This is a genomic window from Photobacterium satsumensis (genome assembly GCF_050336935.1).
GTDB lineage: Bacteria > Pseudomonadota > Gammaproteobacteria > Enterobacterales > Vibrionaceae > Photobacterium > Photobacterium satsumensis.
This window is the reverse complement of sequence record NZ_JAKJSK010000006.1, coordinates 230,686-461,371: the sequence shown is the minus strand read 5'-3', so window position 1 is coordinate 461,371 and position 230,686 is coordinate 230,686. Positions and strand designations below refer to the sequence as shown.

Genomic DNA, 230,686 nt, shown 5'->3' with positions numbered 1-230,686 from the left:
GCTGGTGTACCACACCCCATTCAGTACGCAGTAAATGACGGCGCTGGCTTTCTGCCATCGCATAAAGATCTTCAATCTGAGCGAGCTGCTGGTCAGCTTTACCTCGTAAATACAGCACCTCACCGTTATCCGGCTGCAAACGTCCTGAAATTGCTTTTAGCAGGGTGCTTTTGCCTGATCCTGACTCGCCAACAATACCTAACACTTCACCGGGGAAAAGCTCAAACGATACATCCGTAAACCCTTTGCCCGGCGCATAGAGCTTGGTCAGGTTCTGTACCGACAGTAGCGGTTGTTCTTTAAGGTTTGTCATATCTATCATCATATTCATCGCACTGCCTATTGCGCATCCATTACATCTGCGGCTGGTGATTGTTCAGGGGTCGTTCCGATTGATTGAACGCTATTCGTTAAAACAGGGCTTTTTTCAACCTGCTGACGACAGTAATCGGTGTCTGAGCAGACAAAGATACGACTGCCCTCGTCATCAATAACGACTTCATCCAAGAAGGTATCGGTTGAACCACAAATGCTGCATGGCTCATCCCATTTCTGTACTTCAAATGGATGGTCATCGAAATCCAGGCTATGGACTTTGGTATACGGTGGAATGGCATAGATACGCTTTTCACGACCGGCACCAAATAGCTGCAACGCGGCCATATTGTCCATTTTCGGGTTATCAAACTTAGGGATTGGTGAGGGATCCATGATGTAACGGTCATTAACCCGTACTGGGTACGCGTAGGCGGTAGCGATGTGACCAAAGCGCGCAATATCTTCGTACAATTTGACATGCATGATGCCGTACTCTTGCAATGCATGCATTTTGCGCGTTTCTGTTTCTCGCGGTTCGATAAATCGTAATGGCTCCGGAATCGGCACCTGATAAATCAAAATCTGATCATTTTTCAAAGCCACTTCAGGAATACGGTGGCGTGTTTGGATAATAGACGCTTCCGTTGTTGCCTCCGTGGTATTCGCCTGCGCGACAGTCTTGAAGAACTCGCGAATAGACACAGCATTGGTGGTATCGTCAGCCCCCTGGTCAATCACTTTAAGGGTGTCGTCCTGACCAATGATTGTCGCGGTCAACTGCACACCACCGGTTCCCCAGCCGTAGGGCATTGGCATCTCACGGCCACCGAATGGTACCTGATAACCCGGGATAGCAACGGCTTTCAACAGCGCACGGCGGATCATGCGTTTTGTCTGCTCGTCTAGATAACCATAGTTATAACCGTGGTTATGATCTTCAAGGGTTTGGCTTTCAAGGTTTAGGCTATCAAGGTTAGCGCTTTCATGATTATTGATTGCTTGTGACATTTACTTGCCCTCACCGTCTACGTACTGTGTTGCCATCATTTCATCGTGTTCATGGTGCATCTTGCGCAGAAGCTCTAATTCGGATTGGAAATCAACGTAGTGCGGAAGTTTAAGATGAGAGACAAATCCAGCAGCCTCAACGTTATCTGCATGGGCCAAGACGAACTCTTCATCCTGCGCCGGACCATCGACGGGTTCGCCGTATTTCGCACCTTGAAGCGCACGGTCAACTAACGCCATCGACATCGCTTTACGCTCGGTAAAACCAAACGTTAGTCCGTAGCCACGAGTCAGTTTCGGTTTTTGCTGTTTATTGCCAATAAAGCCATTAATCATCTGGCATTCGGTTAGCTCCAGCTCACCAATATCGATATCAAAACTGTCGGCTCCTGTAGACAACTCCTCCACGTTAAGTGACAGGGTCACCCTTCCTGAGCGGATTTCACCAGCAAATGGGTGGTTACGGCCATAGCCACGTTGGGTCGAGTAACCAAGTGCCAACAAGAAACCCTCATCCCCACGCGCAAGTTGCTGAAGACGCGCGGAGCGATCGCAAGGGAAATTAACGGGCTCCATGGTGACATCGTCGGGTTGTTCCCCCTTATCTTCCTCGGGCACCATCAAATCTAATTTTTCAAGAATCCCAAGCACCTGTGGACACGTTTCATTGGCAGTCGTATTCGCGGTATGTGCAGTACCCTCCTGTGACTGGCTCTCAGGAGCCTCACCTTCAGCCAAAAGGCTAAAATCCAGTAAACGATGCGTATAGTCGTAAGTGGGTCCTAGTAACTGACCACCTGGTAAATCTTTGTAGGTCGCGGAAATACGGCGTTCAATGCGCATATCCGAAGTATTCACTGGCTCCAGTACTGCCAAGCGTGGCAAGGTTGTACGGTATGCACGTAATAAAAAGATCGCTTCGACCAAGTCGCCACTCGCTTGTTTAATCGCTAGTGCGGCGAGTTCCTTATCGTAAATCCCGCCCTCGGTCATCACACGGTCTACAGAGCCCGCAAGCTGTTCACTGATTTGTGCAACCTCTAGTTCAGGAAAATCTGTATTACCGCGACGCTTTTGTGCCTGAAGCTGGTGTGCGGCGTTTATGGCTTTTTCGCCGCCTTTAACTGCAACGTACATTACATCGCCTCCACTGACGTTGAGCGTGGAACTGCCACCACCTGCTCACCTGAAACAAAGATATAATCCAAACCCAACGGGAATATTTCACCCTGCGCCAATAGCTTATTTTTCAGCACTGCGGGTAGGTTACCGAGTCGAATATGCTGCTCACCTTGAATACCCGGGCCACTCAGCTTGAAACGTTGGCCTGAAGATAAGCTATCTGTTTCGATCACCACCGTCGTGCTGCGATCCGGGTATTCTTCATTACCGGCATTGAATACAAGGTCTTCGACGTTAAGCGCTGGCAAGTCGGACTTGGCAATCGCTGCAAAAGACGCTTTTTCAGGTGCTGCATTGATGGATGCACCAGTATGAAAGTGGATGTTTTGAGTGGCAGCACTATCTTGTGAAAACGCCTGCGACATCCACAGCGATGTACTGTTATCCGCTAATGCCAACAACACTTGGCTAGTTGCCGGCATCATTGACCCAAAACCATTACAACGGTCAAGTTCTACCAGGGTGCCCGGTTCAGACATGGCTTTAAGTAGGCGTCTGAAACAAAACTGACTGTCGTGTACTGCATCAGTAAAAGCCGAGGTAATATGGCTCATCGTATTTCTCCTTTATCAATGACCTTGGCTTAATCTTCACCACGAACCATGGTGAAAAAGTCCACTTTGCTGCTGGCAACCTGTTGCTGGCGCGCCTCTCTTTCCGCATCTTTATCAGCCGCTAAAGGGGAGATAATGTGTGTGAAAATAGCCTCGTGGTAATAGTCTGTCTGGAGCAATCCATCCAAGACTGCCGCTAACTCAGCATGCTGTTTGTTTCGCCCCTGAAGGTAGCTGTGCCCCATTTCACCGCTAGCAAGTTGGACCGCTGCACGGGTAATGGTGACATCACCAATATTGAATTGACGACCGGTGCTCCCCATTCTGGCTCGCACTTGGGCAAGGCCAATTTCTGCCGGACGGATAATCTGATAATCCGGTGCTAGACCATATTGAGTTTGGCTTTGCTGCCAAAGGGCTGAGAGTTTTTCAAAACTGGCCTGGGCCAGTACAGACATCCAATATTTTCTGTTTTCCGTGGTGTCCATTTAGTGCTCCATGACTAATTCAATGACATCGGAACGGGTATTTGAACTCGAATATTCAGCTACAATTTCCGTGCCTTTGATGACATTAGTGGTACGTATTTTTAATAACGGGATGCTGCTATTTATTTGCAATAGCCGACAATATTCCGTGTTAGGTATTTGGGCGCGAAGCCGAGTGCTTTTACGCTCTAATTCGACACCCAATTCTTTGTTAATAAAATTATGCAGAGAGCCAGATTTAAAGTGTTTAATCACTGGCCACCAGCTACAGTCAGGCAAATAATGATCAATCACGGTACGTGGAACACCATCCAACTTCCGGTAAGTTCGTAAATGGATAATTTTACTTTCCGGCTCACAATCTAGTCTCTCAGCCAACCGTTCACTGGCGACTATAGTGCGTGACTGCAGAACTTCACACCGAGGCAGAGAGCCCTGTTCAAGAAGGTTTCCTGTAAAATGGGCACCTGCATGAAGGTAGTAATCTGCCGGCTGACTTAACACCATGTTGCCTTTTCCTTGATGGCGTAAAATCAACCCGGCTGTTACCAACTCATCAATCGCTCTTCTCACCGTATGGCGATTTACTTGAAAGTACTGAGCCAATTGTGATTCGGACGGTAAATAGTCGCCTGCCTGATATTTATGACGTAAGTCATCTTCCAATTCCTTGGCAATTTTCTGATAGACAGGCATATCCATTTCCTTAAATTTTGGGTTATCTAGTTTTCAGTTATCTAGACATGTAAACCGAAAATTTTTATTCCGTGATTAAATCAATATTTCAATTAAATGAATTTCTTGCGAATTACCTGAGATACAAAATCAATAATGCTTACAGTGAGAATAACAATCAGCATAATGGCTGCGGTTTGTTGCATCTGAAACCCAGAGATTGATTGCCACAACAGTACCCCGATACCACCAGCACCCACCATGCCGACGACGGTCGCAGAGCGGATATTCGACTCAAGGCGGTAAAGCGAATATGAAATCCATAACGGCATTACCTGCGGTATTACGCCATACAGAATCACTTCCAGTGGGTTCGCCCCCGTCGCTTTAACCCCTTCAATCGGCCCCGGTTCAATCGCTTCCACCGCTTCGGCAAACAGCTTTGCCAACACACCTGTAGTATGAATGAACAGCGCCATCACACCGGCAAAGGGGCCCAAGCCAACCACCACCACAAACAGCATGGCAAAAACCATCTCGTTGATAGCACGAAGTCCGTCCATCAAGCGTCTTATCGGGAACGTCACCCAAGATGGCATCAGGTTTTCAGCACTCAAAATACCGAAAGGGATTGCCAGGACAATTGAGAGCAGTGTTCCCCAAATTCCAATCTGGATGGTGACCAGCATTTCACTGAAATACAGTTCGACATCAGTAAAATCAGGTGGGAAGAAATCCTTCAGCAACTGCACCATATTTTCCGGGTGCTCAAGGAACATCATCGGCGCCATTTCAGCACCTCGCCAGGCCCACATTAAGATGCTAAGAAAGATAACCGCAATGACTGCATTTTTAATCGACAGCTTCGATGGCGGCATCAAATGTTGAGTATCGGTGTGCATTGTTTAATCCTTTTACAGCAGGGGCGTTCCCCTGCCCTCATCCGTTATTAGCCCTGAGCTTGCTCAGAATCCATGTCACTCGTTTGACTGACATTCAGCGCTTCGATTTCAGAAGCCAAAGAGTCCAGTTCCGCTTGGTATTGGGCAATACGCTCTTTCTTCACTTTATCGCTCAAGCGAGGGTTATCTTGGGTTTCGACCAACCCCTTATAAGCTTCCATCTGGCGAATTGGCAGCAACTGATTATTATCTGCTGGTGCAAACCCCGACCATGCCAATAACTTGAGGTTGTCCAGTTGCTGTGGGTTATCTTCCCCATAAGCGAGGAAAAAGTTACGGGCCTTAGATTTAATATCTGCTGGAATGTCTTTACGCCAAGTAATGACGTCAGACGGGATCAGATCTGACTGCCAGACCACTTTTAACTTGCTAAAAAGGGCGGGATTGCTTTTCTCAAGGCGCGTCAGGTTCATGGTGTGGTTTGTTGCCACATCTACCTGCTTATTCGCAACAGCCATTGCATTCGCGCCGTGGCTGGCAACAATGGTGCGCTTGAAGTCATTGGCTGAAATATGGTTTTGGGCGAAGGCGTAGTAATTCGGTACCAAGAACCCCGAGGTGGAATTTGGCTCACCGTTGCCCAACATCAGCTCTTTACGGTTATCAATCACATCTTGCAGAGTGTTGATGTCATCATTGTCACTGTTGACCAGCAGTACGCTGTAATAGCCTTGGGTACCGTCTTCATCGATGTAGCGGGCAAATATCTCTGCATTGGCACGGTCCACTGCTTCCATCGCGGATTTATTGCCAAAGTAAGCAAAGTCGACTTTCTTAAAGCGCATCCCCTGAATAATGCCTGCGTAATCTGGTGCAAAGTAAGCATTAACCTTAATGCCTAACTCTTCACTCAAGTCTTCCAGCATCGGCTCCCAGCGCTGTTTAAGGTTTTGCTGTGCATCCGTCGCGATAATGCCAAAGTTAATTTCTTTCATGGTTTCAGCAACGCTAGTGAGCGGTGAAAGCAAACCAGCCGCTAATGCGATTGAGCAACCAAATTTCTTGATAGAAGTAAACATGATCTTTCCCTGTGCAGTTAGAATGAAGGCGCTAGTTCAGCACCAACAGGCTGGAGTTCTGTCTGTGGCTTTTCAGCGGTATAGAGCGCTTTGAGTTTCTGCTCGCTCAGCCCGGTCGCCGCTCCCTGATAGAAAACTGCCCCTTCGCGCAGTGCTATGATCTGCTCACAGTATTTCAAGGCATGATCAACCTGATGTAGGGTTACAATGACCGGAATGCCTTCTTTTTGATTAATATCCTCAAGAAGCTCCATCACGATACGTGATGATTCCGGGTCCAGTGAGGCAATAGGCTCATCGGCAAAGATAATTTTGGCCTGTTGCATCAGGGCACGGGCAATTGCCACACGTTGCTGCTGACCACCAGATAGCGTGGAGACACGTTGATGGGCAAACTGCTCCATACCGACACGCTGAAGTGCCTGTAACGCTCGAAGTTTTTGCTCTGCGGTGAATGTGCCAGTTAGAGTCCGCCACTTTGACGTTTCACTCAGCGCGCCAATAAGTACATTGGTCAGTACACTCAAGCGGTTTACTAAATTGAACTGTTGAAAAATATAACCAGCCTGTGCGCGGCGCTGGCGGATCTGCTTACTGGCTTTACCCTGTGCTTGAACGGTTTGTCCAAGCACTTTTATTTCCGAATCTGCGTCTTTGTCTGATACAACCAAACCACTAAGGTGGCGCATTAACGTTGACTTACCTGAGCCTGATGGGCCCAACAGTGCCGTCATCGAGCGCTCTTTAATGGCTAGGTTAATCCCTTTCAGTGCCTGCTTGTTACCGAAAGTCTTATTGATATTGCTGATGCTTATGATGGTATCCATGTCCGTCATCTCATGTCCGATTCGAGGTACAGAGTGCGGGTAAAATATGAATGTTTTATTGATTGGAAATGTCAGCAATATGACGGGTGAGAGCAACAACTAGCTTGTTGTTGTGTGGAAAGTTCATAATAATCAATAAACAACATTAGAAATTAGCCATCAACCGGACAACTTGTCTAGATAACACCGTCAAGAAAGGTTCATCAAAGGCAGATACTTGCTTCCACCTTTCAAACCCTCTAGTCTAGCAGGGTTAATATTATTCATTGTTGTAAGCCCATGACTGCCAAGCTCTGTTTTCTTATTCACCACGAACCTCAGATCCTTTTCACCCCAAGCCATAACCAGATCACTATTGAGAATGAAGAGATACATCTCGAGCCACTGCAGTCAAAACTTCTGAGCTATTTCATAGAGCAGAACGGCACAGTCGTTAATGCTCGCCAGATCGCCGACAGCGTATGGCAACGCAGTCATGTCTCTGACAATTTAGTTCGCCAAGTGATCAGCTTGCTACGTAGCCAACTGAAAGATAAATCCCGGCCATATTCGATAATCAAAACCATCCCTAAACAGGGCTACCTGTTTGATCTGCCAGTCTCCGAGGTAAATCAGACTAAGGTAGATGCTGTAGAAACAAGTCATGCAGAGGTAACTACTGCAGGCATTAATACAGGACAAGCCAAAACCGAAGAGACCCAGACCGTGGATGCCCAGATCGAAAAGGTGAAGACTGCAAAAGCTGGCATTTACGTAAGCAGTAAAAAGAAACGGCTTGCGCTTATCCTCTCTGGAATATTGGTTTTAAGTGGTGTTGGGCTGGGCGGTAGCTATGTCTGGCAGCAAACTCGACCTTTTGTAGAGGCTTCAGACATTACACAAGAAAAACAGATCACACCGGTCTTCCTGCATTCAGTACAGCTAGATACAGAGCAGGATTATGAAATGTCACAGAGTGTTTATAACTATCTTTTCTATGGATTAAATTCCGCGAAAACCATTTCAGGCTATCACTTTTCACAATTAACGCCTGAAGCGAAAACTGCCCTTAACAAAAAAGGGGTTGAACTAAAGAGCTGGATTAAGCATAACGGTAACAGCTATATATTAACTGTCATTGTGCAACACCCGCAGCAACCCGAGCTAAACCATAAGATTGAAAAGCAGTTTAATGAAACTAACTTCTTTAATGAAATTGGTGACGTTGTTCTAGAATTAAAAACCCTAATATCACCCAATGATCCTGGCTACGAGATAGCTAATCACCGTATTACCTCAATTTCAGATTACAATGATTGGAAAATTATCTCTGCGGGTATATCCCTTTTCTATCAAGGAAAAGGTAATATCGCTCTCGACTCTGTCGCCAAACAGCTTGAAATAATAAAAGAGCAAGGCCGTGAGAATTACTTAGTCAATTCACTGCTGTCCTATAAAGCATCATTACGATTTTTACAGAACGGAAGCCAAGCTGACAAAGAAATTGCACTCCAACTCGCTAACGAAGCTTTTGAAATGAATCCCCGATGCGATATTGCTAATTTAACTTTAGGTTTGGCATTACTACTAAATGGACGTAATGACCAAGCTTTCCCTTATCTTTTCTACGCAGCAGAAAGTACGCCAAGCCCAATCAGTTTTTACTTACTGAGCGTTGTAGATGCGCAATCACAAAATCCTCGTGGCGCGGCTTACCATTATCAATGCTACAGTGACATGAAAAAAGAAGTAAACGGTCAACTCTTTGATCTTATGGAACCTTTGCAAAAAACAAACCTTTTCCAAACCCAAGATCCTGCCCAAATACCTAACTAGTCTGACCGAAGCGACACCTAAGTCCAGTTCATCACTGAAGCCCTTGCGACATAAGGGCTTGGCTTGTTTTCACATACCCCACCTCCCCTCAAGAAACACTGCGATAACTTTGATTTTTGTTTGTTCATCGGTGAATTTGCCTTGCATCAACACTTGAACAATGCATTCTTCCCATAATCTGTCCATCCAAAGCACTTTGCATTCTTGAGGTAACATCATGTTAAAAAAAATGGCCTATCAAATAATCCCACTACAAATTTTCTTGTTTGTATTTTGGTTCAAAAATGGCTTTATCGATAAAGTAATGGGTGTACTATTAGGTGCAATTACACCAGAAACAGCCTATTCAGGCGATACATGGGCAGGTTGGAAAGGCTATATTGTGGGTACATGGGATAAAAGCCAAGTAGGTCATGTATTTTTAAGTCCAACGTTTGATTTTATGTTCCCCGTTTTGATCCTGTTACAATGCGTACCATTTATCTTAATTATTCGCTCAGTATTAAATGGCGAGTTCATGGCAAACAAAGAGCGCCCATGGCTATTCTACTCTGCAGTCTCATCACTGTTTGTTGCAGGTTGTATGGCGTTCACCCAAACACTTTCTGGCGCAAGTGACGGCCAATATTTGTGGCAATTCATGGGCTTTAGCATGATTGCAATCATGTATATTCGCCATGAGCAGGCAAAATAATTAATTTTTAGTAAATTATTCTTAGTAATTTATACAGCCTTCAACTAATTTATTAAGCAATATCTAATAGTTATCAATACCAGTAGGCCACTTGGAACTACATATTCAATGTCATATTCAAGCGGCCTACTTTTTCCATTAAAGAGAAAATTACTCTTCTCTCGGAAACCATAGGTATACAGCGAAGAGACTACAAAGACAAAGGGCCCCCATTATCCAATAAGCAGCAGACAAACCCAGCATCACCGCGCTCCACCCTGCAAGTAAGTATGTAAACAGCCACCACAAGTGAGTCAATGAAAAATGAGCGGCAAAAAAGGCAGTCGCATCTTCTTCTTGGCAAGAACGAGTGATCAATACACCTGCGGGGGTTTGGATAAACGACATACCAGCGCCAAACAGCAAACACACCCAAATGAACCCATACCAGCCCGGTAATTGCGCTGCAATCAAAAACGCACAAACGATCATGGCGCTACCGAGCAACATAAACCCTCGTAGTTTTCTCCCTTCTAACCATTTCGGTAATTTCAACGCGACAAGCATTGAGCCTCCCCCGACTACCGCGATTGCTAATGCAGTATCTTGATCGCCACCCGCTAAAATTTGGTTTACGTAAACCACGGTATTTACAATCACCATCGCACTGGCAGCCGACGCTCCAAGATAGCCTAGCCACAGCGCCCTTAACCTTGGCGTTGATAAATAGGCTTGCAAACCGTACTTCAGTTGATCAAGAGGACCACGTTCCCGAGGAACAACTTTGATTATTGGGAACACACAAACCATGAGTAAAATGGCCGACAGCAAAAATGTAAATGCATTCAGAATGAACAGCTGCCTAAAACCTAATACTACCAGCAACGCAGCGGTCAGTAGTGGGCTGACAATTTGTTCTAGATCGTACGCTAAGCGGCTAAACGATAACGCTCTTACATACTGATTTTCATCCGGCAATACAGCTGGTAACGTTGCTTGGTACAATGGTGTAAAACCCGCCGAGCATGCATTGATACAAAAAACTAGTACATAGATTTGCCAAGTTTCGGTCACAAACGGCAGGAACAAAATAAAAACAGCGCGTACCAAGTCCAGCGTTATCATTGCCTTTTTTCTTGGCAGTTTATGTGCGATAGCCCCAAATGCTGGAGCCAGCCCAACATACGCAACCATTTTAAGGGCAAACGCAATACCGAGCACGGCACTGGCATCATCCCCTGCGATATCCCAAGCGAGCAGTGCTAAAGTTAACGTACTGATCCCTGTACCGATAAGGGAAACAACCTGAGCCGACAACAACTTAAGATAAGTTGAGTTTTTGCGCATAGGCAATGTTTCCGTTTGAGGTATAGCCGTCATATTTACTCTCGCCCTGTTTGCAGGTTGGCTTTTATTTCACCATTAAATCAGCAGGCTCTTCGGTTTCTAGCTGGCTCGATACTATTAGTAACCCCATATTTTCAGCGGCTACATTTAACGCCTCCAAGTCCCCTAAATAAGGTTCAGCTTCATTTTTGTTGAGGCTGATATACTGATATTTCTCATGCCCTTTACCACAAAGTAACAATACATCACCGGATTGCAGCTCTTCTATTGCCACTTTTATCGCTGTCAGCCTATCTTCAACACAAGTGACCGCGGCACTAGACTCTGAAGGTAAGTGACTGATTAAGGCACTAAACAATGCATCTTGACTCACTCCCAACGGATTATCGGTTGTCAGCACTAATCGGTCTGATTGGTTGAAGCAAAGCTGTCCAATCTCTGGCGCATCTGCCAGTCGCTCACCAGTTACACCGATAACTGTCACGACTCTGCCAGTGTTATGTTCACTGACATTACGGTACAAATTAGTCAGGCTATCGTAATTATGGGCATAGTCGAGGATAACGGTTGCACCATTGCTAAGAGGATAAACTTCGCTTCTTCCCGGTGCAGGTTGCATGGCATTAAACAACGCCAACACGTCGTTAATATCCATCCCTAGCGCCAACAATGAGGCAATCACTGCTAGGCTATTTTCGATGTTAAATCGGAACGGCAGGTTTGATAACAATCGATGCTTTTCACCTTGGTATAGCAAGGTAAATTCGCTGCCACTGCAGGTTGAATGTATCTGCGAGGCATAAAGGTCGGCTTGATCGTCTGCACAGCTGAAAGAAATGACGTCACAACGGCTTCGGCAGCGTTCCATCACCGAAAGTGCCTGTTCGTCATCTAGGTTCACAATCGCGACACCGCCGGGCTTGAGTCGGTCTATCAAGCGCAGTTTTGCCTGAATATAGTCTTCACGGTGCTTATGATAATCAAGGTGATCCGTGCCAATATTGGTAATTATCACTGTATCAAAATCAATATGGGTCACCCTGTCTTGTGACAGTGCATGGCTGCTAACTTCCATGACATGATGAGAAACTCCCGATTTTTCCATGGCATGAAATAGATTCAGCAGTGTAATCGCATCGGGCGTCGTGTTATCCAGCGGGTAATAGACCTTATCGAATGAACTACCGAGCGTACCGGTATAGGCTGACTGGCCTATCAGGTTCAACAATTGATTAAGGCAATATGCGACCGTCGTTTTGCCATTAGTGCCCGTCACCCCAATGTGCTTAATTTTATCTTGTGGGTATGAATGATACTGGTTGATGAGACTTACTGAGGTGCTGTGGCTTGGCGTCACCATGCAAGGTACCGACAACTCCAATGGTCGATTAGCAATGACGCCGCAAGCACCACGCTCAATCGCATCCTCTGCTGATAAGTGGCTGTCCCAAGTCAACCCTTGGCGACAAACAAACACATCACCGGGGTTAACCTTTTGGCTATGGGTTTTGAATTCCGTTACAGGCAGTGACGCTAATGTCGCTAATAATTTTCGGTGGCTACTGTTCATGGCTCATCTCACCCTTAGGGGCATATTGCATAATTGTTGTTAAATCTCAACGATTCGTCGAAACCTGTAATCAATACTGATATCTTATCGCCATTAAGGATATCAACGAAATCGAATGGGCTGATTTAAGTTATGAGTGGTATTAATTGGAAAGGTGTCGATCTCAACCTGCTACTAACCTTTGAAGCAATCATGGTTTGCCGAAGTGTGTCAGGAGCTTCTGAACGCCTCCATCTAGGGCAACCAGCTACCAGTTACAACTTAAAACGTCTGCGCAGCTTATTAGGCGATCCGCTTTTCGAACGTCAAGGCAACGCAATGGTGCCAACACAAAGGGCCATCGAGCTATCACCCAAAATCTCAAGCGTATTGTCGATTATCCGCGAAGACATCCTTCTCCCTACTATTTTTGAGCCCGAAGAATACCACGACAAATTTATTATTGGCCTTTCTGACTACGCAGAACAGGTATTTGGCCCTGCCCTTTTTGACCAACTGCTTATCGATTGTCCAAACTGCCAGATTTTATTCAAAGCCATCGATCCCTCTAACTGTGAATCGGCGCTTGAATCCGGTGACATTGACTTGGCCATTGGAGTATTCAAAATCCTTCCGGACACACTATTACGTACATTCCTCTATCGTGAGCGGCATGTCTGTCTGTTTGATAACGCAGTGTTACAAGTTAAAGTCCCAATCACTCTTAATGACTACCTGTCGACACCCCAAATGGTGATCACAGCTGACCGAGAGTTAACCACGCCGGTAGATATCACACTCGCAGACATGAATAAGAAGAGAAAAGTCGTACTGGGGTCAACCCGCTTTCTCACCTTGAGGCATATGCTAATGGGCCGACGCCTTCTCTGTGTCATGGCAGAGTTGGTTGGTCGTTCGGCCCCAGAAAGTGACAAGGTTACGATTTGTGAGGCTCCTATCCCTATTCCTGACTTTGATATTGAAATGATCAGCCGTCGCCGTGACAGTGATCACCCAAAACAAAAATGGCTTACAGAGCAGGTCGTTTCGATCATTCAGCAAAAAGTAGAAAAATTAATGAAAGGATAAGCTGTAGATTTAAAACAAGTTTTACACCTAGGCATAACCATTAAAAGAATATTGTTTTATTTATCCAAGACTCCAATAAAACAATATTCTTTTATACTCTAATCAGCAGTGCTAATCATAGATATCAACGAGAGTAATTATCCCGAACCCAATAAAACATTGTATAAATACACCATAGTTCGTATCCAAGTAACTTCAATAGCTTGGGTATATATAAAAACCAATGCCTGCTTAAGTGGTAGGTCATCATTATGGTGAAATGAAATGAAAAAACTCTCTGCAATCCTCGCCGTCGCATTGCTAGCTGGTTGTAACTCATCAAGTAACTCTACTGATGACAAAACAATGCCACCAGCAAATCACCTGCCTGAAATTGAAGTCCCAGAAAAGCCGCAACCTCAACTGCCACCTGCTCACCTACCTGATGGTGATATGTCGCCTGATCGCCCAATGCCGGATAACTGGTATCAAGAAGTGTCTGATCGCTTCGGCATGACGGTTGCTGCTCTTCACAAAGCGTGTAGCTTTGAAGGTGATCACCTGCAATACGAAGTATTTTCTGGCTGTAATTGGCAAAATGACACACTGACAATCACCTACTATGCCGCGAAAAACACCGGTGACAATGATCCAGGTGATAGCAGCACCAATTTTGAACACAATTTCACGTGGGTAGTCAATGATGCCAACATCGCTGCTGGTAAAATTTGGCCGCAAGCCAATCATCTTTCAACAGGGCTAGAAGGTAAACAGCTGCACATTGAGCATGGCGAGGCATTGTATGCACTCAACTTCTGTAAAGAAAGCGAGTGTGCTGACGGGGGGGATTCTGACAGGATTATACATCCGCTAGCCATCATTTCGGATAATCACCATGTTTACTCTGACGGTTCACCACTTGACGATGGTAACTCAGACTTTGTAATGGACTCTTACCGTACGGTTGAAAGGCTGTTTTTCATCGTTAACTTTACCGATAACGACACCGGATTTGTCCACCAGAGGCCATTGATGATGGATGAAGCCTACCCAGCTATCATCTACGATGTACTTAGCCCAGTATTCGGTTACTAACCCAATATACCCAAGTTACCTCAAGGTGCAGGATTCAAAAGGGGGAGCGTGCTCCCCCTGACCCCTTGAGTTGACTACGCCACATTTCCCCCTTCTCCAATCAAACATCTTCCTCCTTCACTTCCTGTTTCTCAGTCTACTGATATACTTAAGGAAAATTTGATATGGACTATTCGATGACACACCGTGATGCCAACAGCTTAGATTTAAATATGCTTAAGCTATTTGTGGTGCTATACCAAGAAAAAAATATGCGTAAAGCTGCAACTCGACTTCATGTTAGTCAGCCAGCTGTCAGTCATTCGTTAAAGAAACTTCGTGAACACTTTGATGATCAACTTTTTGTTAAGGTCCCAAAGGGCTTAGAACCCACTCCCTTAGCTCATCAAATTGCGGAGGTCGCCATTTCATACATAGAAGGATTAACCAGAGAATTAAACAGCCTGACTGAGTTTGACCCCAAGCACATCAATCAAACGGTTCGTATCGCTATTGCTGCACCGATATTGACCTGTGTAACGGGAAGCTTGCATCGGAAGATTAAAGAACAAGCCCCAAACATACAACTTGAAATAGTGACCTGGACCCACCAAACACCGCATGACTTAGAACAAAACAAAGTCATGCTTGCTATCAACTACAGCGAAATACCGCACTCGAAGCAGATATACAGCAAAAAGCTGGTTGATTTCAGCCCTACTGTCATTTTCAGAAAAGATCACCCTCTAGCGTCCAAGGAACTTGAACTCTCAGATTTTGGTAAGTTCGAGCTGGCCTCGTTAATTATCCCTGGCTGGAATGACGAGTTTGTTTACGCTGTTGAAAGGCTAAAGCAATATGGTGTCAATGCAAAAGTCGGTATTCGCTCAGAAGTACTGCTCGCATTAATCGATATTATCAGTAAAACCGATATGTATATCTCTCACAATACCTTGTTTCCAATACAGCACTTTCCACACCTTAAAATGAAGTCTGTCGCGTCACTGGTAGCTGCTGAAGACTATCAATTTAGCATAAATAGCTACTATCATATAAAAGATCGTCATAGTAACCTGGTAAATTGGCTTTGCGGGCTTATAAAAGAAGGCTTACAGGAACAAATGGATACTTCAGCTTGCTATTGCGATCAATAAGATGAAAGCAATGAGCGAAACATGATAAAGCTCACCCTTTAATCAATCTAATCTCTATAGATTGTTTCTAAGCTACTGCTTTTACACTATGTTTATAAAGTGATAGAAACGGATGGAGTAAATTAGAATGCCGCTGTTAGCCTGCCCACTTTGCGAAAAGTCAATTTCAAAACGTGCCCACACTTGCCCAAACTGTGGCGAACCAGATCCATTTCGCTACTACAGCCGGAAAAGTTGGATTGAGCGGATTATATGGACAATCGTCATCGCTATTATTGTTATCTATAGCTGGGTAGAATTACTGCCAATGGTCATTGAAGCACTTCGCTAACTTTAGGGCCCTAGAATGAAGAGCCCCGAGTAACGTTGTGGCGTTGCATATTTTATCCATAAAAAAACCAGACTTCCTTTTCGGTAAGCCTGGATTTTCATCTTTAAATCAAACCCTTTTTACATCGTCGGCATGACAAAGCTGCTGCTATGCTGCTCTAGTCGAACGCTGGCAGGCCAACGACTCGTGACTGTCTTCATACGGGTATAGAAGCGAACACCATCGTTACCGTGGACGTTCAGCGGGCCGAAGACTGAACGTTTCCAGCCACCGAAGCTATGGAATGCCATAGGAACTGGAATTGGCACGTTTACCCCTACCATTCCTGCCAGTACATCTTCACTGAACTGACGAGCTGTTTCACCATCACGGGTAAAGATAGCGGTGCCATTACCATATTCATGACGGTTAATTAGTTCCAGGCCGGTCTGGTAATCAGGTACGCGTACTATCGCCAACACAGGGCCGAAGATCTCTTCTTGATAGATCGTCATTTCTGGTGACACATTGTCAAACAATGTTGGACCGACGAAGAAACCATTTTCATGGCCTTCAATGCGAATATCACGGCCATCAACAGCTAGTGAAGCCCCTTGCTCTACACCTGAAGTGATGTAGTCACAGATCTTCTGTTTGTGCTGAGCTGAAATAACCGGTCCCATGTCATTTTCAGGGCCTTCAACCACACCAGGGCCAACCTTCATCACATCAATTTGTGACTTCAGTTTATCGATAAGTTGCTCAGCCGTTTCATCGCCCACAGCAACCACGACCGACAAAGCCATACAACGTTCACCTGCTGCACCATAGGCTGCCCCCATGATAGCGCTTGTCGCCATATCTAAATCCGCATCTGGCATCAGGATACAATGGTTCTTCGCACCTCCAAGTGCTTGGCAGCGCTTACCGTGTGCAGACGCCGTTGAGTATATATATTCAGCAATAGGAGTCGAGCCAACAAAGCTCACTGCTTGAACGCGTGGGTCAGTCAGCAATACATCAACCGACTCTTTGTCACCATTAACAACGTTGAACACGCCATCTGGCAAGCCTGCTTCTTTTAGCAGCTCAGCAATAACCAACCCGAGTGAAGGATCTTTTTCTGATGGTTTCAGTACGAATGTATTACCCGTAGCCAATGCAATCGGGAACATCCACATCGGTACCATTGCCGGGAAATTAAATGGGGTAATACCTGCACACACGCCTAATGGCTGCATTAACGAATGGCTATCGACACCCGTTCCCACGTTTGCTGAGTGCTCACCTTTTTGCAAATGCGGAATACCACAGGCAAACTCAACCACTTCAAGGCCACGGGTTACCTCACCTACAGCGTCTGAATAGACTTTACCGTGCTCGTTAGAAATTATACGGGCAAGCTTGTCCATGTTCTGCTCTAGTAGCGCTTTGAAATTGAACATGACACGGGCACGTTTTAGCGGTGAGGTTTTCGCCCAAGCTGGGAATGCTTTGTCAGCAGCAGCGATGGCTTCAGCGGTTTCAGCCGCCGAGCTGAGTACTACCTGGCGGGTTTGTTCACCTGTTGCCGGATTAAATACCGGAGCAAAGCGCTGGCTGTGACTTTCGCTAATTTGGCCCTGAATAAAGTTCTGAACTGTTTCCATTTTTTTGCTCCTGTAATTACTCTTGGCCTTCGCCATTCAATAGCCCGGCCTTGCGAGCAAATTTTTGTAAATTATTAAAACCTAATGTCGCGTACGTCATTGGATGAGCAATGGCTGGGTCCTGCTCCGCTTCAACTACACACCAACCTTGATAATTCGCTTTCTTCAGTTGCTCGAACACTGCTGGGTAATTCACACAGCCATCACCCGGCACTGTGAAAACACCATCTAAAACCGCATCTAGGAAACTGGTATTTCGATTCTTCACGTCGGCCAGTACATCAGCACGGACATCTTTGGTGTGAACATGGTTAATGCGGTGAGCCCAGCGCGTTGCTACCAATACAGGATCGGCGCCTGCGAAAGTCAGATGGCCAGTATCGAGCAGTAAGCCCACCTCATCTGTGGTGTACTCCATCAAGTTATCGATATCTTCAGCAGTTTCGATAACCGTCCCCATGTGGTGGTGGTAAGCAACTTCGACACCCTGACTCTTGGTGTACTTGGCAAACTCGCTAAGTTTCTTGCCATACTCTTGCCATTTGTCAGCGGGAAATTTAGGGCGTAAGCGTACCGGCGTGTCTTGCTGGCCATGAATACAATCAGTTACTTCTGCAAATACCATTACCTTGGCACCCAACTCGCGCAGTAGCGTTAAGTGAGGCTGAACCGCTTCAATCTCTTCCTCTACTGAACGGGTAAGCAATTCGCCGGAGTACCAGCCAGAGACCAGCTTGAGGTCATGGTTGACAAGGATCGGCCCCAGCACACTGGCTTCGCGCGGAAACTTATTTCCGAGCTCAAAGCCTGCAAAACCGGCCTGCCGCCCTTCCGTCAAACACGTCTCAAGCGGTGTTTCTGCCCCCAGTGATGGCAAGTCATCGTTGGTCCAAGTCAGTGGGTTGATACCTAGTTGAACAGTCATTTTGATTCTCCTTAAATAACTTGCTGTTGTTTGGCGATTTCATACCGTGTTCTGGCTGCACGAACTTGTTCACGTTCAGACACTTCCGGCACCGCAACTTCCCACCATGATCCACCCGATTCAGTCGTACTGAGTGGGTCGGTATCTAAGGTGATGACATAGGTAGATGCTGCTTGCTTAGCTCGCACCAAGGCTTGTTCAAGCTCTGCAATATTGGCGACTTTTTCTGCCTGAGCCCCAAGCGAACGAGCATGGCCAGCAAAGTCAGTTTTTGGTGCGCCTTCTTCAACAGTGTTACAGTCTTTGAGCAAGTTATTGAAACCAGCGCCTCCACAGGCATGCTGAAGACGGTTGATACAGCCATAACCACGGTTGTCCAAGACCACCAGCACTAACTTGTGCCCTAGCATGACCGAGGTGGATATTTCAGAATTCAGCATCAGGTATGAACCATCACCGATCATGACAAAGACTTCGGAATCGGGCTTCGCCATTTTCACCCCAAGACCACCTGCGATCTCATAGCCCATACAAGAGAAGCCATATTCCAAGTGGTAACCTTTGTCATAACGTGTTCGCCATAACTTATGCAGCTCGCCAGGCAGGCCGCCAGCCGCACAGACAACAATGTCTTTTTCGCCAGCAGCCCGGTTAACCGCACCGATCACTTCTGCATCGGTCGGTAAATCCGTTTCGCGATCAGTCATGGCAATAGAGACGGTTTCATTCCACTCCTGACGAAGTGTCTCTGCCTTATCTTTCCAACCAGCAGTCACCTGCCAGTCAGCTAATGCTTGCGTTAATACAGGCAGTGTCACCTTAGCGTCAGCCACCAACGGCATTCCGTAATGCTTAGTCGCATCAAAGCCGTTGACGTTCAGCGACACTATCTTGGCATCTGCCTTGAATAAGGCCCTTGAGCTTGAGGTAAAATCTTGCAATCGACTTCCTACCGCAATGATCACGTCAGCTTCCGCAGCCATCTTATTTACTGCTGCCGAGCCGGTTACACCGATGGAACCAAGGTTGGATTCGTGATCCCACGGTAAGGCGCCCTTACCTGCTTGGGTTTCACCCACAGGCAATTGGTAGGTTTCAACAAACTCACGGAATTGTTCCACAGCCCCAGAGTAATGGATCCCGCCACCGGCAATAACCAATGGCTGTTTAGCTTGCTTAATCAACGCAATGACTTCAGCCAACTCCTGCTCGTCCGCACCTGGACGGCGCACACGGTGGATTTTCTCGTTGAAGAAATGCAGCGGGTAATCAAAGGCCATGGTTTGGACATCTTGCGGAATAGCGATGGTTGCTGGGCCGCACTCAACAGGGTCTGTCAGTACACGCATTGCTTGTGGCAAGCTATTCAATAACTGTTCTGGACGAGTAATTCGGTCAAAGAAACGGCTTACTGGCTTGAAACAATCGTTCGGCGTAATTGTGGCATCGCTCCAGTCTTCAACTTGCTGTAGCACTGGATCCGGTTCGCGAGTAGCAAATGTATCACCCGGCAAGAGCAGAACAGGCAAGCGGTTAACATGGGCCAGCGCTGCCGCCGTCACCATATTCAATGCCCCCGGCCCTACCGATGTGGTAGCAGCCATCATACGTTGACGGTTGTTGGCCTTGGCAAACGCAATCGCACTGTGTGCCATTGCCTGCTCGTTATGGGCACGGTAGGTCGGCAGTGTCTCATTGACGTGGTAAAGCGCTTCACCTAGCCCGGCAACATTGCCGTGGCCAAAGATGGCAAACACACCGGCAAACATGGATTGGATTTCACCATCAACGTCCACTTTTTGTGCCTGCAAGTATTTCACCAATGCCTGAGCCATTGTCAGGCGTACTGTATTAACACTCATGGTTCACTCCTTTAGCCACGCTGACGCCACAATGTAATTAAGTTGTGATAGTTCTGCTTGATTTGGGCAATCAAACCTGCATCATCAATCTCGTTAGCAAGCCATTGGCGGGATGGCTGTCCGAAAATTGTTCTACCAACCGCAAAACCTTTCACTACATCGGTACTTGCCGCTGCATTAAATCCGGCTTTTAATTCATCTTCTGGTGCATCTAAACCAAGTAAGACAACACCACGGCAGTGCGCATCACGGGTTTGAATCAGGTCATTGACTTCACACCAAGATTCAGCAGCCATCGGCGGTAGTTTCCACCAGTCAGGTTTAACGCCTAGGTTATAGAAACGCTGCATGGCGCGTAGGTATAGCGCATCCGTACGTTCCAAATCGGCAGGTAAAATGATTTCCAACAGTAACTCATGGCCTGTTTTACAACATGCTTCATAGACCTCACGCACTTGCTTTTCTTGATCAAGGCGGAGCGCATGATGATCATCAGGGTGGAAAAACACCAAACATTTCACAACATGCTCTAACGGCCAATCGATTAGCTGGGAGCCGATATTGCCGTGCTCTAGTTCAAGCGGGCGGGAAGCTGGCAACTCTACCGGACGACCAATCCACCAGCCTTCACCGGTAATGTCATTCAAGACATCTTGGCCGAATGTGCTATCACACAGTAATCCGGCTTTGCCTGATAACCCGGCTTCTTCTGCGACTTCACGACTTGCTCGTAGAATAAGCTTTTTCAGTGGCTTAACTCGGCTAATATCAGCATTAGCTTCGCGTGCCATATCAACAAACTGGATACGGTGATCAAACGCCAACACACACAACTCTTCCCACTCTTTATCACGAGTGGTTACGCGGTGAAGGTGATTCAAACGCTCGTCAAGATCCGGCCGAGGCACATCATTAGCACGAGTCAGGTAATCATCAAGCTCTTCTTTAGAAGGCATTGCTGGCGCACAACCATGGCGTGACACCACCAAGGCACCACAAGCATTGGCATAAGCACACGCTTTTTCCCAACCTTCCTCGTTGAGGTATCCGCGCAATAGGCCAGACATAAAGGCATCACCTGCGCCGAGAACGTTGAGCACATCAACGCGCACCCCTTCAACGGTGATCCCTTCATCCAAATCATTAGGAATGGCATTAGTGAATACAGAGCAGCCTAAAGGACCACGCTTGCAAACCAATTCGGCTTGGCTAACTTCGCGAACTGCCTTCAATGCGTCAACCGTATTGGTAGAGCCACCTGCAATATGGAATTCTTCTTCAGTACCAACAATCAGATCAAACAAGCCCAGTACTTCCTGGAGTTGCTCTGTCACCTTACCGGATTCAACAAATCGCGTTTCACCATCACCTAAGGTTGTTAGACCCCATAGCACCGGTCGATAATCGATATCAATCGCTGTCTTGACACCGTGTTTTCTTGCATAACGCAATGCTGTTAATACAGCTTCGCGGGTATTAGGGTGCGATAGATGGGTGCCAGTAATCGCCAAGCAGCGAGCTGAGGCAATGTACTCTTCATCAATGTCATCGGCAGTGATTGCCATATCAGCGCAGTTATCACGGTAGAAGATCAGAGGAAAAGTATCTTCATCTTTTATACCAAGAATAACCAAGGCGGTTAGACGTTCTTCGTCGGTAATTAAGTGACTGGTATCCACACCCACTCGCTGGAGCTCTTCCCTTAGGAATCGTCCCATGTGTTCATCACCCACCCTAGCAAGCATGGATGATTTCAATCCCTGCCTTGCTGTGCCATAGGCGACATTGCCTGATGATCCACCGAGATATTTAGAGAAAGTGCCCATATCTTCAAGGCGAGCACCGATCTGCTGACCATACAAATCCACGGCAACTCGCCCCAAACAAATAAGATCCAATTTCTTATTGCTGGTATTCATCCTTTTCGCTCCTTCCTCTAACTACTGCTGTAGTTAAAAACCGTTCTGATAATGGTTGAACTGATTTTACCATCTAAGTTGAGAACACCGATCTCAACGCTCATTGTTTCGATGCTCCTATCATACGAAATATTCATTTCATTTAAAATGAAAAATGAAATGAAAAATATATTTTGTGATCAAGGTATAATTTCCATCCCCACAAAAAGCGCTGCACAGCAACGCCCTTAATGAAAAATATTTTTCAAACAATGGCAACATAACGGCAACACCCTTACACCAGCATAACATTCCATGCCTTATCAACAACTTAACGCAAAAACAGAATATACAAACAATAATTAGCCTTAAAAATCATAAAATTAGCGCATGAGATAGCGATTAGGTATTGATTCCAGTGAGACTTGGTTAACAATTTTGTCATTTGCACCCAATCAGGGGTGGTTATTAATTGAGCCCGAGCATATAGTTGTTTACATAAAAATAATAAATTTATTTCAATCAACGTGAATACACTTTCTGGAGTGATATTTCGTTCTAGAAAGTGAATAGCACCTTTTTACCGTATTTTTGAAATGTACATTTCACCCAAGAAAACGGTTAGGTGCACAAAAAAAAGGAGGCAACAATGCCGTCACTGATACATGGAATTACTTCTCTACTTACACACTCTATCTCGACGACAAAGGCCCTTTCTAAGGGAATCCTGCGTAAAGTGGCCATTATTGGCGCTGTCATCACACTGGCTGCTTGCGGCGGTGAAGAAGGCGAGGCAAAAACAAAAATTGGCGTCGCTATCCCAAACTTTGACGACACCTTTTTGGTCAATATGAAAGACTCTATGGAGAGTTACGCTAAAGAGATGGGTGATGTCGAACTTATCTTCGTTGACGCAAAAGAAGATACAGTGAAACAGTTGGGTCAAATCCAAAACTTTATTGTTCAGCAAGTAGACGGCATCATTCTTGTTCCGGTTAACACTGATGCAACCCAACCAATGACTGACAGCATTCAAAAAGCTGGCATCGAATTGGTATTCCTAAACCGCCGTCCTTCTTACCTCCCAGAAGGCGTCTCTTATGTGGGTTCCGACGAACTTCGCTTCGGTGAAGAGCAGGCTAAATACGCTGCCTCTAAACTTGATGGCGGGAATATCGGTATCATCATGGGCATGATGACAGTTGAAGCGGCAATTCTACGTACCCAAGGTGTTGAAGAATTCTTCAAGGATAAGCCTGAATTCACCATCACCCGCAAACAAACCGGCCTATGGCAGCGTTCACAAGGTATGATCGTGATGGAAAACTGGATCAATTCTGGTGAACAAATCGACATTATCCTTTCGAACAATGATGACATGGCACTGGGTGCAATTCAGGCATTACGTGCAGCCGGCAAATTGGACGACACCATTGTTGTCGGTGTTGATGCAACCCCTGATGGCATCATGGCGATTAAAGATGGTGCATTGGATGCCACCGTTTTCCAAGACGGTGTCGGTCAAGCACAAGGTGCACTTGATGCAGCACTGAATGCCATCAATAAAAAGCCGCAAGAGAAAATTACTTGGATCCCTGCAGAACTCGTTACTCAAGACAACCTAGCTGAATTCCAAGCAAAAGGTTAATCCACATCCCTCTCTATAAATAACTTATCCGGCCCTACATTACGCTAACTACGTAGGGCCTATTTTGGAGCAAATCAGTATGAGCCAAGTAATACTTGAGATGCGTGGTATTACCAAAACCTTTCCCGGTGTAAAGGCACTCGATAACGTGCAACTTACCTTGAAGAAAGGCCGCGTAATGGCGCTCATGGGCGAAAATGGTGCAGGGAAGTCGACCTTGATGAAGGTGCTGTTTGGCACATACCACCGGGATGAAGGCACTATTCGCTACCAAGGGGAACTCGTAGATTTCTCGGGTGCTAAAGAATCACTGGAAAGTGGTATCTCAATGATTCATCAAGAACTCTCCCCTGTTCTCCACCGTAATATTGCAGAAAATATCTGGTTAGGCCGTGAACCGCTCAAAGGGCCGCTAAGGCTGATCGACCATAAAAAAATGTATGCAGACACCAATGCGCTGCTTAAACGTCTAGATTTGGAACTTGACCCTCGTACCCTGATGAGTGATCTCACCGTTGCAACAATGCAAATGGTTGAAATTGCCAAAGCGATTTCATTTGATTCCAAAATCATCATTATGGATGAGCCAACCTCTGCACTGACCGACAAAGAAGTCGCGCACTTGTTCGATATCATCGAGAAGCTCAAATCCCAGGGTGTTTCCATGGTGTATATCAGCCATAAAATGGATGAAATCTTCAAAATTTGCGATGACATCACCGTATTTCGAGACGGTTGCTATATTGGTGAACGTGAAGCAAGAGATACAAACCATGATGAACTCGTCCAGATGATGGTGGGTCGTGATCTTGGGGATGTATTCCCGCCGCCGACGGCCAAGCCTGGCAAAACTCGGCTTGAAGTGAAAAACCTGTCTGTCGATGGCTGCTTCAAGGAGATGAACTTCAAGCTCCACGAAGGTGAAATTTTAGGGATTGCCGGCCTCGTCGGCGCAGGTCGAACCGAGCTTATCGAAACACTGTTTGGCGTACGCGAGAAAGACACCGGTGAAATTTGGATCAACGGCGAACATGTTGAGATCAGAGCGCCACAGGATGCGATTAGCCACAAAATGGCTTTCTTAACAGAAGACCGCCGCCATTCTGGCCTCTATCTGATGTTAGACATCTTTGCCAATACCTCTATCGCCCACCTTGATGCTTACAAGAGCAAGGTTGCGAATGTCCTTGATGTTCGCCAAATGCGCTCGGACAGCGAGGAACACTGTAAAAAGCTCAAAGTGAAGACCCCTCACATGAACGAGGCTATAGATAACCTCAGTGGTGGTAACCAACAAAAAGTATTGTTGGCCCGCTGGATGTTAACCAAGCCCGATATTCTATTCCTCGATGAACCGACCCGAGGTATTGATGTAGGTGCAAAATCTGAAATCTACAAACTCATGCGTCTTTTAACCGGTATGGGGAAAAGCTTGGTAATGATCTCGTCAGAATTGCCTGAAGTGATCGGCATGAGTGACCGTGTCCTGGTCATGCATGAAGGCAAGCTAAAAGGCGAACTCGACGGCCATGAAGCGACCCAAGAAAAAATCATGTCGATGGCATTGGCATAACTGCCCAAGCCATACCGTATAATCACTGCTGTCGTGACAGGGTGACGCAATAATTTATCAAGGAAAGTCATTATGATTGCGAAGTTAATAGAAGCAACGTCTGGTGCGAAATCGCCACAGAATTATAAACGCTTGATTTCAAAGTATGCCATCTACGTTGTTTTCATCGCCATGTGTGTGGTGATGACTATTTTATCTCCAGTATTTCTTACAGTAGCCAACTTACTTAACGTTGTTACCCAAATGGCCAGTATCGGCTTATTGGCCCTTGGGGTAACCATCATCATTATTACCCGAGGAATCGACTTATCATCGGGGTCGGTATTGGCGGTCGCCGCGGTCGCCTCGGCCAGTATGGCGCAAACCCTCGACTGGGGCATGCGGATGTATCCGGCCATGCCTGAGTTACCGGTTATCGTGCCGATCCTTGTCGCTTTAGCTGTCGGCGCGCTTTGTGGCTTCATCAACGGTGCACTGATCGCTTATACCGGTATCCCTCCGTTCATCGCCACCCTAGGTATGATGATCATCGCTCGTGGTGCTGCCCTGCTCTACTCTGATGGCCGCCCAGTCAGTAGCCTTATCGATTCATACCAATGGATTGGTCAGGGTACCATTGCAGGTGTTCCCGTTCCGGTAGTGATATTTATCGTGATGGCTATCGTTTCTTACATCCTGCTCAACTACACCCGCTTCGGTAAATATGCCTACGCAATTGGTGGTAACGAAACTGCCGCCTATGTTTCAGGTATTAACGTTAAGAAGTACAAAATACTGGTATACACCTACGCTGGCCTACTAGCCGGTATCGCAGCGCTTATCCTTTCTGCCCGTATTAACTCTGGCCAGCCTGGTCTTGGGGTCATGTACGAACTGGATGCCATTGCATCAGCAACCGTTGGTGGTGTATCCCACGCCGGTGGTATCGGTACGATTCAAGGTACCATTATCGGTACCATGATTATGGGTGTGCTACAGAATGGCCTCGACTTATTGAATGTCTCGGCTTACTGGCAGCAGGTCGTCAAAGGCCTGGTGATAATAGTGGCTGTTGTCTTCGATATGAAACGACAGAAGAAGAGTAAATAGCCATAACCCTTAATAAATGCATATAGATAAAAACAACTCGAGCCTATAAAGAATTAGCTTTACTGTAGGACTTCACGTTGAAGTGCCACGTTTCTCCCCTAGGGTTACGTGGCTTTTTTTATGGTTAAACTTCAGATTTCTTCGCCTAACTGCTTCAAGTACGCTTTCATAAAGACCGTTCGTTTTTCAGCTTCAGTCTTCGCTGATACCGTGTTCATCGTATCATTCAGCTTAAATAGCTTGGTGTAGAAGTGATCGAGGGTATATTGCCGATCATTTAACTCTCTGTTCTCACTAAAAGGGTCTTCTGTATCATATAAGCTGACACCCAGGCTTGAACTGACCTGGATACACCGTGCAATACCAATAGCACCAAGTGCATCTAGCCTATCAGCGTCTTGAACGATTTGTGCTTCCAAGGTTTCAGGTTTGATATTCGCGCTGAAACTGTGCGCCACAATGGCATGGTGAATGGCTTCAAAATACTCAGCGGGGTAATCAATTCTTGCCAGAAACTCTATCGCTTTCTCAGCGGCAATGAACGAACTTTTAACTCTTTCCGAATGATTCTTCGGAAAGGAAAAACAATCATGTAGATAAGCGGCAGGAAGAACGACTTCGATCCTCGCGCCTTCACTGTCACATAGCGCCCTGGCTGTTTTGACAACTCTAAACACATGATTCATATCATGGGCGAGGTCCTGCTGCATTTCAGATTGAATAAACTCAACAAACTTGTTTTCAAACTTTTCTACCACTGATACTCCTTACAGGCAAATGCTCTATCGCTCAATCAAGAAAAGAACAATACACGGAACAGCCTTAACCCTCTACCAGATAAAATGACTTTTCTTCAAGAATCAGATCTGGGCTTTTCATTCTGCAATGTTAGTAACCATCATTGAAAAGGTATTGTTGTTATCTTGATTAGATCACAACAACGACAAGTAGTGCATATGATTCATATCTCACAGGTAGTGCCATTAATCGACAAACAGCTTAAAGAGATGGCGGTCAAAGAAGCGGTTCAATTCAAGACTTTTAAGAAAGACCGAGGGTTCATGGTCTACCGAATTGATGCCGAGCAATTCCAGCTCATTGAAAATGGTTTTAACAACACATCAGTCGTGGGTGATGCAGACAAGATACGGAAGCAAACCAAGAAGTCCTTGAAGCGTGAATTCCCAAGGAGTAACAAAGTTTGGGTTGAGCATTTCCATGATGTCGACTGTCCTTTTGACATAAAAGCGCATCACTCAAGGCAGATGTCATTGTTCTGAGACCGCATTTTATTGGTGCAATTCACTTCGCTAGCAGAGTGAAAACTATTACAATGCGCACGATTTTAGACGGCAAGCGGACACTATCCTTGAAACTCAGCACAAGATTAAAGCAAATAGAACAAATGGTACCATCTGGCTATGACCACATTTGGGATTGTTGTTGTGACCATGGCTATTTAGGAGCAGCACTTTTATCAAGACAACCAGCTACCAATGTACATTTTGTTGATATTGTCCCGGATCTAATGGCAACAGTAGAAAAGAACCTGCAGCGTTTTTATCCTGATGCTAAATGGAAGGTCTACTGTCAAGATGTGGCAAAGCTCCCTCTAAATCAGTACGACGGTAAACACTTGGTGATCATCGCCGGTGTGGGTGGTGACTTAATGAGCGAACTTGTAGAAGCTATTCACCAATGCCATCGTGATGATAATGTTGATTTCTTGCTGTGCCCTGTAAACAACCAATACACTCTGCGCCAAAAACTGATAGAACATAACTTCGGTCTTATGCACGAAGTGCTGATTGAAGACAACCGCCGTTTCTATGAAATTATGCTTGTCTCATCGACGCTTGGGGAAAATGACTCAGTTAATGCTGTCGGCAGTAAAATTTGGCAGCCAGACTCAGCCAAACAAGCCGAAATTGCAACAAAGTACAAAAACAAAACGTTGAATCATTACCTTCGAATTCAACAAGGAAACGCAGCCAATACCAACATACAGGCCATTATTGATGGTTATGGCGCTGTCGCCGTTTAGGGTCATATTTAGATCAAAGAAGCGACTTAATGAAAGGCATGGACGCCCTTTATCACTAACCTTGTTTCTGTAACTCATCACATGCTGAACCGGCCAAAAAACCACCGACAATGTCTTTGGTTGTCTGTTTCACGGCTAATGAACCGTAATCCGATAAATCCATATGCTTGGCGTCTTTAATCTCAACGACACAGCCACCAAACGCCTCTTGCTCTGAAGTAGTTAACAATACGCCTTCTTTAGTTGGGTACTCGGTTGCTCTGATGGAAAGTACCCTGACCTTTTCACTTTTGGGAAGTGCTACCCGCTTATGATCTAATGTGATCAACTGACGTACATAGTCATTATCATCACGAGTTAGCCAAGTGGATATATCTCCACCGTTTGAATGACCAACCAAAGTAAGATCATTAAATTCATATGCCGAAAACTGATGCGGTAACTCATGCTGGAGAAAATTTAACGTAGCTGCTCCTCTCTGCCAGTTTTCGATTCTGGTCTGGTAAAGGTCGCCTTGCTTAGATAATGGAGGATCATTGGGCAGTTCATGATTAACAGCCACCGTCATATAACCATTTTCATTAAGCAATTGGCTGATAAATTGATACTTGGTGTAGGGTACTTTGTTCCCTGCGCTTATAAACGCAACCCTACATTTACTGTCGGGTTTACATGAACCAGCATTCGATGGAAAATCGATAGACACTGGAATCTCTCGCCCTCGATAAGGGTCATTTACGGTCAAAGTCTGTGAAAAGCCCGAGAACGAAACCAATGTTCCAAGAAAAAATGCTTTGTACTTCATATTGCCCATTTATTCATTCCTTAGGCTGTTGCAATTAGTTAACCTAATGATCCGTCCCCGAATACACCCACATTGGTTCAGTATTTCCTGCTCTTTCAAAGCCTAATGATTTGTAGAAATTAACAGCTACCCTGCTCTACTACCATTCGGTACGGGGGTTTCTGGCATCGCTAAGCAAGGAGTCAACTTATCTGCATACCCGATATCAAACAGCATTCCTTGAGAAACTTCCCCTGCCATTTTTTGTTCTGGTAGATTCACAACGAATAGCGCTTGCTTACCTTCGATTTCGTATGGGTTTTCTCGCTCTTGTTTTATGCCAGCAAGAATTGTTCGGACATGGTCACCAAAGTCCACCGTTAGCTTCATCAGTTTCTTCGATTTCTCAACTTCCGAAACCGCTGTAATTGTTCCGACTCTTATATCCAGTTTTTCAAAGTCATCAAATGTGATTAACTCTTTAATGGGTGCAGGTTTCATTTCACATCCTTCATTATTTAAACGGCCAAAGCGAATGACATGGGCTCCTTTCTGTCAGCATTACCACATTTTGTAATGTCTAACTTCTATTCTGGACCACTCTGCCATAACCAAACTATGGTTAAGCTAAGGCACTAATTTAACCAAATATGCCATTAGTCGCAACGACGACAAGCATGAACACACCTAACCCTAATTTCAGTGACTAAACCACTGAAATATAACATCGTTATCACGTCTAGGCTAAGGACATACTTTACGCTTTGTTATATAGTTACCTCAACAAGATTTCAACTACGATATCTTATTGGACAGTGCTATATCGAAGGGGGATATATGGGTGAAGCGCTTGGACACTTACTTGCAATTTTGGGCAACCCGCTTGCATACACTATCGGTAAATATGTCATCTCTATTCTAAGCTTTGGCAAACTTTCGATAGAACCTTTACCTAAGAACTATCCTGCCCATTTTGTACAAGCCTTTGATGATAACAAGGTGGTTCGAACCGAAGACCATGCAAATTATTCTATGTCACATGAGAAAGCACTTGTTGTCGGCTACATAGTCATCTTGTCCGCTTTTAGCACCTTACTCTACGTTTTCAGAGACTTTTTCTTAGCATCAAAAATACCAGAATAACCATGACGTATAGCTGAACAAAAAACACTAGTGCCATATTAAGCAACCAACTCCATTCGATAAACTCCATTACTTGTTATTTACTGTAAGCCCTAACAAATGGCATGGACTCCCCCTCATCAGACTCTGCCACACTTTGAAAGACTTACAACTCTCCTTGTAGGCACCATGTCGAAATCATATGGTACTGACTCCGCCAAATATCATTCACCGTGAAGATCATTAAGGCAAGATACTGAATCGAAAAACAATAATTCACTCGAAAACCCGATCCACGTTTGCCAGTATTTCACCCGCGATTGTCGTGATAGAGACCTGTTTTGCACCGTATTATTGGGCGCCTTTCAGGATGGCGTCATGTGGGACAACAATATATCCAAACTAACTGTGGTATGTATTTACTTGGCTCCCACTCTCTTGAAATACTCAAAAACGCTAAAGCCATCATCGGGAATCGGGTTGAACACCCTAGTTTTAATGTATCCCTGCTTTTCATAGAAATGGTGATTGCGCAAAGACTCTGATGGCGTTAACAATTTGAAAGCTACGGCTTCACCAAATTGCTTTTCGATTAACCCCATAACTTGCGAACCAATCTTTTTATCCTGAAATTGTTGTCCTAGAAATACATATTTAATATCCAAAATTTTATCGGCATCGAGCTCCACACAGAATCCACCCGCAAAAACTCCACCGTATAACACTTTATAAAAATTTCCTTTGGCAATTTGGGCACATATCCAGTCCATTGATTCTATGTTTGGAGGGTAAGAACCATACTTGTTAAAATCCTCCTGAAATGCGTCGAAAGCACAATTTTGAACTAGTGCGGCCTCATTCAAATTAACCGCCTTAATTTTTACAGTTAGCATAACAGCCCTCGAACGATGGTACTCAGTCACAAAACAATAACCCGCTCGTAAATCTTTCCTGTTTTTACAAGTATCTAAGTCAATGGAATACTGCCTAGGACTCCGCTATTACAAAGTGTTCCAGTTTAAAAATTTGATTTTCAGGAATGGTTCTACCTACAGGGGTAAAATACACAGTATTAAGGTCATCCAACGTTTTATTTTCTTTTAATGAGAAACCATTTTGGGATAATAAGGTTTCGATTTCTTCAGCGGTGTAGAATGATACCCATGGTTCACCCACTTTTGCTGATAAGCGTTTTATTGACTCAGCTCGCTCCGCAGCTTTTGGGTAATCCTTACCAAAGCAGGCTTCAGGATCTTTCTCAAGTAATTCATCGACGTAAGATATAAACAAAGTAGAACCTGTTCTTTGAGTAAGTGCAGCCAGTTCTTTAATTGTTGAAGTCGTCGCCTCTTTGCTAATGTACTGAGAAACACCTTCTAGCGTAAAAACTGTACGCTTACTTTGATCAAAGCCCGCAGCCAAAAGTTGTTCAGTTAGTGACTGATGATTGAAATCAACGGCCACATAGCTAACATTGCTAGAGTTTGGTAAATCTTCAGGTAGTTTGGAACGTTTCTTCGCCTGAACTTCTGGTTGATCAACTTCAAAGATTTTCAACGACGATGGTAGTTCTAGACGGTGAGCTCTCAAATCATAGCCAGCACCTAGAATGACGTATTGCTCTGCACCACTAGCAGCACTTTTTTTGATTAGCTCATCAATGAAACGAGTACGCGAAATTAAATGTTCGTGGAAACCAGGCGCGAACTTTTGAGTTAACCAGACGCTAAACTTATGCCCCAATAGCTTGATCAAGCTAGCACCTACAACAAATCGTTCGGCATAGGGATCATTTATGACACGTCTATCAGGTTTAGCCAGTGTTTCAATCAAACGCTGTTTTGCCACCCCTTGGGCAGTACCGTCTTTTCTAAAAATGGAATTACTCATAAACAGCCTTGTATTTAACTAACGCCCTGTAAATTGGTTAACGACCACATTAAGTCAGAGATAAACCGCCATCAACAACGAGTGTATGCCCCACGACATAGCTTGACTTCTCTGAACACAGCCACTCAATAGCGTTCACAACTTCTGATGGGACTGCAAACCGCTTAATTGGAACAACGCTTTCTACTTCACTGCGAATACTTGGATTCTGTGTTGCTTGTCTCTCCTCCCAACGAGATGTCCAAGTAACACCAGGCGCAACAGAATTTATCCGGATACCATCCTTGATTGCTTCAAGCGCGACTGAACGTGTTAAGCCCTCTAAACCATGTTTTGATGCGCTATACATCGACGCATTTGGCGTTGGACGAATGCCGTTCACTGAACTGATATTGACGATAGTTGCCCCTTTAGACATAAGTTGAAGTTCATGTTTTAGGCATAAGGCATGTGACCAAAAATCACTGACTAAGGTATTAAATAGCGCATCGACTGCTACTTCTGAAAATGTACCACCGGAACCAAGCGTCGGCGAGGCATTATTAACCGCGATGTCCAATGCGCCATACGCTGATTTAATATGTGAAAACAGGTTATCAACTTGCTGATTGTCGGACAGGTCAACAGTTTGAAAATCAACATCAGAAAGCTCGGGATTAGAAAGAATAACTTCGCGCCAAGTCTCTATAGAGCGAGCGCAAGTAATCACTGTATGGCCTTGAGAAACAAAGGTTTTAACCGTTTCCAACCCAATACCTTTGCTACCACCGGTAACCAAGACTTTTTTCATCATTGAATCCTTTCTTGGATGGTCAATTTTTTGCATTTAACGCCAGACTAACGAGCGTTCCTGCTAGGCAATTTGTTAGGTGAACTTACTCACGTTCTAAGTGATTGAGTGGAGCCCAAGCTAAGTTGCCTTCATTGCCAATCTTCTCACACCAAATCCAACCATTGAGCTCGAATTTTGAAACAAGGATCTCACCCTCAGAGAGGTGGTGCTCAATAGCATAGTAGTCACGCAAAACTTCCACACTTTCACCTCTTATATTCAGAACCTGCTTGGGAACCCAGCCTTGTTTATCTTTACCCCGACAAAATACCCAATTTGCCCAATCACCTTCTGGATTCGACTCTTCGACAAATTCAAGTAACTCTCCGGATTCAACTCGTATGGGTTCCTCTGGGTTGTCCGTATATTTCTTAACTACCTTGTAATGCATACTGCTCCTTATTACGCCGTTCAACTAACGAATGGCATTGATTTAGCCAAATATTCGTTCAGTATCCACGGTGAAAATCATCAAGGTAAGGTGCTGATCCATAGAACAATACCCCGATCGAAAGTCCTTTCTACTTTTGCCTATATCCCACCGGCTATCGTCGTGATGGAAGCCTGCGGTACTTCCCATTACTGGGCTCGTGAAATAGCTAAACTCGGCCATATAACAAAAATGATCTCAACAATGCCGTGGCTATCTGCGTCGCTGTCACCCGAGCAGCAAGCGATCCTGCAGCTACATCGCGATATATATATTAGCCGTTGAAATACTGCTTGAACTCCCCGCTTGGCTCTCGTTCTGAGTAAATATAAACAGAGTTTCCTATTGGATCTATGACAGAAAAACCTCGGTCACCCCATGGATGGTCTTCAAGCGGCATGGCAATTTGCAGCCCTGCTTTACTAAGGCGAGAATATTCAGCATCTACATCTTCAACTTTGAAATTTAGCATCACTCCTTTGCCGTCAAAAACAGCCATGTTTTCTTGTGGTTGAATAAAACATATTTCAGGGCCGTCTTGATTAATTTTCAGCATGACGTACCAACCACAATCAAAAACCGCTTTTGCGGCAAAATACTTTATATAGTATTCACGGCACGAATCCACTTCAGTTGTACAAAAACACGTAGATAATTCTATCGTTTTCATATGATTTCCTTATTCAATGAACACCAGATTAAGCGGCTAACGAATGACATGGACTCCCCCTCATCACACTTTGCCACACTTGGTAAGTCTGACTACTTCCCTTGGGGCCACCATGTCACCATCAATTTATTGCATTGATTTAGCCAAACATACGTTCAGTATCCACGGTGAAGATCATCAGGGCAACGTGATGATCCATAAAACAATAACCCGATCGAAAGTTCTTTCTACTTTTGCCAATATCCCACCGGCTATCTTCCGGGTGGAAGCCCAAAATCCTCTTAGTATCTGGTCGTTACTGAGTAACGACACCGAATAGCAACCAATATAAAACCAAGCTGTTTTCTAACGGATTAGCCGACTTCACCGGGTCATTGCAATAACCAATGATGAAAGGCTCAGACCATTTGCGGGAAACCCTGATATTGCGGTGGGCACTGTAGATGCCTTCTAACGAATGAGGAACCGCAACCGCGTAGTGTCATCAGGGTATGGCAACTAAGCCAATATACAGACCGAATGTAGAGCGGCAGTCCAGACCTAGCGTTGTTGTTGACAACCGGGGGAGTCCATGTGGCCATATTAAGTGGTAAACAACGCGACCACCCAAGCCTAAACCTTGCCACATTTAACACTAAAGCCGACCTGAACTGAAATTGCCAAGCGTTGAGAATCCGTCTTAAATGCTTTGATATATTTCTGTTTTCGCCACGCTAATTTCGCACATACTAGCATAAAAACAAAAACTTAACTTTGAAGGCATGGACTTTTGATATGTATTCTGTAGTAACCAACAACACTGCTTACAATAAACAACACATCGATGAATACCGCTACTGGTGTGCCGACTATAACATCATGCACACCCCACACTCCTGTCCCAATAACCATCAGCCAACGCATAAGCTTGTCATTGCTACTAAACGAAGCTTTTGTATGCAATAGCGATGCAGTGCAACTCAGAACACTCGTTAAACCACTGAAAGTCACAACAGTACCTAACAATGTCACGAAATAGAACAACCACTTTATTTTAGGCGTTGATATGAAGATACCAGCCAAGTATCGACATGCTCCTATTACCAGCAAACATGCGGCCGTCCACTCGTTAAGTAGGGCGAAATGCGCTGCAATCAATAATGCCGATATACATAAAGCAGACAAAAGCTGTGTACGATTTTTAAACTGAAACGATGCGATATCGAATAGCGCAGCGAAACCAACCAATATTTGGGAGGCAACAAAAAGGGACATAACCCCTCCAATAATAACCAGGTAATATAGAAAACGTCTTAGCGGCTCAGAGCTATAAAGCGCTGAACAATATGATTCAGGTTAAAAATTGCAGGGGAGGTATATCGCGACGGCTTGAGTCTGACGAAGTTGAGAATGACAGGCAGAGGGAACTTGAACGTTAAATAGGTTCATATTGTACTCCTCCCGTCAGTGTAGCTAATAATAAACGCGATTCTACAGGAAAATGTCGAAGAAAAAAGGTGATGTCACCTTTTGTTACCATTCAACATAACCCATTGATCTTATGGATTATGACAATAGCCAAAAAGAAATATAACGTATCGCTAAGCAGCCAAAACAATAGCTGCAACTTCAGCACACCACCATAAACACCCAAGCCGCTGCACATCTAGACTGCCCCGTATTTTGATCTTTTTGAGCGACTTGTTATGAGTTTTGCTAAGTCTTGCTATTTGGCTGGTATTTTTGAAAATTTTCTATGTAGTCATCTAGATTTTCTATGAGCATTTTCTCATATTGATCTACAAAGTATCTTAAGGCCTCTTCTTTATCATTTTTCATTTCTTCGACATTGTCAGCAGAAGAAGCAACATTAAATGCATTGTATCTTGCTGCTGCATAAAGAGTTGAAGAGCTTACTTTACCGACATCGCAATCTTTAGCTTGTTCGTTTGCTAAAGCGATAATTTCATCAGCTCTTTCCCAAAACTCTGGTGATACTTCATTAGTCATAACTTTCCTTTTAACTCATAACGCTTCAATAAGTGCCCGACACAAAACCAAAACGGACCACCGTAAACACAAAAGCCAAACCATACCAAAAATGCGCCGTGTTAAGTCCAGAATCCACTTGAAGCGCTTGTTATGCCGATTACTAAGTAAGCACTATTTGTTATTGTTATTGTTATTGTTATTTTTCTTACTCAACAAATGCTCTTCATACTTTTTAGAAATCCATTGATGAATATGGAGTCCTGTTTTACGAAAAAGATACCAATCTATAGCAGCTAAAATAACAAAACCTATTATAGTTCCCATTATAAATTCTCCATACGCGCCGAAATGTAATTTTATCAAATAGTTAAGAAAAAACCGTGAACCTAAATAGGTTATTTAGCTAGATTCGGATTATGTCTCCAAAAACGGAGGCATAACGAATGACATGGACTCCCCCTCATCAGGCTCTGCCACACTTGGTAAGTCTGACTACAGTCCTTGGAGGCCACCATGTCACAATCAATTTATGGCATTGATTTAGCCAAACATTCGTTCAGTATCCACGGCGAAGATGAGCAAGGCAAGGTACTGATCCACAAAACAATAACCCGATCAAAAGTCCTCGTGACTTTTGCCAATATTCCACCTTCTATCATCGGAATGGAAGCCTGCGGTGCTTCACACTACTGGGCACGTGAACTGGCTAAGCTAGGCCACACAACGAAAATCATGGCGTCTAAATATGTTGCACCTTTCAGGACGGGTGCCAAAAATGCTCTCAATGATGCCGTAGCAATTTGCGTTGCTGTCACCCGCCCTTCAACGCGCTTCGTTAAGATCAAATCACCTGAGCTACAAGCAATCTTGCTCCTTCATAGCGCTCGCGATAACTGGGTTCATGAGCGAACAGCACTGTTAAACCAGATGCGAGCAATGCTGGCCGAATTTGGTATCATCACACCAAAAGGCCGACATGCCTTACAAACAGCAATTCCAGAAGCACTTGAAGATGGTGAAAACCAGCTGCCCGATTTAGCCAGAGCTATTATCTCCGACAGTTACAAGCACTTGCTGAATATAAACCAAAGTATTGCTGACCAAGAATACTGCTTCAATATGCTGGTTTCACGCAGCCATAATGCTCAGAAGATCATGAAAGTTGCTGGTATCGGCCCGATAACCGCAACCGCTGTAATCGCCAGTATCGGCAAAGGTGAGCAGTTTGATAAAGGCCGCGACTTTGCTGCCTGGCTCGGTCTAGTTCCGTCGCAATACTCAACCGGCGGTAAACCCAGACTTGGACGGATTACAAAAAAAAGGCGATAAGTACCTCCGGACATTATTGGTTCACGGTGCCAGGGCTGTTATCTCAGCCGTAGGTAACAAGACCGATCGCTTGAGCTTATGGTGTAAAGGCTTAGTAAAACGGCGAGGCTTCAAGCGGGCTATTGTTGCATTAGCAGCCAAGAATGCACGGATAATCTGGTCGTTACTCAGGAACGGCACCGAATACCAACCAGTATAAAACCATACTGTTTTCTAACGGAATAGGTAACTTCACCGGGTCATTGCAATAGCCAATGATGATGTAAGGTTCAAACCTTTTGCGGGAAAACCTGATATTGCGGCGGGCACAGTAAATGCCTTCTAACGAATGAGGAACCGCAACCGCGTAGTGTCATCAGGGTCATGGCGTTGAAAGCCAGTAAACAGACCGGATGTAGAGCGGCAGTCCCAAACCTTCCATCACCTGACGCTATTGTTGACAACCGGGGGAGTCCATGTAGCCGCATTAAGTGGTGAACAACGCGGACGCCAACCTTAATCCTTGCCACATTTAGCACTGAAGCCGACCCAATCTGAAATTGCCTAGTGTTGAGAACCCGTCTTAAATGTTTTGTATGGATAATAAGCATAAAATTCGGGTAATGTGAGACCCAGGCTTTAGCTGCAACTAAAGCTTTCTATGTGGTAGTTCGTTTAAACGCTGGCTCCTCTGTCGAGAGACCGATAACAAACATGAACACCACATAGGACTCCAAGCACTAACCTCGAATAGTCGACTGGGTCTCGAACCCGCATTTCGCAAACAAGAGTTAGCTTATTATGAATACAAATACACTTCAAAACATAAATATTGGCGTTGATACTGGCAAGTCACAACTAGATATTTATATCCGTCCTCTTGATATCTTTTTCACTGTTCCAAACAACGAAAAAGGCATTAAAGAAGCAGTTAAAACCATTGCTAAGTATTCACCACAACGTATTGTCGTCGAAGCTACCGGACGATTGGAAATGCCCTTTATCCTCGCCTGCTCTGAAGCAAATCTACCATTTGTTATTGCTAATCCAATACACATAAAGCGCTTTGCTGGTGCCATCGGAAGACGAGCTAAAACAGATAAGTTGGATGCCACTCTAATCGCTCACTATGGTGAAGCAATTAGACCTAACCTCACTCAACTAAAGCCTGAAAACATGCGTTTAATGAGTGATTTAGTAGCTAGGCGTCACCAACTTCTTACCATGCAGACTATGGAAAAAAACCGACTACAGTCACTACCTAAACATATTTCTGGAACAATCAAACCTGTTCTAACTGCCTTCAAGAATCAGATAGTAAAAACAGAGAAAAGAATACTTTCTCTCATCGAATCATGCCCTGAATACCAAAACAAAAACCTTCTATTACAAAGTGTCCCCGGTATAGGTAAAGTTGCTGCGGCCTCTATCATCAGCAATGTTCCTGAGCTTGGTCTCATTACTAACAAACAGGCCGCAGCCCTCATCGGCGTAGCACCTATTAATAGAGAAAGTGGACGCTACAAAGGCAAGCGCGTTATTCAAGGTGGCCGGTCACAAGTTCGCACTGTGCTCTATATGGCTATGATGTCTGCAATGCAGTGTAACCCTGTTTTTAAGGCCACTTACCAACGCTTTTTAGATGCAGGAAAACCTAAGAAGGTAGCAATTATCGCCTGCGTTAGAAAGATGGTTGTGATCTTAAATTCAATGCTTCGAGATGGCGTCATTTGGGATGAGAATATAGCTAAAAGTTAGCTATTGACGCCATAGTCGTTTGTTATGTTTATTTAGCCCACTTCACTACGCCATTAGCCTGACATGACGTAACACCACTAAGGCCATTCCGACCCATTGAAATCCTAATACGTTGCTCATTTAGAGGCTCAATCTCACGCCCAACATTGTCGGCATGATCCCATGCAATAGCGGTTAATTGGCTCTTACAAGCAGCAGCTAATGCATCGCTTTCAGGAATAAACTGATATCTAGAATAATAAACCGTAATACCAAAGCCATCTTTGCGCTCTTCGATACCATATTCTGTATCTTTATCATAAGTCGATAATGGTATATTCGTATGACTTACTGGGGTCGCACAACCAGTGAAAATTGCCGCTGAAAGTAGACCTAGAATCAAATTTCTCATTGCTTGCTCTTAACTTTTATTGTTCAAAAGCGCATTATACCGCATGACATTCTAAAATTTAAACATAACGCCAGCCATAAGGTTGCCCCACTGAACCAACAAAGTGCACTGAACTTCATACCAAGAATGCCGGGTGTAACACATCACCTTGATGGCCTTGTTAGGCATTTTTTAGTTTTTCAAACTTTACTCTTAAATACTCTCTATTAGGGTAAAGAGTTTCATTATCGGGTAGCTTTATTTTGTCTCTCTTAATGCCTAGTTTTTCGTCCGAACAAAAAATGATTTCAAACTCATCATTCACACCGATTAACCCTCTGTCATATGCAATCTCATGATTTACACAGAGACATAAGCCATTAGTTATGGTGTCATTTCCTCCATCAGCTACGTCCACAATATGAGCTGCTCTAAGCAAAGATTTTTCATTTATGTCACACATGGCACATTGATGCCCGTATGCCTTCAACACACCAGCTCGAAATGTTGACTGCTTTCTAACCGGTTGCTTAACAACAGACTCTTTCCACTCTCGTCCATTTGGGTAAGGTCTTTTACTATCAGTTATAGCCCTATCTTCAAACTCCACTCTTCCGTCTTCATAGCGATAAACATTTGGTAAGGTTTCATACCTTAAAGTGGATACATCAATCAGCCCAATATCACCTTTAGAGTTCAAAATTACAATTAATCGAATTTCGTTCGCTGTGTGATAGATAGTTTGCATCACAGGTAACTTTACTTCATCAGGCAAACCATTAACGAACTCATCTGTAAGAGCTTGGTTTCTTTTCTCCCTAACCGCAGCATCATTAATTTCTTTTAGATCTTTTTTTGTCAAAAATTTTCTTACTTCATACTTCATATTTATACCAATATGCCTAACAGCTTTATAGATTGAAACTTTCTCTCTTATCATTCTTCATATCATCCAATACGAACTCCAATCATACTGCTTTTATTCTTTATTTTCATGATGATACATCACACCCAGCTACATTGTAAAAGTGATATGTTGAATTTTTCAACATATCACTTTCTCCATTATCAAATGGCGATTTTCCTCACGGCATCTCAATTCACTCGGGTCATTCATGCGCATCCCTACAGACTGAATGTTTATGAGCTTCTTACCGTACTTTTCTGCCAATACGTCTTGGAATGTATATTCTAATTACGCATATGTTTAGCATTTTATGAAAAAAACGTTTCATGGCGCAGCTGTAGCCGTTACAATACAAGGAGGAGCAATTGAAGGGAGTATGAGATGTCTGTTGCCAATAACCTTACTGAACTGCAAGATCAAATCCGAACGCGATATAGCGATCTTAGCAAGCGTTTACAGCAGGTCGCCCGCTATGTATTGGATAATTCCAACAGTGTCGCCTTTGATACCGTTGCGGTAATTGCCAGCCAAGCTGAAGTCCCTCCTTCTACATTGATCCGCTTTGCCAATGCTTTTGGCTTCAACGGCTTTAATGACATGAAACAACTGTTTCGCCGTAACCTCGTAGAAGAAACAGCGAGCTACACTGAACGCGCTAAGCTTTTCAAAGAGCTTGATGCTGAGCAAAGTGCGCCTGAAAGTCCGGCTATGATTTTGCAAGAGTTCGCCCGTGCGAACGCGCAGGCGATGAACCACCTTGCTTCGCAAACGCCGGCAGACAAGCTTGAAGAAGCGGTCGAGATATTAATGAATGCTGATAACATCTATCTTATCGGCTTGAGACGCTCTTTCAGCGTCGCTTCTTATCTTACCTATGCATTACGTCATCTTGAGCGCCGTGCGTTCCTGATTGATGGATTGGGCGGTATGTTCAAAGAACAACTCTCGATGATTGGCCCCAATGATGCGGTATTATCGATCAGCTTTAGCCCTTATGCGCAAGAGACGGTCACTCTCAGTGAAATAGCTTCACAAGCCGGTGCAAAACAAATCGTGATAACCGATAGCCAAGTCAGCCCACTGGCAGCCTTCAGTGATGTTTGTTTTGTGGTAAAAGAAGCCCAGGTTGAGGCTTTCCGCTCGCAATCCGCTTCTTTGTGTCTTGCTCAAACACTGGCCGTTTCTCTGGCTTATCGGCAAGGTGCCAGCAATAACCTTGAAACAAACGTTCTAGGTTAGCTTTTTACTTCTTTTTACTTACTGCTTTCTAAATGAATGCCGTCCTTACACTATGTGTAAAGCGACGGCATTTTTATATGAAGAAAGACGAAAAACAGAAAAAGCCCCGCAGGTGCGAGGCTTTAAGAGTGATTAACCTTTAGGGGTGATGTCATTGGGGGGTAACAGTCACTCCATACCCGTCATCACTCAGGAGGCTTTGGTCTGGGTTGAGATATTACAGCTTGATGGTTTTACCTTGCTTCATCGACTCAAGGGCCGCATCTGCCATTACAAGGGCAAATTCGCCATCCGCACCGCCACATTCAGGCTCTTTGCCTTCAAGGACGTCAACGAAGTCCTGCCACTCTGCGACATAGGCAGCGTCATAGCGCTCAAGGAAGAAGTGCTGAGGTTTAGCAGCAACACAACCTTCTTCGCCCCAATGTTGCACCAAGTTCTCTTTGACGTTGTGTGCCTGTAGCAAACCTTTCGAACCATGCAGTTCAAGACGCTGATCATACCCGTAGCCAGAACGACGGCTGTTATTGATGGTTGCAATTGCCCCTGATGGGAAGCTGAGTACCAACACAGCGGTGTCGATGTCTCCTGCTTCACCGATGGCAGGATCCACCATGCAGCTGCCGTGCGCAGTGATCGAAACCGGATCTTCTCCCATGATGAAACGGGCCATATCCAAATCATGGATGGTCATGTCACGGAACATGCCACCAGATACTTTAGTGTATTCAGCTGGCGGTGGCGACGGATCGCGAGAGGTGATCACTAGCGATTCAGGCTGGCCGATAACACCCGCATTGAGCTGATTTTTCACTGTTCTGAACTGTGGATCATAACGGCGGTTAAAACCGACCATCATGTGTGTGCCGTGCTGGCGGACTGTCGCCAAACAATCGCGTACTCGGCTGAGATCTAAGTCAATGGGCTTTTCACAGAAAATCACTTTCCCATGCGCAGCGGCCATTTCAATTAAATCAGCATGTGTATGGGTTGCAGAGCAAATACATACCGCATGTACATTCGGATCAGACATTGCCTGTTCGATTTCTTGTACTTGCGCGCCATACTTTTCGGCTAACTTGTTAGCACCCTCAACATAGGGGTCGATAATTGAATACAATGTTGTCTTGGGATGCTTTGCAATATTTACAGCATGCACCTGGCCAATCCTGCCAGCGCCGAATAACGCAATATTAAACATGTCTCACTCCTTTGCCGGAAACTAATTATTGATGTTTTCTTGCATATTGCTCTTCGTTAATCCATTGATGGTCATCTTCCCAGGTAAACAACCATTTACGTGTTGGCCCAGCCATTACATTCAGGTAGTAGCTGTCGTAGCCTGCAATAGTTGCCACAGGGTGATACCCCTTAGGGACTTGAACGACGTCTTTGTCATAAACCGCCATGCACTCGTCCAATGAACGATCATCGGTGTATACACGTTGCATGCAGAACCCCTGTGCTGGGTTCAAACGGTGGTAATAGGTTTCTTCGAGATAGGTTTCGTTAGGTTCTGCATCCTGATCGTGCTTATGGCTCGGATAGGAGCTCGTGCAGCCTTCATCCGTATACACTTCTACCACCAGCAAGCTGTCGGCTTCTTTGTAATCAGGCAAGATATTGTGGACAAAGCGCTTATTATTCCCTGCCCCACGCTGCTCCGCATCAATATTATCTGGAGCGATCAGGCGGGTTGGATAACTACCTTGGCCTGGTGCGGTACACACTGCTAACTCTAGCTGGGTATTTGCCACAACACTGATTGCCTCACCTTTGGCGACGTAAACAGCGTAAGGTTTCTTGCGCTCAAACGGCCCCATTCGGTCACCGATGTTCTCGAATGTTTCAGTAGGCGTGGTAATTGTGGCAAAGCCCCCCACCAGTACCAAACACACTTCATTTTCGCTGGCTGGTAGCTCTATACGTTGGCCGCTTTCAAGTTCAAACGCTTTAAATCCAACATAACCCCATTGCGCACTTTCTGGGGTAATTGTTTGGGTATTACCATGCTGATCAGGGGCATGGTATTTGGAGAGCAATTTTGACATGGCGACCTTCTCAATGTAGTTATTCGTAATATTGCTTCGAAAATATTTTTCAAAATAGTATGAAAATAAAAAAACCTTTTCAAACCAATTATGAAACAAATGGTTCATTTTGTGGGCGAGGTAACACGTCGAAAATTTCTTCATTCAGCATGAAATAATTGGCATAAAAAAATGACCTTTATGGCCCACACACATACTTCAAGTGGCTTGGGTATAAAACGGAGGCAGCATAAAGTGATTGGCAATCGAAGGGCTGAAACTTTGGTTTCCAGCAAAGGAATAAAAAAGCGAGTCAGGCGATTAAGCTGACTCGCTAGAGGTACATATCTCGCTAGAGCTACATATAGAGAATGCGTGGTAAGACTTAACGACGCCTGCTTGGCAGCATATCGGTCATTGATCCTTCGACCAACTCTGCAGCAAAGGCGAAGGTTTCTGCCAATGTTGGGTGGGCATGTACCGTATGCGCGATGTCTTTTGCCGTACCGCCCAGTTCAAGAACAGCGGCCGCTTCGTGAATAAGCTCACCCGCGTTTTCACCGCAAATGCCGGCACCTAACAATGCACCAGATTCTTTATCAAATAGCGCTTTGGTCACGCCATTGGTTGCACCAACACTTTGTGCACGACCACTAACAAGCCATGGTACTTTGCCCGTGCTGTAGTCAATACCCTGCTGTTTGGCTTCTTTCTCCGTTAAGCCAACCCATGCGACTTCTGGGCTAGTGTAAGCGACAGATGGGATTGCAGCAGGATGGAACGTTGCATCCAATCCGGCAATCACTTCTGAGGCAACTTTGCCTTCATGGGTCGCCTTGTGCGCGAGCATTGGCCCCTTAACGATATCGCCGATAGCGAAGATATGAGGCACTGATGTTTGCATCCGGTCATTGACTTCAACAAGCCCTTGCTCACTGATTGCGACACCGATGCTCTCCAGCCCAATACCTGCCGTATTAGGACGACGACCGACAGCGACCAACACCGCATCAAAAATGGCACTTTCAGGCGCTTTTTTCCCTTCAAAGGAAACCGCAATACCTGCATCCTGCGCTTCCATGCCGATCACTTTGGTTTTCGTCAGTAGCTGGTAGGTCTTTTTCGTTGCTTTAACAAGCGGTTGAACAATGTCTTTATCCGCAGCTGGGATAATTTGCTCCTGCGCTTCCACAATGGTGATCTCTGAACCTAGCGCCGAATAAACCTGCGCCATTTCCAATCCGATGATCCCGCCACCGATAATCAGTAACTTCTCAGGGATAGTGTGCAAAGACAGTGCATCAGTCGAATCCCACACCCTTGAATCGTCAGGTGCAATCGGTAATTTAACCGAGTGGGAGCCCGTCGCAATAATGGCGTGCTTGAAGTTTACATGCTGCTCCGTATCGGTCGTTACCGACAGCGTGCGCTCCCCAATAAATTGGCCTTCACCTTGCAGACGAACGACTTTTCTCGCTTTACTTAAATTCGCGATACCTTGGGTAAGCTCGGAAATTGTCCCTTCTTTATGGGCGCGCAATGCGTCAATATCAATATTAGGCTCTGTAAACGAAATACCCATACTTGCCCCATGCTTAGCATGCTCGATGAGCGATGCAGCATGAAGCAGGGTCTTTGAGGGAATGCAGCCCACATTGACACAAACGCCACCTAGCGTGTCACGTTTTTCAACAAGACACACTGACAATCCAAGATCTGCCGCTCTAAAAGCCGCTGTATACCCACCGGGTCCACCACCGAGTACAACAACATCTACGTTGATAGATTCCGTCATTAAAATTCCTTCTCTGCCAAGTTAAATACTTAATTTCCAGATATAGGCAACATAACGTGCCACTAGTAGATTTATCGTAGAAAGAAGCAAAATAAAACCGCAAAGTTGGAATATCCGATGCCGGTTCACTTTCTTTCGAAAAATCACCGTCAATATGTCTACCAGCTCAATGTTTATCTTCGGGGAATGGGTTTATAGAGGCGAAAAAAAAGGCCCCGATTACTCTTATATAGAGTAGCTAAAGGGCCAAACACTAGAGAAGGTGAAGTGCAACTTGATGGAACAACAATGGATAAACTGAATGAATTACCTTTCGTAGTAACCGACCCCAACTAGCTTATTATCAAGGATCCGGTAGTACGTATGTTTACTCTCGACTTTGCCTGAGGTTGGATTGAGCCATGGATAGGTTATCTCGCCCCGCCCTGTCTCCTCGGCTATTTTGAGCATTTCCCCAATCATGGGTTTACCTTGAATATTAAATACCTTGCCGACCAGATGTGGTGTGGCACCATGTGCCAGAAATTCTCCTGTGCGCTTATCCAGCACAAACACATACAAGTCATTTTTCACAAACTGGCTATCATGGCGGTTAAAAGCACCCAATGCATCCTGCTCGTTATTGATCAGTGCTTTCGTTGCTTGATCCAAGAAACCTTTGGCTTGATAAGCCGCCGCTCTTGCTGGGTGGTAACCGACAGCAACGATGATATCCCCTTCACGCTTAAACAAAGTACGTTTCGGCTCACCGGCACTATCTACCGGGTTGGTCCAGTGATATTCGACAACGCCTTCGCCCGATGTTGTTGCTTGCTCTATCATGTCGCGAAAAAAAAGTTTGCCATTCATGTCAGCTGTTGTTTTCACATCATCGCCGACCAAGACGACGGATGAACCGCCGCTGGCAAGAAATACCCCATCAACATTGAGCGCATAAACATACAATTCGTTATCGGTAAATTGTTGCTGATGGGAGAAGTCGTCGACGGACTCTGCACCCTGCTGGCGGATATGCCTTACCGCTTTATCTAATAGCACCCTTGCGCGCTTCTCTGCTTCAGTAACAATGGGCGGCGAGCTCACTGTATAAGTCGATATATTCTCAACAGATGCGTTCTCCAAGCTTGAGCTTGATGAAGCGACAGATCCGCAACTCAACGACATAGCAGCAGCCAACACGGCAACCCTTGCCCCGCTATTCACGAGACTCATTCCTTTATTCATATTCACCTCGCAATGTATTAATAACCAACTAAAGACGGCAACCAGAGTGTTAACTGTGGGAAGAACGCGATAAGAAATACGCCTACCACTGAAGCCATAACAAATGGGTGGATCCTTGCCGTTATTTGCTCAACCGTTGAGCCGCCTATCCCTGAAGCGACAAAGATATTCTCACCCAGTGGCGGTGTAGCGAAGCCAATAGAAAGAGTACATACCACCACAATACCGACATGGGTTGGGTCGGCTCCCAGCATATACATGATCGGCAGCAGCACCGGCACAATAATCATGATGGCGGCCAGTGTTTCCATAAACATACCGATAAACAGTAGCAAGGTAATAGTCAGCGCCCAAACCATGTACATGTTATCGGTCAGGCTTAATAATGAGTCTGCCACCACCACCGGGATCTTTTGCTCGATAAGGAGTCTGCCGAAGACAGTAGCCGCAAACAAAATCAACAAAACACGGCCGGTGATCCACGTCGTTGTTGTCAGCGAGCTAATGATATTTTTAAAAGCCAGCTCTCGGTGAACAAACAGCCCAACAAACAGTGAATAGAAAATAGCAACAATGGCTGATTCAGTCGGGGTAAATAACCCTGAATAGATGCCACCAAGAATCAAGAATGGCGCTAAGAGTGACCAAACACCGCGTCTTAGCGTTGTCCGTATATCTCCTACGGACCAATTTTCAGTTAACCCTTTATAGCCACGCTTTTTAGCAATAAGGTAATTGGTCACCATCAAGGTTGACGCCATGATCAAACCAGGGATAACACCGGCGACAAATAACTTGGGAATAGACAAGGATGCAAATTGACCGTGCTGGGAAATGGCTTCAGGAGGCGGCATTAACCCCATTGCAGAAATACCAAATATCACCAATGGAATGGAAGGCGGTATGATGATCCCAAGCCCTCCTGATGCTGCCGTTACCGCAGAGGCATAACTGCGCTCATAGTCTCTTTTGACCATGGCTGGTACCATTAACATACCTACCGCAGCCGTTGTTGCAGGCCCTGAGCCTGAAATTGCCCCGAAGAACAGGCAAGCAACCACCGTTGCTGCCCCCAGTCCGCCGGTAACCGGTCCAGCAAGACTTTCTGCAATATCGACCAAACGCTTGGAGATCCCGGCCGCTTCCATTAATGCTCCCGCCAAAACGAACGCAGGCAATGCCATGAGCGGGAAGTTACCGACGGAGGTGAAGGCGATTTGTACCAAAGCGATTGGGTTCTTATCCAATACAAGATAAGCGGCCATTGAGGCCCCAGCCAGTGACACGGTAATTGGCGCGCCCAAGATGAGCATGACCAAGAAGCCACCAAATAAAATGAGTGTGAGATATCCTTCCATGAACGACCCCTTTCCGTTTAACCCGCAGTTTTATGGACTTTCAGCGACTGGCTCTGGACTTGATGCTGTTGATTCTGAACTTGTAGCTTCTGAATTTTCTTAATCTCTTTTACGTCCGGATCAACCGCTTCAACGCCTTTGAATAATCGCTCGTAGTTATTCCACAAAATGCGAATTGTCATCAGAGTAAAAGCAATAGGCAGGATCATATAGAAATACTTCATTGGAATGCCTGTGGTTTGCGACTTCCAAAAAAGGTTCATCTTGTTAAAGACAAAGTCATAGCTTAGATAAACAAAGTAGCCATTAAATGCTACCCACAATAGATCAGCAATCGTTTCACACACTGTTTTTACGATGGGGGGGAAGAACTTAAAATGAAAGCTAACTCTATTATGCGCTGACATTTTGGCAGCGACTACCGCCCCTAAATAAGCGAACCAAACGAACATGTAGGTTGCAACTTCATCCCCCCAAGGAATGGAGTACTGAAAAAACTGGCGCAACAAAATTTGTGCAAAAAGTAACAAAACAAATAAAGCCAATAATAAACAGCAAGTATATTCTTCAATATTATTAAGATGCTTTTTAATTGTTTGGATGACAGACATAAAGCCTCCGACGTTTCCCTGATTCTTATTCTTGGTATTCATCAGGGGAAAATGGACTCATGCTTTACATTATTAAATCAGGTAAAGCATGAGTACTTGGGTTTAGTTAGCGTCCTAATAACTTCAGAGTTTCATCTAACTTTTCTTTACCGCCGATACTGGTATAGAACTTAGGCCAAACGGTTTTAGTGACTTTTTCAATCCACTCTTTCTCACCGTTTGCAGGGTCAGTAAACACCATCCCCTTCGCGGCAAGTTCTTTACGGATCTGTCCTTCGGTATCTTGTAGGTAGGCAAAGCTATGTTCAGTGGCTTCTTTACCCGCTTCTAGGATACTGGCTTGCATTTCAGGCGACTGTTGTTGGAATACCGATTCGCTGACAATAAGTGGCTCTAGAGAGAAGATATAGCGAATGTTCGTAACGTATTTCTGTACCTCATCAAACTTCATTGCATAAACAGTGATGTATGGATTATCTTGCCCATCAACCACACCCTGCTGAAGCCCGGTAAAGGTTTCTGACCATGCCATTGGGGTTGGGTTGACCCCCCATGCTTGATAGGAAGCAATCATGATTTCATTTCGAGGAACCCGAATAACCAAGCCTTTTAGATCTTCAGGCGTTGCAACAGGGCGTTTTGAATTGGTCAGAACACGAAATCCTGAATAGGCCCAACCAATGATCCGCACACCGGCATCACGAATAGTATTGTCCACCAGTTCTTGGCCAACGTCTCCCTGCGTCAACAGTTTCGCTTCATCTGCACTTTGAATTACGTAAGGCATTGTTAGCAAACCAACCGTTGGTGAAAAAGGTGTCACGTTATTAATGGCAAGAATAGAAAAGTCTAGTAAACCAATGGCAGCATTATTGACGGTGTCTTGTTCGTTACCCAATTGACCATTTGGAAATAAATCGACTTTTACTTGACCGTTTGTTTTCTTATCCAGCAATTCACTGAAAGTCGTCCCTAGTTCCCACTGTGTTCCACCTGCGGCATCACCTATCGCCATTTTAAAATTCTTTGCAAGTACGGTTGATGAAGTAAATGCCATAGTGACAGCAGCAATAAGACTAACAATCTTCTTTTTCTGGAATTTCATAGTCGTAACCTTTTATATTGTTTCGCTATATTCGCGTTATAGATAAAGGTGACCACGGAACAACGTACATAGACATCCTGGTCATGTTGTGTGTCTTTTTTGTCTAGTGCTCTTTTTAGCCTGATAGGAATTAAAGTACTTCGTCTTTTAGGTAATACCATTTATATAAGAACCGCTGGCCAAGCCGTCTAAAGGGGGCAAAAGCTTCGGACTCGACCACTTCTTGAATATTGGGAAACGGCAGTTTTGATTGAAATATAGGTAAATTTAAATCTTTACCTTCACCCGCAATCCATTGAGCTAATCGCTTTCCGGCTTGCGCCGAGTACATTACGCCATTGCCCCCGTAGCCCAGTGCGTAATAAATCGTTTGATTGGCGTTAGGTTGATAAATACGTGGCATCATATCGTGACTGACATCCACCCAGCCCCACCAAGAATAATCAACTTGGATATTATCCAACGCTGGGAACTTACGTGCTAAGTCCGCTTTGAGCATATCTTCGTACTTTTTCTCTGGCGCAGCCTGTCCGGTGATGGCACTCCGGGTACCAATTTGAACCCGGTTATCCGGTAGCAAGCGGTAATAATGCCGAAGTACGCGTGTATCGGTGATAACCTGATTAGTACGGAAATTACATGCTACCAACTCAGATTCTGTTAAGGGCCGCGTCACCATAGAGTTTGACAGAATAGGCAGCAGGCGGTTCTTCAGTTGGCCGTGTAGACCTTGCGAGGTATAGCCACCGGTTGCCACCCCAACCGCTCTTGCACGTACAGTGCCCCCGGGGGTTTTTAAGTAATGCACACCGTTTCGTGTCTCCCAACCAATCACTGGACTTGCTGGGTGGACCGTCGCCCCTAGCGCTCTGGCTTTTTTCAGGTAACCAAAGGCCAACTTACCGGCGTGGATGCCAATCCCTTCTGGTTCGTGCATGGCCCCCGCAGCTTCCTGATCACCAACCAACTGCTTCTTTACCGTATCAGCATCTAGAATCTGAGCATCATAGTTAAACGCCTGGCGCAGTAACTTGGCTTCTTTCTCCAGAGTCGGCATAACCTTGGCACGATGGGCAACATATAGGTGTCCCCCATGCTGTGGCTCACAATCGATATCTTTAATAAGCCCTTTAAACGTTTCCATGCCATCGAGACATTCTTCATGCATACGAATGGCCGTTTCCAAGCCCCAGCGCTGAATCCACTGAGAGCGTTTCAAACGCCCGGATGCACACTGGGCTTGTCCACCATTGCGGGTACTACAGCCCCAACTGACTCTGTTTGCCTCTAATACCGTTGCCCTGATGCCATATTCTTCGGCAAGGTGAATCGCGGTTGTTAGCCCGGTAAACCCTGAACCAATAATGACGACATCAACATCAACGTCACTGACAATGGGGCCATCATCTGCTGGCGGCTCCCCAGCAGTGCCGACCCAGTACGTTGGCGCATATTCTGTACCGTGCCCAGGTGTTTTAGCGACCAGTGGATCATAAGCCGGATCATAGATGTTTTTTGCCGCGGTTGCTGACTGGGTGTTATTAGTGTTTGATTTTTCGAGTATTACCCTTTCTTTCTCTGCTATTGAATCCATTTAAAGCTCCTCATTCAAGCCCTTTAGCCATGACATATCCAGATAAGGTTTATCTCAGGCGCTTAATTTGGATTAAAGAAAGAAGGACGGTCTTTACGGAAAGCATTTTTGACTTGGATCTTGCCTTCAACAAGCGTGAAGACATCCACCATCCTGGCTTCGATACGGCTACCGTCCGGCTTGGTGGCACAAAATGTCGACTCTGATACGGCGCGGTCGCCACTGACAAAGTGCACACCGTCTAGCCATGCTGCATCTGGGAAATTCTTCCAAACCTGCTGAAAACTTGTCTTTACTGCTTCCCTACCGGAAAAAGTATTACCTTGAAGCTCAGGGCCTGCAGCTGTGTGAAAGGTACAATCGTCCGTAACAAATGTCATCAGGGCATCAATATCATGGTTATTCCATGCTTCACTAAACGCTTGTAAAAATTCGATGCTGACTTCATCACGGTGACTTTCTACAGACTGAGTATTCATTCTTATATCCTTATCGTTTTAAACATGAAACAGACAATTCCACCAGCTTGAATGTTAAATTTTGGTTAAACATATACCTCTGTTAACATACCGTCAAATCATATTCTTAATTTCGAGACATAACGTTAGCTGGTTAATCCTTAACAGATATTTCCAATTTTTCGCCTGATATTTTCTGCCTATCAACAGGAAACCAACCTTAACAAAACGTTAACCTAAAGCTAGTTGTCATCCTTGTTGCAGTCAATGTAATATTCGAAAAATTGAGATGATTTATTTCAAAAATTAATATTTGTGAGTTACATCAACAAAGCGTTTGCTGATCAGTCAAAATCAAAGTCACTGGTATAGGTATGGCGATATTGCTGCAGTCCCCCTTTTGTCTCTCGTCGGGTTAGTTCCTGAAGCGAATCACTTGATACAGGGCTTGCCAGTGGCGAGGTTTGGTAATCGACAAGATTCGTTGCTAACAATGATTGATAGGCCCCAGATTCACAGGCTCCAGCTCCACCTCTATCCAACTCACGACTTTCAGCTGGTGCCTGCTCGAACAATTTATTAATGTGCAAACAAAGCCCAGTTAAGTCTGGATATATCAGCTGCTCATTAATGCCACACTTATCGAGCTCCAACAGCAGGTTGTCTTTCACCTCAGAGAAAATAGGAATTTCATACAGTTCATCACTCTTCCCCGCTTCTATTTCAAACGGCGTAAACCGTTTACCGGATTCTTGCGAGTTAACCGACGGGTGTATGCTATACCAATTACTCTGTGCCTTTATCCTTGCGTGTGTGATAGGAGGTTGGAAAACCTTTGTTTCATTGACTTCGAAAGGATCACCAACCATATCAATCTCTTGCCTCTCTGAGGCCTTCAACACATAGACATGTGGTTGATTACCGGGTGATTGACATGCGAACCATAACGCAACCAATGGATTGCTGGTCCAATCCAACAGCCGAGTTTTCAAGCCATGATGATGGGCTTCAGACATGAGGTGCCAGTAATCTGAACGGTTAATATTGAGCTTATTTCTTCCCAGGCGAGAGAAAGAATCCAACATATCTTTCTCTTGACCGACTGTTGTTATATTTTCACAACCTCTCGCAATAGACGGTATTAATGATTTTCGCTTATTTGGTTGTCCTCTGAATAAAAGTAATTCTTCTCCATTTCTTAATTCATCAATAATGGCTAAATACTTAGTAATTGAACCCGTATACGGTAGAGAGTTCATGCGCTTCTCCTTATTAAAAAATCATTCGTCCCAAATACACGACAACCAACATGTATGCTGCGATAAACAATGCATTCCCCAGTAAAAGCGCGATGGGCTTCCAACCGAGTGCCGACAATTTTTCAAACGAGGTTTTCACCCCTAGTGCTGCGATTGATATAACTAAACACCACTTTGAAATATCAGAGCTGATGTCAACAGCGACAGGCGGGATCCAGCCAAGACTGTTAACAATAACGAGGCCAACAAATACCAATAGAAAGAATGGGACAAGAGGTTGCTTACCTGTTTGCTCGCTCCCTTTTTCCTGCCTTGCAGTACGGAAGCAAAAGGCAAACACCACTACGACCGGCATCAACATCGCGACTCGGAACATTTTCGCCAACGTTGCAGAATCCCCCACTTCGGGTGAAATCATAAAACCCGCCCCCACAACTTGGGCAACATCATGGATGGATCCGCCGAGAAACAACCCTGCTTCTGCTCGACTGAGTTCAAGCATGGAGACCACCAGTGGATAGAGCACCATGGCAATAGTGGAAAAGGCAGCAACCCCAATGGCCGTCAACAAAGTGTAATGTTCGTTTTCTTTGTTTTGAGGCAACGTGGCGGAAATCGCCATTGCTGCCGATATCCCACAAATACCCGTTGCCCCGCCAGATAGAATCCCAAGCATCTTAGGCAAGCGTAGTATTCTCGACAATAACAGGCTGAAGCCAATGGTCAGCATGACAGCACCAGCGAGTGCAGCGACCCCAAGCGTGCCGATAGCGTGAACATCACTGATAGCAATTCGAACCCCCAGCAAAGCCACACCAACCCGTACCAGCTTCTTTGCCGACATTTCTATGCCGGGAAGACACTTGTGATTATCCGATAGGAAATGGAACGAGATCCCAATCAGTAGTGCGTAAAGGAATGTTGGCCCTCCATATTGCGCCGAAACAAAGGATGCAGCGGCAGCAATCACAACACATAGCAGCAAGCCTGGAACAAACTCGTTCAAACCGGAAAGCAAAGGTTTTGGCAGCTTTAACGCGCGTTCGGTCATGTGGCATCTCCTTGTTAAGTATAAAAAAGCCCAACTCTATACCGCTGGTCAGGCTCCATGTTGACTCGTGATTACACGTAATCTTTATACTTATCGAGGAAACGGACAGGCTTCGACAGTGCATCTCGGCGGAACGGGTCGCCCAGCTCCTGAGTACACATGATTTCTATAATGGTGGTTTTGCCTTCATTCATTTGCATGTCGATGGCTTTTTGCAAGGCAGGCCCTACATCTTCCAAGCGATCGACCGTGATACCTTCTGCGCCCATCGCACGGCCGATTTCAGCAAAGCTCTGGTTATCCAACTCGCCAGCAACAAAACGGCGGTTATAGAAATCGACTTGGTTTTTCTTCTCAGCCCCCCACTGACGGTTATGGAAGACTACCGCTGTCACCGGGATGTTATGGCGAACACAGGTCATGGTTTCCATCAAGCTCATGCCCCAAGCACCGTCACCCGCATAAGAGATGGCTGGACGGTGAGGCGCAGCAGCCTTGGCACCAATAATTGTCGGGAACGCATAACCACAGTTACCGAAACTCATTGCGGCAAAGAAACTGCGTGGCTTTTCAAAACGCAGGTAGCTGTTGGCAATGGAGTTGATATTGCCGATATCGGTAGAGACCATGACATCTTCAGGCATGGCTTTTTCTAGTTCACGTAACACCTGGCGAGGATGCAGGTATTCACCACCAGAAAATGGTTTTTCCTGCGCATTTTGCTCAATCATGTCCAAACTGAACGAGTCACGCTCATGGGTCCACTCATCAAGCTCTTTTTCCCAAATTTCTTTCTCAGCCTGAACCTTATTGAAACGCTCATCTTTTGTCGCATCACAAGCAAGTGCTCTGCCTTCTAGGCGTTCACCTAGCGCTACAGCCGAGGCTTTCGCATCGCCACAAATACCGACAGAAATCTTTTTCACCAAGCCCAGCATTTTATGGTCGGCATCAATTTGGATAATCTTGGCATCTTTCGGCCAGTACTCCATACCGTGTTGTGGCAAGGTACCGAATGGCCCTAAGCGTGACCCTAGCGCGATGACCACATCTGCTTGGGAGATCAGCTTCATTGCCGCTTTTGAACCTTGGTAACCCAGCGGTCCACACCACAATGGGTGACTTGCAGGGAAAGAATCGTTATGTAGGTAACTGTTCACCACCGGGGCGCCCAAACGTTCAGCCAGTGCTTTACACTCTTGCACGGCATCCGCCATCACAACCCCACCACCGGAAATAATCACCGGGAATTTAGCCTCAGCGAGCAGGTCTACAGCATCATTTAGGCTCTGATCACCACCCGGGCCACGATCCAATCGCGCAGGTTTTGGAATTTCACACGTCACTTCGCCATAAAAGTAGTCGCGTGGAATATTAAGTTGGGTAGGCCCCATTTCACTCATCGCGCGGTCAAAGCATCGGCCAGTGTATTCAGCCATACGGGACGGGTGCGTAACATGCCCTTGGTATTTGGTGAACTCTTGGAACATAGGCAGCTGGTTACATTCCTGAAAACCGCCTAAGCCCATGGTTGTCGTTCCTGTTTCCGGCGTCACAATGACCACTGGGCTATGCGCCCAATACGCCGCCGCGATTGCGGTAACACAGTTACTGATCCCAGGGCCATTCTGACCAATTACCACACCATGGTTGCCTGAAACCCGGGAGTAGCCGTCTGCCATATGCGCAGCACCCTGCTCATGTACAACGGGAACTAAGCGGATTCCAGCTGGCGCGAAGATATCCATCGCATCCATAAAGGCTGAACCCATAATGCCGAACATGTCTGTCACCCCATTGGCAACCATGGTTTCAACAAAGGCCTCGGATGGCGTCATTTTGGTTGGGCCGGTTACAACTGTACGTGCATCTTGTTCGCTCATTCTCTGTATCTCCTTGATGATGGGCATTCCAACTTAATGAAACTTTTTGTCTCGATATTTCGAATTCATGTAAACACTAGACGCTCATTTTTTACCCGTCAACAAAAAATTAACAATCGATACAATTTATTCCATTTTTTGATACGAGAGCGTCAATTTCACCATTGCGCTGTTCCGAAATCACCAAACGTAGGAAACAATGCACTTATAAGCCCTATCAAATATCAGTTGTTCAATTCGAGAAAGGATGTGACATGGTGGACATTACAATGAGTAAGCCCGATATGATGGTGTCTGTAAGAGAAGTGTTTGGTATCGATACCGATCTTCACGTTCCGGCATTCAGTACTCGTGACGATCACGTACCTGAAATTGATCACGCCTATCGCTTCAACCCCGAAGTCACACTGGCTATTTTGGCGGGATTTGCCCAAGACAGGAGGACGATGATCCAAGGTATGCACGGTACTGGAAAGTCGACCCACATAGAACAAGTTGCAGCCCGCTTAAACTGGCCCTGCGTCCGTGTGAACTTAGATGGGCATTTAAGCCGGCTAGATTTGGTCGGTAAAGATGCCATCGTGATCAGGGATGGTAAGCAAATCACCGAGTTTCAGGAAGGGATTGTGCCTTGGTCCCTACAACGCCCCGTTGCCCTGATCTTTGATGAATACGACGCTGGACGTCCTGATGTCATGTTTGTTATCCAACGGATTTTAGAAAGAGATGGCAAATTCACCCTGCTTGATCAGAACAAGGTCATCCACCCACACAGTGCCTTCAGGCTGTTTGCAACATCAAATACCGTCGGTCTGGGAAACCTTTCTGGCCTTTACCATGGCACTCAGGTTTTAAACCATGCACAAATAGACCGGTGGAATATCGTCGCCACCTTGAACTACCTTCCCCCAGAGGAAGAGGCTGCCATCGTGTTAGCGAGAGTGCCCAGTAAAGATACCGAGAAAGGAAGAGCATTAATCAATCGTATGGTTGCCATGGCAGGGCTTACCCGAAAGGGGTTTTCAGCGGGTGATCTCTCAACCTTGATGTCGCCGCGTACAGTGATCACATGGGCAGAAAATTGTGAGATTTTTAATAGCCCGGCACTCGCCTTCCGCCTTTCGTTTCTCAACAAGTGTGATGATTTTGAACGTCCAGTCATCGCTGAATATTACCAACGTTGCTTCAATGAAGAGTTAGCTGAGTCGTGGCTATTACATTCAGGAGTCTCACAATGAAACCTGCACCTACGACCAATAAGAGAGAGCGACAGAAAAGCCAGCAACTGCATGAAGCTTCTGCCAGAGCATTGAGCGAAGAGTTAAAACTTCATTATCGCGGAGAATCACTCTATGTCGATAATCAGCATATTCCAGTTTACGCCGCCCACCTGCGAAATGCCCCTGAATCCCGCCATGGCAATGCTAGTGAAAAACGCGGCAAGATCGATGCGATTTCACTACGATTACGCTATTCAGATTCTCATCTCCATAAACAATTAACCCCTGAAGATCCCATCACAAGACTGCTTTTCGAAGTCTTAGAGCAGTTAAGGTGCGAAAGTTACCTATGCGACGACCAAATAAAAGAAAACCTACCCGGTGTATGCGCCAATATTGATCACAACTTCACGGAATGGTCCCGGCAATTTTATCAATCCGGTATGGCTGATACCCACATTGGCCTATTACTGTTTACCGCAGTCCAAGTTGTCCGCTCCCGCCTTCATGCCCAAGCTATCGATGAGTCTTTTGAAGATTTCATCGAAGCTACACGGGCAGGCATAGTACCGATAATCGGGCAAGATTTAGCTGGATTAAGACGACATCGCCGCAACCAGCAGGCTTACGCTCACCATGCCATTTCGTTAGGTTCAATCATCAGCGAGATGATTGAGTCAGAACAAGATCAAACCAACTCACCTGATGAAACAAATGTAGATCAGGCCAAGTCAGCGCTATCTTTTTTGCTTAATTTTGATCAGGGTGAAGAAACACCAATGGCGACCGCATATAGTGGCCAAAGTAAGGTGTTTAATGAAAATCACAGCTCTTACCGGATCTTCACTACCAAATACGATCGAGAAGTACATGCATCAGAACGGGTCCGTAAAGCACTACTCGCTGCATTGCGTGAAGAGCTTGATGAGCGCATCCAGCAACAAGGAATAAATATCAAGCAGCTATCGCATCAGCTGTCAGCCTTGTTGTCATCCCCACAACGAGATGGTTGGCTATATGGGGAAGAAGACGGATATATAGACGGTCGGCGGCTCAGCCAGTTAGTCAGCTCACCAAATGAAAACCGCATATTCTGTCACGAGTATTACCGTGCAAAGCCTAATAGCATTGTCAGCTTTCTCATCGACTGCTCGGGGTCAATGCGTGAGCACATCAACCACATCACTATGTTGATAGATACCATGGTTAAAGCGCTCGGCCTTGCCGGCATCAATAGTGAAGTCTTGGGGTTTACCACCAATAGTTGGAACGGCGGCAAAGCCTATACTGACTGGCTGAAGCAACGAAAACCAGCCTATCCCGGCAGATTAAATGAAAGCTGCCACCTTATATTCAAATCAGCAGAAAGCCATTGGCGACACACCCGAAGGGATATTGCAGCACTATTAAAAGCAGACTTGTTCAAAGAAGGGATAGATGGCGAAGCCGTAATGTGGGCCTGCCAACGTCTTAGCCAAAGAGAGGAGCCCCGAAAGATCCTATTTGTAATCTCCGATGGCTGCCCTATGGATACCGCCACCAACCTCGCCAATGACAAGTTTTATTTAGACAACCACCTCAAACAAGTGATTGCCCAATATCAAGCAAACCAGCAGTTTGAAATTGTAGGATTAGGTGTCGGGTTAGATCTCAGCCCCTATTATCGCCATTGCCTGGCATTGGATTTCACTGAGTCTTCGATTCAGCACAACATATCTGAAATCATTTCCCTGCTATCAAAAGGCAGAATGTAAACCCAAATGCTTCATATCAATCTGTAACCAAATAAAGGAATAGCTTTGTCTGATTTTTAATTGTTTGGTTTGGAAATTGAACACTCGATCGCATAGGCACAAAAAAATGCATCCACCAGCTTCACTTTATGCCCTCAGGTCGTAGAATCTGTGTTGTTTAACCGCCCCATGTGAGGCGGTTTTTTTATGCCTATAGAAAACATTTGTAGAAAATATAAACAATATCGCTTAAATAGACGGCCATTATGAAAAAGAACAACGGATTTACTCTCATCGAACTGGTAGTAGTCATCGTCATCCTAGGGATCATCTCTGTGACTGCTGCACCTAAATTCCTGAACATACAAACTGATGCTCGTATAGCAGCATTAGAAGGGACCAAAGGGGCATTGATAGGCGCTTACTCAATCGTACTAGGCAAAGCGATAAACGATGGCATAGAAACTAGCTATGGTGTGATTGAAGGTGACATTAAAACCGTGAAAGGCCTACCTGTAATGACCAAAGCCAATGTTGTTAAGTTCATGGAAACTGACATGAACATTATTGACTCTGACGGCAACAACGACGAAGAAGGCTACCAGAACGAGCGTACTTCAACGGTGTTCTTCTCAAACTATGAGAAAGGTGATACGTCATTCCCAGAAAAAGCCTGCTTCCTACGGGCAACCAATATTCAATTCCTCGGTGAAATGGAATTAGAGCTTGTGACAGACGAGTGTTAATTAGAAAGGGTCCAGTCGGGCCCTTTTTTTTGAATAGTTAAGAGTCAAACCAAGGTTGAAGAGAAGATCAAGTAGATCCCAATTGCCATCAGCAAGCCAAATACTATTCGCCGCATAGTTTCAGCACTAAAAGGCGGTGGAAATCGCCGTCCTAGATAGGTCGTTAATGTGACAATTGGCAATGAAACTGCGGTTAAAATCAAGATTTCGGTATTAAGTTGCCCTTGGATACCAACAAAGATGCTGCGTGAAGCCGACGTGCAAGCAAAGACGACAAGCAACATATTACGGATAGTGGTGATATCAAAAGGCTGTCGATAAAACTGATAAACCAGCGGGGGCCCCGCCATTCCGAACAAACCTCCGGTTAAACCAGAGCTAAACCCGCTAACAAAGAAGCTAGTATCCCCCGAGCGTTCAGCTCTCACCGACGGGCGCAGCATAAAATTGAGCCCACTATATACAATCATCACTCCAACAAGGCATTGCAGAATACTTGCAGCCGATTGGCTCAAATACTCCAATAATACGACACCAGCAACAACTCCTGGCAGCACACCAATGACCACCAGCCGCACTGATTTCCATTCAACTAATTTCGTCGACCCTGGCAAAGCAAAGGCGCAATTAGCCAGCGTCACCAAGCTAACCACAGCAGCCATAACAGCTACAGTCGTCAGCTCAAAAGCCGTGGTAGCACCAATCACGATAATCCCGAGACCAAAACCCGTGACGGTCTGGAAATATGTGCCGACCATGATGATAGCCAACAATAGCAATAGGTTTTCTAACATCATCCTATCTTGGCCCTTGCTGTGCTTGTACGGCGGTAACCGCGATAACATGATAGATATCATTCACGCTACAACCGCGGGAAAGATCATTGGCTGGCTTCGCCAACCCTTGCAGTAAAGGCCCAATCGCTATCGCGCCACCAACACGTTCAGCTAATTTGTATCCAATATTGCCCGCCTCCAAGTTTGGGAATATCAATACATTAGACTGACCCTTCACTTTCGAATCCGGCAGTTTTCGCTGGGCGATTTCCGCCACAATCGCAGCATCTAGCTGAACATCATTATCTATCGCCAGTTCAGGCTCCTGTTGCTTCACTTTCTCGGATGCCGCGACGACCTTATCAACCGCACTGTGCTTAGCGCTTCCATTGGTAGAGAAAGACAACATTGCCACCTTTGGCTCCTCCATCAAGAGACTTCTTGCGCTTGATGCCGCAGACAATGCAATGTCTGCCAATTGATCCTCATTCGGATCAACCACCAAACCACAGTCAGAAAAGATCATACCGCCTTTTAAGTGATGGAAAGGCTGGCAAAGCATCATGAGAAAGAAGCTAGAAACCAATGTTGAATGGGGCGACATACCAATTAACTGAATTGCACTGCGAACGACATCACCTGTGGTATTGATAGCCCCAGCAACAGAGCCATCAGCCAAGTCATGCTTAACCATCAAGTTGGCAAAGCACAACGGGTTCAGTACGGCTTTCTTTGCCAGCTCTTGGGTCATGCCTTTTGCTGCCCGCATTTCATACAAGCTAAGGGCAAATTCATGCGTTAAGCCTGAGGTTTCAGGATCGATGACTTCCATACCTTCAAGAGAGATACCCTGCTCAGTGGCAACAACCTGAATACTTTTAACTTTACCAACCAAAATGATGCTGGCGATCCCTTTATCCAGTGCCAGCTTTGCAGCGGCCAACACTCGTTGATCTTCTGCTTCACACAACACAATACGCTTAGGCTGCTTTTGGGCCTGTTCAATTATTCGGTGGATTGCTTTCATGAGTCTGCCTTCACTGGCCTCAATAACAACAAATAATGAGACAAATTATTCCAAAAGTTGATATTTGAATAAATATTAACCATCATCTCTTATATCGTCAACGGAAATTCAATTAATTGGAAAAATTAATAGTATTATGTAGAAAGGTAATAAATGGATATAACAATGACTGCTATCGTGAAAGAGCCAATGGAACAAACACGTATAGAGGGCGACACGCCAACCCTACGCCTTTTTGCTTTGTTGGAAGTGATTGCCGGAAAGGATGAATTTTTCTCGCTACAAAGCTTGGTTGAAGAAACCGGCTTACCGAAGCCGACCCTTCACCGTATGCTGCAACAATTAGAAAATGCCGGCATTATCCAGCGTGATGGTGACGACCGCCATTATAGCTCTGGGGTAAGACTGCGAAACCTTGCCGAGAAACTATTACTGAACAGCACGACTCACAGTGCCCGACACGCCGTACTCACCCAATTGAAACAAGAAGTCGGTGAAAGTTGCAACCTTACTGCGCTGTCCGGTGGCGAAATTATCTATGTTGACCGGGTCGAAACTGAAGCACCGCTTCGTTTTTACCTGCATCCCGGGTCACGGGTTCCGGTACACTGCTCAGCAACAGGAAAACTGTTCCTCGCCAACATGAGTCCATCTCAGCGCCGCCGCTTGCTTAATAATGTTCCGCTGACCCAATATACGGAAAAAACCATTATTGATTTCGATAAGCTGGATGCTGAATTAGATATGGTAAAAAGCAACGGCTATGCCATCGATAATGAAGAGTTTTTACCCGGACTATTTTGTGTTGCCGTGCTAGTACCATCCGAAAAAGGCCGTTCAAATCTCGGTATCGCTATTCAGGCTCCAATCATGCGCCTGAAGCCAGAACAGGCCCTGCACTTCCTGCCTGCACTGCAAAGAGCAGCTAATGCATTAGCAAAAATTGAAGCAGAAAGCTGGGCGCAAGAGAGCTAACCTATAACCTAGCCATCTTAAGACAAAACAGGCTTGCATATGCAAGCCTGTTTTATATACGTGTAATGTCAGGATATTCGTTTGGAAAGGAATCCAAGGACATGACCTAGCCCACGGTAGGTGAACAAAGCCAATAGAATCATCAAACACCCTGCGAGTTTATTAAACGGCATTTCTTCAGCGTACCAAACTACGCTAAGGATGACTGTCCACACCGGCTCAAGGATCATAATAATCGCGGCATTAGCAGCAGTACTGTGTTTCTGTCCCATCGTCTGCATCACATAACGCAAACTTGTCGCAACCAGCATACTCATCGTGAACCAACCCCATGTCGTCAAACTGACAGACTCAGGCCATGTTTCAAACAACAAAGAAGCAATAATACCCATACAACCGATGCTAAATAGCTGCAAACAAGTCAGCAGCAGCGTTGGGACCTGCCGGGCGTATTGGCTATTGAAATTGAAGTGGACCGCCAGCATCACCGCCGCAGCCATAAACCATAACTGACTTGAAGACATCTGCCAGCCATTGCCACCACCTAACGACAGCATTAATAAACCAGCAAAAGCAATGGGGAGTGCCAGCCAAAATGTTCTTGGCGGTTTAGCCTTGAATAGCGGCCAAGCAATCAGCGGTACAAACAACATGGATAGGCTCATAATAAATGCGCCTTCGCCCAGCGTATCACTAACGGAAATTGCATGTATCCACAGCAATATTGCGCCACCAAGAATACACCCTACCCCAAGTGCTTTTGGTATTACGGACTTGTCGACTTTCTTAATATCAGAAAAGCAGAACAGTAATAGGCACAGAGAGGCTAGGATAAAACGCAAGCCAATAAAGCCAAAAGGCGGTAGCCCCTGAATTGCTTCTTTAGAGAAAATCCAGCCAGCTGCCGCCAATATTGTGGTTGCGACTAATATTAAATCTGCACGGCGCTCAAGGTTCTTCAAATTATTATTCCAAATATAAGCCGCAGATCCTTGCAAGGCTTAACGTACTAATGCCTTCATCCCATTCAGCATTTTTTCTGCCACTTCATAATGGTCGTGTTCCCACATCTGATCATTGAGGAACTCGCCTGAGAAGAAACCGTCGTAACCTGTCTGTCGCAGCGCATCCACCCACTCTTGCATTGGGATGTCACCTTCACCGATATAGACTCCGCGCAACTCTCTTTCATCTACCCATGGCTGCCCGACTGCAGGGCGTTTACCATCGGAAAGATGAACGTTATAAATCAGAGATTTATCAACTTGAGAGATTTGCTCTAAGGTTGCCCCTCGACATGCCCATAGGTGCCATGTGTCTAAGACGAAACCAAAATTATCACGCCCAACGGCATCGAGCAATCGATAGTAATCATCTAGCGTCGCAATCGGTGTCCATGCCGCTCCTTCATACTGAAAACGGATCCCATGCTCACGCCCAATATCAGCAATAGTTCTGATATTTTTAGCCGTTAGCTGGATGTTATCTTCAGTACTAAAGCCATTGAGGCTTTCGAAGGCATTAAGTTGAATCGTTGGCGCGCCGATTTCTTTGGCAAAGCGGCATAGTATTTCTGTTTCTTTAAATACACGCTGTTGTTCTTCTTTTGTTGCTGCTTCTACTCCACCGATAATATCAATCGCAGTAGGGGTGATTTTTGCTGCATCAAGACGAGCTTTAAATTCTTCGCTGGTAAAGCCGGCATTAATGTAGCGCCATAATTTTTCAGTATGAATTTCTAGCCCTTGATAACCGGTTTCTTTTGCCAAGCGGATATCAGAAAGAATATTACTATGAAGCGAACACATTCCATGAAGAGCAAAACGCATTTTAAATCCTTATCGACACTAAATGCCGTGCATTAACGTTCACAGGCGCCATGATCCTGGCACCGACCCAAATATCGTCTAAATTAGATAAGCAAAAATAGCTCAGGAATAAGTAACCAAGTTATTTGCTATAACTTGGTTACTTTAATAAACATTGCTAAAAAGAGTGTTTGAAGTAAGTTACTTCACTTCTTGGCACATTAGGCTAACTGCCAGTGTTTGTGCCAGATATAGAGAACTACTCAGAGAGCGGAAGCCCATGATTTCACCTTCCAGCACTTCAAAGCAGACTTCCATTTTGCTGCCTTGAGATGTCATCTGGTTATCCGTAATCGCCACAATAGGCACGCCTTTTTCAAACGCAGAATCAATCAAACTACTTGTTTCTGGTGCATAAGGGCTAAAAGTAACCGTAATTAATACATCTTTATCATTCATACGGCGCGTCATTGGCGCGAGCATACCACCGTGATCATCCAGCAATACAACGTTATTGTCTGACTTCATCAGGGCATACCAAAGATAGAATGCCACCGGATACGCCCGACGCATGCCCTGAATGTAAATGGTCTCAGCCCCGTCAAGTAAGCTCACTGCCCGTTCGAGCTTTTGCGGTGAAACAGACATTTGTAACTGCTCCATCGCTTCAATATTGGCTTGTCCAAAGTCTTGGAAAATCGCCATTGGCGAGTCTTGGCTTACTTCTTCAGCCGCGCGAGCTTTTTTGACACGCTCGATATAATCCCGAGGACGATTCAAATACTGGTCACGGAATAACGCCTGCATTGAGCTGAATCCAGAATAGCCCATCGCATTTGAAAACCGACTCAGTGTAGATAAAGGAACATTGGCCTGTTCTGCTATGGTTGCCATTGTCTCAACCGCTACCAACATTGGCTGGGCCATGACAAAATCAGCAACCTGTTGTAACCGCCCACTCAGGCTGTCGTATCGCTTAACAATAAGCTCACGCAGCGTATCTAAGTCAGCTGGAACTTGTTCTTCAGCATCCATAATTGGCCGCTCTCCCGCCCGAAAGCACTACTACTAAATAAGAATACCCCAAGCGCTAAGCACTTGAGGCTATAGTTTATGATAATAATTCAAAGTTGCGAATCGCTTCTTGCTTCACAAAGGGCATTGCCTTTTTCATAAAGTAGATACGATCAAACTTTTGTGGTTCCGCGTTCATAAAATCACGCAGGTTATGACCCAATGCTTGACGCAAACAGGTGCCGATATTGAATTTAGACACACGTGTACGCTTTAGCACTTCCATATCTTCGTCGCGGATACCACTGGTTCCATGTATTACCAACGGAATATCTACCATATTCGCAATACGATCTAAACGACCAAAATCAATAGTGCATGTCGGCTCGGTTAAACGGTGTACGTTTCCGACCGAAATGGCGACACAATCAGCACCACTTTCTTTCGCAAATCGCAAGGCATCTTCTGGCTCGGTGTAGATAGATTTAATATGATCACGGCCTTCATCATAAGGCACAGAGCCAATTTCACCTTCCACCGATGCACCTAACGCATGGGCGACATCCGCCACAGCACGGGTACGAGCAATATTTTCATCAAGCGGAAGCTGAGAGCCATCAAACATCACAGAGCTGAAGCCTGCCTTCAAGGCACGGTATACGACTTCTTCTTCATAGGTGTGATCGAGATGCAGACAAACGGGTACCGAGCTGTTGTAAGCCAAAGGTAAAAGCATCGCGGCGGCTGTTTCTACCCCATAAAAGTCGGCCACGTCTTTATTACAAGCAAGGATCACCGGTTTATTTACCGTTTCTGCCGCTTCTACTACAGCACGGGCATCTTCATAGCCGAATACGTTAAAACAAGGTACGGCATAGTCTGATGCCGCAGCCTGAGGCAATAGTTCTTTCAAATTTACGAGCATACCGCCCCTCCTTATTTGAACTTGGCGATCATATCCTTGATGCCTGGGATCGTTTCTACTTGATACTCGTGGTGTGGGTCAAAGTGCTGAATGAGCGACTTTTCTGTTTTACCTACGATGATGGTGAAGTAGTACATTTCATAACCCGGTGCCGCAACGCTTGGGTGGTAACCTTTATCTATGGCAATCACAGATCCGGTACGTACATGGTAAACCGGACCGAAGTCATCTTCGTGCTCATAAAGGAACTGGGCACCGAAGCCAAAATCAGGGTTAAATCGGAATTGATACACTTCTTCGTATAGTGTCTCTTTGCTGCCATCTGGCTTCACACGATCTTCATCGTGCTTGTGAGGAGGGAAACCCGACCAACCACCGGCACCGACGGTAAACAGCTCACTTACAAGAAGACGGCCGCGGTTATCTGCATTTGACTGACCCAATACGTGCTTGATCTTACGGTGGGTTTTGGTGTCATCAGAGCCGTACTGAACAATATCCACATTCTCTTCGCGGACACAGAATGGTTCTAACGACTGTTCGAACTTACCGCCGGCAATCATGACATCTGCCGTATCGCTGACACAGTCAACAATTGCGCTGTAGCCAAGCGGGACATATACCGCTTCTGGATTGCCATCCCACACTGACTTCCGCTTACCGATGTTGTCGTAAACTTCGGTCTTTTCACCATTAGTGACGGTAATTGAACAGGTACCGCCTGCAAGAACGATGACAGATTCATAACCTTCAACAATGTGCTGGTGCTGCTCGCCTTGCGAGAGGCGAACTTGGTTGAAATAACACAATGGCGTCACTTCATCATTGATATCGATGATTGGTTGGTTCTTATTATCAAATGGTGGGATATGCTTGCCCATGGTACTTTCTCCTCACTGCCCTGCTTTTTTTTACTGCCGTTTACCAGCACAGTGTTTATCAGTCTAAATTGTTGTAATAAAAAAGCCGGGCCTCGATGGTTTGTACCCTTTCTAGACGTGTCCAGTTTAAATACCGGCCCGGCAGGACCTAATTGCCTTTATTCACTTCGTCCGGAGGTGACTATTAAAGGCTTTGTTCTTTGGTCTCAATAAAATCGAATAATTGCTCTTTGGTTGGCATTGCTTCGGTACAGCTATTGCCACTGACGTTAATTGCAGCCGCCGCGGTACCATGTTTGACGCCATCTTCCAGTTCACCGCCATTAACTAGCGTCCAGATCAGGCCGCCTGCAAATGAGTCACCGGAGCCGAATGGCTTCTGCACATCGACGCGGAAGATACCCTGCTGGAATTTATAACCGTCGCGGCAGTACACTTTCGAGCCAAGCTCACCGGCTTTAACCACTACAACTTGGGTGTTTGAGCGAAGGAAGCGATCTGCCGTTGCATCATCGTCTGTATTGCCCGGTGCCAGTACCGTTTCCATCATGTCGAACTCTTCACGGTTACCGATAACGATATCGGACAATCCCGCGGCAATACCGTAGTAGATAGAAGCATCAACATCGGTGCGCCATGAATAAGGACGGTAGTCAACATCCAATACCACTAGCGTGTTACTGCGGCGGGCATGTTCCATCGCGATTAGCGTTGCTTCGCGGCTTGGGCTTTCTGAAAGCGCCGTACCGGTTACTACCAACACCTTGGCATTGGCGATATATTCTGGATCGACTTGCTCTGGTTTGATGGTCAGGTCAGACGCATTGTTGCGGTAAATCAGTACGGTACAGTCACTTGGTTTCATCTCGGTAAACGCTACTGAAGTGCGCGAGCCCGAGCTGTCCGTCATCATGCCATCAAGGTTAATACCTTGACCTGTCATGTACTGCTTAACGTAGCCACCGAATGCATCATCAGCGACGCAACCAATAAACCCTACTTTTCCGCCAAGTTTGTTGATAGCAACAGCAATATTCGCTGCCGACCCACCGACGAACTTGTTAAACCCTGAAATATCAGCCATGTCCGTGTTTGATTCACGGGCGTATAAATCTACGCCCGCACGTCCCAACACGATGGCATCCAGCTTACGGTCTTGCTGAAGTGCAATCTTTGTCATCGTTATTCCTATTACTTGTATTCAACCCACGCTGCGTTTTGCTCTGCTGACTCAACGCATTTTTCGCACAGGCGTACACCTTCTATACCCGCATCGATACCTGGGAACCAGATACCTGCTAGCGTTTCTTGGTCATCACGGTCTGCAGCATCAAACGCCAGCGCAAAACGGTGGTACAGGTTTGCCCAAGACTCAAAGTAGCCTTCTGCGTGACCGCCACCTACACGGTTAGCTGCAACACCGTCAGCATCTTGATATAGGTAACCCATGCCGCGGTCTAGAATCCGAGGTGGTTCACCTTGGATTTCAAAACGAAGCTGGTTAGGCTGCTCATCCCACCATTCAATAGAGGCTTTTGAGCCTACGATGCGGATTTTCTGCTGGTGCATAGAGCCAGCGTTGACTGCTGACGCCCAAAGTGTACCGACTGCACCACCTTTGAACTCCATCATCACGTGCGCATTATCTTCTAGCGGCGTACGAGACTTGATGAAGCTCTGGCGCATACAAGATAAGCGGTCCACTTCAAGGCCAGTCATCACTTCGCATAGGTAGAAAGCGTGGGTACCGATATCGCCAAGAACGTATGTTGGACCTGATACTTCAGGGCTTACACGCCACTTCAGGCCAGGATCATTTAGTTCGTACTCTTCATTGTGGAAACCATGGGCGAACTGCATGTTGATAACGCGAATTTCACCCAGGTCACCGCGCTGAACCATTTCTCGCGCCTGCTGAACCATAGGGAAACCGCTGTAGCCGTACATCACACCAATAACACGGTTATTCTTCGCCGCAATTTCTTTTAGCTCTTCCGCTTCTTCGGTAGTGAAAGTGATTGGCTTTTCACATACCACGTGCAGGTTCGCTTCAAGCGCTGCTTTACAGATTTCGTAGTGCGTCGAGTTCGGTGTGGCGATAGACACAGCTTGGATACCGTCTTCACGCTGGGCCTCTTGCTCGAACATCTCTTTGTAGTTGGCGTAGCAACGGTCGCCATCAAGGCCAATATTGGTCCCGAAGTCACGGCAGCGCTCAGGATCGAGGTCGAAAGCACCCGCTACCAACTTGAACAAACCATCACGCTGTGCGGCGTTACGGTGAGAGTAACCAATCTGGCTACCACGGCCGCCGCCTACCATTGCCCAACGGATAGGTTGATCAAAATGACGTTCTTCATTAAACATGGCTTCACTCCTTGTCAGGTATCCCCCACCACTTTTTGAGAGAGACCCGCGTTTCAGATATTGGAAATAGTTTGTTCTTGTTTACCGAGTTCTTGTATACAAAGTTTTTATTCTCAGAGGCTCTCAACAATAAGAGCCTCTTGGTTAATAAATTCTCTATACACCTCGTCCCTATACACCACGCCTTTGTGTCGCTCGGCCTTCTTCCCACTCGGCGACTTTCTGGGCTGTGTGCTCGTTGCGAGTCACTTCAGGTAACCCGACTTCCCACCAGCAATCACACTTAGACCATGCCGCAGGCGATACTGGGTCGATATCCACCACAATCACGTAGGTGCGGTCAGCTTCTTTAGCGCGGGCGAATGCTGCATCGAACTCGTCGATAGAGGCCAACTTCTCGGAAATCGCACCCTGCGCTTCTGCGTGCTTGGCAAAGTCGACGCGGGCCAGTTCGCCATCTGGGCGGCGGCAGTCTTCAAGCAAGTTGTTGAACGACTCATTGCCAGTGTTGTTCTGCAGTTTGTTGATAACCGCAAAGCCGCCGTTGTCACACACCACCACAATCATCTTGTGGCCGGTCAGCACTGAAGAGTAAATATCAGAGTTCTGGATCAGGTATGAACCGTCACCCACCAGTACCACGACATCGTTATCTGGGTTGGCGATTTTCGCACCCCAGCCACCGGCAATTTCGTAGCCCATGCACGAATAACCGAAGTCGATATCAAACTTACCGATCTGGTAGTTCTGCCAGTTCATCGACAGCTCAGCCGGCAGGCCACCAGCAGCTGTCAGCACGGTGTCACCTTTTTCCATCGCCGTATTAAGCTTGCCGATGACTTCCGCGTAGGAAGACATACCCGGTAGCAGGTCGCCTTCTTGTGGATGAGTGCGACGGTGGACCAGAGCTTTCCACTCATCAGCTTCTACCTTGGCTTTTGCTGACCATTCATCACCTGAACGCCAGTCACCAAGCAACGCAGATAACTTAGTCATTGAGCTTTTCGCATCGCCCAATACTGGGTAAGACATGTGCTTGATTGCGTCGAATTTCGCCACGTTGATGCTGATTAGCTTCATATCGGAGTTCTTGAATACCGTCCAAGAGCCCGTAGTAAAGTCTTGCAGGCGGGTACCGATAGCCAGTACCACGTCAGCTTCATTGGCCATATGGTTGGCAGAATCTGAGCCTGTTACGCCGATTGGGCCTGCGTTCAGTGGGTTGTCTTGCAGCATGGTGGCGCGACCGGCAATGGTCTCGACCACAGGGATGTTATGTTTGCCAGCAAAATCAGCCAGTTCGTCAGTGGCTAGCGAGTAGTGAACGCCACCGCCTGAGATGATCAGCGGCTTTTTAGCGTTTAGCAGGATTTCCTTGGCCTCTTCCAGAACGATCATTTCAGGCTCTGGGCGGCGGATACGATGTACTTTTTCAGCAAAGAATACTTCTGGAAAGTCGTAAGCGACCCCTTGGATATCTTGCGGCAAACCAAGGAATACCGGGCCGCATGTTGCCGGATCTAGCATGGTATCTAGTGCTTGCGGCAGCGTGTGCATTAGCTGGGATGGCGACAGTACGCGGTCCCAGTAGCGTGTTAGTGGCTTGAAGGCATCGTTAGAGGTAACAGACGGATCTTCAAAGTTCTCCGGCTGCTGTAAAACAGGATCTGGCAGGCGACTAACATAGGCATCACCCGCAATAAGTAGCAGAGGCAGACGGTTAGTGTGAGCAATGCCTGCTGCGGTAACCATATTAGTCGCACCCGGACCAATAGAACTGGTTGCAATACCAATGCGGCGACGTTGATTCGCCTTCGCGTATGCAATGGCCGCTGTTGCCATCGACTGTTCGTTCTGACCACGCCACGTTGGAATTTTGTCTTCAATATTCTTTAGCTGCTGACCAAAGCACGTCACATTACCGTGACCGAAAATCGCAAAGGCGGCACCAAAAAGTTGTTCTTTCTTTCCATCAATTTCAATCATTTGTGCTGCAAGGTATTTAGCAAGCGCTTCAGCAACGGTCAGGCGTACAGTATTCATTGTCTTCCTCGTTTTTCGATAGTCGAAAAATATATCCCTTTAAAAGGGGGCCTAGCCTGCCCCCTTCGTTTTTGCTTTTTTACAGGCCGTACTTATTCGCGTAACCAGTAATGTTCTCGTAAGCTGTTTTCGCGAAAGTTAATGGATGCGCTTTTGCAGGGTCCTGCTCGGCTTCAACCAACAGCCAGCCTTTGTATTCACGCTCTTTCAGTGCAGCGAATACGTCGTCATAATCAACGTCGCCAGTCCCTGGAACGGTAAATACACCATCAAGCACGGCGTTTAGGAATGATTTGTCTGCATCGCGAGCGGCGTTCATCACTTCAAGGCGTAGATCTTTGAAGTGCATATGGCCAATGCGGTGGCCCCAGCGTTTGATCATAGTGACAGGGTTACCGCCGCCGTATGTGATATGACCGGTATCCAGCGTTAGGTGTACAGCATCGCCAGTCAGCTCCATCATTAGGTTGATGTCATCTTCCGTTTCACAGATGGTGCCCACATGGTGGTGGAAAGACAGCTTGATGTCGTGCTCGTTGAGTAGGTACTCAGCAACTGTGGTTAGCTTCTCACAGTAAGTTTTCCACTCGTCCATTGTCAGGATGACGCGCTGAGACAATGGTGTATTGATGTCACCATGAACAGTGTTGCTCACCTCACCAAATACCATCGCTTTACAGCCAGCCGCTTTCAGCAATTTGATGTGATCCTGCATTGCTGCGATTTCTTCGTCAGCCGTTAGCGTCATCAGGTTGCCGCTGTACCAACCAGAAGCGAGAACCAGACCGTGCTTTTCTAGAAGAGGAATAAGTACTTCTGGCTCACGAGGGTATTTAGTCCCTAGCTCAGTACCGGTAAAGCCAGCTTCTGCCATCTCACTCAAACATGTTTCCAATGGAATTTCGCCGCCAAGTTCTGGCATATCATCGTTAGTCCAGGTCAGTGGGCTGATACCATATTGAACATTGCTCATGTTTGTACTCCAATTTTATGATTATTTAATTCCGGGTCGGTGACGATTATGACCAGTCCAGTGGAATATGTTCTTTTGGAATCTCTGAACCGTTTTTCAATCTGCACCATTTGCTTCACTGGAATTCACTATAACTGAAAAAACCAAAACGAAAAATATTTTTCAATTAGTACAATCGATTTCAGCATTTCCATAAAAAATGAAAAAAACCCAGTAAAAATGCGGCTTACAAGAAAATCTTGAGCAAGATCACAATTAAAAAACCCATTAAATTTCAACAAGATAACCAAGCCTGCTATTGCGGAAAATATTTTTCGCAATTTGACATAAGTATCATTTTTCAACAAAACCACTTATTGGCTATAGCCGTAAAAAACTTGAGAGCATATGATTTGGCCTATCACCAAGTGGAAAAATATTATCAAAGCAATAAATTACTACTAAAAATAATATTGGTGAATGGAATAATGCCGATGCAAATACCCTACAGTAAATAACGCATTGGAAAGCTACCCAACTCAAACTTATTCGATGGTTGAGTAAGAGACGGGGATCTCATCAAGGAGTAGAACATGTCACCCACAACTTCGGCCGACACCCGAAAACACAATTTTGCTTATATCATCAGAATTTGTTGTATCGCAGCCCTAGGGGGAATTTTATTAGGTTACGATACTGCGGTTATTTCAGGCGCCATAGGACCAATCAGGGAGCACTTTGGGTTAACCCCCGCACAAACTGGCTGGGCCGTATCAAGTGTTGTTTTAGGTAGTATTCTTGGTGCCGTCAGTGCCGGCTGGTCAGCCCTCAAATATGGACGTCGTAAAACCCTCTTCATTGCAGCCATCCTCTTCATGATTTCCGCCATCGGCTCTGCGCTGGCGACTACCTTTACTTTCTATGTCATGCTTCGCATCGTTGGTGGTATAGCTGTTGGCTTAGCCTGTGTCGTTTCACCCATGTATATGTCTGAAGTTGCGCCGAAAGATTTCCGCGGCCGTGCCGTCAGTATGTTCCAGCAATCAGCTGTTATTGGTCAGACAGGGGTATTCTACGTTAACTACCTGATTGCCAAAGGCATGAGTGAAGCGTGGTTGGTGGATATGGGCTGGCGCTGGATGCTGGGCTCAGAAGTGCTTCCAGCCGCACTGTTTGCTGGCCTATTGTTCCTTATTCCTGAATCACCACGCTGGTTGGTACTGAAAGGAAAAGTTGATCAGGCTAAAGACACCCTGTCACGAATTTCTAATCCTAAGCATGCTGATCAGTTAATCAACGAAATACAGGCATCATTGGTAGATTCAAACTCTCCGGGCAAAAAACAAGTCAGCCTACGCTCTCCTCTGCTATTCGCTATCTTAGTGATCGGTACTTTTGTGGCTGCCGCCCAGCAGTTAACCGGTATCAACGTTATCATGTACTACACGCCGGAAATCCTACGGCCTATAACAGGTAGTACCGAAAACGCCCTGTTCCAGACCACTTTCGTCGGTGTCGTCTTTATTTTGGGTAACGCGCTGGGTATGTACCTGATTGACAAGGTAGGCCGCCTACCGCTGATGAAATACGGTACGTTTGGTTGTGCGGTCGGTATGACGGTGGTCGGTTATGTGCTTTACACCGGCACTGAAGGCTACGCGGCATTATTCGCATTGTGCCTGTACGTTGTTTCCTACGCGACATCGTGGGGTTGTGCATGCTGGACTATGATTTCGGAAATCTTCCCGAACAGCATCCGCTCCCGTGCAATGTCTATCGCGGTGGGTGCACAGTGGTTTACCGGCTTCATCGTCACCCAGTCATTCCCAATGCTGAATGACAATGCCTTCCTGAGAGATCATTTCAACGGTGCATTCAGCTTCTGGTTGTTCGCCATACTGTCACTGATTTGTATGTTTGTTGTGGTTAAGTTCGTCCCTGAAACCAAAGGTGTCAGCCTTGAGAAAATGGAAGAAGTGATGGCCAAGAAACTTGGCAAGAAAGTAACCGTTCCTGCTGCTACAGCGCAAGCAAACGCTTAATCACGCTTTGAAATACCCAACAGGCTTATTCATTGATAAGCCTGTTTTTTCGATTAATAAGGCAACACTATGCTCGATAAAATGGCTTTTTTTGTTTACGTGATCCGAACCGGTTCAATTTCTGCCGCAGCCCGTAAATTCAACATTTCAGTCTCTGCGGGAAGCCGCTGGTTGCAAGATCTTGAACAGAGCTTTGGTATTACCCTATGCCGTCGCACCAACCGTTTATTAACCGCCACACCTGCCGGTCAAAAGCTGGTTGATGAATTTTCACCGTTAGTGGATAACGCTGAACAGTTATGCCGCAGCCTGCAAGATTTCCAAGAGCAAGACAAAGGCCATATCAATATCGTTTGCACCCCGGTCTATGCCAATAACTTCTTGATGGATAAAATAAGCACCTATCTCATTTCACACCCGAACGTGACATTTAACCTCAATGTCACCCCTTGGGCGCTAGATCATGCCGCGGAAGCCGACTTGGTTATCAGTGCCAACGCCTGCTATCAGGGCTACCAAGAAAAAGACCTCCACCTTGTTCGCCGAGAACTCATGCAGAGCCCTTTTGTTGCCGTTGCCTCTCCTGAATATCTTGAACGGAATCCGGCACCAGAGTTTCCGACCGAGCTATCCAAACACCAATGCTTATTTGCGACCACGCTTACAGGCAGTAATGATTGGATTTTCGAGCGTAATGGCGAAACACAGATGGTAAAAGTCCCTAAATCGCTGGAAGTTAACGACAGTGATTTGCTGCTGCAAAGTGCAATTAAAGGGGCTGGCGTTGCCTACTTACCGGCTTTTATCCTTGAAAAACCACTATCCGATGGAGTGCTCACCCCTATTCTGGATGATTACGAAACCAGTATCTGGAGCCTCAACCTCTATTACCACCCGCCAACAAAAGCATCAGCGGTGGCTAGTCACTTCAAGAGCTTTTTATTGGAAAGTGTATAAGTGCTATCAATAAATTGGTTTTCGATAGAAATCCATATTTTCTAACCCGCACCACAGAAATCTTACAACCGTCAGTAGTAATCTGTTGGTTTCAAAAGAATATCGCCACATAACTACTTCGGGAACACTCTATGTACTTCAACCCACTACAACAACCTATCGGTGCCCCTATGCCTGACTGGCAAGGAGCCAGCATTCCTGAGCCTGTAACACTAGCTGGTCAATTTTGTCGTCTTGAACCCTTACACCCGAGCCGCCATGGTAACGACCTATTTGAGGCTTTCTCGGCGGATCTTGAACAACGCTTGTGGACTTACATGTTCATGGGCCCTTTTGAAGACAAAGATTGTTTTTTCCAATGGTTAGCTCCACTCGAGCAAAGTCGCGATCCGCTATTCTTTGCCATTATCGACCCAGCGACAGATCAAGCAGTGGGTATCGCTTCCTATATGAGAATTGTTCCTCAAATGGGTGTCATTGAAATTGGCAACTTCCTTTTCTCGGCCAAACTGCAAAAAACACCGGCGGCAACCGAAGCTATCCACTTAATGCTTAAACACGCTTTCGAAACGTTGGGCTACCGCCGTTGTGAATGGAAGTGTGATTCTCTCAATCACCCTTCACGTCGTGCAGCTGAGCGATTGGGGTTCAGTTATGAAGGATTGTTCAGGCAAGCCATCGTCTACAACGGACGAAATAGAGATACCACTTGGTATGCCATCATTGACAGCGACTGGCCGCAAATCTCCAGCGCCCATCAAGCTTGGCTTTCGCCCGAAAACTTCGATAACAGTGGCCAGCAAAAGAAACGCTTGGCAGAGCTACTTGAAGTGAACATTGCCTAGTTGATTCAATTCAATTAATCTCACCTCTTCAATTTATCTGGCGTATGCAGTAACTCTATCGCCTTCATGAATTGGCAGTATCTAAGACAATAGAAAGGACAAACGTGAAGATTTACCAGATCACTGATACTCACTTGGCGGAAATGCCGAATGAGTCGGATACCAATCTACAAAAGCTATTAGACATTGTTAATCAAGATACGGATGACAACGTCTTGCTGCTTACCGGTGATCTGGCAAATGCCGCTGTTCCTGCAGCCTATGATCGAATCAAATCGTACCTTGAAGCCAGAGATAACATTACCCAGTGCTATGCGCTAGCGGGCAATCACGATGATCTAAGCTGTATGAAGGCAAGCTTCAGGCACAGTAAAATCCGTATTGTCCAATCAGCTACCGTACATGGTATTCCCCTCCATTTTCTCGATACAAGCCATAAACCTTTGGGGACATCATTAGAGCTTGGTGCCGGACGAGTCAGTCGAAAAGGGCTTGCCGCGTTGAAGAAAATCGCTAGAAAGTCACCAACGCTGATTATTTCTCACCACCCACTCCTCGATGTCAGCCAGCGATGGTTCAAACATATTGGTATCGAGAATCAAGATTTGCTTATTCGTTTATTTAAATCCAAGCAAACCGTCATTAGCGGGCATGCCCATTACTATTTTGATATCGAAGAAGGCTATATTCGCCAGCTTGTCGGTATATCGTCCTCTTATGGTTTTGAACATCAGTCAGATATACCGCATCGTACTGGTATTGTTGGGATGACCGTTTATCAAGCAGAGCGGTTAAACGGTGAAATCGATGTTCGCCTGGTTGAAAACTATCCCCTTTCCAGCCAGTAGCCCTTCCTCAACTATCAAATAAGCTTACCAACTCACGTGATTAGCACCGGCCTTCCTTTGTCTCAGGTTGGCTTATTCGTCTTACCCATGCGACCTTTGTAATAGATTGTAAATAGCTGTAAGGCATGTTGTAAGTTGCCATCGCATTACTCATTTCAGGTCTACATTGTAATCAGGAAGAAATATAAGCAGCACAATATATAGCCAAGTTATTTATAAAGCTTGGGTAAAAATGGAGGCGTTATGAAAAAGTACTGTCCTTACTGCAGCACCGAATTGCTTGATCACTGCAATATATTGGTTTGTCCAAGGAATAATATTGGCGAGTGTACTTATGATGGCTATGAGGAGTATCGCCTTCACGAAGAGCCGCATAACCTCAAGGAAAGGTAATTTACACTTCATTTGCGTGAATCACCTTAACTCGGTATCAGCCAACATCTTAGACGCAAGAACGTCTTCAACACGAGAACATCTTAAACACAAGAAACAGGTTTATGGATTAACCTTATTAGCACTATGAAAATCTAAAAAGGGATGAACATAATTAGTGGCAGATAACCAAGAAAAATCAAAACCGCTACTAGACAGTGGTAAACATCAATACACTCTCCTTGGGTTTGTGGTGTTTCCCGCTTTCCTTTTTTTTGCGTCAATCTTCTACTACCAACCCTCTCCCACAGGTTTGCGGTGGTCGACATCATGGGTTCCCAGCCTAGATATCAATTTTAGCTTACAACTTGATGCCCTCTCTTTTGTCTTTGTCGGCTTAATCAGTTGTATTGGATTTTTTGTCCAACTCTACGCATTGGCATACATGAAAGGTAAAGCCGAGCGCTTTTCTTTCCACCTCTATCTAACGCTGTTCATGCTATCCATGCTTGGGCTCGTCCTGAGTGACAACATCATATTACTGTTTGTCTTCTGGGAACTCACGACTATCACCTCCTACTTGCTTATCGGCTTCAATCATGAAAATGAAAAGTCCCGCAAGAATGCGCTGCAATCCCTAGTCGTCACTGGCGCAGGAGGCCTAGCGCTATTAGCTGGGCTGATATTACTGGGGCAGATTGCAGGAAGTTATGAATTAAGTAATATTATCGACATGGCCGTATCGGATAAAGAAAGCCTCTCCCAACATCCTTTCTTTACGCCGTCATTGGTACTGATTTTAATCGGGGCTTTCACCAAGTCAGCGCAATTCCCTTTTCACTTTTGGCTACCGGGCGCCATGGCCGCCCCAACACCGGTCAGTGCCTTTTTGCATTCAGCAACGATGGTCAAAGCGGGAATTTATTTACTGGCAAGGCTTTCACCCATATATGCCAGCAGCGATCTCTGGTTTTACTGCCTCATCACGGTCGGGGGCTTTACGGCATTGTGGTCTGCTGTAATCGCACTGATGCAAAAAGATCTCAAGCTCATGCTGGCGTTCAGTACCAATACCATACTCGGGATCCTTACTTTACTGCTTGGTATTGGCACTGAAACCGCACTCGCAGCCGCTATCTTGTTCATTCTTGCTCACGCCTTTTATAAAGCCTCTTTGTTCATGGTGGTCGGGAATATCGACAAAGCCACAGGGACGCGTGATATCAGGGTGCTCTATGGTTTAAAAGCCGTCCTAATATTCAGCTTCGCCTCTGGTCTTATCGCTGCGCTGTCTAAAGCCGGTATACCACCATTACTTGGTTTCCTGAGCAAAGAATATGCATACAAAGCAGGGCTGGAAGTTCATAGTATCGTCATGTTTGCTTTAGTGATGATCAATGCGGTGATGGTTGCCCTCGCTATTGCGGTGATCTCACAGCCTTTTTTACGTGAAAAAATCGAGGATAACCCGACCGTTAAGTCTATCGAAGCAGAAATAGGTTTCTGGATCCCGCCTATGGTGCTGGCTTGCTGCAGTGTTATCGTCCCGACCCTCGGATTGGGCTGGTTGAATGAATACGTACTCTCCACAGCAATTTTTGAAATCAATCAGGTTGACCAATCCAGTCCAGTTAAATTATGGCAGGGGTTCAACATCCCTCTACTGATGAGTGCTGTCACTTTGGCCTTAGGGATACTCATTTATAAATACATGTCTACATTAACTCAGTCATTGAATAAGTTAATGGGTCCACTCCCTGTCGCCAGCAATGTGTTCGAAAAATGCATGGCAGCAATGGTGACGCTTGCAACCTGGCAAACAAACCAATTGCAACAACGCCGACTCAGTATTTACGCCTTGATGTTTTTCTCAGTGCTTGCTGCCATATTGATGCTGAACCCGCTAGGCGTCCCCAGTGACTTTTTTGAACGCATCAGGGCTATCGAGCTCTATGAAATCGCTATTGCACTGCTGTTGATTACCGCTGCCGTCTTGTGTGTGATTTCAACATCTCGCCTTTTATCTATTGCTGCTCTCGGGGCTGTTGGCTTCTTAATGACATTGGTCTTTATGATTTATAGCGCACCAGATGTCGCCAAAACGCTGCTGCTTGTCGAAACCTTGATGGTGGTGTTCGTGGCTCTACTCATTCGGCACCTACCGCACTTAAGCTCGGTCAGTAGTCACTCTGTACCTAGACGCACCTTCCATGTACTGATCGCTTCGATCATTGGTATCTCTGTCACTGCGTTACTTATCGCTATTACCGAGACACCGTTAGATTCACCCCTTGCTGACTTTTTTGGCCAAAACAGCGTTCCCGGAGGTCATGGACGAAACATTGTTAACGTCATTCTGGTCGATTTCAGGGCCTTCGATACCATGGGCGAAGCGATAGTCGTCGTCATTGCAGCGCTCGCTTCAATCAGTTTGTTCAAAACCAGCTCACGCCAGCAAAACCGTATTCATTCGTTGATTTTCGGTACTACTGCCCACATCGTTGCCGTGCTAATGATGGTTTTCTCCTTGTACCTTCTACTTCGTGGACACAACTCACCAGGAGGCGGCTTCATCGGTGCCCTCATCGCTGTCATTGGTTTAACCCTGCTTATCTTCGCCGAGTCACCGCAATATGTCAGAGAGCGGCTGAGTTACAGGCCGATGCACATAGCAATGTTCGGTGTTTTCTTAAGCTTGCTGGCAGGCGGGATCGGCTTTGTAATGGGCTCACCATTTTTAACTGGAATTTGGTGGAAGCAGATACTGCCACTTGGCACCCCACTCATATTCGACGTTGGCATCTATCTCGCTGTTATCGGAGGCGTGTTAGAGGTGTTGCTGAGAGTCAATGAGGAGCTCGATTAATGGAAATTGTATGGAGTATTGTCGTCGGCGTATTCGTTACAGCAGGGGTTTATCTCATGCTGGAACGCCACGTTATCCGTATTCTACTCGGCCTAATTTTGATCAGTAACGCCATCAACTTAGCCATTTTTACCGCTGGCCGTTTAACCCCCGGAAATCCGCCTCTCATTGATGCTAACTCTGTGCTTCCCCCTGAAGGCGCGGCAGATCCTCTTCCACAAGCACTTATCCTTACCGCCATCGTCATTGGTTTTGGCTTATTGGTTTTCGCATTGATGCTGCTTTATCGCGCTTACATAGAAACAGGATCCGCTGATGTCGATGCTATGCAGCGATCAGAGGAGGATCAATGACTTCAGTTTGGCTCACACTGCCGGTCGTACTATCATTACTGACCGCTACAGGCGCTTTTTTTGTTCGCCACAACCCTAGGGCTATCAACTGGGTCAGTGGCTCCAGTGTTGCCATCTCTGTATTTTGTAGTGTGCAGCTTCTGTTAGACATCGTCGCAAACGGCCCCTATGCTATCGCATTCGGTAATTGGGCAGCGCCGTTTGGCATTGTGTTTGTCGCCGATTTCTTGAGTGTCGCATTAACCGTTATCACTGCTCTTATTGGCGCTGTGACGGTTGTTTACGCGATGGCAGATCTAAAACATAAACCCTCATACGGTTTATATCACGTGTTATTTCATGTTTTATTGGCTGGTGTTTACGGCGCTTTTTTGACTGGAGATTTATTCAATCTTTATGTTTGGTTCGAGGTCATGCTCATTGCCTCGTTTGGCTTGATGATCCTTGACGCAGAACGCACTCAAATAGACGGGGCCGTCAAATATGTCTTGCTCAACTTAATCTCTACCTTGGTGTTTTTATTGGCTATCGGCTTAACTTATGGAGCAACAGGTACGCTTAACTTAGCTGATCTTCACTCGAAATACCCTGATATTGCTCCAGATACGGCCACTCTGCTAGCGGCCTTATTTCTATTTACGTTTGCAATCAAATCAGCCCTATTTCCCCTGTTTGCCTGGTTACCCGCCTCCTACCATACGTTACCCAGCGCGGTCGTTGCACTCTTTGCAGCCCTGCTAACAAAGGTCGGCGTTTACGCCCTGATAAGAATCTTTACCTTAGTTTTCCCTCTTACCGAGACAAGTTGGCAGCCCCTGTTGATTTGGATAAGTGGCCTAACAATGTTGACCGGTGTACTCGGTGCCGCCAGTCAATTTGATATCAAGAAAATACTCTCGTTCCACATTATTAGCCAAATTGGCTACATGATGATGGGGTTAGCGCTGTATACACCTGTTGCCATTGCCGGTGCCATTTTCTATATCATTCACCATATTATCGTAAAGGCTAACTTATTCTTGATTGGCGGCTTTATAGAGAGCAAATACGGCTCAAGCCAATTACGTGAGTTAGGTGGTATTTACAAGGCCATGCCATGGCTTGCCTTCCTGTTCCTTATCCCTGCATTTTCTCTGGCAGGGTTCCCGCCACTGTCAGGTTTTTGGGGCAAATTTCTGGTTATTAAAGCCAGCATTATCAATGGCCACAACTTATTGGCAGCAACAGCACTCATTGTTGGGTTGTTAACCATTTTCTCGATGACCAAAATTTGGAGCGAAGCCTTCTGGAAAGCGCCAATATCTAAGCAAGCCGGACAGGCATTCCCCTTGTCAGTCAACCTACTATATTGCTTACCGATTGCCGTTTTAACGCTGATGACGATCACAATTGGGCTTGTCGCACAACCTGTCTATGAATTTGCCAATCAAGCTGCCGAACAATTACTGAATCCAATCGCGTATGTGCGCGCCGTGTTGGGTGAGCCATAATGGGAGAGAAGGCATGAGTTACTTTACCCTAAACCTGTTTCTTGCCATGGCCTGGATGCTCCTCAACGGGCAATACGGTAGCCTCGATTTTATTATTGGGTTTGTCGTTGGCTATTTCACCTTAAGCCTATGCCAGCCTTTTGGTTTAAAAACGGGTTACTTCAAGAAGCTCAAAGCCATCTTGGCGTTAGCGGTTTATTTTTGTTACGAGATGATAGTGTCTGTCGCCAGGGTTGTCTGGGATGTCATCACGCCAACACATTTAAGTCAGCCAGACATCGTCTATGTCCCGCTTGATGCCAAAACAGACCTTGAGATAACCCTGTTAGCCAACATGGTGTCATTGACCCCAGGCAGCTTGAGTTTAGATGTCACTCCGGATAAGAAATACCTTGTATTACATGTCATGTTCGCACCAGAACATGACAGTGTAACGCAAGATATTAAGCAGGGGTTGGAGTCACGGATATTGGAGATAACGCGTGGATGACCTACTTCGAATGAGTATTCAACTATCCTACATAGGCTTGATAATCAGCTTAGCACTTGCGTTCATTCGCCTAATACTGGGTCCCACATTGGCTGATCGTGTTGTCGCTTTAGATTTGATTTCATTTGTCACTATCGGTTTTATTGCCGTGTATACACTGGACAGCGGTCAAAAACCACTGCTCGATGTTGCTATCACACTCGCTTTAGTTGCATTTCTTGGCACTATTGCCTTTGCACGGCTTATCACCAAGCAAAAACAGGATAAGGGCTAACAATGGAGATTTTAATAAGCATACTTTTACTTTTTGGAACCTTCTTTACCCTTGTTGCCAGTCTCGGTATCGTTCGAATGCCGGATCTTTATACTCGGATGCATGCTGCCACAAAAGCAGGTACCGTAGGCATTTGCTTCCTATTATTAGCGGTATCCTTTTCAATACCTGAGGTCACCGTTATCTCGCGCGTTATCGGCACAATACTATTCCTTTTTATCACAGCACCTGTAGCTGCCCACTTGCTCGGTAAAGCGATGCACCAAATAAACTATAAGATTTGGCGCAATAAGGACCAATAGCCCTTAACGTTAACCATTTTTAGCCCAAGCAATCACTAAAGCACTCATTCTTATCATCTTTAAAATGATCAACGTCTCAGATCCCACGATCAATTAACAATAATTTTTCCACTCCGTCCATTAGATATACACTTTATATACAATCGGTTTGCTATGGGCGTACCTATGTTTCGAAATCTTCGTATTCAAGCCATGTTCAAAGAAATAAAGAGATGGCTAACTAAACGTCTTATTTGGCGTATTTTATTTATCGCGCTATTCAGCGTACTGATTAATGCCGCACAGTTTTATTTCTTCTATGCACAGACTCTGGAAGTATTAGCGCAGCAATTATCGTTTCAGTTACTCCCTGAAGAACTCAATGCGGTGGCACAGTCTCTACCTTCAATGTACGAGGCAATGAGCAACTGGTTAGTTTTATTACTCCTATTACAATTGGCGCTGGCCACTTGGGCTGGGTGTTGGCTTAGCTACCGCCTTTATGGGCCCGTCGAACGCATTCGCAATGCATTAGTTGATATTTCCTTGGGTAAATTATCGGCTGAAATACAAATCCGTAAAGGTGATGAACTCACCGATATCGCTGAAGACATCAACAATAGCTCAGCACGTATTCAAGTCATGGTCATGAGCATGAAGGAGAACCTTGCAATGCTCGATACTTATGATTTACCCAAAGAGCATAACATCCACCTGGAAACCATTCGAAGCAATCTAGAATACTTTGAAACACTGGAACTAGATTATAAAGCGGAGGGTAAATGCGAAGTGGAGCGTGATAATGAGCCTGCGCTCTAATATCTACTCCTACATCAATAATAAAGGTGTACTCTTCTCCCTTTTCTTGACCGCAATTTTTATGTCCGGATTTCCTGTTTCTTCCCATGCACAAACAACTCATGACATGATTGGCGAAGGCATACAGCTGATACAGAGTGGTAAGTTAACGGCTGCCAAAGCGCAATTATCCCGCGCGGACCTCCCACATAAAGGCGAAGCGATTTTTTTAGCAGCGCGTATAGCCGAATACGAGCGAAAATGGACACAAGCAATGGCACTCTATCGGCAATATTTGAGTGAGGATCCTTTCAGCGTTCACCGCCTCGAAGCACGTGCGGCCTTTGCCCTACTACGTGCCTATAGAAGTGATCCTCTTCTTGCAGATTTCTTATACCTCATCCAGTTACGAGATCAGAATGCTGTAGAGACTATGCAGCAGGCGAGTTCACGTCTGTATGCGAGCCACCCCACCCAGCCATTAGCCATCCGTGGACAAATATTAATGGCCCATACACTTCTCGAACATGCACAACAGCCATACAAAGCGTTGGATTTATATCTAAAAGTTGCAGATGCAACCGCCTCCATGGAAGCCGATTGGTATATACAGGCAACATTTGGTGCTGTTTTTTCAGCATTGAGGACAAGCCAAAATACAATGGCACGGGATCTATTTAACCAGCTACAAGTGAAGCTCGACTCCAGCTGGGCCAACCGCAATAGCCTTCTTGCCCGCAGCTGGCAGCAGCGGTTAAATGCCATGGCATTCATGCTTAATCTTCAACCAGAGGATACAGGCTTTTCAGGTACCCCCTTTTTATGGGGAATCGGAGCACGTTTGTTACTCGATAATCCCGTAGGGAGTGGGCAAAACTTCACGCCAATCTGGGAGACCTTATCAAAGCAGGGACTACCCGTAAGAAGCGTCACTCTGTGGATCACCCAAAACAGTGATTGGCATTGGTTACGGAAGGATCTTCTACGTGGTGCCCATGCCAATGGCTATATACCGATGATCAATTATTGGTTCTTTGGCGATAAAATTAGCCCTGATTACGTGCAGGCAAACCGTAAACGCTACCTTGATGAAGTCAAAAACAAGCTTATCCCTTTGCTTCAAGATCTCCCACAGGCTTACCTGATCCTCGAACCCGAATTTAATAAGCAAGGTATAGAAAGTTGGGATGGCTGGGATCCGCTGATGCTTGAGGTAATAGCCCTTATCCGTCAAGGCGCACCGCAGGTAAAAATTGGCCTTGGCCTTGGCGACTGGGATCAGCCAGGCAGTACACCAAGCTATGCCAGCGCGCAAAAGAGTATTGAGACCAGTGACTTTGTTGCCAGCATGCTGATGCTATCAAGCTACACAGAACGGGTCCATTCTGCACCTGATTGGTCTGCGTGGGTAAGAGCGCTACGACTGGGAGAACGCTTACAACAACGATTCAACAAGCCTTGGATGCTCGCTTATCTGTCAATTGCCTCTCAACCTAACTGGGAAGCGCAGCAGGCCAACGAACTGCAAAAGCTCAATGACTATCTACCGATGCTTCAAAAACTTGGCCTATTTGCGCTCAACTGGTTTTCCCTTACCGATGAGCCACAACAACAAGGTTGGTTTGCCGATGCAGAACAAAGCTTCGGACTGCTCTCTGCTAATTACCAACCTAAAGCGTCGCTTGAGATCTATAAACAGCTAGTCGATAAACACAGCCACAATGATTTAACCCCCGAATTATTGAAATATAACGTCACTAAAGCCCCAACGCCTGTCATTACGCCACTGAAAATAAACGCTGAATTTTCTCATTGGGCTATGTGGGAATTAACCATCGCTCAAGGAGATAACCTCTGGGAAGCAACAGGGATTGGAGATTCGATGGATCTTAATTGGCATGGGCAAATGCTGCCGAACTGGGCTAATTCAGGTCCAATTTCGGTGACTTTGAAGCTTAACGGGCAAATCGTTCAACAGTCCGTTGCTCCATGGGATGGGACACTCAGTAACCCCTCCATTATCAATGAAAGCCTGACCCTCAGCACGTGGCAAACATGGCAAAAAGAACCCAGACAAAACCTCAAGCCATCATTACTCGGACATCAAGGAAGTGGTTCTATTGAAATCGTAATATCAGGGGCGAGCCCTAAGCAATTATCAGCGTTACACGTTGGCTTGATTGATAGTGAAGGATTTTCACAAACACTTTCATCCTCGGGGTATATCTATTCCCAGAGAGATAAAGCGTCAAATAACGATATTGTGGCGATTAATATTCCATTAAACGACTTCCAATATTCTTGGGTAAAGTATGAGGATGGCATACCTGAATGGAGAGAGCATCCAATAGGTAAATTAGCTATCGTGCTGCAGAACAGCGGTCCTTCCCCTATTCCATTTGAAGTAAGAACACTTCATTGCCTTTTGCCTTGATATGGATTAATTGAATGCGACCAGAGGGAATATCTCTGGCCGCATTATCGCAATCTCATTAATAGCTATGATTCACGAGTGAGGTTAGCTGCTTACTGGAATGACACATTTGATATTACTGACAGGTGGTCAGAAGCATAGATCCCATCTTTGATCACACTGCGGTATTCAAATGAATTTACCGCTAGTTTATCATTCACAAAAATATAATCGATATCTTCTGACTTCTCCTTACCATATCCATGGTAGGTAAATACCTGCTCTTTATTGCCATTTACACCGCTAAAAGGCACTGTTGTGATCTCACGAGCGTCATGATACAAGTCCGTCAGGGCCTGGTAAGACGCAGTATCGCTGCGCTCAAAGTTCAAGTCGCCCAGAACAATGACGGCATCGCCTGCTCCGCTAGTGATCTCATCAGCTTTTTGGCTCAGTAACTTCGCACTCTCTTGACGGGCTGTTTTGCCGATATGGTCAAAATGGGCATTGAACACAAGCACCCGCTTACCCGTTGCTACCTCTTCCAGCCGAACCCAAGTGGTGATTCGGGTCAAATCCGCATCCCAACCGACACTGGCGACAACTTGCGGTGTCTCAGACAACCAGAATGTACCGCCACCAAGTTTTATATATTTATCATTGCGGTAAAAGATCGGAACAGCTTCCCCTTGTGCATTACCATCATCGCGTCCCGCACCTACCCAGCTATAATCGGGTAATTGGCGAGCTAGAAACTCAATTTGATCGCTGAATGCTTCTTGTAGTCCGGCGATGTCGTTTTGAGCAACAATACTCGCCACCACTGCCTTGCGATTGTCCCACGTGTTGTTGCCATCGTATTCGCTACCCACAACACTGTCTTTGCTGTTACGGATATTGAACGACATAACATCGAAGTCTGCTGCAACTGCGGGGAGTCCAAGAACTAAAAGTAAAGCCATTGCTATTTTGTTCATCATTAATTTCTCCATTAATGATTTTCTGACAAGGCAGGAAAGTAAGCGCTTTCCTGCTCCAATTTCATTTTGGTGAGTTATGAATTACCGCTTCAGATCGGTGATCGTTCCTTTATCCATATCCAGTTTGAAGTGATAACTTGGCTGGCCATTGGCAAACTTCGTCAAGATGCCAAATAAGCCACCGAAACGTTGCTTGAACACATCACCAAACTGCGTCGAGTCAGAAACAGCGCCCGCTTGATCTGCTAAGGTACTCGCCAGCAACTTATACTGTGGCATCCGGTTACGATCGATATCTTTGAAAGCCAACTCATCTGCATTTCTCAGGCGATAAAAATCAACCGCGAAGTCAAACCCATTCCACTTGGCAAAGTCATCCAGTTTCAAGCCATTGTCTGCGGCTAACTGCTTCGCGTTGGATTCAGCCTGCTTCCAAGCTTTAGTAAAATCAGGATCCTTAATGCTCGACGGTTCGAAGGCAACAGATGTTTCTTGGCAGATCTCAACCGCTTGCTGGCCTTCGGTAAGCGTCGTTACCTGCTGTTGAGTTAACGGGCTATCCAATTGGCTCAGAATCAACATCTGACGGCCATCCAGCGCAAAGACCATCTGCTTCAAATCACACGGCCACTCTTCTGGCAAGAATCGCATTCGGGTCAGTTCCGTAATGTGCCAATTAGTGAACTCGTAGTAATCCTTCGATGTCAGCACATCCTTATTCCAGATCTCCTCGCTACCCTTGGCTTTGAGATGCTGCCACTCTTCTTCATAATGCTCGAACAACTCGTCGAAGCGTGGCACCTTATCCAAAATAACGGTTTCAACCTCGACTTGGTTTTCCGTTTTGAAACTCAACAGCTTATACGCAGGTACATAGGCTGCCATCGACGGGGCCTGGATATTGAACAAGAACGAGCCATCGTCGTAATGCTTGACGCCAGTATCGTTGAAGTGCATATGGCCACCAACATGCAGCCTGATCCCTGTTTTTGCTAATGCCTCGCTCACATCTTCTTTCGGAGAGCGAGCAAGCTGGAAGTTACCCGGACCAAAAATATCTTCTATGGTCTCTGCAGCACCGTTATAAAACTCCGTCATCGGGAAGTGACTGAAAGCCACTAGCGTCTTACCCTCAGCATTTGCCCGCTCGACCACGGTTTTCATCCATTCGATGACATGCTGCTTATGAGTAAGCATTTTGTTATATCCCGCATTTCCTGAGCCCGCGAAGTTAGACGCAAGTTCTGGCTGCTGAGTGTCGGCGTCAGCGCTGGGGATATACACATTAGCGTCTATCGCAAGTAGCCATAACCCTTCTACAGGTTCAACCAGATAGCTGGTATCAGGTACCATGAAACAGGCGGAATAGTTAGGCTGCTTATATTCGCCACCAGTCCCTTGGTGACAAATTTCATACTGTCGTTGGTCATACTTCGATTGGGCGAGTGCTTTGTCAAAGTTGTAATTAGACTGGGAGTAGGAAGAGTATGGGGTCTCCCAGTACAGGTTTGATGGCTGCGGGAAGAAACCAAAATCACCTAACTCCGCCATTAAGCCTTCGTACCCCAACTCGCGGATTTCCTCGGTGCAAATTGTCGGCAGTTCGTAACCAGCTTTGATCACTGCTGTTTCGCCATCGTATCCGACACACTCATTGGCACCTTTACTGAAGATCCGCTGAGTTTTACCATCGACGCCTAGGAAATCCCCTTCCCCGCTAGGCCGGTCGAAAGGACGGACGGGATCATGATTACCAGGAGCGGCAAAGAACTCGATATCGTAAGTTTTCGCGTAGTGGTCGAGAATAGTTTTCAGGCCACGAATATGGAGCGGTTGGCCATCATCACTAAAATCTCCCGGTAACGCGATATACTTCACGCCCCGCTTGGCAGCATCATCGAGAGCGGCAAGCAAGGCAAAGTAGTTTTCATTAAACAGACGTGTGGATGTAAGTTGAGCATGCATGCTACGGATCGTTGCATTCTCACCACTGTGGCTATTTTTCAGGCCGTCGAAACTACCATCGGTAAAATCACCGTATACGTCATGAAAATGAATATCGGGCATAAAGGCGACTTGCACTTGTTCTGCGGCAAAGGCAGACCCCATAGTCATCGATAGTAAGAGCGCAACACTGCTTTTTCTGAACCTTTTCATTAAGGTATCTCCGTGAAGGTAATATTATTGGGCTCGGGTAATTTTGAATTTCGGTTTTGATTCTTCTTGTTTTTTAGGTAGCTCTTCACCTTTGAAGACTAATAAAGAGCCAGCAGCAATAATCCCAGAGCCAACGGCTATCGCTACTACGTACACCAGCCAATTTTCAACGGCCAGCCAACCATAAAATCCTGAGATGGGTGCGCGGTTTACTGCACCTAATCCAACAGCCAACGATGCGCCGACAGCCGAACCGATGACGTTAACAATGATGATCTTTGGATTTGCCAGAGCAAATGGGATCGCCCCTTCTGAAACCCCAATTAACCCCATCAAGGTTGATGCCTTACCTGCATCTTGTAGGGAGTGAGGAAAACGGTGTTTCCAAATAAGCGTGGCAACACCGATACCAATAGGTGGAATAATGATCGCAACTTGTGCGGCGGTATTTGGGTCATAGATGCCTGAAGCCAGCATCGCCATGGCAGTTGTCACAGCGGCCTTATTAATTGGGCCACCTAAGTCAAATCCCACCATGCCACCAACAACGGCTGCCAAGACAATTTTATTGCCATCAGACATGCTAAGTAGCCAGCTTTCCAAACCACGATTCATTGCAGCAAGCGGGTCACCGATGATGTACATCATGACTAGGCAAGCCAGCAAAGTACCACCTACCGGAATAATGAAAATTGGCCCCGCCGATGCGACAGATTTAGGCAGTTTGACTTTAGTAACCAGCATTTTGACGATATAGCCGGCGATAAAGCCCGCTGCCAATGCGCCAAGGAAACCCGTTCCCATCTCTTTTGCTAACAGGCCGGCGACCATACCCGGCGCGATACCGGGTTTATCTGCGATAGAGAAAGCAATGTAACCGGCAACGACAGGTAGCATTAGGCTTAATGCCAAACCACCAAAGCCATCAAATGCATGAAACATCCGAACTATGGCATTCGCCGCTTCGGCATGACTACCATCCCAAATATTATCGATGCCATAAAAAGAGGCGCCAATACGCGCGATCCCCATGATCACTGCCCCAGCAATGATCAAAGGCAGCATATAGGAAACCCCGGTCATAATGGCCGTTTTTATTTCATTCCCTACAGACTTTTCTTTTTTATTCATTGAAAACTTAGCCATTATTTATTTCCTCGCATAATGCTTCAAATACGGCATTTCCATGTTTAATTGGGTCAGCAACAGCGCACTCTAAAATTGGCAAACTTGAGAATCTGTCTTTTTTTGTAATAGCAATTTCAGCAGCAATAATACAGCCATCAGCACGCGCTATGTCTTCTTCGGTAATTTCATTTTCAATGCCTAAACTGCCTTGAGTTTCAACTTTGACTTCATGTCCTAATTCTTTACCTACCATAGCTAGTGACTCTGCTGCCATGTAAGTATGCGCGACACCCGTTGGACAAGCTGCTACACAAACAAAGTACATAATTAACCTCTTTAATTTTCACTCGGATAAAATAGAAAAAGCACAGTAAAGACATGATGCCTTTCTGTGCTTTTATTCGGTTTATTTCTTGGGTTTTATCTAGATTTATTTTCTGATGAGAAATGACGTGGCCAAGCAAATGAGTCGTTGAGACACTCTGCAATGTCTGCAGAGTGTATGCTGCTGACGGATCGCCCATGTTACGCTGGCAAGACAGCATCTGCGCGATTGAAGAGTTATCAACACCTCGTGATAAAACATTAAAATCAACAACTTGAATACCAATTCGAGATTGATGTTCAGCGATAGCAAGCAACTCACGAACAGGCTGCTTACCTGCTCTTCGAAATGATAACTGCTTAGTTACACTGTCCCACATCCCACTCCAGTGCTTAGCCAACGTATCTAGTTCATCAGTTTTGTTATATTCAGATTGGCTTAACTTTTCTAGTTCTGGTGTCAACGCAAGGCTAATATTTTCAATCATAGCAAGCATGGAAAAGAACCAGTCTTTTCCTTTCACTGACGCTATGAAAAAAAACAATACCACACGATGCATTGATATCACCTAAGCAAATATAAAGTTAACAAATTAATCCTATCAGTAATGCTCTTATTCAGTCTAAGACAAAGATCACATTACAGGGAGTATGTCTAAATCAAACGAACTACAAAGTAATATATAGAGATGTTCACTATAATAATTAACACCTTCCTATATTCATAAATATTTGTTTTATAAAATGGTTGGCCCTTCATTTGTTTTTGATTTCAATTTAAGAAGTAAAACAATACTAGAAAGAACCAGTGTAATACCATTGCCAAGCATTAGAGGAAGATCATGTGATAACAGCCCATAAATGAGCCAGCACAAGATGCCGAACACAAACAAGACATACATTGTCAATGAGATGCCTGCCGTATCTTTCGTCTTAATGGTGTGTAGCACCTGAGGAAGAAATGACAGAGTTGTACACGCTGCGGCAACGCTCCCCAACATGGTTGGGTGATCAATCATCACAGGTAGGCTGATAGCCAAAATTGTCATCACGACAACAACATTCAACGATATTACTTTCATCTTTTTCTAATCCAATTCTGATTCAATCGAATCACTTGTTGCTATAACTTATGCTACTTGCTCGTAAAGTACGCCTTTTAGAAGCGATACCGTATGTGCAGCAGTACTTTGGGCTTTGTTGAACTTGGTATCACTTTGCATGAGTGATTCTCTAAAATCACGATGCATCAGTTTTCGGGCCAACTTTGAAAAAATGTTCATATGTGTCCCTTCTTTGTCATGGCTGGAGATGGTTAACATGATTACTGTTGAAACCGTCTCGCCGTCTGCTTCATTCCATACGATAGGCTGAGCGAGGTGTGCAATTGAAATGCTGTTGTGGCTAACGGCTTCTGATTTACAGTGTGGAACAGCCACACCAAAGCCTAGTGAGGTGGCAAAAATCGCTTCCCTATCCCATATAGCCTGCTCGACTGAACCAGCATTGTCTGTTCTCCCCTGCACTTCCAAGTTATCCGTAAGCTGCTTAATCACGCCGGCTTTATCAAGCGCATCACACTGAATAACAAGCGGCTCAGCTAAAATTTCAAGTTGACTCTGCTGTTGCCAAAACCGATCAACTTCTGCTTTCACTTGTTCAACCGTTGATAGCGTACACACTGCTTCAAGTAGTTTACGGCAAGAAACATATTCAAGTGCAGCCAAGTCGGCACGGCGCTGAACAATGCTCGGTGAAGAAAGGCTGATTTCGTCAAATCCCATCGCTAGCAATAGCGGTAATGCCCTTTTATCACTTGCCATTTCGCCGCAAATACCCAGCTCAACACCGGCTTTTTTAGCCCTTTTTGCAATATCATGCAGAAATGCAATAAAGCCAGGATGCAGACTGTCATATAGCGCAGAGACTTTCCGGTTACCGCGATCACAGGCCATAAAATATTGAGTCAGGTCATTGCTTCCCACAGAGATGAAATCAATCATATCGGCAACTTTGTCGATCATATAACAAGCCGATGGCACTTCGACCATGATCCCTAGCCGCCACTGCCCGGTGATAACACCTTCGGAATGAAGCTTCTCTTCACATTGTTTGCAGATTTGATTAATCCATTGCACCTCTTCCACACAAGCAATCATCGGGATCATGATATTGACTACACCGTGACGTGAAGCCCTTAGCAAAGCACGGATTTGGCTTTCAACCATCGACTGATATTGTGGATACATACGCACTGCACGATAACCAAGGAAAGGGTTTTCCTCTGCAGGCAATTCCAAGTACGGCAACGGTTTGTCACCGCCGATATCAAGGGTTCGAATAATCACAGGCTTACCTGAAGCCGCTTCGATCACTTCCCGGTAAACGTCATACTGCTCATCTTCACTGGGTGCTTGCTCTTGGTCCATAAAGAGCATTTCGGTACGGAACAGTCCGATCCCTTCAGCCCCGCGATCAAATGCACTATCCGCTTCAAGCCCAACCGCAATGTTGGCGTACAAGGCCAAAGGGTGGCCATCTTTAGTCTGCCCTTTACTCATAGCAAAAGGCGTTAACAGGGCCTCTTTCGCTACCTGCTTGCGTTGTTCTAACAAATAGAACTGCGCAACCTTGTCATTAGGATCGCGGATCAGACAGCCAAAACGAGCATCTAATATCAGGCTCTGTGCATCATGGGCAAAAGCCTCTGCAGCCTCAACGGCTGTAAGCACAGGAATACCAAATGAGCGAGCCAAAATCACTGTATGCGACGTTTGTCCTGCTTCAGTTAACACGATTCCTTTTAGCAAGCACTTATCCAATGCCAAAAATTCACTCGGCGTCAGGTTGTCCGCTAGTAAGATACTGTCTTCCGACAAGGTTACAGGTTGCTGCAGCGCCTTTCCAACCACCAAGCTTGCTAGTCTTGTGCACAAGTCGTCGATGTCTAGGGCACGCTCACGCATATAGTTGCTCTGGCTTTTCAACATCGGGGCTTTCAGCTCATCTGATGCCTGTGCGATGGCAAGGATTGGGTTTGCCTGCTGGCTATATTTCGCCAGGGTTTCACTAAATAGGCTATCCCCGGCCATTTGTGAATGTGCTTTAAGGATCGTCAGCTCTTCATGGCTACCTGTTGCTTCAGCCTGGGTTATCGCCTCTTCAAGTTGCTGACAGAGTGTAAATAGTGCTTTAGTCAATGCCGTATCGGTGCTGCCATTGCAAGAAAACTCGGTATTCAGCGCAAGTTGATGCAAGTCAACCTGACGACAAACCACTGGGCGACCTTCACCAAAGCCGGTAGACACGATGCTGCCACGCACATACATTGGATCTGCTTTGCTCAGCGAAACCGGTAGTGGCTGATTTACATCTACAGCCAAACTCTCTAGCGGCGCATCGCAATGAGCAAATTCAGTATCAACAAAAGATTTAAGCGAATCACACGCAGCCTGTTCATCTTCACCATCAAACACAAACTGGCATTCATCCCCCAATACAACATCGGCGCCAACAAGTGACAGCACACTTTTTGCGTCTGCTTTCGTCCCTTTACTTTTATTCAATAGGGTGATCTGGCAACTAAAACGTTTTGCTCGATTCTCTATTTCTGCCGCTGGTCTGGCATGAATGCCATTTTCCAGTGGGTTGGTAAATTCAAATAATGTAGTCATGGTTGCCCCTTCGGGATTATTAGATAGTTTTTTGTTAGATAGTTTTATTCGATTTTTGTTATTCAATACAAATTTTGGGTGTAGAAGACCACTCACCCGAGCGATAGGACTTGGGTGAGGGGTAAGAACGAGTATTTCGATTATTTCTTCAAGCGCAGGCCAAGCATGCCTTGAGTCGGTATAACAGAGTCTGCCGTTACATCACCAACAATGCGCTCCATGCCATCAACTTGTTGGACTTCCCAGCCAGCAGGGAGCTCACCGAGAGCAACCTCACCCACACCTGTATTCATTAATCTGACAATCACACTTTGACTGTCGTCTTCACAAACCTTAACCGCACTCACTGTCACAGCAGGTTGATTCAGAGCGAATAAGCTGAATGTTTCAGGTGCCGTAAACATTGGAGGTGCAATCATAAATCGCTGCACAACGCCGTTATGCAAGGTCAACGGTGTGCTCAGCCATTCCTTGACGCGATGGCATAATCCAGCTTCATAAGCACTGCCGCTGAATGGGTAAAGCGCCAAACGGAAAGACAATGGCTGGCGAAGCTGGGAATCAGGGCTTGCATCAGGCAGCCCTGACAAGCGTCCAGGTCGGTATTTAAGATCAGGTTTACCTACAACGCCCATGGCTCGGAACAAAGTAATGGCAATCGAGTCTTCGTATTGCTGATATTCGCGAATACCATCCGTCATCACCGCGATCCCACCCTGCGTGGTTTCACCCGCAACAACACTTTGCATCGGGTAAATCGGCACTGGGCAAGATGTCCATTGCTGCTCTTGCCAGATCGATAACGCTGACTCGTCGTTACCTCGCTGAATTAACCCGATAGGCTGATCGGCAATACTCTGAGCGCGAGCAAAATCGCCATTCACATGCAGCTGAAGCCTATGATCGTTGACTTGGTTATCAAGCTCGATCGCAATATCGAGTTGCTCACAGCCCTTTTCCAGCCCCAGCACAACATCAAGGCTTTGTTTGACAGAACAACGCTGCTCAGCGCGCTCAGTTAGATCAACGGGCAACATTGCACAATAGGTAATACGGATTTCGGAACGCAGTGGACCATGGCAAACACGGACACTCTTGGCTTCTGCGGTAAAGCCGATTTGATAGTCATCATGCGGCTCAGAAAAGTCGTAGTTATCGCCATCATCCCCACCATCGACCAAAGTCAGGAGGTCATCCCAATACTGGCCGCTAGCCAAGCAAGTTAAGCTAACTTTGCCATGCATATCGACACTGACTGACAGGGCTTCGTTCGCAATGTTGGCCGATTTATCACTTTCTGGTTGAGTGCGATGGGTATCGTCTGCAGTCTCTTCAACATCAGCTAAGCGCTCGATTTTCAAGTTACGGTAACCACAAGCAGGTACGCCTTCCAAAGAGACCAAGACATTGTGGCGGTACCATGACCGAAAACGTTCATCACCCAAGGTGGTTGGATCTTGGACAATGGCATTGATATCCACCAAATCGCATGCGACAGATTGCGTTTCTACCTTTTGCTCACCGTCATAGATGGCAAACTGACGTGTCGGCAGCACCAATTCCAACTCAATTTGCACATTGCGACTGTATGGCAGTGGGTTGAAAACCAATACATACTCGCCGTCTTTGCCTGTCGTTGATGAATCAGCCAACTGCTTGAGGGTGATTTCCTTCAACCGTTCAGCATTCTCGCGAACAGCCTGAATACGTGCCTGCACCTGGCGATTCACCGAGTCGGTATTGCAACCACCGATTGAGTCATGGGCATGGCTCTGCATCAACTGTTTCCAGTTTTTCTCCATCAAACCATAGGGGTACTTCAGACCAAGTTGATTGGCGACAGTCAACAAAGGCTCAAGCTGGTTGATCAGCAGGTTCTCGACATCACTGTTGAGCTTTTTGATATCGTAGCGAGTGGAATATATGCCACGGTGAATACGGCTGTATTTACCATACAACATTTCGCTTTCAACCACAGGTAATGACCCGGTTGTCGTCCTGGCAAAGTAGTCATCAAAACTACACAGTTGATATTGGTAAGGACGCGCTTCATTTGCTTGCTTAATAGCTTGCACCGTTTCTCTTTGCCACGGCTTTTGATCGTGCCCTCCCATAAACAAGAAGTGCTCCCGATCCCCTGGCCAGAAACGCTCAGTCATTTTCTGATCAATACCGTCCAGGTGCGTATCCATCGGTTTCATACCTTGGAAGGCACTATAACCAAACTCGAGTACTGCCGTGGTCACTTCATTACCATCAGGTGCACGCCAAACAAACTCGGTATTCGCGCAAATCCCTTCCCAAATCCCGCGCCAGAACACGCACTTATCGATGTTGAAGTGTTGTAGGAGTTGAGGAAGTTGTTCACTTTGTCCAAAGGAGTCAGGCACATACCCTACTTTCATTATCGCGCCAAAGCGCTCAGCATCACGACAACCCCACAATAGATTCCTGATTTGAGATTCACCATGAACAACGCATTGGTCGGTTTGGGTATACCATGGGCCGACCAACAACTTACCTGACTTAACCAAAGCTTTAACCCTGTCAGTATCTTCAGGCACAACACTCAAGTAATCTTCGAGCATCACCGACTGACCATCGAGCACGAAACAAGGTAACCCTTCATCATTTTCCAATTGCTCTAGCATTTGCTGCATGGTAAACACCAGCAGCACCTGTGATTCCTCCGTACTGAAGTACCACTCCCGATCCCAGTGGGTATGAGGAACTATGTATGCTTTCTTATTCATTGACATTACGATTACCTTAAGCTGATTTTGCTGTCTGCGGTTGAACTTCAGCTTCTGCTGATTGCTTATTGAATTGTCGCTTCATCAATAGCGTGGTCGAGACCGCCACAAAGGCGACACCAGTCGCGATAGAAATGAGGTATAAGAAGAAGTTGGACGACAGAATAAGAGCAAGAATACCGGCAGCTGGCGCCTGAACAATTGAATCAAACATAATCACCATCGATGCGGCAATCGCACTACCGATAGTATTAATAATGATCAAAGCAGGGTTGGCTAAGATAAATGGTATGGCCCCCTCACTAATACCAACACATGACATCATCAGGGCTGCACGACCATTCTCTTGTAGCTCTTTGCTGTAATACTGCTTCGCAATAATCGTAGATAAACCAATACCAAACGGTGCAATCATGATGGCGATATGTGACGCAGTCACTGGCTCGAAGATGCCTTGGGCAAACAATCCTAGGCTGACGGTAATTGCCGCTTTGTTAATTGGCCCACCCAAATCAAACCCGACCATGGCACCTAATACCGCAGCCATAAGTACCTTGTTACCGCCGGACATACCCACCAACCAGTTTTCCAAACCGGTATTAAGGGCGATAAGCGGATAGCCGACAATATACTTCATCACAAAGAGGACGATGGCAGTACCAATCAGCGGAATAATAACCATAGGTAACAAACTGCGAAACTCTTTTGGCAGCTTGATATTAGCCAGCATCCAGCGGACCAAGTAACCAACCATCAAACCGCCGAGCAGTGCCCCTAAGAAACCCATCTGCATATCACGCGCCAGCATACCGGCAATTAACCCCGGTGCTATAGCGGGTTTTCCGGCTAAACCAAAACCAACAAAAGCAGCAATTACTGGGAATAATAATGTCAGGCCATATAAACCAAAGGTTTTTAAGTCATTTATTAATTGGGCAACTAAGGAATTGCTTTCTTTTAAATCGACACCGGTTATCGTTTCAAATAACGAGCCAAATGCTAACATCATGCCACCAGCTACAATAACTGGAATCATGTATGAAACACCGGTCATTAATGCTTCACGTAATTTATCTAATTCTGTTTTTTCTTTTTTTAGTAGTAGGGCCATGGTAATTATCCTTAATTATTATTAATTAAATGCATCATGGTTTCATATACTGCATCAGGCTGTTTGATCGGGTCTGCTACCGCACATTCCAAAATAGTAAGTGGCTCAAACCTATCCATCCCTTCCACTGCAACTTCGGCGGCAATGATCGCGCCATCAGCACGAGCGACATCATCTTCGGTGATCGCATTATCGATACCGGTACTGCCTTGGGTTTCTACTTTTACTTCCCAACCACGCTCTTTCCCCAGCACTTCAAGGGCTTCGGCTGCCATATAGGTATGGGCAATTCCAGTTGGGCACGCTGCTACACAAACGATATACATATTGACCTCGCTAGCAACTTGATAAGTTGCTGTTGTTATAAACAAAAAAAGCAGCAACCATCTTGCGATGATTGCTGCTCAATTGATGGATGCTAACGTTAACTACATTGCTTTTATTAGCATTTTCACGACCAAGTGATACAGTTCCATTTGCCATAGACATAACTGCATTCGCTGGTGCATAGCGATAGAAACACACCAAAGAACTGGCCGAAACTTGTTTAGCAAAATATAGGTATGTCAGCGACAGTAAGGAAAACAAGGTGCGGATTTGTGCCGCACAGCATTGATGATTGCGTTTCCAGCGAGTGCAAGAAACATCACACCAGTACCTGACGTGCTTACCAAGCATGTCACCAACACGAATATACAGCTGGTTATAATCCGACGCTATCTCATCCAGCTCCTTATCAGAGCTGGAGACTAGACTTTCACTGGCATTGATACAGGCACACGAATAAATAGCATTAACCAGAGTGCGTAAAACACCCTGGATAAATACTAATAGCGTGGCTGAATCAAATTTCATCGAAGTATCCCCTGTAAAGATACGCAAATCTTATACAGTTAAACTCAATTAAGATGTGATGAGATTCACAAATGATTACAAGCGCACTATTTAAATTATCATTAATTACAATATCGCTATTTTCCCATTAGAGATATCGTACATTGCACCGACGAGTTTAATCGCACCCTTTGTTTCTAAATCTCGTATTGTCTCGCTATTATTTCTTATTTCATCCAAGGTTAATTGAACATTTGTTTTTGCGACGGCATCAACAAAATCATAATTCTCAGGCGTTCGTTCCCCATCAAATTTAGTTTCACTAACTGCTGGCTTAATCTTATCAAGTAATGAGGTCAGATTGCCCAGTTCAACATTGGCTATTGCACCTTGGACAGCACCGCATTTAGTGTGCCCCATCACCATTATGACTTTTGCACCCGCAACAGCTGTGGCAAATTCCATACTCCCTAAGATGTCACTGTTGGACACGTTACCGGCTACACGGCTATTGAATACTTCGCCAATTCCAGCATCCAAAACGATTTCTGCTGGGGCCCTAGAGTCAATACAACTTAAAATAACCGCTGATGGGTATTGGCCTTGTTGGCTTGTTCTTTTCTGCGCGAGGTAATCATGCCCAACCGCCTTCCCGGTTACGAACCGCTGATTCCCATCGACCAAGGATTTAACCACCTGGTCTGGAGTCATTGCATCACGCTCTTCTTTTGTTAACGAGGCAGCATAAGACACAGATGGCAATCCACCAACAGCCGCAAAAGCCACTGCACCGGCTGATAACTTCAGTAAGTTTCGCTTTGATAAGTCAAATGAACAGCTTTTATTACACATCCAATACATCCTGAATACTAGGTAAGTGAAGTACTTGAATATGCACAAGAATTGTATAAAAAAGAGACACGAAATATTAGCAAATATATCAGCGTTACACACCAGTATTGTTGAACAGCCCCAACCTCACCTTACTCGTTACCAAACTGGGTGGCTAATCATGAAATAAGATTAAGATTGATTTACATTTACTTGAGATAGAGGAGCTCAGAAAAACGCAGGGTTTACCCTGCGCGATTAATATAGAACATCCGTAACCAGCTTCATCCCTGATATGAACAAGAATAAGTAACATAACCGGTAAACCACATCTTGGCTAACACGATGAAGTAACCACACCCCCATATAAACCCCAACCGGAGCGAGAGGCATGAGTACCAATGCTGTCATCAAGTTCGTGGTATCAAACTCCCCGAGCAAGCTATAGGGAATAAGCTTGGCTAAATTGATAATGGCAAATAACACAGCCATAGTGGCAATCAAGCTGACTTTCTCAAGCCGCAGCGGTAGCAAGTAAATACTGGCAGGTCCACCGCCGGCATGGATGGCAGTACTGGAAAAACCAGACAAGCTGCTCCACCACCATGCACTTGCTTTACCTGGCTTGCTATCTTGCTGACTGCCACCCAACACATACTGCAAGCAAAATAGCAGCGACAGCACGCCGATCAATAGTTTAAGTCCGGACTCAGGGGTAACACTGAGGAATAAGCCCGCCAGTAATACCCCTAATAAGGAACCCGGCAGCATTTGGCGCAAGATCGAATAGTCTACACTACGGTAGTGTTGCTTAACAGCAAACGCATCCATGACACAAAGTATAGGAAGTAAGATAGCGGCGGCTTGTGTTGGCGAAACCACTAGAGCCATCAAAGGAACCGCAATGATCCCAAGTGCTCCGCCCAAACCGCCTTTACCAATCCCATAAATCAATACAGCAGGTACGGCAGTAATATAAAACCAAGGATCGGTAACAATCATCTCAGCCCTTATATACAGTGTTCAGCCAGATAACCTCGGCTCTTTGCCATGTCCACTTTCACTTGATCTAGCTGATACACTGCACGCTCTTGCTCAACAACAATCCAGCCTTGGTAATCAATATCCTGCAGAACTTGGAAGACTTTAGAGAAGTTAATACTACCCTCGCCGAGAGGACGGGTTAACCCCTGACTGAAAGCATTTGCCATCCCACAGCGGCTGCGAAGTGCATTATGTAACTGCTGGCCATCTACATCCTTTAAGTGCAGGTGCTCTAACCGGTTCGCGTACCGCCAGATCAACTCTTCAGGCTTCATACCGTCAATAAACAGATGACCGATGTCCAAACACAAGCCGAGTCGCTCAGCCGGAATGGCATTCATGACTGCCGCAATCTCATCAGAAAAAGCAACAAAGCCACCGGAGCTTGGATGCAATAATGTCCGTACTCCTTTGTCTGCCGCTATTCCAGCAACCGCTGAAATAGTCGCAACCATCGCCTGCAGCTGCTCCTTTTTGAGCCTAGGTGCAATCACACCATGGCCAACATAGGCATCCCTGGCTGCATTGGCACGATCCATAATAATTAACTTGTCGACACCAATCGCAGCGAGCAGATCAACAACACGTTGTGCATTTGCAAGAATGTCGTTTTTTGACTCGGGGCAACTAAAGTCACCATGTAAATTTCCTGCGCACACTTTCATGCCCCTGACCCGCAGTGAACTGGCAAGAATAGAAGGATCTTCAGGAAAATACCCGACAGGCCCAAGTTCAATCCCCTCATACCCTGCTTCATGTGCCTCAACGAGCACTTTACCCCAACTTGGATTCTCGCCTTGCACTGAGCTCTCCACTCCCCAGCAACAAGGTGCACACGCTATTTTCATTGCCATAATTACATCCTCTACATGACAAACTTCTTAAAATTTTTCTTAAATAGACTGTCTACGTTGCTCGTTGAACCCTTGTTAAATGAATCCTTTGTCAACTAAGAACTGACGGCTCTTTTTAATATCGGGTAGTGTGGTGTCTGAATAACGTGGATCGCGTTCTTGTTCAATAGTGATCCAACCGCGGTAACCTATAGATTCGAGCGCTTGGAAAACTTTATCATAATCTACCGCACCTTCACCTAACGGACACATCACGCCATCAGCACATGCTTGCCAAAAGCCTACTTGCTCCTTAATAGCCTGCTGTAGACGATGTTGGTTTACATCTTTGAAATGCACATACTCTAGCCTTTCTGCATATTGAATTAGGCTCTTTGCTGGGTCCATAGTGGCGTAATACAGGTGTCCGGTATCGAGGCAAAGCCCAACATCCTCAGAGGGTAAATCCACTAACATACGGTCGATTTCATCTTGGTATTCGATATAACCACCAGCATGAGGGTGAACCACCGCTCTAATGTCATGACGCTTGGCAATCTCTGCAATATCTCTGATGGTTATCATCATCTGCGCCCAACGCTCAGCATCTAATCGTGGTGCCTGCTCAGGCATACCCGCGTAACGGCTTCTGATGTCATTGACACAATCAATCACTACCAGCTTTTCACAGCCGATTTTCTTCAGCAAACCACACAGGCGCTTAGTTTTATTGATAATGTCTTCATAGCTACTTGCCTCAGACAGCGGCTCGAAAATGGTGCCGGCACAGATTTCCAACTCTTTGATATACAGTGCCGTGTTTACCGTATCTGCCTCGAGCGGCAAAAAACCGTAAGGCCCAAGCTCTGTACCGGTAAAGCTCGCTAGCCTCGCTTCCGACAGCACTGTCATCCAATTCGGATTATGTGGATTGTCAGAAGATTCAACACCCCAACAACAAGGTGCGCATGCAATTGAATAACTCATAGTTCCACCCTCAAGTGATCCATTAACTGAATAAAGCAAATTACAGCCAGACTAATCACTCTCAGGTAAAAATGGCGTGACCAAGTACGCATCATATTTTTGCATTTTCGCAAATCAGATTTGAATCTATGGCTATAACACCCTTACACCTCTCCCCCATAGACTGTTATTAACGAATCAAACAGAAACAGGAAGTTGTATGGAACCCGTTTACATTGTTGCCGCAAAACGTACCCCTATTGGCAGTTTCAACGGCGCGCTTGCCCCCGTATCAGCACCTCAACTAGGAGCAACCGCCATTAAAGGTGCACTCGAGCAATGTCACCTTGATCCAAGCCTGATTGATGAAGTGATTGCAGGAAATGTATTAAGTGCAGGTATTGGTATGGGCCCAGGCCGACAAGCGGCTATTCTCGCTGGCATTCCTGACACTGTCCCAGCCTACACGCTGAATATGATCTGCGGTTCCGGTATGAAAACCGTGATGGATGGTGTGAGTCATATTCGAGCAGGAGAAGCTGAGATTGTTGTTGCTTGCGGCATGGAGAGCATGTCCCAAGCGCCTTTCATTTCTGCCAACCCATTACGTGATGGCGTTAAAATGGGCCAACTGACTCTCGACGACTCCATTATCAAAGATGGCCTGACTGATGTTTTCAACCAGTACCACATGGGACTTACAGCAGAGAACATCGCTGAATTACACCAACTAAGCCGTGAAGAACAAGACCGATACGCGCTTTCCAGCCAGCAAAAGGCCAATTCAGCACTAAAAGAGCATGGCTTTAGTGATGAAATCGAGCCGGTTAATGTTAACCACCGCCGCAAGCAGTATACCGTCAACCTCGATGAATACCCGAAAGCCGACGCCAGCTTTGAAAAACTGCAAGCGCTTCGCCCTGCTTTCAAGAAAGAAGGCACTGTCACTGCCGGTAATGCATCAGGGATCAACGATGGTGGGTCGGCAATTATTCTTGCATCAAAAGCGGCGGTTCAGCGTTACAACCTTACACCTCTCGCCGAAGTTATCGCCTGTGGACAAGCAGGTCTTTCACCGAAAGTGATGGGATTAGGCCCTGTACCCGCCATCGCCAATGCCCTCGATAAAGCCAAATTAACACTGGCTGATATTGAATGCTTTGAGCTCAATGAGGCCTTTGCTGCGCAGGCCCTTGGGGTAATGAAAGAGCTTTGTGAAAAGCATAGCGTCGATAGGTCTTGGCTCGAATCGCGTAGCAATCTCAATGGTGGTGCTATCGCCCTCGGTCACCCGCTCGGCGCATCAGGCAACCGAATCCTGACTTCGTTAATATACCAACTAGAGCGTTCACAGCAAACCTATGGCTTGGCTTCCCTCTGTATCGGTGGCGGTATGGGAACAGCTGTGATCATCCGTCGATACCAGGCGAACAAATAGGAACATATGATGAAAAAATCTATCTCAGCAAGCGAGATCGCCAGTCTTCTACGCGATGATATGACCATTATGATCGGCGGGTTCATGGCCAACGGTGCACCAGAAGGATTAATTGATATTATTCTTGAGTCCGACATCAAGAACATCACCCTAATCACTACCGATACCGGTACGCCAAAATCAGGCTCAGGTCGCCTGATCAAAGCAAAACGTATCAGCAAACTTTATGCCTCGCACATCGGTACCAACCCTGAAACGGGAGCACAGATGAACAGTGGTGAATTGGATGTAGAGTTGGTTCCGCAAGGCACGCTCGCTGAGCGGATCCGTGCAGCAGGGGCAGGCTTAGGTGGTGTATTAACCCCTACCGGTCTTGGCACCTTAGTGGCTGAATCCAAACAAGTCATTCAGGTGGATGGCAAAGACTTCTTGCTTGAAAAACCATTGCGGGCTGATCTTGCCCTGATCCGCGGCTCTGTTGTCGATACCAAAGGTAACACCGTCTACAAAGGTACCACTCAAAATTTCAACCCGTTAATGGCAACGGCCGCTGACACCGTAATCATCGAAGCGGCGAGCTTGGTTGATATTGGCGAAATAGCCCCAGAAGCAGTACATACACCGGGTTTGTTTATCGACCACATCTACCAAGGAGCTTAATCATGGCAATTAAAAGAGAAAAACATCAGATTCGTCGAATGATTGCATGGCGTGTAGCCCAAGAGCTTCATGATGGCGATGTGGTCAACCTCGGTATTGGACTACCAAGCCTAGTTGCCAACGAAACCTCCTCAGATATTGAAATTCTCCTGCAAGCTGAAAATGGACTCATTGGTATCGGGGAAATGCCGGATGAAGCCAATATTGACCCGGATTTGGTCAATGCCGGTGGACAGCCAATAACCGCAACGGCAGGTGCCTGTACTTTCCATAGCGCCGACTCTTTCACCATCATTCGTGGCGGTCATGTGGATGCGACAGTATTAGGTGCATTGCAGGTCGACCAGTTTGGTAACCTTGCAAACTGGATCATCCCTGGAAAAATGGTACCGGGAATGGGCGGTGCGATGGATCTCGTCGTAGGTGCAAAAAAAGTTATTGTCGCCATGGAGCACACCGTCAAAGGCAAACCGAAACTACTTCAGCATTGCTCGCTACCCCTTACTGCCGCAAATCAAGTTGACTTGATTGTCACTGAGCTTGGCGTTATCAAAATCACCGAGCAAGGGATGATGTTAACCGAGCTAGCCCCAGGAACAACGGTTGACGAAATTCAGGCAGCGACAGAAGCAGAGTTAATCATCTCACCGGACCTGAAGGCAATGCCGATCCCAAGCGATCTTTAATATCCATAGCTAAACCTGCTACACCGAGAAAGCTATACCAAAATAAACAACACCGAAATAAACAACACCGAGAACACATTAGGTAATGAGTCTTGGTGTTGTTATTTTTTCAAAGACATTTAATGAAGAAGCACGTTAAGCCGTTGCACATGCCTCATTGCTACATGAGTGATCACGTTTGAACCATAGATCCTGCCCCAAACGCGTTATCAGTGAAATAACGGCCGCAGCAAAACACACCCACAACGCCATGTAGTAAGTAAAATACTCACCTAAAATGCCGATTGCCAAACTGGCGAGTAGCAGGCTGACTTGAATCGCATTGGAAAACAAAGTTGTCGCTGTCCCCACTTGGTCCCTCATCATGTCTTGCAACACAACCATCCCCAGTGTCGCTGTGGCACCGATAAATAAGCCATTGAACAACTGCAAAGCTAGCATAGCCGGCTCACTGCTAACGACGGCCATGCCAGCAAAAAATAAGCATCCGAACAATACACCCAGATTAAGCAGGCGATGCGCCCCCCACTTTACTGTCAACAGACCGATACCCAGCATGATTGGGATTTCAAACAATGCCGCTAACCCCATCATATTTCCAACAAGACTACTGCCGTAATCGAGTTCATGGGTTAAATACAGAGGGATAGTTGTTAGGTAAAGGTTATTTGCAAGAAACATCAACACAATAGACACCAAAAACACCAATACGGGCACTTGGCGATACCACGGTTGGAACGGCTTTACTGAGTAATCTTGTTCACCTTCAACCTGAGCTTGAATTTTTTGGCTATTGGGCAAAGTCAAAACAATCAGCAGGGTCACCATACCGCTCAGCGCCGCCAGCAGAAAGGTTAACGTGAAACCATAACTTGATTGCGCCATAAAGGCCATTGGTGGGCCACATACCCAAGCCAGAGCAATACTTGCACGCATAGTATTGAGAAATAGCGTTCCCTTCTCGGCTAAATGCTGATCAGCGTATTCTCGGCCCAAGGCAAATACTTGGGGAAAGGCGGCACTACTAATGCTAGTAATGGTTACGACTACAGCTAAAGCGAGCCAATATTGGCTATTCCAGGCAAAAAAGATAGCGGTAACGATATAGCAAGCGAACGCCATTACAATGAGCCGCTTGCGGCTTGTGCCGTTATCGGAAAAATAGGCCATTCGTTGGGAAACTACAATCGCACTTATGACGCTGCAAACCAAATACAAACTGATTTTAAATGGCGTCGCTTGCAGTACTTCGACAAGGTACAGGGTTGTGAGCGGAAATAGAAAAGCACCTCCTAAACCAGAGAAAAAAGTTATCGCAATGAAGCAAATAGTGGGTCGATTAATCGGCATTCTAAATCCTTAGGCAAGACTGTGATTCATTTCACAACAAGTCTATAGCGACTATCTGCTTGATGTTGTATCGTTCCTCCATCAACCAATACTATTCGCTCAGTTTTAATGAGATATATTGATGACTATTTATCAGTCATCGTATTTAGCCAAGGATAAGGCGCCAGAATTAATGAAACCCTACATAGAAAAAGTCAGTCCAGACAGTGATAGGACATGGCGATTGGAGCACTATCTATCTTTAGAAGAATCTTATGAGCTCTGCTGTGGTTGGCATTACCATCACGAATATGAACTCGTTCTATGTCATGACCCCGGAGGGGCACTGCAATGTACCGCAGTCAGTGGCGATCATTGCTATGAACAAGCTCACAATACACTGGTCCTATATGGTCCAGGGTTGCCCCATATGATGTCAGGCCATGTACATGCCCAGCAGAATATACCTGTTAGTAACCATATTCTTTGGTTTGACCCGAGGTGGATAAAAAGCCTCTTCCAGGCAGAGCCTGCCCTGCAAGTACTGGAAAATACTCTCGAGCGCTCGAAGAACGGTATCAAGTTTAGTCAGCAATGTTCCGAGCAAGTCTCTGCGTTGCTCAGAGAAACTCAACAACTCACCCCTGCCCGGCAATTCAATCATATTGTTAATATCCTGCTTTGCCTTGCTGAAGATGATGACGCACAGTCACTTGCATCAACGAGCTACACCTATCACTTACCCGATGATTCCGGCAGTCAGCTACAACGATTGAAGAAGCTTCAGAACTATATTGAAAAAAACTATCAAATGCCGATAAAGATTGCAGAGATTTGCGATGAACTACATATGAGTGAAAGCTCTGTTTACCGCTTATTTGAACGCCATTTTATGGAAAGTTTTGCCGAACACCTTAAGCGCTACCGGATAGGAAAAGCCTGCGAGAAAATCATCAACACCCAACAGCCTATAGCACTGATTGCTGAGCAAACTGGTTTTGCCAACTTGTCCAACTTCAACCGTCAGTTCAAGCAACAAAAGCAGATGACACCCAGCCAATTTCGTAGCATGTTTCGGCAGAACCTCAGAAAGAAAAAAGCCAACGCTTAATAAGCGTTGGCTTCACTCGTATAAGAGATACTGAATTAAGCTTCTTCCGGTTGTCCTTGCAACACGTTAGACACTTCAATCGGCAGCTTCTGCATCACGTAGTTACCTGGTGCTGGGCCTTTAGCTGGGTACGTAGTACTACCCGCACTTCGAGCATCAATGGCTTCAGCCTCTTCGAAGCCTCCCATCCACTTGTTCCAGTGGGTCCACCAAGAGCCATCTTGGCGTTTAGCCCCTTCTAGCCAAGCCTCAGGATCAGCCGAAGCTTTAGCATTCGTCCAGAAGCCATACTTATTCTTTGCAGGATGGTTAACGATACCTGCAATATGACCAGACTCACCCAATACGAATGTAGACTTTCCACCTAGCTTGCTAGCACCACGATAAGTACCCTGCCAAAGCGCAATGTGATCTTCCTGAGTTGAGATAAAGTAGGTTGGGATCTTGATCTTAGCCAGATCAATATACACACCACCCACCTTGAACCCTTTTGGATCGACAAGACGGTTTTCCAGGTAGAACTGGCGCAACAATGTACTGTGGCATGCTACTGCAACATTGGTACTATCACCGTTCCAGTACAGCAAATCGAAGTCGATTGGGCTGTTACCTTTCAGATAATTGTTGATGTAGTAGTTCCAGTACAAGCTGTTTTCGCGTAGCAGGCTGAATGTCACACTTAGCGAGCGGCCATCCATGTAGCCTTTGGCTTCGTTCTGCGCCTCGATAGCTGAAATGATCGGGTCATTAACGTACGCACCAATTTCACCTGGCTGAGAGAAATCTAACAATGTCGTGAAGAACGTTGCTGATTTAATGCGGTTGCGCATTCGTTTGGCGGAATAGTAAGCCAACGTTGTCGCTAGCAGCGTACCGCCAATACAGTAGCCTGCCGCATTGATTTGTTTTTCACCGGTAATTTCTTCAACAACGTCAACGGCTTTAACAACACCATCAACGACGTAGTCGTCAAAATCAACATCAAACATGCTGGCATCAGGGTTACGCCAAGACATCATGAACACAGTGTGTCCCTGCTCAACCAGCCATCGTACCATTGAATTCTTCTCACGAAGATCCAAGATATAGTACTTATTGATAAACGGTGGCACGATCAACAACGGAGTGGCATTCACTTTCTCAGTCAGTGGCTTATATTGAATAAGCTCGAACAGGTGGTTCTTGTAAACCACATCACCTGCCGTATTCGCTACATTTTCACCCAACTGGAAAGCTGCATCATTGGTCATGCGGATCTTCAGCACATCAGCACTCGACTGCATGTCTTGCTGAAGAAGCTCCATTCCCTTCACTAAGTTTTCACCATTAGTTTCAACGGTCAGCTTAGCTAATTCCGGGTTTGTCGTGACAAAGTTCGTTGGAGACATAGCGTTGATTGCCTGACGAGAGAAAAAGCTTAAACGCTCTTTCGCTTTATCGTCTAGCCCTTCCATCGAGTCTATTGTCTCTTTCATCGTATTACTGAACAGTAAGTACGATTGCTTAATATAATTGTAAAACGTTTCATTTTCCCATGCAGGATCAGTAAAACGTTTATCATCTTTTTCAGGCTTAACAAGATCGTCTTCGCCACCCGATTTCATGGTGACGTTTTGCCAGATCTTCATCTGGTTCTCCCACCAGTCCATTTGCACTTTAGCGATAACGGCTGGTTGCGCTGATGCTTGTTCGATCAACTTAGTAGTATCTTCTAAGCTAACTTCATTTAGCGCTTTATTTAAGGGAGTATTCATGGCTGCTTTGCCGGAATCCAGCTCCTTCCACCACATCTGGTTCATATCTTGGAGCTTGGCAAAGTAGTCCGTAAAGAAGTTATGATTCATTGCAATGACCTCTATATCAGGACTAAAAATGCCGCCCTCGAATGGGGCGGCAGAATTGGTCATGCAACTTAAGCAGGTGTTGCTTGCTTTACATTTTCAGCTACTAGCTCTTCAACTTCTGTTTTGAAGCTTTGAGCTACAGCATTGAATTTGTTGCTATCATCAATTAGCTGCTGAGAAAGCTTAGTTAGCGTTTCTAGCTGTTGGCTATTGAACTCAGCGAAAGACTGAACATCTTTTACTTCGCTTACTGCTTTAAGTTGATTAAGACCTAGATCGCTGTATGCGCGAACAGCAGCAAGTTGAAGCTCAGTTAGCTCTTCAACGTTCTTAGTGAACATTTTGTTGAACTTAACGTATGGTGCTAGTGATTTTTCAGTCTGCTCAGAGAAAGACTTAAACATTTCCGTATACATAGATATTTCCTTCATTTAAAGATTGATTAAGTACCTGTGCCATGGTGAATACAGATACTGGTTAGCTATACAATTGAATTAAACGCTCTTCAGAACAATTGCTGTACCCATACCACCACCAACACACAAGGTAGCTAGGCCATGCTCCGTTCCGCGACGACGCATTTCGTGAAGAAGGCTGACAATAATACGGTTACCTGAAGCACCTAGTGGGTGACCCAGTGCAATCGCACCACCATTTACATTGGAACGCTCGGCCAGATCTTCTACTTGAGACCCTAGTTCATCGGCCAATTCGTGAAGTACACCTAGAGCCTGGCCAGCAAATGCTTCGTTGAATTCAAACAGACCAACTTCGCTGATATTAAGCTGTGCTTTATCAAGTGCTTTAACCACAGCAGGAACTGGACCTAGACCCATAATTTCTGGAGCGATACCCGCTTGAGCGTAGCTTTCAATTTCAGCAAGTGGTGTTAGGCCGTATTTCTCTACTGCTGCTTCTGACGCAACAATAATGGCACTGGCACCGTCATTGATACCTGACGCGTTACCCGCCGTTACTGAACCGCCTTCCTTCTTGAATGCAGCTCGTAGTTTTGCCAGGCCTTCAATGCTCGCATCAGCTTTCGGGTATTCATCCGTATCAACAACGCTGGTTTTCCGGCGAACCGTCACTTCAACAGGTGCAATCTCACCAGCGAACTTGCCCTGCTCAATAGCGGCAACCGCTTTTTGCTGGCTTGCTAGCGCAAAGTTATCTTGCTGCTCGCGGGTCAGCCCCACTTTAGCGACAACGTTTTCAGCGGTAACACCCATGTGATATTGATTAAACACATCGGTAAGACCATCAGAAATCAGCAAATCGTCCAGGCTTAGAGAGCCCATTTTCTGACCGTCTCGGATAGTCGCTGGCGCACAGAATGGGATCTGTGACATGTTTTCTGCACCCGCGGCAACAACCAACTCAGCATCACCGGCTTTGATATGAGCAGCTGCATCCATTACCGCTTTCATTCCCGAGCCACACACCATGTTTAGGCTATAAGCTGGCACTTCCTGAGGAACACCGGCATAAATGGCAGCCTGACGGCCTGGCCCCATACCTTGTCCAGCACCAATAACATTACCGAGAATGACTTCATCAAGATTCGCTGGGTCTACGTTTGCTTCTTCCAACGCCGCTTTAATGGCTACAGCAGCAAGTTGAGAAGCAGGAACTGATTTCAGCGCACCGCTGAAACTACCGATAGGCGTACGTTTAGCCGCAACGATATATACTTTTGACATGATTTTTTGCGTCCTTTCAAACTTCAGAAATTAACCCATTAGTGCATGTACAAGCCGCCGTTCACAGACAAGGTTTCACCTGTGATATAAGCCGCAGCATCGCTTGCCAAGAAAGTTACCGCAGCCGCGACCTCAGCTGGTGCAGCAAGGCGCTTCATTGGGATCTCAGCTTTAATGCTATCTAGGACTTCTGGCTTAATTGCTTCTACCATCGGCGTGCCGGTATAGCCTGGGGCAATCGCATTAACGGTAACACCTGAACGCGCACCTTCAGCTGCCAACGCTTTGGTAAAACCAATCATTCCAGCTTTAGCTGCTGAATAATTCGCCTGACCAAACTGACCTTTAAGGCCATTGACTGAAGAGATATTGATAACTCGAGAATTACCGTGCTCGCACATTGAAGCGAATAGTGGCTGGGTAACGTTAAACAAACTGTTCAGGTTTGTTGTGATAACATCACCCCACTGCTCTTTCGACATACGCTTGAACGTAGTATCTCGTGTAATACCAGCGTTATTGACAAGAACATCAATGTTACCTTCTTCTTGCAGCAATGTTGCTAGCGCCTCTGCACAATAATCAGCATCTGTAACATCCAGCGGGAACAAACGAACCTGCTCATCTGAATAATTATTCTCTTTAAACCATTCTTTCGCTTTGGCTTCACCGCTTGGGAAATACGTGGCAATTACACGAAAACCCGCATCAACCAATCCTTTAGTGATCGCTGAACCAATACCACCTTTTGCACCAGTTACTAATGCTTTTTTACTCATTACAGAAGACTCCATTCCATCTTTATGATGACTTACCACCCTTAAATTCAAACACTTATAAGCGCTCTATCAATAAGGACCACTAACCAACGTAGACTGTTTATCAGTCTTATTTTTTATCTTGTTGCATCCTAGCGAGTGAAAAAGACACTAAGGTGACTTTTACATTGCACGAATATTATAAGAACACATGCACATACCAATATCAACACGGAGTATCAATGGTCGTACCAATATTCCTGCATAGAATCACGCTTACCAACAAAACCAAAATCAATCATTGTATGTGTCAATAATGTTAATTTTAATATGCACGATAGGTGCCAAGTTTTATATGAGTGAAATCAATGCTATAGGATTAGTCAGTGGCTACGTATTGGATATTACTTGTGCAAACTTGAACTGAGAAAGTGCATCAATAATCATCAACCACAGGAGGTCAGACCTGCATAAATTACGTTTCTAAAGATTAATAAACCGCCACCTGAACCACGCAGATGAACTTAAGCGGTCAATTTGAGTCTTAATTTTCATATTTAACTGTTTCGTTTAAGGAAAATAGCCCCCTATGTTGACAACGACTTTCCAACGCCTTCAATCGCACCTGAATACTCAGGTCATAGGTCAACCAAATCTTGTTAAACAGTTAATGATCGCCCTCCTTGCCGATGGCCATATCTTGGTTGAAGGCCCTCCGGGGCTGGCAAAAACTCGCGCAGTAAAAGTGCTGTCCGATAGTATCGAGGGGAACTTCCACCGCATTCAATTTACCCCAGACCTGTTGCCAGCTGATTTAACAGGTACCGATATTTTTCGTCCTGAAACCGGCGACTTTACCTTTCAGCCAGGTCCAATCTTCAATGCCTTGTTACTAGCAGATGAAATCAACCGAGCGCCAGCCAAAGTGCAGGCTGCAATGCTCGAGGCAATGGCGGAAAAGCAGATCACTGCAGGACGTAAAACCTATCACCTTCCTGAATTATTTCTGGTTATGGCAACCCAAAACCCTATTGAACAAGAAGGCACCTACCCCCTACCGGAAGCACAGCTTGACCGTTTTCTACTGCAACTTAATGTTGAATACCCAAATGAAAGCAGTGAGTTGGAAATCCTAAGACTTAACAGAGGCGAGGCTTTGGGAGTTATCGCAGAAGAAACGGTACAGGTTACCCAAGAAGAGATTTTTGCGGCTCGTAAGGAAGTGCTCAATATCCACATGGCTGAGGAAGTGGAGCAATACATCATTCGTTTGATTATGGCCACCCGTCATCCCCACCGCTACAGTGAGCAACTTGCCAGTTGGCTGCAAATGGGCGTCAGCCCACGTGCGACTCTTGCGCTTGATCGATGTGCCCGTTCTCATGCATGGCTAAACGGCAGGGACTTTGTTACACCTGAAGATGTACAGCTTATGGCTTATCCTGTGCTCCGGCATCGTTTGCTACTTAGCTATGAGGCGCAAGCTGAAGCCATATCACCCGATACCATCGTCGAACAGTTAATTACACAGGTTGCCTGCGCATGAATTCCAAGGAATTAACACCAGCACTTCCTGCCCATAGTGATGGCGTTAACCTTTGTCTGGCTGAGCTTCTGCAATACAAAAACCAGTCAGTACGATGGTTACCGCCCGCCCAGAGTGTCTGGTCACAACTCAATGGCCAGCACCAGAGTCGTCATAAAGGCCGCGGCATGAACTTTGCCGAAGTTCGCCCTTATCAGGCAGGAGATGATATACGTGCCATTGACTGGCGCGTAACGGCACGTACCGGTAAAACCCACACCAAGTTGTTCACCGAAGAACGCGAACAGCCTGTGATGCTGCTGATTGACATCAGCCCCAGTATGAAATTTGGTACACAGTTATTGCTAAAATCGGTACAGGCGGCGCATTTTTCGAGCTTGTTGAGCTGGCTAGCAGTCAGTGAGCAAGACAGGATCGGCGCAATCGTGTTCAACGGCAACCGCTTGTACGAGTGTAAACCGACAGCACGCCAACAAGGACCACTGACGGTGATCAATGCCATGATTGATGCGCATCAAAATGATAGGAATGATAATTTTGATGAAAAGCGACTGAGCTTCTCTGATGCACTCAAGCACCTCCATCACCTTTGCCCAAAAGGTAGCGAAATTGTCGTTCTGAGTGATTTTTATCAACTACAGGAAAAAGATAAAAGGCGGTTAAGCCAGCTCAGGCAGCATAACCGATTACAATTCGTTCAGATTTTTGATCCCCTTGAATTTGGCCATACCACATTCAATGGCATCGAGTTCGTTACCGATGATCAGCAGGCAACTTGGCTAGACTTTTCCGCCCAAAGTACCCGCGATAGCCTCAGCCAACAGTATCAAGAGCATCAAGATTTCATACAGGACATGTGTAAAAGTTTAGCCATTCCATTACATCACCTCTCTGCCGCCCAGACATTGTTGGATCAACTTGGTCATTCAGGGAGTAAAGGAGGGATACATGGCTGAAACAACAATGCCGGCGCTACCACTTGCAGATATCCACCTACCAGAAACGCCGGGTGTATGGCCTCTGGCTTGGGGATGGTGGCTCACTATTGTGCTAACGGTCATTGCTGTCGCTTATCTGGCAATGGTCATTGTCAAGCGTCGTCGTCAAAACGTAGCCAGACGAGAGGCATTAAACCGATTAGCGGTACTAAAATCACCCGACGATTTCAATCAGCTGAACCTGTTATTACGTCAGGTCGCGATGTCATACCACTCCCGGGCTGAGGTCGCAGGCTTAACAGGACAGCCATGGCTTTCATTTCTCGACCAGCACTTAGAGGAAAGGGATCGAGGCTTCATCAGTTTGTCTGAGGTTTGGCAGCAAGGACTGTTTTCCCCAGCTCCACTAGAAAAAGAACAGTTTGCTATGTGTTACCAACAAGCCAAGAAATGGATTCGTAAAGCCAACTTCCACTGTATGCCAAACGTTTCCAAGGAGTCAGGCAATGTTTGAATTTACTTGGCTTTGGGCTTTTACGCTGCTTCCACTGCCTGCTGCGGTTTATTTCTTGAGTAAGCCTCATGCACAGCCTTCAGCTATCAGACTGCCTAAACTACCAGATGGCCTTGGGAAAAAGGCACAAGTCAGCCGTTGGTTGGTTGTATTAATGGCCACGGCATGGATTGGGTTGATCACCGCGCTCTCCCGACCCGTTTGGTACGGGGATCCGATAGAGATCAACCCCGATCATCGCGATATGATGCTTGCTGTCGATTTGTCCGGATCTATGTCGATCAAAGACATGATCACCGAAGATAATGAGGCCATTGACCGATTAACCGCCGTAAAAGATGTGCTCCACCAGTTTATCGGAAAACGCAGCGGTGATCGTCTTGGGTTAGTCTTGTTTGCCAACCATGCCTATTTGCAAACACCCCTCACGTTTGACCGTGATACAGTCCAACAGCAGCTTGATAGAACCGTATTGGGACTCATTGGTCAAAGTACGGCAATCGGTGAAGGGCTAGGTATTGCAACCAAAACCTTCATTGATAGTGAGGCACCTCAGCGGGTCATCGTCCTACTCAGTGATGGGGCCAATACCGCTGGGGTGATAGAGCCTTTGGAAGCAGCAGAGCTCGCGGCAAGAAGTGACGTCACCATCTACACCGTTGGCGTGGGTGCAGAAGAAATGGAGCAACGTACCTTCTTTTCAACCCGTACCGTTAACCCTTCCCAAGATCTCGATGAGAGGATGCTAACCCGCATTGCGGACATGACCGGAGGACAGTACTTCCGTGCTCGAAACCCGCAGGAGTTAGAACAAATTTACCAGATGATTGACCAGTTGGAGCCAATTAATACCGCACAACAAACGTGGCGACCTCGTCAGGAATTATTCCGTTTTCCTTTGGCTCTTTCGCTACTACTTTCAGTCATCATCGTTGTTATGAGAAAGCGCAATGGTTAGTTTTACTTTCCTATATCCCTATTGGTTGATCGCATTGATCCCGCTGGGGCTACTACTACCCTGGTTAGCCAAAAAAAGTCGTAAACAAGGACTTATCGCCCCCCACTTGGCCGAAAGGCTCGGTTTATCAAATAAAGCGCAAACCCGAATAGCCTTACCCGCTATCGGCACATTGTGGGTTCTGACGATTCTGGCAATGGCAGGTCCCAGCTGGCAAAAATCTCCACTACCCGCATTTAGCTTATCCGGCGCACGCGTTTTAGTCATGGATATGTCACGCTCTATGTATGCTGATGACATCGTACCTAATCGCCTAAGCCAAGCGAGGTTTAAAGCCCTTGACCTGTTACCCGGCTGGAAAGAGGGTAGCACCGGTTTAGTTGCATATGCTGCTGATGGCTACATCGTTAGTCCACTAACAAAAGACAGTTCAACACTCGCAAGTTTGATCCCCCACCTGTCGCCTGAAATTATGCCCATTCAAGGCAGCAATGCGGCAACGGGTATCCAAGAAGCAATTAACTTGTTGAAGCAAGCAGGTCATCAGAATGGTGATATTATTTTGATCACCGACGGCCTGAGCAATAAAGAAACTAAAGAGACTCGAAAACTCCTCGATGATAATCAGTATCGACTTTCAATCTTAGCCGTTGGAACGGCTCAAGGTGCCCCGATCAGGCTGCCTGATGGCACACTACTGACGAATAGCAATGGGAAAACAGTGATTGATAAAGTTGAAATAGCCCCTCTGCGTGAGTTAGCACGCAGAACTGGTGGCCTATTTCAAGCCTCTCAACCTACGGACCACGATATTGACAATCTCATCAAAGCAACTGAAAAACCCATCAGTAACAACAATACCGATGCGAGTAAAGAACTAGAAGAGCGGATCAACGGCGGTTTTTGGTTATTGCTACCCATCGCTCTTCTGGCATTACTCGGCTTTCGTCGTGGCATTATCATCGCCGCAGTTTTAATCATTACACCCGTAGATCACGCCTTTGCTGCCAGTTGGTCTGCACCTTTTACCAATAGCGATAACTTAGGGTATGAGCTGTTCGAGCAAGAGAACTATACAGAAGCCGCGGAACAATTTTCTTCACCGTCATGGAGAGGCGCTGCTCAATACCGTGCCGGTGATTATGAAAGTGCAATAGACACTCTCTCGCCTCTTTCTGATCAACAATCGCAATACAATCTTGCTAATGCCTATGCACAGACCGGTCAGTTAGATAAGGCGGAGGCACTTTATCAATCAATATTGGAACAAAGCCCCGACCATAAAGATGCCCAGAAGAATTTATCCTTGGTCCAAGCACTAAAGCAGCAGCAAGAGAAGCAGCAACAAGGCAATAAATCACAGCAAGATGATCAACAATCACAGCCAGATCAAAGCCAGTCGCAACAGCAACAGCAACAGCAAAGCCAACAGAAGCCGTCGCAAAACCAGCAGCAAAACCAGCAGCAAAACCAGCAGCAAAACCAGCAGCAAAACCAGCAAGGTTCTGACTCTGAATCTGACCAAAGGCAAGAGCCAAGCCCATCCAACAGCTCCCAGCAGGACAGTCAGCAGCCGAAAGGTGATCAACAAGATGACCAAAAGCAGGCTCAGGAACAAAGCCAGCCGCAACAAGGGCAGGACCAATCAGAACAGGGCAAGCAAAATGAACTAAAGCAACAACAGGCTCAACCCTCGAGTTCACAAGAGCAGTCCGAAGAGCCACCAGCACAAGCTGAGCGTACTACCGAAGACGATCAAAAAAAGAATGATGATAACCCTAGCTCTATCTCTGCTTCGTCATCAGATGAGGGAACACTAGAGAGTGTCACTGCCAGCGATCCCGTATTGAAAAAATTAGAACAGGTGCCCAACGATACAAGTGCACTGATCCGTGCTCAGCTCATCTTGCAAGCTAGAGAAAAACAAGCGCCTGACGCAACAGAAAACTCATGGTAAATATATGATCATTAATAATATGTTTAACAATTATCGATATACCCCTCGTTACCAACAGTATTGGCTAAAAGGGCTGTTTCTAAGTTGGCTTCTGGCCTTTTCATCGTCTTCATTTGCTGCGCAAGCTGTTGCGACGGTTTCCAAAAATATTGTCGGTGTAAACGAAGTGTTTCAGCTCACTATCAATATCGATGACAACGTCAATACCAACGCGCTCGATCTCAGTGAGCTTGAGAAACATTTCAATTACGGCACACCATCAGTGAGCAGCGGGACGAGTTTTGTTAATGGTGTCGTCACTAGGCAGACCGAATGGAAGATAGCGGTTGCAGCGAAAGAAATCGGTGAATTGACGATTCCCGGCTTTCGTATTGGTGCCAGCCAAACTGATCCGATTAAGATGACAGTGCTGAAGTCTGCGAACAAGTCAGCCAGTACTCCGTCAAAGCCCGAGATAAAGATTGATGCTGAAAGTAACAAAGACCAACTCTATGTCGGAGAAAGCTTTCGCTACACGGTAAGAATTCGTATTGGTGAACAAATGAGCCAAGCGTCGCTGCAAGCTCCTTCCGGTGAAGGCCTCAGTGTCAAACAACGAGGAGAAGACCGACAGGTCGAGACTGTACTTAACGGCCGCCGCTACCTCATTATTACCCGTGATTATCAAATTACCGCTAATAAAGCCGGTGATATCCTACTACGAGGTGCAAAATTTACCGGTAACCTTATCAAGGGTAACCGAGGGTTTGGCTCCACCCTTCAAATTCCCTTTGAACAGCAAGCAGATGATTTCAGCTTGTCCGTTTTAGCGAAGCCTGACAACTACAAAGGACTATGGCTACCGACAGAGGCACTTGAACTGGAGCAGCAATGGCAACCAGATGTCAAAGAAATGAAAGTCGGCGAGCCAATCAGTCGAATCATTACCTTACGAATCAAAAATGCCGAGCAAAGCACCCTACCCAATCTCAACTTGCAGTACCCAGACTCTGTTCGTGTATACAATGAGAGCCCAGTATATGGCAGTGATAATGAATTCACTTCAATGACAATCAAGCAAGTAATCATTCCCCGTCAGTCGGGTGAAATCACGCTGCCAGCGTTATCAATCAACTGGTGGAATACAGCGACTTCAAAACAAGAAACGAGCAAAATTGATGGCTTAGCACTAAACGTTCTACCAGGAGATCCAAGCGCGCAAGCTTTCTTGCCGCCACAAGCGTTACAACCTGATACTTCAGAGCCAACACAAAACACGGTTCAAACAGAAATCGTTCGAGATAGTGGTTGGTGGCCGTGGCTGAGCCTATGCCTCGCATTACTCTGGGTGACGACACTTATCTTACTGCTCATTGAAAAAAACAAGAGTAAACAACAACCTCGCAAGACAGAGTCCGGCCTAGCTAAACAACCACTTTCACCGGTGGATGGAATGATTCAAGCGCTAGAGCAAGATCAGTCGATTCAATTGCAAAGCTACTACCAACAATGGTTAAAGCACTCCCCTAATCACCCGTTACAAGAAGAATTACACATGGCAATACAAAATGTCATGCAGCAAGAGTACAGCAAAGATAAAAGCCAGAAAAAAGAAAGCATCAAGACTAATGCCCTACTTATTATGCAGAAACTGAATAAAACAACCATTAGCGATGTAAATACTAAGTCAAGTGCTCTTGCGCCAATAACCCCACAGTAACAGCACTTTATTACCCACAAAGCCCACCACACGGTGGGCTTTTTAACATCTTGCTCAAGCTTGCGGCTTCCTCTCTTAACAACCAATCGACTGTAACTCAATAGAATTAAACACCTCGCAAATAGCAGAAATTAGTTGTTAAATGTTGGTGAACCAAAAGTTTCTTTAATAGACTGTGGAAATGTGCCAAAATTCCTGTTACAAAATGTATCGCTAACGAGATTTAATGCTTAGCGTCAAAACTATAAATATGCAGGATGTATTATGAATCAAACACAACCCTTTCTAGCCCGAGTCGCAAATGGAAGCCTGGTCGTACAAATACTCATTGGTATTGTCGCTGGTGTTCTTCTCGCCCTTCTCGCACCCGCTTCAGCCATTAAAGTCGGGTTTCTTGGCGGTTTATTCGTCAGCGCCCTAAAAGCTGTTGCTCCAATCTTGGTCTTCATTCTGGTTGCCTCTTCTATTGCTAATCAGAAAAAAGGCGCGCATACCAACATGAAGCCTATTATTGTGCTGTACCTCTTCGGTACTTTAATGGCCTCACTGACTGCCGTAACCATGAGTTTCCTTTTCCCTACCACTTTGACTCTGGTAACCGGCGCAACGGGTGCAACACCACCTGAAGGTATTGCCGAAGTATTGAATACGTTGCTGTTCAAGATCGTTGATAACCCAGTCAACGCCCTGATGTCTGGTAACTTTATTGGTATCTTGGCATGGGCCATTGCCCTTGGTTTTGCCCTTCACCAAGCCAGCGATGCAACCAAACAGGTTTTCCACGATGTGTCTAACGGCATTACCCTGATTGTTCGCTTTGTGATCCGTCTGGCGCCTATCGGTATTTTCGGCCTGGTTGCCAACACCTTTGCCGAAACAGGATTTGACGCGCTATTCGGCTACGGGCACCTACTTGCCGTTCTATTGGGTTCGATGGCTGTGATTGCCTTTGTTGTTAACCCAGTCATTGTGTTTGTTAAAACCAAACAAAACCCATACCCGCTGGTTCTTCGTTGTATCCGCGAAAGTGGTATTACAGCTTTCTTCACCCGTAGCTCAGCGGCAAACATCCCAGTAAACATGCAGCTTTGTAAAGATCTGGATTTACACGAAGATACTTACTCAGTCTCTATCCCTCTGGGTGCAACCATCAACATGGCAGGTGCTGCAATCACGATTACCGTACTAACGCTAGCAGCTGTGCACACTATGGGTATCGAGGTTGATGTTGCGACAGCGGTTCTATTAAGTGTTGTTGCAGCGGTATCAGCATGCGGTGCATCTGGTGTTGCAGGTGGTTCTCTACTTCTCATTCCATTGGCTTGTAGCTTGTTCGGTATTCCAAACGATGTTGCGATGCAGGTTGTTGCTGTTGGCTTCATCATCGGTGTTATCCAGGACTCGGCTGAAACAGCCCTGAACAGTTCAACCGATGTTCTCTTTACTGCGGCGGCCTGTAAGGCAGCTGAAGCTAAAGTAGAAAGTGCTGACATGAAGGCGGTTTAAGCCTACAGCAATAAGTAAAAGCAGTTAAAGAAAAAATCCAGCATCGCAAGATGCTGGATTTTTTATTGAAGCGATGAAATTACAATTCTAAATTTGAAATCCTGTTCGAGATTATTGGTTCATTTCGAACCCAGGTACAAAGACTTCTACACGACGGTTTTGTGCGCGTCCCTCTTCATTATCGTTGGTAGCAACAGGCTCTAACTCACCACGTCCTTGAGCAACAATTCGGCTCTTATCAATACCGAAGTGATTACCAACATAACCCGCTACAACCGCAGCACGCTCTTCCGACAGTTTCTGGTTGTAATCCAATGCTCCTCGGCTGTCTGTATGACCGACAACATATAGTTGGGTATCAGGGTATTTAACCAATTGCTGCGCGACAGGTTGAAGCAGTTCGATATCTCTTTGCGTCAACTTGTTACTGTCAAAGGCAAACGGCAGAACTGCACCAACCGCTTCAACTTTAACAACTTCTGGGACGGGTTCAGGCATAGGCTCTGGCTCTGGCTCAGGCTCGACGACAGGTAAAGGTGCTGGCGCCCCCCAGTGATAAACTAAACTCAAACCGTAGAAGTGAATATCACTCTCGCCCGGTGATTGGGTATCACCCACTTGTGCGTAGTACTGGTACTCTGCACGAGCAGATAGGTCGTTATTGAAGAAATATTCTAGACCCACACCGGCAGTACCGGTCAAACCACTCTTATCATCATTGACAGCACTTGTGCTATTGTCAGCATCAAAAACAAAGCCGCCTAGTTTACCGTAGATATCAAACGAGTCGGACATTTCATAAGTAAATTTACCCAGCAGGTCAATACCCTGAACTTCAAAACCATCAGAGCCAATGTCAGCTTGGCCTAAATAGGTATAACCACCTTCTAGAGCAAACCAAGAATTGAAGTTATAACCAACAAATACACCACCGCCCCAATCATCTTTATCGGCATTTTGGCCTTTGATTACACCGTCTAGATTATCGTACGTTGTACCACCGACCCGTGCGCCCACATACCATGGATTGTCTGTGGCAGCCTGAACAGCGCCGGATATCAATAATGCAAGCGGAAGTACCTTGAAGACTTTATTCATAACTAACTGTCCTTATTTATTATTTGCCACTACCACATTAGGTGTAGAACAAAGAACAGCTTTTGTACAAATTTAGATAACAAAAATCTTCAATAAAAAGAGCAAATAACGTGATATTTTTCACATTGATACATCTCTCAGCCCAATGCTGGAATCAATCAATTTAGGTAGTTAATAGGGCCTCCGTTTAAAACAGGGTTATAAGGGGTGATCTAAGCGTAAAAAATGATACAAAAAAGTACTATTTCCCTTGTGCTTTTTTAATGCAATCCGATTAAAACCCAACCCATAACTCGCAACGAAAAGCGCTAATGGGCATTTTTTAGCACTCCTTTACCAATAATCCTAATGACCCTATTCTTTTTCGGTTTTCAATGTGATCTATGCACAGTAAAATCGAGTTACTTTGACACTAGATTTTTACGACGCGCATTTTATGAAAGAACAAGTTAACCCGCACAATCATCGCTCCTCTTTTTCGGTAGGCATTATTGGCGGTGGCATAGCTGGCTCAACCATTGCGCTGCGTTTGGCTGAGTTAGGCATCAACGTCGAGATTTTTGAAGCAGGTACTAGCCTTGTTAATGGGCCACCAATCTGCCACCTTCATGCTGGTGGTAACCTATACCGTGAAATATCAGACGAACAATGTACCGCCCTACTTCAGCAGTCTATTGATTCGCTAAAAGTGTTTCCCCATACGGTTAATATCCGACCGACAGTGATTGCGGTGCCTAAACATGACAATGGCGATCCAAACGCTCTATTGCCTCGCTTGGAAAAATTACAGCAAGTGTATAGCCAGCTAGTCGAAAAAGATCCCGCGAATCGCGTTATTGGTAACCCGGACCACTATTTCAAACTCTACGACAAAGAAGAGTTGCAAGCTTTATCACTGCAACCAATACCCGACCATCCTACCCACTTTGATGACTGGATGATCCCTGTAGCGAAAAACCTAGAGCTAGATCAGTTCAAGTACCCATTGGTTTTAGTGCAGGAATATGGTTGGAGTGTCTTTCGCCTAGCAGCCACCGCCAATCTTGCTTTGGAAACATTGAGCACTAGCCAGATCCACACCCAAAGCAAAGTGACTCACGTGGCGCAGCAAACAGATCTACGTTGGGAAATTGAATTCCAGCAATACGATAGCTATCGCCAAGATCACATCACTCGCAGGGCCCAAGTCGACTACCTGATTAATGCGTGTGGTTTTCAAACCGGCGAAATTGATGATATGGCGAAACAAAAGCGAAACCGCATGGTGGAATTCAAAGCCGCATATGTAACTCAATGGCCGGACAGTCAAGGTTATTGGCCTGAAGTGATCTTCCACGGTGAGCGTGGTACACCAGACGGTATGGCGCAGCTTACACCGTACCCAGACGGATATTTTCAGCTACACGGCATGACCGAAGAGATCACCCTCTTCAAGCAGGGCCTAGCCAAAAGTACCCCTAACAGCGCCCAGCCAAAACTTGCTAATGGCTTCATCAGCAAAATAAAATCGGGCTGGGACAATCGTGAAATCGAAATCCGCTCAACCCGAGCAATCAAACATATGTCTCGTTTTGTACCTAATTACAAAACAGCCAACGTAGGCGGAAAACCTCTTTTTGGTGCTCAGCAAATACCTGGTGACGACATTACCCTACGTGCCGCTGATGTTTCCTTTGCTGGTCAACGTTATGCCCGTACCGAGATCGTCAAAGCCTCTTCTGCGCTTTCAGCTGCGAACAGTATTGTTGAACGGCTACAATCTGAGGGCTTATACCTTACACAGGCGAACAATAAGGCAATTGAACAAGCCTTCCCTGTGACACGGTCACTTTCTGCAGAAGATGTCGAACGATATGCTATACAGCTCGCCCATGAGCGTGACTACCCAGAAGCATTAGCAAAGACATTGTCATTTGAGTTGGACTATTAAACCGCTATTACTGCTGATAATTAACTGGGGCATTTCGGTGCCCTACTCTTAACTTATACCGCAACAACCTTCTACCATTACAGTTCTCTGTCTTACGGCGATACAAAACCAATATTAAAAACCAAGATGACAATGCCGTTTTGTACTATCAATTACCTGGGTAAAACACCGCTAGCCAAATCGTATCCTGATCCGGATCGGTCCATGACACGCGGTGACGTTGATGGGCAGGGATATTAAGGTGATCACCGGCCTCCATGCAGACCTCACGCCCCCCCTCTTCAAACAATATTTTAGCGCGCCCTTTCATCACCATGACCCATTCACCTTCATCTTGATCGTACCAATCCCCTTCTGGTGTCACATGGCCACGAGAGACGATACGCTCAACCCTCACAGCATCTGTTGTGAGAATATCTTCAAACAGCTCCTCAGGTAACGATGACGGAATCGCAGCAAAAAGATTATCCATACACACTCCAAAAAAAGAGGCGAGCCTTAGCTCGCCTCTTTTCAATAAATTAATTCGGTCTTGGGATTTCGATTTCAATACGTTGATTCAGCAAGTCCAGTTCTTGCTCAAGTGCGGCAAGCTGGGCTTGCTCACCTTCAACGACTTTTAGTCTAGCATCGTATTTATCACAATCAGCTTGCGATACCCAGTTCCAACTGGTTCCAGATTTGAACTCATCACAGGCCTGTTTAAACTCAGCTGCTACCTGTTGTGCTTTCTTGACGTCGGCCTTGGCCGATGTGACCTGTTTCTGCAGCTCTAGCTGCTGCTGATACAAAGCCTTGGAGTTATCCAACACCGCTTTTTGCTGTTCCGCTGTACTGGTGAGTTTAACCACCTGAGTGTCTAGCTTTTTCTTCTTCACCACTAGCGTTTTCTGTTCAGTTGTCAGCGCCGCGATTTGTTTATCAAATTGTGTTTTCTGATCTTCAATCGCTTGTTGAGATGCTTTCAACTCGGTGCGAACCTGCTCTATCTCAAGAGCACTTTGTGTTTGGAACTCTTCGAACTGCAATTCAACGGCTGTTTTTTCAGTCGTCAATTGCTGGTTTTTTAATTGAAGTTCCGCGAACTCTTCTGGGCTCGGGCTAGGTGAGCGGTGCAAAACAGCAGTGGTCAACAAACCTCCAACCACCAAACCTGCGACTAATGATAATTTCCAAGATGCCATATCACAATATCCATAAAGTTCGGTAAATATTCCCTTTACTGAGCAGCAATACAGCCTTGTACGCCATCAACCCGTAGACGAAGGGAGTCTGATCCCTTTGTACCAATAGATAAACTACCAGTATAGAGAAAACCAATGTCAGACTTAAATCAAATTTTCATAAATTCAGACATATACCCAAGTTACTTGGGCATATCCAAATGAACTCGGCATAACGGTTCTATTGCAAATTCAACTTCAGATCACCGGGTTTGATCCAGCCCGCCTTCCTAAACAACTCAGAAAATGCCAGTGTCAGCATCGCTGGCAGTACAAGGTGCATGAGTAGTATGACGCTGTACATCGTCATGCTGTCCCACCCAGCCCCTTCAAGGGCAATGAAACTCTGTATTTGGCCAACAAAGCCAGATGTTCCCATGCCAGCGCCTAGAGGCGTATTTTCTAACTCGAAGATAGTCGTTGCGATTGGCCCGAGAATAGCTGAGGTCAAAATCGTTGGAATCCAAATTCTATAATTCTTAATTATATTAGGCATTTGCAGCATCGACGTTCCTAACCCCTGCGCCATCACTCCAGCCCAACGGTTTTCACGGAAACTCATGACCGCAAAGCCAACCATTTGAGCACAACACCCTACCGTCGCCGCTCCAGCAGCAAGGCCGTTTAAACTTAACATAATGGCGATAGCAGCACTGCTGATCGGGAGAGTTAATGCCATCCCCATCAGAACAGCAACAACGGCTCCCATCAAAAATGGCTGTAGAAGCGTTGCTGACATAATGAGATCACCAAGCGACGTCATGAACTGTCCGATATAGGGCCCAATCAAGGTTCCAACTATGACGCCACTCACCATCGTAACAGCTGGCGTAACCAGTATATCGACCTTCGTTTCATTAGCGACCAGCTTACCAAGTTCAGTGGCGATCAGCGCCGAGACAAATGCCCCTACCGGGCCACCGAGCATCGCACCAGCCGCGCCAACAGTTGTTACAGAAAACATCACCAGCGGTGGCGCTTTTAGGGCAAAGGCCACAGCAACTGCGATTGCAGGCCCAGTCATTTGCTTTGCCAATGGCCAAAGGGTATCGGTAAACAATGGGATGGTAAATTTGATCCCCACTGTATTCAGTATCGAGCCGATGAGAAGTGAGGAGAACAAACCCAATGCCATAAAGCTCATCGCATGGATGAAATAGGTTCGTGATGAAAGTGTCACTCCTTTTCGTTGAAAAAAAGCATGGCACTGAGAAGAGAAAGTCGCAGGCTGGATATTTGGCATGGTTAAATCGTAATTTGGTTTCAAAAGCACAAACGTGCAATTCTATCCCTACCTTGTCAGGATGCAACAAAATATGACAATAAGACCGAAATAGTGTCCAACTTACTCAAGCTGGGTTGTACTTCACAAAAAATCTGGCGTCTTTAATTAAATAATGCAAAGAAGTGCTTCGCGTGTCGTATATCAAACCGGCTATCAACAATGATATTTTGGTCAGTGTTGCATCCATCCTTATTGTTTCAGTTATTGTTTTGCACTAATTGAGGCCATAGGCGATGAATCCCCCTCTATTTCCGCCATATACACAACTGAGTTCTTTATCATCAATCATCCTATTTGCAATGAGCCCGTTTAACCCAGCGGTTGCTTCAAGCTCAATAAGCCAAGACCTTATGCACGCTAGGAGCATTAATATAGACACCATAGCGGTTAATGATGAGTTCAAAGATCAACTGCATCACTACTTTGCCAGTGAGAAGCTTGATGGAATCAGAGCCGTTTGGACAGGCAAATCACTTGTCACCCGCCAAGGTAACCCGATCATGGCCCCACAATGGTTTATTGATACCTTGCCCAATGACACTTGGTTGGAAGGTGAGCTCTGGACTGGCCGCCAGCAATTTCAGTTAGTGAGCAGTATTGTTCGCGACCAGCAGCCTAACGAGAAAGAGTGGCGAAAAGTTATTTTTATGGTTTTTGATTCTCCTTCTATGAAAGCCCCTTTTGAAGCTAGACTGAAAGCCCTTGAAATACAGATCCAATCCATTAACCAGCCATACATACAATTGCTTCCGCAACACCAGATCAACCATGTTTCAGAGCTAGAACACCTTCAAGATACGATTGAAAACCAAAATGGCGAAGGCGTTATGCTGCACCGTAAAGACAACCTGTACCAGCCGGGACGTAATAACCACCTCATAAAAATAAAACCCTACCAAGATAGCGAAGCTGTCGTCGTCGGATATGAACCTGGCAAAGGTAAATATCATGGGCAAATGGGAGCGGTTTGGGTCGTTACGCCTGAAAATAAGAAATTTAAGATTGGAACCGGCTTTAGCGATCACGACAGGCATTCGCCACCTCCTCTGGGTTCAATCATTCATTACCGGTTTAATGGATTCACTGATAGTGGAGTTCCTCGCTTTGCACGCTATCTTCGAGTGCGCAATAGCCCAGACTCATGAAGGCACAGAAGACCACAAAAAAAGTACTACTCCCCCGCTACTGAGAGTAGTACGTAAAAAGATGTTATGTACCATCTGCGGCAATCATCCTCATTGTCAAAGTTTCAGATTGCATAGTAGATAATGCACAATCCTTGCCAACGTTTGAATAACGTAAATTCAATAGCTTATGTATAGTGGGATGTTATCACTGCCCCAGCACAGTGAGCATTTGCACCAAACTAAACCATGAAGATAATTAAAATATTATTTTTTACACATCAGAAAACTTAATGAAGGCACCTCCCCCGATTAGTTAGCACTCTAATGGTTTACTTGCTTAATTTACTCAAGAAAAGTTAGAAGACTAAACATAAATAACATTTAAATTCAGCACCTTGAAAATAAATAATTAATTATATTGCAGTTCACTTAACATTAACCATCAAAACAAAAAATCACCCACATTATCCAGATGAATTCTACTGTCTTTTCGCATTAGAATTAGTCATTTTACTCAGCAGGCTTTTCTCGCCATATTCCCGCTCAGAGACAATTCTTGCGGCTTTTCCTATGCCGACATCATTGCCCAAGTAGTTATATACCCAAGTGACCCCAAACGACTCACTGTCGCTTGGGTCTTTCATCTTTCTGCCGTTTACCTCTTTTTGAAACGGTATGATTAACCTTGCTTTTGGAGATCACTGTAGTGATTGAGCACGCTACAACGCCTGTTAAGAATCCAGTTTGGGTTCCAATATTAGGTCTGACTATTTTTGCCGTTGCCTCAGGGTATTTCATGAGTGTGCTGCCTCTAACTTTAGCTAGCCACCAAATACCGAATGTCGCAGCAGGTTGGTTAGCAAGCGTATATTATTTCGGCTTGCTTGCTGGTGCCATGCTCATTGAACCCGTGATTAAAAAAGTAGGACACCGAATAGCATTTATGGGATTCGTTGGGATCCTTGCTTCTTCTGTGACTTTCATGGGGCTGACCTCAACGCTCACCCTATGGATGGCAAGTCGGTTCGTAGCTGGTTTTGCGGTTGCCGGGATCTTTGTCGTGATCGAATCATGGCTGCTGATTGGCGATAGCAAAGAAGAGCGAGCAAAGAACCTCGGTCTTTATATGACATCATTATATGGCGGTACCACAGTAGGTCAGTTTGGTATTGGCTTCATTGGCGCAACGGGTGCCTTGCCTTTTATTGCGACAGTCACTCTACTGATAGTCGCAATGATTCCGGCAATGACTGCCAAGCAAGCAAATCCGGCTCAAGAAGAGCATGTGAGTTTAGGCATGCAGCAAATCCTGGCACTCAGCAAACCAGCATTAATTGGCTGTCTTGTATCAGGCATTGTCATGGGCTCTATCTATGGTTTATTGCCACTTGCACTAAAATCTGCAACCAGTAACCTGGAACAAGTAGGTAGTTTGATGGCAGCTACGGTATTAGGTGGTATGAGTATTCAACCTGTGCTTAGTAAGTTGTCCTGCCGTATACCCAAGACACTGTTATTGGCTTTGATGAGCATATTAGGTGTGTTCGCTATGGGCTTACTTCACCTCGATAACAGCTACGGGGTTCAAGTGGTGGCTTTGGCTTTGCTGGGTATGTCGGCATTTGCGCTCTACCCAATTGCTATTACGCTCGCTTGTGATGGATTGGAGTCGGCTTCGATTGTATCAGCCACGCAGATTATGCTGTTTAGTTACAGTGTAGGGTCGGCTTTTGGCCCTGTTGCGGCCAATTACTTGATGCATACCGAAACGGGACTGACTGGCTTTTTCTTTGCGGTGTTACTCGCAACAGCCATTTACATGTTGATGGTGAGTTTGCGTACCAAGCCAACAGCATTGGCTCAATAGCATTTTAGATAAGATAGAAAAAGAGCGGGCGCGACTTTCGTCGCGCCCTATGGTCTTACATGCAGCAATCCGGCTACTATGGTGCTCCCTGCATCATTCCATGATAAAGCTGTATCCTTCAGCGTTTCCCTTTTGTATCCGTCCTGGACATGTCCTCTTGGTCTCGCCTTGACCTGCCGATTCTTCCTGTCTCGACTCTCTTCTCCATCCTGGAGGTGTCCCTAACTTCATCCTGAAGTGGTCCGTTTATGTCGTCCTGACGAGTAAGTATCCTACTTACTGTATCGCTTCCGTTCGATGTTCCCTTCACAGTCCCTGTTCGATAAATCATCCTGATCCACCGCCCTCATCCTGAGGGTGCCAACGTCCTTGGCCGCTTTCCTGTTCCGTTCCGTCAGTTCCTTCCGACGCAGTTAAGATTACGTGAACTGAAATTCTAAACAACCGTTAACGATCACACTTTTTATATCCGCTTCAGCGCTATACAACAAAACACCTATAAACGGTTGATTTAAAAGTATTCAATAGTTAGCAGCAAAAATAACTGACGCGCATAAATATAAAAATCCCACCAGTTTGTAAGAGATCTCTTACAAGCCAATGGGATAATTACGCCATTCTCATCTACACCGTATGATCTTAGGCTCCCTCAGTCTGCTTAAAACTGGCCAGTTTCTCTAACAAACTGTCTTTTTTAAAAGGTTTGGCGACATAATCATTCATACCAACTTCATAACACTTCGAAATATCGTCGTCGAGAACACTGGCTGTGAGGGCGATAATGTGCAGGCTTGGCTGCCCTGTTGTTTTTTCCAGCTCACGGATAGCTTGTGTCGCAGTAAAGCCGTCCATTACAGGCATCATGCAATCCATCAAAACGGCATAATAGGTATTGCCAGCCTTCACCTTATCCACGGCTTCTTGACCGTTGTTGGCAATCTCAAACTGATAGCCCGCTTTTTTCAAAAACAAACTCGCGACTTTTTGGTTAACAGCGTTATCCTCGACAATAAGGACCATTGGCTGATCAGAGGCGAATTGCTCATCTTGCGATGCCTGAACAGGCTTAGTAGCGCAGCGAGAAGATGCGGCACTTGCTGCTATTCTATTTATAACCGTTTGGTCAGATATGACTTCTACTTGCTCAACTGAAGTAGCGACTTTTTTCGCTTTCAGGGCTTTGTTTAGCGTATTGACCAATCGTTTACCAAAGAAAGGCAGGGTCAAAATACCTGAGATCAGATGACCGAAATCATGTTGCTCATCACGATGGTCTATACAAAGAATTATATTCAAGCTTGGCATTAATGAGTTAATCAGGCCAAGATCATACGAGGTTTGTTTAATACTCTGCTGACAATAAAAAATGACGTCAAAATCGTTTTTGTGCTTGGTTGATAGCTCAGCAACGTCTGCGGATTGGACTTGCATCCCCAGCGCATTACACTCCCCCTCAACTCGGTATTTCGCAATCTGATTAGCCCCAAGCACTAACACCCTCCGCTCTTTCAAGGCATCGAGTGAACTATCATGTTTTTTGCATATCTCCACATCCAAACTGAAGTAGAAACGGCTACCAACCCCTTTTTCGGATTCAAGGGCTAATTGTCCCCCCATGAGTTCAACTAGCTGGCGACAGATAGCTAAGCCTAACCCTGTACCTCCGAATTGACGGGTAATTGAGCTATCTTCCTGTATAAAGGGTGCAAACACCTGCGCTTGTTTATCTTTCTCAATACCGATACCTGTATCTATCATTGAGAAATTAAGTTTGGCACGGCCATCTTGATGCTGAACACAATCTATCTCAAGGGTCACGCCGCCTTCTTGGGTAAACTTCACGGCATTCGACGCCAAGTTCATCAGCACTTGTCGCAAACGGTGCTCGTCCAAAATAACCATCGATGGCAAATCTGGGTCGATTTTCACATCGAGATGAAGCTTGCTGGTTGCCGCTTTAGCAAGTACGACTGTCATGGTATCGTATGCAACCTCATCCACCCGACTTTCACTCGCAGCCAAAACCAAGTTACCCGACTCTATTTTAGATAAATCCAAAATGTCATTGATAAGCAATAACAAGGTCTGAGATGACGTTTCAATGGTCTGTACGTACTCCACTTGGGATGGCGACAAATCGGTATCTGATAAAATACCGGACATACCAATAATGCCGTTAAGTGGTGTACGGATTTCATGCGACATATTCGCTAAGAAAGAACTCTTAGCCAAATTGGCTTTTTCAGCTTCATCTTTGGCACTAATCAGCTTGTTATGATTTTCAATCCGCTCCTCAATCATGCCATTTAGCTGATGACTGAAGACCGTAAATTCATCATTACCGTCAATCTTAACTTTGGCAGCAGAATGATCATTCGTGCTGGTTTCCAATAATGACATTGCTTTAAGGATTCGGTTTAGGTATGAACCTATACGTCGTATTAAGTTTGCCCCAAGCCAAATAATCATGATTACAGAAAGTGAAATCACACAGGTATAGAGCCAGATCAATGTCTTCGAGTGACCGATACTGCCCTGTATATCTTGAGCTAACTCTCGGCTGATCTCAGTGACCACAAACTGAGTTAAGGTATACCGTTCATCCAATGCCGAAAACGAATCGCTTTGGGTAAACCCAGTAAAAGAATTTGAAAAGATACTTGTGCGTAATTGGTAGCTTGTGGCAAAGACGGGGTTTGCAAACGTTTTTCGTAACAGTTCAATCTGTGATGGCGTTGCATTGACGGATAAATACCGTTCGATGATCAGTTGCTGTCTTTCGATTATCGTATCAAGTTGCTCCTTGTATTCACCGGCTTGCTCCGGCTGGCTGGCAATGACACGGAAATACCAATTTTCCTGCTGCGCCCACAATTGTAACCACTGGAGCTGGTACAAAACTGAAAGTTTTTGTTCAATATTGGTGTCAGCCACATTCAGTGGAGCCCTTTCTAAGGACACCAAGTTCTGTATCAGGATATCAAAGCCCCAATCAGACCAATCATTAACATCTATCGGCTCAACAAATTCATACTCGGCGATCAAATCCTTCATTTCTACACTGAAAGATAATTGCTCAGTAGAATCGATATTTGGAAATGCCCGTGGAATTAACGCTGAATATTGTGATATTCGTTCAACAGCGCGAGTCACTGTTTCATTATTTTCATTACCAGAGAGCTTACTTAGTTTTAATTCATGGATTGAATTTGAAAACTGTGAATTCACTTTCAACAATTCCATTCGTGCCGTTAATATATTTAACGAAGCAACCTTGTCGAATAAGCTTGAAATCTCTATCGCTGCAAATATACCAGAAAATGTAAGTGGCAGAACAACAAGAGAAATCAACCTAAATTTTATCGAAAACCGATTAAGCAGCCCCATAACCTCACCTTGATCAAAAAATCGAGTTTTGTCTATTTGTACTAACGTCAATGTCTACTAACATTTATAGCAGGAATGGACACTAATGATGGAACTAAATCAATGATCAAAGGATTGACTTTAAAAAGTTTATTGTCTTTCACATTATTATTGACATTTATGCCAATAATAACATTGCCGGCGTATGGCGAAGACAATATTAAAGATATCGAGTTTGCCGTTTTTTCATTAAATAATGACATCCCTGCGTTGACTAAGAGTAAGGCCAGGATGTTGTATAAGGGGAAAACCAAAAAACTCAACGGTAGTATCAAGATTGTATTAGTGGATTTACCGGAAAAGTCTATACACCGGGAAGAATTTTACAATATGCTACTGGGTAAATCGATTACGCAAATGAATGGCTACTGGGCCAGCTTGTCATTTTCTGGCAAAGGTACACCGCCAGAAGAGCTCAATAGCGATGATATAAAAGGGATCATCGAGTGGCTCAATGCTAACCCAAATGGCATTGCCTACGCTCCTGTCAGCGCGGTACCCGAAAATGCCAATATTCTCATCACCATCTTACAAGGAGAGTAAGATATGACTCATAAATCATTGCTCGCATGCGCTCTGCTTGTATCCCCCTTAACCAGTGTGGCTGCAATACAAATAACGGATAATTTCTCAGTCAGTGGCTTTGGCTCAACGTCCATCACTAAATCAGATAACAGCACGCCTCTTTTTGTCCACCGTGAAATCACCGATGATACTTGCTATGACTGTGACACGACTTTCGGACTCCAAGCTGATCTTTCTATTATCGATGATTTAAATGCCTCCGTTCAGGTCGTCAAACGGCCTCAAGACCATTGGTCTGATGTCGAACTTGAGTGGGCCTATCTTAACTATGAAATAAACCAATTCTCCTTCCGTGGAGGAAAACTGCGTATACCTCTATTCCTGATTTCAGAATACTACTATATCGGTCAAGCCTACCCTTGGGCCCGTCCTCCGCAGGAAGTATATGACAGTATTCTTGGCTTCACCTCATATGAAGGGATCAGTGCCTCTTGGCTCTGGGAAGTCAATGATGAAGCAGTTGTCACATTAACTCCCTACTATGGTTTCGGCAACGACAATAAGATCAAATTCAATGGTCGCCAATTCAATTTCGAAACAGATCATATGGCGGGTTTATCTGCCGAAGTGAGTGGTTTTAACTACCGGTTTCATTTTGGTTATATGAACTCAAAATACTCGGTTAGCCCTAGCCTTTCATCTGGCAAAGACACATTGAATATTTATACCCTTGGTGGTGAATATTCAATGGATGATTGGTTATTTATGTCTGAGATTCAGACTGATGATTTGCAGACCAATTGGTATGTTAGTGCTGCTTACAACATCAATAAATTCACACCTTACTTGGTGTACGGAGAAAGCCACCATCGCCGTAAGTCAAACAGCGTGACTGCAGGGGTGCGTTATGACCTAACCCATAAAATTTCACTTAATGCCGAGTGGCAGGGTATCTATATGGACCGCGAAGATTATGAAGCTCGTAATGATGGACAGTTTGTCACTGCTCCATACTACTATCAGGAAGACAAGGATGTCCGGCTTTACACCCTGATGATCAACTTCATCTTCTAAATCCCATCGCGCCGTAATTCATGGCTCCAAAATGACGGAAGCGTCTCCGGTTCTTAGCCTGAGACGCTTCTTCTCTCTATAATCCGGGTATAAACCCGCATAGGCACATTTATCGAGTGACTCATCTGTCCATATAGTTCTAGATTAGTTTCATATGCAATATCGGAAAAGGCTTGCCCATGCCATCAAGTGGCGAACGAGACTCAACCTGAAACCCCATATGCTGGTAAAATCCCACTGCTTGCGGATTCTGCTCATTAACATCGACAAATACAGCATTAAGCTCATCTATCGCATGTTGCAGCAAGATCTTACCTATCCCTTGCCCTCTGGCATCATCATGGATGAAAAGCATCTCGACTTTTCCATCATGCACACCAACAAACCCTAAGATCATACCTTGTGCATCTTTCACACATTTAAGCATGACAGCCGGAAAGGCCTGCTCAATGATAATAGGCTTAAAGAACTCAATATCAGCTTCAGAAATGAAGTCATGAGTCGCTCGGACTGAACTCTCCCAAACACTCAATAGCTCTGAGTAATCTTTGGGAAACACACTTTCTACAATCATCTTATTCTCTTCAGAGGTTGCTATTTTCATACAAAGTGCAGCCGCGACCGGTGAATATACCACTCTCATTGACGTAATTCTATTTAACGAGCATCGCAGCGCCGAATACCCCAGCGCTATCGCCCAATGCTGGCTTGGCCAAAACTGTATTCAATTCAGGGTTAAACAGATGTGGCAAAATCGCTTTTCTTCCTTCGCTATAGAGAGACTCAATATTACCGACGCCTCCGCCTACCACTATCACATCAGGATCCAGCACATTGATAATCGAAGCGACCGCAACGCCAAATTGCTTATGTAACCTGTTTATTGTGGCTAGAGCAACGTCATCGCCCTGCTCAGCCAATGCCACAATTTCAGGTAAGCTCAATGAACACGCATCGCTGCTATCACTTTGTTCTCGATAATAGCGCTCCAAGCCTTTTCCTGACAACACGGTTTCGACACATCCCTGCTTGCCGCAATAGCAAGAGGCACCATTGGCTTCAAGCACATTATGCCCCCACTCGCCAGCAATACCATGGCAGCCATTGAGCACCTTACCGTTGACGACAATACCGCTTCCGACCCCTGTGCCCATGATGATACCGAATACGACTTCAGCATCGGGTTTGATGTCCTGAACAGCACCAAGCCTTGCTTCGGCGAGAGCAAAGCAGTTGGCATCATTGGCTAAGCGAACCGGTATACCAAGTAAAGATTCCAGATCTTTATCTAATGCTTGATCGTTAAGATGGGTCGAGTTGCAATTTTTCATCGTGCCGGTTGCTGGGTCTAACGTACCCGGCGTACCGAAACCAACCATTGCCGGGCACTCATCAACGTCTTGTATGCAAAGATCAATCAGTTTTTTTATCTGCCCCAAAACATGCTGGTACCCTTTACCACCTTCAGTAGGAAGGCGTTTGCGTAGTACACAATGGTCATCGTCATATTGCATCACAGCGCACTCAATTTTCGTGCCGCCAAGGTCAACACCCCAATAATACTTACTCATAGCTCTCCTACTCTGTCTGCTTTTCAAACATGCTCTGCAAAGCGCGTAAAATCAGCCATACTTATACCAAAACATAATGGCTACTGATGGTTATTTATCGTCATTAATTCAATATATTTTGGAGATTTGTGATGTTTCTAAAAGAGTCACGCACTGGTGATTTAGTTGACGTCATCGACATGTCTTCTTTGGTCAACCCATTCTCCTCGCATGTCAAAGTGCAGTATCAGTCTGGTGAAGACTTGGCCGACCCTGTCGCTATCGATAAACAGAGCTTGGCCTTCCCTTCCGGTGAAGAATTACCCGAATGCTGGATCAACGGCTACTATCGGCATGGTCAGCGTTAAACCTTACTTAGGACGGCACTATCACAACAAAAGAGCCCTCATGATGAGGGCTCTTTTTTACATACCGCTAATTAAAAAATCTAACGTAAATGAGACAACCTTATAAAGTTAACCCGTTAATACTTTGACTGATCTGGTTGGTTAAGCGAGCTACCCCTTCAGCAAGCGCTTTCACTTGTGCATCATAACCATCTTGCTCCAAAGGTACCTGGATAGAAAATGGCTGTCTCGCCAAGGCTTCACCTTGTTTATCAATTAACAACCATTGTCCGCTCAGCCTTGCCAATCCAGAGTAATGGCCATTGAACTGGGTAAACTTCACCTGAAGCTTGGGCAAACTATTACTGCTAATCGCTGGCGTTAACTCATCAAACCAATATCTCGATTGCTTCTGCCGTAAATCTTCGGTGACGATACGGGTTAGCTGGCGAGAAAGGCTCTCTGCCCATAAGTTCTGCTGCGCCTGCACCACTTCCGTTTCACTGGTTTGATAAACAAGCCCTGTTCCTGCTAAGTGCTCTGCGACCTCAACAGGTCGAACAATCACCACCGGCTGGTGCTTATTGGCAAACACCATGGTTAGCTCGCTGTTCTGATCAGGGAGCAGATACGTTTTCGTCACCGGCTCCGTTGAACTACACCCAGCCCCCGCCAGCACGACTAACGCCATAAAAATTCCCTTGTACATTATTGACGTCCTCCTACTGGGATTGGATCGGCGGCTTTTTCACCACTAAATATAAGTGAATTTGGCTTCTCATTTATCTGCCGTAATACTGGCTGCAACTCGCTCATTACTTGCTCAAATTGTATCAATGCCTGATCCAAGTTCTGATAAGTCGCACCATCTGTGCCATAACCATCGAGGGTATCTTGGATCTGCTGTAAGCTTTCTCGAATTTCTCCAGGAATTGCTTTGGTCTCTTTCTGTGCAAGCAGGCTATTGAGCTCTGTCGCGACCTTTTCAGCTGCCAACAACGTCTTCTGCGACGTTTCCAGTGTCTTGTTAAGAGTCAACAAGGTATCTTCGACTGGCAAATTATTGATCTTCTTCAGCATCGAAGAAATTTCTTTTTGAATTTGAGCGAAACCACCAGCCTTGGTAGGGAAAACATCATACTCACCATAACTCTGATATTTATAGGTTTTCTCTTCCGCAAACACGCCGACGTCGACCAATAGCGCCCCAGTTAACAAGTTTGCGGTTTTCAATGACCCTCGCAGCCCATATTTGAATTCGTCTTCTAGACTCGCTCTGAGCATATCCAAATTATCGTATTTCACATGGGCGATCACCCTGTCGAGTTCGATACGAACCAATACCGGTATTTCACGGTTTGAGAAGTTCTTCTCACTCGCCATGATATCAAGTGGGACTTTGCGAACGGTACCAATTTGAATACCGCGATATTCAACCGGCGCTCCTGGCTTTAGGCCTCGGACAGATTCATCAAACAACATCACGTATTCGAGGTAATCTTCGAAAAAACGCTCGCGCACTTGCTTAATGTTGTTATACAAACGGAACTTGGATTTATCTTTCGTGATAAGCTCACCGGGCTCACGCCCTTTGGGTACGCGGAAACTCACACCGCCGGTGATTAACGACTCGATTGAGCCAATTTTCAAGTTGAACCCTTCCGCTGACATCTGAAGATCAACGCCCGAGGTCAACCAAAACCGGGTACTTTTCCGGATCAGGCTATCATACGGTTCAAAGATGAATAACTGGTAATGGGCTTTCTTCGTTTCCGTATCAAAGGTGACATTTTCAACCCGTCCAACAGTAAAGCCTTCATAAAGTACCGGATCACCAACGCCCAGTTTTCCCGCTTCGTTATGGGTCAGTACCAGACGGAGCCCTTTCGCATCTGGTGGAGCCACTGGCGGAATATCCAACACATCAAAAGTACGTTGCTCTTTTCCACTTTTACCTGGTTGCAGCTGGATATAAGCGCCCGAGAGTAAGGTATCTAACCCCGACACCCCTGACTTACCGATACGCGGTTTTACGACCCAGAATAAGGTATCATCCTTGAGCATACGGGCCGCGTCCTTGTCCATTTGGGCGGTCACCTCAATGGCACTGTAGTCCTCATTCAATGTCACGCCTGTTACTACACCGACTTTGACATTCAACGCTTTGATTTCAGTTTTACCGACTTCTATCCCTTCGGCGGTGTCGATTTTCAGCACAATCTCAGGACCTTGGCTGGTAATAAATTGGAACAACATCCAAATACCAATCCCAACAGCGATTACAGGTACCAACCATATAGACGATATCTGCTTTATGGCTTCTTTCTTAGCCTGTGGAGGTAAGGATTCACTCATAACTATTATTCTCTTTATTCTTGTTCACATAGCCTGCGGGTGAGACAAACGCCGAATCCTTGGGCCAAAATACACGTGGGTCAAAAGTCATTGCCGATATCATGGTTAACAGAACAACACAGGCAAAAGATAATGCCGCTGGGCCAGGGTAGATGGCCATTAAATTCTGAAGCTGAACCAAGGCCACCAAAATCGCCACCACAAAAATATCAATCATCGACCAACGGCCAATCAATTCTGTAATTCGATACACCTTCAACTTTTGTACGGCTTTCTTTTCATCTGAGCTCCCCCCCTTTCCAGCCATAATATACAGCCAAGTCAATGCAATAATTTTCGCCAGCGGGATCACGACACTCGCAATAAAAATCACCGCTGCAATGGGGTATGATTTCAATTGCCACAATAGCACGACCCCTCCAAGTATGGTCGAACCTTCCGCCTTGCCCAAACTGACCGTATACATCATGGGGTAAAGATTGGCTGGAATAAAAAAGATTGCCGACGCAATAAGTAATGCCCATGAGCGTTGTAGCATCCGCTGTGGATCGTACGGATGAAGGCTGCCGTGACAGCGAATACAGCGTGCGTGTTTCTCTTCTGTCAACGGATTTAACTGCGAGCAGACATGACAACTGATATGGTTAAAGCTGTTGTGACAGTCTCCAGCCTTCACGCCACCCTGTGGTTTCAGTGGCAAAAATTGCAACCATAGCCAAGTACGGTCAGCCATCGACACACATTTCACGACCAGCATGGTGTACAAACAAAACGCCCAGAAGGACATTCCCAGACCAATATCGGCCAACGAAGCAATTTTAATCAGGCTAACCAACACCCCAATTAAAAATACATCGACCATCAACCATGGCTCAATGCGTATCATTAATCGACATAATCGCTTTTCCCACATTGCTATTGGCTTTTTATCCGATCGCTTTAATCGTTGACCCGCTCGGAAATATAAATAAAGCAGCGAGAGTAAATACAAAGCCGGTAAAACCAATACCGTGAGTAACAGCAATAACGCTAGCAGGCTATTTTGGAAAACACTGAGCATTTCGGCAGAGTGCATCAACGTGATTTCCTGACTGATCCCTTGCACACTGAAAGACATAAACGGGAAGCTTATGCTGGCTATCAACATGACGAGGCTAGCCAAACCATAAGACAGGGGTCTCTGAAATGGCTGGGCAACACGTTTAACCAATGTGTGGTGACACCTTGGACAAACCGACTTCTCATCGTCTTTGAGCTCTGGCAACGCCACCACTAATCCACACTCTTCACAGCCGACTAGTGCTTGTCGTTGTTGTGGTTCACCCATTTGTACCTCAATCTGCCCTTCTCATTTGGCAAGGCTGTTCTTTAAGTGAGCGGTATATTACTCTATTTAAGTTCTTTGAACATATTTAAGTTATTAGCACATAACAGAAAAAGCACCCGGTTTATTCGGGTGCTTCTCTTAAATAAGAGGGTTTACTCGCCCTTGACTAATCGGCGCTCAAAAGCTGATCTGTCTTTGCTGCGCAGATAAAATCATTTTTATGAAGCCCTTTGGCTGAGTGACTCCACCAGCGAACTTTCACCTTGCCCCACTCCAAGGTAATTTCCGGGTGATGGAATTCCTCCTCGGCCAATTCGGCTACCTTGTCGGTAAACGCCCAAGCTAATTTAAAATTCTTGAAGGTAAATTGGCGCTCCAACTGCTCGACGCCAGCCTCTTCGATCGCCTGCCATTCAGGCAACGTTGCCAGTAGGGCGATTTTTTCATTCTCGGTGACTTTTGGTGCGCCGGCAGAACACGCTTCGCACTTTTGTTGATGTAATTCTGTCATCAGTTCCCCTTACCCCACTTCCTTGATTTTTGTATCGAACAAAGGCGCATGTAACCCCAATTTCTGTGCTTGGGCCACCATTGACATAATATCTTGGTGCGCCAATTCATAGAGCTGATTAATGTCTTCAAGAATAAAGTAAAGCGGCTGCATAATATCGATACGATAAGGCGTACGCATGATATCAACCGGATCAAACGGCTTATAGAGAGGAGTTGCCCCTGGTGCGCTTTTCCCTGTCAACGCGTATTGCGTCTCACCCGGCGATGATAAGATCCCACCACCATATATCCGCAAACCATCTTGTTGCTGCAATAATCCAAATTCAACTGTAAACCAGTATAGCCTTGCTAAGTACACTCTTTGGGCTGAATTTGCCTTGGCCCCCAAATTTCCGTAAGTATGAGTAAAAGCAGCGAAAGCCGGATTAGTCAGCATCGCGCAATGCCCAAAGATCTCGTGGAAGAAGTCCGGTTCTTGCAGATAGTCAAACTCTTCCCTACGCCGCAAAAACGTAGCAACAGGGAACTGTTTATTGGCTAACAGCGCGAAGAAACGGTCAAAATTGATCAGTGCTGGTACCGGAACACATTGCCACCCCGTGGCTGGCTGCAATACATCATTGATATCCGATAGCTGAGGGGGACGATCCTGAGGTAAAGCTAACAAATCCAACCCATCAATATATGCTTGGCATGCTCGCCCCTCGATACAGGCTAATTGCCGTTGTACAAGATCGTGCCAAACGAGGTTCTCTGAGCAATCCCAGTTAACCACACCCTTTTCATCTGGCTTTTTAGAGACATATTTTGTTCCGCTACCCATAAGTGACCTTCATCTTTGGTTCTGCCTCGCCCTGGCAAATTATCAATCCGCTTGTTTTATGTTCGTTTCCTTTAGATTAGGTCGATTCACAAAGACACTGATAGTAGTTCTCAGCAATGAAAACACCTTCAGATGTAACATTTTTTTTACAGCCAGGAATCCCAACCAAAAAGCATCCCCCTATCAGTTCCAACGCCTTTTGCGGTTAAAAACGCTCAATAAACAAACAGCTTAGCCCGAAATTTATGTACAACATAAAAGACACCCTACGCATTATTCTGTTCTGCCGCGAAGTTGCCTTGTAACTATGAGTGCGCCAGAGTTAAGTCCTTGAGCTAACATTTTATTAACAGGTCAGTTTGGAATGACTGTGATAGAGAGGGATATGCAATGCGGCAATGGTTTCAATTTCCTATCACCGAGGGAGAGGCTTCACGGCAGGCTCACTGTGACATACCTAAAGGTACGTTCGAGCGCGAGTGCGGTAGGGAAGGATTTTTTGGCCCAGCAAGCCACATGTATCATCGCCACCCGCCAACGGGTTGGATAGACTGGGACGGCCCACTCCGCCCTAGGGCAATAGACACCAACCATATTCCCTCTGACGGTTTATCACCTTGGGATGCATCGCTGATTCTATTCAACAATAACCTCAAACTGCGGGTTTGGCATTGTGAACGCGCCATGGATGTCCTCGCCCGCAATGGTGACGGTGATGAAGTCTTATTCATCCATCATGGAAGCGGCGACCTGTTTTGCGATTACGGCCATATGACCTTCCGGGATGGTGACTATATTGTACTGCCGAGGGCAACAAGTTGGCGTATTGAGCCGAATGAGCCCGTTACTATGCTGCTTATTGAGGCATCAAATAGCGGCTATCAAATGGCCGAGCGCGGCATAGTCGGCCAGCATGCGGTTTATGATCCGGCGGTATTGGAATATGCCAGAATCAACGATACCTTCCTCCAACAACAAAGTGATGATCAGCAATGGCAGGTTCAACTCAAAGCCCGCAACCAGCTCAATACCATTACCTACCCTTACAACCCGCTTGATGCCCAAGGGTGGAAAGGTAACCTAACCGCATTCAAGCTCAACTGGCGAGATATCCGGCCGTTGATGAGCCACCGTTACCACCTTCCCCCTTCGGCACATACCACCTTTGTTGCCGATGGCTTTGTGATTTGCACTTTCGTGCCACGGCCAATTGAAAGTGATCCAAATGCTCTGAAGGTACCTTTCTATCATAACAACGATGATTACGACGAGGTGCTGTTCTACCACCGGGGTAATTTCTTTAGTCGGGACAATATTGAAGCCGGCATGATCACCCATCACCCTTGCGGTTTCTCCCACGGCCCCCATCCGAAAGCACTTGCTGCCAGCATGACCTCACCGAAAAAAGAAACCGATGAGGTTGCAGTCATGATTGATGCCCGCTGGCCACTTGAAGTCGCTCCCTTACCCGAGGGGGCAGAAAACAAAGACTATGTTTTTTCTTGGCAGGGTCATACCGCTGAATAGCCAACTAGACAGAGAAAAAGGAGACGATCGTGAAACTTGCATCACTTAACCATGGTCGAGACGGCCAACTCATTGTAGTTTCCCGTGACCTACAAACAGCCGTTCATGCCCACGATATCGCCCCGACATTGCAGTTTGCCCTTGATAACTGGCAAGAAGTAGAAGCGGACCTGCAGCATTTATACCGCAACCTCAATGATAACGTTGCCCAGCATAGTTTTCCGTTTAACCCAACATTATGCAGCTCCCCATTACCACGTGCCTATCAATGGGCGGATGGCAGTGCATACGTTAACCACGTCGAGTTAGTACGCAAGGGCAGAGGAGCAGAAATGCCCGATAGCTTCTGGACCGATCCCTTGATGTATCAGGGTATGTCGGATGGTTTCTTAGCCCCTACTGACAATATTCGCGTCGCTGATGAGCAATGGGGGATCGACTTTGAAGGTGAAATAGCCATCATCACCGACGATATTGATATGGGGACCCGTACCGAAGAGGTCCATGGCCACATCAAACTTCTGATGCTGGTCAATGATGTTTCGCTTCGTAATCTTATCCCAAGTGAACTGGCCAAAGGCTTCGGTTTTTTCCAATCTAAACCCTCTTCCGCATTCTCGCCTGTTGCGGTCACGCCTGACGAACTGGGCGACAGTTGGCATGATTACAAGCTCCATCACCGCCTCACAGTCCACCTCAATGGAGAGTTATTCGGACAGCCCCATGCCGGCACAGACATGACGTTTAATTTTGCCGAGCTTGTCCAACATGTGGCAAAGAGCCGAGCCATTTGCGCGGGTACCATCATCGGTTCAGGAACCGTCTCCAATATTGACCGCAGCAGCGGGTCTTGCTGTTTAGCAGAGCGGCGGATGCTGGAAACCTTGGAATACGGTCACCCAGAAACCCCTTTCATGAAATTTGGCGATACGGTCAAGATTGAAATGTTCGATGGTAACGGTCGTTCCATTTTCGGGGCCATTGAACAAACGGTGGTCCAGTATGCGCATCAATACCACGATGAGGATTTAAATCACCATAACCCGCATCACCCATAATAATTAGAAGGAAAATACACCGTGAAACTGTATGATTATTATCGCTCATCGGCGTCGTACCGGGTGCGAATTGCGCTGAATATAAAAGGACTGGACTACGAGCAGGTGGCTATTTCACTGCTAGACAGAGAGCAAAACAGTACCGCCTACTCTTCGCTAAACCCCAACCAACTCGTGCCTGGTTTTTCGCGTGATCATACACAAACAGCAGGTACTCCTTCAGAAGATGATACCGCGGTCTTAGGCCAGTCTTTGGCAATTATTGAATACCTTGATGAGACCTATCCAGAGCCCGCGTTACTGCCGAGTAATCCTTGGCATAAGGCACAGTGTCGAGAAATTGCCCTCATCGTTGCTTGCGATATTCACCCCCTGAACAATCTAAGGGTACTCAACTATTTAAATAGTGATTTTGGGGTCAACCAAAACGAGAAAATGATTTGGTATCACCATTGGCTCAAGCAAGGTTTCCAAAGCCTGGAAAACCTATCTAATCGGTATCGCACCCCGTTCACCTGTACAGATACCCCATCCCTCGCCGACCTCTGTTTGATACCGCAACTGTACAACGCTAAACGATTTGGCTTTGAAACCAGTCCCTACCCAAGGCTGCTTGACATCGAGCAACGCTGTTTAGCCCTAACCGCCTTTCAAAAAGCCCACCCGGATAACCAATAAAGAAATACTCAATCAAGGAGAAAATGATGACAAACCCGAACTCTTCTAACATTGGTTATCCCGCAGAGAATCAACCCCAGTTGCTGTGGATGCCGGAGAAAGATCGGATTCACGACAGTAAGCTGTATCAACTAATGGTTGAGCTGAGTGAAAAAAAGAACACCCTGTACCATGACTACAATCAGCTACATCATTGGAGTGTCAACCATAGTGAGGAGTTCTGGAGTATGGTGTGGGACTTCTGCCAAGTCGAAGGAGCCAAAAAGCCCCCTGTTACATTTTGCCCGCCTGACAGCACTACGCCAGCGAAAGATACCCAGTGGTTCCCGCACGCAAAGCTCAACTATGCCGAAAACCTACTCCGTAACTGGCGTACTCACGCCGCGGCGGATGCCATCATATTCCATTGCGAAGGCGATCCTCAGCAACGTCAACACATTAGTTGGCAGCAGCTGTATAGACAAACCTCTCAGGTCGCGAGCTTTCTCCATCAGATCGGGATCAAAAAAGGGGATGTTGTTGCGGGTTATTTACCGAATATCCCCCAAACGGTCGTGGCTATGCTGGCAACCGCTTCGTTAGGAGCGATTTGGACATCGACCTCACCGGATTTCGGTGCCGACAGTGTTATCGAACGCTTTGGACAGACCCAGCCTAAAGTGATGTTTTTTGCAGAGGGCTACCAGTACAACGGAAAAGCTCTTTCATACCGCGACAAAGTCGCAGCTGTCAGTCGCAATATTCCAGAACTCGCGCATTTAGTTGAAATCCCCGCAACACCTGAACGGATACCACAGGAGTCGGTCGCTATTCCTGATACCATAAACCACCACTACTGGAGCGATATACTCGATAGCACAGTACCCTGTGAGCTCGGTTTTACACCTGTCCCATTCAACCATCCGCTTTATATCCTGTATTCATCAGGCACAACCGGTAAGCCTAAATGCATTGTTCACAGCGTAGGCGGTACTTTACTCAATCACCTTAAAGAGCACCAACTACAAACGGATATTCGCACCGGTGACAAGATTTTCTACTTCACGACTTGCGGTTGGATGATGTGGAACTGGCTGGTGTCAGGGCTCGCCTCTGGCGCGACCTTAATTCTGTATGACGGCTCCCCTTTCTACCCCGACGGTAATGTTTTATGGCAACTGACCGAGCAAGAAAAAGTGACGTTATTCGGCACCTCAGCCAAATACCTCGAGGCTTTAGAAAAACAAGGCTACCGCCCCAAAGACAAGGCTAACCTGTCATCTCTGCGTACACTGTGTTCTACCGGCTCTGTGCTTGCACCAGAACAATTTGATTATGTCTATGACGCCATCCATAGTGATATCCAACTTGCCAGCATCTCTGGCGGCACCGATATTTGTGGCTGCTTTGCCCTAGGTAACCCGATTAGCCCCATCTACCGAGGTGAATGCCAAGGGCTCGCGTTAGGCATGGATGTTCAAGTATTTAATGAACAAGGCCAAGCCGTTCTCCAGCAACACGGGGAGCTCGTTTGTCTCAATAGCTTTCCCAACCAGCCGATTGGCTTCTGGAACGATCCAAACGATAGCAAATACCATAACGCCTATTGGAATACCTTCCCTGGGATTTGGCACCACGGCGACTATGTTAGCTTATCGAACACTGGCGGTATGGTGTTCTATGGCCGCTCCGATGCCGTGCTTAACCCCGGCGGCGTGAGAATTGGAACCGCTGAAATATACCGCCAAGTAAACCGCCTAGATGAAATCAAAGACTCATTGGTAATAGGCCAAAACAAAGGAGCTGATGTCCGTGTGGTCTTGTTTGTTCAATTAGCCAAAGGGGAACGACTCACAGACGAATTAAAAACCAACATCAAGCAGAAGATCCACGAACATTGCTCCCCCCGCCACGTCCCCGAGGTGATCCTGGCAGTAAAAGACGTACCCCGCACGAAATCAGGCAAACTAGTAGAACTGGCTGTTCGCAATATCGTCCATGATCAGCCTGTTAAAAATATTGGGGCGTTGGCGAACCCTGAATCGCTGGAAGAGTTTAGAGATAGGAAGGAGCTGAAGCTATAGTATGTCGCGTTAGAGGCTACCTATTCAAAAAATAGGTAACCTCCAGCCATAAATCATGACCGGGTGTGCGATTTGGGGTCATGGCCTACTTCGAACACCATTTTTGGCCTATTCCGTTCTTCAAACCTTAAAGGCTCCACTTCACGCAACGTTTGTTGGCACCGAGAAACCAACCGGTGATACATGGCAGTACCTCTTTGCTTCCATGCCAGTTCGTCATCGGTCACCTTGCGCTTAGCCTTAGCAGGACTACCTAGAATCATACTTCTAGCTTCAAACTGACTATGGGCCTTAATGAAGCTATGAGCACCGACAATCGACTCTTTACCTATAACCGCAAGATCCATCACCACGGCATTCATTCCAATTAAGCAGTTTTCTTCGATGGTACAACCATGGATCACCGCCCCATGGCCGATATGGCTATACACACCCAACACGGTTTCACGGTTTGGGAAACCATGAATAACACAACCGTCTTGAATATTACTGCCATCTTGGATGACGATTCGCCCCATATCACCCCGAATAGCGGCTTGAGGGCCAACATAAACTTGCTGGCCGATAATGACATCACCAATAATGTCTGCACTCGGATGAACAAAACTTTCAGGGTGAATAACGGGGGTTATTCCATCAAGCTGGTAAATAGGCATTTTGATTCCTTTCAATGAATACCAATCAGCATCCGAGTGATTGGTAATTACTGGGGTTGTAAGCCACCAAATCGAGCATAATAGTCAGACGCTGGCAGCGGCAATGGGCCAGCGACCGTTTCGCCATGTTCAGAGACATAGTTCCGACCTTGCAAGTGAATCTTTTTATAAATGTTCATTGCTAAGCTCTGAGCGATACCACCCGCCCAGTTGTCTGGTAGTAGCTCTGCAGGCAGCAATGGATCACGTATAATGATCCGGCGATAGAAATGTACCAAAAGCAGCCTTAATTTAAAGCAAACCTCAGGGCTCACCTCATCGATATTTAGGTCTTTAAGCTCTTGCCACACAGGGTTAAACATGTCACAAAACGCCATATAATCGTCATTAAGGCGGGATAAATCCCAAGCTTTACGCACTAAGTCTTGTTCACTTGCCTTCGTTGTTGAATATAGGGACGTTTGAGTAAAAATATGCGAGTCAGGAAAGTGCTTAGCAATCTTATCTATATCAACATGATTCAACTGATTCTGATCGGCTTGAATATAAATTCCCTTATCCAAAATACCAAATCCAAACCGAGCTAAATATTTACCATGTTGCTTCGAGTCATTTAACGTAGTTGAGGAAATGTGAATAATATTCCATTTCCCGTCCCAACCTAATTTTTCGACACTATATATTTTTTTGTTTGCCGCACGTATTTCATCAAAACGCTCCGGTGTCATGAAGTAATAGCTTTTTCTACCCACCTTTTTGACATCAAGCCATCCATCCTGCTTTAGCCTAAATACAGAAGAACGGACAAAGCGCTGATTAAAACCTAATGATTCCATAAAGTTAATCAAGCTTCCCATCCATATCCCCCCGCCGCTATGACAAAGGTAATCACCCAGGAAAGTGACGACTAACGACGTACCACTTATCGATTGGTGCTCAGTTGAAGAGGTGAAAAAAGCATCAAATTTACTATCCAAAACTAACCTCGATGAATCCTTACATCTGTATTACAAGCATCATAACAATACCGTTCTATTTTTCACAGTAATTACAGCCTCCGAGATAAAACCAAACTACTTGGATATGCTGAAGTTCAATTTCTTTAATATATATAACCGAGTGGTACTATTTGCTGCTTTATCCCTTGATATAGCAGCAAATAGCCATATTTAAGCTTGCCTTAAATCGAGAACACGCTGTGCTTTACCTTCTGAACGAGGAATAATTCCACTCGGCAAAATATCGATTTTGGTTGAAATACCCACCATGGTTTTAATTCGGTGCTTCAGTTTACTTTCAACCTTATCATAACAAGATGTGTTGGCTGCTTCTTTCAACTCGACCTTCACCGTCAGGGTATCAAGATTACCCTTTTTCACGACTTCCAGTTGATAGTGCGGGCTCAGTTCATCCACCTCTAAAATCTGTTCTTCAATTTGTGATGGGAAAACATTTACCCCTCGGATAATCAGCATATCGTCGCTACGGCCGGTAATTTTATCCATACGACGCATTGTTCTGGCAGTGCCCGGCAACAATCGGGTTAAATCACGAGTACGATAACGAATAACAGGCATGGCTTCTTTGGTCAGTGAGGTAAACACCAACTCGCCATGCTCCCCATCAGGCATCACCGAACCTGTTGCAGGGTCAATGATCTCTGGGAAGAAATGATCCTCCCAAATCGTCGGGCCATCCGCGGTTTCGGCACATTCCATCGCAACGCCTGGCCCCATCACTTCCGACAAGCCGTAAATATCTAGCGCTTTAATCCCCAGACGTTGCTCTATTTCTTCTCTCATCGAATCTGACCATGGCTCAGCACCAAAAATACCGATTTTTAATGAACATTTAGATGCATCACCACCGTGCTTTTTCTCTAGCTGGTCAAGCAAATTCAAACAGTATGACGGCGTCACCATAATAATGGTCGGCTGAAAGTCTTCAATTAGTTGGATTTGCTTTTCTGTTTGACCACCAGACATTGGTACTACCGTCGCACCCAACTTTTCTGCGCCATAATGGGCACCTAAACCACCAGTAAACAAACCATAACCGTAAGCCACATGGATCATATCTTCTGAACTACCACCCGCCGCACGAATGGAACGAGAAACAACCGTTGCCCAAGTATCAATGTCATTTTGGGTATAACCCACTACTGTTGGCTTGCCTGTTGTGCCAGAAGAGGCATGGACTCGTACGACATCTTTCATCGGTACAGCGAACGTGCCGAACGGGTAATTATCTCGTAAGTCTTGTTTAGTGGTGTAAGGAAACTTATTAATATCTTCCAAACACTTAAAATCCGACGGATGAACACCCGCTTCATCGAACTTCTTTTTATACATTGGAACATTGTTATAGGCGTGTTCGAGAGTCCACTTCATTCGTTTAAACTGTAGCGTGCGTAGTTCGTCTACCGAAGCGGTTTCTATCGCTTCTAGCTGATTAAAGTCGGTCATTCCTTCGCTTCCTTTTGGATGTTCTTCATTGTTTTCGCTGAAGTTACTTTATATATTTATAGTTATTATTTTGTTAACACTATGTAAATCATCAATACCTTATACGCGCTCGATGATCATGGCAATACCCTGACCCACTCCAACGCACATACAGCACAATGCATATTGGCCATTTCTTCGGTGAAGCTCGTTAGCAGCCGCCATCACAATACGTGCTCCACTCATGCCTAACGGGTGCCCCAACGCAATGGCTCCACCATTTGGATTTACATGCTCGGCATCATCAGCCACACCCAGTTCGCGTAACACTGCCAGCGCCTGTGCGGCAAATGCTTCGTTTAACTCGATTACATCCATATCGTTTATCGACAACCCTGCCATCTCTAATACTTTCTTGGCCGCAGGTGCCGGGCCTATACCCATCACAGCTGGCTCCACACCGACGGTTGCACAGGCGACGACTTTCGCTTTAGGCACCAAGCCATACTCAGCAACGGCTGCATCACCAGCGACTAACAAGGCTGCAGCCCCATCATTCACCCCCGACGCATTACCAGCAGTAACACTTCCTTGTTCGGCAAATGGCGCACGTAAGCTAGCCAGCTGCTCAAGCGTGGTCTGTGGCCTTGGGTGTTCATCCTCGCTTACCTCTGTTGCGGGTCCCTTGCGGTTAGGAATAGTCACCGGCACAATCTCTTCTGCCAACCTACCCGCCTGTTGAGCAGCAAAAGTGCGCTGCTGACTACGCACAGCATAGGCATCTTGATCTTCACGGCTGATGCCATAACGCGATGCGACATTTTCCGCCGTTTCTGGCATCGAGTCGGTACCAAATTCACTTTGCAATTGCTTGTTAATAAAGCGCCAACCTATGGTGGTGTCGTACATTTCAGCCCGACGGTCAAAAGCGCTCCCCGCCTTGCCCATCACAAACGGGGCACGTGACATCGACTCAACACCGCCTGCCACCATGAGTTGAGCATCGCCGGATTTGATGGTTCGCGCAGCCAATGCCAGTGCATCCATTCCCGAGCCACACAAACGGTTAACAGTGGTCCCCGAGACTTCTTGCGGCATACCCGCCAGCAGTACACCCATTCTTGCCACATTACGGTTGTCTTCACCGGCTTGGTTGGCACAACCCAAAATAACATCGTCTACTTTGCGCCAATCCAGATTGGGATGACGATCGACCAGCGCCTTCAATGGCACCGCAGCCAAATCGTCAGGACGTACAGATGAAAGTGCACCGCCGTAACGGCCAATTGGGGTTCTAACTGCATCGCAAATATACGCGTTACTCATCTTCCACCTCCAAGACGGGCATGCCCAAACGGTGCGCCTTACCACGAAATAGCGCGACTAACTTTCCTAGTTGATTGGTGATTTCGATATCGTAGGTTCCCGTGACTTTGCCTTGCGATTTCACATTGGCATTGGCCGTTAGCAAATCCCCTTCTTTGGCTGGACGGATATATTCGATGTTGCACCCTGCTGCGACCGCAGCTTGGTTCTCGCTGTTACAGGCGAATGCAAAAGCAGAATCGGCCAAACTAAAGATCATGCCACCGTGGCAGGTCGCAAAACCATTGAGCATATCGGAAGTGACCGTCATGCTAACCACAGCATGCCCCTTATCCATCAGCTCAATTTTCATGGCCAACTTATTCGAGCAGCCATCATCGCTATACATTTTCTCGGCGCAACGCCAAGCTAGTTGTTGTTGACTATCCATATCTCATTAATTCCCGTATGCCATTTGTCGTAACAGAGGTGATGGACGGTACCGTTCCTCACCATAGAAATGTGTTAATTGATCCAAGGTCTGTTCAAGGTGCTTCCATCCCAATTGGCGGCCCCACTCAATCGGACCTTGTGGGTAATTTACGCCGCTTTTCATCGCCATATCGATGTCTTCCAAACTCGCGCCACCTTTGTTGGCGAGATCGAGCCCTTCATTCACCAACATGCCAAGGGTTCGCCACATCACCATGCCAGAGTAATCCTTGGTCAGAATCACTTGCTTGCCCAACGACTGGATGAAAGCTATAACCGCCTCAGTCTGTTGCTGGGTGTTTTGCCATGCAGGTGCCAATGCAATAACAGGAGCTGTCAGGTAGTCGCTACAATAATCGAAAATCACCACGGGACGCTGAAATTGCGCGGCCAGCTGAGTTGCTGTATTGCCTCTGGTTGGCACCAGCAATACACCGTCAATTTCAAGTGCGGCACCTGCTAACTTCAAATTCGTGTGTTCTGTGGCGCTAGATGACTGAACAGGCTGGTGATTCAAGACCAACTGCTCAAATGACTTCTCTGGCTGCTGCCAATCACCAATTTGGTTAACTGAGCTAATTGCTTTTTCCACGCTTGGATGAAAGCTTGGCGATGCTGTCTCAGTACCCGCTTGGTACTGATAGAAACCCCGGCCTGTTTTACGGCCAAAAAAACCTGCGTCCACCAACTCCTTTTGGATAAGCGAAGGCTGATAGCGCCTGTCGTGGTAACACGCATCAAAAACACTTTTGGTGACAGCGTAATTCACATCATGGCCAATCAAATCCATTAACTCGAACGGCCCCATATTAAAGCCACCGGCATGGCGCATCAGATAATCGATTTCATCAACCGATGCGACCTGCTCTTCCAAGGCGCGTAGCCCCTCCGCATAAAATGGCCTTGCTACGCGGTTTACAATAAAGCCAGGTAACGAACGGGCTAGAACCGCATCCTTACCACATGTACGTGCCCAATCGAGAGAAATTTGCGCTACGTCATCGCTGGTCGCCACGCCCTTGATCACTTCCACCAACTTCATAACCGGTGCCGGATTGAAAAAATGGATACCCACCATGCGCTCTGGTTTTTCAAGCGCACTGGCAATTGCCGTGATGGATATCGATGACGTATTGCTCGCCAAGATAGTGTCGGCACCACAGATATTCTCAAGATCACGAAAGACTGATTGCTTCACTTCCAGGTTTTCGACAATCGCTTCGATAACTAGCCCTGCACCTGCCACCTCATTAAGTTGAGCTGAGCACTCAATTCGTGCCAACGTCGCATCAGCTTCACTTTGGGTTATCCGCCCTTTATCGACCCGACGCGATAACCCCTTCTCGATTTGCGCTTTGGCTTGCTGGGCTTTACCTGCCAACAAATCAAACAAGCACACTTGATAGCCAGACTGGGCGGCAACTTGCGCAATGCCCGCCCCCATGGCCCCAGCACCAATAACCGCCACTTTTTCGATAGAAAAATGCCCCACGATTATTTCCCCTTAAACTCAGGTTGGCGCTTATCAAAAAATGCAGCGACACCTTCTCGATAATCTTCAGTGCGTCCCGCTAACCGTTGCAAGTCACGCTCTAAATTAAGCTGTTCACCCAATGTGTTATTGGTACTGCTATTGATCGCTTGCTTGATATAACCCAGTCCAACCGTTGGCTGAGTCGCTAAACGCTGGGCAAGTTCCATTGCTGTTGGCATCAAACTATCGTCATCAACACATTGCCAAATCATGCCCCACTGCTGGGCCTGCTCTGCGGGTAGCTTTTCACCAAGTAGCGCCAAACCTTTTGCTCGGGCCGTACCCACAAGGCGAGGTAAAGTCCATGTACCGCCGGAATCAGGCACCAAGCCCAACTTACAAAAAGCTTGAATAAAGCTGGCTGACTTACCGGCAATCACAAGATCACACGCCAAGGCCAAATTCGCACCGGCACCCGCTGCAACACCATTAACCGCAGCAATAATGGGTTTGTTGATTTGAGTGATTTTATTAATGAGAGGGTTATAAAAACGCTCAATACTTTCCCCTAAATCAGGCATTGATTGATCAGCGCTTATATTTCGATCATTTAAATCTTGTCCAGCACAAAACGCTCTACCCGCGCCAGTAATCACCAAGGCGCGAACTGACTCGTCTTTTTCTGCTTGTTTTAAATATCCCATTAATGCTTGATGCATTTGTGGATTGAAACTATTTAATTGAACCGGTCGATTTAAGGTGAGCAAAGCCACTCCAGCCTCAACGGAGTAATGAATACTGTCTTCCATTTTTATTTTCCTTGGTAGTTTGGCGAGCGCTTGTTAAAAAAGGCGTCAATCCCTTCTTGTCTATCCTGACTAGCAGCAAGCAAACTAAATAACTGGCGTTCTTGCTTTAAACCTTGCTCCAACGTGGTGTTTGGTACTTGCTGCAAGGCTTGCTTTGCAGCCCTGACCGCTAAAGGCGCACGTTGAGCAATCTTGCTGGCAATTTGCTGGCATCGCTCTAGCGTTAATGCATCAACAACGATTTCGCTAACCAAGCCGGCTTGCTGGGCGCGTGATGCCGGAATAGATTCGCCGGTTAACACCATTTGATTGGCCAGTGATTTACCGACAGTACGGCTCAAACGTTGTGTTCCCCCGGCCCCTGGCATCAAACCAAGGGTGATCTCAGGGAGTCCAAATACGGTTTTCTCGCCGGCAACAACCACGTCGCACAATAAAACCAATTCCAACCCGGCACCGAGCGCATACCCATTGACGGCAGCTAACAAGGGTTTATGACATTCGCTCAAGCGTTGCCACAAACGAGGTCTAACATTCAACCAAGTATCGATCGCCCTTTGGCTTGCGAGTTCATTAAGGTCGGCGCCAGCAGCAAAGCACCGGTCCCCACCCGTAATCACTACCGCGCCTATATCCGACTCGCCTTCGGCCCAATCCAGCACATTTGCCAACTCTTCCAAACAATCATTGGTGAGTGCATTTCGTTTTTGGTAATGAGTAAAGCGAACCGTTAAAACACCCTGTTGTTGGCTACAATCAAGATAAGTTAAATCCATTTCTACCATCATAACGCGTGACCTTATACATCAAAGTCGATAGAGACTTCGTCAGACGTTGGTACCGCCTGGCAACTGAGCACATAACCTTTATCAATCTGATCTTGCTCAAGGCTATAATTCACCGCCATTTCCACCTCGCCCGACTTCACTTTACAAATACACGTCGCACATACGCCCCCTTTACAGGCATAAGGGAGATCAGCCCCCTGACGCAGTGCTGCATCCAGCAAGCTGTCGTCTTCAGCGGTCATTTCCAAGTCCATCACTCGGCCATCTCGCTTAAGCTTGACGCGGCTAAATGCGGCTTTATTTTCAACTGTCGGACGGGACGTTACGCCACTATTAAAGCGCTCTACATGGAATTTTCGCTCGTCCATGCCACCTTCACTCAAAGCAATATATGACGCTTCAAGCATTTCTTCAGGGCCGCACATATAACAAGCATCAAACTGGTTCCAATCAAATAACGACTGGCCTAATTGGCGAAGTTTTTCAGGATCAAGGCGGCCATTTAATAGCTCAGCCTCGTTGCTTTCACGGGAGAACAAATAAACAATCTGTAATCTTTCAGGAAAGCAGTTTTTAAAATCCGCTAATTGCTCCCTGAACATGGTGGAGTTCAGGTTTTTATTTCCGTAAAGCAAAGTAAACTGGCTATTGGCTTCTTCCTCCAAAGCCGACTTCAGCATGGAGATAATTGGCGTAATTCCCGAACCGACTGCAATACCTAGGTAATGCTTACTTGCTTGAGGTTCAGTAACAAAGCCAAATTTTCCCTGAGGTGGCATGACATCAATGGTGTCGCCAACGTTAAGTTCATTATTGGCATAGTTTGAAAAGCGCCCATCTGGAATAGCCTTTATGCCAACTTTTAATTGCGACTCATTGGTCGACGAACAAATGGAATAACAGCGGCGCAACTCTTCACCTGCCACATCGGCTTTTAGCGTTAAATACTGCCCAGGGTGAAAAGTAAATTGCTCCTCTAAATCTTCAGGTACTGAGAACGTCATTACCACGGCGTTATCAGTTTCTCGCTCTAGCTTGTTTATCGTTAACGAATAAAAATCTGTCATGGTACGTTCTCGTTTAAATACACTTGAAATAATCAAAGGGCTCATAACATTGACGGCATTGGAAATGCGCCTTGCAGGCTGTTGAGCCGAATTCACTGACCAATTTGGTGTCTTTACTTTGGCAATGCGGGCAAATCACCTCATCGGGTAATGGCTGGCTAAAACATGCTTGCCCTTGCGGTGGTGCAATTCCATAATCAGCCAATTTTCTTCGGCTCGCTTCCGACATCCAATCCGTTGTCCAAGCCGGATCAAGACAAACCTCAACCTTTACTGGGGTGTACCCAGCCTTATTCATACACTCGGTAATGTCGCTAATTAGCATGTCAGTCGCCGGGCAACCCGAATAGGTTGGCGTAAACGTCACGACCCATTGCTGCCCCTCAAAACGAACTTCACGCAACATACCTAACTCGGCAATGGTCACCACCGGTATTTCAGGGTCTGGGATACTTGATAACAACTGCCAAACAGCTGATTGAGCCGGGTGTGATAAGCCCGCTATGGTTTGAACATGGGTTTGAACAAGCATGCTGCCTCCTTACCACTGGCAGTTTGGGTAAACCCGCTGCATGTACTGCATCTCAGCCAAAATGTAACCAAGGTGCTCGCTATGTTGCCCCTGTTTGCCACCTTGTCGACTGAAGTCCAAATCCGGCACAACCAAGTTGGCTTCAGCCAATACCTCAGAAACTTGCTGCAACCACTTAGCTTTCAATTCACTCACATCGACCGCAATACCAGAACTGACCAATACGCTTTCTTGTATCGACGGTGTAAACATTTCTTCTGTAAAGCGCCACAGCTCGGCCAAAGCAGACTGTATTTTTTGATTGCTAGTATCAGTGCCGTCACCTAGGCGGATCATCCATCCCCGGCTAAAACGTAAGTGGTACGCCGCTTCCTTAATCGACTTTTTGGCAATTGCCGCAAATTGTGGGTTTGTACTCTTTTGCAGCTCGGCCAAAAACAAATTGTGGAAAACATCAAACAAGAACTGGCGAGCTAAGGTGATATCAAACCCTTCATTGGGCTGTTCAACCATTAGCAAATTTAAATAGCCAGATTGATCGCGGAAATAAGCAAAGTCATCTTCGCCTCTGCCCGATCCCTCAAGTTCGGCAGCGTACTGGTAGAAATTGCGAGCCTCACCCAATAGGTCGAGCCCAATATTGGCCAGTGCCATATCAATTTCCAGCTCGGGGGCCACACCACACCATTCAGACAAACGATGGGATAAAATCAGGCTGGTATCGGCAAGTTGAAGCGCATATTGCAGTTCAGGATTATCTTTAACCATTTATTTCCCCTTCTACATATGCTTGATGTCGGCCGGAATAGTGTAAAAGCTGGCGTGGCGATACACTTTATCTTCTGAAGGTTCAAAAAAAGGTCCCTTCTCGCTAGGTTGCGAAGCGGTGATCTGCGAAGATTTCACTACCCAAATCGAACAACCTTCGTTTCGACGGGTGTAAAGATCCCTAGCACCCTCGAGCGCCATCTGGTCATCTGCTGCGCGTAAACTGCCAACATGCTTGTGGTCAAGGCCCTGCTTACTTTGAACAAACACTTCGTACAACGGCCAACTTACTGAACTCATCATTCTCTCCTTGCTTATGCGACTTGTTTTTGTTGTTTGTTGCTATGTGCGATAGCAGCCTCACGAACCCAGGCTCCCTCATCCCAAGCACGTTGCTTGGCCTGAATGCGTTCATGGTTACAGATGCCGTTGCCATGGATAACCTGCATGAACTCTTCCCAATCAATCTCACCGTGATCGTAGTGACCGCGCGCTTCATTCCATTTCAAGTCAGGGTCAGGAATTGTCATACCCAAGGCTTCAACTTGGTGTACCGTGTTATCAATAAACTTTTGGCGTAGTTCATCATTACTTAGGCGCTTGATTTTCCAAGCCATGCTCTGAGCTGAGTTCGGAGATTCACTATCATTGGGACCAAACATCATTAACGATGGCCACCACCAACGATTAATCGCATCCTGCAACATCGCACGCTGCTCTTTGCTGCCATTCGCCAATGCTGTTACCGCCTCATAGCCTTGACGCTGGTGAAAACTCTCTTCCTTACAAATACGCACCATGGCACGGGCATAAGGGCCATATGACGTTCGGCATAATGCCACCTGGTTAACAATGGCTGCACCGTCGACAAGCCACCCCACTACGCCAATATCCGCCCAGTTCAGCGTTGGGTAATTAAAGATCGATGAATACTTCATCTGGCCTTTCAGCAGCTTCTGATACAAGTCATCACGATCCCCGCCAAGGGTCTCCGCTGCGCTGTACAGGTACATGCCATGTCCGGCTTCGTCCTGTATTTTTGCCAGTAGTACCGCTTTACGACGAAGCGATGGCGCTCGGGTTAACCAGTTTGCTTCTGGCAACATGCCTACGATTTCAGAGTGGGCATGCTGACCAATCTGGCGGATCAATGTTTTTCGGTAGTGCTCTGGCATCCAGTCTTTCGGCTCGATGGCAATCTCATTTTCTAGTTTGTGCTCGAAGCAAACATTCTCAGAAGACATTCCCTGACCTCACATTGTGATACGTTATTTTTCATAATGTAATTTTACTGTATCACTTGGTGGGCATTTAACAACCCTTAACACCAAATTAATTAACATTTAATTTACAATCGTTGATTTCATTGAAGTTTTTTGGATTAACGGATCGTAAAGAAAGAAATAGTCGTGAGAGGAATTAAATATGAATGAGAAGAACGAGAATAAGCCGGCTAACAAGTGTTGTTAGCCAGCTTAACTTAATAATAAGCATGAATATTAAGCGCAAGTAAAATAACGCTTAGATGTTATATTTATTATTTAATATCCATTTTAAAGAATGGATCTAAGCGTTTTTAAGCCTTCAGGTCACCTTCTTTACGCGCAACCAGCGTCAAGATTGTATACAGCGCCACGGGATTACCCTCTTGGTTTGTCACCTCAACGTCCCAAGCAACAACCCCTTGCGGTGTTTCCTCTATATTTCGCTGACGCTTCTTCACTTTCTTCTGGCATGTCAGCTTCACTTGAATCGTATCGCCGATAGCAACAGGCTCAATAAAACGAAGGCTTTCCATACCATAGTTAGCTAGCACTGGTCCCGGTGCCGCTTCGACAAACAGGCCTGCCGCAGCTGAAATAACAAAATAACCATGGGCAACACGCTGACCGAACATCGATTCTTTTGCAGCAATCTCATCCATATGAGCATAGAAGTGATCGCCGCTGAGGCAGGCAAAATTAACAATATCTGCTTCAGTGATCGTCCTTCTCGCCGTTGTCAGGCTTTCACCAATGGCAATATCTTCAAAGTGCTTCTTAAATGGGTGCACCAGATCTTCGGTTGTTTCTGCCCCTCTCACCCATTCCTTACCCACGGCTGCAAGCATCGTTGGTGAGCCCTGTACGGCTGTACGTTGCATGTAATGCTTAATTCCGCGCAGCCCTCCCATCTCCTCACCACCACCAGCTCGGCCAGGGCCGCCATGAACAAGCATCGGCAGAGGTGAACCATGGCCTGTTGATTCCTTGGCAGACTCGTTGTTCAGAATATGCAGGCGACCATGGGCATGACCAATACGCGCAACCATTTCAGCAGCAAATGCCGTTGACGCTGTTACCACACTGCCAACTAGGCTGCCTTGTCCTAACTGGGATAGGGTCACTGCTTCGTCTCGGTTGCCATAGGGCATTAAGGTACAAACAGGGCCAAAAGCTTCAATATCGTGAACCGGTGTTGCCGTTAAAGGCTCATCACAAACTAGCAATGTCGGAGGGTAATACGCCCCCTCCTCATTGCCATTTGGGCTGAAGCCCGATAGTTCACCGCCAGTCACCACTCGGCAGTAGTTGGATAGCGAGGTTACTTTTTCTTGTACATCATCGCGTTGTGAGCGGCTAATCAATGCGCCCATCTTAACGCCTTCTAGGCTTGGGTCTCCCACTACTACTTTGGCAAGTCTGGCACTAATCGCTTGGCTAACCGCTTCAAGTAAATGGCTTGGCACCATGGCACGGCGGATTGCAGTACATTTCTGCCCCGCTTTTACAGTCATCTCGCGGCATACTTCTTTGACAAATAAGTCAAACTCTGGGGATTCAGGGGTAACATCATCCCCTAAGATCGCACAGTTCACCGAGTCGGCTTCCATCGTGAATGGTACAGACTTAGCAATCAAATTTGGTGTGGCGCGGAGCATTTGACCCGTTTGAGCGGAGCCGGTAAACGTCACGACATCTTGATAATCTACACGGTCTAACAAATCACCCACGGAGCCACACACAACTTGAATGGCGCCCTCTGGAACCAAGCCACTTTCAACAATCACCTTCACCATTGCTTGGGTCAAATACGCCGATTCAGAAGCAGGTTTGATGATGGCAGCCATTCCCCCTAGCCAAGTTGGAGCTAGTTTTTCCAGCATCCCCCAGCAAGGGAAGTTATACGCATTGATGTGGATGGCAACACCCGGTTTCGAGGTTAAAATATGGCGGGCAGCAAACGTACCTTCTTTAGATAGTGGAATAAGATCATCTTCAGGCCATACTGTCTCATTGGGTAACTCACGGTTGGCAAGGCTTGCATAGTTAAAGAAAGTTGCAGCGCCACCTTCAATGTCCACCCATGAATCGACCCGAGTTGCACCGGTATGAGCCGATAGCGAGTAAAACAATTCTTTGTTGGCAAGCAGCAGCTTCGCCACCTCTTTGAGCATATTGCCACGCTCAAGGAACGTCATTTGAGATAATGCCTTACTTCCCTTGTCTCGGCCAAAAGCCAGCATCGCCTGATTATCAATGCCTGTGCTATCTAACCGGTATAGCGCTGCGTTGGTCAATGCACTGGATACAATCCTCGGTTTGCCATTTCCATAGTGCCACTTCCCCATTATATAACTGTGCAACTGTTCCATCGTTTCATCCTTTTTGAAATTACTGGCTAGTGAGCAAATAGCGCAGATCCCTACCTACTCCATATATGATTTCACTCTCTAATAACTTGTCTCCCGATCACAAATGTAACATCCCGACAACATTTAACAAATAAAAATGACTCATTTTCTTTGTTAAATGAAAATTTGTGTGTCATGTTTATTTTTAACCAAAACCCAAACATGGCAAAAAAGGAATACAGGATGCTGAAAAAAGTGATGATGAAGGGCATAGCAGGCGTAACTGCGAGCATGGTTTTAGCGAGCACGTCATGGGCTGCAGACTATGAATTGCGCATAGCGACTTGGTTAAGCCCAACGCACACCATGAACCAGGACGTTTTCCCTACTTGGGGCAAGTGGGTTGAAGAAGCCACTGAAGGCCGCGTCACTATCAAACTTGAATACGATGTTGGTCATCCGAAAAGTTTGGTGGATATGGTCGAAGATGGCGCGGTTGATGCCGCTTGGACATTCCACGGCTATTTACCTGGCCGTTTCCGCTTACCTCAAATGACAGAATTACCAGGTTTAGATGCCGGTGCTGAAGCAGTGTCTGTTGCCCACTGGCGTATCAACGATCAGTATTTCAAAAAATCAGGAGAATACGACGGTGTCGAAGTCGCAGGGCTATTTGTACATGGTCCGGGACAAATCCATCTGCGCTCACCTATCGACTCCATCAAAGAGCTTGAAGGCAAAAAAATTCGTGTTGGTGGTGGGATCTCCACCGAAATAGGCAAGCGCCTTGGAGTAACTGGCGTCAATGCGCCTGCAAACAAAGCCTATGAAATGCTATCTCAAGGGGTTGCCGACGGTCTATTCATGCAAATGGATATGATGAAAGTTGGACGTTTCAAAGATGTCGCTCCTTACACCATTAAACTACCCAATGGCCTATACCTTGGTTCATTTGGCATTTTCTTGAGCCCTGACTTCATGGCTAAGCTATCAGAAAAAGATCGTGAGGCTATCCGCAACGTGTCGGGCGAGCGTCTGTCTGCATTATCAGGTCGAACTTGGGCAAAAGCCGATGAGGTAGGCGAAGCCGATATCATTGCAAGCGGTAGCCAAATCACCGAAGCCTCTGCAGAAGATATTGCATACTTCAATGAGCTGATAGAAGGCATGGATCAAAAATGGATCAAAACAGCAAAGCGCCGTGGCGTTGATGCCGAGTCTGCACTTGAAGCATTCCGTAATGAAGCACGTAACTATCAACCTATCGAGCTATAAGGGCGTGAGACATGCGTGATTCAATCATTAAACTCGTTCAGTGCTGGGAATGGGGAGCCCAGCACTTCGACCGAGTACTCAAACTCTTTGCCGCCGTGATCTTATTTAGCTTGATGATCATTACGTGTATCGATGTATTGGGCCGCTATTTATTTTCCTCACCACTTATCGGTAGTGTCGAGCTCACCGAGTTATTAATGGGGAGCTTGATCTTTGCCACCCTCCCCTTAATTACTTGGCGTAAAGAACACATCAGCGTTGATCTAACTGATTCAATCATCCCGACCTCAATAAAAAAGGGACGGGATAGTATTTTCAATATTATGGTGGGTATCAGCCTTTTCACTATCGGTTTTAAAATCTGGGATTTGGCATCTCGCTCCCAACGCTATGATGAAGTTTCAGAGTATTTGGAAATACCGATTTATTACTTTACCTATTTTCTCGCGATCTCGTGTTGGCTTACGGCCATTACCTCGATTGTATTGGTAATTACCCAAGCATTTAATAAACAATACGATAATCAAGGATAGATTATGCTCATCACACTGATTGGTTTTGCAGTATTAATGTGTTTAATACTGCTGCGAATGCCTATTGCCTTCGCCATGGGGGTTGTTGGCTTCATTGGCTATGCCGCCCTCGGCGATTGGAACTTCAACGGTGCCCTATCGGTAAGTGCCAAGCGCTTAATCGATACATCTCAAGACTACGGGCTATCCGTTATTCCCATGTTCATTCTTATGGGTAACCTGATCACCAAAGCAGGTTTATCCCAAGAACTGTATCGCGCTTGCTATGCTTTTTTCGGCCATAAAAAAGGTGGTCTGGCGATGGCAACGGTTGCTGCTTGTGGTGGTTTTTCGGCAATATCTGGCTCTAGCCTCGCGACATCGGCAACCATGGCAAAAGTCGCCATGCCATCCATGCGGAAATACGGTTATTCTGACGGTTTGGCTGCAGCTTCTATCGCTGCAGGCGGGACCCTAGGTATTCTGATCCCCCCAAGCGTGATCTTGATTATCTACGGCGTACTTACCGAGCAAAGTATTCGCGACTTGTTCGCGGCGGGCTTCATCCCCGGTGTACTTGGCATCGTGTTATATATGCTGGCAACCCGTTATGTTGTATGGCGTAACCCAAAGGCAGGCCCATGCGGTGAACGCATGAGCAAAGAAGAAAAATGGCATGCGATTCGTTCAGTTTCTGCCATCCTTGGGCTATTTGTACTGGTAATGGGCGGTATTTATGCCGGTATATTCACCCCAACCGAAGCCGCTGGCGTAGGCGCGGGGGGTGCATTTGTTATCGCGTTATATCGTCGCTCGCTAACCCTACCTGTATTGCATGACATCCTGCTGGAAACAGCCAGAACCACCACTATGCTATTTGGTGTGATCATCGGCGCCCTGATCTACTCAAACTTTGTTAACCGTGCGGGGCTGCCTGCCGAACTCGTCAACCTAATCCAGTCTGTTGGTGCTGATCCTATCTTGGTCATGCTTGCCATTCTAGCCGTCTACATTCTGCTGGGTACGGTATTCGAAAGCCTTTCCATGCTGCTTCTAACTATTCCTGTTTTTTACCCATTGGTTCAAAGCATGGGGTTCGATCTAGTTTGGTTCGGCATTATCGTTGTAGTGGTCACTGAAATCAGCTTAATTACCCCGCCTGTCGGGCTGAATATCTTCGTTCTGAGCGGTGTCATTAAAGACATTAAAACCAGCACAATATTTAAAGGTGTCACCCCGTTCTGGTGTGCCGATATTATCCGTCTGGCGCTATTGCTGTTTATTCCGGCTTTGTCGCTGTGGTTACCCGGAATGTTATACAGCGCGTAAGCAACACAGAAAAATAAAACAATAAGCCTCACTCTAGTGAAACAAGGAATGATAATGTTTAAGAAAACTCTAGTGGCAATTTCTACCCTAATTGGCCTGAGTGCCATCAGTGGCTGCAGCACCATAACCGACACACAAGAAATCACTATCAAACGCGATAGTTATGGGACTCCCCATATCTATGCCGATACCACCTATGGTCTTTTTTATGGTTACGGCTACGCGATTGCCCAAGATAGACTATTCCAACTTGAAATGGCCAAGCGCAGTGCACAAGGTAATGTGGCTGCGGTGTTAGGGAAAGACTACCTGCCTTTAGATATCAAGGTACGCGAGCATTACAACCCGCATACCATTAAAGCAGCAATGGCCGAGCTATCGCCGGAGGACCACGATATCTTCAGGGGATACGCCAATGGTATCAATCAGTGGATCGCACAGATCAACCAATCCCCAGCCACACTGTTGCCAAAACAGTTTATTGATAACGACTTCACACCTTCAACCTGGAATGAATTCGATGTCGTTATGGTGTTTGTCGGCTCGATGATTAACCGATTCGGTGATTACAATACTGAGCTTGATAACCAGCAATTACTCGCTGCCTTGACCGATAAACATGGAACAACACTCGCCAAAGAAATCTTTGATACTGTTCTTCCCCACCAAAGCGACAGTGCCGTTGACACTATCCCTGCGGGAGAATGGAGTCCAGCAGAAAGAAAACAGCTTAAAACACAGCTTGTCGCCAAGCTAGAAAAGCAAGAATCACATCAAGATCTACTTCTGGCATCCAACACGATCCGATCTTATAACCAGCGCGAAGCTATTTCTCCAAACACTAATGGTCTTCAGGGAACCCTGAATTGGCGTGGCTTTAACGAAGCACCATTCAGTAATATTTTGGTGCTGGGTAAAGAGAAAACCAATGGTGCCAATGCCGTACTTATCAATGGCCCTCAATTTGGTTTCTACCGACCTGCCTATACCTATTCTGTTGGCCTTCATGGTGCTGGGTACGATGCAGTGGGTAACTCTCCAGCCGGCTACCCACTCGTTCAATTTGGTCATAACGGCAAGATTTCCTGGGGAAGTACATGGGGCGCCGGCGATAATGTTGACCTGTTTCAGCTTGAATTAAACCCAAGCAACGATGAAGAATATCGATATAAAGGGAAATTCATCCCCTTTGAAAAAGAGAGCCAGACCATAAAAGTTAAAGGTCAGCAAGATGAGGTGATTACGGTCTATCGCTCAGTCCACGGCCCGGTTATCAAGCACTCGACAGAAAATGGGATTGCCTATGCCAAAAAACGTGGCTGGGCAGGTAAAGAACTTTCAACCCTCCTTGCATGGAACAAGGTCTCTAAAGCTGAAAACCACCAGCAGTGGTCAAATTATGTCGCCGATAGTGCCATCAACGTTAACTGGTACTATGCCGATCAAGACGGCAATATCGCCTATGCCCTTGGTGGTCACTACCCCGTGCGCCACCCTGACTTTGACGGTCGGCTACCAACACCGGGAGACGGTAGCGGCGACTGGCTAGGCATTTACCCATTCAGCTCCAACCCGCAGGTACTCAACCCTGAAACGGGTTATATTGCCAACTGGAACAACCGCCCTGCGGCTGGCTTCCCGAACCCAGATCAATGGTGGTATAGCTGGAATACTGTCGACCGTAATGTCGAATTAACCAAACGTGTTGACGCACAAAACAGTTTCTCCTCGCAGCAAGCGTGGGACTTGATGATGGATGCCTCGGTCATCGACCCTAACGCTCGCCATTTCGTGCCTGGCTTAATTAAGCTTGCACAATCGAGTGATGACCCAGCGCATCAAGAAGCCGCTGATGTTCTAGCAAGTTGGGATTTCAGCAACACTGACAACAACCAAAATGGGAAATACGACCACCCAGCTTCAGCCCTGTTCCGAACATGGCTGAAAGAAGTCTTAGCAACGGCCTACTCACCGGTGATGCCTGAAAGTAAGTTGGCTTGGTTTACCAACCCCGGCTACGGCAATAAAGACAGGGTGTTAGCCAATAGCTATAACATTCAAACCAGTACTAAGGCACTTTCCGATATTCTGTCCAACCCAGAACTCTTTGGTGAGAGCGACAAACAGGAGATTAAGCTTACCGCCCTATCTAACGCCGTTTCTTCACTCACCGAGACTTACGGTGAAAATAGTGACAACTGGTTAGCCAATGTCGACATTCTTCGCTTCGACAACAAGAACTACATCGGTGTCCCACAAGCAGGCCAAAATGAAGTGTCTGATACCCCACTCGCCTTAAACCGCGGCACTGAAAATAACATGACAGTGTTTTACGCTGACGGTATCGAAGCCTATGAAGTCGCCGCACCGGGCCAATCTGGTTTCATTGCCCCGGACGGCACTCCATCCCCTCACTATGATGACCAATATGAGGACTTCATCAACTTCCGCCTCAAACCGGTTTACTTTGAGCGTGATGTACTAAAAGTAAATTCTGGTTCGAAAACGGTCTTAACCATCAACTAAAATCAAGGCCAGACCCCAAGGGTTCTGGCCTCTTCTTCGGTTTCACTGTAGGTACACCCAAAAGCAATTAATTCATATCACTTTGCAATAAAAAACTAACCGCTTTATCAAGTTCTTCCTTTGATGTTATGTTTCCTTTGTAAGATCTAATTCCATTCTTTGACGAAAGAATCATTATCGAAGCATCTATATATTGTAACAGATAAATGATATTCAAATTACCTCGTATCATTTGATCGACAGATTCATCATCCGAAGTCAGTAAGACTGATGCGATACTGCCATCCGTCATTCCTCTAGGATAAATAAGTTTTTCATGAAGTAACCTTATAGGCTGATCGTAAATATTAATTTTGTTTTTCAGATTTTTAGGTTCGTATTCTCCTGAAAAGCTAGTTACAAGGTAAAGCATAAAGTCATTATGTTTACTTCTATAAACTAGCTTATCAAAACAAACACTTTCAACGTCACAGGTAAATGCATTCATTAAAGGCTCAGAATAAACTTTGATAGATTCTTCAATACTGGCAGTAGACATAGCAGGTGTCATGCCAGCGAGACTTACAAATAATAGGTTGATTAACCCACGACACTTCATCACTATTCCAAAAATTAGATTAACATTTTAAACACTTTAGAGACCCTATTAATGATTCAACCACGGTGACGTAATACAGAACGTCTGCTGGTCGAAATCTATCTCCCCTTGAACGCCAATAGGGGTTACCAGCATAGGATGGGTATGGCAGCTGTCAAAACCATTTAAAATAGGAACAGCTTGCCCGTTTAGCACTTCCATCAATACATCCAGTGGTTGGCGACCTGTCCCCTTATCATCAAACAGTTCATGCTTTCCTAAAATAATGGCGGAAACCTTGTCGAATACACCGCAGAGCTTTAAGTGATTAAATGAGCGCTCTACCGTCTCTATTCCTAGCATACAATCTTCTACCAACAAGATATCGCCTTGCTTGATCTCTGGCATATAGGGGCTTCCCCATATCCCTGCCATTGTGTTTAGATTGCCCCCTACAATTCTCCCATGCACAACACCTGAGCCGATATACTGCCAATTATTAGATTGAACCGGTTTAGCTTCAGATTGGCTTTCCCATTCAATACGAATATCCGTCCAAGACTTTGGCATTAGATATTGATAAGGCAGGCTTTGCTTTTGGTATAGCCTTTCACATGCCTTTCCACAAAGAAGCGCCTCAAAGGAGGCAAACGTCTCATCGACTAGCGGGGGATATTCACCGAATGAGGCAACCAGTGCAGGGCCATAAAACGTTATCAAGCCTGTTTGGGCATAAATACCCAACAGCAAGGCAGTAACGTCCGAATAGCCAATAATAATTTTGGGATCTTTCTTTAACGCCGCATAGTCAATGTAAGGCAGTAGCGCATTACTGTTATTTCCGCCGATAGTTGAAATAATGCACCGAACTTCAGGATCGCGGATTAACGCATTGAGTTCATCAACCCTATCCAGAATATTGCCCGACCGGTAATAGTCTGACTGACCGGTCAATTCTCCCGCTTTCAGGTTAAACCCTTTTTGTTGTAAATACGCTTTTGCCCTTTCAAAACGCTTAGGAGCAAAACAGGTTGCCGGCGATGATGGCGAGAAAAAACCAATGGTATCGCCTTGTTTAAGCGGTGGAGGTAGTATAGCCATTATTGCCTCATTCATTATATTTGCTAAATTAATTAATACCATCAACAACTTAAACTAGGTAGTTCCATCGCTATTGTTTATCTAACAGTTAGATTTTCATCACAATCGAGTGTGAAAGGTACTTCTATAGCATTGAGTCTATAACATCGGCACAATGATTAGAGCACGAAACATAATAAGAAACTCAAAACAAATCCCACCCCATAAAACGAGACCTCGAACTTACTTTAGAAGTTAAACACCTAATATCTCAAACAAAAACACAAACATAGCTCACATTTACTTACAAACCATCTACAATCTTATTGAGCAACTCATTCGAACACTAATAATTGTTGGTGAGTAAACCCAACATTGAGAAAGGATACTCGATATGAATTATAAAACCCCATTACTGCTTGCTATAAGTGCAATGGCAATGAATGCCAATGCCAGTGAATGCGGGAAAGTCACCATTGCTGACATGAACTGGAGCTCTGCCAGCCTTATTGCCAATATTGACCGCTTTATTTTGGAACACGGCTTTGATTGTGATGCCGAGCTAATACCTGGCGATACCATGCCAACCGGTACATCCATGATTGAAAAAGGCCAGCCAGATGTCGCTCCTGAACTGTGGAGTAACAGTTTGAAAGATGCGTTAGATAAAGGTGTCGCAGAAAAACGTCTACGCTATGCCGGCAAATCACTGGTTGATGGCGGTGAGGAGGGATTCTGGGTACCGAAATACCTTGTGGATAAATATCCTGAGATGAAAACTATCGAAGGTGTTGAGAAACATGCCAAGCTATTTAAGCACCCAGAAGACCCTGATAAGTCTGCCTTCTACAGCTGTCCGGCGGGTTGGAACTGCCAAATCAGTGCAGGAAACCTGTTTAAGGCGATGAAGCTTGATGAATCTGGCTTCGTTATAGTCGACCCAGGATCGGCTGCAGGTTTGTCGGGCTCTATTGCTAAAGCCTATGAGCGCCAACAACCTTGGTTTGGTTATTACTGGGCACCCACTGCGGTCCTAGGTAAATACAACATGGTCAAAGTAGATTTCGGTAGCGGTATTGACGAAGAAGAGTTCGTTAAATGTACGACAAATGCTGAATGTGAATCACCTAAAACCACCATGTACCCGCCATCACCTGTCCATACCATTACCACTGAAAAGTTCGCAACCCGCTCACCTGAAGCCTATGAATACTTTACCAAGCGAGGCTTCACTAATGCCGACATGAACCAGATTCTGGCGTGGATGGAAGACAATCAGGCTGATGGTGAAGAAGCGATGTTCTACTTCCTTGAGGAATATCCGCAAATCTGGCAGCAATGGCTACCACAAGAGGTCGCAAAGAAAGTACAAAACGCGCTGTAAGTCACATCTAAAATTTAAGGTATAGGATTACCTTGTTGTACGCCAGAGCCCTTTGGGGCTCTGGTAAGAAAAGGAATTAAACATGTCTGAGTCTAATTGGCTTAGCGAATTCCCGGAAATGGATCGTTCAGATCTCCGGGCAATCCGCAAATCGCTCGATGGTGCCTATCGTGATTTCTCACGTGAATATGGTGATCTCATTGAGTCTTTCTTCGATCCCCTACTCTCTTTCTTGGTCTGGTTTGAAAAGCTGCTCATTTCGACCCCTTGGGTAATAGTGCTTGGCGTCTGCACTGCGCTAATTTATGCAGCGAGCCGCTCTTGGAAGCTATCGCTGGGCTGCTTTATCTCTCTCAGCTTGATTGGTTATTTCGGTATGTGGGAAGACACCATGCGTACCCTCAGCATCATTACTGTCTGTACTATGCTCGCCATTTTATTGGGGATTCCTATCGGCATCGCAATGGCGCGGTCGAACCGTGTGCAATCTGTAGTAACGCCATTACTTGATGTAATGCAGACTATGCCAGCCTTTGTATACCTCATACCCGTGGTGATGCTACTGGGTATAGGTAAAATACCGGGGCTCATCGCTGTAGTTATCTATGCTATACCTCCCGTGATCCGCCTAACTAACCTAGGGATCCGCCTTGTCGATAAAGAAGTGCTAGAAGCCGCAACGGCTTTCGGAGCAAACAAGAAACAACGCTTGCTGGGCGTACAGCTACCTTTGGCTATGCCAACAATCATGGCAGGCATCAACCAAACCATTATGATGGCGCTGTCCATGGTGGTGATTGCTTCCATGATTGGCGTAAAAGGACTGGGCCAACCTGTACTTAAGTCGATCACCAATCAATACTTTACACTGGGGTTGTTAAATGGCCTTGCTATTGTCGCCCTCGCTATCCTATTTGATCGTGCTTCACAGGCTTATGCCAAACGTACTCAGGCCCACTTAGGAGATCTCACACATGACTGAGCCATTAATTGAAGTTAACGGTCTGTATAAGATCTTCGGCCCCAAGCCCACCTCAGTGATAGACCGAGTCAACAGTGGGGAAAGTAAGGATAAAGTGCTCAGCGATACCGGCCATACTGTCGGCCTCAAAGACATCAACCTAAAGATCAATAAAGGGGAAATCTTTGTCATCATGGGCCTCTCGGGTTCGGGAAAGTCAACCTTGATCCGCCACTTCAACCGTTTGATTGACCCTACCCTGGGGCAGATCTTGGTTGAGGGTATCGATGTCATGAAGCTGTCTGTTGATGAACTTGTCTCCTTCCGCCGTCACAAAATGTCGATGGTATTCCAACGGTTTGGTCTGTTGCCTCACCGCACAGTGGTAGACAATGTCGGCTACGGCCTCGAAATCCAAGGGCTCGCAAAATCAGAACGAATGGCCAAAGCAAAGGAGTGGCTCGACGCCGTGGGTCTTAAGGGTTACGAAAACCAATACCCGGCTCAATTGTCCGGCGGACAGCAACAAAGGGTTGGCCTTGCACGGGCGCTCAGTACGAACGCAGAAATTCTGTTGATGGACGAAGCGTTTTCAGCCCTTGATCCGCTGATCCGCAGTGAAATGCAAGATCAGCTCATTGAACTGCAGGACAAACTTCACAAAACCATTATCTTCATCACCCACGATTTGGATGAAGCCTTACGGTTGGGCGATCGCATTGCGATCCTCAAAGACGGTGAGCTGGTTCAACAGGGCTCACCCGATCAAATCCTTCTCCATCCTGCCGATGAGTACGTTGAGGCGTTTGTAAAAGATGTCAATCGGGCTCGCGCATTGACCGTTGAAACCGTCATGCAGCCTCCTGCTTATCGGATCACCGCGAAAACGATTCAGGAAGCCTTGGCTGAGATGAAACGAATCAAGCAAGATTATGCCTACAATGTTACAGAAGAAGGTTACCAAGGCGTTGTCACCAAAGAAAGCTTACTTGATGCTGCTAAAACCGATGCTAGCCAAAACCTAGAGCAAGATATCTATGAGGAAGTGCCTGTTATTTCACCTGGCTCGGTAATCGAAGAAGTACTGCCTGACACCATGTCATGTGATTATTCTTTGCCCGTTGTTGACGAAGATGGCAACCTGCAGGGTGAGCTTGAACGTAGTGCCGTTGCGGAAATTTTCACTGATAGTAGCGAGGCTAAACCTTCATCAAAGGAAGCCCTAACCATCCAACCCGTGATGGATAAAGCGTCATGATAATAAATACCTCATAACACCAATCAGTGATATTCAGTTTGGTCTTACTAAAACCGCCCATATCAGCATATCGATATGGGCGGTTTCTTTATCTTTATTCTGGCTTAAAGAGCGTAGCGTTATGAAATTTCTTTCATCGCCGAAACAACCGATGGATCATTGAGCAGATTAAATAGCATGCTCTTTGCTGATGCTCGCTGGGCGTCAGATAATGCTTTCTTTGGGTTTTCTCGGCATAGTGTCAGTATGTTTTTGATGAACTTACTGTTAGTCCCAGATAGCTCATACACGAACCTAAGCGTGTCTAGCAGCTCTCCCTGAGGCAAGCTATACACTGCCATCTCACAGCTAAGGTTATCCATTGCAAGGAAGTTGTTCACTACCTCACGACGCTCTGCATTGAACTTCTCTTTCGCGATGTGGCCATCAATCAAAGCCTGTACTCTCTCAGCGATAGCTAAAGGCACTTCCATTGTTTTTGTTTCTTGAGTCATCATTGTTTCTCCTGCTCTAACTGGGGTTACCTACAGCCTCGATAATCGGGTAACAAAAGGCTAACTGCGTAACGACTGTAGGAACAATTTTTCATTTTGTATAGGTAAACGATTATAGGTCTGAGATAGTTATTAAGACGGACTCCAGCTCATCCCAAGGCATGAGTTGGCTGTCGATTACCTCAAGACGGCTTTCGAACCCTTCAAGGGTCACTTTATTGACCGAAACGACGCCGTTATTGACATTAAAGGCATGACAACCTTTGTTGGTGTTAATGACACCTTTCACACGCTCAGCCGTCAGATTGCAGAACATGGAAAACAGTTGGTCAAAATCGAAAGTGACCTCGGCGCCAAAAATCCAGCCACAGCTAAAGTAACCCTGGCCTTTGTTTTCCTTGCGGATATATTTCTGGTTTGGCGGCAGCTGGAACTGCGGTTCCATATCAGCATGTTCATGATGATGGGCTTCAATCGTAGACGCTTGGTCTTGCTCTGTTCGGTCAGTATCGAGTAAATCAATGGGAAACTCACCCTGCTTGACCATCAGGCTCGCCAGCTTCTTCGGCTGCTGCGTTGCCACCCAGTGCTCGAATATGCCGACATCCACCTCGTCACACTCGTCAAGTTTGTTTCCGATAACAATTTCTGCCACATCGAGTTGATCGTTGAAGTTCTGGTTTTCCGTATACTTTTTATTAGAGAGGTTACGAGGGTCAACCAAAGCAACAGTGGCTTTTAAATCGATATAATCTTTGAACTGATTGGACGTTAGCACCGAGATGATTTTATGAGGATGACCAAGTCCGGTTGGCTCTATCAACAGTCGGTCTGGATTCTGGCGTAATAACGCGGTGATCCCGACGGAGGTCGGTACGCCGGCTGTGCAGCACATACAGCCACCCGGTACTTCTTTGATCATCGCGCCAGAATCAGTAAGAATGGCACCATCAATACCGATTTCGCCAAATTCATTGACCAGAACAGCCCACTTTTCGTTGGCAGGCTTATTCTTGAGCAAGTTAAGGATTGTCGTGGTTTTTCCAACACCAAGAAATCCGGTGATGACATTCGTTGGTATGCGCATAATGAGTCATTTTTCCGTAAACATTGACGGGAAATTTACATGAAATATGCCCACGCCACAAATCATTGTGGTTCTATTGTGGCACTAAGGCTTTTGATTTATTTTAGTTTATTATCCAAGATTATAGCGTTGGGTGAAAAGTCACCCTTTTTGAGCGCTTGCCAACCATAAATTCTGTAAAACCAAGCCATTAATGGCATTTCCGCTCACAATTTGTTTACATAACGTTTTTCGTGAGATTGCTAACACGCAAGGAGCATCTATGCTAAACCCTGCAACAGCGCAAGCAGTGATCGACCATGCCCTTTTCCTTGGCGCCGATTTTGCCGAACTGTTTATCGAACATCACCAGTCCAGCTCTGTCGAGCTACTGTCTGGTGACATTGACAAAGTCAACTCCGGTATCGATTTTGGTATTGGCGTACGCCTCTTTTTCGGCCACAAAGTGCTTTACGGCTACACCAACAGCACCGACGAAGAAGAACTAAAGCGAGTCACAGGCCTACTCGCCGCCAAAGATAAACGCGACCAAATCGCCAATGCGGGCACGCTTAACCTGAGCCGCTATCAGAGCAAACATGCTTGTCAGCAGCCTTTGAGCCAAAACTCAAATCTTGAGGCAAAAATTGCCTTCCTGCGCCAGTGTGATGCTGCCGCACGAGATGAAGATGAAAAAATAAATCAGTTCATCGGCCGTATTTTGCAACGTGAACAACAAATCGAGATCTTCAATTCAACCGGTCTACACATTGGTGATACCCGCCATTACATCCGTGTTGCTGCCACAGCAATTGCACAAAATGGCAGCGAGCAATCGACTGGCTTCGAAGCGCCTGGCGCACTAACGGGCTGGGAATTCAATACCCAGTTGGATGCCAAAGAGCTTGGCCATACGGTGGCAAAACAAGCGATGGTGAAACTATTTGCTGAGAATTGCCCTTCTGGTGAAATGCCGGTCATTATCGGTAATGGCTTTGGTGGCGTTATCTTCCACGAAGCCTGTGGTCACTTGCTGGAAACGACCTCGGTTGCCAAAAAAGCATCGGTCTTCCACGACAAGATGGGCGAGATGATTGCCAATCCAGTGGTGAGTGCGGTCGATGATGGCACTATGACCAATGAGTGGGGCTCAATCAATATCGATGACGAGGGTATGGAAACCCAACGTACCCAGCTGATCAAAGACGGCAAGCTAACGAGTTTCATGGTTGATCACATGGGCTCACTGAAAACCGGCTTTACCCCAACCGGGTCCGGCCGACGTGAATCCTACAAATATGCGCCGACCTCAAGGATGCGTAACACCTTCATCGAACCGGGTGATAGTTCACTGGATGAAATGATCGCCAGCGTTGAGAAAGGTATCTATGCCAAGAAAATGGGCGGTGGCTCAGTACAGCCTGGTACCGGTGAGTTTAACTTTGCCGTACAAGAAGCTTACTTGGTCGAAAACGGCCAGATCACCAAACCATTAAAATCAGCGACATTGATCAGCACAGGTCCAAAAGTGCTTAAAGAGATCTCGATGATCGGGCGTGATTTCGCCTTGGCCGCAGGAATGTGTGGCTCTGTAAGCGGCTCGGTGCCTACCACAGTTGGCCAGCCTGCACTTAAAGTAGACAACATTCTTGTAGGGGGTAACTAATGGCTGATCAACAACAACTTCAACGCGCGATAGATCAAGTTCTTGAACGTGCCAAAGCAGCAGGTGCCGAAGCGGATGTGATTGCCAGCGGCAGTAACAACTTCTCATTGAAGGCCAATGCGGGTGAGCTCGACGAGTACAAGGTGACATCAGGTCAAGTCATTGGCGTGCGTATCGTCAAAGATCAGCACATTGCCACCAGCTATTCTGAGTCATTGGAGCCTGCTAGCCTAGATATGATGGTTGAGCACGCTCTCGCCAATGCCACCTTCACCAAGCAAGATCCTCATCAAGTGATTGCGTGCGCTAACAGCCAGCTTGTGACGGAATACCCGGAGGTTTATCAAACAGACACCGCCACGGTTGATGACAAAATCACCCTTGCACTGGCCCTGGAAAAAGGTGTCGTCGAGAAGCCGAACGCAACCTCAGCACCGTACAACGGTTTCGGGGAATCAGATAGCCAGGTCATTCTTGCCAATACACTCGGTACTCGTTGCTACCACCAAGAGCGTTCTACCTACTGTTATGCCTACACCTTGTATGAAAAGGACGGTAAGCAGTCGATGCACGGCGGCATGTCTACTGGTCGTCGTTTCGACGAACTCGACCCACAGTACTGCATCAATCACGGCTATGACATGGCCAAAGCCCTGCTCGATGGCGAACCGGTCAATACTGGCAACTACAGTGTAGTGTTCGATCTCAGCTGCCTGAGCAGCCTGTTTGGTGCATTCGGCATGTGCTTCTCAGGACAATCGGCCATGAAAGGGATTAACCCGTGGCGCGAGTCGTTAAATACACAGGTGGCGAGTCCGCTGCTGACAGTTTCAGATACAGCATATATCGAAGGTGGCTCAGCTATAAAGGCCTTCGATAGCGAAGGTTTTGCGACATGCGATACCATTTTGATTGGTGAAGGACAATTACAGAGCCTATTGCATAATAGCCATACCGCTAGTTTCTTCGGCATTGAAAATACCGCCAACGGTTCTCGCTCTGCCAAAGGCGGTTTGGGCGTGTCTGCCCGCCATACCGTTATTGCTACGGGTCAAAGCAGCGAAGCTGAGCTGACCGGCGGTGAGTATCTTGAGTTGATTGAGCTTCAGGGTGTCCACTCCGGTGCTGATGCAGTAAGTGGTGACTTCTCATTTGGCGCAAGTGGCTTCCTATGCCGAGATGGCAAACGTGTCCAGCCAGTACGGGGGATCACTGTAGCAGGCAATTTCTATCAGATGATCAAAGAAATTGACGCTGTAGGAGATACGCTAACTCACGATCACGGTAAAAGTTTCTTCGCCCCTCTTATCCGCTTTAACAAGCTGAGCATTGCGGGTAAATAGTGCGAAAATAACCTAACGTCCACCAGCAGGCGAATTTCCTGCTGGTGTCTCTAATGATAGAAGCATTATTAATTTTCATCACTACAAATTTATTTTTATAGTGACATCGTCACTTCTTATCTTTAGAGCTCATTAATCAAAATTCCGCCACCCCATCACGTGACACACATCACACTTGGCTGCATCTTGACTTTATCCTGACTTTACCCACAAAAAAACAAGCATTTGCTGAACTTTCCATAACAATTGCTTTCATAATTTCTGATTCAATACGCACATACTGAGAAACATAATAAAAGCTGTATATAACATAAATACAATGTACACATTTTATTTATTCGCTTGTTAAATAGAATAACTTTGTGTAATGCTAATGCAGTGTTTGTAGCAGTAGTTAATATCAACCAATTGTGGAGAATAATAATGAAACGTTCTATGACTCTTGCCGCTGGCCTAATTCTAAGTGCAACTCTTATGGGCTGTTCAAGCAGTGAAGAAGCCGAGCAACTAAGTCAATTGACAAATAAAGTTGATGCTCTATCTGATCAAGTTTCAACACTACAAGGTCAGCAAGATCAAATGGCCGGTGCCGTTAATGATACACGTGCCGCCTCTGATGCCGCTTACCAAGAAGCGATGCGTGCTAACCAGCGCATTGATAACATTGCTAGCTCTTACCAGAAGTAATGTAAAAAAGTGGCGTAATACGTTGCGCCACTTTGATATTGCGTTTTCATGTAACGAATGTCAGATCAAACTATGGCGTTGTCAGGATCGACCAAGCCATAGGTATTGATGCTCGCCTCACCCAATTCTGGTTCAAGGTAATCCCTGACCACATCAATCGAATCAGCCTCCCACATGCACTGGCATAATTTGTGCCTCTCAACCACCATCGTGGTATGAAGCCGCATACCTGTCGGCGGGTGGGTAAGCATCCCGCTTGCTTTCTGCCAAAACAATTCAGGATCCGTGATCTCATGCTGGATAACGATAAACATCCCTACTCCTTCAAATCGTTTCAACAATAAATATTAGCTAAATTATAGGAGACATTTTGCCGCAACGATGTATCAACAGTGAAGAAAATCAATTGGTTGGTACAGATACATCCAGTTCTGGCTGGAGCGAGATAATCTTCTCAACCAAGGACAGATTCAAGCTAGCGCGTTTTTTGTGTGCAAAGTTGAACATCACGACTTTCGCCGTACCCGTCGTGGTAACTGCGCCTTGCTGCTTACTGACAATTATATATTCCATCACGAAGCTATCATCAGCAAGCACAGACACCCGGCTCCCCACCAATAATGTATCCGGGTATGTCACGGGTCTTCGGTATCGACTGGAGGTTTCGCTGAGTACGGGGCCGACTTGGGTCGCTTGCATTTCTTCCATTAAACCGATCCCGGCAAAGTATTCTAACCTCGCCGTCTCAAAATAACGGAAATACACCACGTTATTCACATGGTTTAATGCATCCATCTCACCCCACGCTACCGGAATTTCGGTAACAATAGGGTAGCCCTCAAGTAAATTAGACATATGCTGATCCTTGCAGAATGTTTTGAATATTCTCTATACGAAAAATCGTGGTGACAAACACCTATTTTAAACAAGCGTTCGACTACTAACCTATACCCAGGATAACAACTTTGCAACATCCGAGCTTCTTTCTTGTCGGGCCAACTCATTTTTCGTCACTCCACGAAGGGATATGCTCATGATGATGAGTATCTTTTCTACAGTTATGAAAGCAGCGTGTAAATTTTCAGCGTAAAAACAGCAAAGGCCTTAATTTATAAGGGCTAGCGGATAGATTTACGGTATCCTAAGCCACCTTTTTTCGACCTGACGAATCATGAGTAATTTTTCGGCAGGTTACAATCGGCTTAGAGCCAGTTAAAACGATCAAACATTATGCTTTACGATAACAATATTCCAGTTCGTTACCCCAAAGGGGTCTTTGCGATGGGGACGGTATACAGCTTTACCGGTGCATCCATCCTTGCATCTATCATTTTTTCACTATTACTATTCCTTTCAATCGATGAAGATCCGGTCATGCAGATCTTATTTGCCGGCCTCGCTGTCATCTTCGAGTTAGGGAAGTTTTTTGCCTGGTATGAATTTGGCGAGCGACGCGCACGACGCAACTATGCCGGTGCCATTTCAGCTTTCGCCTTTTACGCTGTCTTAGCGGCTATTTCAATCGGCGGTTCTGTTGGCGGTATCAATAGTGCAACCAATCAGGCTCAGAGTCATGTCAATGCCCAACAGAGTAAGGTCAACAACTACAACATGCAGATCACTGCGATTGAGAGGCAAATTGAGCTCAATAATGTTGCGGCTGAGAAGTATATCGAAATGGAACGTATCGCAACCGGTGTTGCCCGTATCCAGCGTGAAAATGATGAGCTACGCGAGCAACAGTTAAAGCTTGCGGCAGAACGTGATAGCTTACCTGTGGTCAACCAAGGCTCAGTGATCGGGCTTATCGACAGCTTAGCTAAATCGTTAAAGGTCGAAACTGAAACCGCCCAGCTGAGCTTGGTGATTTTCTTATCGGTATTGCTCGATTTCTTTGCGGCCTTTTTCGTCGGCTTAATTGGCGAAGAGCTTCGCTTTAGAAACCAATTCAGACGTGTAGGCCCTATCACTATTGATACTTTTGCCGACAATGAAATCAAAGAGCCGGAGTTGCTGACAAACCAACAACAAGAACAAACTGCAGGCGATAGCGGGCAAGCTGAACAAGCGGCGGAGATTCCAGCTGAACCAGAAACGCCTAAATCACTATATGAACAAGCAATCGATGCGTTGAGTACTAATCAGGTCAACTGCACTAAGCGCGCTGTTACCAAGTACCTGAAGACCAGCAGTGATGAGGTTGATGAGATCTTCAGCCAGTTCATGACAGAAGGGATCGTGAGCAAGAAACCTAACAACCATTATCAATGGCACGGGGTTCCGCAAAACGGATAAGCAACGACAGCTCAATTACCTCTTTAGCTAATACCAAAAAGCCCGGCTTTATTTAAAAATAAAGCCGGGCTTTTTATATCAAGCGGACGCTGTACCTCTAAAGACCTTTACGGTATTGAGCCATCGTCGTTGGAGAAACCTCTTCATACAGTGAAGTAGGTTCAACATCGCCATTCAACTGCGAACGGAAAGCTTTAAGCAACGCTGGCTTATCCATCCCTGTCTGGGTTAACGTTTTAATATCTCTTAGATCGACAAAATATCCATCGAACAGTTGTGCATGATCCTTGATGACATCTAAGTTGAGGAAATTTTCTTGGCTGTACAGAGAGTTATGATCACCACGCTGTTTATCGACCACAAACGATGACTCTTTCATGCTCAGGATCGATGCTGATTTATCGCACTTTCTCAAACACTTGTCATCAAAACGCTTCTTCTTACAGCCTACTGTTTGGTGGAATAAACACTGGCGGCTCGTTAGCAGCATAATCGGGTGGTAAATGCTGTAAAACAGCTCGAAACCATCTGGCTTAACGATTTGTTTCATTTGCTGCTGTTTGATCTCGTTGGAAATAAACGAGCCGGCGCAGTTAAACTCTTCTTTTAAACACTTCAAGCTATAGGAGTTGGTCACATTCATCTGCGGACCCGCGATCCACTTAATCCCAAGTTGTGACGCTGCAAAACCGACACCATTATTGTTGGTCACGATTTGCGCTGGCTTGACACTGTTCAGGAATTCAACCGCTGCCTGATAATTTTCGCCAATCAAAATAGCAGGGAACCATGGGATAAGCGCGGTGTTTGAGCTAAACAGTGATACCATTTTCGCCAAATTACTGTGCATCGCTTCAGGTAGCTGGTAGTACACATTCACTTCGTCATCTTGTGCCAGTGCAATATCCGCTTCTGACGAAATAAGTACGTTTAAGCTCGGGGTCGCTTTACTGTCGCGCTGTTGTGCAACCAGCTTAGGAAGTTCAACAGGGCTCACCGTTGGCCTAGAACCGTTTAAGATGAAGGCAACCTGCTCTTTTATCGCCGCTTGCTCTTTATAAGGGATAAACAACCCATCATCGAGTTTCGTCAGCTCAACACTCGCAACATGGTGATCGGCATTGGCAAAGCCCTTAGCCCACTTAGTGACCGTAGCTTCATCTAAGCTATGCTTACCCGCCTTAATCAGCGGTGTAGACGACGTGACAGTGAATGTTTCATTAGGCGTGCTGATCGTCACCGAAAGCTGCTCACCTTCAACACCTGCAACAAAAACACTCAACGCATTAATACTGATATCGAGATCTTTGGTTTGGGCATCAACCGTCTTGATGATCTCCGTTTTGTCATCGTATAGCTTCTTTTTGACCTGCTTTATCTGCTCTGTGCTGGTACAGCTGTAGATCTTTGAGAAGTGATTGGCCGAATGATCGCGCGGATTATCAATAAACATGCTTTTATTGATATCACCCTGCAGGTAAGCATTTGAAAAATCACGGTTAAATACAGTGTACAACCCCGTGGTATCCGTTAGTACCTCGCCTGACTGGCAATAGTTATCAATCTGTTTACGCCAACTATCAACCACAGTATGAACATAGTGGGATTTCTTAATTCGCCCTTCCACTTTTAGCGAATAAACGCCAGCATCAGCCAAAGCCGCCATATCCGAATAGGCCGAGTTATCTTTCATGTTCAGCGGGTAATCTTTGCCGGCATCAGTCGTTTGGTACTGATCACGGCAAGGTTGGCTGCAACGGCCGCGGTTACCCGAATTACCGTTACGCACTGAGCTGATATAACACAAACCTGAAAAGCCAATACAGTAAGAGCCATGCACAAACACTTCCATCAACACGTTATGTTGGTGGCCAAACTGGGCAAGGTGTTTAATTTCATGGATATTAAGCTCACGAGAAAGGTTCACACGGCTTGCTGTAAGCTGGTGTAAGAACTGAATTTGTCCTTCATTATGAGTATTCGTCTGTGTTGAAGCATGCACGTCAAGGGTTGGGAAATATTCTTTTAGGATATAGAACAAGCCCATGTCTTGAACAATCACGCCATCAACCTTGGTATTTACCAGCTTGTTTAGCAGACGAATAAGCGCAGGAATCTCACTTTCTAAAATAATGATATTCAGTGTAAGAAAGATCTTGCAGTCATGTTGATGGGCAAGTTTGATAATGCCGTTGAGATTCTCGAAAGTCAGATTCGTTGCACGGTTTCGGGCATTGAAGTTATCAAGCCCACAGTAAATTGCGTCTGCCCCCGCGACAATTGCCGCCTTGATCGATTCAATATCACCACCCGGTGCCAACAGCTCGAATTGGTTTTTATTCACAACAGTACCCACTTACCAACCACATCTTCAAAGGGGGCGTATTCTACGTGGTACGGTGCTAAAATTCCATCACTAACAGTGCGGTTAATGGGTATAATCAAACCTCGTTATCGTGCTCAAAACACTGCAACTTAAGCCATTGGCCCAGTGTTTTGATTTCAAATTGCTTGGCTCGTGATTGCTTATACACAAAATAGAGATTGTCACCCGTTGGCAACTCATGCATAGGAATACGTACTAGGTTTTGCTGATGGTCATGCTCATTGAGGAAATAGTCATTCAAGAAGGCAATTCCCTGATGATATTTCACGGCCTCTGCGGCAAGAACCATATGGCTAAAGTGGCTGACCTTTACGTCATCAGGCAAAGTAAACCCACCTCGCTGGCACCAAGCTTGCCAGTCTTTGGCCTGATTACCGTCTTTAAAAATCGAATGTACCGACAATAAAGGATGATCCCAGAGCGCCTCAGGCAATGGCTTGTCTTGGATCTGCAGCCAAAGTTTTTGGCTGCAGAATGGGTACAGCAACTCCTTGTACAAAAAATCACTGACATAGTTTTTCTTCGGAGGATGGGCTGTAATGAAACAATCTGCTACCTGATCTGTAAATTCTGGCTCATCGGCAAACATTGCAAGAGATAAATCAATTTCAGGATGTTGCTGACGTAAACTCTCCAGCCTCGGTACCAGCCATTTCACGGCTAATGAGCTGTACATAGCAAGGCGAATTTTCCCACTTTCACCCTCTCGGATTTGCTGGCTGGCCTGCGCAATATTTTGCAGTGAATGGGAGATCTCTTCGTAGTATTTTTCACCCATTGGCGTCAAAGACAAGCGCCTCCCCTGCCGAACAAACAACGTTTCACCCAGATACTCCTCTAACAATCGAACCTGATGACTAATGGCGCTCTGTGTTACGTTCAGAGCCGTTGCAGCATGCGAGAAGCTATTTAAGCGGGCAACAGATTCGAAACATTGAACAGCCCGCAATGGTGGTAACTTCATTATTAGGTAGGCTCATACTAAGTGAATTTTTATCATTATATATGAAGGCTATTTATAGATTAAGCTTACCCAGTCACAACTCGTGACTTTCTTTTTTGCGCTAACACTGAACACACTTCAGTCAATGACAGGAGCTTGGTCATGCCTTCAATGTCTGTTGGAATGGCAATGGGTTTACTCATTGTCGGGAACCTTATTGCCGTTTTTTCTGATGCCTTAATTAAAACGCTTGGACAAGATATTGCTGTTTTTCAATTTGTCTTTTTCAGGCAGCTAACCGCAGTGCTAATCTTGCTTCCTTTCTGTTACCGGAGTAGCAGAAAAGAGCTGCTCGATGGATTGAAGTGGCATGCCTTACGAGCGCACATTTGGCTAATGGGTGCCATCTTTATGGTGTTTTCTCTTAACGCCATGCCGCTGGCAACCGCTAACGCCATTTTTTACGCAGCCCCGCTTATAATGCTGCCTTTAGCATTGCTTCTGTACCGCGAAAAGCTATCTCGCTACTCCATAGCTGCTGGCGTACTGGGTTTTGCCGGGGTCCTTGTCATTATAAGGCCAACAGAGTTTGAATGGTCGGCATTAGCAGCCTTGGTCGTGGCATTGACTATTGCAGGCAATAACCTGCTGATACGAAAGCTGCCTAAACATCAAAGTGTCGCCCAAACATTACTGCTGACCAACCTTACCGGGATCCCGGCTTCACTTTGCCTAGCCCTGTGGGAAGGAAGGGAGTGGGATTGGTCTCCGCTGCTAACTGCGGCAGGCTCCAGCAGCTTTATTCTGATTTATGCCGCCATCTGTGTGGTGGCTTACCGGGCTGCGGAAAGTAATAAAATAGCCAGCGCGGAATATAGCGGTTTACTCGGTGCCGTCGCGGTGGGATTAGTCTGGTTCGGTGAAACGCCCGACCTCATTACACTGTTTGGCACTGCAATGATTGTACTGCCGCTACTCTGGCTTGCCAGGGTTGAAAAACAACGAACAATTAAAGAATAAGATTAGGAACCAATATGTCAGCTTTTGTTCTTTCTCAAATCCTTATCGGCTTTGCTGTATGCTTTGACCTAATTTCATTTCAGTTCAAAGACAAAACAAAAATCATCAAATGCTTTGTATGTGCAGTGACCTTAATCGGCATTCACTTTGCATTGCTCGAACAATGGACGGGTGCTGGCTTAATGGCGCTAGGCGCGATTCGTTACACCACAAGCTTATATACAAGCTCGAAGAAAATGGCGGGGCTTTTCTCGTTCTTCACCCTCATCATTACCTATATGACGTTTGCCGGCCTGACAAGTATCGTAAGTTGTGCCGCAGCACTGTTCCAGAACGTAGCTGCATTTTCTAAGCATGACAAGCAATTAAGGCAGCTAATGATTGTTGGTACGAGCTTATGGCTAACCCACAATATCCTTATTGGTTCACCGTCGGCTGTGGCGCTTGAAGCACTCTTTCTCACGAGTAATTTAATTGGCTATTACCGCTACTACATCAAAGCACCTTCAGCAGCAGCCAACCAAATGTAAAAAGGGCCTGTAAAATGTAAAAAAGGGCCAATAGGCCCTTTTGTATTACCATTATTCGATATCAAGCTGCTGTATCACTTCGCAGCCGAACCTTTTCAAGAAGGATTGAGATCGGAACAATCGGCCCCATCATATTTACCCGAAGCGCGTCGCTACCTGATGCAAAGTGCAGCTCAGACGAGTCATAAGAGGAATAGTTATACTTATAGTTAAACTTTCCTGTTGCGATGTGTAACAGATCGAACTCTTTACGGTGGCAAGAGATATAAGCACGCCAGTACATTGCATCCACGACTTCTGACGGGCGTTCTGCACGAATAATAAATCGCCAGCTTCCATCCTCGCCGTAGAAATCCAAAGGAAAAGTATTTTTTGTTTTTCTTTTGCTAAACAACGTCTAATAATCCACTTAACCAGCCTATCAATTTAATTATGCAAGGATTGAAGCAGAATGGAAGAGATTACAGTTCAAAACCGTCAATTTTGACATAACTGTACAATTTTCGACGCTTTTTATTTAACTGCACCCAAGGCTCCTCCCGCCTTCGGGCTCTAGTAGCACCTAGACCCAATCCATTAGGATAACTAACTGCCGACCAATATATAAGCCTCCCCTATTCCAGATGCAAATTATTGATTAATTACTTATATCTACTTTGTGCAGTAGCGCTAATTTTATCTACAAGCCATCCCACATAAAATTTACTCACCCATACGATAAATAAAACTAATGATGACTTGCTCACTAAAAGTACATTTTAAGGAGTACCTGACGGTAAGAAGTGGTAACATCCGCCATGATTTACATTTGGTTACAAATTAGCACCCTGTAATCCAATCCCTCAATCCATAGATATAGAGATGTAATATGTGGAACAGACTCAATAAGTCGATGATGGTGTGCCAGATGATGTTTGGCCTTTCTTTCTACGGCGTGATGGTGATCCTTACCCGTTTTTTCTTAGAAAACCTCAATTACAGTGAAGCTGACACCATGATGGTTGTTGGTGCTTTCTCATCCATAGGTCCATTGTTCGCTATTGCTGGTGGTTTTATAGCTGATAAATTTCTAGGTGCCTACCGCTCGTTAACAATCAGCTATCTGGGCTTTGCTGTGGGTTATGCTCTGCTAGTCATGGGCGCATCTACCCTTAACGTTCCAATGAGCTTGATCGGTATTGCGCTAGCAAGCTATTCACGCGGTCTAATGTCACCTTCTTACCCAAGCCTGTACAAGCGTACCTTCAAATCTGAAGAAGATTTCGAAAACGCCTACCCGGTCAACTACTCGGTCAATAACATTGGTGCACTCCTAGGTCAGTACTTTTTCCCAATGATCGTATTGATCCTAGGCTTCAATGGCAGCTTTGCCCTCTCTGGTGCAATGGCAGCTCTCGCCTTCATCATTTTGCTGGTATCACGCAAGCCACTGCTCTCTGTCGCTACTGAAATGGACAACCACTCTACCAGCGCAAAAAACTGGGTTGCCTTTACTGTTATTTCAGCATCGATGATCGGACTGGTTTTCTTCATGTTCTCAAACATGGATATCGGCAAAAACATCGTTTATGCCATTGGCGCTGCGGCTATCGGTTACTTTATCTGGCTGATGATGAAAGCTAGCCGCTCTGATTCACTTAAAATGGGCACGATTTTAATTATCACGGCCCTTACGACTGCATTTTTCGTTTATTACGGCCAAATGATGACCTCGATGACCATGGTGACTATCAACACCATGCGTGGTGATCTGTTCGGTGTTATCCCTATCGCTCCAGAAGCCTCAATGGCTATGAACCCGCTTTGGTGTATTGTTGGTGGCCCGCTAGTCTCTTGGACTTTCTCTTCGCTAGAGAAACGAAACATCAATTTCTCTACTGCAACCAAAGTAAGCTTTTCCTTTGTCTTAACTGCCATAGCCTTCGGTATTTTGACGATGGCGGTCTACAACATCGGTGAAAATGTCATCATCCGCCCAGAAGTCTTTTTAGCTATCCACTTCTTCCAAGCATTAGCAGAAGTGATTGTTGGCAGCTTAGTTGTGGCATTTATCCTATCGGTAGCGCCGAAGCACATTGAGAACTTCTCAGTCAGTCTGTTCTCTGTCGCTATCGCGCTAAGTGGTATTGTCGGGGCAGTATTTTCAACCTCTATTGCAATGGAGAAAGGACAGGAGATCACGCAAGAGGTGGTACAAACGGTCTATGGTGACTACTTTAGCCTATTGACAATATTGGCTGTCGTGATGGTTGTTGTTGCCCTACTCGCCTCTCGATTGATACGAGTCATGCTGAAAAAAGCAGAAACCGAACCACAGGAAGATGCAACGTTGGCTGAAGCATAACCTGTATTCATTCAATAACACTATGACTACAAGAGGCTCCGAATGGGGCCTTTTTTATTGCCTATCAATCGTAAGCAACAAGGATTGAAGAGAGGTTGTTCAATACATTGATATTTGGTGAAAATTACATCAAAAGATGAGAGGAAAATGAGGAAAGCGTGGGTACTATCTTTTCTAAGGTAACACAAAAAAAACTGTATTATTAGACTTGTTAAAAAACTTTCTCAGCCTATAATGCTGAAAACCGGAGCGTCTGCCAACGCTCCGGTTTTTTTGTGCCTGCAACATGGTGTATGGAAATGCTGTCTGCCAACAGCCACCAACCATGTGGCAATATTCGATAAGATTTAAGGAATTACCAATGCGTATCGAACAAGACTTGAAGCTGGGTTTTAAAGATGTACTGTTTCGTCCAAAACGTTCAACCCTAAAAAGCCGTTCTCAAGTTGAATTAACCCGCGATTTTACATTCAAGCATAGCGGGCGTCAATGGTCTGGTGTACCAATTATTGCTGCTAATATGGACTCTGTTGGTAGCTTCGAAATGACGGCTTCCCTGGCCAAGCACGGCGTGATGACCGCGGTTCAYAAACACTACACCGTTGCGGACTGGGCTGAGTTTGTAAAAAACAACGACGCGAGCGTGCTGAACAACGCTATGGTATCTACCGGTACGTCTGAAGCTGACTTCCAGAAAACCAAAGATGTGATGGCGCTTTCTGATGACCTTATCTTTATCTGTATCGATATCGCCAACGGTTACTCTGAGCACCTTGTACAGTACGTGCAGAAAGTACGTGCTGAATTCCCTGACAAAGTGATCAGCGCTGGTAACGTGGTAACAGGCGACATGGTAGAAGAGCTTATCCTTGCAGGTGCTGACATTGTTAAAGTSGGTATCGGCCCGGGCTCTGTATGTACCACTCGCGTTAAAACCGGTGTGGGCTAYCCWCARCTRTCTGCCATCATCGAATGTGCCGACGCTGCACACGGCCTAGGCGGTCGTATCATCGGTGACGGTGGTTGTGCCTGTGCCGGTGACGTTGCCAAAGCGTTCGGTGGCGGTGCTGACTTCGTGATGCTTGGCGGTATGCTGGCTGGCCACGAAGAAAGYAACGGTGAAGTTATCGAACAAGACGGCAAAATGTTCATGAAGTTCTACGGCATGTCTTCTCAGAGCGCGATGGACAAGCACTCAGGTGGTGTTGCCAAGTACCGTGCGGCTGAAGGTAAAACCGTTCTACTGCCTTACCGTGGTCCAGTTGAAAACACTATCCAGGACATCATGGGTGGCGTACGCTCTACTTGTACTTACGTCGGCGCAGCGCAGCTGAAAGAGCTAACCAAGCGTACAACGTTTATCCGCGTACAAGAGCAAGAAAATAACGTATTCGGTAAAGAGTAAATAGCTCACGTTAAAGGATACTTCTTCCTTTATCGACAAATACTTAAGTGAAATATCCCCAAAGGCCGCTAATCGCGGCCTTTTTGTCATCATCATTTAAATCTAACTTTTACATAATAAGCATTTTAAATGCACCTTTATGTTTTATACTACCCGCTCTCCTTTTTCTAATATCGAACGCCTTACTGCAGGATAAGTGAGGCAACGGGTATCATCATGGCTATTTCACGTCGCGCATTCCTCAAAGCCTCCATTGCCACCGCTGTTGCGGCTACTGGCGGCTTAACTGTCTTTCATGCTTCAACCCGTTTTGATGACGCAGATACCGTTATCATCCCCCATGCCAGCCATTGGGGACCATTTAATGCTGTTGTCAAAGACGGAATACTTATCGGTGTACAGCCATTAAAAGAGCTCGACGCCATGCCAACAGAGATGCTGACCGAAGGCATTATTAGTCGTGTATACGACAAAACACGGGTGCAGTACCCCATGGTCAGACAATCTTACTTGGCCAACCCAAAAGGTGATACCAAGCCCCATTTACGTGGTAAAGAACCTTTTGTACGCGTAAGTTGGGAAACCGCTTTAGCCTTAGTGGCAGATGCGATTCAAACCACAGCACAAACTCATGGTAACCAAGCTATTTTCAGTAGCTCTTATGGTGGTTGGTCCCATGCCGGCTTGATGCGACCGCAGGTATTACAAGGGCGCTTCTTTAATTTGATTGGTGGGCAAAGCACCACAACCGGTGATTATTCCGGCGGTGCATCACAAGTGATCCTGCCCCATGTCATTGGCGACATGGAGGTGTATTCACCACAAACAGCCTGGCCTGTTATCGAAGAGCACACTGAAGTTTTCGTCCTGATCGGCTGTGATCCTTGGAAGAACAATCGGATCGAATTTCGGGTTGCCGACCACCAAATGTACCCGCATTGGAAACGCTTTGCTGATAACGGTATGCAATTCATCTCGATTAACCCGCAGCGCACCCGAACCGATGACGAATTAAATGCCGAGTGGGTCAAGATCATTCCAAATACCGACACTGCATTATTCCTCGCCATGGCTTACCACGCCTACACCCAAGGCTTGCATGACACCGAGTACCTTGCCCGCTATACCGTCGGAGCAGACAAGTTCATTGACCATTTACTCGGCACGCACGACGGTATCGTGAAGTCTCCAGAATGGGCTGCTGACATCACCGGCATTCCAACCGAAGAAATCGTTAAAATGACTCAGCTATTTGCTAGCCATAAAACCCAGTTTGCTGCTGGCTGGTCACTGCAGCGCGCCGATCATGGCGAGATGACCCACTGGGCAATCATCAACTTTGCAGCCATGCTAGGTAAAATTGGTAAGCCTGGTGAAGGAGTGGGCTTCAGTTGGCACTACGGCAATGGTGGTATGCCGCAATCCGGCGGCATCATGCCTGTAGGACTATCACAGGGCAAGAATCCCGTGAATGCGAACTGCCCAGCCTCTCGTATCTCCGATATGCTGAATCATCCGGGTACACCCTTTACCCGGGACGGTATCGAATATACCTACCCTGACGTTAAATTGGTGTATAACGCAGGTAACAACCTCTTGTCTCACCAACAAAATACCAATGAACTCATTGCGGCACTCAATGAACAAGTAGAAACCTTTATCTGTCAGGATCCTTGGTGGTGTGCATCTTCACGCTTCGCTGACATTGTTCTACCGGCCACCAGCACGCTTGAACGAGACGATTTATCATCAGGCGGTACATACAGTAATGATAAAATCTACGCTATGCGTCAGGTGATTCAGCCTTACGGGGAAAGCTTGGATGATTTTGAGATCTTCCGCCGATTGTCCGAGATATTCGGGGTCGAAGAACAATTTACCGAAGGCCTCACCTACGCTGAGATATTAAAACGCGCCTATAACGCCTCTTCTGCCACCATGCCGTTCGAGGAGTTTTGGCAACAAGGCCATTCCCCTGTTACCGTCCCTGAAAGTGCCAATGCATGGGTGCGCCACGGTGACTTTTACCGCGATCCCGATCAATTTCCACTTCATACTACTTCAGGGAAGATAGAGCTCTACTGCCAAGACATTGCCAACTTCAACATCAAAGACTGTCCGCCAATGCCGACCTTCTTAGCGCCGTTTGAGTATCTTGGGAATGCTAAAAACAACCAAGTGCATGTTGTTAGCCCTCACCCGTACATGCGAGTACATTCACAAATGGCCAATGCAAAAGTGCGTGAATACGAAGATGTACAAGGGCGTCAATATGTCCTGATAAACAAGCAAGATGCTGAACATCGTGGGATCCGTAGCGGACAGTTAGTCGAAATATTCAATGAACGTGGCCGGGTCATCGCTGGGGCGAAAGTGTCAGACAAGATCATGTCTGGCGTGATCAGTTTGGAAGAAGGCGCTTGGCTGCAATTTGATAGCCAAGGGCGTTGCAACAGCGGCGCGATTAATGTGATCACCTCCAGCCAAGCATGCAGTGGATTAAGTCAGGCCAACAGTGCCAACACTTGCCTAGCCTTTATTCAGCGCTGTCGTGATCCTGAATCTAAAAACTTAGCGTTTGAACCGCCGCAAGTGCTAACCGATCACAATACAGCACCTATTGCGGTTACTGATGTTACCTTGGCTGTTGATGGGGCTGCCCATCAAGCAGAGCTCAGCCCCGGTGAAGCCCTGTTTTACCAACGCTGTACCTTATGCCATTCAGCAAAAGATCCGCGTCAGTACACCAAAGCGCAGTGGCGTGGCATTACTAAAAGTATGTTCCCACGAGCAGGGCTTAATCCCGCGGAGCGTAAAGCGGTGATGGCCTTCCTCGATGAAAACGCCAAAGACGCAGTTCCAAAACAGTAAGCCATAAGCTCAACCCAACATAAAACGCCACCTTCTAATGTGGCGTTTTTTCTGTCACGACCAATTCAAATTCTCAACCAAAAAATCGATAAACGCCCGTAAACGGGTACTCTGATGTTGCTCGGAATAATAAACAGCATTAACCGGGATGTTTTCTCGAATCCATAATGGCTGTAACACGGGAATCAATCTGCCCTCCCTAACTTCATGTTCGGCAGTAAATTGGGATAAGCACACAATTCCAAAATGATTAATCGCCATCTGCTTTAGGGTTTCACCATTATTGCTTGTTGCTATTGGGTTAGTAACGATGAACCTCTTCCCGCTACAGTCTACGAGTGGCCATTGATTCAAGTGTTCGAAGGCCATAAAACCTAAACATTGATGAGAAGCTAGGTCCTCTATCAGCTCTGGAACACCGAATAGCTCCAAATAATGCGGTGATGCATATAGCCCTCTTTGTGTTTCACCCATTTTTCTGGCTCGAATAGAAGAGTCTTTTAGATGTCCTATCCGGATAGCCAAATCTATATTGCGACCAATTAATTCAGTATTACTCTCATTGCTGACTAAATTCACCCGAAGTTTAGGGTACTTGGATTGAAGTTTGGGTAACAAGGGAGCAATAGCATAGATTGCAAATGGTGTTGCTGCATCAACAGTAAGTTCGCCTATCGGTTCTTCATGAGCACACGAAAAGTAATGTTGAATATTCTGGTGCTCATCCAAAATCGTATACGACTTTTCTAATAGCCAACTCCCCTCTAGGGTTAGCACAACCTGTCTCGTTGTTCGATTAAACAGGGTGATCTGTAAACTATGCTCTAGGTTTTTGATCGTCCTGCTCACCACTGAAGGGGCAATACCCTTACGCTCTGCTGCCACACTAAAGCTCTGGGCTTCAGCTACAGCGACAAAGAGTTCTAATTCACTAAGCTTTGGTGTCATAACTTCATTGATAACAAAAATGCTAATAGTTAATTAGCAATAGTAGCATTTAAGTAAAGAGGTTCACGGATTAAGCTAAAACTCATCCACTGTTAGTAGAGAGAACATCATGAAACGCGTGAATATTTACAACACTCAGCCTGAAGCCTACCACGCCATTTTTGCAGTAGAAAAATATGTGAAAGAAAGCAATCTTCAACCATTGCTAGAAGAACTCATTAGAACCCGGGTATCACAAATTAATGGTTGCGCTTATTGCATCCAAATGCACACGCAATCAGCTTTAAAAGCAGGTGAATCAGCTGAGCGCTTGTTCGCCTTAACCGCATGGCGCGAATCGACAATGTTTACCAGTGAAGAGCGGGCAGCATTAGCACTGTGTGATGAAATCACGCATATTTCAAACTCAGGGGTAAGTGATGATACCTATACTTCCGCGCAACGATATTTTTCAGACGAAAAAATGGCTCAAATCATCACATTAATCTCCCTGATGAATTTATGGAACCGAATCGCAGTCTCCACCAAGATCGCATAGATACCCTCTCTTAATAAAAGGCATCTTTCGTGAGCTTTAAAACCGAAGGCTACCTTTACGTAGTCTTTTGGGCTATTTCACTTAATGCATTTACCTAAGATTGTGTGCACTGGAAAAATACCCACGCGCAACTACAGTAATGTCTAGACCAATCACGTATGGCTACGCCATATAAGCTGAGAATATGAACTCCCATAGAGACACTCTTACCGGCCAAATTCAGGGACGTATCATCGTACCTGACGACAATGATTATGATGAAGTGCGACAAATTTGGAATGCGATGATTGATAAGCGGCCGGCTGTTATCGTCAAATGCAGCAGTGCTTCAGATGTTCTTTCCGCACTTAACTATGCCAAAGAAACTAACCTCGACATCACGGTTCGAGGTGCAGGACATAACATCGCTGGCAATTCGATATGCGATAACGGGCTAATGATTGATCTTTCTGACATGAAAGCGGTCACTGTCAACCCGCAAACCAAACGTGCGCTTGTTCAACCCGGGGCTACCTTGGCTGACTTTGATGCTGCTGCGCAGCAACATGGTCTCGCAACACCTGTCGGTATCAACTCGACAACAGGTATTTCAGGGCTGACCTTGGGCGGTGGTTTCGGTTGGCTGACCCGTAAATACGGTATGACTATCGACAATTTGGTTTCTACCCAAATCATTACGGCTGATGGGCAACAACTGACTGCATCGGCAACTGAAAATAGTGACCTCTTTTGGGCTATCCGCGGCGGCGGTGGTAATTTTGGTATTGTGACCGAATTTGAATTTCAGCTCCATTCGGTAGGTCCTGAGGTGCTTGCGGGATTAATTGTCTTTCCGTTCGACCAAGCTAAGCAGGTACTAGAACAATACCGTGAATTTACCCAAACGGCTCCTGAGGATCTCAACGTTTGGGTCGTCATGCGACAAGCACCACCATTGCCATTCCTGCCCGAAGACGTGCATGGCAAAGAAGTCATCGTCCTCGCGATATTTTACGTCGGTGATTTAGCACAAGGGGAAGCTTTGCTCGAGCTACTACGCCAATTCGGTACTCCACACGGCGAGCACATCGGTGCCCAACCTTATACGGCGTGGCAGCAAGCTTTTGACCCGCTACTTACCGAAGGTATGCGTAACTATTGGAAATCGCACAACTTTACTGAGTTACATGACGACGCATTGGATCAGCTGATCCAATATGCCGGCAGCCTCCCCTCGCCCCATTGTGAAATATTCATTGGTCAACTAGCGGGAACCGCCAATACCGTTGCCTCAGATGCAATGGCCTACAGTAGCCGAGATGCCAAGTTTGTCCTCAATGTCCATGCTCGCTGGGAAACCTCGGCTGAAGATGAAGCTGCTATCAATTGGGCTAGGGATTTCTTCAAAGCTACAGCGCCTTATGCCTCTGCCGGTGCCTATGTGAACTTCATGACGGAGGAAGAAGGCGGACGCGTTACGGATGCCTATGACAGCAACTATCAACGATTAGTCGAAGTTAAACGCCAATATGACCCAGGTAACCTGTTCCACCATAATCAGAATATTAAGCCCTAAAGTCGTTAAGTAAAAAGGTCATAATTACATGGCCTTTTACCAATATCTTAATTAACCTTGTTTTATATTATTTTGAAGTTAAAAAAACAAGGTTATTTATTTTTAATATATATAGTCACGTTTAATTTAACCCAATGTTAAATTCAAATACAGAAGAAACACTTTAATTACAAATCCCACAATTAATCTACATCCAGATCATCAACCATTATTTCACTGAAACACCAAGATAAATAACATATATCATTAAATATAAAGTATATATTCACGTATATCGAATTTAATTAAGATGATACCACCTTAATAAATATGTAGTATTTCCACTCACTTTAACCGACTCTGTCATAATTTTGACAGGAACCACAAGCAACAATCATGTATATCAAAGAGTTAGAATGAAATTATTTTTTCAATACGAAAACACCATATAAATTCCTTATAGGAATTAAAAAATCAACATATAGCATTATCAATTCTTTGCTATTTTACTCTCCTTATATCAAATTATATTTGTTACAAGAGACTCAACAATATAATCATGCTTAGTAAGGGAATTACAATTATGAAAAGATTGATGACTATTCTATTATCAATAGTATCTTTTAATGCATCAGCAGAAGCGATACTAAATGTTGAAGGCCAAATTCAAGTCAATGGACAGACAGTAATTAATAGTTCAGGTCAGTGGATTGGAAGTAACCAAGCTAATTCAGATATTATCACTATTAAAGATTACCGTAGCTCTCCAAGTGGTCAGCCTTTAACTTATCTCCATTATGATTTTACCACCGATTTATACTCATCAAATACAATAACTTATACATTAGATAGCAATACAGGTTTAATGAGTGAAAATGATATCGGTTTTGATGAAAATGGGGCTGAAGTAGATCGTTATACCTATCAGCCTACGGCTGTAAATGGTAATACTGTAACTGCAATAATTACCGAAACAGAAGGTGAAGAGCAAATACAATTCACTGAGGCTAAAACAACGGTGACTCACTTACCTAACACTATGGAAGTCGGCAAAAACTATGGCATGTTTTATTACCTCACCACAACAGGAGATGGAGAGGATGACTATATGCGCGATTACGAAACATTTAATATACTGGGAAAAACCACTTGGGCATTAGATAGCGTTCCAAGTGAAAACGTACCTGATGTATTCAACAGCAACAGAGCATTAAAATACAACGATTGCATCCTCACACTTAGGACCGAATCAGATCGATTCCGAACTCGCTATATCACCTATTGTAAGGGTATCGGTAAAGTTGAAGAAAGACGAGTAGAACATCGCCCGGGTAACGACACGAGAAGCCGTTTGATAGTATTAATCAATGCGGGGTAAACATCATGGAAAAATGGACATTTATCCTTTTTATTTCAGCATTAATAATTGGCTGTTCTGACAGTTCATCGCCTGCCTCGTCGACAAACTCAGACGAGATTTGGGATTCTGAAGACCAAATTGAAACTTTTATTGCCAGTGGTAAGGTTGAAGAAGGAAAAACAGTAACAATAAAACTGCCCGCTAACATGGATACGTTTGAAATTAGTGAAGATAAGCTTGGTGACGATGTTGACGTAGACGCTGCCGGAAATAAAATATTTACCGTTTCAGGAATACTCAATATTACCAAGTAACAATTCTAAATTAAGGCCGCTTAGGCGGCCTTTCATAGTGCCCCCTCTTTCTCTCTTTAGTACTCGACCCAGATCAAACTTCTGTCACTTAATCCCTAAGTGCTTCAAGGCTATGACTACACTTATAGTGAAAATCATCATTGGAAGGGGAAGCTATATGGACTTCACACAAAAGATGAAGCTACGAGGTAAAGCTGAAGAAGATCTCTATTTCGCGGAACAAGACAGAGCTCTCATTGAAGCACTGCACAATATGCAGAAAAACGGAGAACTTGAAAACTGGCATAAGTCGTCAAAGCATGACAGCCAAGCTAAGTCGCAATAAATTTGATTCAAACAACTTCTCGCGACTCATGATATGGCGGTCAGTTATGGGCGATTTATTGTCACCCTGTCTAACCCTTTCCAGTAAGAACAAAGAAAGCGAGTGTCTAAAGAGACACTCGCTTTTCAATAAATCAACTACCGTTAACTATAGAAGCCTTAGCTATAGAAACCTAGTCTTCACAGTGATCGAAATGTAGCTCTGGCATGAACAACGCAGGGTTATTTTCGGCCATTGCTTCGTATACAGCCCATTTTGACATCGCTGTATTTTGTGAACGTTCAAACAATTCATCCGCATGTTCCGGGTTGGTACGACGGAGGTTACTGAATCGGTTTTCGCCTTTCATGAACTCTTCTTTGGCAATTGAAGGACGTAACTGATCGAGCATGAATGGGTTTATCCCCTCTTCACGTAACATTGGATTGTAGCGGAACAATCTCCAGTGACCAGACGCCACCGCTTTCTTCGCCTGCTGGCGCGCTAGTGACATATCAAAGCCGTGTGCAACACATGGGCTGTAAGACAGAATCAATGATGGGCCATCATAAGCATCGGCCTCACGGAGGGCTTGCAGTGCTTGCTGAGGATTCGCATTCAAACAAATTTGTGCGACGTAGACATTACCGTATGAAATTGCTTGTAGCGCCAACTCTTTACGGTGCGTCTCTTTACCGCCCGCGGCAAATTTCGCCGTTGCGGCAAGTGGTGTGGCTTTAGAAGCTTGACCACCAGTGTTTGAGTACACTTCGGTATCCATCACAAGGATGTTGATATTTCGGCCAGAGCCCATTGCATGGTCTAACCCGTGAGCGTCGATATCATACGCCCAGCCATCACCGCCCATGATCCAGATTGAGCGTTTGATCAATGAGTCAATTGCAGCATCGAGTAAACCTGCCTTAGGTTGACCTTGAACTCGCTCTCGAATGGTGTCGATACGATCGCGCTGTAAGCGGCAATCCACTTCTGTTTCTTGCGTAGCCGTTAGCGTCGCTTGCACAAGGTCTTTACCTATAACGTCTTCCATTTCCATCAGCAGTCGTGTTGCTTGATGCATTTGATGGTCAACTGAAATACGGTAACCCAAACCAAACTCTGCGTTATCTTCGAAGAGTGAGTTCGACCACGCAGGGCCTAAGCCGTTCTCACCGGAAGTCCATGGCGTGGTTGGCATGTTACCGCCATAGATGGATGAACAACCTGTCGCGTTGGCGACCATCATGCGCTCACCGAACAGCTGACTAATAGTTTTCACAACCGCTGTCTCACCACAGCCGGCACATGATGCTGGGAACTGGAAGTAAGGAGGCAAGAATTGCACCCCTTTCACGGTTGAATAATCAACTTGCTCAAGCGGCAACTGTGGCAATGCATCAAAGTACTCAACGTTCGGCTTCTGCTCTTCCCATTGCGGTGCCGCCTCAACCATGTTGATCGCTTTACGATCTGGATCAGTTGGGTGACGAGAAGGACAGGCATCGACACACAGCGTACAGCCCATACAGTCTTCTGCGTAGACCTGAATGGTATAGGCCATATCAGGAAAGCCTCGTGCGGCAACATCGGCATGCTTGAAGTTCTCAGGAGCATTTTCCAATTCAGACTTGTTGTACAACTTGGCGCGAATGGTGGCGTGCGGACAGATGAATGAACAGTTACCACACTGAATACACAGCTCAGGATCCCAACTTGGTACACTGATAGCCTGACGGTGTTTGTCAAAGGCAGTTGTACCGGCAGGGAAAGTACCGTCTGCAGGAATCACTGATACTGGTATCAAGTCCCCGCGCATCGCCATGACTTCCTTGGTGACTTTCTGCAGGAACTCGGGCTGATCCTTGCCAATGGTTTCACGCATACCGATGGCTGATGTCGCTGACTCAGGAATAACCACTTTTTTCGTTGCCGATACCGCGAGGTCAACAGCATTCCAGTTCATCTCGACAATATCCATACCCTTACGCGAGTAGGCAACGTCAATCGAGTGCTTAATTTCTTTAATCGCCCGATCTTGATCGAAGATATTTGCCAACATAAAGAAGCCGGTTTGCATGATGGTATTGATACGTTTCCCCATCTTGGCTTCAGCGGCAACTTTAAACGCATCCAGTACATACAAAGACAGTTTTTTATCGATGATGGTTTGCTGAACATGTTTAGGTAAGTGGTTCCACACTTCACTTGAATCATACGGCGCATTCAGCAGTACCGTCGCCCCTTCTTCGGCCAAGTCCAGACATTCAAACTTGGTCAGGAAGTTAAATTGGTTGATACCAATAAATGACGCAGATTCAATCAGCCATGGCGCTTCGATAGGCGTATCACCAAAACGCAGATGAGATACGGTTCGCGAGCCTGCTTTTTTAGAATCGTAATCGTAATAGCCCTGCACGAATTTGCCATCGATACCACCAATGATCTTGATAGTACTTTTGCTCGCACCAACGGTACCGTCTGACCCCCACCCATACAGTACAGCACGTACGGTATTTGCAGGCTCCAGCAGATAATTAGGATCAATTGTTAAGCTGGTCCGGCTAACATCATCGTTAATCCCTACTGTAAATTGACTAATATTCGTTGCTGCCGTGGCATTTTCAAATGCAGCTTTAACCATCGCAGGCGTGAACTGCTTAGAAGACAGCCCATAGCGGCCGCCAGTAAGCGTCGGCATTTTTGCAAGGTTACCGATACTGATCTGTTGCACGATCGTACTCATCACATCGGTATACAGTGGCTCAGCAACTGCACCTGAGGTTTTACAGCGATCCATGACAATCATGTTTTGGCAAGTAACTGGCAATTGCTTCATGAAGTAATCCATCGCAAACGGGCGATAGAGGTGTACTTCAATCATACCAAGCTTAGCACCTTTAGCATTTAGGTCATCAATCGTTACACGGACGGTTTCCGCCCCTGAGCCCATGATTACCATGACTGTCGTTGCTTCTGGATCACCATGGTATCCGAAGGGTTCGTACTGCCGGCCCGTCAATGTTGCGAACTTATTCATGGCTTTCTCTACGATGCCCGGTACGGCTTCGTAGTATGGATTAACCGCTTCACGCCCCTGGAAGTAAATATCTGGATTCTGCGCGGTACCACGGATAATAGGGTTTTCCGGCGATAGTGCTCGTTTACGGTGTGCAACCACCAGCTCGTCATCGATCATATCGCGGATAACGTCATCTGAAACAACATTGATCTTGTTGACTTCATGTGAGGTTCGGAAGCCATCAAAGAAGTGCATGAAGGGGATACGAGACTCTAGCGTAGCCGCTTGCGCAATCAATGCATTGTCGTGCGCCTGCTGTACTGAGCTTGAGGCCAACATGGCAAAGCCCGTTTGATTACACGCCATCACATCTTGGTGATCACCGAAGATCGACAGTGCCCCAGTCGCCAAAGAGCGTGCAGCAATATGAAAGACACTTGGCGTTAATTCACCAGCAATCCGGTACATGTTTGGGATCATCAGCATCAAACCTTGCGACGCTGTGAAAGTCGTGGTTAACGCACCTGTTTGTAGGGAGCCATGCGTGGCACCCGCTGCCCCACCCTCAGATTGCATTTCAATAACATTGGGTACGTCACCCCAAATGTTTTTAATTTTCGCAGCTGAATATTGATCGGATAATTCAGCCATTGGTGAAGATGGGGTGATAGGAAAAATAGCAGCAACTTCGTTAGTGCGGTATGCATTATGTGTGACAGCGGTACAGCCATCCATTGTTTTAAAATTATCTGACATCTTATACCCCTTAACGAACTGTTGATTCTGTAACGCCGATAGCAACAACTTCCATATCAATAGCGTGACAAGGACATTGGTTCATACAGGCTTGGCAGCCCGTACATTTGTCATAATCGAACTTATAACGGTTACCTTTACCCAGCTTAATAATTGCGTCTTCAGGGCAAGCACCATAACAGCCATCACATTCGAAACAGTTACCACAGCTATAACAGCGCTGTGCTTCGTAAACCGCTTGCTCTTGTGTCAGGCCTTGGACAACCTCAGTAAAGTCTTTAACACGTTGTGCCACTTCAACTTCAGGAATTGCATTACGTGCTGAATCGACCTGGTACCACAGTTGCAACATTTCATGCGTTACAACATCGTGCTTTTCTTCTGAAATGTACGTCCCACCGCGTAGCCATGCATCGATATTTCGAGCTGCTTTTTTACCGTGGCCTGTTGAGATTGTGACGGAACGATCTGATGGCACCATGTCACCACCCGCAAAGATACCCTCATAACCTGTCATCATATGTTCATTCACATTGACAGTGTGATTTGGATTAGTCTTAACATTTGGCACATTCTCCAGCAGTTGGCTCTCAATATCTTGACCGATTGCCATCACCATCGCATCGGCACTGAGCGTCTCGAACTGACCGGTAGGTTGAGCGACACCATTGGCATCGAGCTCCATGATTTCCATTTTGAATTCAGTGCCCCGGATTTCTTTTAGGTTACGCATCCAATGGATTTTAACGCCTTCCGCTTCCGCTTCTTCCGCTTCAAAGTCATGAGCCGTCATGTTATTGCGATCAGAGAAGAAGATAACCATGGACTCTTCAGCACCGAGTCGCTTGGCAACACGCGCAGCATCCATTGCCGTATTACCACCACCGAGGACAGCAACCCGACGCCCCAGTTTTACAGGTTCATTGTTGCCAACCGCATGAAGGTAGTTAGCCGCTTCCATCATTGGACCGCAATCAACCATAGGGATATTAATCTGGCGTCCTAGCTGCGCACCAATGGCTAGGAATACAGCATCAAACTGACCGTCTTTTTTCTCTTTAACCACATCATCAACTTTGTGGTTTAAGGTGATATTGACCCCCATTTCCTCAATACGCTTGACCTCTTGCGCTAGAACGTCACGAGGTAAGCGATACTCAGGAATGCCGTAATTCATCATGCCGCCAGCGATTTCATTCGCATCGCGAATTTCCACTTGGTGACCTGCGATACGTAAATGGTATGCGGCTGCTAATCCCGCAGGACCCGCACCGATAATCAGCACTTTTTTGCCAGATTCTTTACTTGGCGCTGGGTATGCCCAGTTTTGATCTATGGCTAAATCACCCAACATTCTTTCTACTTGTTGAATAGAAACGGCTGAATCTACTCCAGCCCGGTTACAAGCCGATTCACATGGGTGATAACATACGCGGCCATGAATGGATGGCATAGGCTGATTAATCACTAACTTCTGCCAAGCTTTCTTGAACTCTTTGTCTCTGACTAATGACAAAAAGCCTTGGATATCGTTACCTGTCGGACAGCCTTGATTACAAGGAGGTAAGTAATCTTTATATACTGGACGGTGACTTTGCTTTGGCCCCGTACCCGTTAAATTAAATAGAGAGGCGTTTCTCACAACTTGCTTGGATGACATATCTGGCCCTTATGCACTTACTGACTTTAAATAGTCACCACCTACCCTTTGATCGACTAAATCAAATATAGAAAACTTCAAAGTAATAGACGATAAGTACTTAATCTATATACCCAAGAAACGTCAAAGTGCTTGAGTATAAGTGATATTCCATAGTGGACAACTTGCTACTATTTAAACAAGTTCACTTTCTTTTCAATAAACATTGTTTTATTGACTGTTTGAATTAATTTAGCACTTAGGTGAGATTGATGAAATTAAATATAATCAACTAGAGCGTTAATAAAATATTAACTCAATAAAGCGACACTTCACCTATGGTGATTTTAGATATAATTCATATAGATACACACCAAACGCTATTAATAATAACTATCACTCACAGTTAGCAACGAGAACGTTAGATAATGAAATAAATCAAATGTATATCCGAAGGTTTCTAAAAAACACATCATTAGCATTATAGCGTCACCGTCAGTTCAATACGGATTTGAAATCATAATGATACTTACTGATTTACCGAGTTTAAACCACACAATTAAGTGGTTTACTCATATAAATAGCCGTCCATATTTGTCCATTTGAAGCCTCAAAACCAGACTCTCGTTTATCAACAACAAACCCCAAAGATTCATAGCACCGGCGTGCGCTTTCATTATGTTCAAAAACTGTCAGTTTTATCTGCTCAGCACCAAAGTGCTGACGCGCAAAGTCTATAGCAAGTTCAAGCATCTTTTTTCCATAGCCCAAACCGCGGCCTGATACCTCACCAATCAAAACACGACATAAACGGTACGTTGTTTCTGACTCACGAAATAGCTCGACATACCCCACTCGTTCATCGCCAGAACACAACATCATGGCAGTGACTTCATCACATTGCAGATGAGATACAAGCTGCTTTTTATCAAGTGGAAATATAAATCTGTTTCCGCCCCATAAGTGGTTGAATTCAGCTGATGGTACCCAGCTTATCAATAAGTCTATATCTGCCTCGGTAAATGCAATTAGTCTCATTTCACTCTCCCTCCTTGGGTTTGGCTCAACCTACGTCACTTCTAGCATGTTTTGATTGAGTAATGAATATACCAATAATACCGAAAACATTTATGTATCCCGCCAGTTACGTTAAACTTCACAGCAACTGACAATCAATGAGCTATCCAAAACGTCTCGCAACGGTTTCAAGAACTGTAAACCATTGCCTTTTTATCAATTGGATGACTGATGTCGGTGTACGCCATGTTGTTGAATTTCAGCACAGTTTACACCGAGCAATGAAGAGTTAACAATCAATGAGCAACGCAATCCAGTGGTTCCCGGGTCACATGCACAAGGCCCGCAAAGAAATTGAAGAAGTTCTACCGAAGGTAGATGTGATCATCGAAGTACTTGATGCCCGCATTCCGTTCAGTAGCGAAAACCCACTGATTAAAACCTTTCGCGAAAAAAACAATAAGCCAGTTGTTAAGGTTCTGAACAAGCGTGACCTTGCTGATCCAGAAATGACACAGCTGTGGATCGATCACCTTGAGAAAGAGCAAGGCGTTAAGGCGCTGGCGATTACCACAGAGAATGTTAACGAAGTTCATAAAATCATGGACCTTTGCCGCAAACTCGCGCCAAACCGTGAAGAAATGGGCAAAAACATTCGCACCATGATCATGGGTATTCCGAATGTGGGCAAATCCACCATCATCAATACCCTTGCTGGTCGTACCGTTGCCATCACGGGTAACCAGCCGGCAGTTACCCGCCAGCAGCAGCGTATCAACCTACAAAACGGTATCGTGCTGTCTGATACTCCTGGGATCCTGTGGCCAAAAGTGGAAAACCCACACAGTGGTTTCCGTCTAGCGGCAACGGGCGCGGTAAAAGACACCGCCATGGATTATATTGATGTTGCCTTCTTCACTATTGAATATCTTATCAAGGCATACCCTGATCTCATCAAGGCGCGTTACGACCTTGATGAAGACGAAGTGTCAGACAGTGAGATCGAGCTAATGGAAGCCATTGGCCGTAAACGTGGCTGCTTGAGATCGGGCGGCCGTGTCGATCTTCACAAAGCCTCTGAGATTTTGATCAATGAGCTGCGTAACGGTACGCTAGGCCAAATCACAATGGAACGTCCTGAGATGATCACTCAGGAGTTGATTAACGTTGAGATTGAAGCTGAAAAGAAAGCTGAAGAAAAAGCGAAGAAGAAAGAAGAACGTCGCAAACGCTACCTGAAAAACAAGCGTTAATCTTTACCCCAACTTGGGATGCATACCCTCGCTTTCAAGGCCCTCACGCATAAATATGTGTGGGGGCTTTTCATTTCCTGTCGTGCCGGCACCAACCGTAATCACCTCGCACACTGGTTGCGGTATAGAGCGAAAAGTTAGAAAATAGCGATCATCCGTGTTGTGGTGAAACTTTTCCTGCCTCTCACGGTCTGAATGACATTATAAGTTCCCTCTTTGCCGAAGTGGCAAAGAGATCTGTAGAATCAATTTCTTACTGAGATCGTTAATGAGCCAAGCGGTAAACCGAAGCCAAACAGCCAAATATACCTTGCTGTTAGTGTTGGTCGTGATTTTTGTCTGTTCAGGACAAAATTTCGGCTATACAACCGCGTGCGCTGTAAATGGGCTAACCTCCAGCCAGGTAAGCCAATCTGTTGATGCTACATCAGCATCGAAACAAGTGAGTGATTCGACTGAACACAGTAAATGTTCGCTTTCTGATCATTTAATGCAAATGCACCAGCACTCCGTTGAGCATGCCATCGTTAGCTTGTTTATCGCTGTACTAGCATTACTGATCTATGCAACTGTCACCCAAGCCACCCCCATTTTCACAGAACCCATTCCCCCCACACGGCGGCGTCACCTGACGCTGTGTGTGTTCCGAGAATAAAACAAAAAATACTCACTCTCATGCATTGCTTGAGGTCGCTTTTGTTATTCTTGGAGTTATTACATTTGAAAAATATGATTATTAAACGATTTTCCTTACTCACCTCTTTGATTGTTTTGGTGGGTAGCCTTTTCTCGTACTCGGTTTCTGCTATTGAGTATTCAACTGGTTGGCTACAAAATCCAGATCATCCTCCTGTCGAGCTTCGTTATATGCTGACAGGACAACAAAACCCTGAAACAAAAACAGTCGAAGCCTTACTAGAAGTTAAGCTCGATACTGATTGGAAAACCTACTGGCGTAGCCCGGGTGAAGGTGGCGTTGCGCCGTCTATCGACTGGTCACTGTCGAATAACCTCGGAAATATTGACTGGCATTGGCCAATGCCAAAGCGTTATGAATTTCTCGGCGTCGAAACGCTAGGTTATAAGCACACCATCATCTTTCCGATGACGTTACACATCGAAGATATGTCAAAGCCTGTCTTTCTATCAGGCGTTTTAACCATGTCTTCCTGTACCAATATTTGCGTGCTGACAGATTACGAGATCACGCTGGATTTCAACCCCGCCGATCTGACTGCATCTGAGCAAGCGATGCATCTATACAACCAAGGGATGAGCCGCGTACCTACAGAGCAACCAAGCGTAGAGATCAAAGCGCTATCGTGGGACAAAAACAAAAAACTCATGTCAGTTGTTGCCACCAATACCCTTGGCTGGGACCAGCCTGACGTGTTTATCGATGGTGAATCGCAAAATGTTCAAGACGCATCATTCCTAAAACCAACCGTTCAGGTAAATGGTAATACACTTACTGCCCAGATGAAGGTCAGTAGTTGGTTCGGTGAGCCACAACTGCTTGGTGAAACCCTTAACGTCACCATCAGTGATACTGATTTTTCTGTTGAAACCCAAGGCATTGCCAATGATATTCCTGTCACTCTGACAGCCAGTAGCAACAACCTGCTTGAAATTATCGGTATTGCCCTGTTAGGTGGCTTGATCCTCAATATTATGCCGTGTGTTTTGCCTGTTCTCGGTATGAAACTAAGCAGCGTTATTGCCGCTGAAGGGCTAGAGAAGCGTCAAATCCGTATGCAGTTCCTATCTTCTGCGGCGGGTATACTCACGTCATTCTGGCTACTGGCTGGATTTCTGATCGTTCTCAAGTTATCAGGCCAAGCTTTGGGCTGGGGCGTTCAGTTCCAAAGCCCATACTTTATCGGTGCCATGGTGGTTATTACCGCATTGTTTGCCGCTAATATGCTGGGCTTGTTCGAGATTCGTCTATCAAGCGGTACCAATACTTGGCTGGCAACAAAAGGCGATGATTCCTACGTAGGCCATTTTGTTCAAGGTATGTTTGCAACCCTGCTTGCAACGCCATGTAGTGCTCCATTCCTCGGTACGGCCGTTGCTTTTGCGCTGGGAGCAGACGTTATCACCCTGGTCGCTATCTTTACCGCCCTGGCAATCGGCATGGCTGCTCCTTGGCTGGTAATAGCACTCTTCCCTCGCCTAGCCCACCTACTGCCAAAACCTGGCATGTGGATGGATAAACTCAAAACACTGTTTGGTTTGATGATGCTGGCTACCAGCCTGTGGCTCCTAAGCTTGATGACGAGCTTCTTCACCACTGCAGCTGTTGTTCTGGTAGGCGTATTGTTAGTCGTTGCACTGCTATGGCGGTTGGGCAAAGTGAAAGGGCGTAAACCTGTCATTCTAGCAATGGCATTCATCATCGTCGGCTCTGGTGGCGGACTGATCGCTGGCAGCATGACAGCCGACAACTGGGCAACACCACTGCCCAAAGATCACGCTTGGCAACCGCTCAATATTGATGCTATCCAGCAACAGGTCAACCAAGGAAAAACCGTCTTCGTCGACGTAACAGCAGATTGGTGTATCACCTGTAAGGTCAATAAAGTCAGTGTCCTGCTACAAGATCCGGTCTACTCAGCCCTTGAACAAGACCATATCGTATTGATGAAAGGAGACTGGACCAAGCCCTCTGACTACGTCACTGGATTCCTACGATCCAATGGTCGCTTTGGCGTACCGTTCAATATCGTATATGGCCCGAAGGCCCCGATGGGGATTGCACTGCCGGTTATTCTGACTAATAACGATGTTATCAAGGCAATTGAAGCGGCAAGTGGCAAAGGTGCAGAGTAATGGCATCACCTTCATCGGTTAAAGGCAAGAACACCAAACCATCGAAGGTTGGGCGGTTTTTCAAAGAAGCGGTTTTGATGCTGCTGATTTTGATCGCCGTAACAACCGGTCTTGATATATGGCGTAGCCAAAGTATGCCGCAAGGTACGATCCCAGCGTTGGTTACACAATCAACCAAAGGGGAGGAAATCGACCTGATTGCGCGCAGTCATGAAAAACCAGTGATGGTGTATTTCTGGGGCACATGGTGCAGTGTATGTCGTTTTGTCAGCCCAACCATTAATTGGCTGAATGATGACTATGATGTGGTATCTATTGCAGTAAACTCTGGCGACAACCGCCGGATAAACGGCTACCTTGACCATCATGAGTATGGTTTTACCACCATCAATGACAGTCATGGCGCGCTAATGAGAGAATGGGGAATCTCAGCGGTACCTTCCATCTTCATCATCAAAGATGGCCAGGTCTCTTCAGTGACCACTGGCTTTAGTACACCGCCGGGCCTATGGCTCAGAATGCAATTGGCATCCTGATAATGCATATCAAGCACTAACAAACAGCCCAGTCTATGACTGGGCTGTTCAATATAAAGAAACACCTTTAGTTCAAAGAAGCACTACCTACTCCCACTCCCAATGCCTACCTTCATGACCGTCTGAAAACATCATCCGGTACCCGCTGATATTTCTATGGGGGATATCGTGCATAATCTTATGAAACTGTTTAGCATCAACATGGATCAGATTTTCATGATCACCGGACTCAATAAACAGTTCATCTTGATCAAACAACATATCATCGACCAGCATATCAACCTGATAAGGTTGGCCGATTGATGGGACCGCGCCGGGTTCACAATCTTGGAAGATTGAGGTAAGTTCATGCTCACCAACAAGGAAGAATTGTTTCCCCGTCATGCGGCTGATCTTATCTATCATAACGCGGCGGTTAGAAGGAACGACAGCCATCAAGAACTCACCGTTCTTATCTTTTAGCAGCACAGCTTTTGCAACCTGCGATGTGGGTACATGGGCCGATATGGCCGAGCTAAATGACGTATCGGTATGTTTATGCCGAGTCAAACTGAAATCGACATTGTGGCTGTTGAGGAATTGCCCTACTGTCAGTGCCATAGCCATAGGATCACCTCCTGATCAATCATCAAGCCACTCTCCAGTAATAGAAAACGGGCTTGATGGAAACTGGGCCTACAGCCTCAGTATGGAGGGGGATAGCCAATTTCGCGAGCTAAATTCCGTCCTAAAGTCGTAAACAATTCCTCACAGGTTATCCTAACTTAGGGATAACGCGCCTTGCTTGCCAGTAGGTACTACGCCAGTAAGGGTTTTTCAGGTTCGAAATCATAACACCTTGGGACGTAGATGCATGAAGAAAGCGGGACTCACCAAGATAGATACCTACATGACGCAGAGTACGTCCGGTCTTGAAGAAAACAAGATCGCCCTCTTTCAGCTCTGTAATAGCAACCCACTTACCTTGCCTTACCTGTTCACCAGTTGTTCGCGGTAGTTTCTGCTGGAAAACTTCTGCAAGACCAATTTGTACAAATGCAGAACAATCAATACCCGCTTTGGATGTGCCCCCCAAACGGTAAGGCGTGCCACGCCACTGTTGATAGACCGTATCGAGAGATGGGGACTGATTAATCGGTACATTCATCTCAACAAACTCATAGCGAGGTGCATTGGCCAATGGATCGTCAGACGAAGCATCGTGCCCAGCAGGATCAGGTGATGATGAACAACCCGAAAGCCAAATTGTCAAAGCCAGTGATAGTAACAACTTCTTCACTGCAGCCGACTCCTTTCCTATGCCAGTGATGTCTGACTATGAATTTTTTGTGGTAAGAATATACAAGAATAGTCAATTACAGATATGACAGAAACATTATTCTGTGTTCACTATGAAGATTTGACATAACTGATGATAAAGTCACCAAAAGTGCTTTTACATTGAGGTTCAGGCAAAAAAAATGGCTGACAATTGTCAGCCAACAAAACTCCACACAACAGAAGAGATAGATACTATGCGCTCACCCAACCAAGGAGAGCATATTGCATCTATCGAGAGTATTTATCGCTTTATTTCAGTAGCTTATCCAGAACTTTCTATCTAAAGCCAACACAACTGCGAGCAGCTTCACGCTATCAGCTTCTTTCAAGCACTATTTCGTCAATTAATTGCTTTTTTAGCTATACACGTGTTTTTATTGAGGAAATCATCAAAAAGAGTGTATTTCTCCCTCGCAGATACTGAACAAAAAACAAACAATTGTTACACCTCATTAATTATTTGGATAAAACATGCGCTTATCTACTGGTCATACAACTAAAAAGATTTCATAATGCACACAGTTTTTCATTTAATCGCTAAGGAGTAAGCGTGCTTGCATTCTTCCGCATTTTCCTCGCGGCCATTTTCATTATTTTCACCACACTCTTCGCTCTGGTTTACTGCATCTTGTTTAAACCTCGCGATCCTAAGCACGTACATTTTTTCTGTCGCTGGTTTAACCAATTACAACGTATTGTTGGCGTTGAACTTATCCACCGAGGCCAAGAAAAGATTGCTGACACACCTAAAGCCGTTTATGTGTCTAACCACCAGAACGTGTTTGATTTCGTTTCCGACCCAGGTATGTTGCCTCCCCGCGCGGTTTCAATTGGCAAAAAGAGCCTATTGTGGATCCCGTTTTTTGGTCAGCTATATTGGATAACCGGTAACATATTGATTGACCGCGAAAACAAATCAAGCGCCCGCAACACAATCCAGCAAGTTGCCGATGCAATCCACAAACGTGACCTGTCAGTATGGATGTATCCTGAAGGAACCCGAAGTAAAGGGAGAGGTTTGCTGCCATTTAAAACCGGTGCTTTTCGTATGGCGATTGAGGCAGGCGTGCCTATCGTACCTATGTGCACAAGTTCTACTCACAACAAAATTTCACTATCAAGCCGGGACAACGGCATTGTTATTGCTGAAATGTTGGAGCCTATTGATGTATCAGGTTACGAACTAAAAGACGCCCGTGAATTGGCAGATCACTGCCACCAGTTGATGGAAAAGAAAATTGCCGAACTGGATGCCGAAGTTGCCCAATTAGAGCAAGCTCGTTCTAGTGATAACGTCAGTATCCGTTCATAGAGTGATATCCAGTAAACGAAGCAGGCTTGCCAAGTGGCAAGCCTGTTTTGCTTTAAAGGGTAGAATCCAGATAGGTATAACTTTACTTGTCAGTCAGTATGTCAAAGCCATTTTTTAGTTGTTTGCTTTGCAAGATACGCCCATGCCCTAATCCCTCAGTAGCTATCAGGGTAACATGTTGATTTTCACTTGCGAGCTCAGAGTGAGCATAAGAGGCAAACCGATCATATTTGTCATGCACTATCACCGCTTTAGCTTGTCGACCCTTTAAGCGATCAAGCGGATTGATACTCTCTAGCGGATATTGATATTGCTCGGCAATATCATCAACCACATCATGAAAAAGCTTGATTGAATAGCCAGACTGCTCAACTGCCGATACAAGGTTTTCGGTATAGTTCAGCACAGGAGCCACCAGTAGCACAGGCTTATCTTGCAGCAATGGGCAGCGGCTCTCCAACACCATCGCACCGCCCATACTATGAGCGACAACACCAGCAATCGATTCCTGCTGAGCCAAAATACTGTCAAAAGCGGCAACAAAGCCGGGTAAATGACCAAATTGGCCTTCACTCTCGCCGTGGGCCGGATTATCGAACGCTAACGCCTTGTAGCCTGAATGAGCTATATGCTCCATCAATGAATAAAATTGCTGAGCAGAACCCGACCAGCCATGGCCCAATACCCATGTAGGCCCTTCTCCGAGGCTGTATGTCATCATCATCCCTTCTGATGTCTCAACAGAGTTGCGGACCAGACCCACGGGCTCATCCACGGTCTTTTTACTTCTCACAGGTGTCAACAACACCTTGCGAGCGACATGCTTGGCATGCTCTGGGGCAATACGGTAATGCAATCTGGTCGTCAGGTTGATTAGCTTCTTGCGGACATCAAAGCCTTGGCTTTTCTTGAAATAAATTTTGCTACTCATTACTTTCCCATCTAAATAGAACGACCGTGCTTTAAAAGTTCAAGACGTTGTTTTTATACAAGCTTGCTAATGCTTAACTCAGCAGAACGACTACTTACGCCACTGAACAAGCAGTGCATCCACGCCTTGCCAAAAGCGTTGATGATCGTCTGTCTCCAGTTCCATGCTGAGAAATAAATGGCTACTGAGGTAGACGCCGTATAACTGGTATACACACTGCCAACTATCCAGGGATGGCAAGAACTCGCCTTGCTGCTTTCCCTGCTCAAGTTGGCGATAAAGATAGTCGAGCCAGCGTTTTGTCACAGCTTTGAGCCTTAACTGAACAGACTGTTCTTTGTCACCGTGCTCTGTCCATGCATCGAGAAACATGCAACTCCCCTGAAAGGAGCGATTCCACGCTAACCAATTTGTTAGCAACATCCTCAGCTTCTGCTCAATGGACTCAGGAAATTGTAACCTTGCCGGTTGTATCACCCGCTCGACAAATAGCTCCCCGGCATAGTCCAGCACCGCAATTTGTAGGTTCTCACGTGAGTTAAAATGTGAAAACAAGCCGCTTTTAGACATGCCCGAAGCTTTAGCTAGTTGGCCAATTGTTAAGCTATCCAGCCCCTCTCTGCTCGCCAGCGAAAACGCGGTATTCAAAATATGCTGCCGAGTGGCTTCTTTCTTACTCATTGACTGTGGATCCATTTTTACGGCATCTCTTTACTGATGTAGCGATTACAACTCATTTGATATTTTTAGCACGATCGTACTTTTTATGGAAGATTAATTTTGATAGAGCTCGATGTTACGTCAGCGTCGGATAGATGCTTACTACCTAAACCTAGAACTAACGTTCAGCAAAACGGAATAAGCTATCTATATGGATCGGGCAGCTCCCAACCTGATGAACCATATCTTCAGCTTGCTTGAGTGAATCGTAACTGCAAGGGATCCCGTAAGTATCGGTTATAGGATATTCGTTTCCCTCGCTATCAATAAAGTTCACACTCCAACCGGCACTGAGATAGTCATGTACCAAACGAGCTTCAACTATTGCATTATCTGCCATCAACTGGCGGCACTCTGAAAGGACCATAATCCCCTCCTAACGCAAGAGTCCCCCATATCAATCTCGACCACTCATGGCTTGGCGGGGAACCCTGCCTAATGAATGTTCAGTAAAAGTATAGCAAGGGTACAAAAAAGGCTACCAAATGGTAGCCTTAAGAGCTGTTGCAGAGAGTGCGACTACAGGTACATCTTCGCTACATCAGAAGGTTCTGATTCTGAACCTTCAAGCTGAACGGTCCAATTCAAACCAACCAGAACACCATCTTCAGACAGCGTAATCATCCAGTCTTCAACAAAAACATCTAGCGGGATCATCACAGCAGTAAATTCAGCCCACTCGTCAACACAATGAACTTTTGCATCGGCTTCATTCGACCAAAATGGCATTACTTCAGATTGTTCGAACTCGCTAGAGTCAACAGAAAGCCAGTCACCTTCTTCGTTACAAAGTCCCCATACTTGCTGAGTATCTTTGGTTTCTTCAACAAACAGATCGCAATTTGCCTTAATATCTGTGGTTAACTTAGTCATTCTATTCTCTCTTATACATGTTTATGTCCAAGCTGCTTGAACATAACATCAGTAACTTGATGTGGAGTAATACTACCAGATTTTCGTGACAGAAGATGTACAATTTATCGCTATACCAGCTGCTAACTGCATCAGTTCATTGCCTGTTTGGTGTTTAGATCGAGAATTGGGTATAGCTAGCTATACTTGTTTAGATGACCGGAACAACAACACCTATTGGGCAGTAACAGAGGGCAAAACATGGCAACCGTTGACTGGCTATCAAACCTTAGCAATCAGACTATTTTGAATCCTCGCTCTCACCTGATAGAGGCCCACGAATATATCGGCGAGCATGGAGAAAGAAAGGTCGCGGTTGACTGTGCCTGTGGTAACGGCCGGGACACATTGTACCTGCTAGAACAAGGTTATCATGTTTACGCCTTTGATAACGATCGTCCTCGCTTGAAAACACTTTCAGAGCATCCGCTATTAGGCTCGCACCCAAACCTTGATATTCAAATCAGCAGTTTTGCCGACTATGAATTTCCCCGAGCAAACCTGATCAATGCCAGCGCCTGCTTGTTTTTCTGCACTCCTCATGATTTCAATATCCTTTGGAGAAACATATCTAACAGCCTAAAAGTCAGTGGCATTTTTTGCGGGCACTTCTTAGGTAAGGAAACTTTAGAGCCCAATGAAAAATTGCCAATCCTCACCCATAGCCAATTCGACCTCGAGCAGATATTTGCCGACTTTTACATTATTTCGTGGAAGAAGCGACAAGAGTACTCAGCCAATCTAACCGGTAAAAAGCGACTATGGTTAATCCACACCATTATTGCGATGAAAAAATAGTAACTTAAAAGCCACCTACTGCTAATCAACCACCATCAAACCATTCATTTGAGGAATAACTAGAAACCCAGCGAAGAGCGTTCGTTTTTTGTTCTTATTTGGCTAAATCTATGCCAAAATAGCATTTCCTCAAAAGGTTTCACCTACGCTTTCTGTCGTATAAACCGACTCTCAATCAATACTTTGATTCGAGAGGTTTGGGGATTTTGTCTTTTATACACTTTATGTAGGTTAGCTTGTATGCACACTCAGCGTACCGGGAATGCTCTTGCTGCATTTTCCTTTGTGCTATGGGGGATCCTCCCCCTTTATTATCAATTTCTTCCAAGCGCAGACATTAATGAATTGTTAGCGTTTAGGATTATTTTTTCTATCCCGTTTATGCTGTTAGTCATGTTGCTATTACGCCGACCTCTGCCAAACCTCTCACAGCTTTGGCAAGACAAACGCTCTTTGGTTATGACAGGCATCGCCGGATTAATTATGTGTGTATCATGGTATGCCTTTACTTGGGCGATGACTCATGACCAAATCCTTGCCGCCAGCTTGGGTTTCTTCATCAATCCGTTATTTGCGATAGCCTTGGGCGTGTTATTCCTTAAGGAAAAACTCAGCAAGGCACAGTCAGTGGCAGTTATTCTGGGTATTGTTGGCATTAGTTACCAAGTTTTCCATTACGGTGAGCTACCTTGGATTTCATTAATAATGGGGAGCTTCTTCGCCTTTTATGGTTTATGCAAAAAGTATGTTCGTTACGATGCCCTTACATCGGTCACACTCGAGTCAGTAATACTAGCTCCGTTTGCCTTATTGTATTTAGCGTATACCTATGCAAACCAGACCTCGACAGCCCTGTCGTCAGATACGACCACCTTGCTGCTTTATATTGGGTCTGCGCCGGTAACACTGGCTCCGTTAATTTTCTTCGCACTGGCTATAAGCCGTACCAGTTTAACCATGGTTGGCTTAATGCAATACATTGAACCATCGTTGCAATTTTTACTGGCCGTATTCCTGTTTGGCGAAGTCTTTGACCAAGTCAAAGCCGTTAGCTTCGGGTTTATCTGGCTAGGATTACTGTTATGCAGCCTTGAGGCATTCAGCCACTTAGCTTTAAGACGAATAAAAACGTCATAATGAGACCTCGAAAAGCCACTGATGGATTGTACAGTCAAACCCAGTGGCTAGACCTCGCGCAAGGTATGGAATCTATTGCATAAATAATTCAAAAGACCATACTACTTACATGGAGTTAGTGAATAGGTGTATTGAGGTATGGATACCCACGAAGTTTTCAATGACAGTTATGCTCGCTGCCAACGAAACAAACAGTTTTTCTTGATTTTTTATCACCATTTCTGGCAAAAAGAGCAGCGGTTCAAAGAGATTTTCAAAGGCGTTGATATGGAGCGCCAAGTTCAGATGCTCAAGTTATCTATCTCGATGATAATGCTGGCTTCTTCATCAGATCAAGCAAAGGAGAGCGTTCGGCGATTCGGTAAAGCTCACGGCCCGGGTGGCATTGGCGTTCGACCCAGTGATTTTGACGTTTGGTTAGATTCACTCATCGAAACCGTTCAAATTTGCGATCCTAGATACAATGATGAGATTGCTATCGCTTGGCGACAGTGCTTCAAAGAAGGGATAGCTATAATGAAAAAGGAATGTTTATAGAGAACGTACATGCCTTCTCATTTTCGGCAAAAAAATTCATCAGAACCAAATACATTACAGTCGACCAGCAAGCGGTCACTTTTTGATTGGCGATATACTTTACTCATCGTTATCGCGCTGGCACTCGGAATACTGGCTATCTATTTCTCACCTATTCGACAGAGCCGTAACTTTTATGACTATGCAGACCAGCGGTTACTGTTAGGTATCCCCCACTTCTGGAATGTCGTCAGTAACCTGGGGTTTCTTATCGTTGGTATTATTGGACTTAGGGACAACATGCGTAGCCCCTTAGCTATCAATCAATCACTCTCCTTTGCCTACCAACTGTTTTTCATCAGCCTTATCGGCGCTTTTCTCGGATCTAGCCTTTACCATTTGTCCCCAGGCCCATTCACCTTGATGATAGATAGACTCCCGATAACCATCGGCTTTATCTGCCTTTACTGTATTGTCATTGCCGAATACTTATCACCTACCCTAGGCAGGACTATGCTACTGCCTACTCTGGCATACGGGGTGCTTTCTGTTATCTACTGGTACATGACAGATGTTATCGATGGGCGCGGTGATATGGCACCCTATGTGTTGGTACAACTGCTGCCTATTATACACATCCCCTTAATTCTCTGGCTCTACCCAAACAGCCACAACCCCACTCGGTATTACTTATATGCACTGGGTTTATATGTTCTGTGTAAACTGGCTGAATCGAACGACGACGAAATATATGAACTCACATCACAAGTAAGCGGTCATTGCCTGAAGCATATTTTGGCTGCGCTAGCCGGTTATTGTGTCTATTTAGGCTGGAAAGCGGGTACAAAAAAGCCCCGTATCTAACGAGGCTCTCTCTGGCACTGAATCGCAATTATTTTTCACCAATTCCGCGATGTTCTTTTTTCGCTAAGGTGATTTTTCCGAATCCAAGCTTTCGGAAATGGCTATCTCGAAAATCCCTCATCGCCTTGCTGCCTGATGATACCGCTTCGACTTGCTGCTCCATTCGCAAAAAATCGGTTAGATCAATCCCTTCTGCTGCTGCAACCGCCTCATGGATCGTACGGTACTGAGAGTATGAAAACGTCAGCGTTTTCTCTTGTTCTTTAAAGGTATAAATTATAGTGCGCGACATAACGCCTCCAACAGCAAAATCAAGTGAGGGAATTTACCCTACTTCAATTTCAGAAGAAACCTTTTTTCCTGATTGACTGGAACGTGTTGGTACAATGTGCTCGGCTAAAATCTGTGCCTTTGTCATCGGTCGATAGAAAAAGAACCCCTGCACATACTGCACGCCTTTCTCCTGGATAAAGTTTAGCTCTTCAGCCGTTTCAACACCTTCAACCACAATCTTAGCCTGAGTGATATGACCGAGTTGGACAACGACATCGAACAGGCTGCGACCACGCTCGGTATCAAGGTTTTCCACAAGCGAGCGGTCTATTTTAATCTTGTCAAACTCAAAGCGGGATAGATAAGCCAGCGAAGAGTAGCCGGTACCAAAGTCATCCAAAGCAACAGAAACCCCCATGGCTTTGATCTCTTGAATCACTTTAGCCGTTCGCACTTCATCCTGAATCAACATCTCCTCGGTAATTTCGATTTCAACCTGATCATAGTCCAATGTACTGTTGTCTATCACCTGCTTGATTGACTTAACAAAGTCTTTCTTCAACATCGTTTCTGATGAAACGTTTACAGATATTGTGAAATTTGACGAATGCACCATTTCAGAAGCGTCGGAAATAGCCGTTTCCAACACCCAAAAGTCCACATCGGAAAGAAGCCCTAACTGTCCGAACGACTTCAAAAAAGTCGGCCCTTTTATCCGCCCCTTCACATCTTCATGACGTATCAATGCCTCCAGTGCTACCACCTCAGCACTTTGGACATCAACTTGCGGCTGGTAATAGAGCAAAAAGGAACCACTATTTTGAAGCTGTTCAACTTCACGCTGAGCATTAATATTATCTTGAATCGAGGGTATAAAGCTGTTTAGTTTAGATTTAATCGGCACTTCATCCCCTTTAAAGAAATGAGTACGGAAGATGGATGAAACATCAACACCCAGCGATCGCTGATCCATAACCTTGAAGAAAGGATAATAAATAGCGACACCTACAAAAATAAGAAATAGCTGAAATGCAGCCACCGAAGCCTCACCACCTGATGCAACATATCCACTCATTACCGGCGGAATTAACCAACTATGTACTTCACTCAAAGGTGGAATCAAGCCCATAGATATAGCGCCGTAAGCCAACATAAAGCTAACAAGAGGCACGCACAAAAAAGGCAGTATCATAATCGGGTTGAATATGATGGGAATACCAAACAATATTGGCTCATTGATATTGAAAATAGTTAGAATAAGAGCGGCTTTAGCTAACAGTTTATAACCTTTGCTTTTTGAAAAAAACAGCATACACAATACAAGGCTAATGGTGTTACCGCTACCGCCCATACCCGTAAAAAAGTCATAGAAGTTCGTACTGATAATATTGAGATCTGTTCCAAAATTTTTCCAGTCAGCCATATTAGCAATGCTAATATCATATAGCTCTGTTTTATACATATGCAGAATATTATGGCCGTTAACCCCAATGCTCCATAACATTCCACGGATAAACTCATAAAGCAGGCCATCATAAAATGACGTTGGCTCTAATGTAGGAAACACTATTTCTGGCTGAATATATGTTGCATATATAACAACAGAAAGATGAGAGCCAATAATTAATATTGCCAATGTAAGAACACACGTGACCATCATCTGAATAGATGTATCAGCAGCACTAATAAATTTATCAAAGCTAAATAAACGAAGCTTATTAAGTTTTGATATGATGAGACAAGAAGCATATGCCGTCAAAAGGGAGATCGCAAAGTTATTCGGTAAAGCTATGACGGGTGAAATGAGATCCCATTGCTGTGAGATAATAAAGAAGGAGGCAAGAGCACAAGAAATCGGTGCCGCTTTCGGTAACCGGAGCAATGATGAGTAATATGTGGCGAAGAATATATTGAGTAATAGCGGGAACATGTGCCCTGTCATCTCCCCTACATAACCCAGAGTTACACTGATACTGTCGTAACCAAATTTCCCGGAGAAAACAGAGAGCAAGTTAAAAAACGCTGCTATCAATGACACAGGCAAAGCCATAATAAAAACATTGCTAATAGCAACTATAAAGGAATTAGTAGATAACTTTGAGAGTAAAAGAGGCAATGTACACAATCCAATTTATAAAACACTAAGCCGCACACACCTAGTCATAAATGCATGGTTTCAATCTGACAAGTCGTTCCTTTGCATCATATCAAATTAGATTTATAAGCACACTACAATTACGTTATATATAGCTGATTATTATATCATATAGTGGAAAATTATTATTTCCACCAAGGAAAAAATCAAAATTAAGCATATTTGAAAATTTATGCATTTACCATGATTATACCTAACAAAAAAGAACAATACCCAATAGATATCAAATCGGTATTTTATATAGAAACTAATTTCCGCGATGTTTAAATAAACTCATAAAAAAACACGACGCAAATATGTTTCAAAGGTGAAAAGTAGAGGATTATTAACTGCCAATTGCAATATTACTGAAGATGAATACCTAGCAATCATAGCCTTGTAAACTAGCACTAGCTATGCAAACTGTTTTCCCAGAGTTATGCACAGAAACAGTGGATAACCCATCCAACAGAACAATTATTTAACAATAGCGACTATTTTTCAGGCAGTGAGTGTCAAATAATCGCCTGAATTACACCGTAACAATGATGCTTCACTTACTTTTTCTCTTTTAGGTAGTGGATAACCTGATTGCTACTTCCCCGCCATACTAATTCAGGGTCATGCAGATCTTTTTCGAACTTACCGTCGATCACAACGTCAACATAGTCGAGCACGGCTTTCTGCTTCTCATCAAGTTCAGCCAGAAGGTAACCAGTCCATAGCCAGATATCTTTGCCGCTACATTCAGCCTGTACACGCTTTACCAACTTTAAAATAATTGGAACATTGGCAGGATGAAGAGGATCACCGCCCGACAAAGACAAACCGCGCCGCTTAATCCTACTATCGTTCAGATCCGCAATGATCTTGTCTTCAATCTCCTGGCTATATACATGCCCTGCATCCAAACGCCATGTACTCTGGTTATAGCAACCACGACACTGGTGTACGCACCCTGAGACAAACAAGGTACAACGTGTACCCGGCCCATTAATAACGTCAACGGAGTAATAGTTGTGATAATTCATTGTGACTCCAAATAAAAAGTGCCGAATCATCGGCACTTAGTGTCAGTTTGCGGAAATACGTATTGCTCTACATATGTTTCACACGGCGTTTAACTTCTTCCTGTTTACCGAAGTTAAACGGACGAGCATCAGGGCTACCTAAATATCCACAGACTCGACGAGTAACCGATACCTTCGATGGCTCATGGTTGCCACATTTCGGACAGGTAAAGCCTTTACTGGTACAGTCAAATTCACCATTGAAACCACACTCGTAGCACTCATCTATAGGTGTGTTTGTCCCATAGTATGGCACACGGGTGTAGCTGTAATCCCAAACGTTTTCCAGTGCCTCGACATTATGCTGAATGTTCGGGTATTCGCCGTAACAGATGAAGCCACCGTTTGCAATTTCTGGGTATGGCATTTCAAAGTCGATCTTATCGTAAGGATTGACTTTCTTTTCAACGTCCAAATGGAAGCTATTGGTGTAGTAACCTTTATCAGTCACACCATCTACCACACCAAACTCTTTAGCGTCGATAGAACAAAAACGACTACACAAGTTTTCACTCGGTGTGCTGTACAGGCTAAAGCCGTAACCAGTCTCTTCTTTCCAGCTGTCAGTTGCCGCTTTCAAGCGCTCAACAATCGCGACCGCTTTTTCACGTAACGCTTCACTGTCATAAACATGCTCTTCTGTACCATACAGAGCATTGATCGTTTCATGGATACCAATGTAGCCCAGTGAAATCGAAGCACGACCATTTTTAAAGATTTCTGACACATCATCATCTGGCTTCAAGCGAACACCACACGCCCCCTCCATATACAAAATAGGAGCAACACGCGCTTTCACGCCTTCTAGGCGGCTGATGCGGGTTTCTAGCGCACGGCGCGCAAGTACCAATTTTTCATCAAGCATCGCGAAGAACTGTGTTTCATCACCTTTTGCCTTTAGTGCGATACGTGGCAAGTTCAAGCTCACCACGCCGATGTTGTTACGGCCTTCGTGGATAAGCTCGCCATTTTCTTCGTATGCGCCAAGGAAGCTGCGGCAACCCATTGGGGTCTTGAATGAACCTGTTACTTCAACCACTTTGTCGTAGTTAAGGATATCTGGATACATACGCTTAGATGCACACTCAAGCGCCAACTTCTTGATATCGTAGTTTGCATCGTCCTGCTTATGGTTAAGGCCGTCTTTAATAGCAAAAACTAATTTCGGGAATACTGCCGTCTTGTGGTTTTTACCCAAGCCCGCTATACGGTTTTTTAGAATAGACGACTGGATCAGGCGTGATTCCCAAGAGGTACCCAAACCAAAGCCAAAGGTAACAAATGGCGTTTGACCGTTTGCGGTGTGCAGAGTGTTCACTTCATACTCTAGAGACTGGAATGCGTCGTAACATTCTTTTTCAGTACGCGCTTTGGCAAAAGCTTCTGGCTCAGGAATGTCCCACTCGTTAGCAACTTGTAGATGCTTTTCGTAGCTAACTGACACGTATGGAGCCAATACTTCGTCAATACGGTTGATCGTAGTACCACCGTAAATATGGCTCGCGACTTGTGCAATAATCTGAGCCGTAACCGCTGTTGCTGTAGAAATTGACTTAGGTGTGTCAATTTCTGCATTACCCATTTTAAAGCCATGAGTCAGCATGCCGTCCAAGTCGATCAGCATACAGTTAAACATTGGGAAGAAAGGTGAGTAATCCAGATCGTGGAAGTGGATGTCGCCATCTTCGTGTGCTGAAACAATATCACGAGGCAGCAGGTGTTGCTTTGCGTAATGTTTAGCCACAATACCAGCAAGTAGATCACGTTGGGTCGGGATCACCTTACCATCTTTGTTGGCGTTCTCATTCAGTAGCGAAGCATTGCTTTGCTCAATCAAACCACGAATTTCATTGTTCAGGTGGCTTTTCTTCTCGCGGGCGATATCGCGGTCATGGCGATACTCAATATATGCACGCGCTACAACTTTATGTGGCCCCATCATCAGGTGATTCTCAACTGCATCCTGAATCGCGTGGATCTCCACCTGCTCCTGATCGGCAAACTGAGAGAGTACTTGCTCAGCAACAGACTCAGCATAGGTGGCATCCATTGCCTCTACAGATTCGGCAGCGCTTAATACCGCTTCTTTAATACGCTTGGTATTAAACGGTACAAGGCAACCATCACGCTTAATCACAACAGGGTTCACACAAGGCTCCTAAAAATGACAGTGTCACGAAAACCACTAAATATAGGGCTAACTAAATTGACCAATACAAGATGTGGTGTATTAAGCGAGAATTCAGGAACGGAAACATTGATCTATATCAGTATTTCACTAAGAGCGTACAGCTAACAACCGATGTTTTCGATTACCTCTCAAAACTGACATTTACACTCGTTTCATTGCAAAATTGTCAACCCATTTATTTAATACTCAGCACTGAAATTACTGAAAAAATACTTGAATATTTTTTAGAGTTTTAGTTCAAACTCAACCTTTCCCATCCAGGAAACTTCGTCCCTCTCTCTGTGCTTTTTGTCGGTTACCTTCCCTGACCTTTATACCCAAGCGACTTCAAGGTATATACTCAAAAGCATCATTGTGAAGAGTATTGCCTATGCGATCTGCCTTGCTTCTCTTATGCTTTGCTGGCGTACTGCTGTCTTCTATCTGTGGCGCATTCCAAATTACACCACAGCAACACGAGAGATATACTGGTGATCTTCCTGTTATGGAGGAGAAGCGTGTTATACGCGTGCTTGTCGCCGCAGACTTGGGGTTTTACTATCTCGACCGGGGCCAACCCAAAGGGTTAATCTCTGAAATGCTGCGACTTTTTGAAAAATTTGTCTTTGAAAAGACGCAAATAAAGTATCGGGTCCAAATCATTCCCGTACACCGTGATCAGCTTCTCCCAGCATTGAATGCGGGTATTGGTGACCTTGTTACGGCAAACCTCACCATCACAGCTAAACGCATGAAACAAGTTGACTTCAGCCGTCCGATACTGACAGATATTCAAGAGTTATTTATTACCCACTCAACCCGAAATCCCATCACCAACGTAAAACAGCTGTCAAAAAAGAGTGTCTGGTTACGAGCCAGTTCAAGTTACTACCAAAGCATTCGCAGAATTAATCAACGGCTAAAGAACCTCGGCAAGGAGCCTATGTATGTGCATTTCCTAGAAGAAACCCTTCAGGATTTTGAAATGCTGCAGATGGTTCAAGATGGCATTATCCCCATGACAGTGCTCGACTCTCACAAAGCCGAGTTTTGGGATTTAGTTACCGATGATCTGCAGATCCATTATGAATACCCGATCAGGAAAAATAGCTCAATTGGATGGAGCTTTCGTAAAAACAGCCCCGAATTCAAAGCGCTGGTAGACGAATTCGTGGAAAAGAACCGCCGAGGTACGCTGAACGGAAACATCTTGTTCGATCGCTACCTCAACAGCAAAGCGTGGTTTCAGAAAGTCATGAGCCCAGATAATATTGATAAGTTCAAAGAGCTCGAAAATCGCTTTGTTCGATACGGCAATATGTATGACATCAACTGGCTGATCATCGCTGCCCAAGCATATCAAGAATCAGGGTTTGATCAATCCAAGCGATCACACGCAGGGGCGATAGGCATCATGCAAGTGCTTCCACAAACAGCCAGTGAGCCCTACATCAATATCCGTAACATCCAGAACATCGAAAACAATATCCACGCGGGAGTGAAGTATATGGACTTTATTCGTGAGAGGTACGTCACCGATGATGACACCGATGAGCTCAACCAGCTCTATTTTGCCCTCGCCAGCTACAATGCCGGCCCCAATAGAATAAGGCGGTTAAGAAAAGTTGCCGAAGAACGCGGCTATGACCCAACCAAGTGGTTCAATAATGTCGAAGTCATAGTCAAAGAGGAGGTTGGCATGGAGCCAATTACCTATGTGGGTAACATCAATCGCTACTTTACTATCTACAAACAAATCTTCTCGCTGCAGAACGCGGCTGGCCAGCGCATGGCAAGCTCGAACCGCCTCCGCTTCAAGCTCTCTCGCTAACTTGGTCGCATTTTAACCAATAAAACCTTGAATCAAACAGACGATGAGATCAACCTCTCGCTTTCATCACATTGTCATTTAATGTCACTACTCTTACCAGTAAAACGATAAGATGCAGTTAAGGAAAACGCTGCTTGGGAATAACGTTGCTATGGGCCTCAGCTATAGCACTCAACAAGGCATAGATTATGGATATATTGAACAATACAACGATTGTCGTACCGACCGATGAAGAGCTATTGGCCAACTGCCCAGATAGCCTGAACTTGAATGATGAAGAAGGCGAACTCGCCAATGAAATTATTGTGCTTTAACAGCAACCTACTCTAATTAAGCAATGAGCTAGCACTAGGCTAGCTCACTCTATTTCAACCGCTTAGCGTTATTTTTCAGCCGCAAAATCAGGTCGAATTCTGGACATCAGCAGCATATCAATATACTTACCCGCTTTGAATGTACTAAGCCGCTTGACCCCTTCCGTTTCAAAGCCCATCTTATGATAAAGCGCGCAGGCCGCTTCGTTATCAGCATGAACTTCCAACTCAAGGCGAACTAAATTAAGCCAGTTGTCCGCTTGCTCAATTCCACGCTGCATCAAGTAGCGTCCCACGCCTCTACCATGGAACTCAGGATGAACAGCAATCGCGAAAAATGCCGCATGCCTGTCTCGTACCTTATTCGTCAGAAACAACGTGATATGCCCGACAACCTTCTCTTCAACTTCAGCAACCAAAGTATAGTTATCTGGGTTATCAAACAATTGCCCAACAGTATCCGAGTTAATATAGGGCAATTGAGAGGTGTTTTCTGTCACTTCAGGTAGGCGATAAATTTCGAATAAATCACCGTTGTCCGAATTTTCATAATGTCTAATTGATATTTCCACTGGTGTCCTTCCCGAGATATATCTAAGTTAATTAATCCCGCCTTAGCGGTCGTATCACACTCTCAAGCCCTTCAATTTTCATCTCAAGGGCCAACGCCATCAAAAGCCCCAGCTCCCCTTCAGGAAAACCCTTCTTTTGAAACCACAGCAAATATTCTTCAGGAAGGTCAATAATCATACGCCCTGCATACTTGCCAAAAGGCATTTTGACGTTCGCTAATTTAACGATTTTTTCTTTATCAAACACGTTAGGCCTGTTTTTATCATAATGGTGTAGGTAAAGCCCAAACGTTATTGCGCCAGCCATTCAACAGACGCAATTTCGTCATTTCCAACGGTTACCTGAGCCACAAACTGACTTCCAGCTTGTACCTTACCGACACCGGATGGTGTTCCTGTCATCACGATATCACCATCATTCAATGTCATGAAAGTTTGAATTTCTTTCAAAATGACATCCGGCGAATAAATCATCAATGAAACGGTGCCAGATTGTGTCAAGACATCATCAATATAAAGACATAACCCTAATTCCCCACACTCAGGAGAAGGAACAGGTACAAACTTGCTAAACAATGCTGAACCATCGAAGGCTTTACTGCGCTCCCACGGCAGCCCTTTTTGTTTCAGCTTGCTCTGTACACCTCGCTTGGTAAGGTCAAGGCCTACCGCTACCGCATCAAAGCGGCCATTACGGTACAGGAAGGATAACTCGGCTTCGTAATGGATTTCATCGCCATTATGTGAAGCGAACAGCGTGTCTGATATCGCAGAATTAGGCTTATTGAATAACACCATTTCATCAGGGATTTCATTGCCTAGTTCGTGGATATGCGCCACATAATTACGGCCCACACACACTACTTTATTAGGAGTAGCGGCTTGGTTCTCGACGATAACTGTGTTCATTTCAATCCTTTTCAATGATCCTTAGTTATTGCAAAGTAACACCGATAAAAAAAGCCAGCAATGGCTGGCTTTGAAAAATTATTCGTTATTAGTGTTAGGTTTATGTGCAAACTAATCGATTTAACGACACACTATTCAGCCACAAAAACCAAGTTTGCATTAACCGGTACAGTCAGCAAGATTGAGTTGAGCTTGGCAATATCTTTTAATTTTCCTACCCCCTCATCAAGGCCAAAGGCACCTGCTTTCACTTCCACTGGATTGATCGTTGAAACCAACAAGCCGCCATCGTCCAACCCTGTAACCTGTACAGTTGCATTTAACGCTTCAGACTTACCGTGCAGGTCGAGTTTGAACTCAACATCCTGAACCACTGTTTGCCCTCCGCTCAATCCACTGATAGCAGCGCTGTCCACTTTAGCTTCAATGGTTGTCAGCGGATATTCTTCAGTATTGAAGAGCTCCTTTTTCATTCGCTCATCACGGATCTGAATCTTGGTATCGACACTGGTCAAGTCGATTGACAGCGATACCTCACCTTGATCCGAAATGGAACCACTCAAATTACGAAAGCCGTGTTGCTCCATCACACTGTCATTTTTTACCGAAGAGAACCCCACAGAGGAGTGAGTACTATCTAACTTCCAACCTGCCCACGTGCCTGTTGCTCCAAGCATAAGGCTCATAGAAACGCTGCCCAACAGAACCTTTTTCTTCCACGTTAACGCCATTGACTTCCCCTTCTCTCGTTATTTCTTTGAAATATCACTTAGAAAATATAGGTCAGTTCTTCGCGAGTCGGTAAGGAGAGGCTTCATTAACTGAAAGATTTCCAATATAAAATATGTGTGGTCACAAGGCTATTAGCAATAAAGCCCTTGACTTAGAGTACACTCAAACCCGTATTTCTGTCTTTGTAGATAAACATTACAGTAACAAAAACAGGAAACCCATTATGGAAAAAAGAGTACTTGGTCACTCAGATATGGAAATCAGTCGACTTGGATTAGGTAGCTGGGCTATCGGTGGCGATATAGGAGAATGGGGCTGGGGAGTACAATCAACCCAGGATTCAATTAACACCATTCATGCCGCCCTGAATGAGGGGATAAACTGGATAGACACGGCACCAGCCTATGGCCTTGGTAATGCTGAAATAGTCATCCAAAAAGCACTGAAACAAGTCAACACAAAGCCCTTCATTTTTACTAAATGTGGACTGTGCTGGAATCCTGGTGAGACGGAACTGTTTAATCGAATATCTAGGGATTCAATCATCAAAGAGGTTGAAGACAGTCTTAGCCGTTTGGATATTGAGACCATAGATCTATATCAGATCCATTGGCCTCTACCCGCAGCAGACATCACTGAAGCCTGGCAGACTCTTGCAGATTTAAAACAACAAGGTAAAGTTCGTCATATTGGTGTATCCAACTTCTCTGCCAGGCAAATGGAAGCCTTGCATGCAATTTCACCGGTTACATCGAACCAATGCGCTTACTCACTGTTGAACCAATCAATCGAAGAAACGGTTCTGCCGTGGTGTCTTGAGAATCATGTCGGCACCATACATCACTCAACAATGGCTTCAGGCCTATTAAGCGGAGCAATGAACCAGACAAGATTTGCTCAATTAGACAAAAGAGACTGGCGTCATAAAAACCACCTGTTCCTCGAACCTGAGTTCAGTAAAAACCTGCGTTTTGTCGATTTGTTGAAAGAGATTTCGAAAGAAAAAAACTGTACTGTTGCTGAGTTAAGTATTGCCTGGACGCTGTCACACCCAGCCACTTCGGGCTCAATCATCGGAGCACGAACTCCCGACCAGTTATCTGGACTGGTTAATTCTGCCAATATTATCGTAACCAAAGAAGATCACAGCAAAATAAATGCTTTCTTTACCGAAAATCAGGCTGAGACAATCTAATTTTTGCGATAGCAAACAGACATCAGCAGGCTTACTTTAGCCTGCTGTCATTTATTGAACTTTGTCACTTTGCAAATGCTCAGTCAATATATCCTGATAATGGTTAATCTTCCAATCAATATGAGCCAAAAATTCTTCAGTTTCAGCAAGCTTATTTTGAAGGCGTGACTTATGCCTAATAAGAATATCAAGAAGTAAATCCGCCTTATTTTCCGCATCACCAACTTGGTCGACGTAAGACTGAATATCTCTCAATGGCATACCCGTACTTTTCAAACATTGCACGAATTGAATCCAACGAATATCGTTTTTTCTATAATATCTATGTCCAGACGCGTCTCTGGGAATAGGGTAAATCAAACCACTTCGTTCGTAATACCTTAGAGTATGGCAACTTAAGCCACTTGCTATCGATGCTTCTTGGATTCTCATTATATCCCCTTTATAGGCTATTAATTTCTCCTTTCCACCATTATTATCAATAAAAGTCGATTATATAATCCATTGATTATTACAATAAATATGAGACATCCATTGTAATAATGTAAAGCCACCTTACATTCAAGGTGGCTCGTAAATGAAAATAATATGTCTGCCTATTTTCCTGTTGGCGGAAAGGTCACCCTTTGACCTTCAGCCGTCAGAATAGCGATATCGACAGGCTTTCCATCAGCATCAAGCCGAACTTCCCCGATTGCACTTCGGTTTATCAATCGGTGGTTTCCCGGTAAGTCGGGATCCCGCTTGAAAATCTTGAGTCGTTTACGTTTGGTCAGCAAGTTGAGCGGTGAGCGTGGGCTGTACAGTATGCGATCCATAAAGTCACAAACACGGAGTAACGCATTCGGAAACTCATTTTTGATCCCGCTTGAGGTGATCTGGTAGATGTTCGGACTACTATTACGAAATCGAAGTTTGACGTCATACGCAAACGAATAATGTACGTCACCCGATAGAATGACAAAGTTAGTCGGTGTTTTGGTATGAGTGAAAATACTAATAAGCGTATTGGCTGAGCCCGGGTGCGCCATCCAGTTTTCCGCATCAATCAATAATGGCTGACCAAGCCAAGTCATACCTCGCTGCAGCGATTCAATGAACTTGACCCCGAACATTGGCGCGGCAGAGACGAGGATCACCGCCGGCTCATTTATCAAGGACATTTGCAGTTCACTAAGTGCTTCCCAGTCCATCAAACCCGAAGGCTTGTTCATTTTCGACTCTGAACGCCAACGGCGGGTACGTGTATCCAGCACCAGCATTTTTGGGGAAGTACCGATGGTGTAATGCCATTGTTCGAACCGGTAGAGAAAATCTATCAGGCTGTCTTGGCTATCGCTGCTTGGTTGGTCGAAGTATGCTTCAGCATGGTTGAAAAACGTCTCATCGAAGTTCTCAGGTGCATTCCCCCACCCTTGGCATAACCAGTAACTGATTAATCCATTTCCGATAATTCGACGAGAAAAGTGATGATGATAGGCAGCTTGCTCCCATCCCACGGTCAAGTTCCAGTCATCGGTAATATCATGATCATCAAAAATCATATAAGTCGGAACATGCGCCATCAATCGACGGACTTTTGGTAAACCTTCAACAAACCGATCAATTTGGACTTTCTCATCAGCCCATAGCTTCTGCCATTTAGCTTCAAGCGTATTACCTTGCCACTGAAACTGATTTCGCTCCAACCTCGCACTATCAACAAGCTGCCACAACACCGGTGACCAGACCAACAGATACATCGCATTGAATTCGCTCAGCGTGATCAGGTGATTACCTGATTCACGGGAGCTAAATACGGGTGACTTACGTCTTAGCCAGTTAGCAATGCTAGGAAATCGTTCAATGATTTCTTGGCCACCTTCGAGGTATTGCGGTAGCAACTTCTCCCTGCCGTAATAGTTGTCTGAATGGGCAAATAAGGCTTGTGTATTAGCTACCGGCGCTTTATTGAAATCCTCATTATAAAGGCCCAGCAAATGGATCACCTGCTGAATACTGTCTAATGTTGAGCCTGCCACATGATCAGCGTAGATTTGATCACCACTCATCATCAGTAGTGATGGCCGTTCCTCGGCGCTCTGGCCCGCAACTTTAGTGTCCGCTGCCACCAAGCTGTCTTTACTTGGATAATGCGGGTTTCGGCAAGAACCATGCATCACGTAATCGGCTTGGGTTTTAATGATAAACATCGGCCGTGACTCCCCACTATAGAGCAGGTCGGGCATCAAATCGGTCAACAATCCATCTTGTGTTTCAATTTGGTATTCCAGCGGGGTATTGGCAGGAAACTCGCCATAAAATGTAACCTGATAAATCCAAGCACGCTCACCAATTCGAATATGCTTGCCTTGCGAAAGCTCACCGGTATATAGCGCTACTTGTTCAGCATGCTGGTATAGAGTAAAAGTCCCTTTGAGCGGGCTGGAGACCGCAAACCACAGCGTCAATTCCTGCGGCGTTACCTTGCGCAAGATTGGACCTGCGAGGATGAGAGGCAACGCAGATGAGTTGGGATGTTCTGTGGATAAAGGCGATTCAGGGATCATAAGGCGCAGATACTCTTTACTTCTTTATGTTTTACTTGATTATAACTACGACATTAACAGCAACAATTTGTTTAATAAAGCTTTCCAAAAAGTGACTTCAAGACATTCTACTAGAACATCTTAGCTAGCTCGGTATAAATCCAGTCCATAACTTGGCCTACCCCCTGATCACGTCGCTTGACTACCCCCATTTCCACCATTAACGGCTCTGGGATCTCTTCTGTTGACAGTTCAACGAGCTCATCCACATACCATTGTTCTTGTGCAACATGCTCTGGTACCAACGCCCAACCGACCCCACGTATCACCATGGACGAAATCATATAGTAACTATCTATATGCCAATAATTTGATGATATTGGCTCCGCTTTTCCCACCCCCATCCTGTCGCGAATAACCAGTTGCCTATGCTGGGTAAGATCGGTAATTTTCGGCACAGGAAACGCTGCCAATGGGTGTTCCCTTGAAACAACTAACGCATGCTTGAACTGGCCAATTGACGTAAACTCCAAGCTATCTGGTAAGGTATCTTGATGAAACAAC

Annotated in this window: 215 protein-coding genes and 1 pseudogene (2 of these 216 running past the window's edge); 88 read left to right on the top strand and 128 right to left on the bottom strand. The window is 45.6% G+C overall.

Annotated elements, in window-relative coordinates; translation table 11 throughout:
- From phnK to phnC, 9 genes are all read right to left on the bottom strand, one after another.
- Positions 1-331: the 5' end (the start) of a phosphonate C-P lyase system protein PhnK gene (gene phnK / locus L4D79_RS02215; protein ID WP_428646768.1), read on the bottom strand. The gene continues 488 nt to the left of window position 1, outside the view; the window shows 331 of its 819 coding nt (coding positions 1-331); it begins with the start codon at positions 329-331; its stop codon lies off the left edge, out of view.
- 8 nt (positions 332-339) lie between these two features.
- Entirely contained in the window at positions 340-1,326 is a 987-nt protein-coding gene (locus tag L4D79_RS02210; RefSeq protein WP_428646765.1) for an alpha-D-ribose 1-methylphosphonate 5-phosphate C-P-lyase PhnJ, read from the bottom strand.
- The gene (locus L4D79_RS02205; RefSeq protein WP_428646763.1) at positions 1,327-2,463 is read right to left on the bottom strand and encodes a carbon-phosphorus lyase complex subunit; all 1,137 of its coding nucleotides are present in this window, start codon (positions 2,461-2,463) and stop codon (positions 1,327-1,329) included.
- Entirely contained in the window at positions 2,463-3,062 is a 600-nt protein-coding gene (phnH, locus tag L4D79_RS02200) for a phosphonate C-P lyase system protein PhnH (RefSeq protein ID WP_428646760.1), read from the bottom strand. Before phnH ends, L4D79_RS02205 begins: the two co-directional genes overlap by 1 nt.
- 29 nt (positions 3,063-3,091) lie before the next feature.
- On the bottom strand, positions 3,092-3,550 hold the full coding sequence (gene phnG, locus L4D79_RS02195; protein WP_428646757.1) for a phosphonate C-P lyase system protein PhnG: 459 nt from the start codon (positions 3,548-3,550) through the stop codon (positions 3,092-3,094).
- Complete coding sequence (gene phnF / locus L4D79_RS02190) at positions 3,551-4,246, bottom strand: phosphonate metabolism transcriptional regulator PhnF (RefSeq protein ID WP_428646755.1); 696 nt, start codon at positions 4,244-4,246, stop codon at positions 3,551-3,553.
- 92 nt (positions 4,247-4,338) lie between these two features.
- Positions 4,339-5,127, bottom strand: coding sequence for a phosphonate ABC transporter, permease protein PhnE (phnE, locus tag L4D79_RS02185; RefSeq protein WP_428646752.1), 789 nt, complete (start codon positions 5,125-5,127; stop codon positions 4,339-4,341).
- Between the two features lie 47 nt (positions 5,128-5,174).
- The gene (gene phnD / locus L4D79_RS02180; protein WP_428646750.1) at positions 5,175-6,206 is read right to left on the bottom strand and encodes a phosphonate ABC transporter substrate-binding protein; all 1,032 of its coding nucleotides are present in this window, start codon (positions 6,204-6,206) and stop codon (positions 5,175-5,177) included.
- 17 nt (positions 6,207-6,223) lie between these two features.
- A complete protein-coding gene (phnC, locus tag L4D79_RS02175; protein ID WP_428646747.1) occupies positions 6,224-7,033 on the bottom strand; it encodes a phosphonate ABC transporter ATP-binding protein in 810 nt (269 codons plus the stop codon).
- 279 nt (positions 7,034-7,312) lie between these two features.
- On the opposite strand from phnC, the gene L4D79_RS02170 reads away from it, so the two are divergent.
- Positions 7,313-8,848 (top strand): winged helix-turn-helix domain-containing protein, encoded by a 1,536-nt coding sequence (locus tag L4D79_RS02170; protein WP_428646744.1) that lies wholly within the window; start codon positions 7,313-7,315, stop codon positions 8,846-8,848.
- Positions 8,849-9,065: 217 nt separating this feature from the next.
- Positions 9,066-9,542, top strand: coding sequence for a hypothetical protein (locus L4D79_RS02165; protein ID WP_428646741.1), 477 nt, complete (start codon positions 9,066-9,068; stop codon positions 9,540-9,542).
- Positions 9,543-9,692: 150 nt separating this feature from the next.
- Here L4D79_RS02165 and L4D79_RS02160 read toward each other — a convergent pair whose 3' ends face one another.
- Both L4D79_RS02160 and L4D79_RS02155 read right to left on the bottom strand, forming a co-directional pair.
- Entirely contained in the window at positions 9,693-10,868 is a 1,176-nt protein-coding gene (locus L4D79_RS02160) for an MFS transporter (protein ID WP_428646738.1), read from the bottom strand.
- 64 nt (positions 10,869-10,932) lie between these two features.
- Positions 10,933-12,438, bottom strand: coding sequence for a Mur ligase family protein (locus L4D79_RS02155; protein WP_428646736.1), 1,506 nt, complete (start codon positions 12,436-12,438; stop codon positions 10,933-10,935).
- A gap of 132 nt (positions 12,439-12,570) precedes the next feature.
- On the opposite strand from L4D79_RS02155, the gene L4D79_RS02150 reads away from it, so the two are divergent.
- The 4 genes from L4D79_RS02150 to L4D79_RS02135 all read left to right on the top strand — a co-directional run bounded on the left by L4D79_RS02150 (position 12,571) and on the right by L4D79_RS02135 (position 16,044).
- Positions 12,571-13,506, top strand: coding sequence for a LysR family transcriptional regulator (locus L4D79_RS02150; protein ID WP_428646733.1), 936 nt, complete (start codon positions 12,571-12,573; stop codon positions 13,504-13,506).
- A 264-nt stretch (positions 13,507-13,770) separates the two neighbouring features.
- Complete coding sequence (locus L4D79_RS02145) at positions 13,771-14,580, top strand: hypothetical protein (RefSeq protein ID WP_428646730.1); 810 nt, start codon at positions 13,771-13,773, stop codon at positions 14,578-14,580.
- 164 nt (positions 14,581-14,744) lie between these two features.
- Positions 14,745-15,713 carry a LysR family transcriptional regulator gene (locus tag L4D79_RS02140; RefSeq protein WP_428646727.1) on the top strand — a complete coding sequence of 323 codons (969 nt, stop codon included), beginning with the start codon at positions 14,745-14,747 and terminating at the stop codon, positions 15,711-15,713.
- A 127-nt stretch (positions 15,714-15,840) separates the two neighbouring features.
- A complete protein-coding gene (locus L4D79_RS02135) occupies positions 15,841-16,044 on the top strand; it encodes a hypothetical protein (RefSeq protein WP_428646724.1) in 204 nt (67 codons plus the stop codon).
- A 119-nt stretch (positions 16,045-16,163) separates the two neighbouring features.
- On the opposite strand, the gene L4D79_RS02130 is transcribed toward L4D79_RS02135, so the two are convergent.
- Genes L4D79_RS02130 through L4D79_RS02115 form a run of 4 tightly spaced genes read right to left on the bottom strand, consistent with a single transcriptional unit; the run spans position 16,164 to position 22,378 of the window.
- Entirely contained in the window at positions 16,164-17,672 is a 1,509-nt protein-coding gene (locus tag L4D79_RS02130; protein WP_428646722.1) for a CoA-acylating methylmalonate-semialdehyde dehydrogenase, read from the bottom strand.
- A gap of 16 nt (positions 17,673-17,688) precedes the next feature.
- On the bottom strand, positions 17,689-18,597 hold the full coding sequence (iolE, locus tag L4D79_RS02125) for a myo-inosose-2 dehydratase (RefSeq protein WP_428646719.1): 909 nt from the start codon (positions 18,595-18,597) through the stop codon (positions 17,689-17,691).
- An 11-nt stretch (positions 18,598-18,608) separates the two neighbouring features.
- The gene (iolD, locus tag L4D79_RS02120; RefSeq protein WP_428646717.1) at positions 18,609-20,459 is read right to left on the bottom strand and encodes a 3D-(3,5/4)-trihydroxycyclohexane-1,2-dione acylhydrolase (decyclizing); all 1,851 of its coding nucleotides are present in this window, start codon (positions 20,457-20,459) and stop codon (positions 18,609-18,611) included.
- A gap of 11 nt (positions 20,460-20,470) precedes the next feature.
- The gene (locus L4D79_RS02115; RefSeq protein WP_428646714.1) at positions 20,471-22,378 is read right to left on the bottom strand and encodes a bifunctional 5-dehydro-2-deoxygluconokinase/5-dehydro-2-deoxyphosphogluconate aldolase; all 1,908 of its coding nucleotides are present in this window, start codon (positions 22,376-22,378) and stop codon (positions 20,471-20,473) included.
- Positions 22,379-23,006: 628 nt separating this feature from the next.
- Here L4D79_RS02115 and L4D79_RS02110 point away from each other — a divergent pair.
- The 3 genes from L4D79_RS02110 (at position 23,007) to L4D79_RS02100 (ending at position 26,667) form a co-directional block, all read left to right on the top strand.
- On the top strand, positions 23,007-24,005 hold the full coding sequence (locus tag L4D79_RS02110; RefSeq protein ID WP_428646711.1) for a sugar ABC transporter substrate-binding protein: 999 nt from the start codon (positions 23,007-23,009) through the stop codon (positions 24,003-24,005).
- Positions 24,006-24,084: 79 nt separating this feature from the next.
- The gene (locus L4D79_RS02105) at positions 24,085-25,578 is read left to right on the top strand and encodes a sugar ABC transporter ATP-binding protein (protein WP_428646709.1); all 1,494 of its coding nucleotides are present in this window, start codon (positions 24,085-24,087) and stop codon (positions 25,576-25,578) included.
- A gap of 72 nt (positions 25,579-25,650) precedes the next feature.
- A complete protein-coding gene (locus L4D79_RS02100; protein WP_107347689.1) occupies positions 25,651-26,667 on the top strand; it encodes an ABC transporter permease in 1,017 nt (338 codons plus the stop codon).
- A gap of 131 nt (positions 26,668-26,798) precedes the next feature.
- Here the strand turns inward: L4D79_RS02100 and L4D79_RS02095 are convergent, their stop codons facing one another.
- Positions 26,799-27,425, bottom strand: a complete 627-nt coding sequence (locus tag L4D79_RS02095; protein ID WP_428646706.1) for an HD domain-containing protein — start codon at positions 27,423-27,425, stop codon at positions 26,799-26,801.
- Positions 27,426-27,623: 198 nt separating this feature from the next.
- Here L4D79_RS02095 and L4D79_RS02090 point away from each other — a divergent pair, with 198 nt between their 5' ends.
- Complete coding sequence (locus L4D79_RS02090; RefSeq protein ID WP_428646703.1) at positions 27,624-27,947, top strand: hypothetical protein; 324 nt, start codon at positions 27,624-27,626, stop codon at positions 27,945-27,947.
- Between the two features lie 53 nt (positions 27,948-28,000).
- Positions 28,001-28,711, top strand: a complete 711-nt coding sequence (locus tag L4D79_RS02085; RefSeq protein ID WP_428646701.1) for a tRNA (adenine(22)-N(1))-methyltransferase — start codon at positions 28,001-28,003, stop codon at positions 28,709-28,711.
- 55 nt (positions 28,712-28,766) lie between these two features.
- On the opposite strand, the gene L4D79_RS02080 is transcribed toward L4D79_RS02085, so the two are convergent.
- Both L4D79_RS02080 and L4D79_RS02075 read right to left on the bottom strand, forming a co-directional pair.
- A complete protein-coding gene (locus L4D79_RS02080) occupies positions 28,767-29,516 on the bottom strand; it encodes an alpha/beta hydrolase (protein WP_428651677.1) in 750 nt (249 codons plus the stop codon).
- A 126-nt stretch (positions 29,517-29,642) separates the two neighbouring features.
- Positions 29,643-29,996 (bottom strand): tRNA-binding protein, encoded by a 354-nt coding sequence (locus tag L4D79_RS02075; RefSeq protein ID WP_428646698.1) that lies wholly within the window; start codon positions 29,994-29,996, stop codon positions 29,643-29,645.
- A gap of 336 nt (positions 29,997-30,332) precedes the next feature.
- On the opposite strand from L4D79_RS02075, the gene L4D79_RS02070 reads away from it, so the two are divergent.
- Positions 30,333-30,638 (top strand): hypothetical protein, encoded by a 306-nt coding sequence (locus L4D79_RS02070; protein WP_428646696.1) that lies wholly within the window; start codon positions 30,333-30,335, stop codon positions 30,636-30,638.
- Positions 30,639-31,036: 398 nt separating this feature from the next.
- Here the strand turns inward: L4D79_RS02070 and L4D79_RS02065 are convergent, their stop codons facing one another.
- The 4 genes from L4D79_RS02065 to L4D79_RS02050 form a co-directional block, all read right to left on the bottom strand.
- Positions 31,037-31,510 carry a GNAT family N-acetyltransferase gene (locus L4D79_RS02065; RefSeq protein ID WP_428646693.1) on the bottom strand — a complete coding sequence of 158 codons (474 nt, stop codon included), beginning with the start codon at positions 31,508-31,510 and terminating at the stop codon, positions 31,037-31,039.
- 94 nt (positions 31,511-31,604) lie between these two features.
- Positions 31,605-32,507, bottom strand: coding sequence for a class I SAM-dependent methyltransferase (locus L4D79_RS02060; RefSeq protein ID WP_428646691.1), 903 nt, complete (start codon positions 32,505-32,507; stop codon positions 31,605-31,607).
- A 49-nt stretch (positions 32,508-32,556) separates the two neighbouring features.
- Positions 32,557-33,297, bottom strand: a complete 741-nt coding sequence (locus tag L4D79_RS02055) for an SDR family NAD(P)-dependent oxidoreductase (protein WP_428646688.1) — start codon at positions 33,295-33,297, stop codon at positions 32,557-32,559.
- Between the two features lie 85 nt (positions 33,298-33,382).
- Positions 33,383-33,730 (bottom strand): SH3 domain-containing protein, encoded by a 348-nt coding sequence (locus tag L4D79_RS02050; RefSeq protein WP_428646685.1) that lies wholly within the window; start codon positions 33,728-33,730, stop codon positions 33,383-33,385.
- On the opposite strand from L4D79_RS02050, the gene L4D79_RS02045 reads away from it, so the two are divergent.
- On the top strand, positions 33,725-34,054 hold the full coding sequence (locus tag L4D79_RS02045) for a hypothetical protein (RefSeq protein ID WP_428646682.1): 330 nt from the start codon (positions 33,725-33,727) through the stop codon (positions 34,052-34,054). The two genes, L4D79_RS02050 and L4D79_RS02045, sit on opposite strands and share 6 nt — an antisense overlap.
- Here L4D79_RS02045 and L4D79_RS02040 read toward each other — a convergent pair.
- Positions 34,044-34,439, bottom strand: coding sequence for a VOC family protein (locus L4D79_RS02040; RefSeq protein WP_428646679.1), 396 nt, complete (start codon positions 34,437-34,439; stop codon positions 34,044-34,046). The two genes, L4D79_RS02045 and L4D79_RS02040, sit on opposite strands and share 11 nt — an antisense overlap.
- A gap of 112 nt (positions 34,440-34,551) precedes the next feature.
- Between L4D79_RS02040 and L4D79_RS02035 the strand changes: the two genes are divergently transcribed.
- On the top strand, positions 34,552-34,758 hold the full coding sequence (locus L4D79_RS02035; protein WP_428646676.1) for a hypothetical protein: 207 nt from the start codon (positions 34,552-34,554) through the stop codon (positions 34,756-34,758).
- 428 nt (positions 34,759-35,186) lie between these two features.
- Here the strand turns inward: L4D79_RS02035 and L4D79_RS02030 are convergent, their stop codons facing one another.
- The 3 genes from L4D79_RS02030 to L4D79_RS02020 form a co-directional block, all read right to left on the bottom strand.
- Complete coding sequence (locus tag L4D79_RS02030) at positions 35,187-35,693, bottom strand: YgjV family protein (protein WP_428646673.1); 507 nt, start codon at positions 35,691-35,693, stop codon at positions 35,187-35,189.
- Positions 35,694-36,134: 441 nt separating this feature from the next.
- A complete protein-coding gene (locus L4D79_RS02025; RefSeq protein WP_428646670.1) occupies positions 36,135-36,428 on the bottom strand; it encodes a DUF3144 domain-containing protein in 294 nt (97 codons plus the stop codon).
- A gap of 153 nt (positions 36,429-36,581) precedes the next feature.
- Positions 36,582-36,734 (bottom strand): hypothetical protein, encoded by a 153-nt coding sequence (locus L4D79_RS02020; RefSeq protein ID WP_428646668.1) that lies wholly within the window; start codon positions 36,732-36,734, stop codon positions 36,582-36,584.
- A 189-nt stretch (positions 36,735-36,923) separates the two neighbouring features.
- Between L4D79_RS02020 and L4D79_RS02015 the strand changes: the two are divergent.
- Positions 36,924-37,938, top strand: a pseudogene (locus tag L4D79_RS02015) (IS110 family RNA-guided transposase).
- Between the two features lie 581 nt (positions 37,939-38,519).
- Complete coding sequence (locus tag L4D79_RS02010) at positions 38,520-39,476, top strand: IS110 family RNA-guided transposase (protein WP_428646665.1); 957 nt, start codon at positions 38,520-38,522, stop codon at positions 39,474-39,476.
- Positions 39,477-39,504: 28 nt separating this feature from the next.
- On the opposite strand, the gene L4D79_RS02005 is transcribed toward L4D79_RS02010, so the two are convergent.
- Both L4D79_RS02005 and L4D79_RS02000 read right to left on the bottom strand, forming a co-directional pair.
- Positions 39,505-39,867, bottom strand: a complete 363-nt coding sequence (locus tag L4D79_RS02005) for a hypothetical protein (protein WP_428646662.1) — start codon at positions 39,865-39,867, stop codon at positions 39,505-39,507.
- Between the two features lie 160 nt (positions 39,868-40,027).
- Positions 40,028-40,732 (bottom strand): HNH endonuclease, encoded by a 705-nt coding sequence (locus tag L4D79_RS02000; protein ID WP_428646659.1) that lies wholly within the window; start codon positions 40,730-40,732, stop codon positions 40,028-40,030.
- Between the two features lie 402 nt (positions 40,733-41,134).
- On the opposite strand from L4D79_RS02000, the gene L4D79_RS01995 reads away from it, so the two are divergent.
- Positions 41,135-41,992, top strand: a complete 858-nt coding sequence (locus tag L4D79_RS01995) for a MurR/RpiR family transcriptional regulator (protein WP_428646656.1) — start codon at positions 41,135-41,137, stop codon at positions 41,990-41,992.
- A gap of 217 nt (positions 41,993-42,209) precedes the next feature.
- Here the strand turns inward: L4D79_RS01995 and iolG are convergent, their stop codons facing one another.
- The 12 genes from iolG to xsc all read right to left on the bottom strand — a co-directional run bounded on the left by iolG (position 42,210) and on the right by xsc (position 56,360).
- Entirely contained in the window at positions 42,210-43,193 is a 984-nt protein-coding gene (gene iolG / locus L4D79_RS01990) for an inositol 2-dehydrogenase (protein WP_107347704.1), read from the bottom strand.
- A gap of 25 nt (positions 43,194-43,218) precedes the next feature.
- Positions 43,219-44,043, bottom strand: a complete 825-nt coding sequence (iolB, locus tag L4D79_RS01985; RefSeq protein WP_428646653.1) for a 5-deoxy-glucuronate isomerase — start codon at positions 44,041-44,043, stop codon at positions 43,219-43,221.
- A 364-nt stretch (positions 44,044-44,407) separates the two neighbouring features.
- Entirely contained in the window at positions 44,408-45,817 is a 1,410-nt protein-coding gene (lpdA, locus tag L4D79_RS01980) for a dihydrolipoyl dehydrogenase (RefSeq protein ID WP_428646650.1), read from the bottom strand.
- Between the two features lie 306 nt (positions 45,818-46,123).
- Positions 46,124-47,041: a cache domain-containing protein gene (locus tag L4D79_RS01975; protein WP_428646647.1), complete on the bottom strand. Its 918-nt coding sequence runs from the start codon at positions 47,039-47,041 to the stop codon at positions 46,124-46,126.
- A 17-nt stretch (positions 47,042-47,058) separates the two neighbouring features.
- Positions 47,059-48,399 carry a TRAP transporter large permease gene (locus tag L4D79_RS01970; protein ID WP_428646645.1) on the bottom strand — a complete coding sequence of 447 codons (1,341 nt, stop codon included), beginning with the start codon at positions 48,397-48,399 and terminating at the stop codon, positions 47,059-47,061.
- Positions 48,400-48,416: 17 nt separating this feature from the next.
- Positions 48,417-49,010 (bottom strand): TRAP transporter small permease, encoded by a 594-nt coding sequence (locus L4D79_RS01965; protein WP_428646643.1) that lies wholly within the window; start codon positions 49,008-49,010, stop codon positions 48,417-48,419.
- A gap of 106 nt (positions 49,011-49,116) precedes the next feature.
- Positions 49,117-50,115 carry a TRAP transporter substrate-binding protein gene (locus L4D79_RS01960; protein WP_428646640.1) on the bottom strand — a complete coding sequence of 333 codons (999 nt, stop codon included), beginning with the start codon at positions 50,113-50,115 and terminating at the stop codon, positions 49,117-49,119.
- 130 nt (positions 50,116-50,245) lie between these two features.
- Complete coding sequence (locus L4D79_RS01955; RefSeq protein ID WP_428646638.1) at positions 50,246-51,709, bottom strand: NAD(P)/FAD-dependent oxidoreductase; 1,464 nt, start codon at positions 51,707-51,709, stop codon at positions 50,246-50,248.
- 62 nt (positions 51,710-51,771) lie between these two features.
- Entirely contained in the window at positions 51,772-52,188 is a 417-nt protein-coding gene (locus tag L4D79_RS01950; RefSeq protein WP_428646635.1) for a nuclear transport factor 2 family protein, read from the bottom strand.
- Positions 52,189-52,511: 323 nt separating this feature from the next.
- Positions 52,512-53,426 (bottom strand): FRG domain-containing protein, encoded by a 915-nt coding sequence (locus L4D79_RS01945; RefSeq protein ID WP_428646632.1) that lies wholly within the window; start codon positions 53,424-53,426, stop codon positions 52,512-52,514.
- Positions 53,427-53,439: 13 nt separating this feature from the next.
- Positions 53,440-54,477 (bottom strand): YeiH family protein, encoded by a 1,038-nt coding sequence (locus L4D79_RS01940; protein WP_428646630.1) that lies wholly within the window; start codon positions 54,475-54,477, stop codon positions 53,440-53,442.
- Between the two features lie 71 nt (positions 54,478-54,548).
- Entirely contained in the window at positions 54,549-56,360 is a 1,812-nt protein-coding gene (gene xsc / locus L4D79_RS01935; RefSeq protein WP_428646627.1) for a sulfoacetaldehyde acetyltransferase, read from the bottom strand.
- A 254-nt stretch (positions 56,361-56,614) separates the two neighbouring features.
- Here xsc and L4D79_RS01930 point away from each other — a divergent pair, with 254 nt between their 5' ends.
- From L4D79_RS01930 to L4D79_RS01920, 3 genes are all read left to right on the top strand, one after another.
- Positions 56,615-57,598 (top strand): AAA family ATPase, encoded by a 984-nt coding sequence (locus L4D79_RS01930; protein ID WP_428646624.1) that lies wholly within the window; start codon positions 56,615-56,617, stop codon positions 57,596-57,598.
- Positions 57,595-59,334: a cobaltochelatase CobT-related protein gene (locus L4D79_RS01925; RefSeq protein ID WP_428646621.1), complete on the top strand. Its 1,740-nt coding sequence runs from the start codon at positions 57,595-57,597 to the stop codon at positions 59,332-59,334. Before L4D79_RS01930 ends, L4D79_RS01925 begins: the two co-directional genes overlap by 4 nt.
- Before the next feature lie 245 nt (positions 59,335-59,579).
- On the top strand, positions 59,580-60,059 hold the full coding sequence (locus L4D79_RS01920) for a prepilin-type N-terminal cleavage/methylation domain-containing protein (RefSeq protein WP_428646619.1): 480 nt from the start codon (positions 59,580-59,582) through the stop codon (positions 60,057-60,059).
- 44 nt (positions 60,060-60,103) lie between these two features.
- Here L4D79_RS01920 and L4D79_RS01915 read toward each other — a convergent pair whose 3' ends face one another.
- Both L4D79_RS01915 and pta read right to left on the bottom strand, forming a co-directional pair.
- Positions 60,104-60,856, bottom strand: a complete 753-nt coding sequence (locus L4D79_RS01915) for a sulfite exporter TauE/SafE family protein (protein WP_428646616.1) — start codon at positions 60,854-60,856, stop codon at positions 60,104-60,106.
- Between the two features lies 1 nt (position 60,857).
- The gene (gene pta / locus L4D79_RS01910) at positions 60,858-61,862 is read right to left on the bottom strand and encodes a phosphate acetyltransferase (protein ID WP_428646613.1); all 1,005 of its coding nucleotides are present in this window, start codon (positions 61,860-61,862) and stop codon (positions 60,858-60,860) included.
- Positions 61,863-62,015: 153 nt separating this feature from the next.
- Between pta and L4D79_RS01905 the strand changes: the two genes are divergently transcribed.
- On the top strand, positions 62,016-62,837 hold the full coding sequence (locus L4D79_RS01905) for an IclR family transcriptional regulator (RefSeq protein WP_428646610.1): 822 nt from the start codon (positions 62,016-62,018) through the stop codon (positions 62,835-62,837).
- A gap of 68 nt (positions 62,838-62,905) precedes the next feature.
- On the opposite strand, the gene L4D79_RS01900 is transcribed toward L4D79_RS01905, so the two are convergent.
- The 9 genes from L4D79_RS01900 to iolE (L4D79_RS01860) form a co-directional block, all read right to left on the bottom strand.
- Positions 62,906-63,799, bottom strand: coding sequence for a DMT family transporter (locus tag L4D79_RS01900; protein ID WP_428646607.1), 894 nt, complete (start codon positions 63,797-63,799; stop codon positions 62,906-62,908).
- A 39-nt stretch (positions 63,800-63,838) separates the two neighbouring features.
- Positions 63,839-64,666: a sugar phosphate isomerase/epimerase family protein gene (locus tag L4D79_RS01895; protein WP_428646605.1), complete on the bottom strand. Its 828-nt coding sequence runs from the start codon at positions 64,664-64,666 to the stop codon at positions 63,839-63,841.
- A 180-nt stretch (positions 64,667-64,846) separates the two neighbouring features.
- Entirely contained in the window at positions 64,847-65,680 is an 834-nt protein-coding gene (locus L4D79_RS01890) for a MurR/RpiR family transcriptional regulator (protein WP_428646602.1), read from the bottom strand.
- Positions 65,681-65,756: 76 nt separating this feature from the next.
- Positions 65,757-66,584, bottom strand: coding sequence for a class II fructose-bisphosphate aldolase (locus L4D79_RS01885; RefSeq protein ID WP_428646600.1), 828 nt, complete (start codon positions 66,582-66,584; stop codon positions 65,757-65,759).
- Positions 66,585-66,595: 11 nt separating this feature from the next.
- A complete protein-coding gene (locus L4D79_RS01880; RefSeq protein WP_428646597.1) occupies positions 66,596-67,465 on the bottom strand; it encodes a 5-deoxy-glucuronate isomerase in 870 nt (289 codons plus the stop codon).
- Between the two features lie 184 nt (positions 67,466-67,649).
- Positions 67,650-68,645 (bottom strand): 5-dehydro-2-deoxygluconokinase, encoded by a 996-nt coding sequence (gene iolC, locus L4D79_RS01875; protein WP_428646594.1) that lies wholly within the window; start codon positions 68,643-68,645, stop codon positions 67,650-67,652.
- Positions 68,646-68,656: 11 nt separating this feature from the next.
- Positions 68,657-69,832, bottom strand: a complete 1,176-nt coding sequence (locus L4D79_RS01870; protein ID WP_428646592.1) for a Gfo/Idh/MocA family protein — start codon at positions 69,830-69,832, stop codon at positions 68,657-68,659.
- A gap of 171 nt (positions 69,833-70,003) precedes the next feature.
- The gene (gene iolD / locus L4D79_RS01865) at positions 70,004-71,875 is read right to left on the bottom strand and encodes a 3D-(3,5/4)-trihydroxycyclohexane-1,2-dione acylhydrolase (decyclizing) (RefSeq protein WP_428646589.1); all 1,872 of its coding nucleotides are present in this window, start codon (positions 71,873-71,875) and stop codon (positions 70,004-70,006) included.
- A gap of 79 nt (positions 71,876-71,954) precedes the next feature.
- The gene (gene iolE / locus L4D79_RS01860; RefSeq protein WP_428646587.1) at positions 71,955-72,848 is read right to left on the bottom strand and encodes a myo-inosose-2 dehydratase; all 894 of its coding nucleotides are present in this window, start codon (positions 72,846-72,848) and stop codon (positions 71,955-71,957) included.
- A gap of 572 nt (positions 72,849-73,420) precedes the next feature.
- Between iolE (L4D79_RS01860) and L4D79_RS01855 the strand changes: the two genes are divergently transcribed.
- From L4D79_RS01855 to L4D79_RS01795, 13 genes are all read left to right on the top strand, one after another.
- Entirely contained in the window at positions 73,421-74,869 is a 1,449-nt protein-coding gene (locus tag L4D79_RS01855) for a sugar porter family MFS transporter (RefSeq protein WP_428646584.1), read from the top strand.
- Positions 74,870-74,938: 69 nt separating this feature from the next.
- Complete coding sequence (locus tag L4D79_RS01850) at positions 74,939-75,826, top strand: LysR family transcriptional regulator (RefSeq protein WP_428646581.1); 888 nt, start codon at positions 74,939-74,941, stop codon at positions 75,824-75,826.
- A 131-nt stretch (positions 75,827-75,957) separates the two neighbouring features.
- Positions 75,958-76,671 carry a GNAT family N-acetyltransferase gene (locus tag L4D79_RS01845; protein ID WP_428646578.1) on the top strand — a complete coding sequence of 238 codons (714 nt, stop codon included), beginning with the start codon at positions 75,958-75,960 and terminating at the stop codon, positions 76,669-76,671.
- Positions 76,672-76,775: 104 nt separating this feature from the next.
- Positions 76,776-77,519, top strand: coding sequence for a metallophosphoesterase family protein (locus tag L4D79_RS01840; protein ID WP_428646576.1), 744 nt, complete (start codon positions 76,776-76,778; stop codon positions 77,517-77,519).
- A 243-nt stretch (positions 77,520-77,762) separates the two neighbouring features.
- Positions 77,763-77,912 (top strand): hypothetical protein, encoded by a 150-nt coding sequence (locus L4D79_RS01835; RefSeq protein WP_428646573.1) that lies wholly within the window; start codon positions 77,763-77,765, stop codon positions 77,910-77,912.
- Between the two features lie 232 nt (positions 77,913-78,144).
- Entirely contained in the window at positions 78,145-80,757 is a 2,613-nt protein-coding gene (mbhE, locus tag L4D79_RS01830; RefSeq protein WP_428651675.1) for a hydrogen gas-evolving membrane-bound hydrogenase subunit E, read from the top strand.
- Complete coding sequence (locus L4D79_RS01825) at positions 80,757-81,110, top strand: Na+/H+ antiporter subunit C (RefSeq protein WP_428646570.1); 354 nt, start codon at positions 80,757-80,759, stop codon at positions 81,108-81,110. Before mbhE ends, L4D79_RS01825 begins: the two co-directional genes overlap by 1 nt.
- Positions 81,107-82,600, top strand: coding sequence for a proton-conducting transporter transmembrane domain-containing protein (locus L4D79_RS01820; protein WP_428646568.1), 1,494 nt, complete (start codon positions 81,107-81,109; stop codon positions 82,598-82,600). Before L4D79_RS01825 ends, L4D79_RS01820 begins: the two co-directional genes overlap by 4 nt.
- A 13-nt stretch (positions 82,601-82,613) precedes the next feature.
- Positions 82,614-83,090: a Na+/H+ antiporter subunit E gene (locus L4D79_RS01815; RefSeq protein WP_428646565.1), complete on the top strand. Its 477-nt coding sequence runs from the start codon at positions 82,614-82,616 to the stop codon at positions 83,088-83,090.
- Positions 83,091-83,100: 10 nt separating this feature from the next.
- Positions 83,101-83,364 carry a monovalent cation/H+ antiporter complex subunit F gene (locus L4D79_RS01810; RefSeq protein WP_428646563.1) on the top strand — a complete coding sequence of 88 codons (264 nt, stop codon included), beginning with the start codon at positions 83,101-83,103 and terminating at the stop codon, positions 83,362-83,364.
- 2 nt (positions 83,365-83,366) lie between these two features.
- Positions 83,367-83,666, top strand: a complete 300-nt coding sequence (gene mnhG / locus L4D79_RS01805; protein WP_428646560.1) for a monovalent cation/H(+) antiporter subunit G — start codon at positions 83,367-83,369, stop codon at positions 83,664-83,666.
- Positions 83,667-83,831: 165 nt separating this feature from the next.
- Positions 83,832-84,464, top strand: a complete 633-nt coding sequence (locus L4D79_RS01800) for a methyl-accepting chemotaxis protein (protein ID WP_428646558.1) — start codon at positions 83,832-83,834, stop codon at positions 84,462-84,464.
- Positions 84,448-86,877, top strand: a complete 2,430-nt coding sequence (locus L4D79_RS01795; RefSeq protein WP_428646555.1) for a tetratricopeptide repeat protein — start codon at positions 84,448-84,450, stop codon at positions 86,875-86,877. The genes L4D79_RS01800 and L4D79_RS01795 overlap by 17 nt, the downstream gene beginning before the upstream one ends.
- A gap of 92 nt (positions 86,878-86,969) precedes the next feature.
- On the opposite strand, the gene L4D79_RS01790 is transcribed toward L4D79_RS01795, so the two are convergent.
- From L4D79_RS01790 to L4D79_RS01720, 15 genes are all read right to left on the bottom strand, one after another.
- Positions 86,970-87,836, bottom strand: coding sequence for an endonuclease/exonuclease/phosphatase family protein (locus L4D79_RS01790; RefSeq protein WP_428646553.1), 867 nt, complete (start codon positions 87,834-87,836; stop codon positions 86,970-86,972).
- Between the two features lie 81 nt (positions 87,837-87,917).
- Positions 87,918-89,993: a metallophosphoesterase gene (locus L4D79_RS01785; protein WP_428646550.1), complete on the bottom strand. Its 2,076-nt coding sequence runs from the start codon at positions 89,991-89,993 to the stop codon at positions 87,918-87,920.
- A 24-nt stretch (positions 89,994-90,017) separates the two neighbouring features.
- A complete protein-coding gene (locus tag L4D79_RS01780) occupies positions 90,018-91,139 on the bottom strand; it encodes a PTS fructose transporter subunit IIC (protein ID WP_428646548.1) in 1,122 nt (373 codons plus the stop codon).
- Complete coding sequence (locus tag L4D79_RS01775) at positions 91,132-91,395, bottom strand: PTS fructose transporter subunit IIB (RefSeq protein ID WP_428646545.1); 264 nt, start codon at positions 91,393-91,395, stop codon at positions 91,132-91,134. The genes L4D79_RS01780 and L4D79_RS01775 overlap by 8 nt, the downstream gene beginning before the upstream one ends.
- Positions 91,364-92,005 (bottom strand): hypothetical protein, encoded by a 642-nt coding sequence (locus L4D79_RS01770; RefSeq protein ID WP_428646543.1) that lies wholly within the window; start codon positions 92,003-92,005, stop codon positions 91,364-91,366. Before L4D79_RS01770 ends, L4D79_RS01775 begins: the two co-directional genes overlap by 32 nt.
- Positions 92,006-92,182: 177 nt before the next feature.
- The gene (locus L4D79_RS01765) at positions 92,183-92,527 is read right to left on the bottom strand and encodes a SemiSWEET transporter (protein ID WP_428646540.1); all 345 of its coding nucleotides are present in this window, start codon (positions 92,525-92,527) and stop codon (positions 92,183-92,185) included.
- A 48-nt stretch (positions 92,528-92,575) separates the two neighbouring features.
- Positions 92,576-95,119 (bottom strand): phosphoenolpyruvate--protein phosphotransferase, encoded by a 2,544-nt coding sequence (ptsP, locus tag L4D79_RS01760; protein ID WP_428646537.1) that lies wholly within the window; start codon positions 95,117-95,119, stop codon positions 92,576-92,578.
- Positions 95,120-95,259: 140 nt separating this feature from the next.
- Entirely contained in the window at positions 95,260-97,878 is a 2,619-nt protein-coding gene (locus L4D79_RS01755) for a glycoside hydrolase family 38 N-terminal domain-containing protein (protein ID WP_428646534.1), read from the bottom strand.
- Positions 97,879-97,888: 10 nt separating this feature from the next.
- A complete protein-coding gene (locus tag L4D79_RS01750; RefSeq protein WP_428646532.1) occupies positions 97,889-98,983 on the bottom strand; it encodes a PTS fructose transporter subunit IIC in 1,095 nt (364 codons plus the stop codon).
- Positions 98,984-98,994: 11 nt separating this feature from the next.
- Entirely contained in the window at positions 98,995-99,309 is a 315-nt protein-coding gene (locus L4D79_RS01745; RefSeq protein WP_428646530.1) for a PTS fructose transporter subunit IIB, read from the bottom strand.
- Positions 99,310-99,319: 10 nt separating this feature from the next.
- Positions 99,320-99,838 (bottom strand): hypothetical protein, encoded by a 519-nt coding sequence (locus tag L4D79_RS01740; RefSeq protein WP_428646527.1) that lies wholly within the window; start codon positions 99,836-99,838, stop codon positions 99,320-99,322.
- A gap of 105 nt (positions 99,839-99,943) precedes the next feature.
- A complete protein-coding gene (locus tag L4D79_RS01735) occupies positions 99,944-100,669 on the bottom strand; it encodes a carbonic anhydrase family protein (protein WP_428646525.1) in 726 nt (241 codons plus the stop codon).
- 237 nt (positions 100,670-100,906) lie between these two features.
- On the bottom strand, positions 100,907-101,650 hold the full coding sequence (locus L4D79_RS01730; RefSeq protein WP_428646522.1) for a sulfite exporter TauE/SafE family protein: 744 nt from the start codon (positions 101,648-101,650) through the stop codon (positions 100,907-100,909).
- Between the two features lie 8 nt (positions 101,651-101,658).
- On the bottom strand, positions 101,659-102,546 hold the full coding sequence (locus tag L4D79_RS01725; RefSeq protein WP_428646519.1) for a sugar phosphate isomerase/epimerase family protein: 888 nt from the start codon (positions 102,544-102,546) through the stop codon (positions 101,659-101,661).
- Positions 102,547-102,621: 75 nt separating this feature from the next.
- The gene (locus tag L4D79_RS01720; protein WP_428646517.1) at positions 102,622-103,512 is read right to left on the bottom strand and encodes a TIM barrel protein; all 891 of its coding nucleotides are present in this window, start codon (positions 103,510-103,512) and stop codon (positions 102,622-102,624) included.
- A gap of 199 nt (positions 103,513-103,711) precedes the next feature.
- Here L4D79_RS01720 and L4D79_RS01715 point away from each other — a divergent pair, with 199 nt between their 5' ends.
- From L4D79_RS01715 to L4D79_RS01705, 3 genes are read left to right on the top strand one after another with little or no spacing between them, the layout of a single operon-like run.
- Positions 103,712-104,929: an acetyl-CoA C-acetyltransferase gene (locus L4D79_RS01715; RefSeq protein WP_428646514.1), complete on the top strand. Its 1,218-nt coding sequence runs from the start codon at positions 103,712-103,714 to the stop codon at positions 104,927-104,929.
- A 9-nt stretch (positions 104,930-104,938) separates the two neighbouring features.
- Positions 104,939-105,589, top strand: coding sequence for a CoA transferase subunit A (locus L4D79_RS01710; RefSeq protein ID WP_428646511.1), 651 nt, complete (start codon positions 104,939-104,941; stop codon positions 105,587-105,589).
- Positions 105,590-105,591: 2 nt separating this feature from the next.
- The gene (locus L4D79_RS01705) at positions 105,592-106,275 is read left to right on the top strand and encodes a 3-oxoacid CoA-transferase subunit B (protein ID WP_428646508.1); all 684 of its coding nucleotides are present in this window, start codon (positions 105,592-105,594) and stop codon (positions 106,273-106,275) included.
- Positions 106,276-106,410: 135 nt separating this feature from the next.
- Here the strand turns inward: L4D79_RS01705 and L4D79_RS01700 are convergent, their stop codons facing one another.
- The gene (locus tag L4D79_RS01700) at positions 106,411-107,625 is read right to left on the bottom strand and encodes a sugar efflux transporter (protein WP_428646506.1); all 1,215 of its coding nucleotides are present in this window, start codon (positions 107,623-107,625) and stop codon (positions 106,411-106,413) included.
- 172 nt (positions 107,626-107,797) lie between these two features.
- Here L4D79_RS01700 and L4D79_RS01695 point away from each other — a divergent pair, with 172 nt between their 5' ends.
- On the top strand, positions 107,798-108,715 hold the full coding sequence (locus L4D79_RS01695; RefSeq protein ID WP_428646503.1) for an AraC family transcriptional regulator: 918 nt from the start codon (positions 107,798-107,800) through the stop codon (positions 108,713-108,715).
- 35 nt (positions 108,716-108,750) lie between these two features.
- On the opposite strand, the gene phaC is transcribed toward L4D79_RS01695, so the two are convergent.
- From phaC to L4D79_RS01675, 4 genes are all read right to left on the bottom strand, one after another.
- Positions 108,751-110,559, bottom strand: coding sequence for a class I poly(R)-hydroxyalkanoic acid synthase (phaC, locus tag L4D79_RS01690; protein ID WP_428646500.1), 1,809 nt, complete (start codon positions 110,557-110,559; stop codon positions 108,751-108,753).
- A gap of 68 nt (positions 110,560-110,627) precedes the next feature.
- A complete protein-coding gene (locus tag L4D79_RS01685; protein ID WP_255043286.1) occupies positions 110,628-110,975 on the bottom strand; it encodes a phasin family protein in 348 nt (115 codons plus the stop codon).
- Positions 110,976-111,053: 78 nt separating this feature from the next.
- A complete protein-coding gene (locus L4D79_RS01680; RefSeq protein ID WP_428646496.1) occupies positions 111,054-112,262 on the bottom strand; it encodes an acetyl-CoA C-acetyltransferase in 1,209 nt (402 codons plus the stop codon).
- Positions 112,263-112,300: 38 nt separating this feature from the next.
- On the bottom strand, positions 112,301-113,041 hold the full coding sequence (locus L4D79_RS01675) for an SDR family oxidoreductase (protein WP_428646494.1): 741 nt from the start codon (positions 113,039-113,041) through the stop codon (positions 112,301-112,303).
- 568 nt (positions 113,042-113,609) lie between these two features.
- Between L4D79_RS01675 and L4D79_RS01670 the strand changes: the two genes are divergently transcribed.
- The 7 genes from L4D79_RS01670 to sstT all read left to right on the top strand — a co-directional run bounded on the left by L4D79_RS01670 (position 113,610) and on the right by sstT (position 122,138).
- Positions 113,610-114,566 (top strand): AAA family ATPase, encoded by a 957-nt coding sequence (locus L4D79_RS01670; protein ID WP_428646491.1) that lies wholly within the window; start codon positions 113,610-113,612, stop codon positions 114,564-114,566.
- The gene (locus tag L4D79_RS01665; RefSeq protein ID WP_428646488.1) at positions 114,563-115,522 is read left to right on the top strand and encodes a DUF58 domain-containing protein; all 960 of its coding nucleotides are present in this window, start codon (positions 114,563-114,565) and stop codon (positions 115,520-115,522) included. The genes L4D79_RS01670 and L4D79_RS01665 overlap by 4 nt, the downstream gene beginning before the upstream one ends.
- Entirely contained in the window at positions 115,515-116,018 is a 504-nt protein-coding gene (locus L4D79_RS01660) for a DUF4381 domain-containing protein (RefSeq protein ID WP_428646485.1), read from the top strand. The genes L4D79_RS01665 and L4D79_RS01660 overlap by 8 nt, the downstream gene beginning before the upstream one ends.
- Positions 116,011-116,976, top strand: a complete 966-nt coding sequence (locus L4D79_RS01655) for a vWA domain-containing protein (RefSeq protein WP_428646482.1) — start codon at positions 116,011-116,013, stop codon at positions 116,974-116,976. The genes L4D79_RS01660 and L4D79_RS01655 overlap by 8 nt, the downstream gene beginning before the upstream one ends.
- Positions 116,969-118,933 carry a vWA domain-containing protein gene (locus tag L4D79_RS01650; protein WP_428646479.1) on the top strand — a complete coding sequence of 655 codons (1,965 nt, stop codon included), beginning with the start codon at positions 116,969-116,971 and terminating at the stop codon, positions 118,931-118,933. The genes L4D79_RS01655 and L4D79_RS01650 overlap by 8 nt, the downstream gene beginning before the upstream one ends.
- A 4-nt stretch (positions 118,934-118,937) precedes the next feature.
- Entirely contained in the window at positions 118,938-120,632 is a 1,695-nt protein-coding gene (locus tag L4D79_RS01645) for a BatD family protein (protein WP_428646477.1), read from the top strand.
- A gap of 264 nt (positions 120,633-120,896) precedes the next feature.
- Positions 120,897-122,138, top strand: coding sequence for a serine/threonine transporter SstT (sstT, locus tag L4D79_RS01640; RefSeq protein ID WP_428646475.1), 1,242 nt, complete (start codon positions 120,897-120,899; stop codon positions 122,136-122,138).
- A gap of 111 nt (positions 122,139-122,249) precedes the next feature.
- On the opposite strand, the gene L4D79_RS01635 is transcribed toward sstT, so the two are convergent.
- Positions 122,250-123,236, bottom strand: coding sequence for an outer membrane beta-barrel protein (locus L4D79_RS01635; protein WP_428646472.1), 987 nt, complete (start codon positions 123,234-123,236; stop codon positions 122,250-122,252).
- 436 nt (positions 123,237-123,672) lie between these two features.
- On the opposite strand from L4D79_RS01635, the gene L4D79_RS01630 reads away from it, so the two are divergent.
- On the top strand, positions 123,673-125,166 hold the full coding sequence (locus tag L4D79_RS01630; RefSeq protein WP_428646469.1) for an NAD(P)-binding protein: 1,494 nt from the start codon (positions 123,673-123,675) through the stop codon (positions 125,164-125,166).
- Between the two features lie 148 nt (positions 125,167-125,314).
- Here L4D79_RS01630 and L4D79_RS01625 read toward each other — a convergent pair whose 3' ends face one another.
- The 3 genes from L4D79_RS01625 to L4D79_RS01615 all read right to left on the bottom strand — a co-directional run bounded on the left by L4D79_RS01625 (position 125,315) and on the right by L4D79_RS01615 (position 127,569).
- Positions 125,315-125,638 carry a cupin domain-containing protein gene (locus tag L4D79_RS01625; RefSeq protein ID WP_428646467.1) on the bottom strand — a complete coding sequence of 108 codons (324 nt, stop codon included), beginning with the start codon at positions 125,636-125,638 and terminating at the stop codon, positions 125,315-125,317.
- Positions 125,639-125,687: 49 nt separating this feature from the next.
- Positions 125,688-126,350, bottom strand: coding sequence for a chromosome segregation ATPase (locus L4D79_RS01620; protein WP_428646464.1), 663 nt, complete (start codon positions 126,348-126,350; stop codon positions 125,688-125,690).
- Positions 126,351-126,570: 220 nt separating this feature from the next.
- A complete protein-coding gene (locus tag L4D79_RS01615; RefSeq protein ID WP_428646462.1) occupies positions 126,571-127,569 on the bottom strand; it encodes a PTS sugar transporter subunit IIC in 999 nt (332 codons plus the stop codon).
- A 455-nt stretch (positions 127,570-128,024) separates the two neighbouring features.
- Here L4D79_RS01615 and L4D79_RS01610 point away from each other — a divergent pair, with 455 nt between their 5' ends.
- Complete coding sequence (locus tag L4D79_RS01610; protein WP_428646460.1) at positions 128,025-128,819, top strand: DNA ligase; 795 nt, start codon at positions 128,025-128,027, stop codon at positions 128,817-128,819.
- A 461-nt stretch (positions 128,820-129,280) separates the two neighbouring features.
- Here the strand turns inward: L4D79_RS01610 and L4D79_RS01605 are convergent, their stop codons facing one another.
- The gene (locus L4D79_RS01605) at positions 129,281-129,445 is read right to left on the bottom strand and encodes a hypothetical protein (RefSeq protein WP_428646458.1); all 165 of its coding nucleotides are present in this window, start codon (positions 129,443-129,445) and stop codon (positions 129,281-129,283) included.
- 62 nt (positions 129,446-129,507) lie between these two features.
- Between L4D79_RS01605 and L4D79_RS01600 the strand changes: the two genes are divergently transcribed.
- Positions 129,508-130,668, top strand: coding sequence for an MFS transporter (locus L4D79_RS01600; RefSeq protein WP_428646455.1), 1,161 nt, complete (start codon positions 129,508-129,510; stop codon positions 130,666-130,668).
- 639 nt (positions 130,669-131,307) lie between these two features.
- On the opposite strand, the gene L4D79_RS01595 is transcribed toward L4D79_RS01600, so the two are convergent.
- Positions 131,308-133,722 carry a hybrid sensor histidine kinase/response regulator gene (locus L4D79_RS01595; RefSeq protein ID WP_428646452.1) on the bottom strand — a complete coding sequence of 805 codons (2,415 nt, stop codon included), beginning with the start codon at positions 133,720-133,722 and terminating at the stop codon, positions 131,308-131,310.
- Between the two features lie 435 nt (positions 133,723-134,157).
- Between L4D79_RS01595 and L4D79_RS01590 the strand changes: the two genes are divergently transcribed.
- Together L4D79_RS01590 and L4D79_RS01585 are read left to right on the top strand one after the other, a co-directional pair.
- Positions 134,158-134,637, top strand: coding sequence for a hypothetical protein (locus L4D79_RS01590; protein WP_428646449.1), 480 nt, complete (start codon positions 134,158-134,160; stop codon positions 134,635-134,637).
- Positions 134,638-134,640: 3 nt separating this feature from the next.
- A complete protein-coding gene (locus L4D79_RS01585; protein ID WP_428646447.1) occupies positions 134,641-135,693 on the top strand; it encodes a porin in 1,053 nt (350 codons plus the stop codon).
- A gap of 139 nt (positions 135,694-135,832) precedes the next feature.
- Here L4D79_RS01585 and L4D79_RS01580 read toward each other — a convergent pair whose 3' ends face one another.
- A complete protein-coding gene (locus tag L4D79_RS01580) occupies positions 135,833-136,267 on the bottom strand; it encodes a GNAT family N-acetyltransferase (RefSeq protein WP_428651674.1) in 435 nt (144 codons plus the stop codon).
- 79 nt (positions 136,268-136,346) lie between these two features.
- Positions 136,347-137,264 carry an ROK family protein gene (locus L4D79_RS01575; protein ID WP_428646445.1) on the bottom strand — a complete coding sequence of 306 codons (918 nt, stop codon included), beginning with the start codon at positions 137,262-137,264 and terminating at the stop codon, positions 136,347-136,349.
- Between the two features lie 131 nt (positions 137,265-137,395).
- Between L4D79_RS01575 and L4D79_RS01570 the strand changes: the two genes are divergently transcribed.
- Positions 137,396-137,611: an acetyltransferase gene (locus L4D79_RS01570; RefSeq protein WP_255043264.1), complete on the top strand. Its 216-nt coding sequence runs from the start codon at positions 137,396-137,398 to the stop codon at positions 137,609-137,611.
- Positions 137,612-137,711: 100 nt separating this feature from the next.
- On the opposite strand, the gene L4D79_RS01565 is transcribed toward L4D79_RS01570, so the two are convergent.
- The 5 genes from L4D79_RS01565 to phhA all read right to left on the bottom strand — a co-directional run bounded on the left by L4D79_RS01565 (position 137,712) and on the right by phhA (position 142,608).
- A complete protein-coding gene (locus tag L4D79_RS01565; RefSeq protein WP_428646442.1) occupies positions 137,712-138,299 on the bottom strand; it encodes a PqiC family protein in 588 nt (195 codons plus the stop codon).
- A complete protein-coding gene (gene pqiB / locus L4D79_RS01560; RefSeq protein ID WP_428646439.1) occupies positions 138,299-139,945 on the bottom strand; it encodes an intermembrane transport protein PqiB in 1,647 nt (548 codons plus the stop codon). The genes L4D79_RS01565 and pqiB overlap by 1 nt, the downstream gene beginning before the upstream one ends.
- Positions 139,938-141,272, bottom strand: coding sequence for a PqiA/YebS family transporter subunit (locus L4D79_RS01555; RefSeq protein WP_428646436.1), 1,335 nt, complete (start codon positions 141,270-141,272; stop codon positions 139,938-139,940). Before L4D79_RS01555 ends, pqiB begins: the two co-directional genes overlap by 8 nt.
- A 166-nt stretch (positions 141,273-141,438) precedes the next feature.
- Positions 141,439-141,783, bottom strand: coding sequence for a 4a-hydroxytetrahydrobiopterin dehydratase (locus L4D79_RS01550; RefSeq protein ID WP_428646434.1), 345 nt, complete (start codon positions 141,781-141,783; stop codon positions 141,439-141,441).
- Positions 141,784-141,792: 9 nt separating this feature from the next.
- Positions 141,793-142,608: a phenylalanine 4-monooxygenase gene (phhA, locus tag L4D79_RS01545; RefSeq protein ID WP_428646431.1), complete on the bottom strand. Its 816-nt coding sequence runs from the start codon at positions 142,606-142,608 to the stop codon at positions 141,793-141,795.
- A gap of 390 nt (positions 142,609-142,998) precedes the next feature.
- Here phhA and L4D79_RS01540 point away from each other — a divergent pair, with 390 nt between their 5' ends.
- The 4 genes from L4D79_RS01540 to L4D79_RS01525 are packed head-to-tail and all read left to right on the top strand — an operon-like array spanning position 142,999 to position 147,934.
- Complete coding sequence (locus L4D79_RS01540) at positions 142,999-144,135, top strand: homogentisate 1,2-dioxygenase (protein ID WP_428646429.1); 1,137 nt, start codon at positions 142,999-143,001, stop codon at positions 144,133-144,135.
- Positions 144,136-144,164: 29 nt separating this feature from the next.
- On the top strand, positions 144,165-145,193 hold the full coding sequence (locus L4D79_RS01535; protein WP_428646426.1) for a fumarylacetoacetate hydrolase family protein: 1,029 nt from the start codon (positions 144,165-144,167) through the stop codon (positions 145,191-145,193).
- A gap of 21 nt (positions 145,194-145,214) precedes the next feature.
- On the top strand, positions 145,215-145,871 hold the full coding sequence (gene maiA, locus L4D79_RS01530) for a maleylacetoacetate isomerase (RefSeq protein ID WP_428646424.1): 657 nt from the start codon (positions 145,215-145,217) through the stop codon (positions 145,869-145,871).
- 26 nt (positions 145,872-145,897) lie between these two features.
- The gene (locus tag L4D79_RS01525) at positions 145,898-147,934 is read left to right on the top strand and encodes an acetoacetate--CoA ligase (protein WP_428646421.1); all 2,037 of its coding nucleotides are present in this window, start codon (positions 145,898-145,900) and stop codon (positions 147,932-147,934) included.
- A 53-nt stretch (positions 147,935-147,987) separates the two neighbouring features.
- Here the strand turns inward: L4D79_RS01525 and L4D79_RS01520 are convergent, their stop codons facing one another.
- From L4D79_RS01520 to paaZ, 14 genes are all read right to left on the bottom strand, one after another.
- Positions 147,988-148,590 (bottom strand): acyltransferase, encoded by a 603-nt coding sequence (locus L4D79_RS01520; RefSeq protein WP_428646419.1) that lies wholly within the window; start codon positions 148,588-148,590, stop codon positions 147,988-147,990.
- A gap of 47 nt (positions 148,591-148,637) precedes the next feature.
- Entirely contained in the window at positions 148,638-149,567 is a 930-nt protein-coding gene (locus L4D79_RS01515; RefSeq protein ID WP_428646416.1) for a PaaX family transcriptional regulator, read from the bottom strand.
- 192 nt (positions 149,568-149,759) lie between these two features.
- The gene (gene paaK / locus L4D79_RS01510) at positions 149,760-151,055 is read right to left on the bottom strand and encodes a phenylacetate--CoA ligase PaaK (RefSeq protein WP_428646413.1); all 1,296 of its coding nucleotides are present in this window, start codon (positions 151,053-151,055) and stop codon (positions 149,760-149,762) included.
- Positions 151,056-151,154: 99 nt separating this feature from the next.
- Positions 151,155-152,360, bottom strand: coding sequence for a 3-oxoadipyl-CoA thiolase (gene pcaF / locus L4D79_RS01505; RefSeq protein ID WP_428646411.1), 1,206 nt, complete (start codon positions 152,358-152,360; stop codon positions 151,155-151,157).
- On the bottom strand, positions 152,353-152,790 hold the full coding sequence (paaI, locus tag L4D79_RS01500; RefSeq protein WP_428646408.1) for a hydroxyphenylacetyl-CoA thioesterase PaaI: 438 nt from the start codon (positions 152,788-152,790) through the stop codon (positions 152,353-152,355). The genes pcaF and paaI overlap by 8 nt, the downstream gene beginning before the upstream one ends.
- A gap of 6 nt (positions 152,791-152,796) precedes the next feature.
- On the bottom strand, positions 152,797-154,323 hold the full coding sequence (locus tag L4D79_RS01495; protein ID WP_428646405.1) for a 3-hydroxyacyl-CoA dehydrogenase: 1,527 nt from the start codon (positions 154,321-154,323) through the stop codon (positions 152,797-152,799).
- A gap of 2 nt (positions 154,324-154,325) precedes the next feature.
- Positions 154,326-155,114, bottom strand: coding sequence for a 2-(1,2-epoxy-1,2-dihydrophenyl)acetyl-CoA isomerase PaaG (gene paaG / locus L4D79_RS01490; RefSeq protein ID WP_428646402.1), 789 nt, complete (start codon positions 155,112-155,114; stop codon positions 154,326-154,328).
- A 2-nt stretch (positions 155,115-155,116) separates the two neighbouring features.
- Complete coding sequence (locus L4D79_RS01485) at positions 155,117-155,902, bottom strand: enoyl-CoA hydratase-related protein (RefSeq protein WP_428646400.1); 786 nt, start codon at positions 155,900-155,902, stop codon at positions 155,117-155,119.
- 11 nt (positions 155,903-155,913) lie between these two features.
- Positions 155,914-156,969, bottom strand: a complete 1,056-nt coding sequence (paaE, locus tag L4D79_RS01480) for a 1,2-phenylacetyl-CoA epoxidase subunit PaaE (RefSeq protein ID WP_428646398.1) — start codon at positions 156,967-156,969, stop codon at positions 155,914-155,916.
- A gap of 13 nt (positions 156,970-156,982) precedes the next feature.
- A complete protein-coding gene (paaD, locus tag L4D79_RS01475; RefSeq protein ID WP_428646395.1) occupies positions 156,983-157,501 on the bottom strand; it encodes a 1,2-phenylacetyl-CoA epoxidase subunit PaaD in 519 nt (172 codons plus the stop codon).
- A gap of 9 nt (positions 157,502-157,510) precedes the next feature.
- Positions 157,511-158,269, bottom strand: coding sequence for a 1,2-phenylacetyl-CoA epoxidase subunit PaaC (gene paaC, locus L4D79_RS01470; protein WP_428646392.1), 759 nt, complete (start codon positions 158,267-158,269; stop codon positions 157,511-157,513).
- Positions 158,270-158,281: 12 nt separating this feature from the next.
- Entirely contained in the window at positions 158,282-158,569 is a 288-nt protein-coding gene (paaB, locus tag L4D79_RS01465) for a 1,2-phenylacetyl-CoA epoxidase subunit PaaB (protein ID WP_428646390.1), read from the bottom strand.
- A 14-nt stretch (positions 158,570-158,583) separates the two neighbouring features.
- Entirely contained in the window at positions 158,584-159,513 is a 930-nt protein-coding gene (gene paaA / locus L4D79_RS01460; RefSeq protein WP_428646387.1) for a 1,2-phenylacetyl-CoA epoxidase subunit PaaA, read from the bottom strand.
- Positions 159,514-159,845: 332 nt separating this feature from the next.
- Entirely contained in the window at positions 159,846-161,903 is a 2,058-nt protein-coding gene (gene paaZ / locus L4D79_RS01455) for a phenylacetic acid degradation bifunctional protein PaaZ (protein WP_428646384.1), read from the bottom strand.
- A 222-nt stretch (positions 161,904-162,125) separates the two neighbouring features.
- Here paaZ and L4D79_RS01450 point away from each other — a divergent pair, with 222 nt between their 5' ends.
- Genes L4D79_RS01450 through L4D79_RS01435 form a run of 4 tightly spaced genes read left to right on the top strand, consistent with a single transcriptional unit; the run spans position 162,126 to position 167,524 of the window.
- Positions 162,126-163,157: a TRAP transporter substrate-binding protein gene (locus tag L4D79_RS01450; RefSeq protein ID WP_428646381.1), complete on the top strand. Its 1,032-nt coding sequence runs from the start codon at positions 162,126-162,128 to the stop codon at positions 163,155-163,157.
- Between the two features lie 11 nt (positions 163,158-163,168).
- Positions 163,169-163,690 (top strand): TRAP transporter small permease, encoded by a 522-nt coding sequence (locus L4D79_RS01445; protein WP_428646379.1) that lies wholly within the window; start codon positions 163,169-163,171, stop codon positions 163,688-163,690.
- 3 nt (positions 163,691-163,693) lie between these two features.
- The gene (locus tag L4D79_RS01440) at positions 163,694-164,998 is read left to right on the top strand and encodes a TRAP transporter large permease (RefSeq protein ID WP_428646376.1); all 1,305 of its coding nucleotides are present in this window, start codon (positions 163,694-163,696) and stop codon (positions 164,996-164,998) included.
- A 54-nt stretch (positions 164,999-165,052) separates the two neighbouring features.
- Positions 165,053-167,524 carry a penicillin acylase family protein gene (locus tag L4D79_RS01435; RefSeq protein ID WP_428646373.1) on the top strand — a complete coding sequence of 824 codons (2,472 nt, stop codon included), beginning with the start codon at positions 165,053-165,055 and terminating at the stop codon, positions 167,522-167,524.
- A gap of 67 nt (positions 167,525-167,591) precedes the next feature.
- Here the strand turns inward: L4D79_RS01435 and L4D79_RS01430 are convergent, their stop codons facing one another.
- On the bottom strand, positions 167,592-168,122 hold the full coding sequence (locus L4D79_RS01430) for a hypothetical protein (RefSeq protein ID WP_428646370.1): 531 nt from the start codon (positions 168,120-168,122) through the stop codon (positions 167,592-167,594).
- Between the two features lie 48 nt (positions 168,123-168,170).
- The gene (locus L4D79_RS01425) at positions 168,171-169,202 is read right to left on the bottom strand and encodes a S66 family peptidase (RefSeq protein WP_428646368.1); all 1,032 of its coding nucleotides are present in this window, start codon (positions 169,200-169,202) and stop codon (positions 168,171-168,173) included.
- Between the two features lie 373 nt (positions 169,203-169,575).
- Here L4D79_RS01425 and L4D79_RS01420 point away from each other — a divergent pair, with 373 nt between their 5' ends.
- From L4D79_RS01420 to L4D79_RS01410, 3 genes are all read left to right on the top strand, one after another.
- Positions 169,576-170,565: an ABC transporter substrate-binding protein gene (locus tag L4D79_RS01420; protein ID WP_428646365.1), complete on the top strand. Its 990-nt coding sequence runs from the start codon at positions 169,576-169,578 to the stop codon at positions 170,563-170,565.
- A gap of 82 nt (positions 170,566-170,647) precedes the next feature.
- Entirely contained in the window at positions 170,648-171,547 is a 900-nt protein-coding gene (locus L4D79_RS01415) for an ABC transporter permease (RefSeq protein WP_428646362.1), read from the top strand.
- Positions 171,540-172,784, top strand: coding sequence for a quaternary amine ABC transporter ATP-binding protein (locus tag L4D79_RS01410; protein WP_428646360.1), 1,245 nt, complete (start codon positions 171,540-171,542; stop codon positions 172,782-172,784). Before L4D79_RS01415 ends, L4D79_RS01410 begins: the two co-directional genes overlap by 8 nt.
- A gap of 119 nt (positions 172,785-172,903) precedes the next feature.
- Here the strand turns inward: L4D79_RS01410 and L4D79_RS01405 are convergent, their stop codons facing one another.
- Together L4D79_RS01405 and L4D79_RS01400 are read right to left on the bottom strand one after the other, a co-directional pair.
- The gene (locus L4D79_RS01405) at positions 172,904-173,278 is read right to left on the bottom strand and encodes a hypothetical protein (protein ID WP_428651673.1); all 375 of its coding nucleotides are present in this window, start codon (positions 173,276-173,278) and stop codon (positions 172,904-172,906) included.
- A 112-nt stretch (positions 173,279-173,390) separates the two neighbouring features.
- Positions 173,391-174,365 (bottom strand): CobW family GTP-binding protein, encoded by a 975-nt coding sequence (locus L4D79_RS01400; RefSeq protein WP_428646358.1) that lies wholly within the window; start codon positions 174,363-174,365, stop codon positions 173,391-173,393.
- Between the two features lie 262 nt (positions 174,366-174,627).
- On the opposite strand from L4D79_RS01400, the gene L4D79_RS01395 reads away from it, so the two are divergent.
- The 3 genes from L4D79_RS01395 (at position 174,628) to L4D79_RS01385 (ending at position 178,040) form a co-directional block, all read left to right on the top strand.
- Complete coding sequence (locus L4D79_RS01395; protein ID WP_428646355.1) at positions 174,628-176,010, top strand: TldD/PmbA family protein; 1,383 nt, start codon at positions 174,628-174,630, stop codon at positions 176,008-176,010.
- On the top strand, positions 176,010-177,353 hold the full coding sequence (locus L4D79_RS01390; RefSeq protein ID WP_428646352.1) for a TldD/PmbA family protein: 1,344 nt from the start codon (positions 176,010-176,012) through the stop codon (positions 177,351-177,353). The genes L4D79_RS01395 and L4D79_RS01390 overlap by 1 nt, the downstream gene beginning before the upstream one ends.
- A gap of 423 nt (positions 177,354-177,776) precedes the next feature.
- Complete coding sequence (locus L4D79_RS01385) at positions 177,777-178,040, top strand: Lpp/OprI family alanine-zipper lipoprotein (protein ID WP_428646350.1); 264 nt, start codon at positions 177,777-177,779, stop codon at positions 178,038-178,040.
- Positions 178,041-178,105: 65 nt separating this feature from the next.
- Here L4D79_RS01385 and L4D79_RS01380 read toward each other — a convergent pair whose 3' ends face one another.
- Positions 178,106-178,354, bottom strand: a complete 249-nt coding sequence (locus L4D79_RS01380; protein WP_428646347.1) for a hypothetical protein — start codon at positions 178,352-178,354, stop codon at positions 178,106-178,108.
- Positions 178,355-178,442: 88 nt separating this feature from the next.
- Entirely contained in the window at positions 178,443-178,895 is a 453-nt protein-coding gene (locus L4D79_RS01375) for an acyl-CoA thioesterase (protein ID WP_428646345.1), read from the bottom strand.
- A 375-nt stretch (positions 178,896-179,270) separates the two neighbouring features.
- On the opposite strand from L4D79_RS01375, the gene L4D79_RS01370 reads away from it, so the two are divergent.
- A complete protein-coding gene (locus L4D79_RS01370) occupies positions 179,271-180,335 on the top strand; it encodes a Preprotein translocase subunit SecY (RefSeq protein ID WP_428646343.1) in 1,065 nt (354 codons plus the stop codon).
- 97 nt (positions 180,336-180,432) lie between these two features.
- Here the strand turns inward: L4D79_RS01370 and L4D79_RS01365 are convergent, their stop codons facing one another.
- Together L4D79_RS01365 and L4D79_RS01360 are read right to left on the bottom strand one after the other, a co-directional pair.
- The gene (locus L4D79_RS01365; RefSeq protein ID WP_428646340.1) at positions 180,433-182,691 is read right to left on the bottom strand and encodes a peptidase U32 family protein; all 2,259 of its coding nucleotides are present in this window, start codon (positions 182,689-182,691) and stop codon (positions 180,433-180,435) included.
- 85 nt (positions 182,692-182,776) lie between these two features.
- Entirely contained in the window at positions 182,777-183,685 is a 909-nt protein-coding gene (locus tag L4D79_RS01360) for a LysR substrate-binding domain-containing protein (RefSeq protein WP_428646337.1), read from the bottom strand.
- Positions 183,686-183,826: 141 nt separating this feature from the next.
- Here L4D79_RS01360 and L4D79_RS01355 point away from each other — a divergent pair, with 141 nt between their 5' ends.
- The gene (locus L4D79_RS01355) at positions 183,827-184,684 is read left to right on the top strand and encodes a DMT family transporter (RefSeq protein ID WP_428646334.1); all 858 of its coding nucleotides are present in this window, start codon (positions 183,827-183,829) and stop codon (positions 184,682-184,684) included.
- A gap of 14 nt (positions 184,685-184,698) precedes the next feature.
- A complete protein-coding gene (locus L4D79_RS01350; protein WP_428646331.1) occupies positions 184,699-185,214 on the top strand; it encodes a YgjV family protein in 516 nt (171 codons plus the stop codon).
- 61 nt (positions 185,215-185,275) lie between these two features.
- Here the strand turns inward: L4D79_RS01350 and L4D79_RS01345 are convergent, their stop codons facing one another.
- On the bottom strand, positions 185,276-185,608 hold the full coding sequence (locus tag L4D79_RS01345; protein WP_428646329.1) for a hypothetical protein: 333 nt from the start codon (positions 185,606-185,608) through the stop codon (positions 185,276-185,278).
- 474 nt (positions 185,609-186,082) lie between these two features.
- Between L4D79_RS01345 and L4D79_RS01340 the strand changes: the two genes are divergently transcribed.
- From L4D79_RS01340 to L4D79_RS01330, 3 genes are all read left to right on the top strand, one after another.
- Positions 186,083-187,558: a peptide MFS transporter gene (locus tag L4D79_RS01340; protein ID WP_428646327.1), complete on the top strand. Its 1,476-nt coding sequence runs from the start codon at positions 186,083-186,085 to the stop codon at positions 187,556-187,558.
- Positions 187,559-187,919: 361 nt separating this feature from the next.
- A complete protein-coding gene (locus L4D79_RS01335) occupies positions 187,920-188,963 on the top strand; it encodes a GMP reductase (protein ID WP_428646325.1) in 1,044 nt (347 codons plus the stop codon).
- A gap of 216 nt (positions 188,964-189,179) precedes the next feature.
- Positions 189,180-191,834: a molybdopterin-dependent oxidoreductase gene (locus tag L4D79_RS01330; RefSeq protein ID WP_428646322.1), complete on the top strand. Its 2,655-nt coding sequence runs from the start codon at positions 189,180-189,182 to the stop codon at positions 191,832-191,834.
- A 54-nt stretch (positions 191,835-191,888) separates the two neighbouring features.
- On the opposite strand, the gene L4D79_RS01325 is transcribed toward L4D79_RS01330, so the two are convergent.
- Positions 191,889-192,782: a LysR substrate-binding domain-containing protein gene (locus L4D79_RS01325; RefSeq protein ID WP_428646319.1), complete on the bottom strand. Its 894-nt coding sequence runs from the start codon at positions 192,780-192,782 to the stop codon at positions 191,889-191,891.
- Between the two features lie 109 nt (positions 192,783-192,891).
- Between L4D79_RS01325 and L4D79_RS01320 the strand changes: the two genes are divergently transcribed.
- From L4D79_RS01320 to L4D79_RS01300, 5 genes are all read left to right on the top strand, one after another.
- Positions 192,892-193,320, top strand: a complete 429-nt coding sequence (locus tag L4D79_RS01320) for a carboxymuconolactone decarboxylase family protein (protein ID WP_428646316.1) — start codon at positions 192,892-192,894, stop codon at positions 193,318-193,320.
- A gap of 184 nt (positions 193,321-193,504) precedes the next feature.
- The gene (locus L4D79_RS01315; RefSeq protein ID WP_428646314.1) at positions 193,505-194,875 is read left to right on the top strand and encodes an FAD-binding oxidoreductase; all 1,371 of its coding nucleotides are present in this window, start codon (positions 193,505-193,507) and stop codon (positions 194,873-194,875) included.
- Between the two features lie 562 nt (positions 194,876-195,437).
- Complete coding sequence (locus L4D79_RS01310) at positions 195,438-196,232, top strand: hypothetical protein (RefSeq protein WP_428646311.1); 795 nt, start codon at positions 195,438-195,440, stop codon at positions 196,230-196,232.
- A 5-nt stretch (positions 196,233-196,237) separates the two neighbouring features.
- Positions 196,238-196,528 carry a hypothetical protein gene (locus L4D79_RS01305; protein WP_428646308.1) on the top strand — a complete coding sequence of 97 codons (291 nt, stop codon included), beginning with the start codon at positions 196,238-196,240 and terminating at the stop codon, positions 196,526-196,528.
- A gap of 157 nt (positions 196,529-196,685) precedes the next feature.
- Positions 196,686-196,853 carry a hypothetical protein gene (locus L4D79_RS01300; protein WP_428646305.1) on the top strand — a complete coding sequence of 56 codons (168 nt, stop codon included), beginning with the start codon at positions 196,686-196,688 and terminating at the stop codon, positions 196,851-196,853.
- Positions 196,854-197,025: 172 nt separating this feature from the next.
- Here L4D79_RS01300 and nifJ read toward each other — a convergent pair whose 3' ends face one another.
- The 3 genes from nifJ to L4D79_RS01285 form a co-directional block, all read right to left on the bottom strand.
- The gene (gene nifJ, locus L4D79_RS01295) at positions 197,026-200,607 is read right to left on the bottom strand and encodes a pyruvate:ferredoxin (flavodoxin) oxidoreductase (protein ID WP_428646303.1); all 3,582 of its coding nucleotides are present in this window, start codon (positions 200,605-200,607) and stop codon (positions 197,026-197,028) included.
- A gap of 10 nt (positions 200,608-200,617) precedes the next feature.
- Complete coding sequence (locus tag L4D79_RS01290; RefSeq protein ID WP_428646301.1) at positions 200,618-202,267, bottom strand: NAD(P)-binding protein; 1,650 nt, start codon at positions 202,265-202,267, stop codon at positions 200,618-200,620.
- 525 nt (positions 202,268-202,792) lie between these two features.
- The gene (locus L4D79_RS01285) at positions 202,793-203,284 is read right to left on the bottom strand and encodes a GNAT family N-acetyltransferase (protein ID WP_428646298.1); all 492 of its coding nucleotides are present in this window, start codon (positions 203,282-203,284) and stop codon (positions 202,793-202,795) included.
- Between the two features lie 278 nt (positions 203,285-203,562).
- Between L4D79_RS01285 and ylqF the strand changes: the two genes are divergently transcribed.
- From ylqF to L4D79_RS01265, 4 genes are all read left to right on the top strand, one after another.
- Complete coding sequence (gene ylqF, locus L4D79_RS01280) at positions 203,563-204,516, top strand: ribosome biogenesis GTPase YlqF (protein ID WP_428646295.1); 954 nt, start codon at positions 203,563-203,565, stop codon at positions 204,514-204,516.
- A gap of 268 nt (positions 204,517-204,784) precedes the next feature.
- Complete coding sequence (locus tag L4D79_RS01275) at positions 204,785-205,171, top strand: hypothetical protein (RefSeq protein WP_428646292.1); 387 nt, start codon at positions 204,785-204,787, stop codon at positions 205,169-205,171.
- A gap of 74 nt (positions 205,172-205,245) precedes the next feature.
- Positions 205,246-207,348 (top strand): protein-disulfide reductase DsbD family protein, encoded by a 2,103-nt coding sequence (locus L4D79_RS01270; RefSeq protein WP_428651671.1) that lies wholly within the window; start codon positions 205,246-205,248, stop codon positions 207,346-207,348.
- On the top strand, positions 207,348-207,884 hold the full coding sequence (locus L4D79_RS01265) for a protein disulfide oxidoreductase (RefSeq protein WP_428646289.1): 537 nt from the start codon (positions 207,348-207,350) through the stop codon (positions 207,882-207,884). The genes L4D79_RS01270 and L4D79_RS01265 overlap by 1 nt, the downstream gene beginning before the upstream one ends.
- An 87-nt stretch (positions 207,885-207,971) precedes the next feature.
- On the opposite strand, the gene L4D79_RS01260 is transcribed toward L4D79_RS01265, so the two are convergent.
- Entirely contained in the window at positions 207,972-208,490 is a 519-nt protein-coding gene (locus L4D79_RS01260) for an aminoacyl-tRNA deacylase (protein WP_428646286.1), read from the bottom strand.
- A gap of 148 nt (positions 208,491-208,638) precedes the next feature.
- On the bottom strand, positions 208,639-209,163 hold the full coding sequence (locus tag L4D79_RS01255; RefSeq protein WP_428646284.1) for an NlpC/P60 family protein: 525 nt from the start codon (positions 209,161-209,163) through the stop codon (positions 208,639-208,641).
- Between the two features lie 591 nt (positions 209,164-209,754).
- On the opposite strand from L4D79_RS01255, the gene L4D79_RS01250 reads away from it, so the two are divergent.
- Positions 209,755-210,516, top strand: coding sequence for a 1-acylglycerol-3-phosphate O-acyltransferase (locus L4D79_RS01250; protein ID WP_428646281.1), 762 nt, complete (start codon positions 209,755-209,757; stop codon positions 210,514-210,516).
- Between the two features lie 82 nt (positions 210,517-210,598).
- Here L4D79_RS01250 and L4D79_RS01245 read toward each other — a convergent pair whose 3' ends face one another.
- The 4 genes from L4D79_RS01245 to L4D79_RS01230 all read right to left on the bottom strand — a co-directional run bounded on the left by L4D79_RS01245 (position 210,599) and on the right by L4D79_RS01230 (position 213,040).
- The gene (locus L4D79_RS01245; RefSeq protein WP_428646278.1) at positions 210,599-211,447 is read right to left on the bottom strand and encodes an alpha/beta hydrolase; all 849 of its coding nucleotides are present in this window, start codon (positions 211,445-211,447) and stop codon (positions 210,599-210,601) included.
- A gap of 90 nt (positions 211,448-211,537) precedes the next feature.
- The gene (locus L4D79_RS01240) at positions 211,538-212,128 is read right to left on the bottom strand and encodes a TetR/AcrR family transcriptional regulator (RefSeq protein WP_428646275.1); all 591 of its coding nucleotides are present in this window, start codon (positions 212,126-212,128) and stop codon (positions 211,538-211,540) included.
- Between the two features lie 157 nt (positions 212,129-212,285).
- Positions 212,286-212,534 carry a hypothetical protein gene (locus L4D79_RS01235; protein ID WP_428646272.1) on the bottom strand — a complete coding sequence of 83 codons (249 nt, stop codon included), beginning with the start codon at positions 212,532-212,534 and terminating at the stop codon, positions 212,286-212,288.
- Positions 212,535-212,686: 152 nt separating this feature from the next.
- The gene (locus L4D79_RS01230) at positions 212,687-213,040 is read right to left on the bottom strand and encodes a DUF2750 domain-containing protein (protein ID WP_107349108.1); all 354 of its coding nucleotides are present in this window, start codon (positions 213,038-213,040) and stop codon (positions 212,687-212,689) included.
- 240 nt (positions 213,041-213,280) lie between these two features.
- Here L4D79_RS01230 and L4D79_RS01225 point away from each other — a divergent pair, with 240 nt between their 5' ends.
- From L4D79_RS01225 to L4D79_RS01210, 4 genes are all read left to right on the top strand, one after another.
- Positions 213,281-213,877 carry a class I SAM-dependent methyltransferase gene (locus L4D79_RS01225; protein ID WP_428646270.1) on the top strand — a complete coding sequence of 199 codons (597 nt, stop codon included), beginning with the start codon at positions 213,281-213,283 and terminating at the stop codon, positions 213,875-213,877.
- Between the two features lie 240 nt (positions 213,878-214,117).
- On the top strand, positions 214,118-215,014 hold the full coding sequence (gene rarD / locus L4D79_RS01220) for an EamA family transporter RarD (RefSeq protein WP_428646268.1): 897 nt from the start codon (positions 214,118-214,120) through the stop codon (positions 215,012-215,014).
- 138 nt (positions 215,015-215,152) lie between these two features.
- Positions 215,153-215,551, top strand: coding sequence for a globin (locus L4D79_RS01215; protein WP_428646265.1), 399 nt, complete (start codon positions 215,153-215,155; stop codon positions 215,549-215,551).
- 9 nt (positions 215,552-215,560) lie between these two features.
- The gene (locus L4D79_RS01210; protein ID WP_428646262.1) at positions 215,561-216,394 is read left to right on the top strand and encodes a ceramidase domain-containing protein; all 834 of its coding nucleotides are present in this window, start codon (positions 215,561-215,563) and stop codon (positions 216,392-216,394) included.
- Positions 216,395-216,422: 28 nt separating this feature from the next.
- On the opposite strand, the gene L4D79_RS01205 is transcribed toward L4D79_RS01210, so the two are convergent.
- The 4 genes from L4D79_RS01205 to nrdD form a co-directional block, all read right to left on the bottom strand.
- Positions 216,423-216,686 (bottom strand): DUF2960 domain-containing protein, encoded by a 264-nt coding sequence (locus tag L4D79_RS01205; protein WP_255044433.1) that lies wholly within the window; start codon positions 216,684-216,686, stop codon positions 216,423-216,425.
- Between the two features lie 33 nt (positions 216,687-216,719).
- Positions 216,720-218,717, bottom strand: coding sequence for an EAL domain-containing protein (locus tag L4D79_RS01200; RefSeq protein ID WP_428646258.1), 1,998 nt, complete (start codon positions 218,715-218,717; stop codon positions 216,720-216,722).
- 641 nt (positions 218,718-219,358) lie between these two features.
- Positions 219,359-219,832, bottom strand: coding sequence for an anaerobic ribonucleoside-triphosphate reductase-activating protein (gene nrdG, locus L4D79_RS01195; protein WP_428646256.1), 474 nt, complete (start codon positions 219,830-219,832; stop codon positions 219,359-219,361).
- Positions 219,833-219,899: 67 nt separating this feature from the next.
- Positions 219,900-222,020 (bottom strand): anaerobic ribonucleoside-triphosphate reductase, encoded by a 2,121-nt coding sequence (gene nrdD, locus L4D79_RS01190; RefSeq protein ID WP_428646253.1) that lies wholly within the window; start codon positions 222,018-222,020, stop codon positions 219,900-219,902.
- 412 nt (positions 222,021-222,432) lie between these two features.
- On the opposite strand from nrdD, the gene L4D79_RS01185 reads away from it, so the two are divergent.
- Together L4D79_RS01185 and L4D79_RS01180 are read left to right on the top strand one after the other, a co-directional pair.
- On the top strand, positions 222,433-223,872 hold the full coding sequence (locus L4D79_RS01185) for an MltF family protein (RefSeq protein ID WP_428646250.1): 1,440 nt from the start codon (positions 222,433-222,435) through the stop codon (positions 223,870-223,872).
- A gap of 188 nt (positions 223,873-224,060) precedes the next feature.
- Entirely contained in the window at positions 224,061-224,186 is a 126-nt protein-coding gene (locus tag L4D79_RS01180; RefSeq protein ID WP_428646247.1) for a hypothetical protein, read from the top strand.
- Positions 224,187-224,254: 68 nt separating this feature from the next.
- Here L4D79_RS01180 and L4D79_RS01175 read toward each other — a convergent pair whose 3' ends face one another.
- The 4 genes from L4D79_RS01175 to L4D79_RS01160 form a co-directional block, all read right to left on the bottom strand.
- Positions 224,255-224,758 carry a GNAT family N-acetyltransferase gene (locus L4D79_RS01175; RefSeq protein WP_428646244.1) on the bottom strand — a complete coding sequence of 168 codons (504 nt, stop codon included), beginning with the start codon at positions 224,756-224,758 and terminating at the stop codon, positions 224,255-224,257.
- A gap of 31 nt (positions 224,759-224,789) precedes the next feature.
- Positions 224,790-225,005, bottom strand: a complete 216-nt coding sequence (locus tag L4D79_RS01170; protein WP_428646242.1) for a DUF3820 family protein — start codon at positions 225,003-225,005, stop codon at positions 224,790-224,792.
- A gap of 44 nt (positions 225,006-225,049) precedes the next feature.
- Positions 225,050-225,667, bottom strand: a complete 618-nt coding sequence (locus L4D79_RS01165) for a fumarylacetoacetate hydrolase family protein (protein WP_428646240.1) — start codon at positions 225,665-225,667, stop codon at positions 225,050-225,052.
- 131 nt (positions 225,668-225,798) lie between these two features.
- Positions 225,799-226,398 (bottom strand): YceI family protein, encoded by a 600-nt coding sequence (locus L4D79_RS01160; protein ID WP_428646237.1) that lies wholly within the window; start codon positions 226,396-226,398, stop codon positions 225,799-225,801.
- Positions 226,399-226,622: 224 nt separating this feature from the next.
- Here L4D79_RS01160 and L4D79_RS01155 point away from each other — a divergent pair, with 224 nt between their 5' ends.
- Positions 226,623-227,594 (top strand): aldo/keto reductase, encoded by a 972-nt coding sequence (locus L4D79_RS01155; RefSeq protein ID WP_428646235.1) that lies wholly within the window; start codon positions 226,623-226,625, stop codon positions 227,592-227,594.
- Positions 227,595-227,645: 51 nt separating this feature from the next.
- On the opposite strand, the gene L4D79_RS01150 is transcribed toward L4D79_RS01155, so the two are convergent.
- From L4D79_RS01150 to L4D79_RS01140, 3 genes are all read right to left on the bottom strand, one after another.
- Positions 227,646-228,026 carry a MerR family transcriptional regulator gene (locus tag L4D79_RS01150; protein WP_428646233.1) on the bottom strand — a complete coding sequence of 127 codons (381 nt, stop codon included), beginning with the start codon at positions 228,024-228,026 and terminating at the stop codon, positions 227,646-227,648.
- Positions 228,027-228,190: 164 nt separating this feature from the next.
- On the bottom strand, positions 228,191-230,143 hold the full coding sequence (locus L4D79_RS01145; protein ID WP_428646230.1) for an alkaline phosphatase D family protein: 1,953 nt from the start codon (positions 230,141-230,143) through the stop codon (positions 228,191-228,193).
- A gap of 110 nt (positions 230,144-230,253) precedes the next feature.
- Positions 230,254-230,686, bottom strand: the end of a protein-coding gene (locus L4D79_RS01140; RefSeq protein WP_428646227.1) for a LysR family transcriptional regulator. Its footprint extends 440 nt past the window's final position; only the last 433 of its 873 coding nucleotides appear in the window; its start codon lies off the right edge, out of view — the gene reads right to left on this strand; it ends in the stop codon at positions 230,254-230,256.

Excerpts from the sequence above, each read along its gene's own strand:
- L4D79_RS02040 (WP_428646679.1), bottom strand. The coding sequence starts at position 34,439 with ATGAAAACGATAGAATTATCTACGTGTTTTTGTACAACTGAAGTGGAT.
- L4D79_RS01580 (WP_428651674.1), bottom strand. The coding sequence starts at position 136,267 with ATGATTGTAGAAAGTGTGTTTCCCAAAGATTACTCAGAGCTATTGAGT.
- L4D79_RS01445 (WP_428646379.1), top strand. The coding sequence starts at position 163,169 with ATGCGTGATTCAATCATTAAACTCGTTCAGTGCTGGGAATGGGGAGCC.
- iolG (WP_107347704.1), bottom strand. The coding sequence starts at position 43,193 with ATGTTTAATATTGCGTTATTCGGCGCTGGCAGGATTGGCCAGGTGCAT.
- L4D79_RS01400 (WP_428646358.1), bottom strand. The coding sequence starts at position 174,365 with ATGCGCATACCAACGAATGTCATCACCGGATTTCTTGGTGTTGGAAAA.
- L4D79_RS02210 (WP_428646765.1), bottom strand. The coding sequence starts at position 1,326 with ATGTCACAAGCAATCAATAATCATGAAAGCGCTAACCTTGATAGCCTA.
- nifJ (WP_428646303.1), bottom strand. The coding sequence starts at position 200,607 with ATGTCAGATAATTTTAAAACAATGGATGGCTGTACCGCTGTCACACAT.
- L4D79_RS01410 (WP_428646360.1), top strand. The coding sequence starts at position 171,540 with ATGACTGAGCCATTAATTGAAGTTAACGGTCTGTATAAGATCTTCGGC.
- phnH (WP_428646760.1), bottom strand. The coding sequence starts at position 3,062 with ATGAGCCATATTACCTCGGCTTTTACTGATGCAGTACACGACAGTCAG.
- L4D79_RS01845 (WP_428646578.1), top strand. The coding sequence starts at position 75,958 with ATGTACTTCAACCCACTACAACAACCTATCGGTGCCCCTATGCCTGAC.
- L4D79_RS01630 (WP_428646469.1), top strand. The coding sequence starts at position 123,673 with ATGAAAGAACAAGTTAACCCGCACAATCATCGCTCCTCTTTTTCGGTA.
- phnC (WP_428646747.1), bottom strand. The coding sequence starts at position 7,033 with ATGGATACCATCATAAGCATCAGCAATATCAATAAGACTTTCGGTAAC.
- L4D79_RS01550 (WP_428646434.1), bottom strand. The coding sequence starts at position 141,783 with ATGACAGAATTACATCAACAAAAGTGCGAAGCGTGTTCTGCCGGCGCA.
- lpdA (WP_428646650.1), bottom strand. The coding sequence starts at position 45,817 with ATGACGGAATCTATCAACGTAGATGTTGTTGTACTCGGTGGTGGACCC.
- L4D79_RS01995 (WP_428646656.1), top strand. The coding sequence starts at position 41,135 with ATGTCTGTTGCCAATAACCTTACTGAACTGCAAGATCAAATCCGAACG.
- L4D79_RS01750 (WP_428646532.1), bottom strand. The coding sequence starts at position 98,983 with ATGGCCCTACTACTAAAAAAAGAAAAAACAGAATTAGATAAATTACGT.
- ptsP (WP_428646537.1), bottom strand. The coding sequence starts at position 95,119 with ATGACTACATTATTTGAATTTACCAACCCACTGGAAAATGGCATTCAT.
- L4D79_RS02035 (WP_428646676.1), top strand. The coding sequence starts at position 34,552 with ATGTCACCATCAATTTATTGCATTGATTTAGCCAAACATACGTTCAGT.
- phnG (WP_428646757.1), bottom strand. The coding sequence starts at position 3,550 with ATGGACACCACGGAAAACAGAAAATATTGGATGTCTGTACTGGCCCAG.
- L4D79_RS02085 (WP_428646701.1), top strand. The coding sequence starts at position 28,001 with ATGCGCACGATTTTAGACGGCAAGCGGACACTATCCTTGAAACTCAGC.
- paaE (WP_428646398.1), bottom strand. The coding sequence starts at position 156,969 with ATGACAGATTTTTATTCGTTAACGATAAACAAGCTAGAGCGAGAAACT.
- L4D79_RS01775 (WP_428646545.1), bottom strand. The coding sequence starts at position 91,395 with ATGGCAGCAGAGTCACTAGCTATGGTAGGTAAAGAATTAGGACATGAA.
- L4D79_RS01395 (WP_428646355.1), top strand. The coding sequence starts at position 174,628 with ATGCTAAACCCTGCAACAGCGCAAGCAGTGATCGACCATGCCCTTTTC.
- L4D79_RS01270 (WP_428651671.1), top strand. The coding sequence starts at position 205,246 with ATGATTATTAAACGATTTTCCTTACTCACCTCTTTGATTGTTTTGGTG.
- L4D79_RS01800 (WP_428646558.1), top strand. The coding sequence starts at position 83,832 with ATGTTTCGAAATCTTCGTATTCAAGCCATGTTCAAAGAAATAAAGAGA.
- pta (WP_428646613.1), bottom strand. The coding sequence starts at position 61,862 with ATGAAAGCAATCCACCGAATAATTGAACAGGCCCAAAAGCAGCCTAAG.
- L4D79_RS01790 (WP_428646553.1), bottom strand. The coding sequence starts at position 87,836 with ATGATGAACAAAATAGCAATGGCTTTACTTTTAGTTCTTGGACTCCCC.
- L4D79_RS01880 (WP_428646597.1), bottom strand. The coding sequence starts at position 67,465 with ATGGGCAAGCATATCCCACCATTTGATAATAAGAACCAACCAATCATC.
- L4D79_RS02110 (WP_428646711.1), top strand. The coding sequence starts at position 23,007 with ATGCCGTCACTGATACATGGAATTACTTCTCTACTTACACACTCTATC.
- L4D79_RS01305 (WP_428646308.1), top strand. The coding sequence starts at position 196,238 with ATGGAAAAATGGACATTTATCCTTTTTATTTCAGCATTAATAATTGGC.
- L4D79_RS01225 (WP_428646270.1), top strand. The coding sequence starts at position 213,281 with ATGGCAACCGTTGACTGGCTATCAAACCTTAGCAATCAGACTATTTTG.
- L4D79_RS01185 (WP_428646250.1), top strand. The coding sequence starts at position 222,433 with ATGCGATCTGCCTTGCTTCTCTTATGCTTTGCTGGCGTACTGCTGTCT.
- phaC (WP_428646500.1), bottom strand. The coding sequence starts at position 110,559 with ATGAATCATAACTTCTTTACGGACTACTTTGCCAAGCTCCAAGATATG.
- L4D79_RS01720 (WP_428646517.1), bottom strand. The coding sequence starts at position 103,512 with ATGAGTTATTCAATTGCATGCGCACCTTGTTGTTGGGGTGTTGAATCT.
- L4D79_RS01735 (WP_428646525.1), bottom strand. The coding sequence starts at position 100,669 with ATGTGTAATAAAAGCTGTTCATTTGACTTATCAAAGCGAAACTTACTG.
- L4D79_RS01815 (WP_428646565.1), top strand. The coding sequence starts at position 82,614 with ATGAGTTACTTTACCCTAAACCTGTTTCTTGCCATGGCCTGGATGCTC.
- paaC (WP_428646392.1), bottom strand. The coding sequence starts at position 158,269 with ATGGTTAAAGATAATCCTGAACTGCAATATGCGCTTCAACTTGCCGAT.
- L4D79_RS01795 (WP_428646555.1), top strand. The coding sequence starts at position 84,448 with ATGAGCCTGCGCTCTAATATCTACTCCTACATCAATAATAAAGGTGTA.
- L4D79_RS01685 (WP_255043286.1), bottom strand. The coding sequence starts at position 110,975 with ATGTATACGGAAATGTTTAAGTCTTTCTCTGAGCAGACTGAAAAATCA.
- L4D79_RS01180 (WP_428646247.1), top strand. The coding sequence starts at position 224,061 with ATGGATATATTGAACAATACAACGATTGTCGTACCGACCGATGAAGAG.
- L4D79_RS01645 (WP_428646477.1), top strand. The coding sequence starts at position 118,938 with ATGATCATTAATAATATGTTTAACAATTATCGATATACCCCTCGTTAC.
- L4D79_RS01955 (WP_428646638.1), bottom strand. The coding sequence starts at position 51,709 with ATGGATTCAATAGCAGAGAAAGAAAGGGTAATACTCGAAAAATCAAAC.
- L4D79_RS01810 (WP_428646563.1), top strand. The coding sequence starts at position 83,101 with ATGAGTATTCAACTATCCTACATAGGCTTGATAATCAGCTTAGCACTT.
- L4D79_RS01920 (WP_428646619.1), top strand. The coding sequence starts at position 59,580 with ATGAAAAAGAACAACGGATTTACTCTCATCGAACTGGTAGTAGTCATC.
- L4D79_RS01590 (WP_428646449.1), top strand. The coding sequence starts at position 134,158 with ATGATCAAAGGATTGACTTTAAAAAGTTTATTGTCTTTCACATTATTA.
- paaZ (WP_428646384.1), bottom strand. The coding sequence starts at position 161,903 with ATGGAACAGTTGCACAGTTATATAATGGGGAAGTGGCACTATGGAAAT.
- L4D79_RS01625 (WP_428646467.1), bottom strand. The coding sequence starts at position 125,638 with ATGGATAATCTTTTTGCTGCGATTCCGTCATCGTTACCTGAGGAGCTG.
- L4D79_RS01285 (WP_428646298.1), bottom strand. The coding sequence starts at position 203,284 with ATGAGACTAATTGCATTTACCGAGGCAGATATAGACTTATTGATAAGC.
- iolC (WP_428646594.1), bottom strand. The coding sequence starts at position 68,645 with ATGACAAAGATTGCACTTCAGCAAGACCGTAAGCTGGATGCCATCGTG.
- paaK (WP_428646413.1), bottom strand. The coding sequence starts at position 151,055 with ATGACCGACTTTAATCAGCTAGAAGCGATAGAAACCGCTTCGGTAGAC.
- L4D79_RS01350 (WP_428646331.1), top strand. The coding sequence starts at position 184,699 with ATGTCAGCTTTTGTTCTTTCTCAAATCCTTATCGGCTTTGCTGTATGC.
- L4D79_RS01380 (WP_428646347.1), bottom strand. The coding sequence starts at position 178,354 with ATGTTTATCGTTATCCAGCATGAGATCACGGATCCTGAATTGTTTTGG.
- L4D79_RS02150 (WP_428646733.1), top strand. The coding sequence starts at position 12,571 with ATGAGTGGTATTAATTGGAAAGGTGTCGATCTCAACCTGCTACTAACC.
- L4D79_RS01850 (WP_428646581.1), top strand. The coding sequence starts at position 74,939 with ATGCTCGATAAAATGGCTTTTTTTGTTTACGTGATCCGAACCGGTTCA.
- L4D79_RS01425 (WP_428646368.1), bottom strand. The coding sequence starts at position 169,202 with ATGGCTATACTACCTCCACCGCTTAAACAAGGCGATACCATTGGTTTT.
- L4D79_RS02055 (WP_428646688.1), bottom strand. The coding sequence starts at position 33,297 with ATGAAAAAAGTCTTGGTTACCGGTGGTAGCAAAGGTATTGGGTTGGAA.
- L4D79_RS01300 (WP_428646305.1), top strand. The coding sequence starts at position 196,686 with ATGGACTTCACACAAAAGATGAAGCTACGAGGTAAAGCTGAAGAAGAT.
- L4D79_RS01325 (WP_428646319.1), bottom strand. The coding sequence starts at position 192,782 with ATGACACCAAAGCTTAGTGAATTAGAACTCTTTGTCGCTGTAGCTGAA.
- L4D79_RS01660 (WP_428646485.1), top strand. The coding sequence starts at position 115,515 with ATGGCTGAAACAACAATGCCGGCGCTACCACTTGCAGATATCCACCTA.
- L4D79_RS01895 (WP_428646605.1), bottom strand. The coding sequence starts at position 64,666 with ATGCGTTTTGCTCTTCATGGAATGTGTTCGCTTCATAGTAATATTCTT.
- L4D79_RS01825 (WP_428646570.1), top strand. The coding sequence starts at position 80,757 with ATGGAAATTGTATGGAGTATTGTCGTCGGCGTATTCGTTACAGCAGGG.
- L4D79_RS01975 (WP_428646647.1), bottom strand. The coding sequence starts at position 47,041 with ATGAATAAAGGAATGAGTCTCGTGAATAGCGGGGCAAGGGTTGCCGTG.
- L4D79_RS01960 (WP_428646640.1), bottom strand. The coding sequence starts at position 50,115 with ATGAAATTCCAGAAAAAGAAGATTGTTAGTCTTATTGCTGCTGTCACT.
- L4D79_RS01725 (WP_428646519.1), bottom strand. The coding sequence starts at position 102,546 with ATGGCAATGAAAATAGCGTGTGCACCTTGTTGCTGGGGAGTGGAGAGC.
- L4D79_RS01785 (WP_428646550.1), bottom strand. The coding sequence starts at position 89,993 with ATGAAAAGGTTCAGAAAAAGCAGTGTTGCGCTCTTACTATCGATGACT.
- L4D79_RS01375 (WP_428646345.1), bottom strand. The coding sequence starts at position 178,895 with ATGTCTAATTTACTTGAGGGCTACCCTATTGTTACCGAAATTCCGGTA.
- nrdG (WP_428646256.1), bottom strand. The coding sequence starts at position 219,832 with ATGAATTATCACAACTATTACTCCGTTGACGTTATTAATGGGCCGGGT.
- L4D79_RS01755 (WP_428646534.1), bottom strand. The coding sequence starts at position 97,878 with ATGTCAATGAATAAGAAAGCATACATAGTTCCTCATACCCACTGGGAT.
- paaB (WP_428646390.1), bottom strand. The coding sequence starts at position 158,569 with ATGAGTTCAGTAAGTTGGCCGTTGTACGAAGTGTTTGTTCAAAGTAAG.
- L4D79_RS02130 (WP_428646722.1), bottom strand. The coding sequence starts at position 17,672 with ATGGAAACAGTTCAGAACTTTATTCAGGGCCAAATTAGCGAAAGTCAC.
- L4D79_RS01260 (WP_428646286.1), bottom strand. The coding sequence starts at position 208,490 with ATGGCTATGGCACTGACAGTAGGGCAATTCCTCAACAGCCACAATGTC.
- L4D79_RS01885 (WP_428646600.1), bottom strand. The coding sequence starts at position 66,584 with ATGCTCGTAAATTTGAAAGAACTATTGCCTCAGGCTGCGGCATCAGAC.
- L4D79_RS02080 (WP_428651677.1), bottom strand. The coding sequence starts at position 29,516 with ATGAAGTACAAAGCATTTTTTCTTGGAACATTGGTTTCGTTCTCGGGC.
- phhA (WP_428646431.1), bottom strand. The coding sequence starts at position 142,608 with ATGGGTAGCGGAACAAAATATGTCTCTAAAAAGCCAGATGAAAAGGGT.
- L4D79_RS01420 (WP_428646365.1), top strand. The coding sequence starts at position 169,576 with ATGAATTATAAAACCCCATTACTGCTTGCTATAAGTGCAATGGCAATG.
- L4D79_RS01265 (WP_428646289.1), top strand. The coding sequence starts at position 207,348 with ATGGCATCACCTTCATCGGTTAAAGGCAAGAACACCAAACCATCGAAG.
- paaG (WP_428646402.1), bottom strand. The coding sequence starts at position 155,114 with ATGGAAGACAGTATTCATTACTCCGTTGAGGCTGGAGTGGCTTTGCTC.
- L4D79_RS01965 (WP_428646643.1), bottom strand. The coding sequence starts at position 49,010 with ATGTCTGTCATCCAAACAATTAAAAAGCATCTTAATAATATTGAAGAA.
- L4D79_RS02005 (WP_428646662.1), bottom strand. The coding sequence starts at position 39,867 with ATGAGAAATTTGATTCTAGGTCTACTTTCAGCGGCAATTTTCACTGGT.
- iolE (WP_428646587.1), bottom strand. The coding sequence starts at position 72,848 with ATGAGCAATGTTCAATATGGTATCAGCCCACTGACCTGGACTAACGAT.
- L4D79_RS01370 (WP_428646343.1), top strand. The coding sequence starts at position 179,271 with ATGCTTTACGATAACAATATTCCAGTTCGTTACCCCAAAGGGGTCTTT.
- L4D79_RS01340 (WP_428646327.1), top strand. The coding sequence starts at position 186,083 with ATGTGGAACAGACTCAATAAGTCGATGATGGTGTGCCAGATGATGTTT.
- L4D79_RS01745 (WP_428646530.1), bottom strand. The coding sequence starts at position 99,309 with ATGTATATCGTTTGTGTAGCAGCGTGCCCAACTGGAATTGCCCATACC.
- pqiB (WP_428646439.1), bottom strand. The coding sequence starts at position 139,945 with ATGAGTGAATCCTTACCTCCACAGGCTAAGAAAGAAGCCATAAAGCAG.
- L4D79_RS01605 (WP_428646458.1), bottom strand. The coding sequence starts at position 129,445 with ATGAAAGACCCAAGCGACAGTGAGTCGTTTGGGGTCACTTGGGTATAT.
- phnD (WP_428646750.1), bottom strand. The coding sequence starts at position 6,206 with ATGTTTACTTCTATCAAGAAATTTGGTTGCTCAATCGCATTAGCGGCT.
- sstT (WP_428646475.1), top strand. The coding sequence starts at position 120,897 with ATGAATCAAACACAACCCTTTCTAGCCCGAGTCGCAAATGGAAGCCTG.
- L4D79_RS01235 (WP_428646272.1), bottom strand. The coding sequence starts at position 212,534 with ATGGTCCTTTCAGAGTGCCGCCAGTTGATGGCAGATAATGCAATAGTT.
- L4D79_RS01925 (WP_428646621.1), top strand. The coding sequence starts at position 57,595 with ATGAAACCTGCACCTACGACCAATAAGAGAGAGCGACAGAAAAGCCAG.
- L4D79_RS02070 (WP_428646696.1), top strand. The coding sequence starts at position 30,333 with ATGGGTGAAGCGCTTGGACACTTACTTGCAATTTTGGGCAACCCGCTT.
- L4D79_RS01855 (WP_428646584.1), top strand. The coding sequence starts at position 73,421 with ATGTCACCCACAACTTCGGCCGACACCCGAAAACACAATTTTGCTTAT.
- iolE (WP_428646719.1), bottom strand. The coding sequence starts at position 18,597 with ATGACTGTTCAACTAGGTATCAACCCACTGACTTGGACCAACGATGAC.
- L4D79_RS01650 (WP_428646479.1), top strand. The coding sequence starts at position 116,969 with ATGGTTAGTTTTACTTTCCTATATCCCTATTGGTTGATCGCATTGATC.
- L4D79_RS02075 (WP_428646698.1), bottom strand. The coding sequence starts at position 29,996 with ATGAAACCTGCACCCATTAAAGAGTTAATCACATTTGATGACTTTGAA.
- paaD (WP_428646395.1), bottom strand. The coding sequence starts at position 157,501 with ATGCTTGTTCAAACCCATGTTCAAACCATAGCGGGCTTATCACACCCG.
- L4D79_RS02000 (WP_428646659.1), bottom strand. The coding sequence starts at position 40,732 with ATGAAGTATGAAGTAAGAAAATTTTTGACAAAAAAAGATCTAAAAGAA.
- phnF (WP_428646755.1), bottom strand. The coding sequence starts at position 4,246 with ATGCCTGTCTATCAGAAAATTGCCAAGGAATTGGAAGATGACTTACGT.
- L4D79_RS01390 (WP_428646352.1), top strand. The coding sequence starts at position 176,010 with ATGGCTGATCAACAACAACTTCAACGCGCGATAGATCAAGTTCTTGAA.
- L4D79_RS01820 (WP_428646568.1), top strand. The coding sequence starts at position 81,107 with ATGACTTCAGTTTGGCTCACACTGCCGGTCGTACTATCATTACTGACC.
- pcaF (WP_428646411.1), bottom strand. The coding sequence starts at position 152,360 with ATGAGTAACGCGTATATTTGCGATGCAGTTAGAACCCCAATTGGCCGT.
- L4D79_RS01970 (WP_428646645.1), bottom strand. The coding sequence starts at position 48,399 with ATGGAAGGATATCTCACACTCATTTTATTTGGTGGCTTCTTGGTCATG.
- L4D79_RS02145 (WP_428646730.1), top strand. The coding sequence starts at position 13,771 with ATGAAAAAACTCTCTGCAATCCTCGCCGTCGCATTGCTAGCTGGTTGT.
- L4D79_RS01205 (WP_255044433.1), bottom strand. The coding sequence starts at position 216,686 with ATGTCGCGCACTATAATTTATACCTTTAAAGAACAAGAGAAAACGCTG.
- L4D79_RS01675 (WP_428646494.1), bottom strand. The coding sequence starts at position 113,041 with ATGAGTAAAAAAGCATTAGTAACTGGTGCAAAAGGTGGTATTGGTTCA.
- L4D79_RS01635 (WP_428646472.1), bottom strand. The coding sequence starts at position 123,236 with ATGAATAAAGTCTTCAAGGTACTTCCGCTTGCATTATTGATATCCGGC.
- L4D79_RS01665 (WP_428646488.1), top strand. The coding sequence starts at position 114,563 with ATGAATTCCAAGGAATTAACACCAGCACTTCCTGCCCATAGTGATGGC.
- L4D79_RS01415 (WP_428646362.1), top strand. The coding sequence starts at position 170,648 with ATGTCTGAGTCTAATTGGCTTAGCGAATTCCCGGAAATGGATCGTTCA.
- L4D79_RS01730 (WP_428646522.1), bottom strand. The coding sequence starts at position 101,650 with ATGATTGTTACCGATCCTTGGTTTTATATTACTGCCGTACCTGCTGTA.
- mnhG (WP_428646560.1), top strand. The coding sequence starts at position 83,367 with ATGGAGATTTTAATAAGCATACTTTTACTTTTTGGAACCTTCTTTACC.
- L4D79_RS02090 (WP_428646703.1), top strand. The coding sequence starts at position 27,624 with ATGATTCATATCTCACAGGTAGTGCCATTAATCGACAAACAGCTTAAA.
- paaA (WP_428646387.1), bottom strand. The coding sequence starts at position 159,513 with ATGTCTTCTGAGAATGTTTGCTTCGAGCACAAACTAGAAAATGAGATT.
- phnE (WP_428646752.1), bottom strand. The coding sequence starts at position 5,127 with ATGCACACCGATACTCAACATTTGATGCCGCCATCGAAGCTGTCGATT.
- L4D79_RS02030 (WP_428646673.1), bottom strand. The coding sequence starts at position 35,693 with ATGTCCCTTTTTGTTGCCTCCCAAATATTGGTTGGTTTCGCTGCGCTA.
- L4D79_RS01290 (WP_428646301.1), bottom strand. The coding sequence starts at position 202,267 with ATGTCATCCAAGCAAGTTGTGAGAAACGCCTCTCTATTTAATTTAACG.
- L4D79_RS01405 (WP_428651673.1), bottom strand. The coding sequence starts at position 173,278 with ATGACTCAAGAAACAAAAACAATGGAAGTGCCTTTAGCTATCGCTGAG.
- L4D79_RS01610 (WP_428646460.1), top strand. The coding sequence starts at position 128,025 with ATGCACGCTAGGAGCATTAATATAGACACCATAGCGGTTAATGATGAG.
- L4D79_RS02025 (WP_428646670.1), bottom strand. The coding sequence starts at position 36,428 with ATGACTAATGAAGTATCACCAGAGTTTTGGGAAAGAGCTGATGAAATT.
- L4D79_RS01440 (WP_428646376.1), top strand. The coding sequence starts at position 163,694 with ATGCTCATCACACTGATTGGTTTTGCAGTATTAATGTGTTTAATACTG.
- L4D79_RS01765 (WP_428646540.1), bottom strand. The coding sequence starts at position 92,527 with ATGAAAGTAATATCGTTGAATGTTGTTGTCGTGATGACAATTTTGGCT.
- L4D79_RS02010 (WP_428646665.1), top strand. The coding sequence starts at position 38,520 with ATGAATACAAATACACTTCAAAACATAAATATTGGCGTTGATACTGGC.
- L4D79_RS01565 (WP_428646442.1), bottom strand. The coding sequence starts at position 138,299 with ATGTACAAGGGAATTTTTATGGCGTTAGTCGTGCTGGCGGGGGCTGGG.
- L4D79_RS02100 (WP_107347689.1), top strand. The coding sequence starts at position 25,651 with ATGATTGCGAAGTTAATAGAAGCAACGTCTGGTGCGAAATCGCCACAG.
- iolB (WP_428646653.1), bottom strand. The coding sequence starts at position 44,043 with ATGTCAAAATTGCTCTCCAAATACCATGCCCCTGATCAGCATGGTAAT.
- L4D79_RS01680 (WP_428646496.1), bottom strand. The coding sequence starts at position 112,262 with ATGTCAAAAGTATATATCGTTGCGGCTAAACGTACGCCTATCGGTAGT.
- L4D79_RS01715 (WP_428646514.1), top strand. The coding sequence starts at position 103,712 with ATGGAACCCGTTTACATTGTTGCCGCAAAACGTACCCCTATTGGCAGT.
- L4D79_RS01905 (WP_428646610.1), top strand. The coding sequence starts at position 62,016 with ATGGATATAACAATGACTGCTATCGTGAAAGAGCCAATGGAACAAACA.
- L4D79_RS01770 (WP_428646543.1), bottom strand. The coding sequence starts at position 92,005 with ATGCATCGTGTGGTATTGTTTTTTTTCATAGCGTCAGTGAAAGGAAAA.
- L4D79_RS01160 (WP_428646237.1), bottom strand. The coding sequence starts at position 226,398 with ATGGCGTTAACGTGGAAGAAAAAGGTTCTGTTGGGCAGCGTTTCTATG.
- ylqF (WP_428646295.1), top strand. The coding sequence starts at position 203,563 with ATGAGCAACGCAATCCAGTGGTTCCCGGGTCACATGCACAAGGCCCGC.
- L4D79_RS01780 (WP_428646548.1), bottom strand. The coding sequence starts at position 91,139 with ATGGCTAAGTTTTCAATGAATAAAAAAGAAAAGTCTGTAGGGAATGAA.
- L4D79_RS01940 (WP_428646630.1), bottom strand. The coding sequence starts at position 54,477 with ATGACCGAACGCGCGTTAAAGCTGCCAAAACCTTTGCTTTCCGGTTTG.
- L4D79_RS01310 (WP_428646311.1), top strand. The coding sequence starts at position 195,438 with ATGAAAAGATTGATGACTATTCTATTATCAATAGTATCTTTTAATGCA.
- L4D79_RS01485 (WP_428646400.1), bottom strand. The coding sequence starts at position 155,902 with ATGATGGTAGAAATGGATTTAACTTATCTTGATTGTAGCCAACAACAG.
- L4D79_RS01700 (WP_428646506.1), bottom strand. The coding sequence starts at position 107,625 with ATGCCGATTAATCGACCCACTATTTGCTTCATTGCGATAACTTTTTTC.
- L4D79_RS01620 (WP_428646464.1), bottom strand. The coding sequence starts at position 126,350 with ATGGCATCTTGGAAATTATCATTAGTCGCAGGTTTGGTGGTTGGAGGT.
- L4D79_RS01385 (WP_428646350.1), top strand. The coding sequence starts at position 177,777 with ATGAAACGTTCTATGACTCTTGCCGCTGGCCTAATTCTAAGTGCAACT.
- L4D79_RS01435 (WP_428646373.1), top strand. The coding sequence starts at position 165,053 with ATGTTTAAGAAAACTCTAGTGGCAATTTCTACCCTAATTGGCCTGAGT.
- L4D79_RS01890 (WP_428646602.1), bottom strand. The coding sequence starts at position 65,680 with ATGGATGCTGAAGAACAAGTTCCAGCTGACTTAGATACGCTGCGTGAG.
- L4D79_RS02155 (WP_428646736.1), bottom strand. The coding sequence starts at position 12,438 with ATGAACAGTAGCCACCGAAAATTATTAGCGACATTAGCGTCACTGCCT.
- L4D79_RS01570 (WP_255043264.1), top strand. The coding sequence starts at position 137,396 with ATGTTTCTAAAAGAGTCACGCACTGGTGATTTAGTTGACGTCATCGAC.
- L4D79_RS01520 (WP_428646419.1), bottom strand. The coding sequence starts at position 148,590 with ATGCCTATTTACCAGCTTGATGGAATAACCCCCGTTATTCACCCTGAA.
- L4D79_RS01150 (WP_428646233.1), bottom strand. The coding sequence starts at position 228,026 with ATGAGAATCCAAGAAGCATCGATAGCAAGTGGCTTAAGTTGCCATACT.
- L4D79_RS02160 (WP_428646738.1), bottom strand. The coding sequence starts at position 10,868 with ATGCGCAAAAACTCAACTTATCTTAAGTTGTTGTCGGCTCAGGTTGTT.
- L4D79_RS01740 (WP_428646527.1), bottom strand. The coding sequence starts at position 99,838 with ATGAAATTTGATTCAGCCACGCTATTAGTATTTATCCAGGGTGTTTTA.
- L4D79_RS01555 (WP_428646436.1), bottom strand. The coding sequence starts at position 141,272 with ATGGGTGAACCACAACAACGACAAGCACTAGTCGGCTGTGAAGAGTGT.
- L4D79_RS01525 (WP_428646421.1), top strand. The coding sequence starts at position 145,898 with ATGACAAACCCGAACTCTTCTAACATTGGTTATCCCGCAGAGAATCAA.
- L4D79_RS01835 (WP_428646573.1), top strand. The coding sequence starts at position 77,763 with ATGAAAAAGTACTGTCCTTACTGCAGCACCGAATTGCTTGATCACTGC.
- L4D79_RS01540 (WP_428646429.1), top strand. The coding sequence starts at position 142,999 with ATGCGGCAATGGTTTCAATTTCCTATCACCGAGGGAGAGGCTTCACGG.
- L4D79_RS02065 (WP_428646693.1), bottom strand. The coding sequence starts at position 31,510 with ATGCTAACTGTAAAAATTAAGGCGGTTAATTTGAATGAGGCCGCACTA.
- L4D79_RS01245 (WP_428646278.1), bottom strand. The coding sequence starts at position 211,447 with ATGAGTAGCAAAATTTATTTCAAGAAAAGCCAAGGCTTTGATGTCCGC.
- L4D79_RS01215 (WP_428646265.1), top strand. The coding sequence starts at position 215,153 with ATGGATACCCACGAAGTTTTCAATGACAGTTATGCTCGCTGCCAACGA.
- L4D79_RS01670 (WP_428646491.1), top strand. The coding sequence starts at position 113,610 with ATGTTGACAACGACTTTCCAACGCCTTCAATCGCACCTGAATACTCAG.
- L4D79_RS01200 (WP_428646258.1), bottom strand. The coding sequence starts at position 218,717 with ATGGCTTTGCCTGTGTCATTGATAGCAGCGTTTTTTAACTTGCTCTCT.
- L4D79_RS01870 (WP_428646592.1), bottom strand. The coding sequence starts at position 69,832 with ATGTTTAATGAAGAACGTCATTTTGATCAACCTATCCGTTGGGCAATG.
- L4D79_RS02205 (WP_428646763.1), bottom strand. The coding sequence starts at position 2,463 with ATGTACGTTGCAGTTAAAGGCGGCGAAAAAGCCATAAACGCCGCACAC.
- L4D79_RS01450 (WP_428646381.1), top strand. The coding sequence starts at position 162,126 with ATGCTGAAAAAAGTGATGATGAAGGGCATAGCAGGCGTAACTGCGAGC.
- L4D79_RS01230 (WP_107349108.1), bottom strand. The coding sequence starts at position 213,040 with ATGACTAAGTTAACCACAGATATTAAGGCAAATTGCGATCTGTTTGTT.
- L4D79_RS01655 (WP_428646482.1), top strand. The coding sequence starts at position 116,011 with ATGTTTGAATTTACTTGGCTTTGGGCTTTTACGCTGCTTCCACTGCCT.
- L4D79_RS01355 (WP_428646334.1), top strand. The coding sequence starts at position 183,827 with ATGCCTTCAATGTCTGTTGGAATGGCAATGGGTTTACTCATTGTCGGG.
- L4D79_RS01930 (WP_428646624.1), top strand. The coding sequence starts at position 56,615 with ATGGTGGACATTACAATGAGTAAGCCCGATATGATGGTGTCTGTAAGA.
- xsc (WP_428646627.1), bottom strand. The coding sequence starts at position 56,360 with ATGAGCGAACAAGATGCACGTACAGTTGTAACCGGCCCAACCAAAATG.
- L4D79_RS01430 (WP_428646370.1), bottom strand. The coding sequence starts at position 168,122 with ATGAAGTGTCGTGGGTTAATCAACCTATTATTTGTAAGTCTCGCTGGC.
- L4D79_RS02115 (WP_428646714.1), bottom strand. The coding sequence starts at position 22,378 with ATGAATACCAGCAATAAGAAATTGGATCTTATTTGTTTGGGGCGAGTT.
- L4D79_RS01950 (WP_428646635.1), bottom strand. The coding sequence starts at position 52,188 with ATGAATACTCAGTCTGTAGAAAGTCACCGTGATGAAGTCAGCATCGAA.
- L4D79_RS02020 (WP_428646668.1), bottom strand. The coding sequence starts at position 36,734 with ATGGGAACTATAATAGGTTTTGTTATTTTAGCTGCTATAGATTGGTAT.
- L4D79_RS01595 (WP_428646452.1), bottom strand. The coding sequence starts at position 133,722 with ATGAAGGATTTGATCGCCGAGTATGAATTTGTTGAGCCGATAGATGTT.
- L4D79_RS02045 (WP_428646682.1), top strand. The coding sequence starts at position 33,725 with ATGCATACTGCTCCTTATTACGCCGTTCAACTAACGAATGGCATTGAT.
- L4D79_RS01695 (WP_428646503.1), top strand. The coding sequence starts at position 107,798 with ATGAAACCCTACATAGAAAAAGTCAGTCCAGACAGTGATAGGACATGG.
- L4D79_RS01240 (WP_428646275.1), bottom strand. The coding sequence starts at position 212,128 with ATGAGTAAGAAAGAAGCCACTCGGCAGCATATTTTGAATACCGCGTTT.
- L4D79_RS01275 (WP_428646292.1), top strand. The coding sequence starts at position 204,785 with ATGAGCCAAGCGGTAAACCGAAGCCAAACAGCCAAATATACCTTGCTG.
- L4D79_RS01145 (WP_428646230.1), bottom strand. The coding sequence starts at position 230,143 with ATGATCCCTGAATCGCCTTTATCCACAGAACATCCCAACTCATCTGCG.
- rarD (WP_428646268.1), top strand. The coding sequence starts at position 214,118 with ATGCACACTCAGCGTACCGGGAATGCTCTTGCTGCATTTTCCTTTGTG.
- L4D79_RS01945 (WP_428646632.1), bottom strand. The coding sequence starts at position 53,426 with ATGAACTCTCTACCGTATACGGGTTCAATTACTAAGTATTTAGCCATT.
- L4D79_RS02050 (WP_428646685.1), bottom strand. The coding sequence starts at position 33,730 with ATGCATTACAAGGTAGTTAAGAAATATACGGACAACCCAGAGGAACCC.
- L4D79_RS01360 (WP_428646337.1), bottom strand. The coding sequence starts at position 183,685 with ATGAAGTTACCACCATTGCGGGCTGTTCAATGTTTCGAATCTGTTGCC.
- L4D79_RS02105 (WP_428646709.1), top strand. The coding sequence starts at position 24,085 with ATGAGCCAAGTAATACTTGAGATGCGTGGTATTACCAAAACCTTTCCC.
- L4D79_RS02170 (WP_428646744.1), top strand. The coding sequence starts at position 7,313 with ATGACTGCCAAGCTCTGTTTTCTTATTCACCACGAACCTCAGATCCTT.
- L4D79_RS01315 (WP_428646314.1), top strand. The coding sequence starts at position 193,505 with ATGAACTCCCATAGAGACACTCTTACCGGCCAAATTCAGGGACGTATC.
- L4D79_RS01710 (WP_428646511.1), top strand. The coding sequence starts at position 104,939 with ATGAAAAAATCTATCTCAGCAAGCGAGATCGCCAGTCTTCTACGCGAT.
- L4D79_RS01915 (WP_428646616.1), bottom strand. The coding sequence starts at position 60,856 with ATGATGTTAGAAAACCTATTGCTATTGTTGGCTATCATCATGGTCGGC.
- L4D79_RS01585 (WP_428646447.1), top strand. The coding sequence starts at position 134,641 with ATGACTCATAAATCATTGCTCGCATGCGCTCTGCTTGTATCCCCCTTA.
- L4D79_RS01320 (WP_428646316.1), top strand. The coding sequence starts at position 192,892 with ATGAAACGCGTGAATATTTACAACACTCAGCCTGAAGCCTACCACGCC.
- L4D79_RS01155 (WP_428646235.1), top strand. The coding sequence starts at position 226,623 with ATGGAAAAAAGAGTACTTGGTCACTCAGATATGGAAATCAGTCGACTT.
- iolD (WP_428646589.1), bottom strand. The coding sequence starts at position 71,875 with ATGAATACTGTACGCCTGACCGTTGCTGAAGCGCTTGCTAAATACCTT.
- L4D79_RS02165 (WP_428646741.1), top strand. The coding sequence starts at position 9,066 with ATGTTAAAAAAAATGGCCTATCAAATAATCCCACTACAAATTTTCTTG.
- L4D79_RS01165 (WP_428646240.1), bottom strand. The coding sequence starts at position 225,667 with ATGAACACAGTTATCGTCGAGAACCAAGCCGCTACTCCTAATAAAGTA.
- L4D79_RS02140 (WP_428646727.1), top strand. The coding sequence starts at position 14,745 with ATGGACTATTCGATGACACACCGTGATGCCAACAGCTTAGATTTAAAT.
- L4D79_RS02060 (WP_428646691.1), bottom strand. The coding sequence starts at position 32,507 with ATGAGTAATTCCATTTTTAGAAAAGACGGTACTGCCCAAGGGGTGGCA.
- L4D79_RS02135 (WP_428646724.1), top strand. The coding sequence starts at position 15,841 with ATGCCGCTGTTAGCCTGCCCACTTTGCGAAAAGTCAATTTCAAAACGT.
- L4D79_RS01705 (WP_428646508.1), top strand. The coding sequence starts at position 105,592 with ATGGCAATTAAAAGAGAAAAACATCAGATTCGTCGAATGATTGCATGG.
- iolD (WP_428646717.1), bottom strand. The coding sequence starts at position 20,459 with ATGAGTGTTAATACAGTACGCCTGACAATGGCTCAGGCATTGGTGAAA.
- L4D79_RS01210 (WP_428646262.1), top strand. The coding sequence starts at position 215,561 with ATGCCTTCTCATTTTCGGCAAAAAAATTCATCAGAACCAAATACATTA.
- L4D79_RS01330 (WP_428646322.1), top strand. The coding sequence starts at position 189,180 with ATGGCTATTTCACGTCGCGCATTCCTCAAAGCCTCCATTGCCACCGCT.
- L4D79_RS01575 (WP_428646445.1), bottom strand. The coding sequence starts at position 137,264 with ATGAGTAAGTATTATTGGGGTGTTGACCTTGGCGGCACGAAAATTGAG.
- paaI (WP_428646408.1), bottom strand. The coding sequence starts at position 152,790 with ATGGATAGTCAACAACAACTAGCTTGGCGTTGCGCCGAGAAAATGTAT.